196 protein-coding genes and 4 pseudogenes are annotated in these 226,464 nt (G+C 74.3%); 96 read left to right on the top strand and 104 right to left on the bottom strand.

What is annotated here, in order from left to right:
* Positions 1-19 precede the first annotated feature (19 nt).
* Positions 20-2,116 (top strand): SpoIIE family protein phosphatase, encoded by a 2,097-nt coding sequence (locus ACGFS9_RS11715; protein WP_393252399.1) that lies wholly within the window; start codon positions 20-22, stop codon positions 2,114-2,116.
* Positions 2,117-2,235: 119 nt separating this feature from the next.
* The gene (locus tag ACGFS9_RS11710) at positions 2,236-3,096 is read left to right on the top strand and encodes an Fpg/Nei family DNA glycosylase (protein WP_393252398.1); all 861 of its coding nucleotides are present in this window, start codon (positions 2,236-2,238) and stop codon (positions 3,094-3,096) included.
* Positions 3,097-3,124: 28 nt separating this feature from the next.
* Here the strand turns inward: ACGFS9_RS11710 and ACGFS9_RS11705 are convergent, their stop codons facing one another.
* From ACGFS9_RS11705 to ACGFS9_RS11695, 3 genes are all read right to left on the bottom strand, one after another.
* Complete coding sequence (locus tag ACGFS9_RS11705) at positions 3,125-3,805, bottom strand: anti-sigma factor family protein (RefSeq protein ID WP_393252396.1); 681 nt, start codon at positions 3,803-3,805, stop codon at positions 3,125-3,127.
* Between the two features lie 198 nt (positions 3,806-4,003).
* Complete coding sequence (locus ACGFS9_RS11700; protein ID WP_393252395.1) at positions 4,004-4,519, bottom strand: hypothetical protein; 516 nt, start codon at positions 4,517-4,519, stop codon at positions 4,004-4,006.
* 135 nt (positions 4,520-4,654) lie between these two features.
* Positions 4,655-5,203 (bottom strand): sigma-70 family RNA polymerase sigma factor, encoded by a 549-nt coding sequence (locus tag ACGFS9_RS11695; protein ID WP_393252394.1) that lies wholly within the window; start codon positions 5,201-5,203, stop codon positions 4,655-4,657.
* 278 nt (positions 5,204-5,481) lie between these two features.
* Between ACGFS9_RS11695 and ACGFS9_RS11690 the strand changes: the two genes are divergently transcribed.
* Positions 5,482-6,636: a CapA family protein gene (locus tag ACGFS9_RS11690; protein ID WP_393252392.1), complete on the top strand. Its 1,155-nt coding sequence runs from the start codon at positions 5,482-5,484 to the stop codon at positions 6,634-6,636.
* A gap of 46 nt (positions 6,637-6,682) precedes the next feature.
* Here ACGFS9_RS11690 and ACGFS9_RS11685 read toward each other — a convergent pair whose 3' ends face one another.
* Entirely contained in the window at positions 6,683-7,147 is a 465-nt protein-coding gene (locus tag ACGFS9_RS11685) for a universal stress protein (protein WP_393252391.1), read from the bottom strand.
* A gap of 102 nt (positions 7,148-7,249) precedes the next feature.
* Between ACGFS9_RS11685 and lysX the strand changes: the two genes are divergently transcribed.
* Together lysX and ACGFS9_RS11675 are read left to right on the top strand one after the other, a co-directional pair.
* On the top strand, positions 7,250-10,528 hold the full coding sequence (gene lysX, locus ACGFS9_RS11680) for a bifunctional lysylphosphatidylglycerol synthetase/lysine--tRNA ligase LysX (RefSeq protein WP_393252390.1): 3,279 nt from the start codon (positions 7,250-7,252) through the stop codon (positions 10,526-10,528).
* Positions 10,529-10,618: 90 nt separating this feature from the next.
* Complete coding sequence (locus ACGFS9_RS11675) at positions 10,619-11,461, top strand: polysaccharide deacetylase family protein (protein WP_393252389.1); 843 nt, start codon at positions 10,619-10,621, stop codon at positions 11,459-11,461.
* Positions 11,462-11,732: 271 nt separating this feature from the next.
* Here ACGFS9_RS11675 and ACGFS9_RS11670 read toward each other — a convergent pair whose 3' ends face one another.
* The gene (locus ACGFS9_RS11670; protein ID WP_393252388.1) at positions 11,733-12,395 is read right to left on the bottom strand and encodes a class F sortase; all 663 of its coding nucleotides are present in this window, start codon (positions 12,393-12,395) and stop codon (positions 11,733-11,735) included.
* Positions 12,396-12,726: 331 nt separating this feature from the next.
* On the opposite strand from ACGFS9_RS11670, the gene ACGFS9_RS11665 reads away from it, so the two are divergent.
* Complete coding sequence (locus ACGFS9_RS11665; RefSeq protein WP_393252387.1) at positions 12,727-13,218, top strand: hypothetical protein; 492 nt, start codon at positions 12,727-12,729, stop codon at positions 13,216-13,218.
* A 119-nt stretch (positions 13,219-13,337) separates the two neighbouring features.
* Here the strand turns inward: ACGFS9_RS11665 and ACGFS9_RS11660 are convergent, their stop codons facing one another.
* Positions 13,338-13,868 (bottom strand): hypothetical protein, encoded by a 531-nt coding sequence (locus ACGFS9_RS11660; protein ID WP_393252386.1) that lies wholly within the window; start codon positions 13,866-13,868, stop codon positions 13,338-13,340.
* A 226-nt stretch (positions 13,869-14,094) separates the two neighbouring features.
* Positions 14,095-14,859, bottom strand: coding sequence for a hypothetical protein (locus tag ACGFS9_RS11655; RefSeq protein WP_393252385.1), 765 nt, complete (start codon positions 14,857-14,859; stop codon positions 14,095-14,097).
* An 899-nt stretch (positions 14,860-15,758) separates the two neighbouring features.
* On the opposite strand from ACGFS9_RS11655, the gene ACGFS9_RS11650 reads away from it, so the two are divergent.
* From ACGFS9_RS11650 to ACGFS9_RS11635, 4 genes are all read left to right on the top strand, one after another.
* Positions 15,759-16,697 (top strand): SCO0930 family lipoprotein, encoded by a 939-nt coding sequence (locus ACGFS9_RS11650; RefSeq protein ID WP_393252383.1) that lies wholly within the window; start codon positions 15,759-15,761, stop codon positions 16,695-16,697.
* 555 nt (positions 16,698-17,252) lie between these two features.
* Positions 17,253-18,065, top strand: a complete 813-nt coding sequence (locus tag ACGFS9_RS11645) for an SAM-dependent methyltransferase (RefSeq protein WP_393252381.1) — start codon at positions 17,253-17,255, stop codon at positions 18,063-18,065.
* The gene (locus tag ACGFS9_RS11640; RefSeq protein ID WP_393252379.1) at positions 18,062-20,197 is read left to right on the top strand and encodes a putative bifunctional diguanylate cyclase/phosphodiesterase; all 2,136 of its coding nucleotides are present in this window, start codon (positions 18,062-18,064) and stop codon (positions 20,195-20,197) included. Before ACGFS9_RS11645 ends, ACGFS9_RS11640 begins: the two co-directional genes overlap by 4 nt.
* 248 nt (positions 20,198-20,445) lie before the next feature.
* Positions 20,446-21,225, top strand: coding sequence for an oxidoreductase (locus ACGFS9_RS11635; protein WP_393252377.1), 780 nt, complete (start codon positions 20,446-20,448; stop codon positions 21,223-21,225).
* A 129-nt stretch (positions 21,226-21,354) separates the two neighbouring features.
* Here the strand turns inward: ACGFS9_RS11635 and ACGFS9_RS11630 are convergent, their stop codons facing one another.
* Positions 21,355-22,245 (bottom strand): LysR family transcriptional regulator, encoded by an 891-nt coding sequence (locus ACGFS9_RS11630; protein ID WP_393252375.1) that lies wholly within the window; start codon positions 22,243-22,245, stop codon positions 21,355-21,357.
* A gap of 120 nt (positions 22,246-22,365) precedes the next feature.
* Between ACGFS9_RS11630 and ACGFS9_RS11625 the strand changes: the two genes are divergently transcribed.
* From ACGFS9_RS11625 to ACGFS9_RS11605, 5 genes are all read left to right on the top strand, one after another.
* Positions 22,366-23,037, top strand: coding sequence for a succinate dehydrogenase (locus ACGFS9_RS11625; RefSeq protein WP_393252625.1), 672 nt, complete (start codon positions 22,366-22,368; stop codon positions 23,035-23,037).
* A 1-nt stretch (position 23,038) separates the two neighbouring features.
* Positions 23,039-24,991, top strand: a complete 1,953-nt coding sequence (locus ACGFS9_RS11620) for a fumarate reductase/succinate dehydrogenase flavoprotein subunit (protein WP_393252374.1) — start codon at positions 23,039-23,041, stop codon at positions 24,989-24,991.
* Positions 24,988-25,737, top strand: coding sequence for a succinate dehydrogenase/fumarate reductase iron-sulfur subunit (locus ACGFS9_RS11615; RefSeq protein WP_393252372.1), 750 nt, complete (start codon positions 24,988-24,990; stop codon positions 25,735-25,737). The genes ACGFS9_RS11620 and ACGFS9_RS11615 overlap by 4 nt, the downstream gene beginning before the upstream one ends.
* A gap of 270 nt (positions 25,738-26,007) precedes the next feature.
* A complete protein-coding gene (locus ACGFS9_RS11610) occupies positions 26,008-26,778 on the top strand; it encodes a GNAT family N-acetyltransferase (protein ID WP_393252370.1) in 771 nt (256 codons plus the stop codon).
* A gap of 119 nt (positions 26,779-26,897) precedes the next feature.
* A complete protein-coding gene (locus ACGFS9_RS11605) occupies positions 26,898-27,764 on the top strand; it encodes a lysophospholipid acyltransferase family protein (RefSeq protein WP_393252369.1) in 867 nt (288 codons plus the stop codon).
* A gap of 471 nt (positions 27,765-28,235) precedes the next feature.
* On the opposite strand, the gene ACGFS9_RS11600 is transcribed toward ACGFS9_RS11605, so the two are convergent.
* The gene (locus ACGFS9_RS11600) at positions 28,236-30,593 is read right to left on the bottom strand and encodes an ATP-binding cassette domain-containing protein (RefSeq protein ID WP_393252368.1); all 2,358 of its coding nucleotides are present in this window, start codon (positions 30,591-30,593) and stop codon (positions 28,236-28,238) included.
* A gap of 386 nt (positions 30,594-30,979) precedes the next feature.
* The gene (locus ACGFS9_RS11595; RefSeq protein WP_393252366.1) at positions 30,980-31,483 is read right to left on the bottom strand and encodes a methylated-DNA--[protein]-cysteine S-methyltransferase; all 504 of its coding nucleotides are present in this window, start codon (positions 31,481-31,483) and stop codon (positions 30,980-30,982) included.
* A gap of 287 nt (positions 31,484-31,770) precedes the next feature.
* Here ACGFS9_RS11595 and ACGFS9_RS11590 point away from each other — a divergent pair, with 287 nt between their 5' ends.
* From ACGFS9_RS11590 to ACGFS9_RS11580, 3 genes are all read left to right on the top strand, one after another.
* Positions 31,771-32,544: a nuclear transport factor 2 family protein gene (locus ACGFS9_RS11590; RefSeq protein ID WP_393252364.1), complete on the top strand. Its 774-nt coding sequence runs from the start codon at positions 31,771-31,773 to the stop codon at positions 32,542-32,544.
* A gap of 79 nt (positions 32,545-32,623) precedes the next feature.
* Positions 32,624-33,592, top strand: a complete 969-nt coding sequence (locus tag ACGFS9_RS11585; protein ID WP_393252363.1) for an aldo/keto reductase — start codon at positions 32,624-32,626, stop codon at positions 33,590-33,592.
* A gap of 384 nt (positions 33,593-33,976) precedes the next feature.
* Entirely contained in the window at positions 33,977-35,965 is a 1,989-nt protein-coding gene (locus tag ACGFS9_RS11580) for a ricin-type beta-trefoil lectin domain protein (protein WP_393252362.1), read from the top strand.
* 76 nt (positions 35,966-36,041) lie between these two features.
* On the opposite strand, the gene ACGFS9_RS11575 is transcribed toward ACGFS9_RS11580, so the two are convergent.
* Both ACGFS9_RS11575 and ACGFS9_RS11570 read right to left on the bottom strand, forming a co-directional pair.
* Positions 36,042-36,794, bottom strand: coding sequence for a DUF4232 domain-containing protein (locus tag ACGFS9_RS11575; RefSeq protein WP_393252360.1), 753 nt, complete (start codon positions 36,792-36,794; stop codon positions 36,042-36,044).
* Positions 36,795-36,972: 178 nt separating this feature from the next.
* Positions 36,973-38,376, bottom strand: a complete 1,404-nt coding sequence (locus ACGFS9_RS11570; protein WP_393252358.1) for a serine/threonine-protein kinase — start codon at positions 38,374-38,376, stop codon at positions 36,973-36,975.
* A 46-nt stretch (positions 38,377-38,422) separates the two neighbouring features.
* Between ACGFS9_RS11570 and ACGFS9_RS11565 the strand changes: the two genes are divergently transcribed.
* On the top strand, positions 38,423-38,974 hold the full coding sequence (locus tag ACGFS9_RS11565; protein WP_393252356.1) for an RNA polymerase sigma factor: 552 nt from the start codon (positions 38,423-38,425) through the stop codon (positions 38,972-38,974).
* Positions 38,975-39,361: 387 nt separating this feature from the next.
* Here the strand turns inward: ACGFS9_RS11565 and ACGFS9_RS11560 are convergent, their stop codons facing one another.
* Positions 39,362-39,577 carry a dodecin gene (locus ACGFS9_RS11560; protein WP_081220578.1) on the bottom strand — a complete coding sequence of 72 codons (216 nt, stop codon included), beginning with the start codon at positions 39,575-39,577 and terminating at the stop codon, positions 39,362-39,364.
* A gap of 228 nt (positions 39,578-39,805) precedes the next feature.
* Here ACGFS9_RS11560 and ACGFS9_RS11555 point away from each other — a divergent pair, with 228 nt between their 5' ends.
* Positions 39,806-41,068 (top strand): extracellular solute-binding protein, encoded by a 1,263-nt coding sequence (locus ACGFS9_RS11555; protein WP_393252354.1) that lies wholly within the window; start codon positions 39,806-39,808, stop codon positions 41,066-41,068.
* A gap of 92 nt (positions 41,069-41,160) precedes the next feature.
* Here ACGFS9_RS11555 and egtD read toward each other — a convergent pair whose 3' ends face one another.
* The 4 genes from egtD to egtA are packed head-to-tail and all read right to left on the bottom strand — an operon-like array spanning position 41,161 to position 45,603.
* The gene (egtD, locus tag ACGFS9_RS11550; protein WP_393252352.1) at positions 41,161-42,123 is read right to left on the bottom strand and encodes an L-histidine N(alpha)-methyltransferase; all 963 of its coding nucleotides are present in this window, start codon (positions 42,121-42,123) and stop codon (positions 41,161-41,163) included.
* Complete coding sequence (gene egtC, locus ACGFS9_RS11545) at positions 42,120-42,911, bottom strand: ergothioneine biosynthesis protein EgtC (protein ID WP_393252351.1); 792 nt, start codon at positions 42,909-42,911, stop codon at positions 42,120-42,122. The genes egtD and egtC overlap by 4 nt, the downstream gene beginning before the upstream one ends.
* Entirely contained in the window at positions 42,911-44,233 is a 1,323-nt protein-coding gene (gene egtB, locus ACGFS9_RS11540; protein WP_393252350.1) for an ergothioneine biosynthesis protein EgtB, read from the bottom strand. Before egtB ends, egtC begins: the two co-directional genes overlap by 1 nt.
* The gene (egtA, locus tag ACGFS9_RS11535) at positions 44,230-45,603 is read right to left on the bottom strand and encodes an ergothioneine biosynthesis glutamate--cysteine ligase EgtA (protein WP_393252348.1); all 1,374 of its coding nucleotides are present in this window, start codon (positions 45,601-45,603) and stop codon (positions 44,230-44,232) included. Before egtA ends, egtB begins: the two co-directional genes overlap by 4 nt.
* Positions 45,604-45,861: 258 nt before the next feature.
* Here egtA and ACGFS9_RS11530 point away from each other — a divergent pair, with 258 nt between their 5' ends.
* Positions 45,862-46,695: a TIGR02452 family protein gene (locus tag ACGFS9_RS11530; protein WP_393252624.1), complete on the top strand. Its 834-nt coding sequence runs from the start codon at positions 45,862-45,864 to the stop codon at positions 46,693-46,695.
* A gap of 95 nt (positions 46,696-46,790) precedes the next feature.
* Here the strand turns inward: ACGFS9_RS11530 and ACGFS9_RS11525 are convergent, their stop codons facing one another.
* Together ACGFS9_RS11525 and ACGFS9_RS11520 are read right to left on the bottom strand one after the other, a co-directional pair.
* Positions 46,791-47,237, bottom strand: coding sequence for a type II toxin-antitoxin system PemK/MazF family toxin (locus ACGFS9_RS11525; protein ID WP_393252346.1), 447 nt, complete (start codon positions 47,235-47,237; stop codon positions 46,791-46,793).
* A 567-nt stretch (positions 47,238-47,804) separates the two neighbouring features.
* Positions 47,805-49,229 (bottom strand): amidase, encoded by a 1,425-nt coding sequence (locus ACGFS9_RS11520; RefSeq protein ID WP_393252344.1) that lies wholly within the window; start codon positions 49,227-49,229, stop codon positions 47,805-47,807.
* Positions 49,230-49,399: 170 nt separating this feature from the next.
* Here ACGFS9_RS11520 and ACGFS9_RS11515 point away from each other — a divergent pair, with 170 nt between their 5' ends.
* Entirely contained in the window at positions 49,400-50,434 is a 1,035-nt protein-coding gene (locus ACGFS9_RS11515; protein WP_393252343.1) for a LacI family DNA-binding transcriptional regulator, read from the top strand.
* 142 nt (positions 50,435-50,576) lie between these two features.
* Here ACGFS9_RS11515 and trxA read toward each other — a convergent pair whose 3' ends face one another.
* Positions 50,577-50,975 (bottom strand): thioredoxin, encoded by a 399-nt coding sequence (gene trxA, locus ACGFS9_RS11510; protein WP_393252342.1) that lies wholly within the window; start codon positions 50,973-50,975, stop codon positions 50,577-50,579.
* A 120-nt stretch (positions 50,976-51,095) separates the two neighbouring features.
* On the opposite strand from trxA, the gene ACGFS9_RS11505 reads away from it, so the two are divergent.
* Positions 51,096-52,529, top strand: a complete 1,434-nt coding sequence (locus tag ACGFS9_RS11505) for a dihydrolipoyl dehydrogenase family protein (protein ID WP_393252341.1) — start codon at positions 51,096-51,098, stop codon at positions 52,527-52,529.
* Between the two features lie 322 nt (positions 52,530-52,851).
* Here the strand turns inward: ACGFS9_RS11505 and ACGFS9_RS11500 are convergent, their stop codons facing one another.
* The 4 genes from ACGFS9_RS11500 to ACGFS9_RS11485 form a co-directional block, all read right to left on the bottom strand.
* Complete coding sequence (locus ACGFS9_RS11500) at positions 52,852-53,508, bottom strand: peptide deformylase (RefSeq protein ID WP_393252340.1); 657 nt, start codon at positions 53,506-53,508, stop codon at positions 52,852-52,854.
* A 183-nt stretch (positions 53,509-53,691) separates the two neighbouring features.
* Positions 53,692-54,039: a tetratricopeptide repeat protein gene (locus ACGFS9_RS11495; RefSeq protein WP_393252339.1), complete on the bottom strand. Its 348-nt coding sequence runs from the start codon at positions 54,037-54,039 to the stop codon at positions 53,692-53,694.
* Between the two features lie 65 nt (positions 54,040-54,104).
* On the bottom strand, positions 54,105-54,584 hold the full coding sequence (locus ACGFS9_RS11490) for a MarR family transcriptional regulator (protein ID WP_393252337.1): 480 nt from the start codon (positions 54,582-54,584) through the stop codon (positions 54,105-54,107).
* Positions 54,581-55,096 (bottom strand): MarR family winged helix-turn-helix transcriptional regulator, encoded by a 516-nt coding sequence (locus ACGFS9_RS11485; protein ID WP_393252335.1) that lies wholly within the window; start codon positions 55,094-55,096, stop codon positions 54,581-54,583. The genes ACGFS9_RS11490 and ACGFS9_RS11485 overlap by 4 nt, the downstream gene beginning before the upstream one ends.
* A gap of 238 nt (positions 55,097-55,334) precedes the next feature.
* Between ACGFS9_RS11485 and ACGFS9_RS11480 the strand changes: the two genes are divergently transcribed.
* A complete protein-coding gene (locus ACGFS9_RS11480) occupies positions 55,335-56,300 on the top strand; it encodes a pirin family protein (protein ID WP_393252334.1) in 966 nt (321 codons plus the stop codon).
* A gap of 290 nt (positions 56,301-56,590) precedes the next feature.
* Here ACGFS9_RS11480 and ACGFS9_RS11475 read toward each other — a convergent pair whose 3' ends face one another.
* The 8 genes from ACGFS9_RS11475 to ACGFS9_RS11440 form a co-directional block, all read right to left on the bottom strand.
* Positions 56,591-56,815, bottom strand: a complete 225-nt coding sequence (locus ACGFS9_RS11475; RefSeq protein WP_393252332.1) for a hypothetical protein — start codon at positions 56,813-56,815, stop codon at positions 56,591-56,593.
* Between the two features lie 257 nt (positions 56,816-57,072).
* Positions 57,073-58,494, bottom strand: coding sequence for an aminobutyraldehyde dehydrogenase (locus tag ACGFS9_RS11470; protein ID WP_393252331.1), 1,422 nt, complete (start codon positions 58,492-58,494; stop codon positions 57,073-57,075).
* Positions 58,487-59,800, bottom strand: coding sequence for a flavin monoamine oxidase family protein (locus ACGFS9_RS11465; protein WP_393252330.1), 1,314 nt, complete (start codon positions 59,798-59,800; stop codon positions 58,487-58,489). Before ACGFS9_RS11465 ends, ACGFS9_RS11470 begins: the two co-directional genes overlap by 8 nt.
* A 53-nt stretch (positions 59,801-59,853) precedes the next feature.
* Positions 59,854-60,924 carry an ABC transporter ATP-binding protein gene (locus ACGFS9_RS11460; protein WP_393252329.1) on the bottom strand — a complete coding sequence of 357 codons (1,071 nt, stop codon included), beginning with the start codon at positions 60,922-60,924 and terminating at the stop codon, positions 59,854-59,856.
* A gap of 5 nt (positions 60,925-60,929) precedes the next feature.
* A complete protein-coding gene (locus tag ACGFS9_RS11455) occupies positions 60,930-61,820 on the bottom strand; it encodes an ABC transporter permease (RefSeq protein WP_393252327.1) in 891 nt (296 codons plus the stop codon).
* On the bottom strand, positions 61,817-62,725 hold the full coding sequence (locus ACGFS9_RS11450) for an ABC transporter permease (protein WP_393252325.1): 909 nt from the start codon (positions 62,723-62,725) through the stop codon (positions 61,817-61,819). The genes ACGFS9_RS11455 and ACGFS9_RS11450 overlap by 4 nt, the downstream gene beginning before the upstream one ends.
* Position 62,726: 1 nt before the next feature.
* Positions 62,727-63,731, bottom strand: a complete 1,005-nt coding sequence (locus tag ACGFS9_RS11445; protein WP_393252323.1) for a spermidine/putrescine ABC transporter substrate-binding protein — start codon at positions 63,729-63,731, stop codon at positions 62,727-62,729.
* A 319-nt stretch (positions 63,732-64,050) separates the two neighbouring features.
* The gene (locus tag ACGFS9_RS11440; RefSeq protein ID WP_393252322.1) at positions 64,051-65,241 is read right to left on the bottom strand and encodes an aromatic ring-hydroxylating dioxygenase subunit alpha; all 1,191 of its coding nucleotides are present in this window, start codon (positions 65,239-65,241) and stop codon (positions 64,051-64,053) included.
* 411 nt (positions 65,242-65,652) lie between these two features.
* Here ACGFS9_RS11440 and ACGFS9_RS11435 point away from each other — a divergent pair, with 411 nt between their 5' ends.
* The 13 genes from ACGFS9_RS11435 to ACGFS9_RS11375 all read left to right on the top strand — a co-directional run bounded on the left by ACGFS9_RS11435 (position 65,653) and on the right by ACGFS9_RS11375 (position 78,942).
* Entirely contained in the window at positions 65,653-66,057 is a 405-nt protein-coding gene (locus tag ACGFS9_RS11435) for a hypothetical protein (RefSeq protein ID WP_393252320.1), read from the top strand.
* Positions 66,054-67,289: an NADH-ubiquinone oxidoreductase-F iron-sulfur binding region domain-containing protein gene (locus tag ACGFS9_RS11430; protein ID WP_393252318.1), complete on the top strand. Its 1,236-nt coding sequence runs from the start codon at positions 66,054-66,056 to the stop codon at positions 67,287-67,289. The genes ACGFS9_RS11435 and ACGFS9_RS11430 overlap by 4 nt, the downstream gene beginning before the upstream one ends.
* Positions 67,290-67,346: 57 nt before the next feature.
* Positions 67,347-67,538, top strand: coding sequence for a ferredoxin (locus ACGFS9_RS11425; RefSeq protein WP_393252316.1), 192 nt, complete (start codon positions 67,347-67,349; stop codon positions 67,536-67,538).
* Position 67,539: 1 nt separating this feature from the next.
* On the top strand, positions 67,540-69,600 hold the full coding sequence (locus tag ACGFS9_RS11420; RefSeq protein ID WP_393252315.1) for an acetate--CoA ligase family protein: 2,061 nt from the start codon (positions 67,540-67,542) through the stop codon (positions 69,598-69,600).
* Positions 69,601-69,639: 39 nt separating this feature from the next.
* Entirely contained in the window at positions 69,640-70,812 is a 1,173-nt protein-coding gene (locus tag ACGFS9_RS11415) for an acyl-CoA dehydrogenase family protein (protein WP_393252314.1), read from the top strand.
* 44 nt (positions 70,813-70,856) lie between these two features.
* Positions 70,857-72,029 carry an acyl-CoA dehydrogenase family protein gene (locus tag ACGFS9_RS11410; protein ID WP_393252312.1) on the top strand — a complete coding sequence of 391 codons (1,173 nt, stop codon included), beginning with the start codon at positions 70,857-70,859 and terminating at the stop codon, positions 72,027-72,029.
* A gap of 80 nt (positions 72,030-72,109) precedes the next feature.
* Positions 72,110-73,012 (top strand): 3-hydroxybutyryl-CoA dehydrogenase, encoded by a 903-nt coding sequence (locus ACGFS9_RS11405; RefSeq protein WP_393252310.1) that lies wholly within the window; start codon positions 72,110-72,112, stop codon positions 73,010-73,012.
* A gap of 48 nt (positions 73,013-73,060) precedes the next feature.
* On the top strand, positions 73,061-73,672 hold the full coding sequence (locus tag ACGFS9_RS11400) for a TetR/AcrR family transcriptional regulator (RefSeq protein ID WP_393252309.1): 612 nt from the start codon (positions 73,061-73,063) through the stop codon (positions 73,670-73,672).
* 646 nt (positions 73,673-74,318) lie between these two features.
* The gene (locus ACGFS9_RS11395) at positions 74,319-74,777 is read left to right on the top strand and encodes a universal stress protein (RefSeq protein WP_393252308.1); all 459 of its coding nucleotides are present in this window, start codon (positions 74,319-74,321) and stop codon (positions 74,775-74,777) included.
* Between the two features lie 223 nt (positions 74,778-75,000).
* A complete protein-coding gene (locus tag ACGFS9_RS11390) occupies positions 75,001-75,192 on the top strand; it encodes a hypothetical protein (protein ID WP_393252307.1) in 192 nt (63 codons plus the stop codon).
* A gap of 827 nt (positions 75,193-76,019) precedes the next feature.
* Positions 76,020-76,670 carry a response regulator gene (locus tag ACGFS9_RS11385; protein WP_393252306.1) on the top strand — a complete coding sequence of 217 codons (651 nt, stop codon included), beginning with the start codon at positions 76,020-76,022 and terminating at the stop codon, positions 76,668-76,670.
* 36 nt (positions 76,671-76,706) lie between these two features.
* On the top strand, positions 76,707-77,936 hold the full coding sequence (locus ACGFS9_RS11380; protein ID WP_393252304.1) for a sensor histidine kinase: 1,230 nt from the start codon (positions 76,707-76,709) through the stop codon (positions 77,934-77,936).
* 733 nt (positions 77,937-78,669) lie between these two features.
* Positions 78,670-78,942 (top strand): hypothetical protein, encoded by a 273-nt coding sequence (locus tag ACGFS9_RS11375; RefSeq protein ID WP_393252303.1) that lies wholly within the window; start codon positions 78,670-78,672, stop codon positions 78,940-78,942.
* 33 nt (positions 78,943-78,975) lie between these two features.
* On the opposite strand, the gene ACGFS9_RS11370 is transcribed toward ACGFS9_RS11375, so the two are convergent.
* Complete coding sequence (locus ACGFS9_RS11370; RefSeq protein ID WP_393252301.1) at positions 78,976-79,341, bottom strand: hypothetical protein; 366 nt, start codon at positions 79,339-79,341, stop codon at positions 78,976-78,978.
* A 422-nt stretch (positions 79,342-79,763) separates the two neighbouring features.
* Between ACGFS9_RS11370 and ACGFS9_RS11365 the strand changes: the two genes are divergently transcribed.
* Positions 79,764-80,144 (top strand): hypothetical protein, encoded by a 381-nt coding sequence (locus ACGFS9_RS11365; protein ID WP_393252299.1) that lies wholly within the window; start codon positions 79,764-79,766, stop codon positions 80,142-80,144.
* Positions 80,145-80,301: 157 nt separating this feature from the next.
* Here the strand turns inward: ACGFS9_RS11365 and ACGFS9_RS11360 are convergent, their stop codons facing one another.
* Both ACGFS9_RS11360 and ACGFS9_RS11355 read right to left on the bottom strand, forming a co-directional pair.
* Positions 80,302-80,667, bottom strand: a complete 366-nt coding sequence (locus ACGFS9_RS11360) for a 6-pyruvoyl tetrahydropterin synthase family protein (protein ID WP_393252297.1) — start codon at positions 80,665-80,667, stop codon at positions 80,302-80,304.
* Between the two features lie 248 nt (positions 80,668-80,915).
* Positions 80,916-81,767 carry a GTP cyclohydrolase I FolE2 gene (locus tag ACGFS9_RS11355; protein WP_393252296.1) on the bottom strand — a complete coding sequence of 284 codons (852 nt, stop codon included), beginning with the start codon at positions 81,765-81,767 and terminating at the stop codon, positions 80,916-80,918.
* A 1,035-nt stretch (positions 81,768-82,802) separates the two neighbouring features.
* Between ACGFS9_RS11355 and ACGFS9_RS11350 the strand changes: the two genes are divergently transcribed.
* Positions 82,803-83,675 (top strand): helix-turn-helix domain-containing protein, encoded by an 873-nt coding sequence (locus ACGFS9_RS11350; RefSeq protein WP_393252294.1) that lies wholly within the window; start codon positions 82,803-82,805, stop codon positions 83,673-83,675.
* On the opposite strand, the gene ACGFS9_RS11345 is transcribed toward ACGFS9_RS11350, so the two are convergent.
* From ACGFS9_RS11345 to ACGFS9_RS11315, 7 genes and pseudogenes are all read right to left on the bottom strand, one after another.
* Positions 83,650-84,756 (bottom strand): HTTM domain-containing protein, encoded by a 1,107-nt coding sequence (locus tag ACGFS9_RS11345; RefSeq protein WP_393252622.1) that lies wholly within the window; start codon positions 84,754-84,756, stop codon positions 83,650-83,652. The genes ACGFS9_RS11350 and ACGFS9_RS11345 overlap by 26 nt on opposite strands.
* Before the next feature lie 100 nt (positions 84,757-84,856).
* Positions 84,857-85,369 carry a DUF5819 family protein gene (locus ACGFS9_RS11340; RefSeq protein ID WP_393252293.1) on the bottom strand — a complete coding sequence of 171 codons (513 nt, stop codon included), beginning with the start codon at positions 85,367-85,369 and terminating at the stop codon, positions 84,857-84,859.
* Positions 85,370-85,701: 332 nt separating this feature from the next.
* Positions 85,702-86,976 carry an ice-binding family protein gene (locus ACGFS9_RS11335; RefSeq protein ID WP_393252291.1) on the bottom strand — a complete coding sequence of 425 codons (1,275 nt, stop codon included), beginning with the start codon at positions 86,974-86,976 and terminating at the stop codon, positions 85,702-85,704.
* Between the two features lie 433 nt (positions 86,977-87,409).
* A pseudogene (locus tag ACGFS9_RS11330) lies at positions 87,410-87,644 on the bottom strand (ABC transporter ATP-binding protein); the annotation flags it as partial.
* 1 nt (position 87,645) lies between these two features.
* Positions 87,646-88,296: a lactate utilization protein C gene (locus ACGFS9_RS11325; RefSeq protein ID WP_393252290.1), complete on the bottom strand. Its 651-nt coding sequence runs from the start codon at positions 88,294-88,296 to the stop codon at positions 87,646-87,648.
* Positions 88,293-89,641, bottom strand: a pseudogene (locus tag ACGFS9_RS11320) (lactate utilization protein B). The gene ACGFS9_RS11325 and the pseudogene ACGFS9_RS11320 overlap by 4 nt, the downstream one beginning before the upstream one ends.
* On the bottom strand, positions 89,638-90,393 hold the full coding sequence (locus tag ACGFS9_RS11315) for a (Fe-S)-binding protein (protein WP_393252288.1): 756 nt from the start codon (positions 90,391-90,393) through the stop codon (positions 89,638-89,640). The pseudogene ACGFS9_RS11320 and the gene ACGFS9_RS11315 overlap by 4 nt, the downstream one beginning before the upstream one ends.
* Positions 90,394-90,622: 229 nt before the next feature.
* Between ACGFS9_RS11315 and ACGFS9_RS11310 the strand changes: the two genes are divergently transcribed.
* A complete protein-coding gene (locus ACGFS9_RS11310) occupies positions 90,623-91,924 on the top strand; it encodes an alpha/beta fold hydrolase (RefSeq protein WP_393252287.1) in 1,302 nt (433 codons plus the stop codon).
* A gap of 100 nt (positions 91,925-92,024) precedes the next feature.
* Positions 92,025-92,939 (top strand): sigma-70 family RNA polymerase sigma factor, encoded by a 915-nt coding sequence (locus ACGFS9_RS11305; protein ID WP_393252286.1) that lies wholly within the window; start codon positions 92,025-92,027, stop codon positions 92,937-92,939.
* A gap of 24 nt (positions 92,940-92,963) precedes the next feature.
* Here ACGFS9_RS11305 and ACGFS9_RS11300 read toward each other — a convergent pair whose 3' ends face one another.
* Positions 92,964-94,454, bottom strand: coding sequence for a cytochrome P450 (locus ACGFS9_RS11300; RefSeq protein ID WP_393252284.1), 1,491 nt, complete (start codon positions 94,452-94,454; stop codon positions 92,964-92,966).
* A gap of 109 nt (positions 94,455-94,563) precedes the next feature.
* On the opposite strand from ACGFS9_RS11300, the gene ACGFS9_RS11295 reads away from it, so the two are divergent.
* The 3 genes from ACGFS9_RS11295 (at position 94,564) to ACGFS9_RS11285 (ending at position 96,516) form a co-directional block, all read left to right on the top strand.
* Positions 94,564-95,172, top strand: coding sequence for a TetR/AcrR family transcriptional regulator (locus tag ACGFS9_RS11295; RefSeq protein WP_393252283.1), 609 nt, complete (start codon positions 94,564-94,566; stop codon positions 95,170-95,172).
* 157 nt (positions 95,173-95,329) lie between these two features.
* Positions 95,330-95,692 (top strand): hypothetical protein, encoded by a 363-nt coding sequence (locus tag ACGFS9_RS11290; RefSeq protein ID WP_393252281.1) that lies wholly within the window; start codon positions 95,330-95,332, stop codon positions 95,690-95,692.
* A 98-nt stretch (positions 95,693-95,790) separates the two neighbouring features.
* Entirely contained in the window at positions 95,791-96,516 is a 726-nt protein-coding gene (locus ACGFS9_RS11285; protein ID WP_393252279.1) for a DUF2470 domain-containing protein, read from the top strand.
* On the opposite strand, the gene ACGFS9_RS11280 is transcribed toward ACGFS9_RS11285, so the two are convergent.
* From ACGFS9_RS11280 to ACGFS9_RS11250, 7 genes are all read right to left on the bottom strand, one after another.
* Complete coding sequence (locus ACGFS9_RS11280) at positions 96,484-97,704, bottom strand: lactonase family protein (protein ID WP_393252278.1); 1,221 nt, start codon at positions 97,702-97,704, stop codon at positions 96,484-96,486. The two genes, ACGFS9_RS11285 and ACGFS9_RS11280, sit on opposite strands and share 33 nt — an antisense overlap.
* Before the next feature lie 115 nt (positions 97,705-97,819).
* Positions 97,820-98,872 (bottom strand): hypothetical protein, encoded by a 1,053-nt coding sequence (locus ACGFS9_RS11275; RefSeq protein ID WP_393252276.1) that lies wholly within the window; start codon positions 98,870-98,872, stop codon positions 97,820-97,822.
* A 90-nt stretch (positions 98,873-98,962) separates the two neighbouring features.
* Positions 98,963-100,225, bottom strand: a complete 1,263-nt coding sequence (locus tag ACGFS9_RS11270) for an aromatic acid exporter family protein (protein ID WP_393252275.1) — start codon at positions 100,223-100,225, stop codon at positions 98,963-98,965.
* Positions 100,226-100,539: 314 nt separating this feature from the next.
* The gene (locus ACGFS9_RS11265) at positions 100,540-101,898 is read right to left on the bottom strand and encodes a GH1 family beta-glucosidase (RefSeq protein WP_393252274.1); all 1,359 of its coding nucleotides are present in this window, start codon (positions 101,896-101,898) and stop codon (positions 100,540-100,542) included.
* 29 nt (positions 101,899-101,927) lie between these two features.
* Positions 101,928-102,767, bottom strand: a complete 840-nt coding sequence (locus tag ACGFS9_RS11260; protein WP_393252620.1) for a carbohydrate ABC transporter permease — start codon at positions 102,765-102,767, stop codon at positions 101,928-101,930.
* A gap of 28 nt (positions 102,768-102,795) precedes the next feature.
* Positions 102,796-103,797 carry a carbohydrate ABC transporter permease gene (locus ACGFS9_RS11255; protein WP_393252272.1) on the bottom strand — a complete coding sequence of 334 codons (1,002 nt, stop codon included), beginning with the start codon at positions 103,795-103,797 and terminating at the stop codon, positions 102,796-102,798.
* Positions 103,798-103,811: 14 nt separating this feature from the next.
* The gene (locus ACGFS9_RS11250) at positions 103,812-105,128 is read right to left on the bottom strand and encodes an ABC transporter substrate-binding protein (protein ID WP_393252271.1); all 1,317 of its coding nucleotides are present in this window, start codon (positions 105,126-105,128) and stop codon (positions 103,812-103,814) included.
* 167 nt (positions 105,129-105,295) lie between these two features.
* Between ACGFS9_RS11250 and ACGFS9_RS11245 the strand changes: the two genes are divergently transcribed.
* Together ACGFS9_RS11245 and ACGFS9_RS11240 are read left to right on the top strand one after the other, a co-directional pair.
* Complete coding sequence (locus tag ACGFS9_RS11245) at positions 105,296-106,612, top strand: ROK family protein (RefSeq protein WP_393252270.1); 1,317 nt, start codon at positions 105,296-105,298, stop codon at positions 106,610-106,612.
* Between the two features lie 141 nt (positions 106,613-106,753).
* Positions 106,754-106,984 (top strand): hypothetical protein, encoded by a 231-nt coding sequence (locus tag ACGFS9_RS11240; RefSeq protein ID WP_393252269.1) that lies wholly within the window; start codon positions 106,754-106,756, stop codon positions 106,982-106,984.
* A 149-nt stretch (positions 106,985-107,133) separates the two neighbouring features.
* Here ACGFS9_RS11240 and ACGFS9_RS11235 read toward each other — a convergent pair whose 3' ends face one another.
* Together ACGFS9_RS11235 and ACGFS9_RS11230 are read right to left on the bottom strand one after the other, a co-directional pair.
* Entirely contained in the window at positions 107,134-108,093 is a 960-nt protein-coding gene (locus ACGFS9_RS11235) for an SDR family NAD(P)-dependent oxidoreductase (RefSeq protein ID WP_393252267.1), read from the bottom strand.
* A 387-nt stretch (positions 108,094-108,480) separates the two neighbouring features.
* The gene (locus ACGFS9_RS11230) at positions 108,481-109,509 is read right to left on the bottom strand and encodes a PHP domain-containing protein (protein ID WP_393252266.1); all 1,029 of its coding nucleotides are present in this window, start codon (positions 109,507-109,509) and stop codon (positions 108,481-108,483) included.
* A 188-nt stretch (positions 109,510-109,697) separates the two neighbouring features.
* Here ACGFS9_RS11230 and ACGFS9_RS11225 point away from each other — a divergent pair, with 188 nt between their 5' ends.
* The 3 genes from ACGFS9_RS11225 (at position 109,698) to ACGFS9_RS11215 (ending at position 113,672) form a co-directional block, all read left to right on the top strand.
* Entirely contained in the window at positions 109,698-109,934 is a 237-nt protein-coding gene (locus ACGFS9_RS11225; RefSeq protein WP_393252265.1) for a hypothetical protein, read from the top strand.
* Between the two features lie 402 nt (positions 109,935-110,336).
* On the top strand, positions 110,337-111,242 hold the full coding sequence (locus tag ACGFS9_RS11220; RefSeq protein WP_393252264.1) for a universal stress protein: 906 nt from the start codon (positions 110,337-110,339) through the stop codon (positions 111,240-111,242).
* A gap of 45 nt (positions 111,243-111,287) precedes the next feature.
* Positions 111,288-113,672, top strand: coding sequence for a glycoside hydrolase family 65 protein (locus ACGFS9_RS11215; RefSeq protein ID WP_393252262.1), 2,385 nt, complete (start codon positions 111,288-111,290; stop codon positions 113,670-113,672).
* Here the strand turns inward: ACGFS9_RS11215 and ACGFS9_RS11210 are convergent.
* A complete protein-coding gene (locus tag ACGFS9_RS11210; RefSeq protein WP_393252260.1) occupies positions 113,653-114,183 on the bottom strand; it encodes a universal stress protein in 531 nt (176 codons plus the stop codon). The genes ACGFS9_RS11215 and ACGFS9_RS11210 overlap by 20 nt on opposite strands.
* 204 nt (positions 114,184-114,387) lie before the next feature.
* On the opposite strand from ACGFS9_RS11210, the gene ACGFS9_RS11205 reads away from it, so the two are divergent.
* The 3 genes and pseudogenes from ACGFS9_RS11205 to ACGFS9_RS11195 all read left to right on the top strand — a co-directional run bounded on the left by ACGFS9_RS11205 (position 114,388) and on the right by ACGFS9_RS11195 (position 118,358).
* Positions 114,388-117,072 (top strand): GNAT family N-acetyltransferase, encoded by a 2,685-nt coding sequence (locus ACGFS9_RS11205; RefSeq protein WP_393252258.1) that lies wholly within the window; start codon positions 114,388-114,390, stop codon positions 117,070-117,072.
* 12 nt (positions 117,073-117,084) lie between these two features.
* Positions 117,085-117,818: pseudogene (locus ACGFS9_RS11200) on the top strand (CBS domain-containing protein).
* 30 nt (positions 117,819-117,848) lie between these two features.
* Complete coding sequence (locus ACGFS9_RS11195) at positions 117,849-118,358, top strand: flavodoxin domain-containing protein (RefSeq protein WP_393252256.1); 510 nt, start codon at positions 117,849-117,851, stop codon at positions 118,356-118,358.
* Between the two features lie 348 nt (positions 118,359-118,706).
* On the opposite strand, the gene ACGFS9_RS11190 is transcribed toward ACGFS9_RS11195, so the two are convergent.
* Genes ACGFS9_RS11190 through ACGFS9_RS11180 form a run of 3 tightly spaced genes read right to left on the bottom strand, consistent with a single transcriptional unit; the run spans position 118,707 to position 120,688 of the window.
* The gene (locus tag ACGFS9_RS11190; protein WP_393252254.1) at positions 118,707-119,411 is read right to left on the bottom strand and encodes a response regulator; all 705 of its coding nucleotides are present in this window, start codon (positions 119,409-119,411) and stop codon (positions 118,707-118,709) included.
* Positions 119,412-119,468: 57 nt separating this feature from the next.
* The gene (locus ACGFS9_RS11185; RefSeq protein WP_393252252.1) at positions 119,469-120,197 is read right to left on the bottom strand and encodes a CBS domain-containing protein; all 729 of its coding nucleotides are present in this window, start codon (positions 120,195-120,197) and stop codon (positions 119,469-119,471) included.
* Between the two features lie 26 nt (positions 120,198-120,223).
* Complete coding sequence (locus tag ACGFS9_RS11180) at positions 120,224-120,688, bottom strand: cyclic nucleotide-binding domain-containing protein (RefSeq protein WP_393252251.1); 465 nt, start codon at positions 120,686-120,688, stop codon at positions 120,224-120,226.
* A gap of 246 nt (positions 120,689-120,934) precedes the next feature.
* Between ACGFS9_RS11180 and ACGFS9_RS11175 the strand changes: the two genes are divergently transcribed.
* From ACGFS9_RS11175 to ACGFS9_RS11145, 7 genes are all read left to right on the top strand, one after another.
* Positions 120,935-121,840 (top strand): universal stress protein, encoded by a 906-nt coding sequence (locus tag ACGFS9_RS11175; RefSeq protein WP_393252249.1) that lies wholly within the window; start codon positions 120,935-120,937, stop codon positions 121,838-121,840.
* A gap of 46 nt (positions 121,841-121,886) precedes the next feature.
* Entirely contained in the window at positions 121,887-122,696 is an 810-nt protein-coding gene (locus tag ACGFS9_RS11170; RefSeq protein ID WP_393252248.1) for a universal stress protein, read from the top strand.
* A 184-nt stretch (positions 122,697-122,880) separates the two neighbouring features.
* Positions 122,881-123,501: a hypothetical protein gene (locus ACGFS9_RS11165; protein ID WP_393252246.1), complete on the top strand. Its 621-nt coding sequence runs from the start codon at positions 122,881-122,883 to the stop codon at positions 123,499-123,501.
* A 189-nt stretch (positions 123,502-123,690) separates the two neighbouring features.
* Complete coding sequence (locus tag ACGFS9_RS11160; protein WP_393252245.1) at positions 123,691-124,761, top strand: zinc-dependent alcohol dehydrogenase family protein; 1,071 nt, start codon at positions 123,691-123,693, stop codon at positions 124,759-124,761.
* A gap of 37 nt (positions 124,762-124,798) precedes the next feature.
* Positions 124,799-125,536: a helix-turn-helix domain-containing protein gene (locus tag ACGFS9_RS11155; protein WP_393252243.1), complete on the top strand. Its 738-nt coding sequence runs from the start codon at positions 124,799-124,801 to the stop codon at positions 125,534-125,536.
* A 537-nt stretch (positions 125,537-126,073) separates the two neighbouring features.
* Positions 126,074-126,979: a universal stress protein gene (locus ACGFS9_RS11150; protein ID WP_393252242.1), complete on the top strand. Its 906-nt coding sequence runs from the start codon at positions 126,074-126,076 to the stop codon at positions 126,977-126,979.
* 244 nt (positions 126,980-127,223) lie between these two features.
* Positions 127,224-128,135, top strand: coding sequence for a universal stress protein (locus ACGFS9_RS11145; RefSeq protein ID WP_393252241.1), 912 nt, complete (start codon positions 127,224-127,226; stop codon positions 128,133-128,135).
* On the opposite strand, the gene ppk2 is transcribed toward ACGFS9_RS11145, so the two are convergent.
* Complete coding sequence (ppk2, locus tag ACGFS9_RS11140; RefSeq protein WP_393252240.1) at positions 128,117-128,920, bottom strand: polyphosphate kinase 2; 804 nt, start codon at positions 128,918-128,920, stop codon at positions 128,117-128,119. The two genes, ACGFS9_RS11145 and ppk2, sit on opposite strands and share 19 nt — an antisense overlap.
* Before the next feature lie 86 nt (positions 128,921-129,006).
* Here ppk2 and ACGFS9_RS11135 point away from each other — a divergent pair, with 86 nt between their 5' ends.
* From ACGFS9_RS11135 to ACGFS9_RS11125, 3 genes are all read left to right on the top strand, one after another.
* Positions 129,007-131,388: a phosphoketolase gene (locus ACGFS9_RS11135; protein ID WP_393252239.1), complete on the top strand. Its 2,382-nt coding sequence runs from the start codon at positions 129,007-129,009 to the stop codon at positions 131,386-131,388.
* 337 nt (positions 131,389-131,725) lie between these two features.
* The gene (locus tag ACGFS9_RS11130) at positions 131,726-132,409 is read left to right on the top strand and encodes a helix-turn-helix domain-containing protein (RefSeq protein WP_393252238.1); all 684 of its coding nucleotides are present in this window, start codon (positions 131,726-131,728) and stop codon (positions 132,407-132,409) included.
* Between the two features lie 110 nt (positions 132,410-132,519).
* On the top strand, positions 132,520-132,969 hold the full coding sequence (locus ACGFS9_RS11125; protein ID WP_393252237.1) for a pyridoxamine 5'-phosphate oxidase family protein: 450 nt from the start codon (positions 132,520-132,522) through the stop codon (positions 132,967-132,969).
* A gap of 338 nt (positions 132,970-133,307) precedes the next feature.
* Here the strand turns inward: ACGFS9_RS11125 and ppdK are convergent, their stop codons facing one another.
* Positions 133,308-135,992 (bottom strand): pyruvate, phosphate dikinase, encoded by a 2,685-nt coding sequence (gene ppdK / locus ACGFS9_RS11120; RefSeq protein ID WP_393252235.1) that lies wholly within the window; start codon positions 135,990-135,992, stop codon positions 133,308-133,310.
* Positions 135,993-136,212: 220 nt separating this feature from the next.
* Here ppdK and ACGFS9_RS11115 point away from each other — a divergent pair, with 220 nt between their 5' ends.
* Positions 136,213-137,928 carry a GAF domain-containing protein gene (locus tag ACGFS9_RS11115; RefSeq protein WP_393252234.1) on the top strand — a complete coding sequence of 572 codons (1,716 nt, stop codon included), beginning with the start codon at positions 136,213-136,215 and terminating at the stop codon, positions 137,926-137,928.
* 54 nt (positions 137,929-137,982) lie between these two features.
* Here ACGFS9_RS11115 and ACGFS9_RS11110 read toward each other — a convergent pair whose 3' ends face one another.
* From ACGFS9_RS11110 to ACGFS9_RS11100, 3 genes are all read right to left on the bottom strand, one after another.
* Complete coding sequence (locus tag ACGFS9_RS11110) at positions 137,983-138,852, bottom strand: universal stress protein (RefSeq protein WP_393252232.1); 870 nt, start codon at positions 138,850-138,852, stop codon at positions 137,983-137,985.
* A gap of 120 nt (positions 138,853-138,972) precedes the next feature.
* The gene (locus tag ACGFS9_RS11105; protein WP_393252230.1) at positions 138,973-139,524 is read right to left on the bottom strand and encodes a cyclic nucleotide-binding/CBS domain-containing protein; all 552 of its coding nucleotides are present in this window, start codon (positions 139,522-139,524) and stop codon (positions 138,973-138,975) included.
* 86 nt (positions 139,525-139,610) lie between these two features.
* The gene (locus tag ACGFS9_RS11100) at positions 139,611-140,609 is read right to left on the bottom strand and encodes an Acg family FMN-binding oxidoreductase (RefSeq protein WP_393252229.1); all 999 of its coding nucleotides are present in this window, start codon (positions 140,607-140,609) and stop codon (positions 139,611-139,613) included.
* 454 nt (positions 140,610-141,063) lie between these two features.
* On the opposite strand from ACGFS9_RS11100, the gene ACGFS9_RS11095 reads away from it, so the two are divergent.
* On the top strand, positions 141,064-141,804 hold the full coding sequence (locus ACGFS9_RS11095) for a CBS domain-containing protein (RefSeq protein ID WP_393252227.1): 741 nt from the start codon (positions 141,064-141,066) through the stop codon (positions 141,802-141,804).
* A complete protein-coding gene (locus tag ACGFS9_RS11090) occupies positions 141,801-142,403 on the top strand; it encodes a hypothetical protein (RefSeq protein ID WP_393252225.1) in 603 nt (200 codons plus the stop codon). The genes ACGFS9_RS11095 and ACGFS9_RS11090 overlap by 4 nt, the downstream gene beginning before the upstream one ends.
* A 264-nt stretch (positions 142,404-142,667) precedes the next feature.
* On the opposite strand, the gene ACGFS9_RS11085 is transcribed toward ACGFS9_RS11090, so the two are convergent.
* Positions 142,668-143,318, bottom strand: a complete 651-nt coding sequence (locus ACGFS9_RS11085; RefSeq protein WP_393252224.1) for a CBS domain-containing protein — start codon at positions 143,316-143,318, stop codon at positions 142,668-142,670.
* A 230-nt stretch (positions 143,319-143,548) separates the two neighbouring features.
* Between ACGFS9_RS11085 and ACGFS9_RS11080 the strand changes: the two genes are divergently transcribed.
* On the top strand, positions 143,549-144,412 hold the full coding sequence (locus ACGFS9_RS11080; protein ID WP_393252223.1) for a universal stress protein: 864 nt from the start codon (positions 143,549-143,551) through the stop codon (positions 144,410-144,412).
* A gap of 132 nt (positions 144,413-144,544) precedes the next feature.
* Here ACGFS9_RS11080 and ACGFS9_RS11075 read toward each other — a convergent pair whose 3' ends face one another.
* The 5 genes and pseudogenes from ACGFS9_RS11075 to ACGFS9_RS11055 all read right to left on the bottom strand — a co-directional run bounded on the left by ACGFS9_RS11075 (position 144,545) and on the right by ACGFS9_RS11055 (position 148,598).
* Positions 144,545-145,792 (bottom strand): RICIN domain-containing protein, encoded by a 1,248-nt coding sequence (locus tag ACGFS9_RS11075; protein ID WP_393252222.1) that lies wholly within the window; start codon positions 145,790-145,792, stop codon positions 144,545-144,547.
* A gap of 139 nt (positions 145,793-145,931) precedes the next feature.
* A complete protein-coding gene (locus tag ACGFS9_RS11070; protein ID WP_393252618.1) occupies positions 145,932-146,387 on the bottom strand; it encodes a VanZ family protein in 456 nt (151 codons plus the stop codon).
* Between the two features lie 437 nt (positions 146,388-146,824).
* Positions 146,825-147,094: a GlsB/YeaQ/YmgE family stress response membrane protein gene (locus ACGFS9_RS11065; RefSeq protein ID WP_393252220.1), complete on the bottom strand. Its 270-nt coding sequence runs from the start codon at positions 147,092-147,094 to the stop codon at positions 146,825-146,827.
* A gap of 415 nt (positions 147,095-147,509) precedes the next feature.
* Positions 147,510-147,941 (bottom strand): annotated as a pseudogene (locus tag ACGFS9_RS11060) (alpha/beta fold hydrolase); the annotation flags it as partial.
* A 6-nt stretch (positions 147,942-147,947) separates the two neighbouring features.
* On the bottom strand, positions 147,948-148,598 hold the full coding sequence (locus ACGFS9_RS11055; protein ID WP_393252218.1) for a DUF4230 domain-containing protein: 651 nt from the start codon (positions 148,596-148,598) through the stop codon (positions 147,948-147,950).
* Positions 148,599-148,903: 305 nt separating this feature from the next.
* Here ACGFS9_RS11055 and ACGFS9_RS11050 point away from each other — a divergent pair, with 305 nt between their 5' ends.
* Entirely contained in the window at positions 148,904-149,857 is a 954-nt protein-coding gene (locus tag ACGFS9_RS11050; protein WP_393252216.1) for a ribose-phosphate diphosphokinase, read from the top strand.
* 132 nt (positions 149,858-149,989) lie between these two features.
* Here ACGFS9_RS11050 and ACGFS9_RS11045 read toward each other — a convergent pair whose 3' ends face one another.
* Positions 149,990-150,940, bottom strand: coding sequence for an NADP-dependent oxidoreductase (locus tag ACGFS9_RS11045; protein ID WP_393252214.1), 951 nt, complete (start codon positions 150,938-150,940; stop codon positions 149,990-149,992).
* A 315-nt stretch (positions 150,941-151,255) separates the two neighbouring features.
* Here ACGFS9_RS11045 and ACGFS9_RS11040 point away from each other — a divergent pair, with 315 nt between their 5' ends.
* Positions 151,256-152,140: a GlxA family transcriptional regulator gene (locus ACGFS9_RS11040; protein ID WP_393252616.1), complete on the top strand. Its 885-nt coding sequence runs from the start codon at positions 151,256-151,258 to the stop codon at positions 152,138-152,140.
* Positions 152,141-152,385: 245 nt separating this feature from the next.
* Here the strand turns inward: ACGFS9_RS11040 and ACGFS9_RS11035 are convergent, their stop codons facing one another.
* Both ACGFS9_RS11035 and ACGFS9_RS11030 read right to left on the bottom strand, forming a co-directional pair.
* Positions 152,386-152,940 (bottom strand): TetR/AcrR family transcriptional regulator, encoded by a 555-nt coding sequence (locus ACGFS9_RS11035; protein WP_393252212.1) that lies wholly within the window; start codon positions 152,938-152,940, stop codon positions 152,386-152,388.
* Complete coding sequence (locus ACGFS9_RS11030; RefSeq protein ID WP_393252615.1) at positions 152,937-153,299, bottom strand: DUF1304 domain-containing protein; 363 nt, start codon at positions 153,297-153,299, stop codon at positions 152,937-152,939. Before ACGFS9_RS11030 ends, ACGFS9_RS11035 begins: the two co-directional genes overlap by 4 nt.
* A 510-nt stretch (positions 153,300-153,809) precedes the next feature.
* On the opposite strand from ACGFS9_RS11030, the gene ACGFS9_RS11025 reads away from it, so the two are divergent.
* Positions 153,810-154,202: a VOC family protein gene (locus ACGFS9_RS11025; RefSeq protein ID WP_393252211.1), complete on the top strand. Its 393-nt coding sequence runs from the start codon at positions 153,810-153,812 to the stop codon at positions 154,200-154,202.
* A gap of 74 nt (positions 154,203-154,276) precedes the next feature.
* Here the strand turns inward: ACGFS9_RS11025 and ACGFS9_RS11020 are convergent, their stop codons facing one another.
* Positions 154,277-154,585: a DUF4235 domain-containing protein gene (locus tag ACGFS9_RS11020; RefSeq protein ID WP_393252210.1), complete on the bottom strand. Its 309-nt coding sequence runs from the start codon at positions 154,583-154,585 to the stop codon at positions 154,277-154,279.
* Positions 154,586-154,819: 234 nt separating this feature from the next.
* Here ACGFS9_RS11020 and ACGFS9_RS11015 point away from each other — a divergent pair, with 234 nt between their 5' ends.
* Complete coding sequence (locus ACGFS9_RS11015; RefSeq protein ID WP_393252614.1) at positions 154,820-155,794, top strand: cation diffusion facilitator family transporter; 975 nt, start codon at positions 154,820-154,822, stop codon at positions 155,792-155,794.
* Positions 155,795-155,974: 180 nt separating this feature from the next.
* On the opposite strand, the gene ACGFS9_RS11010 is transcribed toward ACGFS9_RS11015, so the two are convergent.
* Both ACGFS9_RS11010 and ACGFS9_RS11005 read right to left on the bottom strand, forming a co-directional pair.
* Positions 155,975-156,418, bottom strand: coding sequence for a nitroreductase family deazaflavin-dependent oxidoreductase (locus tag ACGFS9_RS11010; protein WP_393252208.1), 444 nt, complete (start codon positions 156,416-156,418; stop codon positions 155,975-155,977).
* 153 nt (positions 156,419-156,571) lie between these two features.
* Positions 156,572-157,201, bottom strand: coding sequence for a LysE family transporter (locus ACGFS9_RS11005; RefSeq protein ID WP_393252207.1), 630 nt, complete (start codon positions 157,199-157,201; stop codon positions 156,572-156,574).
* Between the two features lie 370 nt (positions 157,202-157,571).
* Here ACGFS9_RS11005 and ACGFS9_RS11000 point away from each other — a divergent pair, with 370 nt between their 5' ends.
* From ACGFS9_RS11000 to ACGFS9_RS10990, 3 genes are all read left to right on the top strand, one after another.
* Complete coding sequence (locus ACGFS9_RS11000) at positions 157,572-158,813, top strand: cytochrome P450 (RefSeq protein WP_393252205.1); 1,242 nt, start codon at positions 157,572-157,574, stop codon at positions 158,811-158,813.
* An 11-nt stretch (positions 158,814-158,824) separates the two neighbouring features.
* On the top strand, positions 158,825-159,025 hold the full coding sequence (locus tag ACGFS9_RS10995; protein WP_393252203.1) for a ferredoxin: 201 nt from the start codon (positions 158,825-158,827) through the stop codon (positions 159,023-159,025).
* Positions 159,026-159,520: 495 nt separating this feature from the next.
* Positions 159,521-160,072, top strand: coding sequence for a flavoprotein (locus tag ACGFS9_RS10990; RefSeq protein ID WP_393252201.1), 552 nt, complete (start codon positions 159,521-159,523; stop codon positions 160,070-160,072).
* A 3-nt stretch (positions 160,073-160,075) separates the two neighbouring features.
* On the opposite strand, the gene ACGFS9_RS10985 is transcribed toward ACGFS9_RS10990, so the two are convergent.
* The 4 genes from ACGFS9_RS10985 to ACGFS9_RS10970 form a co-directional block, all read right to left on the bottom strand.
* Positions 160,076-161,893 carry an ArnT family glycosyltransferase gene (locus ACGFS9_RS10985; RefSeq protein WP_393252199.1) on the bottom strand — a complete coding sequence of 606 codons (1,818 nt, stop codon included), beginning with the start codon at positions 161,891-161,893 and terminating at the stop codon, positions 160,076-160,078.
* Positions 161,894-161,982: 89 nt separating this feature from the next.
* Positions 161,983-162,645: an HdeD family acid-resistance protein gene (locus ACGFS9_RS10980; protein ID WP_393252197.1), complete on the bottom strand. Its 663-nt coding sequence runs from the start codon at positions 162,643-162,645 to the stop codon at positions 161,983-161,985.
* A 127-nt stretch (positions 162,646-162,772) separates the two neighbouring features.
* Positions 162,773-162,970 (bottom strand): hypothetical protein, encoded by a 198-nt coding sequence (locus ACGFS9_RS10975; protein ID WP_393252195.1) that lies wholly within the window; start codon positions 162,968-162,970, stop codon positions 162,773-162,775.
* A gap of 156 nt (positions 162,971-163,126) precedes the next feature.
* Positions 163,127-164,764, bottom strand: a complete 1,638-nt coding sequence (locus ACGFS9_RS10970; protein WP_393252194.1) for an MFS transporter — start codon at positions 164,762-164,764, stop codon at positions 163,127-163,129.
* A 353-nt stretch (positions 164,765-165,117) separates the two neighbouring features.
* Between ACGFS9_RS10970 and ACGFS9_RS10965 the strand changes: the two genes are divergently transcribed.
* Positions 165,118-167,832: a LuxR C-terminal-related transcriptional regulator gene (locus ACGFS9_RS10965; protein WP_393252192.1), complete on the top strand. Its 2,715-nt coding sequence runs from the start codon at positions 165,118-165,120 to the stop codon at positions 167,830-167,832.
* Between the two features lie 90 nt (positions 167,833-167,922).
* Here ACGFS9_RS10965 and ACGFS9_RS10960 read toward each other — a convergent pair whose 3' ends face one another.
* The 6 genes from ACGFS9_RS10960 to ACGFS9_RS10935 all read right to left on the bottom strand — a co-directional run bounded on the left by ACGFS9_RS10960 (position 167,923) and on the right by ACGFS9_RS10935 (position 177,022).
* Positions 167,923-168,828, bottom strand: coding sequence for an endo alpha-1,4 polygalactosaminidase (locus ACGFS9_RS10960; RefSeq protein ID WP_393252190.1), 906 nt, complete (start codon positions 168,826-168,828; stop codon positions 167,923-167,925).
* Positions 168,829-169,121: 293 nt separating this feature from the next.
* Entirely contained in the window at positions 169,122-169,706 is a 585-nt protein-coding gene (locus tag ACGFS9_RS10955) for a universal stress protein (protein ID WP_393252188.1), read from the bottom strand.
* Positions 169,706-171,004, bottom strand: a complete 1,299-nt coding sequence (locus tag ACGFS9_RS10950) for an arsenic transporter (protein ID WP_393252613.1) — start codon at positions 171,002-171,004, stop codon at positions 169,706-169,708. The genes ACGFS9_RS10955 and ACGFS9_RS10950 overlap by 1 nt, the downstream gene beginning before the upstream one ends.
* A 162-nt stretch (positions 171,005-171,166) precedes the next feature.
* The gene (locus ACGFS9_RS10945; RefSeq protein WP_393252186.1) at positions 171,167-173,542 is read right to left on the bottom strand and encodes a SpoIIE family protein phosphatase; all 2,376 of its coding nucleotides are present in this window, start codon (positions 173,540-173,542) and stop codon (positions 171,167-171,169) included.
* A 256-nt stretch (positions 173,543-173,798) separates the two neighbouring features.
* Positions 173,799-174,413 carry a hypothetical protein gene (locus ACGFS9_RS10940; RefSeq protein ID WP_393252185.1) on the bottom strand — a complete coding sequence of 205 codons (615 nt, stop codon included), beginning with the start codon at positions 174,411-174,413 and terminating at the stop codon, positions 173,799-173,801.
* A gap of 395 nt (positions 174,414-174,808) precedes the next feature.
* On the bottom strand, positions 174,809-177,022 hold the full coding sequence (locus tag ACGFS9_RS10935; protein ID WP_393252183.1) for a LamG-like jellyroll fold domain-containing protein: 2,214 nt from the start codon (positions 177,020-177,022) through the stop codon (positions 174,809-174,811).
* A 346-nt stretch (positions 177,023-177,368) separates the two neighbouring features.
* Between ACGFS9_RS10935 and ACGFS9_RS10930 the strand changes: the two genes are divergently transcribed.
* Together ACGFS9_RS10930 and ACGFS9_RS10925 are read left to right on the top strand one after the other, a co-directional pair.
* Positions 177,369-177,902: a 2'-5' RNA ligase family protein gene (locus ACGFS9_RS10930; RefSeq protein WP_393252181.1), complete on the top strand. Its 534-nt coding sequence runs from the start codon at positions 177,369-177,371 to the stop codon at positions 177,900-177,902.
* An 800-nt stretch (positions 177,903-178,702) separates the two neighbouring features.
* Positions 178,703-180,487 (top strand): ricin-type beta-trefoil lectin domain protein, encoded by a 1,785-nt coding sequence (locus ACGFS9_RS10925; protein ID WP_393252180.1) that lies wholly within the window; start codon positions 178,703-178,705, stop codon positions 180,485-180,487.
* 161 nt (positions 180,488-180,648) lie between these two features.
* Here the strand turns inward: ACGFS9_RS10925 and ACGFS9_RS10920 are convergent, their stop codons facing one another.
* Both ACGFS9_RS10920 and ACGFS9_RS10915 read right to left on the bottom strand, forming a co-directional pair.
* Complete coding sequence (locus ACGFS9_RS10920; protein WP_393252178.1) at positions 180,649-181,623, bottom strand: 2-hydroxyacid dehydrogenase; 975 nt, start codon at positions 181,621-181,623, stop codon at positions 180,649-180,651.
* Positions 181,620-182,789: a lactate 2-monooxygenase gene (locus ACGFS9_RS10915; RefSeq protein ID WP_393252176.1), complete on the bottom strand. Its 1,170-nt coding sequence runs from the start codon at positions 182,787-182,789 to the stop codon at positions 181,620-181,622. The genes ACGFS9_RS10920 and ACGFS9_RS10915 overlap by 4 nt, the downstream gene beginning before the upstream one ends.
* Before the next feature lie 112 nt (positions 182,790-182,901).
* On the opposite strand from ACGFS9_RS10915, the gene ACGFS9_RS10910 reads away from it, so the two are divergent.
* The 3 genes from ACGFS9_RS10910 (at position 182,902) to ACGFS9_RS10900 (ending at position 186,690) form a co-directional block, all read left to right on the top strand.
* The gene (locus tag ACGFS9_RS10910) at positions 182,902-184,080 is read left to right on the top strand and encodes a PucR family transcriptional regulator (protein ID WP_393252174.1); all 1,179 of its coding nucleotides are present in this window, start codon (positions 182,902-182,904) and stop codon (positions 184,078-184,080) included.
* Between the two features lie 354 nt (positions 184,081-184,434).
* A complete protein-coding gene (locus ACGFS9_RS10905) occupies positions 184,435-184,869 on the top strand; it encodes a protease inhibitor (RefSeq protein ID WP_393252172.1) in 435 nt (144 codons plus the stop codon).
* Positions 184,870-185,106: 237 nt separating this feature from the next.
* Positions 185,107-186,690 carry a bifunctional phosphatase PAP2/diacylglycerol kinase family protein gene (locus ACGFS9_RS10900; RefSeq protein ID WP_393252170.1) on the top strand — a complete coding sequence of 528 codons (1,584 nt, stop codon included), beginning with the start codon at positions 185,107-185,109 and terminating at the stop codon, positions 186,688-186,690.
* 293 nt (positions 186,691-186,983) lie between these two features.
* Here ACGFS9_RS10900 and ACGFS9_RS10895 read toward each other — a convergent pair whose 3' ends face one another.
* From ACGFS9_RS10895 to ACGFS9_RS10880, 4 genes are all read right to left on the bottom strand, one after another.
* The gene (locus tag ACGFS9_RS10895) at positions 186,984-189,812 is read right to left on the bottom strand and encodes an NHLP bacteriocin export ABC transporter permease/ATPase subunit (RefSeq protein ID WP_393252169.1); all 2,829 of its coding nucleotides are present in this window, start codon (positions 189,810-189,812) and stop codon (positions 186,984-186,986) included.
* 1 nt (position 189,813) lies between these two features.
* On the bottom strand, positions 189,814-191,931 hold the full coding sequence (locus ACGFS9_RS10890) for an NHLP family bacteriocin export ABC transporter peptidase/permease/ATPase subunit (protein ID WP_393252612.1): 2,118 nt from the start codon (positions 191,929-191,931) through the stop codon (positions 189,814-189,816).
* 101 nt (positions 191,932-192,032) lie between these two features.
* A complete protein-coding gene (locus ACGFS9_RS10885; RefSeq protein WP_393252168.1) occupies positions 192,033-192,842 on the bottom strand; it encodes an HlyD family efflux transporter periplasmic adaptor subunit in 810 nt (269 codons plus the stop codon).
* 104 nt (positions 192,843-192,946) lie between these two features.
* The gene (locus tag ACGFS9_RS10880; protein WP_393252166.1) at positions 192,947-193,162 is read right to left on the bottom strand and encodes a type A2 lantipeptide; all 216 of its coding nucleotides are present in this window, start codon (positions 193,160-193,162) and stop codon (positions 192,947-192,949) included.
* Between the two features lie 675 nt (positions 193,163-193,837).
* Between ACGFS9_RS10880 and ACGFS9_RS10875 the strand changes: the two genes are divergently transcribed.
* The 5 genes from ACGFS9_RS10875 (at position 193,838) to ACGFS9_RS10855 (ending at position 200,514) form a co-directional block, all read left to right on the top strand.
* Positions 193,838-195,175: a S1 family peptidase gene (locus ACGFS9_RS10875; protein ID WP_393252165.1), complete on the top strand. Its 1,338-nt coding sequence runs from the start codon at positions 193,838-193,840 to the stop codon at positions 195,173-195,175.
* 258 nt (positions 195,176-195,433) lie between these two features.
* Positions 195,434-197,866, top strand: a complete 2,433-nt coding sequence (locus tag ACGFS9_RS10870; RefSeq protein WP_393252163.1) for a SpoIIE family protein phosphatase — start codon at positions 195,434-195,436, stop codon at positions 197,864-197,866.
* Between the two features lie 311 nt (positions 197,867-198,177).
* The gene (locus ACGFS9_RS10865; RefSeq protein WP_393252162.1) at positions 198,178-198,684 is read left to right on the top strand and encodes a metallophosphoesterase family protein; all 507 of its coding nucleotides are present in this window, start codon (positions 198,178-198,180) and stop codon (positions 198,682-198,684) included.
* A gap of 276 nt (positions 198,685-198,960) precedes the next feature.
* Complete coding sequence (locus ACGFS9_RS10860) at positions 198,961-199,974, top strand: polyprenyl synthetase family protein (protein WP_393252160.1); 1,014 nt, start codon at positions 198,961-198,963, stop codon at positions 199,972-199,974.
* Between the two features lie 258 nt (positions 199,975-200,232).
* On the top strand, positions 200,233-200,514 hold the full coding sequence (locus ACGFS9_RS10855) for a hypothetical protein (RefSeq protein ID WP_393252158.1): 282 nt from the start codon (positions 200,233-200,235) through the stop codon (positions 200,512-200,514).
* Positions 200,515-200,680: 166 nt separating this feature from the next.
* On the opposite strand, the gene ACGFS9_RS10850 is transcribed toward ACGFS9_RS10855, so the two are convergent.
* Both ACGFS9_RS10850 and ACGFS9_RS10845 read right to left on the bottom strand, forming a co-directional pair.
* On the bottom strand, positions 200,681-200,920 hold the full coding sequence (locus ACGFS9_RS10850; protein WP_393252157.1) for a hypothetical protein: 240 nt from the start codon (positions 200,918-200,920) through the stop codon (positions 200,681-200,683).
* Entirely contained in the window at positions 200,908-201,273 is a 366-nt protein-coding gene (locus ACGFS9_RS10845; RefSeq protein WP_393252156.1) for a nuclear transport factor 2 family protein, read from the bottom strand. Before ACGFS9_RS10845 ends, ACGFS9_RS10850 begins: the two co-directional genes overlap by 13 nt.
* A 171-nt stretch (positions 201,274-201,444) precedes the next feature.
* Here ACGFS9_RS10845 and ACGFS9_RS10840 point away from each other — a divergent pair, with 171 nt between their 5' ends.
* A complete protein-coding gene (locus ACGFS9_RS10840; protein WP_393252155.1) occupies positions 201,445-201,741 on the top strand; it encodes a hypothetical protein in 297 nt (98 codons plus the stop codon).
* A gap of 195 nt (positions 201,742-201,936) precedes the next feature.
* Here ACGFS9_RS10840 and ACGFS9_RS10835 read toward each other — a convergent pair whose 3' ends face one another.
* Positions 201,937-202,866 carry a helix-turn-helix domain-containing protein gene (locus ACGFS9_RS10835; protein WP_393252153.1) on the bottom strand — a complete coding sequence of 310 codons (930 nt, stop codon included), beginning with the start codon at positions 202,864-202,866 and terminating at the stop codon, positions 201,937-201,939.
* A 992-nt stretch (positions 202,867-203,858) separates the two neighbouring features.
* On the opposite strand from ACGFS9_RS10835, the gene ACGFS9_RS10830 reads away from it, so the two are divergent.
* The 5 genes from ACGFS9_RS10830 (at position 203,859) to ACGFS9_RS10810 (ending at position 207,795) form a co-directional block, all read left to right on the top strand.
* The gene (locus tag ACGFS9_RS10830; RefSeq protein ID WP_393252152.1) at positions 203,859-204,944 is read left to right on the top strand and encodes an S-(hydroxymethyl)mycothiol dehydrogenase; all 1,086 of its coding nucleotides are present in this window, start codon (positions 203,859-203,861) and stop codon (positions 204,942-204,944) included.
* Positions 204,944-205,573 (top strand): MBL fold metallo-hydrolase, encoded by a 630-nt coding sequence (locus ACGFS9_RS10825; RefSeq protein ID WP_393252150.1) that lies wholly within the window; start codon positions 204,944-204,946, stop codon positions 205,571-205,573. The genes ACGFS9_RS10830 and ACGFS9_RS10825 overlap by 1 nt, the downstream gene beginning before the upstream one ends.
* 287 nt (positions 205,574-205,860) lie before the next feature.
* Positions 205,861-206,688 carry an SDR family NAD(P)-dependent oxidoreductase gene (locus tag ACGFS9_RS10820; protein ID WP_393252149.1) on the top strand — a complete coding sequence of 276 codons (828 nt, stop codon included), beginning with the start codon at positions 205,861-205,863 and terminating at the stop codon, positions 206,686-206,688.
* A gap of 151 nt (positions 206,689-206,839) precedes the next feature.
* Complete coding sequence (locus tag ACGFS9_RS10815; RefSeq protein ID WP_393252148.1) at positions 206,840-207,535, top strand: L,D-transpeptidase family protein; 696 nt, start codon at positions 206,840-206,842, stop codon at positions 207,533-207,535.
* A 71-nt stretch (positions 207,536-207,606) separates the two neighbouring features.
* Positions 207,607-207,795, top strand: coding sequence for a hypothetical protein (locus tag ACGFS9_RS10810; protein WP_393252147.1), 189 nt, complete (start codon positions 207,607-207,609; stop codon positions 207,793-207,795).
* A gap of 1 nt (position 207,796) precedes the next feature.
* On the opposite strand, the gene ACGFS9_RS10805 is transcribed toward ACGFS9_RS10810, so the two are convergent.
* Both ACGFS9_RS10805 and ACGFS9_RS10800 read right to left on the bottom strand, forming a co-directional pair.
* Positions 207,797-209,176, bottom strand: coding sequence for a S1 family peptidase (locus ACGFS9_RS10805; protein WP_393252145.1), 1,380 nt, complete (start codon positions 209,174-209,176; stop codon positions 207,797-207,799).
* 150 nt (positions 209,177-209,326) lie between these two features.
* A complete protein-coding gene (locus ACGFS9_RS10800; protein ID WP_393252143.1) occupies positions 209,327-210,679 on the bottom strand; it encodes an NAD(P)/FAD-dependent oxidoreductase in 1,353 nt (450 codons plus the stop codon).
* A gap of 260 nt (positions 210,680-210,939) precedes the next feature.
* Here ACGFS9_RS10800 and ACGFS9_RS10795 point away from each other — a divergent pair, with 260 nt between their 5' ends.
* Both ACGFS9_RS10795 and ACGFS9_RS10790 read left to right on the top strand, forming a co-directional pair.
* Positions 210,940-211,575 carry an HAD family acid phosphatase gene (locus tag ACGFS9_RS10795; protein ID WP_393252141.1) on the top strand — a complete coding sequence of 212 codons (636 nt, stop codon included), beginning with the start codon at positions 210,940-210,942 and terminating at the stop codon, positions 211,573-211,575.
* 120 nt (positions 211,576-211,695) lie between these two features.
* Complete coding sequence (locus tag ACGFS9_RS10790; protein WP_393252139.1) at positions 211,696-212,082, top strand: PPOX class F420-dependent oxidoreductase; 387 nt, start codon at positions 211,696-211,698, stop codon at positions 212,080-212,082.
* Positions 212,083-212,155: 73 nt separating this feature from the next.
* Here ACGFS9_RS10790 and ACGFS9_RS10785 read toward each other — a convergent pair whose 3' ends face one another.
* The 4 genes from ACGFS9_RS10785 to ACGFS9_RS10770 form a co-directional block, all read right to left on the bottom strand.
* Entirely contained in the window at positions 212,156-212,575 is a 420-nt protein-coding gene (locus ACGFS9_RS10785; RefSeq protein ID WP_393252611.1) for a Zn-ribbon domain-containing OB-fold protein, read from the bottom strand.
* Positions 212,576-212,719: 144 nt separating this feature from the next.
* Complete coding sequence (locus tag ACGFS9_RS10780; RefSeq protein ID WP_393252138.1) at positions 212,720-213,472, bottom strand: TetR family transcriptional regulator; 753 nt, start codon at positions 213,470-213,472, stop codon at positions 212,720-212,722.
* Between the two features lie 96 nt (positions 213,473-213,568).
* Positions 213,569-213,928, bottom strand: a complete 360-nt coding sequence (locus tag ACGFS9_RS10775; RefSeq protein WP_393252137.1) for a luciferase family protein — start codon at positions 213,926-213,928, stop codon at positions 213,569-213,571.
* 205 nt (positions 213,929-214,133) lie between these two features.
* Complete coding sequence (locus tag ACGFS9_RS10770) at positions 214,134-214,814, bottom strand: DUF6445 family protein (RefSeq protein ID WP_393252135.1); 681 nt, start codon at positions 214,812-214,814, stop codon at positions 214,134-214,136.
* A 342-nt stretch (positions 214,815-215,156) separates the two neighbouring features.
* Between ACGFS9_RS10770 and ACGFS9_RS10765 the strand changes: the two genes are divergently transcribed.
* A complete protein-coding gene (locus ACGFS9_RS10765) occupies positions 215,157-215,810 on the top strand; it encodes a peptidoglycan-binding protein (protein ID WP_393252134.1) in 654 nt (217 codons plus the stop codon).
* Positions 215,811-215,881: 71 nt separating this feature from the next.
* Here ACGFS9_RS10765 and ACGFS9_RS10760 read toward each other — a convergent pair whose 3' ends face one another.
* Positions 215,882-216,571, bottom strand: coding sequence for a nucleoside/nucleotide kinase family protein (locus ACGFS9_RS10760; protein ID WP_393252133.1), 690 nt, complete (start codon positions 216,569-216,571; stop codon positions 215,882-215,884).
* A 178-nt stretch (positions 216,572-216,749) separates the two neighbouring features.
* On the opposite strand from ACGFS9_RS10760, the gene ACGFS9_RS10755 reads away from it, so the two are divergent.
* Together ACGFS9_RS10755 and ACGFS9_RS10750 are read left to right on the top strand one after the other, a co-directional pair.
* The gene (locus ACGFS9_RS10755) at positions 216,750-217,490 is read left to right on the top strand and encodes an HAD family hydrolase (RefSeq protein WP_393252131.1); all 741 of its coding nucleotides are present in this window, start codon (positions 216,750-216,752) and stop codon (positions 217,488-217,490) included.
* Positions 217,487-219,874 carry a glycoside hydrolase family 65 protein gene (locus ACGFS9_RS10750; protein WP_393252130.1) on the top strand — a complete coding sequence of 796 codons (2,388 nt, stop codon included), beginning with the start codon at positions 217,487-217,489 and terminating at the stop codon, positions 219,872-219,874. Before ACGFS9_RS10755 ends, ACGFS9_RS10750 begins: the two co-directional genes overlap by 4 nt.
* On the opposite strand, the gene ACGFS9_RS10745 is transcribed toward ACGFS9_RS10750, so the two are convergent.
* The 5 genes from ACGFS9_RS10745 to ACGFS9_RS10725 all read right to left on the bottom strand — a co-directional run bounded on the left by ACGFS9_RS10745 (position 219,861) and on the right by ACGFS9_RS10725 (position 225,065).
* Positions 219,861-221,126, bottom strand: coding sequence for a serine hydrolase domain-containing protein (locus ACGFS9_RS10745; RefSeq protein ID WP_393252129.1), 1,266 nt, complete (start codon positions 221,124-221,126; stop codon positions 219,861-219,863). The two genes, ACGFS9_RS10750 and ACGFS9_RS10745, sit on opposite strands and share 14 nt — an antisense overlap.
* Before the next feature lie 288 nt (positions 221,127-221,414).
* Positions 221,415-222,824, bottom strand: a complete 1,410-nt coding sequence (locus ACGFS9_RS10740; RefSeq protein WP_393252127.1) for a CAP domain-containing protein — start codon at positions 222,822-222,824, stop codon at positions 221,415-221,417.
* Between the two features lie 69 nt (positions 222,825-222,893).
* The gene (locus ACGFS9_RS10735) at positions 222,894-223,211 is read right to left on the bottom strand and encodes a YkvA family protein (RefSeq protein ID WP_393252126.1); all 318 of its coding nucleotides are present in this window, start codon (positions 223,209-223,211) and stop codon (positions 222,894-222,896) included.
* Between the two features lie 115 nt (positions 223,212-223,326).
* The gene (locus ACGFS9_RS10730) at positions 223,327-223,710 is read right to left on the bottom strand and encodes a hypothetical protein (protein WP_393252125.1); all 384 of its coding nucleotides are present in this window, start codon (positions 223,708-223,710) and stop codon (positions 223,327-223,329) included.
* A 431-nt stretch (positions 223,711-224,141) separates the two neighbouring features.
* A complete protein-coding gene (locus tag ACGFS9_RS10725) occupies positions 224,142-225,065 on the bottom strand; it encodes a MurR/RpiR family transcriptional regulator (RefSeq protein ID WP_393252123.1) in 924 nt (307 codons plus the stop codon).
* Between the two features lie 389 nt (positions 225,066-225,454).
* Here ACGFS9_RS10725 and ACGFS9_RS10720 point away from each other — a divergent pair, with 389 nt between their 5' ends.
* On the top strand, positions 225,455-226,288 hold the full coding sequence (locus ACGFS9_RS10720; protein WP_393252122.1) for a DUF1206 domain-containing protein: 834 nt from the start codon (positions 225,455-225,457) through the stop codon (positions 226,286-226,288).
* The last annotated feature ends 176 nt before the right edge of the window (positions 226,289-226,464 follow it).

Below are 226,464 nucleotides of genomic sequence, written 5' to 3'. Positions count from 1 at the left end.
TTGCTGGCAAGGTGGGCGCATGGTTGATCGGGGAGCGAGCGCCCTGTCACTCCCGGACGACTGGCCCGCCCACCCGGATCCGATCCTGGCGCTCAACCGCATGGGCAGCTTCGACTGGGACCTGGACACCGGTCTGATGCACATGGACGCCCAGGCCCACGAGGTCTTCGACGTGCGCCCGGACGAGTACGACGGGCACCCCTCCACGCTCGCCATGCGGGTACCGCCCGCCGAGGCCACCCGCCTGGACGCGCTGGTCAGCCAGGCCCTGAAGGACGGCAGCGAGAACTACGGCGCGTACTTCCGCATCCGCCGCCGGGACGGCTCCGCGCGCTGGACCCACACCCAGGGGTACATCCGCCGCGACGAGAGCGGCCGGCCGCGCCGGATCGTCGGCCTGGTCCGGGACGCGACCGCCGAGCTCGGCGACGCCGCGGCACGCCGCGAGCAGGCCGCCCAGGACGAGGCGCGGCGCCACCAGACGAACGTCGTGCAGCTCACCACCGCCGCGCTCGCCCACGCCGTCACCGTCCAGGACGTCATCGACGTCCTCCAGGACACCCACGGGCTCACCCATCTCGGCGCGACCAGCCTGGTGATGGGCCTGGTGGAGGCGGGCCGCATCCGCATGGTCGCCACCGGCCCCGTGGACAGTTACGTGCCCGGCACCCGCGTCACCCGCCTGGACGCGCAATACCCCATGAACGAGGTCGTGCGCACCCTCGCCCCGCACTTCATCGAGTCACCCGAGGAGTTCGCCGAGAAGTACCCGCTGCTGTGGCCGAACATCACCGGTCTGGACATCACCTCGGCCGCCTATCTGCCGCTCATCGTGCAGGCCCGGCCGATCGGTGCGATCGGCCTCCTCTACAACGACCGGCGCGGCTTCTCGGAGGATGAGCGCAACGTCCTGGTCGCCCTCGGCAGCAGCATCGCCCAGAGCCTCCAGCGGGCCATGTTCTTCGAACAGGAGAAGGACCTCGCCCAAGGGCTCCAGCAGGCCATGCTGCCGCGCTCCATCCCCAGCGTGCCCGGGGCCGACATCGCGGTCCGCTACCGCTCCGCCTCGCTGGGCCGTGACATCGGCGGCGACTGGTACGACCTCATCCCGCTGCCCGGCGGCCGGGTCGGCGCCGTCATCGGGGACGTGCAGGGCCACGACACGCACGCCGCCGCCGTCATGGGCCAGCTGCGCATCGTGCTGCGCGCCTACGCGGCCGAGGGCCACACCCCGGCCACCGTGATGGCCCGTGCCTCCGTCTTCCTCGACGAACTCGACACCGACCGCTTCGCGACCTGCCTCTACGCCGACATCGACCTGTCCACCGGGGTGGCCCAGCTGGTGCGGGCCGGCCACATCGACCCGCTGGTCCGGCACACCGACGGCACGTGCCGCAGGCTGCCCGTCGACGGCGGGCTGCCGCTCGGCCTGTCCGCGGAGTTCCAGCGCCTGGAGTACCCCGTCGCCACCATCGAACTCGATCCGGGGCAGACGCTGCTGCTGTGCACCGACGGCCTGGTGGAGGTGCCCGGCGCCGACCTCGACGACGGCATGCACACCCTCCGCGAGGTGATCCGGATCGGCCCGCGCGACGTCGACGACCTGGCGGACCGGCTCATCGACATGGCCGAGGAGCGCGGCGGGGACGACGACGTCGCCCTGCTCCTGCTGCGCCGCCGCGGCCGGGGCGACCAGCGCTCCGGCGGCCGGCTCCAGCAGCACGTCGCCCCGGGCGACCCGGAGGCCCTGGTCGAGGCCCGGCACATGATCAGGGCCGCCGTGCGCGCCTGGGGCGCGGGTGAGCGGGCGGACGAGATCGAACTGGTCGCCGACGAACTCATCACCAACGCCCTCATGCACACCGAGGGCGCGGCCGTGGTCACCCTGCGCGTTCTGACCGGGCCCGACCGCCGGCTGCGCGTCGAGGTCGAGGACTCCTCCAGCGCCCTGCCGCGCCGCCGCGAGGCCGGGGACTCCGGTGTGTCCGGCCGCGGCCTGCTCCTGGTCGACCGGCTGACCGACGTGTGGGGGGTGGAGGCCCGCGGCGGCGGCAAGGCCGTGTGGTGCGAGTTCGTCGTCCGGGACCGGGACGTCCGGGACCGGAACCGGGACTGAACCCCCGCTCCGCGGGACCGGCGCCCCGCGGAGCCGCGCCCCGCGGGGCGCTCGCCGCCACCGCTCCGCCGGCCCGCCGCAGCGGTGGCGGCGCCGGCGCCGGATGGCACCCTGGACGTATGCCGGAACTGCCCGAGGTCGACGCGCTCAAGGACTTCCTCGCCGACCACCTCGTCGGCCGCCGGATCGTCCGGGTGCTGCCCGTCGCCGTCAGCGTCCTGAAGACCTACGAACCGCCCCTGTCGGCGCTGGAGGGACGCGAGGTCACCGCCGTCCGCCGGTTCGGCAAGTTCCTCGACGTCGACGCGGGCGGCACCCACCTCGTCACCCACCTGGCCCGCGCCGGCTGGCTGCACTGGCGCGACACCCTCCCCGACGGCCCGCCCCGCCCCGGCAAGGGGCCGCTCGCACTGCGGGTCGCGCTGGAGACCGGCGAGGGCTTCGACCTGACCGAGGCGGGGACCCAGAAGCGCCTCGCGGTGTACGTGGTCGCCGATCCGCGCGCGGTCCCCGGCGTGGCCCGTCTCGGCCCCGACCCGCTCGCCGGGGACTTCGACGAGGAGCGCTTCGCCGGACTGCTCCGGGGAGAGCGGCGTCAGCTCAAGGGCGCGCTGCGCGACCAGAGCCTGATCGCCGGGGTCGGGAACGCCTACAGCGACGAGATCCTGCACGCCGCCCGGATGTCGCCCTTCAAGCTCGCCTCCTCCCTGACCCCCGAGGAGACCCACCGCCTGTTCGAGGCGCTGCGCGTCACGCTCGCCGAGGCGGTGGAGCGCTCCCACGGGCTGGCCGCCGGCCGGCTCAAGGCCGAGAAGAAGAGCGGGCTGCGGGTGCACGGGAGGGCGGGGGAGTCCTGCCCGGTGTGCGGCGACACCATCCGCGAGGTGTCGTTCAGCGACTCCGCGCTCCAGTACTGCCCCACCTGCCAGACCGGTGGCAGGCCACTGGCGGACCGGCGCATGTCGCGCCTGCTCAAGTAGCGCGCGGAGCACCGAACGCGGGGCCCGGTCACGGGGCCTTCAGGGTCACCAGGTGCTCGCCGTCCGCGGTGCGGACCTCGAACCGCCCGATCTCGCCGCTGCGCAGGGCCGCGCCTCCCCGCATCCGCTGGGCGGCGCCGTCGTGCGGCGGGACCATCCAGCTGGTCACCGTCTCCTCCGTGCCGTCCTTGCCGACGGCGACGAGCCGGCAGGAGCGGGGACCGCCCGGGTCCTTGACCCGGACGTCCACGTCGGTTCCCCAGACCCGGTCGGTGGTGGTCACCTGCGCCCACACGCCGGTGTCGGCGTCCGTGGCGGTGACGCTGCCGTCCCGGGGGCCGGCCGCGGTGATCCGGTGGGCGGGGGCGTCGTGGGCCGCGACCGCGACGATCGCCGGGCCGCCGGCCGCGAGCACCACCGAGGCCGCCACGGCGTACAGGAGGCGTCTGCGGCCGGCCCGGTTGCGTGCGGTCACCTCCGCGAGCAACCGGTCGAGCAGCCGCGGCCCGGGGGCGGCGAACGGGTGGACCGTGCGCGGCGTCGAGCGGCGGTACAGCATCAACTGCCGGGTGGCGGGGCGGAACTCGCTCACGTGCGCCGTGCAACGAGGGCACTCCATGAGGTGGTCCTCGAAGCGGAAGGCTTCCGCCTCGTCGAGCACGCCGAGTGCGTAGGCGCCGACGTCGCCATGCCGTTCCAGGGACCTCATACCGAATACCGAATCCTCGTGGCGATGGTGCGGACTGTGAGTGGTGCTGCTGTTGCCCACAGGTACGCACCAAACCGCCGAATCATTCAAGCCCCGCCGGGGATTCGCGACGCAGACATTCGGAGCGCCGGTGCCCGCGGATTGGTCCGGGGCGAGGAAATGTTCCGGACCGGCGGGGCGGGCCCTCCCGGCGCCTGCTCAGAAGAGGTGGATGGCCAGGTGTCCCAGGGGAAGTCCCAGCCGCCAGGCGGGGGTCCACACCTGGGGGGCGTCGTCCTCGCCGGGGACGGGGCCGCCGCCGGGCACCGCGTCGAGGTCGGGCGCGAGCAGTTCGGTCTCCTCCAGCCAGCGCCACGCCGTCGCTGCCAGGTCCAGGTCCGCGTCCGGTGCGGCCCCTCCGGCGGCCCGGGCCGAGCGCAGGGCCAGGTGCTCGCGCACCCACTCCTGCCAGGGCTGGTCGTAGGCGGTCAGCGAGAGCCAGGTCTCCAGCTGGGTGATCACCCTGATGCCGGAGAGTTCGCCGCCGCTGTCGGACAGGAAGATGGTCAGTGCCAGGGCGTCGCGCCCGGCGCGGAACTCGAAGGACGTCGGCGGCATCAGGTCCCCGGTCCGCAGCAGTTCGTCGGCGATGTACTCGGCGTACAACCAGGCCATGGGAACGGTGAGTTCGCCGCCTCCGGTGCCGTTCGTGCTCTCTTGCCCTCTGTGCGGCATCCCTTCCTGCCTTCCTCCGGTGCGTGCGCGTCGCCCGACCCCGGGCCCCGGTCCGGAACACGGATGAGGCAAGCTGAGTGCTCAACCATGGTCATCGGCAAGGCGCTTTACGGAGGCTTGACCCGGCCTTCCGTTTCACCGCAGGTCGGCCGCGTATCCGGGAAGGACCCGGCGCAGGGCGCGCAGTGCGTAGTACGCGCGGGACTTCACCGTACCCGGCGGGATGCCCAGCGCCGCGGCGGCCTCCGCCACACTGGCCCCCTGGAAATACACCAGCACCAGGACTTCACGGTGCTCGGGAGTGAGTGTCTTCACAGCCTCCCGTACGTCGAGCGTGGCCGCCGACCGCTCGGCGTGATCGGCGCAGACGCGCGCGGTGTCGAGGACGGCGTCCCCGACCTCGGGGGGCCGGGCCTGCCGGGCCCGGCGCGCGTCGATGGCCAGCCGCCGTCCCACGGTGAGCAGCCAGGGGCGCACCGACTCGAAACGGTCGGCCCGCAGGGCCTCGGGATGCTGCCAGGCGCGGACGAGGGTCTCCTGCACCAGGTCCTCGGCGCGCTGCCGGTCGCCGTCCGACAGGCGCAGCAGCAGCGCGAAGAGGGGGCGGCCGTGCTCGCGCTGCAGCGTGGCCAGCTCGTGCTCGGCGGTCGTCCCGCCCGGGATGGTGGTGGTTCCGGCCGTCATGGCCTGTATGGCAGCGCGCTGCGCTCCGCACGGACAGGCCGCGGGCACGCCCGTGCGGTGGGCGGTCGAAGCCGTCGGTGAACGGTGCGCCGAACGGTCCGCCGGCTGGAAGGCCGCTGCCGGCGGGGCCGCGGCCCCGCCCCCGGGCGGCGTCCCCCGACGGGCGGGCCCGCGGGCGCCGAACGGGCGAGCCGCGGTGGTGCCTCCTTGACCGCCGGACGCCCGGGAACCTGAAATCGCCTCAATTAGTAATCAAATACGACTGAATGGGGCCGGGCATGATCACACGTGGACGACAGATCAACCTGGCCGTCGCGGCCGTCCTCATCGCCACGGCGGCGGCCTGCCAGGACCAGGACCCGGCCGGCCACCGCCGCGACGGTCAGCACGCCCCCGGCGCCGCCCGGCCGTTCACCCTGGTCGCCACCGGCGACGTCCTGCCGCACGACTCGGTCGTCGAGCGCGCCGGCGCCGACGCCGGAGGCGGCGGGTATGACTTCCGGCCCCTGCTGGCCGCCGCCCGCCCCCTCGTCTCCGGTGCCGACCTGGCGATCTGCCACCTGGAGGGCGTGTACGGCACCGACGCCCCCACCACCGGCCGGCCCGACCTGACCGCCCCGCCCCAGCTGGCCGAGGGCCTCGCCGCCACCGGCTACGACTCCTGCGCCACCGCCTCGGACCACAGCCTCGACGACGGCGCCGACGGCATCCGGCGCACCCTCGGCGCCCTGGACCGGGCGGGTGTGCGGCACGCCGGATCGGCCCGCACCGAGGGGGAGGCCGACCACGCCGTCCTGCTGCGGGCCGGCGCCGCCCGCGTCGCCCACCTCGCCTACACGGACGGCACCGGCGGCCGTCCGCTCCCGCAGGGGCAGCCCTGGGCCGTGCGCGGCATCGACCCGGACCGGATCGCCGCGGACGCCCGCGCCGCCCGCGCGGCGGGTGCCGACGTGGTGGTGGTCTCGCTGCACTGGGGAACCGCGTGGCAGGACCAGCCCGACGAGCGGCAGCTGAGCCTGGGCCGGCGGCTGACCGCGTCCCGCACCGGGGGGCGGCCCGACGTCGACCTGGTCCTCGGCGCCGGCGCGCACGTCCCGCAGCCCTTCGAGAAGGTCAACGGCACCTGGGTGGTGTACGGCACGGGCGATCAGGTCGCGGGCGCGATGACCAACGGCGCCGGCGTCCAGGACCCGCGCGGCAACCAGAGCGCGGCCGGGCGCTTCACCTTCGTGCCGCCGGCGCGGCCGGGCGGGCGCTGGACGGTCGCGAAGGCCGAGTTCGTCCCGCAGGGCTTCGACGTCGACGCCGGCCGGGTCCTCGACCTCGACGCGGCCCTGCGCAGCGGCGCCGCGGTCGGCGCCGCCCGCGACCACATCCGGGACGTCGTGCTGAGCCGCGGCGCGGCCGGGGACGGACTGGTGCCGGGGAAGTAGCCCGCGGCGGCCGCGCCGCGGCCCCGGCGCCGCGGACCGCGACCGGCTACGGCACCACCGTGACGGGCCACCGGCCCGCCTTCACCAGCCGGATCGCCACCGACCCCACGATCCGGTGGCCCGCCTGCTCCGAGGCGCCCACCACCACCGCGTCGGCCTTCAGTTCGTCGGCGGCGGTGACCAGGCCGCCGTACGGATCGCCGCGGAAGGTGTGGAACTCCCAGCGCACGTCGAATATGTCCTTCACCCGCTCGGTCGCATCGCGGATGTACCGGATCAGGTCCTCGGCGATCTCGTCGGTCGTCTCCGCGACCGGCACGCCGAGCGCCGCTCCCGCCGCCATCACCGGCTGGACGTAGACCACCGCGAGCAGCGCCCGCTGCCGCCGTGCCAGGCCGCCCGCGTAGGCCGCCGCCCGCAGCGAGGAATCGGAGCCGTCCACCCCGACGACGATGACCTTCGGGCCGTCGGTACCGCGCTCGAACCCCTGTACGTGCTGCTCATCCGTCACGGCAGCGAGGTTAGCGGAACGCGCAGGTCCCACGGGCGCGCGGGTGGTCGCCGCCGACCGCTCGACGGGCGGGGAGGCGCACCCCTTCCTAGAGTCGGAAGCATGAGTTCCACCGCGGAGGCCCGCCGGTCCAAGGACACCGCCGCTCCGGCGCGCCCGGCCCCGGGCGGTCTCCTCGCCAAGGTGCCCGAGGGCTTCGGCACCTTCTTCGCCGTCATCGGCCTGCTCTGCGCCGTCCTGGCCTTCATCGCCCCGCTGCGCCGGGCGCTCGGCCCGGTGACGCGCTTCCTGGACCTGCTCGTCATCCCGGTCAGCGCCAACCTCGCCTACGCGGTCTTCCTCTTCCTGCTCGCCGCCGCGACGGCCGCCCGCAAGAAGATCGCCTGGTGGCTGGTGGTCGTCTACCTCGGCCTGCTCGTCCTCGCCGACCTGCTCGGCGTCGCGGCGGGCCTGTACGCCCAGTCGGTCCCCTCACTCGTCGTCTGCGGACTGCTGCTGGCCCTGCTGATCGTGGCCCGCCGCGAGTTCTACGCCGACTCCCGGCGCGGCGCCGTCCGGCGGGCCCTGCTCGTGCTGGTCGCCGGACTGGCGGTGGCGATCCTGGTCGGCTGGGGCCTGGTCGAACTGTTCCCCGGCACGCTGCCGCACAGCCAGCGCCTGGTGTGGGCCGTCAACCGGGTCCTCGGCGGACTGGTGTCCGCGGGGTCCTTCGACGGCCGTCCACCGCGCTGGCTGTTCTTCGTGCTCGGCCTGTTCGGCGCCCTCGCCCTGCTGAACGCCGCCGCCGCCCTCTTCCGTTCGCAGCGCATGGTGGCCGCCCTGCACGGTGACGAGGAGGCCCGCATCCGCGCCCTGCTGCGGGCCTACGGCGCCGACGACTCCCTCGGCTACTTCGCCACCCGCCGCGACAAGGCCGTCGTCTTCTCGCCCAGCGGCAAGGCGGCCGTCACCTACCGCGTCGAGGCCGGGGTCTGCCTCGCCAGCGGCGACCCCGTCGGCGACCGGGAGGCCTGGCCGCACGCCATCGACGCCTGGCTCGACGCGGCGCGCCGCCACGCCTGGGCACCCGCCGTGATGGGTGCCTCCGAGGAAGGGGCCAAGGCGTACGCGCGAGCCGGCCTCGGAGCCCTCCAACTCGGCGACGAGGCCGTCCTGCACGTGGCCGACTTCGACCTCGGCGGCCGCGACATGCGCGTCACCCGCCAGGCGGTCAACCGGGTCAGGCGCTCCGGGGCCACCTGCCGGGTGCGCCGGCACTCCACCCTCACCGACGCCGAGATGGAGGAGATCGTCGGCCGCGCCGACGCCTGGCGCGACACCGAGACCGAGCGCGGCTTCTCGATGGCGCTCGACCGGCTCGGCGACCCGGAGGACGGCGACTGCCTGCTCGCCGAGGCGATGGACGCCGACGGCAGGCTGCTCGCCCTGCTCTCCTTCGTGCCCTGGGGCCGCGAGGGCATCTCCCTGGACCTGATGCGCCGCGACCGCGGCGCCCCCAACGGCGTCACCGAGTTCATGGTCGCGGAGGTGTGCGCGGCGGCCGGGAAGTTCGGCGTACGGCGCGTCTCCCTCAACTTCGCGGTGTTCCGCTCCGTCTTCGAGGAGGGCGCCCGCATCGGCGCGGGACCGGTGCTGCGGCTGTGGCGCCGGCTGCTGCTGTTCTTCTCCCGCTGGTGGCAGCTGGAGGCGCTGTACCGCTCCAACGCCAAGTACCACCCCGAGTGGTATCCGCGCTTCATCTGCTACGGCGACACCGGCGCCCTCGCCCGCATCGGGCTGGCGTCCGCCATCGCCGAGGGCTTCGTCTCCGTGCCCTCGCTGCGCTCGATGTGGGGCAGGGGCCGCTCCCGCGGCGGGCCCCGGCCGGCCACCACGGCGGGGCTGCCCTCGCTGGCCGACCTCGGTCTCGGCGCTGAGGACGGGGCCGAGCCCGGCGACCCCGCCGACGCGCTGCCCGACCAGGTCCGGGTGCGGCACCGCAAGCTCGACCGGCTGCGCGCCGAGGGCACCGACCCCTATCCGGTCGGCATCCCGCCGCGCACCCACCTGCTCGCCGAGGTCCGCGGCGGCGAGGACGTCACCGTCGCCGGACGGGTGATGCTGGTGCGGGACTTCGGCGGCATCCTCTTCGCCGTGCTGCGCGACTGGTCCGGCGATCTCCAGCTCGCCCTCACCCGCGCGGAGTCCGGCGAGGCGCTCGACCGCTTCCGCCGGGTCGTCGACATCGGCGACCACATCACCGCCGACGGCCTCGCCGGCGCCAGCGACCGGGGCGAGCCGACGGTGTTCGCCACCTCCTGGCGGCTCACCGCGAAGTGCCTGCGCCCGCTCCCCGACAAGCGCAAGGGCCTGGCCGACCCGGAGGCCAAGGTCCGCCGCCGCTATCTCGACCTGGTGTCCAGCCCCGGCGCCCGGGACGTCGTCCGGGCCCGCTCCACCGCGGTCCAGGCGCTGCGCCAGGGGCTGCTGGAGCGGGGCTACCTGGAGGTCGAGACCCCGATGCTCCAGCAGATCCACGGCGGCGCCAACGCCCGGCCGTTCACCACCCACATCAACGCCTACGACCTCGACCTCTACCTGCGCATCGCACCCGAGCTGTACCTCAAGCGGCTCTGCGTGGGCGGGCTGGAGAAGGTCTTCGAGATGGGCCGCACCTTCCGCAACGAGGGGGTGTCCTACAAGCACAACCCCGAGTTCACGATGCTGGAGGCCTACCAGGCCTTCGCCGACTACGACGTGATGCTCGACCTGGCCCGCGAGCTGATCCAGGGCGCGGCGACCGCCGCGTTCGGCGCACCGATCGCCCGCAAGGACGGCACCGAGTACGACATCTCCGGGCCGTGGCCCGTCAAGACGGTCTACGGCGCGATCTCCGAGGCCCTCGGGGACGAGATCGACGCCGACACCTCCGTCGAAGCCCTCCGGCGGCTGTGCGACCGCGCGGGCGTGCCCTACGTGGACGACGACGGACGCGGCGACATCGTTCTGGAGATGTACGAACGCCTGGTCGAGGAGAAGACCCTGCTGCCGACCTTCTACAAGGACTTCCCCACCGACGTCTCCCCGCTCACCCGGCAGCACCGCACCGATCCGCGTCTGGCGGAACGCTGGGACCTCGTCGCCTTCGGAACCGAACTGGGCACCGCCTACTCCGAGTTGACCGACCCGGTCGAACAGCGCCGCCGGCTCACCGAGCAGTCGCTGCTGGCCGCCGGGGGAGACCCCGAGGCGATGGAGCTCGACGAGGACTTCCTCGACGCCCTGGAGTACGCCATGCCGCCCACCGGCGGGCTCGGGATCGGCGTGGACCGGCTCGTCATGTTCCTGACCGGGCTGACGATCCGGGAGACCCTGCCGTTCCCGCTGGTGCGCCGCCGCTGACGCCGCGGAAATGGTCCAGCCGGGTGCTTTCACGGGCCCGTGGCGGTGTTGCTCAGCCGGGCGGGCCCTCCGCCGGGTGACTGATTGGTCATGAAAAAGGATCAGCTGATCACCCGACGCAAGGCGTTGATCGCCGGCGCCGCGGTCCTGGGGGCGGCCGGGGCCGCGGGCACGGCCCGGGTCCTGACCGCCGACCCGGCCGCGCAACCGGTGCGGGTGCCGCCCCGCTCCGGCCCCCCGGCCGCACGCGCCCTCAAACCGTCCGCGTACCGGCTCCGGCCGATCACCGGGTACGGCCCGCCGCGGGCCGTACCCGGCAGGACCGCGGTGCGCCACGAGCCGTTCCTGCGCATGGAGGGGCGGGGCCGCAGCATGGTGCTCACCTTCGACGACGGCCCGGACCCCCTCTACACCCCCGACATCCTGCGCACCCTGCGCGAGTACGACGTGCGCGCGATGTTCTTCGTGTGCGGGGAGATGGCCGCGGACAACAAGGACCTGCTGGGCCGGATGGCCGACGACGGGCACATCGTGGGCAACCACACGTGGACCCATCCGCTGCTCACCAAGCTCTCCCGCTCCGCGATCCGCTCCGAGATCGAGCGGACGAGCAAGGTCGTCAGGAACGCCTACGGCGAGTCGCCGGCCTGGTTCCGCGCCCCCTACGGCGCCTGGAACAGGGCGACCTTCCAGATCCAGGCCGACCTCGGCATGGAGCCGCTGGCCTGGACGATCGACACCAACGACTGGGCGACCCCGGGTGTCCGGTCGATCGTCGGCACGGTCGAGAAGGAGGCCGCCCCCGGCGTCGTCGTCCTCTCGCACGACGCGGGCGGGAACCGCTCGCAGAGCGTGAAGGCGCTGCGCCAGTACCTGCCGTACCTGCTGGACTCCGGCTACCACCTCACCGTGCCGCGCCGGACCGGCGTCTAGCTGCGCTGACCGGAAAGGTTCGCCGGTGAACCTTTCCGGTCAGGGCACTGGCCGGCCCGCACGGCGCCGCCGGGCCCGCGTGAGGGAACGCGGACCCGGCGGCGGGGGAGGGGCGTCGGGGGCCGGGTGGGGGTCCGGAGGGGCCGCACGGCCCGGCGGGCCGGAGGAGCGGAACCGCGCAAGCCGGGCCGGCGGGAAACGCAGGACGTCCCGCCGGCCGGCCTTCCCGGACGCCGCCGCACCGGGCTCCGTCCGGGCGGCCGGGAGGCGCTCAGCGCGTCTCGACCATCTTCGCGAACACCACCACGTTCCCGTCGTACCCGTGCTGCTTGGAGAAACCGCCGCCGCAGGTGATGACGCGCAGTTCCGCGGTCCCCTTGCTGTTGTAGACGCGGTCTCCGGGGAAGTCGTCCTTGGAGAAGACCTCGATGCCGTAGATCTCGAACACCGCGGTCTTCCCGTCCTTGCGGAGAACCTCCACCCGGTTCCCCTTCTTCAGGGCGCCGAGGCCGTAGAAGACGGCCGGCCCCTGCATGTTGTCGACATGGCCGACGATCACCGAGGTGCCCTTCTCGCCGGGCGAGACCGCTCCGGTGAACCAGCCCGCGAGGTTGGGGTCCTCGGGCGGCGGCGCGGCCACCCAGCCGTCGATGTCCAGACCCACCGGCATCACCGGCGCGTCCACCCGGATGGCCGGGATCCGCACCCGGTCGACCACGGAGTACGGCAGCGGGTCCGGCGTCCGGGCGAAGGCTCCCGCCGTCGCGTGGGTGTCCGCCGCCGCCGCGGAGGCGGGCTGCGGGGGCCCGACGTCGAACTCACCGGAACCGTTCCGGATGAGTGCGAGTCCGGTCAGCAGAACAAGCGCTATCACGCCCCAGGGAGCACGCTTCCTCTGCCGCTCCTCCTCTTCGGCCAGTTCGGACGCAGACATTCGCAATCCCCTCTCGACGCGGCCGTCGCCGCGTCAGTCGCGCATAGGGGCACGCTAGGCGCAGAGCGGCCGACGGGCGACGGGAGACGGGCGAACGGGTGGCGGCCCGGACGCCTCCTCGGCCATCCGAGTTGCCACGACCGGGAAATTTCTGACGGTGTGTGACCTGCGGCGATAGCCGATTACGCGGAATTCCCCCGGCGTGTCCTCTCACCGGTACGGACCAGTCCCGACATGCGCCCCTGTGCGGGGCGTCTGAGGGTCTGTCTGGGAGGCGCTTTCTCGCCGATCCACCGGGGACGGTTCCCGGGGCGTCTCCGCGGAGGATCACATGCGCAACTCACGTGCCCTGGCGGTGTCCGCCGCCGCGGTCGCCGCCGTGGGGCTCGCCGCTCCGATGGCCGCGGCGTGGAACAGTCCCAGCAACATCGTCGCCATGCCCAGCGTCATCGCCCGCGGCGGTCAGCTGACGGTGACCGTCGACGGCTGCTCGCGCGGCGGCACCATGACGTCGCCCGCGTTCCGGCAGGCGCGGCTCAAGCCGCTCCTCGGCGCCCACAACGAGACGTCGAGCGGAACGGCCACCATCAACCACGACGCCCGGCCCGGCTCGTACGACATCACCGTCAACTGCCAGGGGACCGGGTCACTGACCCGCCCCGCGGCCTTCACCGTCATCGGCGGCACCCGCGGCGGTCTCGGTGGCAGCAGTTCCACCGGCGCCACCCCGACCGACATGGCGATCGGCGGCGGCCTGGTGGCCGCGGCCGCCGCCGGCGGCGCGGTCTTCTGGATGCGCCGCCGGTCCGAGAAGCACATCTGAGCGAACGGCCCGGCGGCGCACGGCCCCGGCCGGCCCGCGGCCACCGGGCGGACCGCACACGGAACGGTGCTTCGCCCCGGATGCTCCCATGATCCGGGGTGAGGCACCGTCCCGTGCGGTCAGGACTCCTCGGACGCCGCGCGGCGCCGCGTCATGTACCAGGCCGCGCCCACGGATCCGGCGATGAGGGCCGTGCCCAGGCCGATCTCCTTCAGGTCGAAGCCGCCGGCGCTGCCGCCGACGCCCGCCCGCACACCGCGCTGGAGCGGTACCGGGGTCGGCCCGTCCGGCCGCCCGCCCGCGATGGTGAGCCCGGTGCTGCCGCTCGCCCCGCCGCACGAGAACGTCACGTCGTACACCGCGCCCGGCCGGGCGTCCCAGTCGACCATGGCGGTCGCCGAGGACTGCCCCGGCGCGATCGTGACGGTGTCGAAGACACCGGAGGTGACCGTGGCCTTGCCGCGGCACCCGCCCTCCCGCTTCAGCAGCAGCGACACCTGACCGCCGGCGGCGATGGTGGACGGCTGGACGCTGAACGCGAACGGGGTGATGCCGTGGTCGTCCCGGTCGCCGGCGAAAGCGGCGGGCGCGGTGAAGGTCAGGGCGGTCACGCCCAGCAGTGCGGCCGAAGCGACGCGTATCGCGCGCATGGTGAGCCTCCAGGTACCCGAGGAGCCTTGCCGCGGACCTTTTCCGCAGTACGCCAGAAATGCACCTCGATGACCCGAACGCTAGGAAACGACCTGCCCGCGCGCGATCGCTGTAGGGCGAACGGGGCAATCGGCTGGGCCGCACGGGGGACGAAAGCGCGTGCGGCCGGGGGACCCGACGGCGTGTCGCCGTTCCCCCGGCCGCCGCCTCGGGCACCGGGACCTTTCAGCCCGGCAGGTGCGGGAACAGCGCCGTGAAGGGTTCCACGGACGCCGTGATGCCCCTGCTGTACGGCGCGTCGAAGTCCCAGATCAGGAACAGCAGGAACGCGATCAGCGCGGAGAACAGCCCGGCGAGGACCAGTTCGCGGGCGGTCCGCCTGATCTGCAGCGCGAAGATCATCCCGACGGTGACCACGGCGCCGATGATCAGCCCGAACCACACGACCCCGGGCATGGTCGCCCCGGTGGAGTCCGCGCGGGCGCTGCGCGCCGCGTCCGCGGCCGCCACCTGGTCCAGGAGCGGCTGGTACGCCTGCGCCTCGAAGTCCGAGGCCGGCTCGTAGTCGGTGACGTCGTGGCGGATGCGTTCGAGCAGCCGGCCGCCCTCCGGGGTCACCCGGCCGTGGTCCGTCATCGCCTTCCACTCCGTGGTGACCACATGGCCGACATAGGCGTCGACATCGGCGCGCACGCGCTCGCGCACGGCGGGCGGGTACACCCGGACCCGCTCGGAGATCTCGTGCAGCGCCTGGGCCTCCGCCTGTACGTGGTCCTGGGCGGCTCCGCGTGCCTCCCAGACACCGGCGATCGCCAGGCCCAGCACGATCGCGTACACCACGCCGATCATCATCGTCATGTACTCGATGACGTCCGGGGTCTCGCTCGGGTCCTCGTCCTCGCGCGCCCGGCGGTGCCGGACGAGCGTCACGATGAGGACCACGATGCACGCGGCCGCCATCGCCAGGGCGAGAACAAGCCAATCCGACAAGGAGTGCCTCCAGGGTCAGCGCGGGCGCAGCGCCGCGACGGCGAGCACCGCGGGCGCGGTGATGAGCAGGGTGAACGAGACCAGGGACGGGCCGCCGCGCGGCTGGTGCTTGTGCGGTGCCGGGCGGTACGCCGGATAGCTGACCGGTCGGGGCGCGGCCGGGGGGTGCGTGCTCGGCGCAGGTGCGGGAGGCGGGGTGGGTCTCGGGCGCGGCGGCGGAGCCGGCCGCGGCGGGACGGGCCGCGGACTCGGGGCGGCGGGCGGTGGCGGCGGTGGTTCCGGTTCCGGCGCGCGCACGACGGGAGGCGGTGTCGGCCGGGGTGCCGGCTTCGGCGGGGGCGGAGGGGGTTTCGGCGCCGGCGGCGGGGTGGGCGTCGGCGGGCACGGGGGTGTGGGCGTCGGTGTCGGTGTGGGGCACCGGGTGGTGGTGCCGACGACCGCCACCGCGCCGTCCCCCGCGACGGCCACCGCGGTGGTGCCCTCTCCGTCCCGGCCGGCGGAGGCGTACGCACAGGCGTCCGCGGCCGCCGTCCCGCTCGGCGCGCCGACGAACAGCCAGCTGAGCGCCGTCAGCGCCAATACCCGTATGACGAGGGCGGATCGGGTTCGTTGGGGTCCTTGCACGACGAAGATCATGAGGTGCCCGCGACGGGGCCGCGCCGGAGTGGCGGCGAATGCCCCCGAAGGAGGGACGCCGGTCACGCGGCGGCTTGACGTGCCGTACGGGAACGCCGGGCGCCGGTCGTACGCGCGAGCGAGGAGCGTGCCGGCCCGACCGACGGCCCCCGCCGAGAAAAGTTCCGTGCCGCTTGAACGCGCGCGCCCCCTCCGCCCGTACCTAGGGCCGTGCGCGGCGCAGCAGGGCGCTGCACCACCTACGCGAACAGCGGGAGTTATCCATGAAGACCTCCTGGCGGAGCGCCTCACTCGTAGCGGCAGCTGCGGCCGTGCTGGCGCTGACGACGGCGTGCGGTCAGGAACAGGGCACCCCCTCGACGGGCAGCCAGAACGTCGGGGCGACCGCCGCCGCGGGCGACTACGGCGCGGCGAGCACCGCCGGCAGCGGCTACGACTCCGGGTCCAAGGAACAGGCCGCCGCCAAGGCGGAACCCGCCGGCCGGCTCGCCGTCACCGAGAGCGCGAAGCTCGGCAAGGTGCTCACCGACGGCGCCGGGATCACCCTCTACCGCTTCGACAAGGACACCGCGGAGCCGCCGAAGTCCAGCTGCGACGGCGACTGCGCGACCGCCTGGCCGCCGGTACCCGCCGACGGCGCGGAGGCCGCGACCGGCATCGACAAGTCGCTGCTCGGCGAGGTGACCCGGACGGACGGCACGAAGCAGCTGACGGTCGCCGGCTGGCCGATGTACCGCTACGCCAAGGACACCAAGGCCGGTGACACCAACGGCCAGGGTGTGGGCGGTAGTTGGTACGCCTCCGCTCCCAACGGCAAGAAGGCGACCCTCGCCGATCTGCCCGGCCTGTCGGTCCGCAAGGACGCCAAGCTCGGCGAGGTCGTGGTCGACAAGAACGGCATGACGGTCTACCGCTTCATGAAGGACCAGGCATGGCCCGTCTCGAAGTCGGCCTGCACGGGAGCCTGCCTGGAGAAGTGGCCGGCCGTGGCGCCGGTCGCCTCCGACGACACCAAGGGCGTCCAGAAGAAGGGCCTGATGGGCTTCACCCGTCCGGACGGCGTGAAGCAGATGACGGTCAACTGCTGGCCGATCTACACCTTCTCCGGTGACACCGCGCCCGGAGACACCAACGGTCAGGGTGTCGGCGGCACGTGGTACGCCGTCGCGCCCGACGGAAAGCCGGTCGGCGCGTCGAAGTGACGGATCGTCTCCCCAGGGGCGATTCCCCGCTCCGCACACCGAGGGACGCCAGAAGGGAGTGGACACGGTCGGGCAGTGTGCCGGACGACGAGACGACGCACGACCCCGGGTCCGCCCCCTCCGCACCGCACGGAGGGGGCGGACCCTCGGGCGTGCCGGGGCCCGCCCGTCCGGGAGCCGGTGCGCGACGGCCGCGGGGCGGGGGCCGGCGCGTCGCGCTACTGAACGGCCGGACGGCAGGACGGGCCGGGAACACGGCCGAACGTGAAAGGTCCGAGGCGCGGCCCGGATGTGAAAGAGTGCGGCTGCCCTTCCGCGGCGCGACCACGCTTCGTGATCCCCGCAGTCCTTTTGAAACGCTTCGGAGGGATTTCGTGACGGCGGTGCGTGGCCTGTCCGCGTGACGTTCGCGGACGCCAATTCGGCACGTGCCCGAGGCAGTGACCGGGAACGGACGGTCAATTTCCGTTTGGGCTCGCTCCTTTGGCGGGCGATCAGTAGCCTCTGCTCGAACACCGGATCGCCTACGCCGCCGACTACGCCGTGGAGAGATAGATGGAGCGTCCCGCCTGGGCACCCCGCAGCATTGACATCTCGGTGCCGAGCGTGTCCCGAATGTACGACTACTACCTGGGCGGTTCGCACAACTTCGAGGTCGACCGGGAAGCGGCCCGCAAGGCGATGGAGTTCATGCCGGGGCTGCCCAAGGTGATGCAGGCCAACCGCGCGTTCATGCGCCGCGCGGTCCGCTTCGCCGCGGCCGAGGGCATCGACCAGTTCCTCGACATCGGCTCCGGCATCCCCACGTTCGGCAACGTCCACGAGGTCGCGCAGACCGCACGGCCCGGCGCGCGCGTCGTCTACGTCGACCACGATCCCGTTGCCGTCGCACACAGCCAGGCCGTGCTGCGGGACAACGACGACGCCGGTGTCCTCGCGGCCGACCTCCTCAAGCCGCGGGAGATCCTCGCCGGCGCGCCCGTGCAGCAGCTGATCGACCTGACGCGCCCGGTCGCTCTGCTCCTCGTGGCCGTCCTGCACTTCGTGGAGGACGCCGACGACCCGTACAGTGCGGTGGCCGAGCTGCGCGACGCTCTCGCGCCGGGCAGCCTGCTGGTCGTCACCCACGCCGCGTTCGAGGGCATCCCGCTCCCGCAGGAGCAGGCCGAGGGAACGGTCGGCGTGTACAGGAACATCCGCAATCCGCTGATCATGCGGACACGCGAGCAGATCGCACGGTTCTTCGAGGGGTTTGACATGGTGGAACCCGGCCTGGTGCCGATGCCGCAGTGGCGGCCGGACACCGCGCCCGAGGACGAGGATCCCTACTCCTTCTCCGGGTTCGGCGGCGTGGGACGTACGGCGTGACCGCCGAGCCGGACGGACCGGAGGACAGACTGCGCCGGTTCGCGACGATCTGGAGCCGTGCGGTCTTCCCCGTCACCTCCACCTCGCTGACCCGGCCCGAGTTCGAGGAACAACTCCTGCCCCTCGCGCGCCGGTTGAGCGAAGCGCTGCGGGCCAGGACCTTCGAGGCGGAGGCCGGCCGCACGGTCGGCGCCGCGCTGGTCGCCGCGCACTGCACCGACCCGGAGGCGCTCAGCCGCGCCCTCGACTGCGTGGACGCCTACCTCGTGCTCTACTGCGGGGAGGACGGCCACCAGGAGACGCTGCGCAACCGGTCCGCCCGGCTCCAGCACGCCATGGCCGCGGGCTACGCCCGGGCACTGCGCGAACGCACGCTCACCGAACAACAGGCCATCTCCCAGGCCGCGTTGACCGCGCGCAGCGCCGTGGCCGAGGCGCTTCACGACAGCGAGGCCCGCTTCCGGGCCGTGTTCGAGGGCGCGGCGATAGGGATCGGCATCGCCGACCTCGACGGCAACATGCTCCAGGCCAACGGCGCGCTGCTGCGCATGTTCGGCGGCACGGAGCAGATGATGCTGGGCCGCCGGGTCACCGAGTGGACCCACGCCGAGGACGCTCCCCAGGTCTGGCGGCTGTACGAGGAGCTGGTGCGCGGCGAGCGCGAGCACTACCACGTCGAGAAGGCCTTCTACCGTCCGGACGGCACGGCGCTGTGGACCAACCTGACGGTGTCGCTGATGCGGGACGCCGACGGCGAGCCGCAGTACCAGCTCGCGCTGATGGAGGACACCACCGAGCGGCGGCTGCTCAACCTGCGGCTGCGCTACGAGGCGACCCACGACGCGCTCACCGGGCTGCCCAACCGCACCCTGTTCTTCGAGCGTCTGGAGAAGGCGCTCGCGGCGGGGGAGGGGCAGCGGTTCGGCCTGTGCTACCTCGATCTCGACGGGTTCAAGACCATCAACGACAGCCTCGGGCACGCGGCCGGCGACCGGCTGCTCGTCGAGGTCGCCGACCGGCTCCAGTCCTGCGCGACCGCCCCGGGGGAGATGGTCGCCCGGCTCGGCGGCGACGAGTTCGTGGCCCTGACCACCGGCACGGACACCGAGCGCGAGGTCGAGGAGCTGGCCGGACGCATCATGAACGCGCTCGTCACCCCGATCCGCATCGACGGCCGTGAACTGACGGTGCGCGGCAGCATCGGCGTCGTGGAGGGGCCGGCGGGGGTGCGCGGCGCCGCCGACGTGCTGCGCAGCGCCGACATCACCATGTACCGGGCCAAGTCCGCCGGCGGGAACCGCTTCGAGCTGGCCGACCCCGAGGCGGACGCCCGCGCCATCACCCGGCACGGGCTCACCACGGCCCTGCCGGCCGCGCTGGACCGCGGCGAGTTCTTCATCGAGTACCAGCCGCTGGTGCACCTCGGGGACGGGAGCGTCCGCGGCGCCGAGGCGCTGGTGCGCTGGCTGCACCCGCAGCACGGTGTGCTGAGCCCGGACCGCTTCATCCCCCTGGCCGAGCACACCGGCCTGATCGTGCCGCTGGGCCGCTGGGTGCTGGAGCAGTCGGTCCGCCAGGCCCGCAGCTGGCAGGAGCGGCATCCCGGCGGCGGACCGCTCCGTGTCAATGTCAACCTCTCGCCGTGCCAGCTGACCCATCCGGGGCTGGTCCAGGACACCGTCGACATCCTGGAGCGCGAGGGGCTGTCCGCGGAGGCGCTGTGCCTGGAGGTCACCGAGTCGGCGCTCATCGGAGCCGACGACGACCTGCTGAAGCCGCTGCGGCGGCTGGCCGAGATGGGCGTCGACATCGCGCTGGACGACTTCGGCACCGGCTACTCCAACCTCGCCAACCTGCGGCGGCTGCCGGTGAGCGTCCTGAAGCTGGACCGGTCCTTCACCCAGGGCATGCAGCAGTTCCCCGCCGATCCCGTCGATCTGAAGATCGTCGAGGGCATCGTCTCCCTCGCCCACAGCCTGGACCTCGCGGTCACGGTCGAGGGCGTGGAGACCGGCGCGCAGGCCGAACAGCTGCGGCTGCTGGGCTGTGACACCGCCCAGGGCTGGTACTACGCCCGGCCGGGCCCGCCGGACCGGCTGCACCACCTCGCACTGGCCGACGCGACCGGCTGACGCCCGCGGCCCCCTCCGGGGGCGAGCCGGGCCCGGCGCGAATCCCCTCGCGGCCCCGGCCCCGGCCACGGCCCCCGTCCGCGGACGGCGCCGCGGGGTGCCGGCGGCGCGCCCCGGCCACCGTGGCCGGACCGGACGCGTCCGCGCACTCCCCGCGCCACGGCGTGGTCTCCTGGAACGACGGGCCGCGCCGCGCCCGCGTGTCCGGCGCCGGCCGGACGGACGTCCCAGTGAGGGAGCTGATGGCGATGAGCACGGAACTCCAGGGCAGGACGGCGGTCGTCACCGGCGCCAGCAAGGGCATCGGGCTCGCGGTCGCCGAGGCGCTGGCGGGCGCCGGGGCGCGGGTGATCGCCGGTTCCCGCGGCACCTCGCCCGGCCTCGACGCCCTGGTGAAGACGGCCGACGTCACCTGGGTGGGGGTCGACCTCGCCGAGCCGGCGGCGGCCTCCCGGCTCGTCGACGCGGCGGACGGCCGGATCGACGTGCTGGTCAACAACGTGGGCTCGGCCCCCGCCCGGACCGGCGGCTTCCTGTCCGTGACGGACGAGGAGTGGCTGCGCACCCTCGACCTGAACCTGCTCACCGCCGTACGGGTCACCCGTGCGGCCCTGCCGCTCATGCTCGCCGCCGGGCGCGGCTGCGTCGTGACGGTCGGTTCGGTCAACGCGACCCTGCCCGACCCGCTGGTGATCGACTACAGCGCGGGCAAGGCCGCCCTGGTCGCCTTCTCCAAGGCGCTGTCCAAGGAGGTGGGCCCCCGGGGCATCCGGGTCAACACGGTCAGCCCGGGGCCGGTGGAGACCGCGTTGTGGCTCGGTGGCGGCGGAGTGGCCGAGACGGTGTCCTCCGCCGCCGGCCTCACCCCCGAGGACGTGGTGGCCCAGGCGTCGGGCGCCACCGTGACGGGCCGCTTCTCGCAGCCCTCCGAGGTCGCCGACCTGGTGCTCTTCCTCGCCGGGGACCGCGCGGGCAACATCACGGGCAGCGACTTCCTCATCGACGGCGGCTTCGTCCCGACGTGGTGAACGCGCGCCTGCGGATTCCGGCGGGGGGGCTGAGCGCACCGGCGGGTGGACGGCCCGCCGGGAGCCCGGTGAGGCCGCGGGGCCGGCGCGGGCGCCGCCCGCCCCCGTTGCGGCGGGCCGCCGGTGCGCTCAGCCCTCCAGCAGCATCCGCTGGAGTTCCCGCGCGGCGCGCGGCGGTGCCACGTCGCTGCGGTGGGCCAGCGCGATCGTGCGGTGCAGCCCCGGTCCGGCCAGCGGGGTCACCCGCAGCTCCCGCCCGGACCGGCCGGCGACCATCCGCGGGACGACGGCCACGCCGAGTCCGGCGCGGACGAAGCCGAGGACGGCGTCCATCTCCCCACCCTCGACCGCGAAGGCGGGCTCGAAGCCCTCGGCGCGGCAGGCGGCCACGGTCAGTTCACGCAGGTCGTAGCCGTGCCGGAACATCACCAGCCGCTCGCGCTCCAGGTCGGCGACCCGCACCTCGCCGCGACCCCCGCCCCGGCCCGGTGCGGGGGCCTCCGGCGAGGACACCACGACCAGGTCCTCGCGCAGCAGCTCCACCGTGGTGAGCGCGGGCGCGGGCGTCGGCAGCGGCAGCACCACCAGAGCCAGGTCCAGGGCACCGCGCGCCAGCTCCCGGACCAGGTCGTGCGAGCCGCCCTCCTCGATCAGCAGCCTGATGCCGGGATAGCGGTCGTGGAAGGCGCGCAGCACGTCCGGCAGGAGCCCCGTGCACAGGCTCGGCGTCGCACCGAGCCGCACCCGCCCGCCGCGCAGCTGCGCCAGTTCCTGCACCTCGTGCCGGGCGGTGTCCGCGTCCGCGAGGATGCGCCGGGCCAGCGGCAGCAGTGCCTCGCCGGCATCGGTGAGCGTGATGTTCCCGCGCGCCCGCAGGAACAGATCCGCGCCCAACTCCCGCTCCAGCGCCTTGATCTGCTGGGAGAGGGACGGCTGCGCGACGTGCGTCAGCTCGGCGGCCCGGGTGAAGTGCCGGGTCTCCGCGACGGCCACGAAGTACTGGAGCTGCTGGAACTGCATGGACCCACGATAGGCCACCTCTATGGAAACGAGCCGTTCCATGTCTTGGACCGATCGGACTGCCCCGGCCTACCGTCTTGACCCATGGCTCTGGCAACGCGGACGGACCGACGGCCGTCCATGGCGCGCACCGTGTGGGACAGCTCCGTCGGCAAGAAGACCGTGATGGCCGTCAGCGGCCTGATCATGCTGCTCTACCTGGTCGCCCACATGATCGGGAACCTCAAGATCTACTTCGGCGCGGGCGAGTTCGACCACTACGCCCACTGGCTGCGCACGATCGGCGAGCCCGTCATGCACGAGGAGTGGACGCTCTGGCTCGTCCGCGCGGTGCTGGTCGCCGCCGTGGTCGCGCACGCCGTCTCCGCCTACCAGCTCAGCCGCCGCGACATCAAGGCCCGCCCGACCCGGTACGTCCACGCCAAGCCGCGGTCGAGCTACGCCACGCGCACCATGCGCTGGGGCGGCGTCATCCTCGGCCTGTTCATCGTCTGGCACCTGCTCGACCTGACCACCGGCACCGTGCACCCCGGCGGCTTCCAGCAGGGCCACCCGTACAACAACGTCGTGGACACCTTCTCCACCTGGTACGGCGACGTCGTCTACATCGTCGCCATGCTCGCGCTCGGCCTGCACATCCGGCACGGCTTCTGGAGCGCCGCCCAGACCCTCGGCGCCGGCAGCCGCGCCCGCGACCGCGCCCTGAAGACCGTCGCCAACGTCCTCGCACTGCTGCTCACGGCCGGCTTCATCGCCGTGCCGGTGGGCGTCATGACCGGAGTGGTGAGCTGAAATGACCCTCGCGTACACGCACTTCACCACCGGCGACCCGGTCGCCGACACCAAGGCACCCGACGGCCCCGTCGCCGAACGGTGGGACACCCGCCGCTTCGAGGCGAAGCTCGTCAACCCGGCCAACCGCCGCAAGCGCACCGTGATCGTCGTGGGGACCGGCCTAGCGGGCGGCTCCGCGGGCGCCACGCTGGCCGAACAGGGCTACCACGTCGTCCAGTTCTGCTACCAGGACTCCCCGCGCCGCGCCCACTCGATCGCCGCGCAGGGCGGCATCAACGCGGCGAAGAACTACCGCAACGACGGCGACTCCGTGCACCGCCTCTTCTACGACACCGTCAAGGGCGGCGACTTCCGCGCGCGCGAGTCCAACGTCCACCGCCTCGCCCAGATCTCGGTCGAGATCATCGACCAGTGCGTCGCCCAGGGCGTGCCGTTCGCCCGCGAGTACGGCGGCCTGCTCGACACCCGCTCCTTCGGCGGCGTCCAGGTCTCCCGCACCTTCTACGCCCGCGGCCAGACCGGACAGCAACTCCTGCTCGGCGCCTACCAGGCACTGTCCCGGCAGATCGCCGCCGGGAACGTGGAGATGCACCCGCGGACCGAGATGCTCGACCTGATCGTCGTCGACGGCACGGCCCGCGGCATCGTCGCCCGCGACCTGGTCACCGGCCGGATCGACACGTACTACGCGGACGCCGTCGTCCTCGCCAGCGGCGGCTACGGCAACGTCTTCCGCCTCTCGACGAACGCCGTGAACTCCAACGCCACCGCCGTCTGGCGGGCCCACCGGCGCGGCGCCTACTTCGCCAACCCCTGCTTCACCCAGATCCACCCCACCTGCATTCCGCGCACCGGCGACCACCAGTCGAAGCTGACGCTGATGAGCGAGTCGCTGCGCAACGACGGCCGCATCTGGGTGCCGAAGGCGCACGGCGACACCCGCCCGCCCAACGAGATCCCCGAGGACGAGCGCGACTACTACCTGGAGCGCGCCTACCCCTCCTTCGGCAACCTCGTGCCCCGCGACATCGCCTCCCGCGCCGCGAAGAACGTCTGCGACGAGGGCAGGGGAGTGGGCCCCGGCGGCCAGGGCGTCTACCTCGACTTCGCCGACGCCATCCGCCGGATGGGCCGCGCCGGGGTCGAGGAGAAGTACGGCAACCTCTTCGACATGTACGCCCGGATCACCGCCGAGGACCCGTACAGCGTGCCCATGCGGATCTACCCCGCCGTGCACTACACGATGGGCGGACTCTGGGTCGACTACGACCTCCAGACCACCGTGCCCGGACTGTTCGCGATCGGCGAGGCCAACTTCTCCGACCACGGGGCGAACCGCCTCGGCGCCTCCGCCCTGATGCAGGGGCTCGCCGACGGCTACTTCGTCCTGCCCGCGACGATCAACGACTACCTCGCACGCACCCCGCACCGCGACGAGGTGACCGACGAGCACCCCGCCGTCCAGGAGGTGCTCGCCGACACCGAGGACCGGCTGCGGCTGCTGCTCGCCGTCGACGGCGACCGCAGCCCCGACTCCTTCCACCGCGAACTCGGCGACGTCATGTGGGAGTTCTGCGGCATGGCGCGCACCGAGAGCGGACTGCGCAAGGCCCTGGAGCGCATCCCGCAGATCCGCGGCGAGTTCTGGCGGCGCGTCAAGGTCCCCGGCACCGGGGAGGAGTTCAACCAGTCCCTGGAGAAGGCCAACCGGATCGTCGACTACCTGGAGCTCGCCGAGCTGATGTGCCTCGACGCGCTGCACCGGTCGGAGTCCTGCGGCGGGCACTTCCGCGAGGAGTCCCAGACCCCCGAGGGCGAGGCGGCCCGCCGCGACGAGGAGTTCTCCTACGCCGCCGCCTGGGAGTTCACCGGCACCGGCAGCGCGCCCGTCCTGCACAAGGAAGACCTCGTCTTCGAGTACGTCCACCCCACCCAGCGGAGCTACGCATGAAGCTCACCCTGCGCGTCTGGCGGCAGAAGAACGCCGCCGCCGACGGAGCGATGTCCACGTACGAGGTGGACGGCATCTCGCCCGACATGTCCTTCCTGGAGATGCTCGACACCCTCAACGAGGAACTCCTCCTCGCCGGCGACGACCCCGTCGCCTTCGACCACGACTGCCGCGAGGGCATCTGCGGCGCGTGCAGCCTCGTCGTCAACGGCGACGCGCACGGACCCGAACGCACCACCACCTGCCAGCTCCACATGCGGTCCTTCCGGGACGGCGACACGATCGACGTCGAGCCCTGGCGGGCCGCCGCCTTCCCCGTCGTGAAGGACCTCGTCGTCGACCGGTCCGCCTTCGACCGGATCATCCAGGCCGGCGGCTACATCACCGCGCCGACCGGCGCCGCCCCCGAGGCACACGCCACGGCCGTGCCCAAGCCCGACGCCGACCTCGCCTTCGAGCACGCCGAGTGCATCGGCTGCGGCGCCTGCGTCGCGGCCTGCCCCAACGGCGCCGCCATGCTGTTCACCTCCGCCAAGGTCAACCACCTCAACGTGCTTCCGCAGGGCTCTCCCGAACGCGAGACGCGGGTGCTCGACATGGTGGCGCGGATGGACGAGGAGGGCTTCGGCGGCTGCACCCTGGCCGGTGAGTGCGCCACCGCGTGCCCCAAGGGCATCCCGCTGTTCTCCATCACCGCGATGAACAAGGAGTGGCTGCGCGCCACCCGCGCATCGGGCCGGCGGTAGCCCCCACGTCGTTCGCCGAAGGGTGCGGACGGGCGGGACCGGGTGTGGTGCTCAACGCCCCGGTCCCGTCTCGCTTCCCCGTGCCGCCGGGGACGCCCCTGCCATTCAGCAACCCCACATCCGCCCTCCTGGCACTGGTCACGCGCACGCCAACCGGCATCGGAAGAACAGGAACGCGCGGGCCGCACCGATCCGGCCCGCCGCCCCCGGCCTCTCGGCTCCGCCCGAGCGGGGGCCCTCCGCCCAGCGGCCCGCGACCAGGAGAGTGCCATGACCGGCGTTCCCACCCTCGACACCCCCGCCCCGCCCGTCACCCCCGCCCGCTACACCGTCTCCCTGGCCCGCGACGAGGCCGACGTCCGGGCCGCGCAGCGGCTGCGCCACGACGTCTTCGCCGGGGAGATGGGCGCCCTGCTGACCACGGCCGAGCCCGGCCTCGACATCGACGCCTTCGACGCCTACTGCGACCACCTGCTGGTGCGCGACACGGTGACCGGCCAGGTCGTCGGCACCTACCGGCTGCTGCCGCCCGAGCGCGCCGCCGTCGCCGGACGGCTCTACGCGGAGACGGAGTTCGACCTCCGGCCGCTGTCCGCGATCCGCTCCGGCCTGGTGGAGGTGGGCCGCTCCTGCGTCCACCCCGACCACCGCGACGGCGCGGTCATCGGGCTCATCTGGGCCGGTCTCGCCCGCTACATGGCGGACGGGGGCCACGCGTGGCTCGCCGGCTGCTGCTCCGTCCCGCTCGCCGACGGAGGTGCCCTCGCCGCGGGCACCTGGGACCGGGTGCGGGACAGGCACCTGGCCCCCGAGGAGTACCTGGTGCGCCCGCTGCGCCCCTGGACCCCCGCGGCGCCCGCCCGCCCCGGGCGCACCGAACTGCCCCCGCTGCTGCGCGGCTACCTGCGCCTGGGCGCCTGGGTGTGCGGGGAGCCCGCGCTCGACGCGGAGTTCGGCGTCGCGGACCTGTACGTCCTGCTCTCCATGCGCCGGGTGAACCCGCGCTACCTCCGGCACTTCCTCTCCCTCGTCCCCGCGTGATGGGCGCGCCCCCGCACACCGCCCCCGGTGCCGGTCCGCCCCCCGGCCGCCCGGGGCGTACCGCACCGGCCCCCCATCCCGCTCCGGCCCCCCATCCCGCAGCGGCCCCACGGCCCGGGATGCGCGACGCCCGGGCGTCCGGAGTCCGGCCCGGCGCACTCCCCGCCGCCCCGCCGGCCGGGGCCTGGCTGCCCGCGGCGCCCTGCTCCGCCCGCCGGTGCGTGGACCCCGTCCGGCCCCGGGCCGGCCTGCCGCGGTCCGTGCTGCGGCTCGCCGCCCTCCTGCTCACGGTCCTGGCCGGGGTGCTGCTCGCGCCGGTCGCGGGCCGGCTGGGCGCGGCCCGGCGGGACCGGTGGATTCGCCGCTGGTGCCTGCTCGTACCGCGCGCGGCCGGGGTCCGTGCCCGCATCCGCGGCGGCGCGCCCCCTGCCGGCCCGCTGCTGATGGTGTCCAACCACGTCTCGTGGCTGGACATCCCGCTGCTCGCCGCCGTCCGCCCGGCGCGGATGCTGGCCAAGTCCGAGATCCGCGGCTGGCCCGTCGCCGGCGCGGTCGCGGCGCGGGGCGGCACCCTGTTCGTCGACCGCGCCCGGCTGCGCGCCCTGCCGGGCACGGTGGAGCGGATCGCCGAGGCGCTGCGCCGCGGCGGCGCGGTCGCCGCCTTCCCGGAGGGCAGCACGTGGTGCGGCCGGGCCCAGGGCCGCTACCGCCGGGCCGTCTTCCAGGCCGCGCTGGACGCCGGGGCCCGGGTCCAGCCGCTGCGCATCCGCTACCGGCTGGCCGACGGCACGACGAGCACCGCGCCGGCCTTCGTCGGCGACGACGCGCTGATCGGCTCGCTCTGGCGGGTCGTGTCGTCCCGCGGGCTGATCGCCGAGGTCGACCTGCTCCCCGCGCTGCCGGCCGGCCGGTACCCGGACCGGCGTGCCCTGGCCGCCGCGGCCCAGGCCGTCCCGCCCGGCGCCGGCTCGCCGCCGCATCCCTGAGCCGCCGCCCCGTACCGGTCGCCGCCGCACGCGCCGCACGCGCCGGACCGCCCGTCCGGCCCGCCGCCGCACCCGGGTGCCGGTCCCGCGTCGGCTCGCCGCCCCCTGACGCCCCGGCCCGGTCGCAGGGGCCCGGCGGGCCGTCCGCGCCGTTGGTACGCGTCGGCGACCGGCGGAGACAGCGGTGCGGGACCGGCCGGAGCGGTGCCGGCGCCCGGGGCGCGGCCCGGTGGGCGGCCCGGGGCCGGGGGAGTCGCGGTTCTGGCGCCCCGGGAGCGACGGCACCCCTCCGGCCGGTCCCGCTCCTGCCGGGCCGTCCGCCGGGCCCGAGGACCGGGCGGTGAGGTCGACGCCCCGCCGGCCGAGCCGGCCGCGGAACCGGTCCGGCCCGCCGCCGGGCACCCGCGCGCGGCGGCGGCGCGAGCCGGCCCATGCGAAGGGGCGTCCGTCCCGGCGGCAGGTCCGCCGGCCCTACCCAGCGGCGTGTACGGCCCGCGCGAGGTAGGGCGCCGTCCTGCCCTCGCCGGAGCGGGCCACCAGCGCGGGGGGACCGGCGGCCACGATCCGGCCGCCCTCCTCGCCGCCCCCGGGGCCCAGGTCGATCACCCAGTCCGCGCCCGCCACCACCGCCATGTCGTGCTCGACGACCACGACGGTGTGACCGGCGTCCACCAGACCGTGCAGCTGCCGCATCAGCACCTCGACATCGGCCGGATGCAGACCCGTCGTCGGCTCGTCGAGCAGATAGAGGGTGTGACCGCGGCGGGTGCGCTGCAACTCGGACGCCAGCTTGATGCGCTGGGCCTCGCCGCCCGACAACTCCGTGGCGGGCTGGCCGAGCCGCAGGTACCCCAGCCCCACCTCGGCGAGGGTGGCGAGGCTGCGCGAGACCGACGGGGTGCCGGCGTCGGCGAAGAACCCGGCCGCGGCCTCGACGGTGAGGTCGAGGACCTCCGCGATGGTCAGCCCCCGGTAGGTCACCTCGAGCGTCCGCGGGTTGTAGCGCGCGCCCGCGCAGTCCGGGCAGGGGGCGTAGGTGCTGGGCAGGAAGAGCAGTTCCACGCTGACGAAGCCCTCGCCCTGGCAGGTCTCGCAGCGCCCGCCTGCCACGTTGAAGGAGAAGCGCCCCACGCCGTACCCGCGCGCCCGGGCGTCCTCGGTGTCGGCGAACAGCCGGCGCACGGCGTCGAACAGGCCGGTGTAGGTGGCCAGATTGGACCGGGGGGTGCGGCCGATGGGGCGCTGGTCGACGCCGACGAGCCGTCCCACGCCCGGCAGGTCCTGCGTCACCGCGCCGATCAGCGTCGACTTGCCGGACCCGGAGACACCGGTGACGGCGGTCAGCACGCCGAGCGGGAACTCGGCGGTGACACCCCGCAGGTTGTGCCGGGTGACGGGGCCCACCGTCAGCCGGCCGCGGGGCTCGCGCACCGGGCGGGCCGGGGCGGGGGAGCGGCCGAAGAGGTAGCGCGCCGTCGCCGACCCGGGCACGGACTCCAGGGCGGCGACCGGGCCGCTGTGCAGGACGCGTCCGCCGTGCTCGCCCGCCTCCGGACCCACGTCCACGAGCCAGTCGGCGGCCCGCACCACGTCGAGGTCGTGCTCCACCACGAACACCGAGTTGCCCGCGCCCTTGAGCCGCTCCAGCACGGTGAGCAGCGCCTGCGTGTCGGCCGGGTGCAGTCCCGCGGACGGCTCGTCGAGCACGTACACCACGCCGAACAGGCCGGACCGCAGCTGGGTGGCCAGGCGCAGCCGCTGGAGCTCGCCGGCCGAGAGGGTGGGCGTCGCCCGGTCGAGGCTCAGGTAGCCGAGGCCGAGTTCGGCCACCGGGGCGATGCGTGCGGTGAGGTCCTCGGTCAGGACCCGGGCGGTCTCGGTGCCGGCGGGGAGGGACCTGGCGAGCTCCGTCAGCGGCAGCGCGGCCAGTTCGGCGATCGTGCGGCCTCCTACCGTCACCGCGGTCGCCTCGGCCCGCAGCCTGCTGCCCCCGCACAGCGGACAGGGCTCGGCGGACAGGAAGCGCTCGGCCTTCGCCCGGAGCGTGGGGCTCTTGGTGTCGGAGAAGGTCTTCAGGACGTAGCGCCGCGCGCTGGTGTACGTGCCCCGGTAGGGGCGCTGGATGCGTTCCGCGTCCCGCACCGGGTGCACGGTGACCACCGGCTGCTCGTCCGTGAACAGGATCCACTCCCGGTCCTCGGCGGGCAGCTCGCGCCACGGTCGGTCCACGTCGTGGCCGAGGGCGGCGAGGACGTCCCGCAGGTTCTTCCCCTGCCAGGCGCCCGGCCAGGCGGCGATCGCGCCCTCGCGGATCGACAGGGACGGGTCGGGGACGAGCAGGTCCTCGCCGGTCCGGTGCACCTGCCCCAGGCCGTGGCACTCCGGGCAGGCGCCGGCCGCGGTGTTCGGCGAGAAGGCGTCCGAGTCGAGACGTTCGGCCCCCGGCGGATAGTCGCCCGCCCGGGAGAACAGCATCCGCAGCGAGTTCGACAGGTTGGTGACCGTGCCCACCGACGAACGGGAGGTGGGCGCCGCCCGGCGCTGCTGGAGGGAGACGGCCGGCGGCAGCCCGGTGATCTCGCCGACCTTCGGTGCGCCGACCTGGTGGATGAGCCGCCGCGCGTACGGCGCGACCGATTCGAAGTACCGGCGCTGCGCCTCGGCGTAGATCGTCCCGAAGGCCAGGGACGACTTGCCGGACCCGGACACCCCGGTGAACACGGCCAGCACGTCCCGCGGGATGTCGACGTCCACGCTCCGGAGGTTGTGCTCCCGGGCGCCGCGGACGCGGACGAGGGGATCGTGCGGGCTGCCGTGGGGGCTGGGCATCGGCGGGGCTCCTGCGCCCGGCGCCGGGGCGCGGGGTCGCCGGACCGGGCCTCGGTCGGGGCGGGGAAGACCCCGGCGGTCGCGGCGGGGCAACCCCGCGGGCTTCGGGGGGCAAACCCCACCATCCTAGGCGGGGCCGGGTCCCGCGACCCGGGCCGGTCGCCGGGCGGCGGCCGGTCGCGGCCCCGTGCGCGGACACGGGCGCGGCCCGGTGCGCGCCCGCGGCCCTCCGCGCCCGGGGCGGCGTGGCGCGGTTCGCCCGGGGAGGCCGTCCGGGGCTGCGCGGGCGCCCCGCTCTCGGTCCCCGGCCGCTCGGTCTCACCGCCGGTCCCGGCCCCGTCCCCGCTCCGCCCGGGCCACGGAGCGGCGGGGGCCCGGGCGGCGGATCAGGACGGTGCCGACTCCAGGTCCAGCAACTGCCGCTTGCGCTCCAGCCCTCCGGCATAGCCGGTGAGCGCCCCGTTCGCGCCGATCACCCGGTGGCAGGGCCGGACGATCAGCAGGGGGTTCGCGCCGATCGCCGTACCGACGGCCCGCACGGCCGCCGGGGACGCGCCGATCCGGGCGGTGATCTCCCCGTAGCTGAGCGTGGTCCCGTACGGGATGTCCTCCAGGGCCTTCCAGACCCGCCGGCGGAAGTCGGTGCCACCGGGCACGAATTCCAGGTCGAAGGCGCTCCGCCGGCCCGCGAAGTACGAGCCGAGCTGGGCCTCGATCTCCCCGAAGGCGTCCGGGGCGGCCCGCCAGTCCGGCCGGACCTCGGCGCCGTTCTTCTGGCCGGGCAGCGACACCGCGGCGAGCGCGGTGCCGCCCGGCGCGGTGGGGGAGGGCTCGCCCACCAGCAGCAGCGGCCCGAGCGGGCTGTCCATCGTCGTGTAGACCGTCGTCATCGGTCCGGTTCCTTTCCCGGGTCCCAGCGGTGTGCACCCTCAACCCTGCCGTGCGCCGGGCGCCGCGTCCGGCGGGATTCGGACATCGCGCCGGACTCCCGCCCGGCGCGCCGGCGGACCGTGGGGCAGTGGCCGGGCGCGGCCCCGGATTCCGGCTCTGCGGTAGCGCCGCGGCTCGTCCGGGCCCACGATCGAAGACGACCGGCCCCACCGACGCACGCGACCGCGACCCGTACCGAGGACCACCCACGACCGCCGCGACCGCGGCACCGCCCAGGAGTCTTCTCATGGTCTGGATCCCGCAGATCACCGATCTCGTCGAGCGGCTCGGCGCCGCCGACCTCGCCGACGCGCTGCGCGACCCCGCGTCCGCCACCGTACCGGTCGCCCTCGACGACCCGGAGGCGGGCCGGATCAGCGGCGTGGGCGTGCTCGCCGCCTGGCTGGAGGTGCAGGACGCCTGGCGGGCCGAGCACAAGGTCGACATCGAGGAGGTCGCCACCACCATCGGCGGGCGACGCGCCGTGGGCGAATGGATCGTGCACCTGGAGGGGCCGGACGGCGAGCGTGCGGGGCTGCCCGTGGCCGCCGCCGTCGACCCCGCGTCCAAGCTGCCGGTGCGCATCCACCACTCCCGCCGTCCCCTGCTGGGCCGGCACGTGGTGCGCCGCCCGATGCTGCGGCCCGACCCGGCGGCCCACGCCTCCGACGTGGTGGGTGCCTACACGGCCGCCCTGGACGCCGGTGACACCGCGGCCGTCGTCGCCGTGTTCGAGCCGGACGGCACCTTCCGCGGCCCCTCCGAGGAGACGTATCACCACGCCGGCCCCGAGGAGCTGACCGCGCTGTACGACGGCCTCTTCGCCGCGGGCGGCGGAATCCCGCTCAAGCTGTGCACGGTCACCGAGGACGGCACCCGCAGCGCCTTCGAGTACATCTGCGACCGCTGGGGCGACTGCGACCTGCCACCGCAGCCCGGACTCGCGGTCTGCTCGCGCGGCGGCGACGGCCTGATCGCGTCGGCCCGGATGTACGACGACGTCGAAGGGCCCGCGGAGTAGGCCTGCGCCGCGCTGTCCGCGGGCAGGGAACAGTCCTCGCACTCTCCTCACCCCACCGCCGGCGAAAGCAGGAATGAGCATGCAGTACGCGAAGCTCGGTTCGACGGGTCTGGACGTCTCCCGGATCTGCCTGGGCTGCATGAGTTTCGGTCTCCCCGACCGCGGAACGCACACCTGGACCCTCGACGAGGACGCCTCGCGTCCCCTGATCCGGCAGGCGCTGGAGGCCGGGATCACCTTCTTCGACACCGCCAACGTCTACTCCGACGGCACCAGCGAGGAGATCGTCGGCCGGGCGCTCGCCGCGTACGCGCGCCGCGACGAGATCGTGATCGCCAGCAAGGTGAACGGCGCGATGCACGAGGGACCCAACGGACGCGGACTGTCCCGCAAGGCGATCATGACCGAGATCGACAACAGCCTGCGCCGCCTCGGCACCGACCACGTCGACCTCTACCAGATCCACCGCTTCGACCACGCGACCCCCGTCGAGGAGACGATGGAGGCCCTGCACGACGTGGTGAAGGCGGGCAAGGCGCGCTACATCGGGGCGAGTTCGATGTACGCCTGGGAGTTCTCCAAGATGCAGTACACCGCGGCGCTGCACGGCTGGACCCGGTTCGTCTCCATGCAGAACCACTACAACCTCCTCTACCGCGAGGAGGAGCGCGAGATGCTGCCGCTCTGCGCCGACCAGGGCGTCGGCGTGCTCCCGTGGAGCCCGCTGGCCCGCGGCCGGCTCACCCGCGACGCGGACACCGCCACCGAACGGAGCCGCACCGACGACTTCGGCCGCAGGCTCTACCCGGAGGGCGACCGCGAGATCGTGGACGCCGTCGCGCGCATCGCCGCGGCACGCGGGGTGCCGCGGGCCCGGATCGCGCTCGCCTGGCTGCTGCGGCAGGGCACGGTCACCGCGCCCGTCGTCGGGGCCACGCGGGCCCCGCACATCGAGGACGCGGTCGCCGCGCTCGACGTCGACCTCACCGACAAGGAGGCCGAGGAACTGGAGCGCTCCTACACGGCGCGGGCGATCGCCGGCCACTGACCCCGCCCCGCGACGGGGCGGGAGCGCTCCCGCGGGGGCGGGACCGGGATCGTGCGCCGACCCCGCGGATTCCACATTTCCTTTCTCGCGGGGCCGGGCTGACATTTGGTCAATATCCCGGCCCCGCACCGCATTAGGAGAAATTCCGGGTTCGCTTGTTCCGGATAGCCGCGTTGTGCAAAAGTGGGGCTTCGTCGGCGTGCGAATCATGTTCGCACGCCGTTGCGCGCGTATGGGGGCGCCCGTTCTCCCTGGTCCGCGAGGACCTTCCGGGGGTGCGGTGTGCGGTGAGCCCCTCCGGGCCGGATCGCCCGGCCCCGCCGGAGAAACCGCGCTCCGCGCGGGCGGGATCGGTGACGCGGTGTCTCGGAAGGAAAAGCGGACGTGAATGACGGAACGCCGTCCTCCTCCCGTGACCACGGGCCTTTCCCCGACGTCGTCCCGGACGCCCGGCTCGCCGACGAGGTGCGCAGGAGTCCCGGGGGAACGCCGGCGAGCCGGCCCGTCGGCGAACTCCTCGACCGCCACTGGGAATCGGTCTTCAGCTATGCGCGGCTGTGCACCGACGGCGTCGGCCCGGCCGGCATGCTCACCACGGCCGCCTTCACGCGCCTGTTCGGCGACTGCCTGCACGAGGGCGGCCCCGACGCGGCGTGGCGGCCCCATCTGCTCGTCACCGTACGGCGGATGGCCGGCGAGTGGCTCACGGACGGCCGGCGCGACCTGCTGTCCCCCGCTCTGCGCGCCGACGTCGAGGGCGCGGACGGTCCGCGGGCCGATGCGCTGCTCCCGCCGGAGGGCAGGCGACTGCTGGCCCGGGCCTTCCAGCGGCTGCCCGAACCGGCCCGGTGCCTGCTGTGGCACGGGGAGACCGAGGGTGAGCGGCTGGCCGTGCCCGCCGCCCTGCTGGGACTGCCCGTCGCGGAGGCGCCGGCCGAACTGCGCCGCGCCCGCGAGCGGCTGCGCGACACCTGCCTGGAACTCCACCTCGAACTTGCCCCCGACGGGGAGTGCCGCCGCTACCACCGCATCCTGGACGTCTCGGTGCGACGCGGCGGCGGAGACCTCGATCCCGACCTGCGCGCCCACATGGCCCGGTGCGGGCACTGCCGTACCACCGCCGACCAGCTGAACCGGTTCAACGGCCCGCTCGCCGTGCCGCTCGCCGAAGCGGTCCTCGGCTGGGGTGCCCGCCCCTACGCGGCGTCCCGCCGGCCCCGGACCGCAGCCGCCCCCGCCGCACCGCCCGCACCGGCTCCGCCGGCCGCGACCGCCCCCGCCGCACCGGCCGCCCCCGCCGCACCGGCTCCGCCGGCCGGGACCGCCGCCGGCCGGGACGGGCAGCGGCTCGCGGGCCGCCCCGGCCCGCCCCCGGGCGCGGTCCGGGACGTCGGCGGGGACGGGACGGCCCCCGCCCGGGAGTCCATCGTGGAGTTCGATCCCCGGTCCGGACCGCTGCTCCCGCCCGTGCCCCCGCGTCCCCCGGGGCCGCCGCCGGGCCCGCTCCCGCCCGTGGCGGCCCCGCCCGGAGCCGCCCGCGAGCGCTCCGGCGCGCCCGCGGACCGCGGCACCGCCGGCACCCCGTCCCGGCGCCGGGCTCCGGCGCGGGCGGGCCGCGGACGGTCCTCCCGCCGGGGCGCGCGGCCCTCGACCGCCGGCGGCCGGTCCTCGCGCCGGGCCGCCCCGCGCAAGGGGACCCGGCGCGCCCCGAGCCGTCGCACCATGACGCTGGCCGCGCTGGGCGTCGGCGCGCTGATCCTCGTCCCGCTGGTGGTGTGGGCCGTCGGCAAGGGCTTCGACGGCGGGGACGGCACGGCAGGTGGCACGGGTGCCCGGGGCACCCCCCGTCCGCACGGCGGGGCGTCCCGGACCGGGGACGAGGGCCGGGCGGACGGCGATCTGCTGCGCAACACCGCGACCGGCCTGTGTGCCGGCACCGCCGCGGCGAAGGCCGCCGAGGGCGTGGAGACCCGCCTGGTCCCGTGTGCCGGGCGGACCGCGCTGACCCTGGTTCACGAACGCGACGGTCAACTGCGCACCGCCACCGGGCCGCGGCTGTGTCTCGACTCCCGCCTGGGCTACGTGATCCGGCTGGCGCGCTGTCCGGCGGCGTCCGCCCCCGCCGCCGAGAACGTCCGCTACGACCTCGCCTCCGGGGGCCGGCTGGTGGCGCGCCGGGACCCGGACCTGGTCCTCGTGCCGGCGGCACCGGACGGCGCGTCCTCGCTCGTCCTCAAGCCGCTCGACGACGACGATCGGGTGCAGCGCTGGACCTTCGTTCCGGCGTCCTCCGTGCCGCGCACCCACCTCGTCGACTGGGGTTCCGCCTCGGGCGGGCCGCCAACGCCGTCCGCGACGCGCCCCGGCCGCTGACGAGCCGCGGGACCGCCGCCGGCGCGGGGCCACCGGGGGGACGGGCGACCTCGCGCCCGGCCCGCCGGCGCGGTGCTCAGGTGCCGTCGCCGACCCGTACCGCCGTGAGGCGGACCGACGAGGAGTTGCCGGACAGCGGAACCTCGCCCTGCGTCCACTTCACCGTGAGGGAGTCCTTCTCGTCGGGCGGGGTGACGACGAGGGAGGCGGGGGTGGCCGTGTGGGCGCCGCTGATCTGCGGGTTGGAGAAGGACAGGCCCGCCCAGGCGCTCTGTCCGGGGGCCAGCTTCACGGTCGTCACCGAGTCCTTGGACCGCGTCGGGTCCGGGCCGAGCTGCTTGCCGGACGCGTCGACGAACGCCGCCCCCGGGTAGCCGCGCACGGTGCAGGTGTGCCCGGACCTGTTGGTCAGCACGATGGGGAAGTTCTCCTGTCCCGCCCCCGGGTTGTTGCGGCCGACCGCGGCACGCAGCTCCGACGTGTGGCAGCGGGCGTTTGCGGTCGACGCGTTCCCCGAGGAGGCGGTCGCGGAGGCCGAGGCGGCGTCGGTCGGCGTGCCCGCCGGGGTGCCGTCCGGGGCGTCGCTCGCCGTCGGGTCGGAGGAGGCGGAGGACCCGGTCTCCCGCCCGGTGTCGCCGGAGGCCGGTTCGGCCGTGCCCGACAGACTCGTCGGCGATCCGCCGGGGGTGTCCCCACCACAGCCGGTGAGCACGCTCAGCAGCGCGACGCCCGCGAGCAGCGCGGCCCGCCGGGCGGCGGGTGCAGCGCGGCGCGCGGCCACCGCGCCGGTCCGGTCCGTGTCCGCCGTCGCGCGCCGGAAGGTCGACATGTCACCACTCCTTGGTCTCTTCGCTCACTCCCCGTACGGGCCGCTCGCCCGTACGCACGGCGCGTTGTGCCCCGTCACTCCTCTCCGATGCACCCATGGAGCGAAAAGTTCGCGGGATCGGCCGGCGAATTCACCGGTGTGCCCCCTCGGTCCCGCCGCGGGCCCGGGGAAGCGTGTCTCAGGCCGTCACCCGGACGGAGGAGAGCACGCCGTCCACGGTCTCCCGGGTGCCGTCCTCCTGGCGGATCTGCACGTACACCTGCGGCTGCGTGGCGCCGCCCGCGGAGGTGAGCGCCGCCTCGGTGAGGGAGCCGGCCTTCCCGGGGCAGCCCTCCCAGGTCCGTATCAGCCCGTGCCAGCGCGGGCCGGAGTAGGGCCGGCTCCCGGCGAAGCGGCATCCGGAGTGCGCGAGCGCGCGGACCCGCTCGGTCACGTCGCCGTGCTCGCTGAGCCCGACGAAGGCCCCGTCGACACCGGCCGAGCCGAGGTCCTGCCACGCCGTGAGGCGGTTCGCGACGGCGAGCCCCGGTTCCGGGCCGTCCTTCAGGCCGAGCGCCCGGGGGTTCCAGCCGGAGGGGCGCACCTGCCCGGCCCAGGAGGCCGGCACCTGCGCCGAGACACGCCCCGTACGGTCCTCGACCCGGACGGTCCGCGCGCCGGTGTCCCGTGTCAGCAGGACGGCCCCGGTACCGAGCGCGCCCGCCGCCACCAGGCCCGTCGCGGCCAGGAAGGCGGTACGCCGCCTGCGGCGTACCGGCGGACGGGTCCGGCGGGCTTCCGTTCCGGCCGCCGCGGAGTCGGCCAGCCGGTCGAGTTCCGCCGCGAGCCGGCCGGCGGTCGGCCAGCGCCGCTCCCGGTCCGGCTCCATGGCACGCAGCAGCGTCCGCCCGACGCCGGCGGGCAGGTCCGGGCGCAGCCGGCCGGGCCGCTCGACCTTGCCGGGAGGGCCGGGGACCGCGCCGGTGACCAGGTGGTAGCCGAGGGCGCCCAGGCTGTACACGTCCGCGCGTGCGTCGATCCCGGAGCCGGCCTGGGCCTGCTCGGGCGGGGTGTAGCCGGCGGAACCCGCGGCCATGGTGAGGCCGGACGCCTGGGCGAGGCTCTTGGCCAGCCCGAGGTCGGCCAGCAGCACCCGCTCGGAGCCGTCGGGGGCGGTGCGCAGCAGCACGTTGGACGGCTTGATGTCGCGGTGGACGATGCCGGCCTCGTGCAGTGCGGCGGCGCTCCGGGCCGCCAGCGCGGTCAGCCGCAGCGCTTCGGCGAGGGGCAGCGGTCCGTCCTGCACCCGGTCGGCGAGCGTGCCGCCGTCCGCGTACTCCATGACGAAGTAGGGTCTGCCGTCGGGGAGTTCGCCGAGATCGTAGACCTGGATGACACGGCTGGAGTCGGCCTTGCGCAGCAGCCGCGCCTCGGCGAGGAATCTCTCCCGGACGTCCAGGTGGTCGACCCAGTTGTCGGACAGCACTTTCAGGGCCACGGTCGCGTCGAGGTCGTCGTCGTGCGCGAGCCAGACCACACCGAAACCGCCGGCACCGAGGCGCCGGTCGAGACGGTAGCGGCCGATCCGTTCCAGGGAGTGCATGCGACTATCATGCCTGGCCTCCGATCCACTCCGAGGGGAGCATCCTGTGCAGGACGCGGCGGGTACCGAGGAACTCGCGGTGCGGGCGGCCGCCGGTGACCCGGCGGCCCTGGACCAGCTGCTCCAGCGGGTCCGACCCGAGGTCGTGCGGCGGTGCGGGCGCTTTCTGCCCTGCCGGGAGGACGCCGAGGAGGCGGCGCAGGACGTGCTCCTCCAGGTGGCCCGGAAGATCGGCACGTTCGAGGGCCGCAGCCGCTTCAGCACCTGGCTCTACACGGTGGTCTCCAACTGCGCCCGGCAGAAGTACCGCGAGCTGAAGCGGCGGGCGGCGGAGCAGCCCGGGGAGATCGACGCGGGCCGGCACGTCGACCCGCGCACCACGAGCGTCATCGCCGGCTCGCGGGTCGACCTGCTGGAGGCGCTGGAGCGGTTGGAGCGGGAACACCCGCACCTGGTCGCGCCGTTGGTCTACCGCGACATCTGCCAGCTGGAGTACGCGGAGGTGGCCGAGCGGGTCGGCGTCCCGCTGGGCACGCTCAAGTCCCGTCTGCACGAGGCGCGCAGGCAGGTCCGGCCCTGGCTGGCCGACGCCTCCTGAGCGCTCGTCCGCCCGTCCGGCGTAGGCCCGCCGCGCCGCCCCGTGCCCCTTCTGCGTCCCGTGCCCGCCGCCCGTCCGTGTTCCGCGCACCCCGCGGGCGGAGGGGATGCCGGGCGGCCCGGTCCGCCGGGGAGGAGCGGAGCAGCACGCCGCCCCGGCCGGGGCGGGCCCCGGCGGGGGGCTCGGGGACACCGCGAGGGGGTACTCCCGCGAGCGGGCGCGGACCACGCGGGCGTCGCGATCGTCCGGCCGTCGCCGCGCCTTCTCGCCGGAGCCGCGCGCCGCGCGGCGGAAAGCGGGCCGCGTCCGGTCCGGAGCCGCACCCGGCCGGAGGGCCGTGCCCCCGGCGAGGGCGGCTTCGGACGTCGCGCGGGCCGGCGCGGAGGCTCAGTCCGCGTCCTCCAGCCGGAATCCGAGCTTCAGGCCGACCTGGTAGTGCTCGACCCGTCCGTTCTCGATCTGCCCCCTGACCTGGGTGACCTCGAACCAGTCCAGGTTGCGCAGGGTCTGCGAGGCCCGGGTGACCCCGTTGCGGATGGCCTGGTCGATGCCCTCGTGCGAGGTTCCGACGATCTCGGTGACCCGGTAGGTGTGGTCGGACATGCGGCTGCTCCTCTCCGCCGTGGCGGGAGTGCCAGGCGTCATTCCACCGTGCCCCAGTCGGTCACACCGCGCGAGACGGCGGGGTGCCCTGGGTGACGGGGCGGCGGCCCGGGCCCTTGACGGACCTTATTGGTCCATACCAAAATCCACACACCCGTACGAGTGACGCCACTCGTCCCCCCACGCCGGGCCCCTCACCCCTGTCCGCAAGACAGAACTGGACCCCTCGTGAAACGTCGTCTGCTCGCCGTCGCCTGCGTCAGCGCCTCCCTGCTCACCGCGTGCGGCTCGCTGCCGGACGGCGGCCCGTCACGGAAGACCGTCACGGTGTGGCTGATGAAGGACAGCGCCTCCAAGGACTTCCTCAGGCGCTTCACCGAGGACTTCGAGCAGAAGCACGACGCCATCCGGCTCGACGTCCGCATCCAGGAGTGGACCGGGATCGGCGACAAGGTCCAGGCGGCCCTGAAGCGGAGCGACGCGGACGCCCCCGACGTCATCGAGGTCGGCAACACGCAGGTGGCGCGGTACGTGGACGGCGGCGGACTGAGCGATCTGACGCTGGAGTCGATGCGGGACTGGGGCATGAACGACTGGCTGCCCGGTCTCGCCGAACCGGGACGGTTCGGCACCCGGCAGTTCGGCGTGCCCTGGTACGCCGCCAACCGGGTGGTCATCTACCGCAAGGACCTGTTCCGGGCCGCCGGTGTCGAGCAGCCGCCGAAGACCCGCGAGGAGTGGCTCACCGACACCGAACGCCTCAACACCGCAGGGAACCAGGGGATCTACCTGGCCGGCCAGGACTGGTACACGCTGTCCGGCTTCATCTGGGACGAGGGCGGCGACCTCGCCGAGAAGTCGCGCTCGGGGAGCTGGGCGGGCACCCTCGCGACACCGGCCGCGCTGCGCGGCATGGACTTCTACCGCCGCCTCCAGGCCCTCGGCAACGGCCCCGTGGACGCCGACGAGGAACACCCGCCGCAGGCCGGGGTGTTCGCCAAGGGCCGGGTCGCCCAGATCGTGGCGGTGCCCGGGCTCGTCCAGGCGATCGAGCGGACCAACCCCGCCCTCAAGGGCAAGCTCGGGTTCTTCCCCGTTCCCGGCAAGACCGACGGCAGGCCCGGTGCGGTGTTCACCGGCGGCTCGGACCTGGTCGTGCCGGAGAACACCGACGACCGCGACGGGGCCACTGCCGTCGTCGCGGCCCTCGCGGGCGCCAGGTGGCAGAAGGACCTCGCCCGGACGATGAACTACGTGCCCAACAAGACCTCGCTCGCCGGCGCGGTCTCGGGCGAACCCGGCGTCGCCGCCATGGCGGCGGGTGCCGCACAGGGCCGCGCCACCCCGTCCTCCCCCCAGTGGGCCGCCGTGGAGGCGGACAACCCGATCAAGGCGTGCATGACCAAGATCCTGGGCGGAGCCGACCCGGCGACGGAGGCCCGCAAGGCGTCCGACCGCATCACCCGTGTGCTGTCCGCGGACACGCCGTAGCGCGGGCCGGGGCCGCGCGGGACCGCGGCCCGTCCTCCCCTCGCCGGCCCGGTGCCGCCCGGCGCTCACGCGCGGGCGGCACCGCGGTCGCGCTACCGGGCGGCACTCAGCGACAGGGCGAAGCGCTCCTCCTCGTCCGTCCACCAGTGCGTCAGCTCGAAGCCCGCCTCGGCCAGTTCGGCGCGCACACCCTCCTCGCGGAACTTGGCCGAGATCTCGGTGCGCAGTTCCTCCCCCTCGGCGAACTCGACGACCAGGCCGAGCGCGGGGATCTTCACGGTCTGCGCGACACGGGACCGCAGCCGCATCTCGATCCACTCGTGCCCGGCGTCCCAGAGGGCGACGTGCTCGAACGCGTCGAGGTCGAAGTCCGCGCCCAGTTCCCGGTCCACGACGCTCAGCACGTTCTTGTTGAACGCGGCCGTCACCCCGGCCGCGTCGTCGTAGGCCCGGACGAGCACCGAGGGGTCCTTCACCAGGTCCGTGCCGAGCAGCAGGGTGTCCCCGGGCGCCAGCAGGGCCCGGACCGACGCCAGGAACGCGGCCCGCTCGGCCGGCAGCAGATTGCCGACGGTACCGCCGAGGAAGGCCACCAGACGCGGCCCCGGGGTGTCCGGGAGCGTCAGGGTGGCGGTGAAGTCGGCGATCAGGGCGTGGACGTCGAGCCCGGGGCGCTCCGCGCCGAGCGCCCGACCGGCCTGCGTGAGCGCGCTCCCGCTCACGTCGACCGGGACGTAGGTGTGCAGGTCCGGGAACGCGTCCAGCAGATGGCGCGTCTTCTCCGACGAGCCGGAACCCAGCTCCACCAGGGTGCGCGCGCCGCTCGCCGCGGCGATCTCGCCGGCCCGTGCCAGCAGGATCTCCCGCTCGGCACGCGTCGGGTAGTACTCGGGGAGTTCGGTGATCCTCTCGAAGAGGTCGCTGCCGTGCGCGTCGTAGAACCATTTCGGCGGCAGCGTCTTCGGCGTGCTCCCGAGGCCGTGCAGGACGTCGGCGCGCAGAGCCGCCTCGGTGGCGTCCTCGGGAAGGGTGCGGGTCAGCAGGAACGGGCTCACGTACGGGGCTCCTTGCGCTGTGCGGATGCCATGTCGTCGCTCATGTCCTTGAGCGGGGTGAGCAGCACCTCGGTGCGGCTCGCGGTGAGAAGGGTGCGGTCGGGGACCTCCCGCCACGCCGGGTCGTCGTCGTGCGGTTCGGAGGCCACGACGACGCGGCGGCCCGGCTCGGCCAGGTACCACAGGGTGTCGCCCCACGCGGTCGCGGCGATCGTCGCGCCGTCGGTGAGCAGCAGGTTGAGCCGGGAGCCGGGGGCCGCCTCGGCGACCTCCACGACCGTGTCGGCCAGCGCCTGGCCCCCGGTGTCCCCGGCGCGCAGCCGGTGCAGCACGAGCGCCCACAGGAACGCCGCGTCGCACCGGGCCTCCAGACTCAGCAGCTCCGCCGCGGGCAGGCCGGCCGCCAGCGGGGCGAGCGAGCCGGGCCAGCCGCGGACCGCGCCGTTGTGGCTGAACAGCCAGCGGTCCGCGGCGAACGGCGCCGCGGCGGCCTCGCCGTCGGAGCCCGCCACGGTCGCGTCCCGCACCGCGGCGAGCACGGCCCGGGAGCGGACCACGCGGGCCAGGTCGGCGAACGGCGCGTCGCCCCAGATCGGCCCGGTGCGCCGGTACCGGGCGGGCACCGGGTCCCCCTCGGCGTACCAGCCCACCCCGAAGCCGTCGGCGTTGACCGTCCCGTGCCGCTGCCTGCGCGGTGCCCACGACTGCCGGAACAGGCTGTGCTCGGGCTCCACGAGCAGCGCGCCGAGCCGTTCCCCGTCCCCGAGGAACGCCAGGTGGCGGCACATCAGGAGGATCCGTCGCGGGCCGTGCGGAACCCGGAGAAGATCTGCCGCCTGATCGGGTAGTCCCAGTTGCGGAACGTCCCCCGGCAGGCGACCGGGTCCACCGCGAACGAACCGCCGCGCAGCACCTTGTGGTCGGAGCCGAAGAAGACCTCCGAGTACTCCCGGTAGGGGAAGGCGACGAAACCCGGATACGGCTCCAGGTCGCTCGACGTCCATTCCCACACGTCGCCGATCAGCTGCCGCACGCCGAGCGGCGAGGCGCCCGCCGGGTAGCTGCCGGCCGGGGCCGGGCGCAGATGCCGCTGGCCGAGGTTGGCGTGGTCGGGCGTGGGGTCGGCGTCGCCCCACGGGTAGCGGGTGGAGCGGCCGGACACCGGGTCGTGCCGGGCCGCCTTCTCCCACTCCGCCTCCGTGGGCAGCCGCCGGCCCGCCCAGCGGGCGTACGCGTCGGCCTCGTACCAGCACACGTGCAGCACCGGCTCGTCCGCCGGCACGACCTCGGTGACGCCGAACCGCCGCCGCAGCCACTGCCCGCCCTCACGCCGCCAGAACAGCGGCGCCTCGATGCCGTGCGCCCGGATGTGGTCCCAGCCCCGCGGGGTCCACCAGCGCGCGTCGCCGTAGCCGCCGTCCGCGATGAACTCCTGGTAGGCGGCGTTGGTGACCGGGGTGGTGTCGATGTGGAACGCCCCGACCTCGCGCCGGTGCGCGGGCCGTTCGTTGTCCAGCGCCCACGGTTCGGTGGAGGTGCCCATCACGAACGGGCCGCCGGGCACCAGGACTTCGGACGGCCCGTCGAAGGGCGCGACGGGGGACGGGTCCGGGGCGGTGAGGGCGGCCGGCCCCCGGCGCAGCTGATGGGTAATCAGCATGGTCTCGTCGTGCTGCTGTTCGTGCTGCGCGATCATGCCGAAGGCGAAGCCGGCCTCGGTGAGGCGGCTGCCCCCGAACGCGGAGCCCTCCAGGACGTCGAGCGCCCGGCCGCGCACCTCCGCCGCGTAGCCACGGGCCTCGGCGGGAGGCAGCAGCGGCAGCGAGGGCCGCTCGGACCGCGCGTGCTCGAACGCGTCGTACAGGCCGTCGATCTCGGGCCGCAGCGCCTCCTGTCCCGCGACCGCCCGCAGCAGCCACAGCTCCTCCTGGTTGCCGATGTGGGCGAGGTCCCACACCAGCGGGGACATCAACGGCGAGTGCTGCGCGGTGAGGTCGGGGTCCTCCACGCACGAGGTGAGCAGGGCGGTGCGGTCCCGCGCGGTGACGAGCGCGTCGAGGGCGCGTTGCCGCAGCGACTCCGGATCCGTGAGCGATTCGGGGGCGGTCATGAGCTGAAGTCCTTCCCATCGAACCGGCCGGACGAGCGGCCGTCGCAGCGGGCCTCGGGCCGGGTGGCACCCCGAGCGGCGGTCCGGTTGTCGGACCGGCCGTCGTGCGAGGTCCGTTCCGAGTCGAGCAGATCGTCGGCGGGGCAGCGGCCCCGCGCCACATAGCGGTCGGTGAACTCCGCCACCGCCTCCAGGACCTCCGGGGAGGCGCCCAGCCGGGGCAGCGCCTCCACGGCCGCCGCGAAGCAGATCCCCGCCGCCTCGCGCAGCTCGGGATCGGTCATCCCGAGGCGCGCCGCGTCCCGCCACAGCGGGTTGCGGGGCGCCCGGTCCTGACCCGCCCGCTCCGCGAGCGGCTTCACCGTCCGGTAGGCGACCTCGGCCGCCACCGGGTCGTCGAAGAGGGCCGCCGCCACCGCCAGGGGCACGATCCAGCCGTCCTCGCCCGGCTGCGCGTCGATCATGCGCAGTTCGAGATGGCCGCGCGGCCGGACCGGCGGGAAGAGCGTCGTCAGGTGGTAGTCGAGGTCCTCCCGGGTCGGCGGGGCACCGGACCGGGTCCAGTCACGGAACGTCATGCCCCGCGGGACGTCCCAGGCGCCCTCGGGGGAGCGGACGCACATGACCGGGGAGTCCAGCACGTGCCGCGACCAGGCGGCCCGGGGGTCGCCGCCCAGCGGCGGGGCGTCCGTCCGCCCGGGGTCCATCGCGGTCCACAGCGACTGGCGCGTGGAGCGCCAGCCGGTGCGCCGGCCGCGTGCCATCGGCGAGTGGGCGAAGGCGGCCACCAGGACCGCGCCGAGCTGGTGCGCCAGCCACCAGCGCCGGCCGTGTCCGAGCGGCCCGGGCTCCTCGTGTCCGGCGTCCAGGCACACCTGCACGGACGCGGACGTGCACATCATGGCGCGGCCCTCGGGCCCCGTCCGGTCCAGGACGCGCTCCATGGCGTCGTACCGGGGTCGGCGGAGGTAGCGCCTCGGGGGGTTCCAGGGGTCCTGGCCGTAGCCGCTGAGGCCCAGACCGGCCGCGCGCAGCGTGGCGCGGACGGCGGCCAGATCGGCCGAGACGGAGCGGACGCACTCCATCAGGGAGGCGGCGGGAGCGGAGCTGAGCTCCAGCTGCCCGCCCGGTTCGACGGTCAGCGCCGAACTCAGCGGCACGGACCGCAGAGCGGCGTACGCCGCCGCGAGACGTTCGTGCGGTACGGGGAGCCGCGGCGCGCGCAGCTCGTGGACGAGCCATTCGACTTCCACACCGAGCAGGCGGGGCGGCCCGGTCTTGAAGCAGATGCCGTGGACGAGCGCCTCCGCCTCGGCCTCGGTGACGGTGGAGCGTCGTCGCTTCCCGCCGTCACTCAGCGATTCGGACATGTGGGGATCCTCCTGAGATTCCACCATGCCGCCGGCCCGGGGGTCCGGTGGGCCGGACCGGCACTGACCCGTCCACCCAAGACCCTCTCGGCGGTTCGCACAAGGGTGCAGATTTTGTCGCTTCCGGGACCTGAGTACACCGCTCGCGGGCCCCGAAACTCTGTTGCGCCGCAGGACCAGCATCGCTCACGATGCGTTCATGAGCACGACGGGGGAGAGCACACGGGCGGCGCTCGTGGCGCGTACGGGGGTGGCGCCCTGAGCGCCCGCCTGCGGGCGATCGCCCGGCAGACCGAGGAGATCGTGGCCTCGGGCTGCTACCGCGGGCCCGGAGGCGGCGAGGTGTCCATCGCCGCAGCCGTGGCCGCGGCGAGGTCCGGGACCCGGCTGCACGGGCCCGGCCCGGTGCCGGCTCCGGTCCCGTCGTCCGTGGGCACCTCGTTCGAGGTCACGGGGGAGAGCAGCCTGGAGGCGGCCCGCCGGCTGCGGTCCGCTGGTGCCGGGCCGGTCGCGGTGCTGAACTTCGCCTCGGCCCGCAATCCGGGCGGCGGCTACCTGAACGGCGCCCAGGCCCAGGAGGAGGCGCTGTGCCGCGCCTCCGCGCTGTACACGTGTCTGCTGCGGGCCCGGGACTTCTACGACCATCACCGCGCCCACAGGGACGCGTTCTCCACCGACCGTGTCGTCCACTCGCCGGGCGTGCCCGTCTTCCGCGACGACGGCGGCCTGCTCCTGGACGAGCCGTTCACGGCCGGATTCCTGACGGCGGCGGCCCCGAACGCGGGCGTCGTGCGGCGGACCGCCCCGGAGCGGGCGGCGCGGCTGCCCCACGCGCTCGGCGTCCGTGCCGAACGCGTCCTGGAGACCGCCGCGGCCCACGGGTACCGCCGTCTGGTGCTCGGCGCCTGGGGCTGCGGGGTCTTCCGCAACGACCCGGCGCAGGTGGCGGGCGCCTTCCGGGGGCTGCTGGCCGGAGGCCGGTTCGACGGGGTGTTCGAGCACGTCGTCTTCGGCGTCCTGGACCGCACCCGGGACCGCGCCACGTACCAGGCCTTCGCGCAGGTGTTCGCGGCGGAAGTCCGGGGTGCGTGAGGGATCGGTCGACGGTCTTCGAGGATCGCCGGCGTCGGGGATCGGCGGCTGCCGGGGCCGCCCGGCCTCCGGCAGACCGCGTGCGGCGGGTGCGGTCAGCGCCAGCCGTAGCGCTCGCGCAGCCGGTGCACGACGGAGTTGAAGCGCATCCGGTCCAGGGCGCAGGCCTCTCGCCGCATCCCCTCCTCGTGCAACCGGAGCACGCGGTCGACGGCGATCCACGAGTCCCGTCCCGTCCGGTCCCACGGCCCGCTCCCGATGGCGACCCACTCGCGCTCGCCGTCGTGCCGCTTGCTGGAGAGCTGGACCGCGAGCAGGGTGCCCTCCGCCTCCCGGGCCACCACGAGCACCGGGCGGTCCTTGCCCCGGCCGTCGTTCTCCTCGAAGGGCACCCAGGTCCAGACGATCTCGCCCGGGTCGGGGTCGCCGTCGTGCGCGGGGGAGTACTCGGTGCGCACGGAGCCGACCTCGCCCGGCTCGGCCTCGGTGGTCGCGGTGGGGCCGTAGCGGCCGGGGACGTCGTCATCGATGGAGGCAGTCATCCGGCCACGGTAGAGCCCCGCCCGAGAACCGCGCCGATCGGGTCCGCCCTCGCCGGACTTGGCGGCCCGTTCCGCCGGTGGGCGGCGGCGTGAGGGGGCGACGGGCCACGCCGCCCGGCACCGCGACCGCCCTTCACCCGGGCCCTGCCGGGGATCGCGGCGACCGGTTCCGGCCGTGCGGCCGTACCGTTCGCGGGCGCGCCGAGGCCCGGATGCCGAACGCCCACCGGACGGTCGAACTCCGGCTACCTGATCGGGAGTTGCTCGGCACTATCACGCGTCCCCGTCCGCCCCCGTCCGCCCTCGGGCCGCGCACGCGGCCGGACGGCGGGAGTCGCGCGGGGTGCCGGCACGGGCCCGAGGCGTCCCTCCGCCGCCCGCAACCGTGCCGGTGCGGCGGCCTCCGACGGACCGGCCACCGGTGACGTCGGCCAACCGGACCGGGCGGCGGGCCTGTTGCGGCGTCCGCCGACGGGGGGCCGGCCGGGACCGGGAGCAAGCCGACGGGAGGCCGGCCGGACCGGGTGCAAGCCGACGGGAGGCCGGCCGGGACCGGGTGCACTGTGCCTAGGCCGCGGGTGAGTCGGTGAGGCCGAGGGGCGGCGGCCAGTGCTCGTGCCACCGCAGGTCGTCCTCCAACTGGGCCGCCAGCGAGACGAGCAGCGGCTCGCCGGCGGCGGGGCCGAGCAGTTGCGCGCCGACCGGCAGCCCGTCGCCGACGAAACCCGCGGGCACGTTCACTCCCGGCCAGCCGAGCACGTTCCACGGCCAGGCGTACGGGCAGGCCGCGATCATCGCCCGGTCCGTGCCGATGCCGCCGAGGTCGTGCAGTGCGCCGATCCGCGGCGGGGGAGCGGCGGTCGTCGGCGTGAGGAGGACGTCGTAGGTCTCGAAGAGCGCGCCGATCCGCCGGTGCAGCACCGCCTCGGCCCGCCGGGCCGCCCGCAGCGGCGCACCCCCCAGCAGCCGGCCGAGGCGCGCGGCGTCCCGGGTGCGCCGGTCGAGCAGCTCGGGGAACGGCGCCTCGCGGACGTGCTCGGCGATCCCGGCGGTGGCGCGCGGGACGAACGCGAGCCCGATCCGCCCGTACCGGGGTTCCGCCTCCTCCACCGTGTGGCCGAGCCGGGCCAGCCGTTCCGCGAGGGCCACGACCCGTGCCCGGACGGCCGGGTCGAGGCGCGCGGGCACCGCGGTGAACGGCGGCTTCAGCGACAGCGCGATGCGCAGCCGGCCCGGGTCGCGGCCCACCGCGTCGTGGACGCGCAGCGGCGCCGGACGATGCAGGTCGCCCGCGTGGCCGCCGCTCGCCGCGTCCAGCAGCAGGGCCGCGTCCGCGACGGTGCGGGCGAGCGTTCCGTTGACCGTGATGCCGTGGAACGCCTCCGCGCGCGGCCAGGTCGAGATCCGGCCGCGTTGCGGCTTGATGCCGACCAGGTGGGTCCAGCCCGCCGGGATGCGCACGGAGCCCGCGCCGTCCGAGCCGAGCGCGGCGGGCACCAGGCCCGCGGCGACGGCCGCGGCCGAGCCCCCCGAGGAGCCGCCGGGGGTGTGACCGGTGTGCCAGGGGTTGCGGGTCGCGCCGAAGGCCGGGCCCTCGGTGAAGGGCCACTGGCCCAGCTCGCAGGTGTTGGTCTTGCCGACCACGATGGCGCCGGCCGCGCGCAGCCTGCGCACCGCCTCGCCGTCCCGCGCCACCGGCGGGTGGTCGCCCGGACACCCGAACGCCGTCGGCTCGCCCGCCACGTCCATGTCGTCCTTGACCGCCACCGGCACGCCCAGCAGCGGCCGCCGTCCGCCTCGCGCCCGCTCCCGGTCCGCCGCGTCGGCCTCGGCCAGCGCCGCCTCGGCCCGCACCAGCCGGAAGGCGTTGAGCGTGGAGCGGCCGGCCTCGATGCGCTCCAGCGCCCGCTCGACCAACTCCCGTGCGCCGACCGTGCCGTCGGCGACGGCACGCGCGCTCTCCGCCAGACCTGGTGAGCGGTCGTGAGCCATGCGGGACACCTCCGGAGACGTCGTCTACCGAACGGTAACCTCTACGCCGTCCCACCGGTACACGAGGAGCAACCCCCTTTCCGGAAGGGGTAGTTCCGTCCGCGGGGGTGTACGGAGAGGGCCCCCGGCCCGAGGCGGCGCCGGGGGCTTCTGCAAGGATGCGACGCGTCATGGTGCACCCACCGAAGCCGCCCGCCGGGCCGACGCCCGCGCAGCGACCCGTGCCCACCAGCGCCGACGTGGCGCGCCTCGCGGGGGTCTCGCGCGCGACGGTGTCGTACGTGCTGAACGACGCCCGTGCCGTCCGTATCAGCGAGCCCACCCGCCGCCGCGTCCGCGCGGCGGCCGAGGAACTCGGGTACGTCCCGCACGCCGCCGCCCGCAGTCTGCGGTCCGGGCACAGCCGCATGGTCCTGGTGCCCGCACCCGCGGCCTCGACGGGCTTCCTCTACCACCGGTTCTTCGCCGAACTCCAGGCGGCGCTCGGCCGGCTCGACTACACGGTCGTGCAGTACGGCGGCGGGGGGCTGCGCGGCGACGAGGCCGCCCGCGCCTGGGCCGAACTGCGCCCCGTCGCCGTCCTGGTCCCCGGCGGCGGACTCGGCCCGCGGGGCGTGGCGGTGCTCCGGCGGGCCGGAGTCCGTGCCGTCGTCACCCTGGGACCCGAACGCGTCGAGGGGGCCCACGCGCTGCTCATGGACCACGAGCGGGTCGGGCGCGCCGCCGGCGAGCACCTGCTGGCCCGCGGGCGGCGCGCCGTCGGCGTGGTCCTGCCCGGCGAGCCCGGCCTGGAGATCTTCTCCGCACCGCGCCTGGCCGGCGTCCGGCACGCGCTCGCCGGCTCGGGCGCGACGGTGACCGAACTGCCCCTGCCCTACGAGGAGGAGGCCGCCGCCGCGCTCGCTGGGCGCTGGCGTTCGCTCGGCCTCGACGCCGTCTTCGCCTACAACGACGAGTACGCGATGCTCCTCATGCGGGCCCTCCAGGACGAGGGCGTGAGCGTCCCCGGCCGGACCGCGGTCGTCGGCGCCGACGACCTGGTGCTCGGCCGGCTGCTGCGCCCCCGCCTGACCACCGTCCACCTCGAACTGCCCTCGGCCCGCGACCTGGCCGCACTCGTCGACCGGGCCGTCAGCGAACCCGGTCGCGGACCCCAGACGCACGACGTGCTCGGCGCCCGCGTGGTGCACCGGGCGTCGAGCTGAGCGAGCGGCCCGGCCGCTCGCCGGGCCCGTGCCCGCGCCGCCACCGCCGGGGCGCGCCCGCCGCGCGACGCAGGGCGCGAACAGACGTCACCCGGGACCGCCGCATCGCGGCCGTCCCGGGTGACGTCGTGGGGGACCGCGGTCACTCCCCGGCGGCCTGCCCGCCCTGGGCCTGAGCCGCCTGCTGCGCCGCGACCGACTTGCGGACCTCGTCCATGTCGAGCTTGCGGGCCTGCCCGATCACGTCGTCCAGGGCCTCCGCGGGCAGCGCCCCGGGCTGGGCGAAGACCGCCACCTGGTCGCGCACGATCATCAGCGTCGGGATGGACTGGATGTCGAAGGCGGCGGCCAGTTCCGGCTGCGCCTCGGTGTCGACCTTGGCGAAGACGAGGTCCGGGTTGGCCTCGGCCGCCTTCTCGTAGACCGGCGCGAACTGACGGCACGGCCCGCACCAGGACGCCCAGAAGTCGATCAGGACGAACCCGTTGTCCGTGACCGTCTGGTCGAAGTTCTCCTTGGTGAGCTCCACGGTGCTGCTCATGCGATATTCCCTCTTCCTGACGTCCGGCTCATGCCGATATGCACAACGCCACCCACCGGGGGCGTATTCCGCGCCCGTACCCGTGTGGCCACGACGCACACCACCCACGAGACTGGCTCCATGACGGAAACGGAATCCATCGCCTACGACGTCGTGGTGCTCGGTGCCGGGCCCGTGGGGGAGAACGTGGCCGACCGCGCCCGCGCGGCCGGCCTCTCCACCGCGGTCGTGGAGAGCGAACTGGTCGGCGGCGAGTGCTCGTACTGGGCGTGCATGCCCAGCAAGGCCCTGCTGCGCCCGGCCATCGCCCGCGCCGACGCCCGCCGGGTACCCGGACTCGCCCAGGCCGTGCAGGGGCCGCTGGACGCCTCCGCGGTCCTCGCCCACCGCGACTGGTTCACCTCCGACTGGACGGACGACGGCCAGATCGGCTGGCTGGACGGTATCGGAGCGGTCCTCCACCGCGGCCACGGCCGCCTCGCCGGCCCGCGCACCGTGACGGTCGACGGCCCCGACGGCACCCACACCACGCTCACCGCCCGGCACGCGGTCGCCGTGTGCACGGGCACCCGCGCCCTCCTCCCCGACCTGCCGGGACTCGATCAGGTCAAGCCGTGGACCAGCCGGGAGGCCACCAGCGCACACGCCGTGCCCGGCCGGCTCATCGTGGTCGGCGGCGGTGTGGTCGCCGCCGAGATGGCCACCGCCTGGCAGGCCCTCGGCTCCCGGGTCACCCTGCTGGTCCGCGGCAAGGGCCTGCTGCCCCGTATGGAGCCCTTCGCCGGCGAGCTGGTCGCCGAGGCGCTGACCGAGGCCGGCGCGGACGTGCGCACCGGCGTCTCCGTGACCGCGGTGACCCGGGAGGGCTCCACGGTCGTCGCCCTCACCGACACCGGGGAGCGCGTCGAGGCCGACGAGATCCTCTTCGCCACCGGCCGCGCCCCCCGCACCGACGACATCGGCCTGTCCTCCGTCGGCCTGGAGGACGGCGGGTGGCTGGAGGTCGACGACAGCCTCCGCGTCGTCGGCAGCGACTGGCTCTACGGCGTCGGCGACGTCAACCACCGCGCCCTGCTCACCCACGAGGGCAAGTACCAGGCCCGGATCGCGGGCGCGGCCATCGCCGCCCGTGCCGCGGGGGTGCCGCTGCTGGAGACCGACCCCTGGGGCGCGCACTCCGCGACCGCCGACCACGCCGCCGTCCCCCAGGTGGTGTTCACCGACCCGGAGGCGGCGGCGGTGGGCCTGTCCCTGGCGGAGGCGGAGCAGGCGGGCCACCGCGTCCGCGCCGTCGACGTCGACATGGCGTCGGTCTCCGGCGCCGGCCTCTACGCCGACGGCTACCGCGGCAAGGCCCGCATGGTCGTCGACGTCGACCGCGAGGTCGTCCTCGGGCTCACCCTCGTCGGCCCCGGCGTCGGCGAACTGATCCACTCCGCGACGATCGCCGTCGTCGGCGAGGTCCCCGTCAGCCGCCTCTGGCACGCCGTGCCGTCCTACCCGACGATCAGCGAGGTCTGGCTGCGCCTGCTGGAGGCATACCGGGACGCGTGAGCCGGGGCTACCCGCCGGCCCGGCCCCGACGGGTGCGGGCCGGCGGCCGGCCGGCGGGGCGGGTCGGGTCGACCGACGGGCCCGGCCGTCGGGGCACCGGACCGCCCCGGCCCGGCCGCCGCGCCGGGCGTCGCGTCCCGCGTCCGGCATCCCGCCTCGCCCTGAGCCGGAGGTCTCGTTCGGCGACCGGCGCCCTGCCCCGCGCCGGGCGCCGCCAGTCTGCGGCGGCGTGCTTCGCGAGGCGGGCCGGACCGCGGCGCTCCGGGTCGGTCTCCGGGCGGAGGGCGCACGGCGGAGGTGTCCGCCCCGCGCCCCGCGGGTGCTACCGCGGGAGCTCGAAGCCGAGATCCTCCGCGGCCCGTCGTGGCGTCGGCTGGCCCCACAGCTCCGCCGCCGCCCAGTTGGAGGAGAGGCTGCGCAGTTCGGCGCGGTCGAGGTACAGGGTGCCGTTCAGGTGGTCCGTCTCGTGCTGGACGATGCGGGCCGGCCAGCCGCGGAACACCTCCTCGACGGGAACGCCCCGCTCGTCCCACGCGGTCAGCCGCACCTCCGCGTGGCGGGCCACCACGGCCTGGTAGCCCGGGACGCTCAGGCAGCCCTCGAAGAAAGCCGCCCGGGCGGCGCCCACCCCCTCGTAGGAGGGGTTCACCAGCACCCGGAAGGGCTGCGGGACCCGTCCCCGGGCCGCCCGCACCTCCTCCGAGACCGGCGCCGGGTCCTCGACGACGGCCAGCCGGAGCGGCACGCCGACCTGCGGAGCGGCGAGTCCGACGCCGGGCGCCGCGTGCATCGTGGCGCGCAGGGCGGCGACGAAGCGGGCCAGCAGGCCCGGGTCCAGCTGCCCGTCGAACGGCACCGCCGTCATGCGCAGGACGGGGTCGCCGGCCCCGAAGATCGGCAACGGGCCTTCGTGGTCGAGGAGTTTCTCGACCAGGTCGCTCAGGGTGCGGGCGGCGCGGGGGTCACGTTCGGATGCCATCGCGCCAGGATGCCAAAGGGACCCGCTCCGATCGACGCGGCGCGGGGGAGTGGGGCGGCGGCTTCCCGCTGCCGGGGCCCGCAGGACGCGCGCCGCGGGCCCGGCCACCTCGGTGACCGGACCCGCACGCGCTGTTCGGCAGGACCGGACGGGACCGTCCGCGATCCTGCCCGCGGTCGGCGGTCAGCCGTGCCGGAAGTCGCCCGCCAGTGCCGAGGCGATCCGCAGGTGTGAGGCCGCCTCGGCGTGCCGTCCCTGCCGCTCCAGCGTGCGTCCCAGCATCAGGCGCGCGTAGTGCTCGACCGGGTCGATCTCCACCAGGGCGCGCAACTCGGCCTCCGCCCGCCCCAGTTGCGCCGAGTGGTAGTACGAGCGGGCCAGCAGCAGCCGGGGGCCCACCTGGTCCGGGCTCCCCTCGACCAGTCCGTCCAGCACCCGCGCCGCCGCGGCGTAGTCCTTGGCGTCGAAGAACAACTGCGCCCGCTCCCAGCGCTCCGCGGCCGTTCCGTGGTCGTAGTACGTGATGTCCACCGTCGACCTCCTTCACCGGGCCACAACCGCACTGGTTGGTTGAATATTCCACGAAAGAGGGGAGGTCAGATCCGCTCCGACTCCGCGTCGGCCCGCTCGGTGACGAGGGCCAGTACGCGCCCGGTCGTCGCGAGATCCCCGGCCGGGATTCCCGCGTACAGGCGCGCCGCGATCGCGTCGCTCTCGGCGCGGATCGCGGCGAAGAGGTGCCGTCCGCTCCCGGTCAGGGCCACCTGTCCGGCGTCCTGCTCGGTCAGCAGCCGACGCGCCGCCATCTCCCGTACGGTCGCGTGCGCCGCCGCGTCGCCGATCTTCAGTGTTCCGGTGAGCCGGTCCACGAGCCAGGCGCGCTCGACGGTCCCGCCCTGGTCGGCGACGGCCCGCAGGGCCGCCGACTGCTCGAAGGAGGTGCCGCTGCGGGCCAGTACGCGCTCCAGCGCGGCGCGGCTCGCGTAGTGGGCCAGACCGATGACCCGGCCGTCGACGGGCGGCGGAGGGGGAGCGGTGGGGGAGGCGGAGGCGGTGGGCGGAACGGGGGTGCTCATGGCTGCTCCTCGGGTGAGGTGGTGTCCGGGGCCGCCGGGACCCCGGCGCTCCGGTCGAGCGGGACGTCGAGCAGGGTGGCCAGTTCGCCGGCGAACACGCGGGCCCGTTCGCCCGAGAGGCCGCCGAGCGGCGCGAGAAGCTGCTCCAGCAGACCCTGGACCACCGTGATCGCGCGGCGCGTGACGGCGTGCCCCTCCTCGGTGAGGGACAGCCGCACCGCGCGGGGGTCGGCGGGGTCGCGTGCCCGGTCGACGAGGCCGGCGGCCTCCAGTGTCCGGGCGAGCTTGGAGACGTAGAGCGGTTCGAGGCCGGTGTGGTCGGCGAGCCGGCGCTGGCTCGGGTGCAGTCCGTCCCGGTGCATGCCGTACAGGGACGCGACGAGCGCGTACTGGGCGTGGGTCAGGCCGAGCGGGGCCACGGCGCGGTCGACGGCGACGCGCCATTTCATGGACAGGCGCCAGACCAGGAAGCCGGGCGTCGCGGGCTCGGGAGCGGACTCTGCTGAAGCCATGGAAGTACCGTACATGGCTACTATGTCCATGGCTACTGTTTTCGGGGGGCCGCACGCACGCCCGGCCGCCCGCGGGGCGGCTCCGGACGGAGGCGGGACCGGGGCCGCCGGGTCCGTCCAATGGCGTACGGGCCGGCGCCGCGGTCCCGGCCCGTTCCGCCTGTTCCGAGCCAAGTGCCCCGTGGAGGGCGGTTCGACCTCCTGACGCCGGGTCCCCGACGGGGCTAGGTTGTGCCCCATGAGCAATCTTGATCGGGAGGCGGCACCCGCCCTCTGCGGTGGCCGCGGATTCGTGGTGAGCGAGCCGGTGCGGGAACTCCTCAGCCCGCGCCGGGTCAAGCTCGGCGAGGCCACCGAGGTGCGCCGCCTGCTCCCCAACCTCGGCCGGCGCATGGTCGGCGCCTGGTGCTTCGTCGACCACTACGGCCCCGACGACATCGCCGACGAGCCCGGGATGCAGGTGCCGCCGCATCCGCACATGGGCCTGCAGACCGTGAGCTGGCTGCACGAGGGCGAGGTGCTGCACCGCGACTCCACGGGCAGCCTCCAGACCATCCGCCCGCGGGAACTGGGCCTGATGACCTCGGGCCGTGCCATCAGCCACTCCGAGGAGAGCCCCCGGCCGCACGCCCGCCTGCTGCACGGCGCGCAGCTCTGGGTCGCCCTGCCCGACAGCCACCGGCACACCGACCCGCACTTCGAGCACCACGGAGCGCTGCCGGTCGTCACCGCTCCCGGGCTGCGGGCCACGCTCCTGCTGGGCTCGCTGGACGGCGCCACCTCGCCCGGCACGACGTACACCCCGATCGTCGGCGCCGACCTCGCCCTGGCCGGCGGCGCGGACCTGGCGCTGCCGCTGGAGCCCGACTTCGAGTACGCCGTCCTCGCCATGTCCGGCCAGACGCATGTCGACGGGGTCCCGATGCTCCCCGGCTCCATGCTCTACCTCGGCTGCGGACGCACCGAACTCCCGCTGCGCGCCGCGACGGACGCCGGCCTGATGCTGCTGGGCGGTGAACCGTTCGAGGAGGAGCTGATCATGTGGTGGAACTTCATCGGGCGCACCCAGGAGGAGATCGAGCAGGCCCGCTCGGACTGGATGAAGAGCTCCCGGTTCGGTGAGGTCAGAGGGTACGACGGAGCGCCGCTGACCGCCCCCGAACTCCCGCCGGTGCCGCTCAAGCCACGCGGGAGGGTGCGCTGACCCGGAGGTCCGGCTCTGGTGCACACCTCTCGCGGGAGACGGCTGTCCGCGCTCGGCACTCGGTCTTCCGAGCGGCGATCGCTCCTCCGGAAAGCCACGACGGGCAAAGCCGCGTTCTCATGTCTGGCGACCCGTAGACGGGTTCGGTGCGGTCACCCCTCCGCCGGCGTCAGTTGTCGTGAGTCGGTCGCGCCGGAACGGCGTCGCTCGGAAGGTGTGGACGAGGCGCCGGTGTACGGCTGGGTCGGGCCGTGGCCCGTGGTGGGTGCTCCGGAGCCGGGAGACACCGGTCAGAAGGCCCCGTTCAGTGCCGCGTAGCCGAGTTGCTCCAGCAGCAGCGCGCTTTCGCGCGGCGCGTCGGTGGACGCCGTGGTCACCTGCTTGGCCGCCGACGCCGCCAGTGGCGGGTGCACGGCCATCTCCGCGGCGATCTCCAGCGCTCGCTCCAGGCAGGGTGCACCAGGATCGGTGATCTCGCTCAGCACACCCCAGGCGTATGCCTCGGCCGCGTTCATCCGGCGGCACCGCCGTGCCCCGATGAGAGGCGTTCGAGGTGTCGTCGTCGTCTGTGCCGGCGCGGCTGTCGGGGGGGGCATCGCTACTCCGCGGTCGGTGTCCAGAGCGAAGCGTTCCGCACGGTTCCTCCTGATCACGTGCCGACACGCTCGACTCGACGGGTGGTAGGGGATTCCTGGCGGGTCGGTGCCGGGTGCGCGGGGGGCGTGCCGGTGGATCCGCGGACGGCGTGCACCGGCTGCGTCCGGTCCTCCGCTCACAGCATCATGTGCTTGACCTGGGTGTAGTCCAGCAGCCCGGCGAGTGACAGATCACTGCCGTATCCCGAGTGGCGGACTCCGCCGTGCGGCATCTCCGAGACCGTCGTGCCGTGGGTGTTGACCCACACGATCCCCGTGTTCAGCGCACGGCCCGCCCGCATCGCCCGGTCGTGGTCCCGGGTCCACACGCTCGCCGCCAGTCCCTGCGGAACGCCGTTGGCCAGCCGAAGGGCCTCCTCCTCGTCCGCGAATGCCTGCACGGTGACGACCGGCCCGAACACCTCCCGCTGGACGATCTCGTCGTCCTGGCGCGCCCCGGCCACGACCGTGGCCTCGTGGAAGAAGCCGGGCCGAGACAGAGCACCGCCACCGGTCACGACGTGTGCGTGGGCTGGCAGCCGCTCCAGCAACCCGCGCACCTCCCCGAGCTGCGCCACGCTGTTGAGCGGCCCGAAGTCGGCGTTCTCGTCGCCGGGCCCGCCCGGCACCCGACAGGCCGCCCTCCGTGCGAAGGCGTCGAGGAACGTGTCGTGCACGCGCTGGTGCACGAGGATGCGCGTGGCCGCCGTACAGTCCTGGCCCGCGTTGTAGAACGACAGCGCGGACAACTGCTCCACCGCATCGTCCAGATCGGCGTCGTCGTGGACCAGGACGGGAGCGTTGCCGCCGAGTTCCAGGTGGAGCCGTTTCAGATCGGCCGCGGCCGCTGCCGCGATCTCCTGTCCGGCCCGTACGCTGCCGGTGAGCGCGACCATCCGGATCCCGGGGTGGACGACGAGCGCCCGACCCGTGTCACGGTCGCCGCACACCACGTTGAGTACTCCGGGCGGCAGGTGTTCCGCGGCGATCCGGGCGAGGAGCGTGGTGGAGGCGGGGGTGGTGTCGGCGGGCTTGAGGACGATGGTGTTGCCGGCCGCGAGCGCGGGGGCGATCTTCCACACGGCCATCATCAGGGGGTAGTTCCACGGGGTGATCTGGGCGCACACCCCGATGGGTTCCCGGCGCAGGATCGAGGTGCGGCCCGGCGTGTACTCGGCCGCGGCGGCGCCGGGCAGGTTGCGGGCCGCGCCGGCGAAGTACCGCACGGTGTCGATGATCGCCGGAAGTTCGTCCGCCCGGAACAGAGAGGGCGGCTTGCCGGTGTCGCCGACCTCGGCGGCGACCAGCGCGTCGGCCTGACGCTCCATGGACTCCGCGATCCGCAGCAGTGCGGTCTGCCGCTCGGCGGGGGTGGTGGCCGACCAGCCGGTGAAGGCGGCCTCCGCGGCCCGCTGGGCCGCATCGACGTCCTCGGCCCCGGACAGCGGGGCCGAGCCGTTGACCAGACCGGTCGCGGGGTCGACCAGGCGCAGCACGGCCCCGGACGCGGCGGGCAGATCGCTACCGTCGACGTGATTGAGCACGCGCGTCTCAGCCACGGCGCAGTACCTCCTTGGCGGCGGCGCGGCCCGTGCGGACCGCGCCCTCCATGTAGCCGGCGACCCACTGGTCGGAGCCGCAGACGTAGAACGGTGGTTCGTGGGTGCCGTGCAGTGGTCCGACGGCCATCACGTCCCCCGGGGTCCACTGGGTGACGTAGCCCTGTGTCCACGGGTCGGTGCCCCACAGCCGCAGGTAGGCTGCGCGCGGCTGGTGGGCCTGTTCACCGAACAGACCGGCCACCTCCGCCAGCAGTTCCTGGATGCGAAGGTGAGGCGGGGTGCCGAGCAGCACTCCGTAGCGTTCGGGCGGTATGAGGGCGGAAAGCGTGGATCCGCCCTGCGGCCAGGTGGAGCCGAGTACCCCCTCGCACTCGGACAGCCCGTTGCGGTGCCGCTTCCGCCAGAACGGCTCGTCGTAGACGGCGGCGAACTTCGCGGCGGTCGCGTTGCGCTGCCGGTGCAGTGATGCCAGGCGGGCGTCACTGACCCCGGTGACCGCGACCGACCGCAGGGGGCCGACCGGCAGCGCGCAGACGACGGCCTCGGCGGTCACCGTCTCGCCGTCGACGAGACGGACGGTGCACCGCCCGGGCCGGACGTCCAGGGCGGCGACGGGGGAGTCGAGGCGGATGTGCGGTGAGAGGTCCCGGCCCATCACCTCCGCGAGTGTGGCCGAGCCCTCCTCCAGGCGAAGGCCCTCCCAGTCGTCGTAGTCGTAGTGGCCCGAACTGGGCACCGCCGCGCTCTTGCGCAGCGCCGCGAGCAGAGAGGTCCTCTCGTACGATCCGCCGGCCAGGCCGAGTTGCCCGATCTCCCACAGCCGGACGACCGCCGGGGAGGCGTGCCGGGCCCGCAGCCACCCGTTGACGGAGAGCCGGTCCAGGACGGCGGCCTGGTGGTGCGACCAGGGATCGGCGGGGTCGACGGTCCTGGCCATCGTCACGAACTCGTCGGTGAGCTTCTGATGGAGGGTCATGTCACCGGGGCCGAACCAGTGCGGAGGGTCCCCCGTCGAGTCGCCGTCCGGGGTCGAGCGGGTGATGTACCCGGGCTCGGCCACATAGCTGGGGACCAGTTTCAACCCCAGTTCCTCGGCGAGTCCGAGGTAGGCCGTGTGGGCGCGGCCCACGACCTCCCCGCCGACCTGGACCTTGCGCCGGTCGGGCAGGCAGACCTGCTCGACCCGGCCGCCCACCCGGTCCCGGGCCTCCAGGACCAGGACGTCGGCTCCGCCGGCGACCAGGTCCCGGGCCGCGGCGAGCCCGGCCAGCCCGGCGCCGAGCACGATCACATCGTGGTGCATCTTCCTGCTTCCTTCTTCGGGGGGTGTGAGGGCGGGAGCGGGCCGGTCCCCGGTCAGGCAAGGAGCAGGCAGTGCTCGGGGCGCCACCCGAGGTCCACCGTCTCGCCGCCGCTCCAGCGGTCCTCCATGCGGGCCCGCGCGGTGTTCTGCTCCAGCGCCGCGAGGGTGACTCCGGGCGCCACCTCGATCAGGTACGTGGTGGTGGCGCCGCAGTAGACGGTCTCCCGGATCACTCCCCGGAGCACGGACATGCCGGGCTCGAAGTCGGAGAGCCAGATCTTCTCGGGCCGCACCGACACGCTGACGGAGCTGCCCTCGCCGATGCCCTCGCGGTGGCCGACGGGCAGTGTCGTGCCCTGTTCGAGGACGACCTTCCCGTCCCGGTAGGTGCCGTCCACGAGGTTGGAGGTGCCCATGAAGGAGGCGACGAAGCGGCTGGCCGGGTGCTCGTACACGTCCTCGGGGGTGCCGCACTGCTCGACCCGGCCCTCGCTCATCACGGCGACCCGGTCGGACATCGTCAGCGCCTCGTCCTGGTCGTGGGTGACGAAGACGAAGGTGATGCCCACCTCGCGTTGGATCTGCTTGAGCTCGACCTGCATCCGGCGGCGCAGTTTGAGGTCGAGGGCGGCAAGCGGCTCGTCCAGCAGCAGGACGTCGGGACGATTCACCAGGGCGCGGGCCAGGGCCACGCGCTGGCGCTGGCCACCTGACAGGGTGGGCGGCCTGCGCGGGGCCTGCCCGCTCAGTTGCACCAGTTCCAGCATCTCGCCGACCCGCTTCTTGATCTCGCCTCTGTCGACGCCCTTGCGCTTGAGGCCGAAGGCGACGTTGTCCGCGACACTGAGGTGGTCGAAGAGGGCGTAGCTCTGGAAGACGGTGTTGACGTTGCGATGGTTCGGCGGGAGGTCCGTCACGTCCTCGCCGGCGAGGAGCACGGCGCCCTCGGTCGGGTCGGAGAAGCCGCCGATCATCCGCAGCGAGGTGGTCTTGCCGCAGCCGGACGGGCCGAGCAGTGAGAAGAACTCGCCGGCTTTGATGTCGAGGCTCACGTCCCGGACCGCGTAGGAGTCCGCGAACTGCTTGGAGACGCCGTCGAGCCGGACAGCGGGGGTCGCGTCCATGGAGATCAGCTCCCTGAGAGAAGTTCGAGGCCGCCCTTGCGGCCGAACAGGCGAGGGATGAACAGGGCGAGGGCGATCAGGGCGATGGATCCGGCGAGCATCAGAGTGCCGACCGCGTTGATGGTGGGCTGCACCCCGAAGCGGATCGCGGAGTAGATCCGCACCGACAGCGGCTGCGGATCGACGCCGGTGGTGAAGTACGCGAGGACGAAGTCGTCGAAGACCAGGGCGAAGATCAGGACCGCGCTGGCGAGCACGGTCGGCAACAGCGCCGGCAGGGTCACCAGGCGGAGCGCCTGCCAACGGGTGGCCCCCAGGTCCATCGCCGCCTCCTCCACTTCGGGATTGAGCGCGGCCACCCGGGACCGGAGGATCACGGTGACGTAGGAGATGGAGAAGGTGATCTCCGCGAGCGTCACCGTGGCCGTGGACAGGGTCACGCCCACGCCCTTGAAGAGCAGCATGGACGCCACGCCGGTGACGATCTCCGGGGTGATCAGTGGCACCAGCATGATCAGGCCGGCCAGGGAACCGAGTCGGCTGCGGCTGCGGACGAGACCGATCGCGAGGGCCACTCCCAGCAGCACGGAGCCGGACATGGCGGCCAGTGAGATCTTCAGACTGGTGCCCAGCGATGAGATCAGCACGTCGTCGTGGACGAACGCCCGGTACCAGCGCAGGCTGAACCCGCCGAACACGGTCAGGGACTTCTTGGAGTTGAGGGAGTAGAGCACCACGACGCCGATGGGCAGGTACAGCAGGCCGAAGAACAGCGCCGTGACGGCGATGGCGATGCGCGGTCTGCGTTCGGCCCGGCCGCGGCGGCGCCGGGACGCGGGGCGGGTCTCCTGCCCGGCGGCCTCGGGCACGGCTGGGCTCGTGCGTGTCGATGTCATCGGCGGGCCTCCGTCTCGTCCTTGCGGGTGCGGCGCAGGTAGCCGAGCATGCCGATCAGCAGCACCAGCATGAGCAACATGGTCAGGGCGGAGCCGAGCGGCCAGTTCTGTCCCTGGAAGAACTTGTCCTGGATGAGATTGCCGATCATGATCTGGTCCGGTCCTCCCATGAGCTGTGCGCTGACGAAGTCGCCCATGCAGGGCAGGAACACCAGGACCAGCCCTGCCGCCGCGCCCTGGCGGGTGGCGGGCAGGGTGACGAACAGGAAGGTCCTGACCGGCCCGCCGTACAGGTCACGGCCCGCCTCGATGAGCGAGACGTCCAGACGTTCCAGGGCGGCGTAGAGCGGGATGATCATGAAGACGACGAACCCGTAGACGAGGCCGGCGATCACACCGAAGCCCGTGTTGAGGATCTTGGTTCCGCTGCCGGCCAGCCCGATCCCGCGCAGCGCGGTGAGCAGGGGGCCGTCGTCGGAGAGCACCACCGACCAGCCGTACATCCTCACCAGGTAGTTGGCGAAGAACGGGACGACCACGGCGGCGATGAGCGCGTGCTTGTAGCGGCCGCCGTGCAGCGCGATCGTGTAGGCCACCGGATACGCCACCAGCAAGCAGATCAGGCAGGTGACCAGGGCGTAGCCGAGGGAGCGCAGCAGCACCTCGGCGTACGCGGGGTCGGTCATGGCTCTGACGCTGCCGAGGTCGAAGCCGAACCGGGGGTTGCCCAGTTGGTCGGTGGTACCGACGGCGAGGACGGCGACCAGGGCGAGGGAGGCGAGGAGGAAGGCGGTCATCCACAGAGCGCCGGGGAGCATGAACCACGCCCACATCCGGGTGCCGGAGGCATTCGGCCCGCGGCTGCCACGCCCGGTCCGTGCGGAGGAGCGGTTGAGAGCAGCCATGTCAGCCCGCCTTCACATGGGTCCAGGCGGTGTCCCGGGCGTCTTCCTGGGCCCGGGTACCGTTGCGGAAGAACAGGTCGGCCGACAGGTCGGCCTCGGTGACGACGCATTCGGGGAACGGCTTGACCAGGGCGGCGTAGGTGGACTCCGCTCCGGCCACCGGCATGGGGTAGCCGATGTACTCGACGTTCTTCTTCACGTTCTCCGGACGGAGCATGTAGTCGATGAAGAGCATCGCCGTGCCGGGGTGGCGCGCGTTCCAGGGAATGGCGTAGCAGTCCGAGTTGATCGGCGAGCCCTCCTTGGGGGCCTCGAAGCCGAAGATCGACGGGTCCTTGGCCTGGTTGAGCATCGCGGCCATGTCCCCACTCCACGCCTGTGTCATCAGCGCATTGCCGTTGAGCAGGTTGTTGTAGCTGTCGCTGGAGAAACCGCGCAGGTGGGGACGCAGGCTCTGCAGCAGCGAGGTGATGCGGTCGAGGGAGGCCCTGTCGCCTGTGAAGACGTCCAGGCCGAGTGCGAGGGCTGCCATGCCGAGCACTTCGTCGCGGTCGTCGAGGACGAAAACCTTGCCGCCGGCGCGGGAGTTCCAGAGGTCTTTCCAGGAGCCGGTGAGGTCACCCAGGACGTCCCTGCGCCATCCGATGCCGGTTTTGTAGGCGGTGAAGGGGACCGTGTGCGCGGAGTCCTTGTCGTACCAGGGGTCGGCGAAGTAGGTGCGCCTGCCGAACACGGCGTCGCCGTTGACGAGCCGGGAATGGTCGATCCGGCGCAGCATGTTGCCACGTACCAGACGCTGGGCCCATTTGGCCGTGGGGAAGATGATGTCGTAGCGGTTGCCGGCGTTGAGTTTGGCGACCATACCCTCCATCGAGTCGAAGTTCGACCGGATGACCTTGACGCCGTATTCCTTCTCGAAACCCTTGAAAACGGAGGGATCGACGAAGTCGGCCCAGTTGAAGTAGACGAGATCGCCGTCGATCTTCACGTCGATCGGGGCTTGCACCCGGTCGTCGGATATGTGTGCGGGCGCGAACCCGCAACCGCTCAGTGACACGCCGAGTGCCCCGAAGGCGCCGGCGCGGAGCAGTGTTCGTCTGGAGGGTGTGCATGTGGTGGAGGGCAAGGGAACGTCCTCTTCGACGAGGAAGGCAGCGCGTTCCAGGGCGGTGACCGGAGGCGGCTCTACGGATGCCCTGGCTCCGTGGTGATGACCGGTCTGTGCGAGATGCGGGACAAAGGGGGTCAGTGCGCCGCTAAGAGGCAAGGACGCAGCGCACGGTGAGCGGCCCTCCCTGGCGCGCCGGCGGTGGTGGAGGCAACGCTCATCGAGCCCCCTCGGCGGAATCAAGGTCCTGACGGACCTTGTGGGCGAACCAGCCCACCGCCGCCTCGCGGCGGGACAGCGGACCGGGCTCGTAGCCGGGGGTGGCCAGACCCGCCTGAACCCGCTCGACCAAATCGGCGTCCTCGTCGGTGGTGACCCAGCCGATGTGGATGTTCAGCCGCCTGGCCAGCCTGGTGCGAGCGCTCTCGCCGCGCCGGGTGTAGAAGGCGCCCGGAATCGCCGCCCGGTCCTGGGCGGTGGGCAGGGCGGTCCACGCGAGCACGTGGTCAGGGTAGAAGTCGATGAGCGTGTTGGGATAGATCACGGCGTAGCGCCATATCCGCCGGTCGGCCTCGGTGAGCCCCGGGATGGGCTCGGCGAGCCTCTGGTAGAGGCGCTCCATCCAGTTCGAGGACGGCTTGTCGCGCAGCGGCGCCTCGAAGAGCGCGTACGACTCCTGGATGTCGACCGTGTAGGCCTGGTAGTCGAGCAGCCGCATCAGCGACGGGTGGGCGACGGGGACGTGGTAGCCCTCCAGATAGTTGTCGACGATGACCTTCCAGTTGGCGTGTTGCTCCCCGTCCGGCGGGATCCGGTGGATGCGGTCCTTGCCGACCGGGACCAGGTCGGCGTCGGCGTAGTGGCCGACGGCCTCCACCAGACCCGCGCAGCTCTCGGCGAGCGGTACGGCGTCGAGGTCCAGGTTGACGAAGACGAAGCCGAGGAAGGTCTCCACCTTGACCCGGTGCAGCCCGAGCTTGGGCTTGTCCAGGCAGGGGATCTGCCGGGCCTCCGGGGCCCCGACCAGGGTCCCGTCCAGCTTGTACGTCCAGCCGTGGTAGGGGCAGCGGATCGCCTTGCCGGACGGCTCCGGCTCGGTGACGAGGCGGGTGCCGCGGTGACGGCAGGCGTTCAGGTGGGCGGCGAGGCTGCCGTCCTCGGTGCGGACCACCAGAACGTCGCGGCCGGCCGCTGTCGCCGAAAGCCGGGCTCCGGGGCCGGGAAGGTCGGACTCGTGGCAGACGAGCTGCCAGGACTTCTCGAAGATGCGCTGCGTCTCGGCCCTCGCGATGTCCGGATCGGTGTAGTACCGCGCCGGAAGAGCGTCGAGGGCTTCGCCGGGGGAGCTCTGGCGGCTCTCCGGCGGCCCCGTCTCGGGGGCGGGTACCGGGGGGGTCTGGGGCTGCATCGTGTCCTCCTCCACGCCGCGCTGCGGCGATGGGCGGTGAGGCTGCTGCGCAGGGTCGGCAGGGACCGGGAGAGGCCCACTGTCACCCTGACTGACTAATTGGTTAGTTAGAGTGAGGTCGGATGCGGGTCATGTCAAGGCTTGTCGACTGACTAATTAGTTAGTTAGTCTGCGTGCAGTCGAACCCCGTCGGTCCGCTGTGTTTCCACCGTCCCGTGGCGAGGCCGGCCCGCACGTCCGGGCCGGCCACAGTCCGGCCACGGTCCGGGGCGGACGAACCTCTGGCGCGCCCGTCCCTCAGGACCTCCAGCGGCTGCCGCGGCAGCGCGGCCCCATCCGCCCATCCCCTTACTGCGTCACCCCGTCCCGGGACCGCCGGGACGGAGGTCCCCGTCCAGTCGGAGGCACGCAATGAGCGCTCGCCGGAGCCTTGTCTGGCTCGGCCTCACTCCTGAGCCGGAGCGTGAGCTGCCCGCCGCGGTGGCGACCCTGCGGCCCCGTGCTCCCGGGAGTTCCCTGCCGTCCGTCGCCGCGGCCGAACGGCGCCGGATCGAACGGCTGATCCTGCACGGCACCGAGCACAGATGGCTCGGCTACCTGGCCGAGGTCACCGATCTGGTCGTCGATGCCTCCCGGGCGCCCGAGGCAGGCGGCTCCGCCGCCGCTCTGGTGGCCGGGGAGGTCGTCCTCGACCACCACCACATGCTCATCGGTCTCCCCGGGACCGGATACGAGCGAGCCGCCCCCCAGCGGCGTGCCCTGGAGAAGGCCGTGCGACGGCTCAAGGACCATCCGGCCGAGGGAGGCACGGCATGACCGGGATCCGCTCCCTGACACCTCCCGGGCAGCCGCGCCTGCTCAGCCCCCAGCCGCCCCGCGGTGAGGACCTGGCCTCCTATCTGGCCACCGGCGGCTACCCGACCGCGCCCGGCCCGGAGCACCTCCTCGAGCGAGTCGCCACCGCCGGACTGCGCGGACGCGGCGGCGCGGGCTTCCCCACCGCCGTCAAGCTGCGCACCCTGCGCGACGCCCCCGGCGACACCGTCGTCGTGGCCAACGGCGAGGAGGGCGAGCCGGGATCGGTCAAGGACCGATGGCTGCTGCGCCACCGGCCGCACACCGTCCTGGACGGACTCCGTCTCGCGGCGATGACCACCGGCGCCGTCCGCGGCTACGTCTACCTCTCCGACCCGCACGCCGCCGACGCCGTGCGACGCGCCCTCTCCGAGCGGCCCCCGGCGGTGCCCGTCGACATCGTGCCGACCGAGCACGCGTATGTCGCCGGTGAGGAGAGCGCCGTGGTGCGTCGCATCGACGGCGGCCCCGCCCTGCCCACCGCCAAGCCCCCGCGCCCCTTCGAGCGCGGCGTGGGCGGCGCTCCCACACTGGTCGCCAACGTGGAGACGCTGGCCCGGCTCGCGCTGCTCACCGCCCACCCCGGCGCCGCTGGGGCCGTCGCCTCCGGCCACCTCCTCACTCTCTCCGGCGGCCCGGAACCCTCCGTGCTCGTGGAGGCGCCCGCCGGCACCCTCCTCAAGACGCTCGCCGACCACGCCGACCGCAGCGGCTCCGCCGCAGTGCTCCTCGGCGGCCTCTTCGGCGGCCTGTACGGCGACGGCTGGGCCGACCTGCGGCTTGACCACGACGAACTCGCCGCCGCCGGCGGTGCCCTCGGCTGCGGCGCGATCCACTTCCTGCCGCCCGGCGACTGCCCGGTCGGTGCCGCCGCAGACGCCGCCGGCTACCTCGCGGCGCAGAGCGCCCGGCAGTGCGGGGTGTGCGTCTCCGGCACCCAGGCGCTCGCCGGCACCCTCGCCGCCCTCTCCCGCGGCGACGGCAGCGAGGAGGACACCGAAAGACTGCGCCGCTGGTCCCTGGGCCTGACCGGCAGAGGTGCCTGCGGACTGCTCGACGCGGCGGCACACGTAGCCGCCACCCTCCTGCGGCACTTCCCGGAACGGGTCGGCGCCCACCAGGACGCCCCCTGCCCGTCCTGCGCCGACGCCCCGTCCCACGACGGAAGCCGCCTCACCGTGACGGTCCCCTGACCGGCACACACCCATCCCACCCGCCCGGCCACCGCCGCTCCCGAAGGGAACACCCGAGTGAAACTGTTGCTGGACTCCACCCTCTGCCAGGGCTACGGCCTCTGCCGGGAATCCGCCCCCGAACTCGTCGACCTCGACGAATGGGGCTACGCGCAGCTGCGCGCGACGGACGTCCCCCCGGACACCCAGGACCAGGCCCGCGACGCCATCGCAGCCTGCCCGCAAGCCGCGCTGCGCCGGGTCGGCTGACATGGGACGCGACCTCTCGGCACTCTTCGACCCGTTCTCCGTCGCCATCGTCGGTGCCAGCGACGACCCCGCCAAGTACGGACACGCCATCGCCACCCAGGCGCTGAGGTCCGGCCACAGCCGCCCCGTACACCTCGTCAACCGCCGTGGCGCCACCGTTCTGGGCCGCACCGCCGCCACCAGCCTCAGTGCCATCGGCGACCCCGTCGACCTGGCCGTGATCTCCGTGCCCGCGGCCGGCTTCGAGGCCGCCGTCGACGAGGCCCTGGCCTGCGAGGCCCGCGCCATCGTCGCCATCACGGCGGGCTTCGCCGAAACCGGCGCCGCGGGTCGGGAGCGCCAGCGGGCGGTCGCCGAGCGAGTCCGCGCCGCCGGGGCCGTCATGGTCGGCCCCAACTGCCTCGGCATCACCGACAACACCACCGGGCTGCATCTGGCCTCCGACCACTTCACCCCCGGCCGGGTCGCCCTGCTCAGCCAGAGCGGCAACCTCGCCCTCGAACTCCAGCTCCGCTGCCAACCGCACGGTCTCGGCTTCTCGCGGTTCGTCTCCCTCGGCAACCAGGCCGACGTCACCCTCGTCGACCTGCTCGCCGACTGCGCCCGCCACGAGGGCACCGATGCCATCGCCGTCTACGCGGAGGACTTCGCCGACGGCCGCGCCTTCGCCGAGGCCGCCGCCGTCGCCGGGAAGCCCGTCGTCCTGCTCACCGCAGGGCGCGGTCACGCCTCGGCCCGCAGCGCCCAGTCCCACACCGGCGCGCTGACCACCTCCAACGACGTCGTCACCGCCGCCTGCCGGGACGCGGGCGTCGAACTGGTCGCCACCCCCCGCGAACTCACCACCGTCCTCGCCGCCCTCTCCGGCGGCCGGAGGGCCAAAGGCCGACGGGTCGCCGTCCTCACCGACGGTGGCGGCCACGGTGTGATCGCGGCCGACGCAGTGGAGGCCACCGGACTCGGCGTGCCCGAGCTGGCCCCGGTCACACAGGCGCGCGTCGGCGAGGCACTGTGGGAGCAGTCCGCCGTCGGCAATCCCGTCGACCTGGCCGGCATGGGCGAACAGGACCCCTCGTCCTACGCCGCCACCGTCGCCACCCTGCTGGACGCCGACGACACCGACGCCGTCCTCATGACCGGCTACTTCGGCGGCTACGCGGCCGCCGTGGACGGCCTCTGCGGAGGGAGCGCGGTCCTGTCCGAGGGCGAGCAGGCGGCCGCCCGGTCCATCGCCGCACGCATGGACGGCGGGGGCAAGCCACTGGTGGTCCAGTCGATGTATCCCGAGTCGCCGAGCTGCCGCATCCTGGTGGCCGCCGGAGTTCCCGTCTTCGCGGCCACCGAGGACGCCGCCCGCGCCCTGGCCGTCCTGGCCGCCGGGGCATCGGGACACCGCACCGTCGTCGCATCGCTGCCGGCCGCCGACGAACCGCTGACACACACCGGCTATCTGGAGATCCGCCGCGCCCTGGAGGCCGCCGGAGTTGCCTTTCCCGCCGCGCGCGAGATCAGGGACGAGGCCGAACTGCTCGCCGCCGCCGACGACATCGCGGGCCCGTACGTCCTCAAGGCCCTGCACCTGCTGCACAAGTCGGACGCCGGGGGAGTGGCCCTCGGCCTCGCCGACCGGGACGACCTGGTGGCCGCCTTCCGCGACATGCGCGAGCGGCTTCGCGCGCCCTCGTACTCGGTGGAGGAGATGGCCGACCTCTCCGAGGGCATCGAACTCATCGTCGGCGTCAACCGCGACCCCCGCTTCGGTCCGGTCGCCATGGTGGGGCTGGGCGGCATCCTCGCCGAGGCCCTGAAGGACATCGACTTCGGGCTGGCCCCGCTCCCCGCGGGCCGCGCGCTGGACTTGCTGCGCGGCCTGCGCACCGCCTCCCTCCTCGACGGAGTGCGCGGCCGTCCTGCCGTCGACGTCGAGGCCGCGGCACAGGCCGTCGAACGGATCACCGCGTTCGCCGCCGCCCACCCCGAGATCGCCGAACTGGAGGTCAACCCCCTTCTCGTCCGCCCGGACGGAGTCTTCGCCCTCGACTCCCGCGCCGTGCTCGGCTGAACCGCCCCCACCCCGCCCACCCGTACCGAAGAGGCACCCATGGACATGCGCTACACCCCCGAGCAGGCCGACCTGAAGAGGCGTGCCGCCGAGTACGCCCAACTCCTGATGCAGTACGAGGACCAGTCCGAGGAGGCAGGCGGCCCGCTGCCGCGGGAACTGGTCGTCGATCTGACCCGCGCCGCCATGGACGCCGGTGTCTACGCCATCAACATGCCCGCCGAATGGGGCGGCGCCGGACTCAGCCTCCTCGACCAGGTCATCGTCGAGGAGGAGTTCGGCAAGGCCACCAACTGCCTGTGGGACATCCCGTGGCGGCCCGCCAACGTCCTGGCGTACGGCGACGAGCGGCAGCGCGAGAAGTACCTGCTGCCGGTCATCCGGGCCGAGAAGTTCGACGCCTTCGCCGTCACCGAGCCCGGCGCCGGCTCCGACCCCTCCTCCGGGAAGTCCACCGCCACCCGCGCCGAGGGCGGCTGGCTGCTCAACGGTGAGAAGTGGTTCGTGACCTGCGGCGACATAGCCGACTTCCTGCTGGTCCAGGCGGATGCCGGCCCGGAGCGGCTGGCGACCCTCTTCTTCGTGGACAAGTCCGCCCCCGGGGTGGAGATGACCCGGGTGCCGCACTTCATGCACTCCGCGGTCAACGGCCACCCAGAGTTCACCTTCACCGACGTCTTCGTGTCCGACGAGGATGTCCTCGGTGGTGTCGGCAAGGGCTACGAGCTGACCAAGGAGTGGTTCACCGACGAGCGCCTGATGATCGCCGCCCGTACGGTCGGAGCCGCTGAGCGGGCGCTCCAGCTGGCCCGGGACTGGGCGCTGGGACGCGAGCAGTTCGGCGCCCCCATCGCCGACTACCAGCTGATCCAGGGGATGCTGGCCGACTGCGCGGTGGACATCGCCGTCAACCGGGCCTACACCCACCAGGTCGCCTGGGAGGCCGACCAGCCGGCGACCGACCGCAAGACGCTGCACGCCAAGGCGTCCACGGCCAAGCTCGCCGCGAGCGAGGCGGCCGGCCGGGTCGTCGACCGGTGCCTGCAGATCTTCGGCGGCCGAGGCTACGACCGCTCCTACCCGGTGGAGCGCATGTACCGCGAGCTGCGCGTGGACCGCATCTGGGAGGGCACCTCCGAGATCCAGCGCCTGATCATCGCCAACGAACTCATCAAGCGCGGCACCGGAGCCCTGGCTCTGCCCACCCGCTGAACCCGACCCGCCGTCACACCCCGACCCCCCGTAGCGAGGACCCCATGGACTTCCGCCTCACCCCGCGTCAGCAGCGCCTCAGGGCCGACGCACGCGCCCTCACCGAGTTCATCATGAAGTACGAACTGGAATGCGAGGAGAACAACGGCCTGTCCGCCAAGGCGCACACCGATATCCGCGACACCGTTCTCGACCTCGGTCTCCAGGCCGTCAACATGCCCGCCGAGTGGGGCGGTGCCGGGCTCACCATCGCGGAGCAAGCCACCGTCCAGGAAGAGCTGGGCCGGCTCACCGGCGCGCTGTGGGACATGGTGTGGCGCCCCGCCAACGCGCTGCGCTTCTGCACCCCGGAGCAACGCGAGCGCTTTCTCGTCCCGGTCATCAAGGGACAGCGCCGTGACTGCTACGCGGTCACCGAGCCGGAAGCGGGCTCCGACCCGCAGAACCTGTCCACCACGGCCACCAGGAACGACGCCGGCTGGGTCATCAACGGCGAGAAGTGGTTCGTCACGGTCGGCGACCACGCCGACTTCATGATCGTCCTCGCCGCGGCCGGTCCGGAGCGGGCCCCCACCCTCTTCCTCGTCGACAAGGACACTCCGGGCATCGAGATGACCCGCGTGCCGCGCTTCATGCACACGTTCGTCTACGAGCACCCCGAGTTCACCTTCACCGACGTCCAGGTGGGCGACGACGCCGTGCTGGGCGGTATCGGCGCCGGCTACGACATCACCCGCTCCTGGTTCACCGAGGAGCGGCTGATGATCGCCGCCCGCACGACCGGTGCGGCGGAGCGGGGCCTGGAACTGGCCCGCGACTGGGCCGTGGAGCGCGAGCAGTTCGGCGCCCCCGTCGCCAGCTTCCAGCTGATCCAGGGGATGCTGGCCGACTGCGCGGTGGACATCGCCGTCAACCGGGCCTACACCCACCAGGTCGCCTGGGAGGTGGACCAGCCGGGCACCGACCGCAAGACGCTGCACGCCAAGGCATCCATCGCCAAACTCGCGGCCAGCGAGGCCTCGGGCCGGGTCATCGACCGGTGCCTGCAGATCTTCGGCGGGCGCGGCTACGACCGGTCGTACGCGGTGGAGCGGCTCTATCGCGAGTTGCGTGTGGACCGCATCTGGGAGGGCACCTCCGAGATCCAGCGCCTGATCGTCGCCAACGAGCTGATCAAGCGCGGCACCGGCGTCCTGGAGCTTCCCGTCACGCAGTAGGACCTGGCCGGGGGCGGCGCGGCGAACCCGTCGCGACGCCCCCGGCCCTTCCGGAACAGCCACGTCATGAAGGAGATCCGATGACCGGTACAGAGCGGGTCGGAGTCGTGGGATGCGGGCTCATGGGGGCCGGCATCGCCGAAGTCTGCGCACGCGCGGGTCTGCGCGTCACGGTCGCGGAGCGGGACGCGGCGGCCGCCCGGGCGGGCCGGCAGCGCGTCGAGCGGTCCCTGGGACGCGCCGTCGGACACGGCAAGTTGAGCCCGGAGCAGCGGGACGCGGCTCTGGAGAGGGTCACCGTCGTCGACGACCTCGGGGCGCTGCACGACAGCGAACTGGTCGTCGAGGCCGTCGCGGAGGACGAGAGGGTCAAACTCGACGTCTTCACCCGGCTCGACGCGGTGATCACCCGTGCCGACACCATCCTGGCCAGCAACACCTCCTCCATTCCCGTCATCCGGCTGGCCGCCGCGACCTCCCGCCCCCACATGGTCGTCGGAGTCCACTTCTTCAACCCGGTGCCGGTGCTGCGGCTGGTCGAACTGGTGCCCTCGCTGCTCACCTCGGACGAGACCACCCGACGGGCCGAGGCCTTCGTCGTGGAGACTCTGGGCAAGGAGGCCGTCCATGCCCAGGACCGGGCCGGCTTCGTCGTCAACGCCCTGCTCGTCCCGTACCTGCTCGCCGCCGTCCGCATGGTGGAGTCGGGCACGGCCACTGCCCGGGACGTCGACCGCGCCATGGTGACGGGCTGCGCCCACCCGCTCGGCCCGCTCGCGCTCATCGACCTGATCGGTCTGGACACCACGCGGGCCATCGCCGAGTCGCTCTACAGCGAGTTCAGGGAGCCCCTCTACGCGCCCCCGCCCCTGTTGCGCCGCATGGTCGAGGCGGGACTGCTCGGCCGCAAGTCGGGCCGTGGATTCCACACCTACGCCCAGGAGCCCGCGCGCGGCGCGCCGACGGCGGTCGCCCGAGCGTGAGGGAAGATGGTCCCGACGTACCGGCCGACAGACTCGGAGGCAGACAGCGTGGCGACCAACGAGCGCACGGCGGAGACCCGCGAGCGCATCCTGTCCGCCGCGTGCGAGGTGATCGCGGAGACGGGTTTCGAGAAGATCCGGATGCGGATGGTCGCGGAACGGGCCGGGGTGTCGACGGCGCTGCTCCACTACCACTTCGAGACCCGCGAGAAGCTGTTCACGGAGGCGATGGTCCACTCCTTCGCCAGCTCCACGTTCGAAGTGGAGAGCGACGCGGACGCCGTCCCCGCGGCGGTGATCCTCGCCCGGATCATCCGCAACCTGCTGCCGATGGACGCGGAACTCTGCCAGGACTGGCGGCTTTGGCAGGAGCTGTGGGTCCGCTCGCTGCGGGACGCGACCACCCGGAGTTTCGCGGTCGACCTCTACGCACAGCTGCACCAGTGGGTCGCCGCGGCGATGACCAGGGGCATCGACTCGGGCGAGTTCGACAGTACGGACGTCGACGACCTGAGCACGCTCGTCCTCGCCCTCTCCGACGGTTACGGCATCCGCGTCATGCTGGGCGATCCGACCGTCTCCGCCCAGCACGCGCTGCGCTGCGTCTGGCGGCCGGTGGCTCTCGCACTCGGCTTGCCGCAGGAGATTCCGGAGTCCTGACGCAGTTGGACCGAGACCCCTCGGGAAGTTCATCGCCGTTGTTCTTCGGTGGGTGCGACCTCGCTGTGTCGGCCCATGGTGGATGCACAGCCTGATCTCTCGGGTTCGGTCGGCTCGGCAACCGACGAAGGGATGGCGACTTCGTCGGTTCACTCGGACGTGCGGCGGCTCGGCCGGTGGGTTCGGCTCCGTAGGGCGTCCGCGCGTGCGGCTGCGAACCCGGCGAGGCCGGCCGCTGCGGACAGAGCCAGGCCGGTTCCGGTGGGCGGCGAGGTCTCCGGAAGGGCGGCCAGGAACGGCACGTAGACCGCTGCCGCCCCAAGAGCCGTAGCAACCGCGACGGCCGCGGCGAGGTCCGAGTGCGGCGTGCCGCCTGCGGCCCGCGCTGGGGCCGGACGGTCCCCGACTTTCCGACTCGCACGCGACCGGTGCCCGCGGGGCCCGTCCGCCGGGGCCGACCGGCCCTGGCGGCAGGGCCGGTCGGTCGGCCGCCGGTTCGGTGAGAGTGCGTAGCGTGACGCCGTACCTCCGGTGTCCCGGCGACGGCTGCCATAGCGGATCGGCGCCGCCGTCGAAAGGCCGGTGACACGGCAGGCGTTGCACTTCGCGCGTCGGCTCGGAACCAACCGATCGGCAGGAGAACGACATGTCCCAGCACACGGACGAGAAGCCCTGGCCCGTCGTCGTGGGAGTCGACGGATCGACCGGCTCACAGGCTGCCCTGCGATGGGGGATCACCCAGGCCGAGTTGACCGGCGGCACCGTCGAGGCGATCGCCGCGTGGCAGTACCCCGAGGTGTTCGGGTACAGCTATGGCTGGATCCCTTCGATGCCCGAAGGAGGCGAGTTCGCCAAGGCCGCCGAACGCGCCCTGCGGGAGACCGTCGCCGCGGTGTGCGAACGGATGGACCAGCCTTCCGAGGTATCGATCCGGGTCGCCGAGGGCCACCCCGCGCAGGTACTGATGGACGCGGCCCGCACCGCACAACTGCTCGTGCTGGGCAGCCGGGGTCACGGCACCTTCTCCGGCATCCTGCTCGGCTCGGTCAGTCAGCACTGCGTCCAGCACGCGCCGTGCCCGGTCGTCGTTGTCCCCCAACCGTGACCGAGCGACGCGGAGTGGGCCCGGCCGCCACCCGCGGGCCGGGCACGCGGACGCCGGGTTCACGATCGTCTCGGATGGGCCGACCCGCGCTTTCCGACTCCACGGGACGCAGTCACGGAGAGCGAGTGGGGCGCGGCGTCCCGCCCCACGACTGTGGCCGTGGACCGGCGAGAACGCGTAGCCACGGGTCGCGGACCGTCGGGTGCGGACGTAGACAGGGAATATGGACGAGAAGCAGAATGCGTGGCATCCGGGCGAGATCGTGCCCGTCAGTGGGATCTACGCCTGTGATTGCGGCCGCGGCCACCACTGGAGCACGGACGTGAAAGGGCACCGTTTCCCGCCGATGCCGGGCGACTGCACAGGGGAGTCGTGGTCACTGAGGACCCAGGCACATCCGGAGGTTCCCACCTGACAGGGCTCGGCAGCAGGTGTCGTGAACCGACAGCCGCGGCGCGATACCGCCTGCACCCGTCCGCTCAGGGGATCGGCGCGGCCCGGACGGGTGTCACAGGGTGTCACAGCCGAACCTGCCGCCCCGGCAGTCGCGTCCGCAGGCGCCGCATCCCGACGCACGGCCCGCCGACAGGGCGCAGGGCCCCGTTGCCTCGGCCGTGAGGCAGGGTCGGACCGCCTGGACGCCGCGGGCGCCGTCGCGGTCCGTCCAGGGCCCGCTCTGCGTGACGTGTCCATCAGGAGGGCCCGTCCCGCGTATGCCGGGCGGTTCGCCCACGGCGCGCGGACTGCTCCTCGCCTCGCCTGCCGGGCTGACCGCCGCACGCGAGGCGCCGGGGCCCGCGGTTCCGCCCCGCCGTCCTGCCGAGGCGGCCCGTCGGCGGCAGGGTGCGGGCCGTGTCCGAGTTCCAGTGCGACCTCGTCGGGTACGGTGCCGATCCGCCTCACGCCGGCTGGCCCGGGTGCCCTTGTCGCCGGCAGCCTCGTCCTCAACCACGAGGAGGGCGGCGAGCGGAACATCGGTGGGCGGCGCGGGTGCGAGCGGGTCGGGCGTGCGCCGCGATGCACAGGCGCGTGCCGCGTACTGCGGGGACAATGGACGAGAAGATGTGAGCACCGGTCCCAGGCCGACGTCCCGCCCGGGCGCCCGCCCGGCCCGTCGCGGGACGGTCCGGTCACGTCCAGTAGTCGGGCCTGTCGCCGCCTTGCGAGGTGCCGCACCGCAGAAAGCGGACCTGACCGGTGCCGACTCGACGACAGGACCTAGGTCGGACGGGACGGTTTGGCATGCACGCAGACGGCACGAGGGTGCGCGTCGTCGTCGCCGACGATCACCCGATCTACCGCGAGGGCGTCGTTCGAGCCCTGATCCGGAGCGGAGAGGTCGACGTGGTCGCCGAGGCGCAGGACGGAGCACAGGCGCTCGCGTTCATACGCGAGCATCGACCGGAGGTCGCGGTGATCGACCAGCGGCTTCCGCACCTGGACGGCGTCGCCGTGCTGCACGCCGTCGTACGCGACGGCCTGCCCGTCCGGGTGATCATCCTGTCCGCCCACACGGACGACGCACTGGTCTTCCGGGCCATCGAGGAGGGCGCCGCCGGCTACCTGGCCAAGGACGCGAGCCGCAACGAGATCGTCGATGCCGTGATGCGGGTCGCGCGGGGTGGCACGGCGCTGCCCGAGGATCTCACCGGCGGCCTCATGGATCAGGTCCGGCGCCGCGCCGGCCGGGACGACCGTCTGTTGCTCAGCGAACGCGAGCAGCAGGTGCTCCGCGCCTTCGCCGAGGGCAAGAGCATCCCGCGGATCGCCGAGGAGCTGTTCCTCGCTCCGAGCACGGTGAAGACGCACACCCAGCGCCTCTACGAGAAGCTCGAAGTGGGAGACCGGGCCGCCGCCGTGGCCGAGGCGATGCGTCGTGGCCTTCTCGAATGAGCGCCCCCGCGGTGTGCGGCGCGGGGAGTGATCACGGTGTCAGGTGGCGGTGGACTTCGTCCCGAGGCGGCCGACGGCGCCCCGCAGCGGCCCCCGCCCCGGTCGCTGGGGGAGCGGAGGCCCCAGGCGCTCGCACGCCTCCTCATCGTGCTGCTCCTCCTCGTGCAACTCGTCCGGTTTCCGCCGCACGAGCATGGGGCCGCCTGTGCCGTGGTCGTCGCGGGCTATGCGCTGTGGTCGTTGCTGCTGGTCGCGACGGCGTGGTCGGACCGTCCCGGAACCTGGTGGACGTGGCACCTCCTCTGGCTGGACCTGGCCGTTCTCGGCTCACTGCTGGTGCTCTCCCAGGGGTTCGTCTCGCCGACCGGAGCCCGACCGCTGGTCGACGACGCGTTCTTCCTCGTACCGGTTCTCGCGGCCTTCCAACTGCGTCCCCGGGTGACCGGCGTCATGACCTGTGTCACCGCGCTCGCGTATCTGCTGGCCCTCGCCCTGTCGCGCGGAGACCTCGGCTGGGCCTCCGTCGCCCTGCACGTCCTCTCCCTGCTGCTGTTGGGAGCCGTCTGCACCTCGCTGACCTGGGTGCAGAGCGAGCGGGTCCGGACGGTCGAGAAGCTGATGGAGCAGAGCCATGCCCTGCTGGGGCTGGCGATGGACGCCCAGGAACGTGAACGCCGTAGTCTCGCCGAAGCCCTGCACGACCAGGCCCTGCAGAACGTGCTCGCGGCCCGCCAGGACGTGGACGAGGGGCGCTCCCCGGAGTACCGGCAGGAGGCCCTCGGGCGGGCCGACCTCGCGCTCGCCGAGGCCGCTCAGCAGATGCGCTCGATCGTCGGAGAGCTGCACCCCGCGGTTCTCGAGGAGTTGGGCTTGGTCCGCGCGGTGCAGGCACTCCTCGAACGTGCCCGGGACCGAGGCAGGTTCGACGTCCGGGAGCACTACGAGTCCGTGCCGCGGTTTCGTCTGGAGACCCTTGCGTTCGACGCCGCCCGAGAGCTCATCGGGAACATCGTGAAGCACGCCGGGGCCCGGCATGTGCGGATTCGGCTGTACACGCGCGACGGCACGATGGGCATGCTGGTCGAGGACGACGGCGTGGGGCTTCCTCCTGGTGCCACGACCGACAGTGTGCGCCGAGGCCACATCGGCCTCGCCTCGTTGCGCGTCCGGATCGAGAGCGCGGGAGGGCGCCTGCTGCTGGAACCCCGCCTGCCCGGCGGTACGTCCGCTCTGGTGGAGCTCCCGCTCGCGCCGGCCGCGGACTGACCCGCCGCCGCCCTTCCCGGCGGCCGGCGAGAGCGCACAGGGAACCGTCCTGCCACGTCGAGCGGTGGGGAACGCTCGCCCCCGATCGCCTCATGGTTCGCGCGGGCCATGCCCTGGCCGGCAGCCGTTGAGCGCCGTCCACGGCGCTGGAGCCGACCCGAGGCCCGTGGGATGCCCGAACCGGGCATCCCACGGGGCCACAGGACCGCCAGCATGGCCCAGGGCCCCGTGCCCGGTCTTTGAGGGTGTCCCGAGGCGGGGTGGTGGTGGTGTCGCAGGTCGGCGCACGGCTCGTGGCGTCCTCCCACCCGGGCGGAACAGCCCTCGGTAGGGCCTGTTGACCACACCACCAGCAAACCTCTCCACCTGCCACACGCTGGCCCCCGCATGGCCGCCGAGCGCCCGCGCGCCCCGCGTCCACCACCCCTGCCGGCGGGCGGTCCCCCTATGAGGGGAGCGGCATTCGACCGACCGATGGGCCCATCGGTCGTACCGGCGAGCCCGGCCCCGGAGCCACTGTGGAGTTGTCACCGCCCGAGAAGCACGACGAAGGGCGTCGGCACCGAGCCGGGGGACGTGGGAACACGTCGCGGGCATCGGACCGGCGACCTTGGGCACGCCGTCGGGCGGGTGGCCCGGACGGTCCGCCCATCGGCATCCGCGGCAACGGCGTCGCGGAGGCCGGCAGATCGAACCGGACTCGCCGCATGTTCGCCAAGGAAGGAACCCAGTCATGAACCTCATCGCCAAGACCGCCGCCACCGCCGCCGCGGGGGGAGCACTCGTGTTCGCAGGCGCCTCGATCGCCTCCGCACAGGACAACGGCGACAACCGGAACCGAGCCTCCGTGGCCAAGGCCGATGGCACCGACGGCGTGGTGCGGGTCGCCTCCGCCGACGGTGCCGCGCCGTCGGTCGTCGTGGCACAGGCGCCGGTCCCGGGAGTCGTGGTGGTCGGGGCCGATGACGACAAGCCGCTTGCCCCGACCGTGGTGCTCAAGGCCTGAGACGTCACACCCCACCCGGCACGGCCGGAACGGCTACCCCGTTCCGGCCGTGCCGTTCTGTCCGACCGTGTCCGCGGCCCCGAGGCGCAGTCCGCGCCGGACGAGGTGACCGATGGGTTGCCGGGACCGGCCGCGGTGCCAGGCCGGGTGCCGGCGATCCCGCCGGCGGGCGAAGGCGGCTCCCCGCTCGAACACCACGGCGAGCGCGGCCGTCGGGCTGCCCGTGCGGGCGTCCGGGGCCCGGTGAACCCCGCACCGCTGATGTCGTGCGAAGGGGGAGATGGCTTCGTGAGCCCGGCTGACCGCGGCCCTCCGCAGCCCGGCCATCGGGTCGAGGAGCTGCACCGGTGCGGGCGTGACGTCGCCGAGGGACGGTCCGTGCCCGTGCGGCGGCAGCATGCACGACCTCGGGGAACCGGAGGCGTCACAGCGTCGGGAAGGACCTACGAGGCGAACCGTCGGCGCTCCCGGGTCCTCTCGCCCGGCCCGTAGGTCGTGCGCGAGCGGGCATGGGCCTCGACCGGCCCCGCTGCGGGGGTCGGGGGCCGGGCCGGTCGAGTCACCCGCGGGCGGGCCAAGGCCCCTGCGAGGTGAGGGTCTGCCCGGACCGGCCGCGCGTTCGGCGGGTGCGGGCCGGAGGTGGGGCACGTGAACAGGACCATCGTCGCTCCGGTCTCCGTCACCAGGGGCAGGGACCGTGTCCGAGCCGTAGAGTCGTTCGTGAGCGGCCGTGGCACGGAGATGGCCCGAGATCGAGCGCCTGCGCACAGCGGCCGAAGGCCCGCCGTCCCCGGACGGCGGGGTGATCGGAGGTTCCCGCCATGGCCGGTCCGCAGGAAGCAGCCCCGGAGGCCGCCAGGATCTGGGTGGAACTGCGCCTCCCCGGGTTCCATCGCTGGCCGGATGCCCCGTCCGAACGCGACTATCTGGCCAGTCGCCACCGTCATCTCTTCAGGGTGCGCGTCGAACTCCAGGTGGCCCATGACGAACGCGACCTGGAGTTCTTCGATGTCGCCGACCTGGTGCGCGAGTGGTGGGGGCCCGGCGAGCACGAGTTCGGGGCGGCGTCGTGCGAGGCCATGGCGCGGGAGCTGGGGCAATGGCTCATCGGACGGCGACTGCCCGTGGCCGAGACGTCCGTCGCGGCGGACGAGGAGGGCGGATCGCGGCTGATCTGGCGGGTATCGCCCCTCTCCGGCTGAGGGGCTCCGCTCCGGATGCCGTGGGCGCGCCGTGATGGGGCGGTGGGGCACGCCACCCGTCGCTCCGAGGCCCTGTCCGTGCCGCGACCCGGTGGTCCCTCACGGGCGATGGGACCTCGTCGTCGCGGCGGGCGAACAGGTGGCTCCGCCGCGCCGGTCAGCTGGGACGGTACTCGGCCCAGGTCTTCGGGGTCTCCGAAACACGCACGGCGGTGAGTTCGGGCAGTTGCCGCGACCACGTCTCGTGCACCCACATCGCGATGTGCTCGGCGGACGGGTTGCGGCCGGGGACGGTGTCGTTCAGATGCCGGTGGTCGAGGTTGGTGTCGATCCAGTCCTTGAGCTCCGCCAGGTCCCGGTAGTCGCGGACGAACCCCGCCTCCGTCAGTGCGTCGGAGGCCGCCGACAACTCGATCACGACGATGTAGTTGTGCCCGTGCATCCGGGAACAGGGATGGTCCGTCGGCAGGTGGGCCAGCTGGTGGCTTGCCGAGAAGTGGAATTCCTTGGAAATGGTCAGCATGGGTCGCTCCGTTCGTTGCTGTGGTGGATCGGAAGGGGAAGCCGGCCGGGGGTCTTCGCCCGGCTGCTGCCGTGGGAGCACGACCGGACCGGTCCGGTCCGCGCCGTCCGGCGCGGAGTTCACCCGAGTTCTTCGAGGACGAGGAGGTGTGTGCGCCGGCGTCGTGCCACCCGAGCGCTCCCCGTCGGCGAAGGACGCTCGGCCGTGCGACCCACCGCATCGGACGCCGCGGGCGCGAGGCGAACCGTCTAGCCGTTCACCACGGCGAGGGCGTCGTGGCTGTGAATGCTCTCCAGGTTGCGCACCGCGACGCGGTGGACGAGGTCACGGCGGCGGCAGGCGGCGGACACCTCGCGTGCCATGTCCTCGACGAACACCGGGTTGTCGTAGGCCTGCATCGTCAGGACGCGCTCGTCGGGTCGCTTCACCAGCGGTACCACGGGCGCCGAGGAGTGCGACGTGGCCAGCTTGATCAACTCGCTGACGGACAGCGGGTACGGGGTGTCGCCCTGTCCCGTCACCGTGAGGGTGACCTGGCTGCGCTGGTTGTGGGCGCCGTAGTCGGAGATGTTCTTGGAACAGGGGCAGAGACTGGTGACCTCACAGGTGACCGAGGTGGCCAGGAGCACGTCGCCTTCGTCCCAGCGCATCTCGAACTCCACGTCGTGCACGGCCCAGGACGTGATGCCGCTGGCGGGCGCCGTGACCTCGGTCGCCACGTCCATGGCCAGTCGCAACGACAACCCCGGGGCGTCGAGGGAATCGGCGCCCGCCTTGAGGAGGGTGCCGACGGCCCTCGGGTCGAAGTCGCGCAGGGCGTCGTGCACCAGGGCGACCATGCGACTCATGTGGGTGCCCCGGCGATCGTGCTGCAGACGCACGCTGACGGTCGCCTCCGCGATGCCCTGATGGCGCAGCCTTCCGTCGTCGAGCGTGACGGGGTAGCGAAGGCTGCTGATGCCGACCTCGTCGATCTCGATGCCGCGGCGGTCGTGCTCGTTCTGGACATCGTGCAGTTCGGGCTGGGCGGAGGCGGCGAGTGTCGGTGCGTGACCGGAGGCGGTGGTGCCGGGGCTGGTGGAGTCGGCGCGGAGCAACATCGTGCTTCCCTTCGTCGTGGGGGAGGGCCGTCGGAAACGTCCTTGCCGGGCTGCCACCCGATGGGGCGGCTGACCCGAGCGGCCATGTCTCCACACTCGCGTGGATCCCCCCGGCCCGTAATCACCCCATCGGTCCGGGACCGGACGAAGGGCGATCCCCCGATCGGGGGACGCCGGGCCTGCTGGCGGTCCGCGCGCCGACGGCTCGGACGCCCCTCCACGTCGTCGCCGGAACGCCTGAATGCCGACCCCGAGGACGAACAGGCCCGAGCGATCGATGGCGACAGCCGGGAGAGCCGGGCAGGGCCATGCCCGGGCCGGTGCCGGTTGCCCCGATCAGCCCACGACTTCTTCCGCGCTGTCCGGTGCCGCGGAGAGGCCCCTTTCGTCACAGGCTCACAGCGCTGTACCGCTCAGCTCCTACGAGGCCGAGGCCGGGCGTGCCGTCCACGCTCGAGCGTGGACGGACGGGGGTTCCTTGAGGGCGAGGAGCAGAGGCACACCGGTGAAGGTGCCCACGGGGACGATGGCCTGCTCGGGACGCGGCCGGTCTGCTCGGCTGCCGAGCGACCGCTGTGCTCGGCTGCCGAGGTGACGCACCGCCATCGGCGGCCCGATCGTGGTCCAGGGAGGTGTTCGCGGCCACCGCCGTCACCAAGGCCACGGCGGCCAGGGAGAAGAGGGCGGCCGGAGCCCGGCGCCTGGGGGCGGAGCGATGGGCACGGCCGGAGGCGCGGCCGGCGCCGAGCGGTGGTGTTCGACGGGGCAGGTACCCGGCGTCGGCATCGAGCCGGCTCGGGCCGAGGGGGGAGGGGGCACGCCGATGCGGGGCGCGGCCGGGGCGATCCGCGACCGGACTCGGGACGGGTCTGCCGGACAGCCTGATCGCTCCTGGCCTGTTCGGGGTGCGCCGCATGCCATGGTCGGTCCCTTTCGGTCGGGAGCGGTCACGACGGCATGGCGTGCGGCCCGAAACATTGCTCCATGGCAACCTTCGGTCCGTCAGAGCGACGTGGAACCGGAGGTGCACCGCACGTGGCGGCGAAAAGCAACCCCACCGTCAGGAGACGACGGCTGGGTGCCGAGCTTCGTCGACTCCGCGCTGCCAGCGGGTTGAAGAGCACGGAAGTGGCCGAGCGGCTCATGGTCTCGCAGCCCAAGATCAGCCACATGGAGAACGGTATCCGCGCCATCAGACCGCGCGACGTGCGTGACCTCTGCGAGATCTACGGAGTGGCGGACCAGCAGGTCGTCGACTCCCTCATGGAGATGGCGAGGGAGGCCGGCCGGCGGGACTGGTGGTACCCCTACGGGGACCTGCCCAGCAGTGTCTATCTCGGTCTGGAGACGGATGCCCACGCCATCCACGTCTACGCGCCCACGATGGTCCCCGACCTGTTGCAGACTCCCGCCTACGCGCATGCCGTGACAGAGGAATCGTTCCCTCGGCTCACCACCGAACAGGTCGACACACGCCTCAAGGTGCTGCTCCGCAGGCAGCACCGGATCTACGAGCCGGCCTGTCCGCTGAGACTGCGGGTCGTCCTGGACGAATCGGTACTGCACCGTGTCGTCGACTGCCCCGACGTGATGCGTGAACAACTGGAGCACCTGAACGCGCTCGGCGCGGAGCCGCACATCACGGTCCAGGTCCTCCCCTACACCGCGGGAGTGGTCCCCGGCCTGTCGGGACCGTTCTCGATTCTGGAGTTCGCCGACGGCCCCCCGGTCGGCGTGGTGCATCTGCAACGGTTCACCAGCGACCTCCACCTGGACAAGCCGGCCGACGTGCGGGAGTGCGAAGCGATGTACGACCACCTCCGGGCCCGTGCTCTCGACGCGCTCGAGAGCCGCGACCTCATTGCCGATGCCACCAAGGCGTTCATCGACGCTCCGGTCGTTTTCTGAAAACGGTCGCGGTGCCGTTGTGGTCCGGTGGGGCGGATCGGTGCGTGGGCCGGTGTCCCAGCGGTCCGCTCTGGGCGGGTACGGATCCCGTACCCGGTGTGCTGCGGGGCGGCTCCGTCCGCCGCAGGCAGGTGAGCCGTACCGCGCGGCGGCACAGCGGGGGTAGCGCGGCGTAGAAGCGGTCCGGCAGGAACGCGGCGTCCGCGACGATCATCGCGCCCGAGAAGAGCGGCAGACCCATGAGCAGGGCGATGCAGGTGTGCATGCCCAACAGCATGACGAGCACGGGGTACTTGAACCTGCCGAAGAGCACGAACGGGAAGGCCACCTGAAGGAGCACGGTCAGATAGCCGGCGATCGCGATGAATACCGTGTGCTGGTCCACCAGATGGGAGAGGGCCGGCCAGGGCTGGAAGAGATGCAGGTTGAGGACGTAGTGGAGCGCGGTTCCGGCGCCCCAGGAGGCGCCCTGGACCTTGTACAGGCCCGCCGATCCGTAGAGGATGCAGACCTGGGCCGCGATGACGAACATGCCGCAGTTGTGGAGCACCGTCGTCACAGTGGACAAGCCTTCGCGGAGGTGTCGTCCGGTGTGGCTCCGAAGCCGCGGGGCCGGACGCTCCGGGCGAGCCGTTCTCCGGCGGATCCTGCGGGCATCCAGTGACCAGCGTCGCCCGCACGCGGTGAAGACGAGGTAGAGGGACAGCAGCAGGACCAGGTTGTCACCGCCGTCCGTCATGAAGATGGCCCGGGCGTGGAACGAGGTCACCACGACCGCGAAGAGGAGGGACAGGGCGCGGGTTCGCCAGCCCAGCATGAACAGCGCGGACGTTACGACGGCCAGCGTGTAGCAGAGTTCGAAGTAGGCGCGGCTGTCGGAGAGGGTCAAGACGCTGTTCCACCCTGTCTGGGTGAACAGCTGCCGGGCCAGTGCGGGCGTCCAGGGTGAATCCGGGCCCCAGATCTCCTCCCGGTGCGGGAACTCGCGCAGCAGGAAGACCAGGTAGAGAAGGCCGTAGCCGAATCGCAGCACCGCGGCGGCGTACAGTGAAACCGGCCTGCCGGTCACCAGCTCGCTCATGGCGGTGATCCGGTCGAGAAGCCGCTGGACGGCGGACGCGGGAGCGGCGCGCGGGTCGGTCGGAGGAGGGCAGGCCGCCGTCGTGTCGGGGGAGGTCCGCTCAGCTTCCATGCGAGGCCACCTTCCACCAGGGCAGAAGCCGGGTCTCCGCCGGAGCCGGGGGGTTGCCGGCAGTGGTCCCGGAGGCGGCGATGGGCCGCGTGACGACACGCAGTTGGAGGAAGTCGAACGAACCGCCACGATGATCGGCGACACGCTGCGCGGCGATGTTGCGCAGGTACTTCTGCATCATCAGGGCGCGTTCCGTGTGGGCCTTGTCGTCCCCGCCGTGGGTGTCGACGTAGGAGGTCCAGGCGCGACGCAGCAGGTTCTGCGCCGTGTGGCTGGGGAAGGGGTCGTGTCCGACGGAGGCGTCGTCCACGGCCGTGAGGTCGAACCAGCCACTCACCTGTGACGACCCGCCCGAGCCGGTGTGTGCCGTCCGCACCAGGATCTGGCGGTTGGCGGAGTCGGGGTCCGGAGCGAAGAGCCGCCAGTTCTGCTCGAAGAAGGGGAACACCCAGGAATTGATCAGCGGGCTGTATCGCTTGGAGAGGGTATTGCTGGGTGCCACGTGAAGAAACACCAGGACGACATGGACGAGAGCCGTCGACAGGCAAAGGATCACTGCGGTGCTCCGGCATGCTTTCCCGGCCCGGGAAAGGATCGACCGAGAAGCCTGCCGGGGCGTTTCGGCGAGGCAATCCTGTGCCCGCGGCTCGGAATCGGGATATCGGAATTCCTGCACGTCTCCTGGTCCCGTTCCCCTCGACATCGCCCATCCTGTCTTGTTCATGTGTATCGGCTGCTCGTCTGCCTTTGCCGACCGCCGGCGGCGGCGCGCGGCGAACCCCATCCGGAGTCCGCCACGCGCCGCCGACCGGCGAGCCGGCTTGCCGGGGAGGGCTAGCCCTCGCGGCTCACCGAGCGGTCCTTGGAGGCGTTCTGTCCGTAGGGCGCGTCGGCGTAGCCGTAGTTCTCGTCGTGGTCCTTGCCGTGCTCGGGCCTGCCGTGCGTGAGCTCGTGGCCGTGGTGGTCCGGCTTCCCGTGGTGGTTCCCCTCCTCCGGCTTGCCGCCGTGGTGCGGTCCCTGGGGCTTCTCGTGGTGGCCATGTCCCGCGGGCTTGCCGCCGTGCCCGCCGTTGCCGTGCCCGCCGTTGCCGTTTCCGCCGACGGTGTTTCCGGCGGTGGCATTGCCGGCCGTGTTGCCGACCGTGTTCCCGGCGGTGTTGCCGACGGTGTTGCCCGAGGTGCCGCCGCTGGTGACGCTCACGATGGGGCCGCCGAGGAGGCCCCCACTGACGAGTCCGCCGCTGAGCAGCCCGCCGCCGGTGGTGGTGCCGGTGGTGGTGCCGGTCGTCGTTCCGGCCGTTGTGCCGGTCGTGGTGCCGGTCGTGGTTCCGGCCGTTGTGCCGGTCGTGGTTCCGCCGGTGGTGGTGGTCGCGCAGTTGTTGAGGAAGATCCTGTTGTTGTCGAGCGTGACGGAGCCGTTGCGGGCCAGCGCCCGGCCCTCGATGTTCGTTCCCGTGTTCGCGCTGATCGAGGTGAGAGCCATGACCGTCCCCACGAACGTGGAGTTGGTGCCGAGAGTGGCCGAACTGCCCACCTGCCAGTACACGTTGCACGCCGAAGCGCCGTTGGTGAGGAGTACGCGACTGTTGGACGCGGTCGTCAGCGCTTCGGGGATCTGGAACACCCAGACCGCGTTCGGGTTCCCGCCGGCGTCCAGGATCAGGTCACCGGTGAGTCCGACGCCGGCGGTCGCCGTGTAGACGCCCGGGATCAGTGTGGTGCCCGTGGTGATCCCGGCCGGGAGAGCGAAGTCCGTGGCCTGGCCGGCCGCGTTGTTGTAGGCCGTGACCAGGTCGGCCTTGCCTTGCAGAGCCACGGCGTCTGCGGCGTGCACGGCGCCGAGGACCTGGCCCGGCGGGAAGCCGGAGATCGCCGGGTTCGGACTCGTCCCGAGATCGTGACCGACGACCGACGGGCCGGTGTTGGTGACTCCCTGGCCGGAGAGGACGGAGAAGCTCGCAGCCGTGGCCAGTGGCACGGGCGTGGCGATCGCCGATGCCTGTGCCGGTGTCAGGGCGACCATCGCGGCGGCTACCGTCGCGGCGAAGGCCGAAGCCAGTACGCCGGACCATGAGCTACCGCGAGCCGCTTGACGGATTTTCAGCTTCATCGAGGGGCCGTTTCCTGTGAGAGGCGTGGCCTGCCGGGTCTGCCGATCGCCCGGCAAGCCTTTCACTGGTGCGGAATATTACGCAGGAAATTTCACGTGAATGCGTCAGGTGGGCGTCGGGCGTTGTAATTCCCCATTTTGGCGGCTCGAACGGAATTGATGATTCTCCTTTCCGATCATCCGACATTGCGGCGAAGTCACTTACCTGAAAGGGTGGCCGTGCCAAGCGCGGGACCGAACGCCATGCCGGGCGGGGGACCTGACCGATGACAGCGGGGTTTTGGCACCCGTGCGGCGCAACGGCTCGGTCGCGGCGGCGCGTTGCCGCGCGGGCACCGTGATCGGGCGGGTCCGCTGCGAGAACCGCCAGGAGGGTGACGCGGCCTCTCACCACGCCCGCCGCCGTGGACGGCGACCCGGCCTCACCGTGTCCACGCGGGACCGGGCGTCTGCTCAGGAACTCGTCCGGCAACTGCTCCCGGACCACTGGGTCCACGGTGCCGAACGGCTCGTCCATCATCAGGGCCGGCGGATCCGCGGCCCCTCGCCGCCATCACCCGCTGGCGCTGACCGTCCGACAACTGCTCGGGACAGCAGGACCCGTAGGGGGCGGAGTGGGGGCCTCTCAGGTCGAGGAGGGCGGCGGCCCGCGCCCTGGACCTGCGTCGGCTACGGCGTGTTGCCGAGCAGCACCACCTCCAGGGTGCGCGGACCGTGCACGCCCTCGACCCGGTCCAGCTCGATGTCGCTGGTCGCGGACGGACCGGAGATCCAGGTCAGGGGGCGGTCGGGAGACAGCAGTTCCAGCGCCCGCGGCACGGAGGGGACGACCTGGCCGGGCACCCGGACCACGCACACGTGGTGGTCCGGGATGAGCGTGATGCGGCGGCGGCCCTGGTCGGGGGAGCCGTCCAGCACGATGGTGCCGGTCTCGGCGACGGCGAGCGCGCACCCCGTCACCACGCTCTCCACCCGGTCCAGTTCCCGAGCGGTGCGGGCCGCCTCGTCCTCGACCCGTACCTGATCCGAGGCCGACAGCCACCCCGCGGGCAGACCCGGTGGGACGAGGACGTGCCGGGAGCCGCGGGCAGCCAGCAGCCGCCCGATCAGCCCGGGCAACTGCGCGGCGCCGGCGCGGTGCACGACGGCCCGGTAGTCCGCCAGGTTCTCCGCGAGCAGCTCCACCGTGCGCGCCTCGCTCCGTTCGCCGTGCTCGCGCAGATAACTCCGGTCCACGGCCTCCTCGTAGGGCGGGCCGTCGCCGCGGACGTCCGCCGTCGCCCGTCGCACCCGGCCGAGGATCAGGTCCCTGCTGTTCACGTCGTCCCCTCCTGTCCGCCGCGGGTGCGCTGCCACCAGTCGCGGAACGGCTCCGCCGGGACCTCGGGCAGGTCCCGGGTCCCGGTCCACGCCCGCCCGGGCCCCGGCAGGGTCCGCGGGTGCAGACGCCGGGTCCGGGACGCGAGCCGCTGCCCGGCGCGCAGCGCACCGGGGCGCATCAGCGCCCATCGGGCCGCCCGCATCGCCGCCCGCTCGGCCGCGTGTCCCCGCGCGGGCCGGAGCACCACCCGGTCGCCGTCGCGGGTGGCGGGGCCGCCCTCGGCGATCCGCTCGCGCAGGTGCACCAGGACCTCGGGGATGTCGATGGCGACCGGGCAGACGTCGTAGCAGGCACCGCACAGCGAGGACGCGTACGGCAGCGAGGCGTCGACCGCGCTGCCGGTGCCCCGCAGTTGCGGGCTGAGGATGGCACCGATCGGGCCCGGGTAGACCGAGCCGTAGGCGTGCCCGCCGGCCCGCTCGTACACCGGGCAGACGTTGAGGCAGGCCGAGCAGCGGATGCAGCGCAGCGCCTGGCGGCCGACCTCGTCGGCGAGGGTGTCGGTGCGCCCGTTGTCGAGCAGCACCAGATGGAAGGTCTCCGGGCCGTCCCCCTCGCCGCCGAGCCCGCCGCGGGTCCCCGTCCACATCGAGGTGTACGGGTTCATGCGCTCCGCGGTCGAGGACCGCGGCAGGGTCTGCAGGAACACCTCCAGGTCCCGCCAGGTCGGCACGACCTTCTCGATGCCGACGACCGAGATCAGGGTCTCCGGGAGCGTCAGGCACATCCGGCCGTTGCCCTCGGACTCGACCACCACGAGGGTGCCGGTCTCGGCGACCATGAAGTTGGCCCCGGAGACGCCGACCCTGGCCCGCAGGAACTTCTCGCGCAGGTGCAGCCGGGCGGCCTCGGCCAGGTCGGCGGGTGCGTCGGTGAGCCTCTCGGGTGCGGGGCGGCCCCACGCGCCCATCTCCCGGGCGAAGATCTCGCGGATCTCGCCGCGGTTGCGGTGGATCGCGGGGACGAGGAGGTGCGAGGGCCGGTCCCTGCCCAACTGTTGTTCGCCTCGTCGGCGTCCGCGGCCCAGTGCACGGTGCCGCCCGCCGCGGTGACCGACTCCTCCAACTGGACCAGATAGCGGTCGAGATGACGGAGCGTGTGGTCCTTGATCTGCCGGCCGGCCGTGCGCAGCGCCGCCCAGTCCGAGACCTCGGCGACGGCCCTCTCGCGCTTGGCGCGGATGGTGCGGGTGGCATGGCGCAGATTGCCCCGCAGGGTGGCGTCGTTCACGGCCTCCCGCGCGGCGGCGGGGAAGGCCGGCATGCCGACGAAGGTTCCGCTCACGCGCTCGGCTCCTCTTCCGTGCTCGCCAGGATCTCCGCGATGTGCACCGGCCGCATGGCCGTCCGCAGCCGGCCCATCGTGCCGCCGAGGTGCATCAGGCACGAGTTGTCGCCCGCGCACAGCACGTCGGCGCCCGTCGACTCGGCGTTGGACACCTTGTCGGCGCCCATCGCCGCGGACACGTCGGGGTTCTTCACGGCGAAGGTGCCGCCGAAGCCGCAGCACTCGTCCGCGCCGGGCAGTTCGCGCAGTTCGAGCCCCCTCACCGACCGCAGCAGCCGCAGCGGCCGGTCCCCGAGTCCCAGAGCGCGCAGCCCGTGGCAGGTGGGGTGGTAGGTCACGGTGTGCGGGTAGTACGCGCCGACGTCCGTCACCCCGAGGACGTCGACGAGGAACTCGGTCAGCTCGTACGTCCTCGGAACCACCGGCGCCACCGTCCGGGCCAGGGAGTCGCCCCGTCCCTCGGCGCGGGCCCGCTCACCCATGCGCGGATACAGCTCCCGCACCATCGCCCCGCACGATCCCGACGGGGTCACGACGGCCTCGTAGGAGCCGAAGACCTCGCAGAATCGGCGGGCCAGCGGCTCCGCCCGGTGCCGGTAGCCGGTGTTGTAGTGGGCCTGCCCGCAGCAGGTCTGCCCCAGGGGGAAGTCGACGTCGACGCCCAGCCTGGTCAGCAGTCTCACCACGGCGCGACCGGTGTCCGGATACAGCGTGTCGTTGACACAGGTCAGGAACAGGGCGACGCGCATCGCGGCTCCTCGGCATCGGTCGTCGGACGGGTGCAGCGTACGGGCCGGTCACCCGGCGGGGGAGGCAGCGCGCGCAGCCGGACGGCCTCCCGCGCTCTCCCGGCGAGCCCCGCCCCGCCTCGGCCCTGCTGAGCGACCGTTCAGTCCTTCGCGCGGTCCCGGGCGCCGCGGCCCGGTGCGGATGTGCTCCACTGGGACGGCCTGGAATCCGTATCTCTCGGGAGCACTGTTGACCGCCAGCTACCGTCAGCCCGGTGTCGTCCTCACCGACCACCGCTTCACCGTGCCCCTCGACCACGACCGGCCGGACGGGGAGAGCATCGAACTCTTCGCCCGGGAGGTCGTGGCGAGCGGCCGGGCGGGACAGGACCTGCCCTGGCTGGTCTACCTCCAGGGTGGACCCGGATTCGGGGCGAATCGTTTCGTCGGTCGGCAGGCCTGGCTCGGCCGGGCCCTTGAGGAGTTCCGCGTCCTGCTGCTCGACCAGCGCGGCACCGGGCACTCCACGCCCGCCAACCGGCAGACCCTGCCTCTGCGGGGCGGCCCCCGGGAGCAGGCCGACTACCTCGCGCTGTTCCGCGCCGACTCCATCGTCCGCGACTGCGAGGCCATCCGCCCCCGCCTCACCGGCGGCGCGCCCTGGACGGTCCTCGGCCAGAGCTTCGGCGGCTTCTGCACCGTGCGCTACCTGTCCAGCGCCCCCGAGGGGCTGAGCGCCGCCCTCGTCACCGGCGGTCTGCCCAGCCTCGACGCACACGCCGACGACGTCTACCGCGCCGCCTACCCCCGCATCGAGCGCAAGGTCATCGCCCACTACGCGCGCTACCCCCAGGACGTCGAACGCGCCCGCCGGATCGCCGACCACCTGATCCGGCACGAGCCCGTCCTCGGCGGCGGCTACCGCCTCACCGTCGAGGCCTTCCAGTCGCTGGGCATCCTCCTCGGCGGCTCCGACGGCAGTCACCGCCTGCACTACCTGCTGGAGAACGCCTTCGTGCCCACTCCGCAGGGCCCGGCGCTCTCCGACGCCTTCCAGGAGGAGGTCCAGGGACTGCTCTCGTACGCCGGGCACCCGTTGTACGCGCTGGTCCACGAGGCCATCTACGCCCAGGACGGCCGCCCCACCGCCTGGTCCGCCGAGCGGATGCGCGCAGAGTTCCCGCAGTTCGACGCGGCCAAGACGCTGGCCGGCGACGGCCCGCTGCTGTTCACCGGCGAGTCCGTGCACCCGTGGATGTTCGAGACCGACCCGGCGCTGCGCCCGCTGCGGGAGACCGCCGAGGAACTGGCCGCGCGCACCGACTGGGAGCCGCTCTACGACACGGCGCGCCTCGCCGCCAACGAGGTGCCCGTCGCGGCGGCGGTCTACCACGACGACATGTACGTGGACACCGGTCACGCGCTGCGGACGGCGCGGGCGGTGCGCGGGCTGCGCACCTGGGTGACCGACGAGTTCGAACACGACGGTGTCCGGGCCGGCGGTCCCCGCGTCCTCGACCGGCTGCTCGCGCTCACCCGCGACGACGTCTGACGGCCCGCCCGCCGGCCCGCTCCGGGCGCGCCCCGCGCGGGACTGGAGCGGGCCGGCGTGCTTGGATCGGTCACCGCCGCACGACGAGTCAGGGGGACCGATGACCGACAGCGCGCTTCTCGCGGGCCGGTTCGAGGAACAGCGGGGGCACCTGAGAGCGGTGGCCTACCGGATGCTCGGGTCGCTCGGAGAGGCGGACGACGCGGTGCAGGAGGCGTGGCTCCGGCTCGCCCGCACCGACCCGGACGGGATCGGGAACCTGGGCGGCTGGCTGACCACCGTCGTGGGCCGGATCTGCCTGGACATGCTGCGCTCCCGCAAGGCCCGCCGAGAGGACCCGCTGGAGGACGCGGCCACCTTCGTCCCCGATCCCGTGGTCGGCCCGCTGGACGCGGCCGATCCCGAACGGGAGGCGCTGCTCGCCGACTCCGTCGGGCTCGCCCTGCTCGTGGTGCTTGAGGAACTGGAGCCGGCCGAACGGCTCGCCTTCGTCCTGCACGACCTGTTCGCGGTGCCCTTCGCCGACATCGCGCCGATCGCGGGCCGGTCGCCCGCCGCCACCCGGCAGCTCGCCAGCCGGGCCCGCCGCCGCGTCCGGGCCGGCGCCCCCGAACCCGAACGCGACCTCGCCCGGCAGCGGAAGGTCCTCGACGCGTTCCTCGCCGCCTCCCGCGCCGGGGACTTCGGCGCGCTGCTGGCCGTCCTCGACCCCGACGTCGAACTGCGGGCCGACTCCGGACCGCACGTCGGCGGGGCGGCGGCCTCCCGGCGGGTCCGGGGCGCCGCGGCGGTGGCCCGGCAGGCGCTCACCTTCGGCCGGTTCGCGGCGGCCTCCCGGCCGGTGCTGGTCAACGGCGGGATCGGCCTGGTCGCCTTCGCCGGCGGCCGGCCGCTGTCGGTGATGGGGATCGGCGTCGCCGACGGCAGGATCGTGACGATGCACATCCTCGCCGATCCCGACCGGCTGGCCCGGCTCGCCCTCGCGAACCCGGGAGACGACCCTCGACAGGCGTGACGCCGCGGGCGGTGGGCGGCACCCTCACCGGGCGGTCCCGGCGGCCGGTGCCGTCGCTCCTTCGCCCGGGGTCCGGCGGTCGAGGCGCAGGCGCAGTCCCTCCGGCATCAGCGTGAGGCGCTCGGCCACCCGCAGCCGGTAGCCGGGCTCGGGTGCCAACGTGTAGCGGCGCAGCAGCAGTCCGAGGACGAGGGTGGCCTCGTGCAGCGCGAACTGGCGGCCGATGCAGGCCCGGGCTCCGGTGCCGAACGGCTTGAAGGCGTGCGCGGGGCGGGCCCGTACCGCCGCGGGGTCGAAGCGGTCGGGGTCGAAGGACTCGGCGTCCTCGCCCCACACCGCCGGGTCCCGGTGCAGCATCGCCGTCAGCACCAGCGCCCAGGCACCCCGCCGCATCGGGTGGACCCCGCCCAGCACGGTGTCGTGCCGGGCCTCGCGGGCGAACGCCGGTGCCGTCGGCCACAGTCGCAGCGACTCGTCGAGGACGCGGCGGACGAGACGCAGCCGGGCCACCTGGTCGTAGGCGGGCCGCTCGGTGCCGCCCCACACCCGGTCGACCTCGGCGCGGGCGCGGGCGGCGATCTCCGGGTTCCGGGCCAGGTAGTGCAGCGCGAACGACAGGGCGCCCGAAGTGGTCTCGTGGCCGGCGATCAGGAAGGTGATGACCTGGCGGCGGATGTTCTCCGCGGTGAGCCGCTCCCCGGTCTCGGGGTGGGCGGTGTCCAGCATGCGGTCGAGGAGGTCCCCCCGGCCGCCGCCGCCCGACCTGCGGGCGGCGACCACGGCGTCGACCGTGTGGTGGAGGTAGGCCGCGTCGGCGGCGTTGCGCCGGGCCGATCCGCGCAGCAGCAGCGGGGCCAGCGGCCCGGGGACCATGTTGCGCCGCTGGGCGTGGGTGAGCGTGCCGACCATCGCCGTCACGAACGGGTGCGGCCGGGAGCGTTCGAAGGAGGAGAAGTCGTGGCCGAAGCCGGTGCGCGCGATCGTCTCCAGGGTCAGCTTCGTCATGTCGCCGGGCACGTCCACCGGGCGGCCCGCCGCCTGTTCGCGGTCCCAGCGGTCGGTGAGCCGCTCGGTCACGTCCAGCATCATCGGGTGGTAGCCCGCCATCGCCTCGCGGCTGAATCCGGGGGCGAGCACGTCGTGCGCCAGCTGCCAGTTGGGTTCGTGGTTGTAGGCGGTGAACAGTCCGTCCCCGGCCACCGGGCGGAGGTTGGCGATCCCCAGTCCCACGTGTTTGGCGAACCGCGTCTCGTCCGCCAGCTCGCCGGCCGGTCCGGCGCCCCAGACGAAGACGATCTCGTTGCCGAACACCTTGCGCCGGAAGACCGGCCCCAGCCGCCGCCCGAGCGTCAGCGAGTCCTGGAGCGGTGAGCGCGGGTGGGCGCCGATCACGTCGCCCAGCAGGGGGACGCGGTAGGGCGGGTGCGGGATGCGGTGCAGCTCCGGCCAGCCCAGTTCCGCGCTGCGGAACCCCTTCGGCAGTGCGGCCGGTGCGGCTGCGCTCGTCTCCGCCATGACGCCATCTCCCTTGTGCGTGAGGCCGGTCGAGCCCTGTTGTACACGGGTTCAATAACGTGATCCAGTGTCGGCCCGTTCCTGAATGCGCGTCAAGTACAGTGCGGCCATGGCCGGGAAGCAGGGGGAGCGGGCGCGGCGGCGGCTCAGCACCGAGGAGCGCCGCGAGCAGCTCCTCGCGGTCGGGGCCCGGCTCTTCTCGGAGAGCCCCTACGACGACGTGTGGATCGAACAGGTCGCCGAGATCGCCGGAGTCTCCCGCGGCCTGCTCTACCACTACTTCCCCACGAAGCGCGACTTCTTCGCCGCCGTCGTCGAGCGGGAGAGCGAGCGGATGCTGCGGATGACCGCCGCCGTGCCCGGCGTCCCGGTACGCGAGCAGCTCACCGCCGGCCTGGACACGTTCCTCGGCTACGTCGAGGAGCACGCGCACGGATTCCGGGCCTTCCACCGCGCCGACGCGGCCGGCGACCGGGCCGTGCGCGCCGTCTACCGGCGGGCGCTCGCCGCCCAGGAACGGCAGATCCTCGCGGCGCTCGCCGCCGATCCCGGCCGGAGCGGGGAGTCCCAGGACCCCGCCGAGCTGAGGATCGCGGTCCGTGGCTGGCTGGCCTTCACCACCGCCGTCTGCCTGGAGTGGCTGCGCGGCGCGGACCTGACGCGCGCACAGGTGCGCGACCTGTGCGCCCGCGCGTTGCTCGGCGCCGTGGCGCCCTGAGCGGCGCCCTCTGCCGGCCGTCTTCCCTGCCCGGGTGGACCCCGTCGGCGTGTCGCGGCCCGCGGGCCGGCCTACTTCGGGGCGCGCCGAGCAGGTGACACCGTGACGAGCCGCGCGGCCGAGGTGCCCGCCGGAGCCGACGACCTGGGGACGACGCATGGGGAACCGACGACTGCACGGATGTCTCGGGCTGGTGGTGGGGGTGGCGCTCTCGATGCTCACCACGCTGGTGCTGGGCAGAGGCGTGCACGCCTGCGACCCGGGCGCGCACAACCGGGTCGACGAAACCTTCCTGCTCTACTTCTTCGTCCCCGCCCTGGCGGCCGTGCTGCTGATGGCGTGGGTGGTGGTGGGTGCCGTCCTCGCCGGGCACACCCTGACGCACTGCGTCGCGCTCGCGGTGACCCTGCTGGGCCTGTGCTGGTGTGCCCTGTCGTTCTTCTGGAGCGGCCCCACGCACGGCTGTCCGACCGGCGTCCCCGGGTGGTGGCCGGCCTCGCTTCCGGCTCCGGGGTTCTGAGCGGCACCGACGCGGGCGGGTGTCGCCGCGCGGGGTGGTTGGCGCCTTCCTCGATCTCCGATAGGTTAGGCAAGCCTTACCTTATGAGGAGGAAGCCGATGGCTGACCGTCACACCCGGACGGCCGCGCCCGCCGCGGCGGAGCACGCCCGCTCCGTGCTCGCCACCGCCTGGTCCTGCGCGGTCACCGCGCACGGGGGCCGGGAGGAACTCGTCGGCGCGCACGCCGTCGACGCCGACGGCCGGGTGCTGCTGAGCCCGCCCGATGACAGCGCGCTGGCCGCAGCCGCCGTCTGCGCGCCGCGGGGCGAGCCGACCGCCGTCCTGGAGTTCGCCGACGTCGCCCCCGTCCCGGTCCGCGACCGGGTCCGCGCCCGGCTCTGGATCGCGGGACGGTTCGTTCCCGAGGACGGGCGGCTCCGCCTGCGGCCGGCCCGCGCGGTGCTCCGCCGCCCTTGCGGGACGGTCGTGGTCGGACTCGACGCCCTCGCGGCGGCCCGGCCCGACCCGCTGGCCGCCGCGGAGGCGCGCCTGCTCACCCATCTCGCCGACACCCACCCGGACGCCGTCGAGCGGCTCACCCGGCTCGTCGAGCGGGACAGCCTGCACGCCGCCGTCCGCGTCCGGCCGCTGGCCGTCGACCGGCACGGCCTGACCCTGCGCGTGGAGCGGGCACGCGGCCACGGCGACGTGCGCCTGCCCTTCCACGCGCCCGCGGGCGACGTGTCCCAACTCGCCGAGCGCATGCACGTCCTGCTCGCCCGGGCCGCCTCCGCCGGCCGTCCCCGCGCCCTACAGCGGCAGCGCACAGACCGCGACGGGTGAGGAGAACGGATCACCCACCCGCCGCAGCCCGCCGTCGGAGTCGTCCACCGCGAAGACCGTGACCGTGCCCGACCGCTGGTTCGCCGCGAACAGCAGCCGTCCGTCCGGGGAGAACGCGATGTGGCGCGGGAAGTCGCCCCCCACCGGCACGGTGTCCAGCAGCCGCAGCCGGGCCCCGTCCGCCTCGACGGCGTACCGCGTGAGGCTGTTGTGGCCCCGGTTGGCGAGGAACGCGTACGCCCCGTTCGCCGTGACCAGGAACTGCGCCGGGTAGTTCCTGCCGCTCCCGGTGCCGGTGGACTGCGGCGGGCCGATCGTGAGGCGGCCGTCCGCCGGGTCGTAGGCGCAGACGGCCGCCGTGTCCGCGACCTCGTCGGCGAGGTAGGCGTACCGGCCGCCGGGATGGAAGGTGAGGTGCCGCGGCCCCGCGCCCGGCTCCGCGGCGGCGCGGGACACCTCGGCGAGCGTGCCGCGGGAGGTGTCGAGCCGGTAGGTGTGGACGGTGTCGGTGCCCAGGTCGACCGCGAGCAGATGCCCGCCGTCCGGGCTGCTGACGAACTGGTGGGCGTGCGGGCCCCGTTGTCCCGGGCCCGGCGGCGGAGCGGAGTGCGTGACGAGATCGGTGCGCTCGCCGATCGCGCCGGCGGCGTCCAGCGGATGCACCGCCACGCTCCCCGAACCGTAGTTCGCGCTGAGCAGCCAGCGGCCGTCCGGGTGCACGGACAGATGGCAGGGGCCCGCCCCGCCGGTCGGCCGCGAGCCGAGCACCTGGTGGTCCGGCAGGCGGACGGCGGTCACCGCTCCCGCGTCCTGCTCGTCGACCGCGTACAGCGTGCGCCCGTCCGGATGCGCCGCGAGGAACGAGGGGTTCGCGACACCCGTCAGCACACCGGCCCCGGTCACGGCACCCGAGTCCGGGTCGTACGTGGCCAGTCCGATGCCCTTCCCCGCGCCGTCCCCCGAGGTGTAGGTGCCCAGGTACAGCGGCCGGGGACCGGAGCGCCGCGCCGGTGGTTCCGACCGTGCCGCGGCCGGGGGCCGCTCCGCCGCCGGTCCGGCTCCGCCGCCCGCCCCGGGACGCGCCGGTGCCGGGACCGCCGTGATCGCGGCCGTCCCCGCCAGCGCACCGACGAAACGGCGCCGGCTCCAGCCGCCGCGCCGCCGGGCCGGCTCCGCACCACTGCTCATTCCCGCGCCTCCCGGGGTCGGTCGCCTCGATCCGTGGCGACCACCTTGGCGCGCGGCGCCCCGCGCTTGCAAGAAAGCCCGGCCGCGACGCGTCCGGCGCGACGCCGGCCGCCGGTCACCAGTCGCCGTCCCCGACCGGCTTGCCCGGCGGGTCCCCCAGCGGCCTCACCTGGTGGGGCGCCGGCTGCTGCCAGGGCTCGTGGTCGTCCCCCAGCCAGTCGCCGACCGGCTCGACCGCGCCCAGTTCCTCGGCCGGCGCGAGATCCGCGGCGGCATCGTCGTAGTAGTCGAACCAGGGCAGGCCCGCCCGGGTGTACGCCGCGCGGTCCACCGGGGACGGCGGCGGGGCCTCGCCGGTGATCCGGCGCCACTGCGGAGGCGTCACGAGGTGGACGAACACCCGCCCCGCGGGCGTGCCGGACCACGCCCCGACGGGCCGGTCGTCCGCGTACACCTCCTGGCGCAGCGCACCGCCGACGCCCAGGCCCATCGCCGGCGCGCTGCGCGCCCGCGGCGCGCCCGCCGCCGCGGGGGCGGCCCCCGCGGCGGGCGGCGCGGCCATCGGCAGGCACGGGCCGCCGTGGCCACTGAATGGCGCCGGCATCCGGCGCGCCCGCCGCGCCCTGCGTTGCTCCTCCCGCCACGCGGCCAGCTCCCGGTCGTTCAGCGGGAACGACTGGAGCTGCACGCCGCCCCACACCTCCTCGCCGGTCACCTGGCCCTCGACCGTCGCCCCGAGACCCAGCGGGACCGCCACGAACTGGCGGACCGTGCCCTTCCCGGAGTTGATCCCGTCGAGCCAGGGCTGCCGCGGCAGGACCACGTAGTTCTGCGGGTCGTGCGCGGGCCGGGAACTCCACGGGCGGCCGGAGACGGCACACACCTTGCCCACGCCCACCTGGAGCGCGGCCGGTTCCGTCGAACCCGCGAAGGAGAGCCACATCGCCTCGCGCAGGTACACCGGCAGCATCACTCCGCCGCGCGCCCGCCACTGGGCGGGCACCCGGTCCGCGTGGTCCTCGACCCGCCGGACCGGGAACTCCCCGAGCCCCGGCGGCAGCGCGTGCGTCCCCGTCTCGGGCAGCCGCAGCGTGCGGATGAACCGCACCTGCACCCCACCCGGCAACAGCAGCGCGTTCCCGTCGATCCGTACCGTGTCCCCGGTCATCCGCCCGCCCCTCGTCGTGTCGCTCGGTCACCGGGCGCCCGCACGGCGGCCCCCGCCCCGCGCGAGGCCCGTCCCCTCGCAGGCAACCTCTCAGCTGGAACGACCGGAGACGGCCGAACGGTTCCTGCTCCGGCGCAGCCGCGACGGCAGCCGCAGCCGGCGCCGCAGCCGTGCGAGCCCCGGCCGCCTCTCGCGCGCCTCGCGCCCGCTGCGGTCCAGCTCCTCCAGGAGCCGGCGCGTGCGGTGCTCGGTGTCGAGTTCGTCGATGATGCGGGTGGCCTCCGTGAGGACCGCTCCGTGCAGCTGCCACTGGCGCGGGTCCCGGCGGACCTCGTCGAGGAAGAGCCCGGCCAGCTTGTCCCGGGTGCCGGCCGCCGTGACCAGTTCCGCGCTGAGCCGTTCCTCGGCGCTCTCCGCGCTGCGGCTGACGTCCGTGGTCACCAGGACGGCGAAGCTGACGATCGCGTCGGCCATCTGGGACAGCAGTTCCTCCAGCACGGCGCCCGCGTGCGGATCGAACAGGGGCTCCGGCTCCCGCTCCTTGGCCAGGTCGGTCAGACTGCGGGCGAGTACCCGCAGCACCACCGTGCAGATCTCCAGGGTGTCCAGGCCGGTGCGCAGGACGACCCGGTGCAGCAGGCCCTCGCGCACGCGCGGGTTCAGTTTCAGACTGTCCTCGGCCTGCCGCAGCGCCGCGTCCACCGAGGCGATGTCGTGGTCGAGGCGGCGCGCCTCGTGCAGCCGTTCTGCCGCCACCCGGAAGGGGGTGCGCCCGGCGGCCTCCTCGCCGACCCGCAGCATCAACTGCCGCATCCGGCGGGCCAGATCCTCGATCGACTCCCCGGCCACGCCCACCCACACGGGGGGAGCCAGCACGAGGTTGCAGGCGAGGCCCACCACCGCGCCGATCAGGGTCTCCAGCACGCGGGCCCACGCGGTGTCCCCGACCCGGGTGACGCCGAGCACCAGCATCGCGCTGATCGCCACCTCGGGCACGAACTCGCTGACCCGGACCAGGTGGCCCACGCTCAGCGAGGCCAGGATGATCAGCCCGAGACTCCACCAGGTCAGCCCGACCAGACTGCTGAAGCCGATGGCGATGACCACGCCCACCACCACGGAGTTCACCCGGCGGAAGGCGGTGGTGATCGTCGAGTACAGGGTGACCTGCACGACGAGCAGCGCCGTCAGCGGGGCGGTCAGCGGCGCGGGCTCGGGGCTGAGATGCACGGCCACCACGTAGGCGAGGGTCGCCGCGAACGTCGACCGGAGCGTCTGCACGACCACCGGCTCCCGACGCCGCTCGACGATCTTCGCGACGGACGCCGCCCACTCACCACGTGCCTCTTGCATCTCTTGGGCCTTCCCCTTTCGCAGCTGCACGAACGTTCCCCTCGCGGACCGTATCGGTCCGCAAGCCGTTCGACGCGGTGCCGGCGTCCGGCCGGAGCGCCTCGGAGAACACCAGGATGGGCGACGCGGAGCGCGCCGAACCGCTGACACGCTCCCGCCCGACCCGGTCGGCGCCCGGGTCGGGCGGCGGCAGCGGTTCCGCGTGCGACGACAACGGTCCGGACGGGCGGGCGCCCACCCGTCCGGACCGTTGTCCGGACATGCGGGTGGCGCGGCTCCCGGTCGAGCCGCGCCACCCGGGGTCGTACCGGCCGTCAGGCCGCGCTGCGCCCCCGCGCGCGGTGCTCGCGGACGATCTCCGCGTAGCGGTGCCCGCTGCCCTTGATCGTGCGCTTTTGCGTCGTGTAGTCGACGTGCACCAGACCGAATCGCTTGTCGTACCCGTAGGCCCACTCGAAGTTGTCCAGCAGGGACCACGCGAAGTAGCCGGCCAGCGGGACGCCCTTGCGGACCGCGGAGGCGCAGGCCGCCAGGTGCTGCTCCAGGTAGGCGGTGCGCTCCGGGTCGTCGACGGTGCCGTCCGGCCGGACGACGTCCCGGTAGGCGGAGCCGTTCTCGGTGATGTACAGCCTGCGGGCGCCGTACTCGTGGGTGAGGCGCAGCAGCAGGCGCTCGATGCCCGCGGCCTCCACCTCCCAGTCCATGGCGGTGCGCGGGACGCCGGGCCGGTGGATCGCGCGGACGTGCGGGGCCGGTTCGGCCGGGTCGTCGGTGACGACGGACGGGAAGTAGTAGTTCAGGCCCAGCCAGTCCAGCGGGGCGGCCATCGTCTCCAGGTCGCCCGCCACCTCGGGCAGGTCGACGCCGTACAGCTCGACCATGTCGGCGGGGAACCCGCGGCCGTGCACCGGGTCGAGCCACCAGCGGTTGGTGTGCCCGTCGAGCCGCAGGGCCGCCGCGACGTCCTCGGGCCGGTCCGACGCGGGCCGGATGTCGGACAGGTTGTTGACGATGCCGATCCGCGCCCCCGGCACGGCGGCGCGGATCGCCCGGGTGGCGAGGCCGTGGCCGAGGAGCAGGTGGTAGGAGGCGCGGACCGCGGCCGTGAGGTCGGTGAGGCCCGGCGCCATCCGGCCCTCCAGGTGGCCGATCCAGGCGGAGCACAGCGGTTCGTTGAGGGTGGTCCAGTGCTTGACGCGGTCCCCGAGCCGCTCGGCGACCACGGCCGCGTACGCCGCGAAGTGCTCCGCGGTGTCACGGACCGACCAGCCGCCCCGGTCCTGGAGCACCTGCGGCAGGTCCCAGTGGTAGAGGGTGACGGAGGGGGTGATGCCCGCCTCCAGCAGCCCGTCGATCAGCTCGTCGTAGAAGGCCAGTCCCTTGGCGTTGACCGGTCCGTCGCCCCCCGGCACGACGCGCGGCCAGGCCACGGACAGCCGGTAGGCGTTGGTGCCGAGCCGGCGCATCAGGCCGATGTCCTCGCGCCAGCGGTGGTAGTGGTCGCACGCGGTGTCCCCGTGGTCGCCGTTGTCGATCGTGCCGGGGGTGTGCGAGAAGGTGTCCCAGATCGAGGGGGAGCGGCCGTCCTCGCTGACGGCGCCCTCGATCTGGTAGGCCGACGTGGCCGTGCCCCACAGGAAGTCCTCGGGGAGGGCGGCAAGGTCGATGGTCACGAAAGTCCCTTCGTCATCGATGGAGGAGGTCACTTGACGGCTCCCGCCGTCAGTCCGGCGACGAGATAGCGCTGGAGCAGTAGGAAGCCGGCGACCACGGGGACGCTGACGACCAGTGAGGCGGCCATGATCTGGTTCCAGTACACGTCGTTGAGCGTGGAGTAGCCCTGGAGCCCGACGGCGAGCGTGCGGGTGGCGTCGTTGGTCATCACCGACGCGAACAGCACCTCGCCCCAGGCGGTCATGAAGGCGTAGACGGCGACGGCGACGATGCCGGGGATCGCGGCCGGCACGACCACCCGGAACAGCGCCCCGAGCGGTCCGCAGCCGTCCACCAGCGCCGCCTCGTCGAGGTCGCGCGGCACCGAGTCGAAGTACCCGATCAGCATCCAGATGGAGAACGGCAGCGAGAAGGTCAGATAGGTGAGGATCAGACCGCCGCGCGAGCCGAACAGGGCGATGCCGGTGGCGTTGCCGATGTTGACGTAGATCAGGAACAGCGGCAGCAGGAACAGGATGCCGGGGAACATCTGCGTGGACAGCACGGTGACCGTGAAGACGCGCTTGCCGCGGAAGTCGTAGCGGCTGACGGCGTACGCGGAGAAGACGGCGATGACGACCGAGCAGGCCGTGGCCGCGCCCGCGACGATCAGCGAGTTCACGAAGTAGCGCGCCAGCGGCACCGTCGACCAGATGTCGATGTACGGCCGGACGGTCAGACCGCTGGGCAGCCAGCGGAACTTGCCCGTGACGTCCGCGAGCGGCTTCAGGGAGCTGGAGACCATGACGTACACGGGCACCAGGACGAACCCGGTGAGCAGCGTCAGGAAGATCCCCCGGGACCACTGGAAGGACCGCGGCGGAGCCATCGGGGAACGGCGGGGTGCGGAGGAGGTGCTAGACATCGGAGGTCTTCCTTCCCCGGGAGGTCAGCAGCAGGTAGACGCCCGTGACGACGAGCAGGAACAGCAGCAGCAGGACGGACATCGCCGAGCCGGTGCCGAAGTTCCAGGTGACGAAGGACGCCTGGTAGATGTGGACCGAGATCAGGTCCGCCGCCTCCGGGGCCGTCTTGCCGAACAGGACGAACGGCGTGTTGAAGTCGTTGAAGGTCCACAGGAACAGGACCAGGACGAGGACCTGGTTGACCGGCCGCAGCGAGGGCAGCGTGATGCGGCGCATCTGCTGCCACAGGCCGGCGCCGTCCAGCGCCGCGGCCTCGTACAGCTCGCCCGGGATGTTCTGCAGGCCCGCCATGACGATCAGGAAGGCGAACGGCCAGCCCTTCCAGACCGACACGGTGAGCAGGGCGTAGAAGCTGTTGTCGCCGATCAGCCAGAAGGACGGCTGGTCGGTGAGGTGCAACTGGTCGTGCAGCACGTGGTTCACCAGGCCGTTGTCGTGCTGGAACATGAAGACCCAGGTGATGACGGCCGCGTACACGGGCAGCGCGTACGGCACCAGGAACAGCGCCCGCAGGACGCCGCGCCCGCGGAAGGCGTCCTGCATGAAGACCGCGGCGGCCGTGCCGACGAGCCAGCACAGACCGACCGAGAGCAGGGTGAAGACGACGGTGACGAGGAACGAGTGCAGCAGCGCCCGGCCGACCGGGGCGTCGAAGTCCACCGACACCGAGTAGTTGTCGAAGCCGGACCAGGGCGCGGTGCCCCAGTCGCGGATGTAGAACTGGGTGAGCTCCTTGAAGCTCATCACGATGCCGATCACCATCGGCACCAGATGGACCAGGAGTTCGAGGAACAGGGCCGGCAGGAGCAGCAGGTACGGCAGCCCGATGCGCTTGATCCGCCCGGTGCGGCGCGGGCCGCGCGCCGCACCGGGGGAGTCCGTGCGCACCGACCGCTCGCCGGGACCGGCGGAGGGGGCGGTCGTGGTGGTCATCGAGGTTCCCGCACTCACTTCTTCGGCATCTGCTGCTGGGCCTTCTCGAGCTTGGCCTTCACCGACGCGGTCGTGACCGCGCGGCCGGCGGCGGCGTCGGCGAACAGCTCCTTGACCGCCGTGCCGACCGCGGTCTCGAACTGGGACTCGTCCGCGACCTGCGGAAGGGCCGCCGCGCTCGTGGCCAGGGTGTCCTTGAGGACCGCGTTCGCCGGGTCGGTGAACGGCGCGACGTCCTGGGCCGACTTGACCGGCGGGATCGAGCTGTACGCGGTGTTGAGGATCTTCTGCTCGGCGTCACTCGTCAGGAACTTCACGAACTTGGTGGAGCCGTCGAGGTTCTTGGTGTTCTTGAACACCGCGAGGTTGATGCCGGCGACCATGGAGTTGGTGTTGGCGCCGGTGCCCGGGGTGCCGGACTGCACCGGCACCGGTGCGATGCCGTACGAGTCGGGGTCCATGCCCTGCGACTTCAGGTTGGCCGCCGCGGACTGCCACAGCAGCATCGCGTTCTTGCCCTTGGCGAAGTCGCTGACCGACTGGTTCTGGGCGTACTCGGCGTTGCCCGGGGCGATGATCTTGTCCTTCGCCATCAGGTCGACGTACTGCTTGACCGCGGCCACCACGCCGTCGCCGGTGAAGTCGGCGGTGCCGTCGGGCTTGAAGAACTCCGCGTCGTGCTGCTTGGCGAAGACGAACGCGTGGTGGACGTTCTCCGACACGTTGGCGCCCTCGGCGCCGATCGCCCACGTGCCGCCCTTGGAGAGCTTCTTGCCGTCCGCGACCAGTTCGTCCCAGGTGGCCGGCGGGCCGTCGATCCCGGCGTCGGCGAACATCTGCTTGTTGTAGTAGAGCGCGTAGGCCATCGAGTACAGCGGCACCGCGGCGGGGTCCTTGCCCTCCGCGCCGGTCGACCCCATCGCGGAGTCGACGAAGCGGTCCCTGCCGCCGATCCTGTCGAAGTTCTTCGCGTCCCACGGCAGCAGCGCACCGGTCGCCTGGAGCGAGGCGCTCCAGGTGTTGCCGATGTTGAGCACGTCGGGGCCCTGACCGGACGTGGTCGCGGTGAGGATGCGGTTCAGCAGGTCGGACCAGGGAACCACCTCCAGCTTGACCTTGATGCCGGTCTGCTTCTCGAACTTGGCGAGTTCGGGGGCGAGCACCTTCTTGTCGACGGCGATGCTCGCGCCCTGGTTGGACGCCCAGTACGTCAGCGTCTTGGGCGAGTCGTTCGACCCGCCGCCGTTCGACGAGCCGCCTCCGCAGGCGGTCGCGGCGGTCAGCAGGGAGATGGTGACCGCACCGGCGGCCGCGGCTCGGATTCTGCGCATGGCTGCGTATGTCCCTTTCCCGGAGGGAGCCGCGAGGAGCGCGGGCGTTCACGTCCCGAACGATCCTCATGGCTTAATTTAGGACGTGAGTTAAGACCCCGAAGAAAGTCGCGTCAAGGGATCGCACAGGGGTATCTTGCAGGTCGGGCAGGCCGGAAGGGAATCACATGGCGGCGCGGAACGGTCGGACGGTGCGTGACCTGCGACGGGGCAACCGCACCGCCGTACTGCAACGGTTGTATTTCGACGGGCCGATGAGCCGCTACGAGCTCGGTCCCGCCACCGGACTGAGCTCCGGCTCCGTCAGCAACGTGGTCGCCGAACTCGTCGCGGACGGGCTCGTGGAGGAGGCGGGCAGCGTCGACTCCGACGGCGGCCGGCCGCGCACCCTGCTGCGGGTGGTGCCCGGCAGCGGCCACATGATCGGCGTGGACGTGGGCGAGACCCGGGTACGGGTCGAGCTGTTCGACCTCACCCTCACCGAACTCGCCCGCGTCGAGCGCCCGTTGGAGCGGCACGGGTACGACCGGCCGCTGCGGGCCCAGGGGTACGACGTCGACGTCATCGTCGGGCACATCCGCGACGGGATCGCCCGGGTGCTCGCCGAGGCCCGCGTCGCCCCGCACCAGCTCCTCGGCGTCGGCATCGGCGTGCCCGGCATCGTCGACCGCACCCCCGAACGCGGCGCGGTCGTGCACGGCCAGACCATCGGCTGGGACGCGGTGCCGCTGGAGTCCCTGCTCCGCTCCGCCTGCGAACTCCCCGACGACGTGCCGTACTTCGCCGACAACGGCGCCCGCACGCTGGGCCAGGCCGAGATGTGGTTCGGCGCCGGACGCGGCGCCCGCAACGCGGTGGTCGTCCTGTTCGGCTCCGGTGTCGGCGCCTGCCTGGTCACTGACGACGTGGAGAACGGCCGCTCCGTGGAGTGGGGGCACCTGACCGTACGGGTCAGGGGGCGCCGCTGCCGCTGCGGTTCGCTCGGCTGCCTGGAGGCGTACGCCGGCGCCGAGGCGCTGCTGGACCGCTGGCGCGAGGAGGGCGGTCACCCGCCGGAGGGCACCGACGAGGAGACGGCGCTGACCGCGATGCTCGCCGCCGCCTATCCGCCGGAGGGCACCGCGCCGGACCCCGTCGCCCTCGCCGTGCTGGAGGAGACCGCGGAGTACCTGGGGGCCGGACTCTCCGACCTGATCAACCTCTTCCAGCCCGAGCGCATCCTCATCGGCGGCTGGGCCGGCCTCCAGCTCGGCTCCCGCTTCCTGCCCGCCGTCCGCCGCCACGCGATCTCCTACTCGCTGCGCTATCCCGCCCAGCGGGTCACCGTGGACCTCGGCCGGCTCGGCCCCGACGCGGTCACCGTCGGCGCGGCGATCCTGCCCCTCGCCGACTTCTTCGCCCGCGGCGGCCGGCGCGCCGAGCCCGCGCCGACGGGCCCGTCACCGGCGTGGCGGGCGGCCCTGGAGGAGCGGGCGCCGCACTGACGTCCGTACCGCCCGGGGGCGAGCGGCCGGGGCGCGGCTCCTGTTTCGGGCGGGGCCGCCGTGGTACCCGGCTCCGGTCCGGAGGCGGCCCGCCCGGCGGCGGGCACGCCGTGCCGATCCGAACCACGAACGGAGTGCGCCGTGAGCGACGACCTTCCGCGAGCCCCCGGTGAGACCCCTCACCCGATACCGCGCGACCTGCCCGATCAGCAGGCCCGGGATGGCGACGACCCCTGGGAGGTCGTCTCGGGGGAGGGCGGTCCGGCGACGGACGTGCCCGCCGCCGACGAGGCGGGCAGCGCCCGCCGGGGCGCTGCCGGCGAGGACTCCGCCCCCTCCGCCGACCCCGGCCCCCAGGAGTCGACGGACTGAGCCACCGGTCCCGGGTACGGCGCCCGCGGCGGGTCCGGGGCGGGCGGCCCGGGTGAGCCGGGGCGCCGCCGTGCACCGCCGTGCACGCGCAGGGCCCGATCCCGCGGCGGGCCGCGGACGACCCGCCGCGGTCCGCCACCGGGAGGGGATCAGGCGAACGCGTTCACGCCGGTCAGCTCCGCCGACAGCGCCCACAGCCGCCGCGCCTCCTCGGCGTCGGTGGCGTACGGCTTGACGCCGCCGCGGGGGCCGTCCTCCGACGCGGGCTCGGCGACGTCGCAGTCCTCCAGGTACAGCCCGCCGAGGCCGTCGAGCTGCGGGGAGGTCGCGGCCCACACCTGGGTGGACGCCCCCTGCTCCGGCGTCTTGAACAGGTCGGGGTGCAGCACCTCGCCGTTCTCGTCGATCCAGCCCCGGTCGACCATCTCCTCCTTGGCCAGGTGCCGCTGCAGCGGGGTGAGGATGCCGCCGGGGTGCAGCGCGAAGGCGCGGACCCCCGCGTCCTTGCCGAGCCGGTCGAGTTCCACGGCGAACAGCACGTTCGCCGTCTTGGCCTGCCCGTACGCCTGCCACTTGTCGTAGCCGGTCCGCCACTGCACGTCGTCCCAGCGGATGCCGGAGAGGTGGTGGCCGGTGGAGGAGACCGACACGACCCGGGCGCCGCCCGGTGCCAGCGCCGGCCACAGGCGGTTGACGAGGGCGAAGTGGCCGAGGTGGTTGGTGGCGAACTGGGCCTCCCAGCCGGGACCGACCCGGGTCTCCGGGCACGCCATGATGCCCGCGCTGTCGATGACGATGTCCACGGTGCGGCCGGAGGCGAGGAAGCGTTCGGCGAAGGCCCGGACGCTCTCCAGGTCGCCGAGGTCCAGCGTGTCCGTCTCGACTCCGTCGATGCCCTCCAGTGCCTCGCGGGCGGCGTCGGGACGCCGGGCGGGCACCACCACGTGGGCGCCGGCCCGGGCCAGCGCCCGGGTGGTCTCCAGGCCGATGCCCGAGTAGCCGCCGGTCACGATCGCGAGCTTGCCGGAGAGGTCGATGCCCTCCAGGACCTCGTCGGCGGTGGTCTTGGCGCCGAAACCCGAACCGATGGTGTGCTGTGCAGTGCTCATGTCCCGAACGCTACGAATTGGAGCGGACTCCAAGTCAAGCGGACGCGGCCGGCGGGGTGGGGGGCGCGGCCCGGGCGGGACGGGGCGCGGCGCCGGAGACGGTTGCGGAGCCGGGGGCCCGCGTGGGCGGACGGCGGCGGGAGTGGCGCGCGGGAGGCACGGGAAAGGCCCCGACCGGACGGGGGAATCGCGGTCGGGGCCGTCTGTGGGTGGGCACGGATGGCGGTCGCCTCTCGGCGGAATGCTCCACAGGGCTTCAGCCGAACGATCGTCCCTGTGGGCGGATGGTGAGGCCCGGGGACACTGTCCCATCCGCACCCACGAGTCGTTCAACGGGAAACTACCGGTCGGTGTTCCTCGGGGGGACTTCTTGCGCGGTGATGTGCGTCACGTCCCCTCCGGGGTCCGGCGCGTGCCGGTCCAGGCGAGCAGATCCTCCGCGCCCCACGTGGTGACCACCCGCTCCGCGGGCACCCCGCACTCCTCGGCGCGGTCGCATCCGTAGCTCTGCCAGTCGAGTTGCCCGGGCGCGTGCGCGTCGGTGTCGATCGCGAACAGCACCCCCGCCGCGACGGCCGCGCGCAGCAGCCGGCGCGGCGGGTCGAGGCGTTCGGGACGGCTGTTGATCTCCACGGCCGTGCCCGTCTCCGCGCAGGCCGCGAAGACGGCGTCCGCGTCGAACGCGGACTCCGGACGCCCGCGTTCGCCGAGCAGCCGACCGGTGCAGTGCCCGAGCACGTCCGCGTGCGGGTCCCGGACGGCGGCGATCATCCGGCGGGTCATGGACGCCGCGTCCATGCGCAGCTTGGAGTGCACCGACACCACCACGACGTCGAGCCGGTCCAGCAACTCCGGCTCCTGGTCCAGCGAGCCGTCGTCGAGGATGTCGCACTCGATGCCGGTCAGCAGCCGGAACGGCGCCCACCGCTCGTTCAGCTCCGCGACGACGTCCAGCTGGTCCCGCAGCCGCTCGGGCGACAGGCCGCGCGCCACGGTGAGCCGGGGGGAGTGGTCGGTGAGCACCGCCCAGGAATGACCGAGCCGGGCCGCGGTCCGGCCCATCTCCTCGATCGGGCTGCCGCCGTCCGACCAGTCGGAGTGCAGGTGGCAGTCGCCGCGCAGCCGCTCGCGCAGAGCCGTCCCGCCTTCGGTGAGCGGCCCCCCGGCCTCCCGCTCCACCCGTTCCAGGTAGCCGGGCACCTCGCCCGCCAGCGCCTCCCGGACGACCTTCGCGGTCTTGGGGCCCACGCCCTTGAGCCGCTCCAGCGAGCCGTCCCCCGCACGCCGGAGCACCTCGTCGGCGGGCAACGCGGCCAGCACCGACCGGGCCGTGCGGAACGCCCGCACCCGGTAGGTGGGGGCCAGGCTCCGCTCCAGCAGGAACGCGATCCGGTCCAGCGCCTCCAGGGGGTCCATCGGCACCTCCTCGCCGCCGCCCGGGCCGGCCGCTCCCTCCAGGGTTGCCCACCCGCCGCGGGACCGCACGACGGGCGCGCACCGGGGCCGCCGCAGGGCGGAGCCCCCCTCCATCGGACGCCGCCGGGGGCGGCCTCCGGTCGTCCCCGCGCCGCGCTCACCCGCGGCAACCGCTCTACGATCTAGCCATGACGGAAAGCTCGAGCCCTTACATCTCCCGCCCCCGGATCATGGTGCTCGGGGTGCAGCCGGGCACGCCGCCGTTCCGGATCATGGAGATCGACGGAGAGATGGTCGGCGAGGCGAAGGCCATCACGGACGTACTGGAGTACGCCGCCGCGTACGGGATCACCGTGAACGACCTGGACGACCCCGACGTGGTCCGCTGGGTGGGCGGCGACAAGCTCACCTGGGTACCGCGCTGAGGCAGGGGCCGCGGCCCGGGGGCCCCCCCCCGCGCCGGCCGGGCGCCCCGCCCCCCCCCCCCCCCCCCCCCCCCCCCCCCCACCCCCCCCCCCCCCCCCCCCCCCCCCCCCCCCCCCCCCCCCCCCCCCCCCCCCCCGGGGGGGCCGCGGGGGCGGCGGGGGGCGGGGCGGGCCCCCCCCCCCCCCCCGCGGCCGGTCCGCCGGCGCACCGCCCCTGGCCCGCGGCCTCCGTCCGTCCCGCCCCCGCCCACCGCAACCGGTGGCCGGTGCCGCCGGCCACGCCTTCGGCGGGAGCGGCCGGGGGCCGAACGGGCCCCGGCGCGGGGACCAGCGGCCCCCGCGCCGGGTCCGAGCCGCTGCGGCACTCTGGAGGGGGACCCCCGACCTCCGGAGGTGGAGACCATGCGCCGCACCGTCACCGTCGGCCTCGACGGCTCGCCCGAGAGCATCGCCGCCGCCGAGTGGGGGGCCCGCGAGGCGGAGCTGCGCGGACTGCCGCTGAGGCTGGTCCACGTCACGGCGCCCGGTCCCGACCCCCTCGCGCAGGCACCCCTGCTCGCCGCCGAGACCCGGCAGGAGTGGGCCGAGCGGATGCCCCGGGAAACTGCGGAGGACCTCGGTGCCCGCCACCCCGGCACCGACGTCGTCGTGGAGCGGCACGAGGGCCACGCCGCCGAGATCCTCGTCTCGACGGCCGCCGACACCGAGGTGCTCGTCCTCGGCTCCCGGGGGCTCAGCGAGGTCGGCGGCTTCATGATCGGCTCGGTCGGACTGGCCGTCGCGGCCCACGCCGGCTGTCCGGTCGTCCTGGTCCGCGAGCCGTCCTCGCCCCCCGAAGGGCAGCCGGCGGGGGACGAGGGGACCGCCGCCGCCCCGGGCCGCTGCCTGCCCGTCGTCCTCGGACTGGACACCGGGGAGGCGCACGACGCGCCGGCCGGGTTCGCGTTCGAGGCCGCGCACCGGCGCTCGGCCGCCCTGCGCGTCGTCCACGCGTGGAACGAGCCGCCCTACATCCAGTACGGCATGCCCCCGGACCTGGCCCTGCGGACCCGGCTCGCCGCACAGGACGCCGCCGCGGTGACGGCCGCGCTGCGCCCGTGGCGGGAGAAGTACCCGCAGGTCGAGATCGTCCAGGACTCCCTCTCCGGCAAACCGGCCGGCCACCTGGTCGACGCCTCCCGCGAGGCGTCGCTCGTGGTGGTGGGCCGCCGCGCCCGCCGTACCCCGCTCGGCGCCCATCTCGGTCCCGTCGCGCACGCCGTGCTCCACCACTCCAGCGCGCCCGTCGCGGTGGTCCCGCACGACTGACCGCCGGCTCTGCCCGCATCGGCTTTCACGGCGAAGGGCTGTGGCATGCAGGACCCGACCTGGGACTACGAGGGCTACGACCCGGCGCAGGAACGCCTGCGCGAGTCGCTGTGCACCCTCGGCAACGGCTACGTCGCGACCCGCGGCGCGGCCCCGGAGTGCGCCGCCGGCCCGGTGCACTACCCGGGGACGTACGCGGCGGGCTGCTACGACCGGCTCACCTCCGAGGTGGCGGGGCGCAGCGTCGAGAACGAGGACATGGTCAACCTGCCCAACTGGCTGCCGCTGCGCGTGCGCACCGACACCGGGCACTGGCTCACCCCCGACACGCACCCCCCGCTCGACCACCGTCTCCGGCTCGACCCCGCCACGGGGACGCTGGAGCGCGTCACCCGCTACCGGGACGAGGAGGGACGCCTGCTCCTGCTGCGGCAGCTGCGGCTCGTCCACATGGCCGATCCGCACCTGGCCCTGCTGCGGACGCAGGTGACCGCGCAGGGCTGGTCCGGGCCGATCGAGATCGAGTCGGCGCTCGACGGGACGGTCGCCAACCGCGGGGTCGACCGGTACGCCACCCTCGCCTCCCGCCATCTGACCGATCTGCGCACCGGCCGGCGGGAGCCGGACATCGACTGGCTCGGCTGCCGCACCGCCACCTCGGACATCCGCGTCGTCCTGGCCGCCCGCACGGTCGTCGACGCGCCGGCCGCGACCGCCGCCACCGGCACCGGCACCGCCGGGCGGGCCGCCCGGCTGCTCCGGCTCACCGTGCGCGACGGACGCACGGTGACCGTGGACAAGACGGTCGCGCTGCACACCTCCCGCGATCCGGCGATCAGCGACCCGCTGTCCGCCGCCGTCGACCGCGTCCGGGAGGCGGCCGGCTTCCCGGAGCTGCTCGACAGCCATCGCACCGCGTGGCGCCACCTGTGGCGCAACGCCGAACTGGACGTGCCGAACAGCGCGGGTCCCGTCCTGCGCCTGCACCTGTTCCACGTCCTGCAGACCCTGTCCCCGCACACCGCCGACCTGGACGCCGGCGTCCCGGCACGCGGCCTGCACGGCGAGGCGTACCGGGGCCACGTCTTCTGGGACGAGCTGTTCGTTCTGCCGTACCTGAACCTGCACTTCCCCGAGGTCTCCCGCGCCCTGCTGACCTACCGCCACCGGCGCCTGGAACGGGCCTGCCGGGCGGCGAGGGACGCCGGGCGCACCGGCGCCCTGTACCCGTGGCAGAGCGGCAGCGACGGACGGGAGGAGGCGCAGCAGGTGCACCTCAACCCGCGTTCCGGCCGCTGGCTGCCCGACCACTCCCGGCTCCAGCACCACGTGGGGTCGGCGATCGCGTACAACGTGCTCCAGTACTGCGAGACGAGCGGCGACACCGGGTTCCTGCACACCAGGGGCGTCGAGATGCTCGCGCAGATCGCCCGGTTCTGGGCGGCCACCGCCGTCTACGACGACGGCCTCGGCCGGTACCGGATCCGCGGGGTCATGGGCCCCGACGAGTACCACGACGCCTACCCCGGTGCCGCCCGGCCCGGCCTCGACGACAACGCCTACACCAACGTCACCGCCGCCTGGGTGCTCGCCCGCACGCTCGGCGTGCTGCGCGCGATGCCCGAACTGCCGCGCCGGGACCTCTTCGAGCGCACCGGGCTCGACGCCGCCGAACTGGATCTCTGGGAGCGCGTGTCGCGCGGCCTGCACGTGCCCTTCCACGCCGGTGTCGTCAGCCAGTTCGAGGGCTACGGCGACCTGCGGGAACTCGACTGGGCGCACTACCGGAGCACGTACGGCGACATCCGCCGCCTGGACCGCATCCTGGAGGCCGAGGGCGACACCGTCAACCGCTACCAGGCGTCCAAGCAGGCCGACGTCCTCATGCTCGGCTATCTCTTCTCGCCCGCGGAACTGGGCGGGCTGTTCCGCAGGCTCGGGCACGACATGGACGACCTGCTGTGGCGCCGCACGGTCGACCACTACCTCCGGCGGACGAGCCACGGCTCGACACTGAGCAGCCTGGTGCACGGCTGGGTGCTGGCGCGGACCCGCCGCGGCGAGGCGTGGAGCCACGTCCACGAGGCGCTGCGCGGCGACATCGCCGACCTCCAGGGCGGCACCACGGGGGAGGGCATCCACCTCGGCGCCATGGCCGGCACCCTCGACCTCGTCCAGCGCGGACTCACCGGGCTGGACGCCCGCGACGGCGTGATCCGGCTGGACCCCGTCCCGCTCCCGGAACTGTCGGAGTACGGGTTCGCGATCCGCTACCGGGGCCACCGGGACATCCGGATGCGCCTGGCACCCGGCCGGCTCACGGTGAGCGTGCCGGAGTCGGACGCCGACCCCATCGACATCGCACTGCCCGGACGCACGGTCACCGTGGCGCCGGGCGAGTCCTGCGCGCTCACGTTGCCCGACCGGTGACGCCCGGACGGGGGCGCGTCCCCGCACGATCCCGGTCCCCGGGCCCCGGCGGTGCCGGCTCGGGGACCACCGTCACCGGGCACCGCGCGTGCCGCAGCAGGTGGCGGAACGCCTCCCCCGGCGAGGTGCCGGAACAGCCCACCACCACGAGCCCGGCCGTCTCCGAGGCGTGCACGAGCGCCACCTGCGGGCTCTGGAGCCGCACGTCCGGGTAGACCGCCACGTCCGGGTACACCGTCCGCCACGGCCGCAGGGCGTCGGCCAGCAGCTGCTCCTCCTGGTCCTCCCACGCCCCGCGGTCCTCCTCCGGCACCCCGAACGGCAGCGCGCGCAGCGCGGACGCGGGAGGGCGCCAGGCATGCACGGCGTGCAGCACCACCCCGCGCCGCCGCGCGGCGGCGAACGCCAGGCGCGTGGCGGCGTCGCACGGACGGCGGGCGTCGATACCGAGCACCACCGGCCCCGGCCGGTCCCCGCCGACCCGCCCACCCTGTCCGATCGGCTGCCCCATGGCACCTCACCCCTCCTGCCGCGTACGGGAGTTCACCCGGACACCTTCCACCGGACGGCGGCGCCGCGCACAGGGGCCGGACGGAACCCGCGCGGCGGGCCGCGGGGGGGCCGGTCGGCCCCCGCGACGCACCCGGTCAGCCCTTGGGACCGCCCCCGGGCCGGCGGATGCTCGGAGTGCCGACGGGTTTCGAGGAGGCCGGTGATGACGGACGACGACCGCCCCGCGGTGCACGCCCTGCTCCAGGACGGCACCACGGTGTCCATCCGTTCCGCCGGCACCGGCGACCACGAACGGCTGCGCGCCTTCTACGAGCGGATGTCCCCCGACAACCTGCGGCTCCGCTTCTTCGGGGCGAGCCGCCGCTCCGCCGAATCCGCCGCCGACCGGGCGTGCGCCGCGGCCCGGCCCGGCTACCGGGCGCTGCTCGCCGAGGCCCGCCACCAGGTGCTCGGGCTCGCCGAGTACGAGACCGCCGAGGACGCCGGCACCGCCGAGATCTCCGTCGCGGTCGCCGACGGCCTGCACCACCGCGGCGTCGGCACCCTGCTGATCGAGCATCTGGTGTCCGCCGCCCGCGCCGAGGGCGTGCACACCTTCGTCGCCGACGCCCTGGCGGAGAACCACGAGGTGCTGCGGCTGTTCGCCGACCTCGGCCTGCGCACGGCCCGCCGCTTCGAGGGCCCCGAGGTGCGCTGCACGATCGATCTCCGCCAGGACGAGAGGTACCTCGCGGCCGTGGAGCAGCGCGGCCGGGGCGCGGACGTGGCGAGCCTGGAGCCGCTGCTGCGACCGCGCACCGTGGCCGTGGTGGGCGCCGGAGGCGGCCCCGGCTCGGCCGGCCGGGCCCTGCTGCACCAGCTGCACGCCGGCGGCTTCACCGGCCGGCTCCTCGCCGTGCATCCCGGCGCCCGCTCGATCCTCGGGGTGCTCTGCCACCCTTCGGTGAGCGCCCTGCCGGCGACCCCGGATCTCGCCGTCCTCGCGGTGCCCGCGGGCGACCTGCCCGAGACCGCCGAGGAGTGCGGAAAGGCCGGCGTCCGGGCGCTGGTCGTCGTGACGGGCGGACTCGACCGCGATCAGGCCCGCGGACTGCGCGACGCCTGCCGCGCGTACGGCATGCGGCTCGTCGGCCCGGACAGCCTCGGGGTCGCCGACACCGACCCGGCGCTCCGCCTCGACGCCACGTTCGCCGCCGGGCACCCCCGCCCCGGTACCGCGGGCGTCGCGGCACAGTCCGGGGGTGTGGGCATCGCCCTGCTCGACGGGCTGTCCCGGCTGGGGATCGGCGTCTCCTCCTTCGTCGCGCTGGGCGACAAGTACGACGTCAGCGGCAACGACATGCTCCAGTGGTGGGAGGGCGACGGGCGCACCCGCCTGGCCCTGCTGCACCTGGAGTCGTTCGGCAACCCGCGGGCCTTCTCCCGCACCGCCCGCCGGGTCACCCGCCGCATGCCGCTGCTCACGGTCGACGCGGGCCGCACCGACGCCGGCCGCCGGGCCGCCGCGTCCCACACCGCGGCGGCGGCCACCCGGACGGCGACCCGCCAGGCCCTGTTCACCCAGGCCGGCATCACCGCGACCCGCTCGGTCGGTGAACTCCTGGAAACCGCCGCCCTCCTGCACGCCCAGCCCCTGCCGTCCGGCACGCGCGTCGCCGTCGTCACCAACGCCGGCGGAGCGGGCGTCCTCGCCGCCGACGCCTGCGCGGAGGCCGGCCTGGCACTGCCCGAGCCGACACCCGCGCTGCGGGACGACATCGCCGGTCTGCTGCCCGAGGGCGCCGCGCCGGGCAACCCCGTCGACACCGGTGCCGCCGTCACGGAGCGGCAACTGCGCGCCTGCGTGGACCGCGTCACCCGGTATCCCGGCTTCGACGCCGTCCTGGTGGTGCTGGTGCCCACGGCCGTCGCCGCGGCCACCGGCGACGATCTCGTGCGCGCCGTGACCGGCGGACCCTCCCACCGGGCGCGGACGATCGCCCTCGTACGGCTGGAGCAGGCGCTGCCCGTCGAACTGCTGCCCGCACAGGGTGGCGGCAGCATCCCGTCGTACGCCGAACCGGCCGCCGCCGCACGGGCGTTGGCGCACGCGGCCCGCCGCGCCGACTGGCTGAGCCGGCCCGCCGGAACGACGCCGGACCTCGACGGCGTCGACACCGAGCGCGCCCGGACCGTCGCCGAGACCTTTCTCGCCGCCCACCCCGACGGCGGCTGGCTCGATCCCCGCACCTGCGCCGAACTGCTCGACTGCTACCGCGTCCCGCAACTCGACTGGGCGTGGGCCGCAACCGAGGACGAGGCCGTCCTCGCCGCTGAACGCCTGCGCGGGCCCGACGGCCGGGTCGTCATGAAGGCCCACTGGCCCGGCCTGCTCCACAAGAGCGAACAGCGTGCCGTCCACCTCGACCTCCAGGGCGACGCCCAGGTGCGCGCCGCTTTCCGGGACTTCGAGACCCGCTTCGCCGGGCTGCTGACCGGGGTGGTCCTCCAGCCGCTCGCACCGCGCGGGACGGAGCTGTCCGCCGGCGTGGACCAGGACGAGGTCTTCGGCCCGCTGGTCCGGTTCGGGCTCGGCGGTACGGCCACCGAGCTGCTCGACCGCGCCGCCCGGCTCGCCCCGCTGACCGGGCAGGACGTCCACGACCTCGTCACCACACCGCGCGGCGCGCCTTTGCTGTTCGGCGCCCGCGGCGGCGGCCCGGTCGATCTCGAAGGGCTGGAGCAGACGCTGCTGCGGCTGTCCCGGATGGCGGGCGACGTGCCGCAGCTCGCCGAGGCCGACCTCGACCCGCTGCTCGCGACACCCGGCGCCGTCAGCGTCGTCGACGTCCGCGTCCGTCTGCTGCCGCGCCGCGCCCACGACCCCTACCTGCGCCGACTGCGCTGAGGAGGACCGGACATGAAACACGGCACGGTGGGTTCGGTGATGACGGCGGACGTCGTCCGGGCCACGTACGGCACCCCCTTCAAGGAAGTGGCGCGGCTGCTCGCCGAGCACGGCGTCAGCGGTCTGCCGGTCCTCGACGACGACGAGAAGGTCATCGGAGTGATCTCCGCCTCGGATCTGCTGGTCAGGCAGGCCGGGAGGCCCGGTCCCAGCGCGCCCCGGCGCTTCCGGCTCCGGCTGCCCGCCCGGGGCGTCCGGCGGCGGGCGGCCCGGGCACGGGCCCGGACGGCAGGGCAGCTGATGTCGGCGCCGCCCGTGACCGTCCACGCGGAGGCGTCTGTCGCCGAGGCGGCCCGCACCATGGCGCGGCACACGGTCCAGCGGCTGCCGGTCGTGGACGAGGAGCACCGGCTCGTCGGCATCGTCCCCGCCCCGACCTGCTCCGGGTCTTCCTCAGGCCGGACCGGGAGATCCGGTCCGAGGTGATCGGGGAAGTGCTCGGGCGCTCGCCCCGGCCGGTTGCGCGGACCGTGGCCGTGGCCGTCCACGACGGGGTCGTCACCCTCGAAGGGCGCGTGGAGCGCCGGAGCGAAGCGGAGATCGCGGTCCGCCTGGCGCGGCGGATCGACGGCGTCGTCGACGTCGTCGACCACCTCGCGTACCGCTTCGACGACGCCCGGCTGCCCCCCGCCGCGGGGGAGCGCACCGCGCACGCGGTGACCGACCCGGTCCCGCGCGAGAGATGAGGATGCGAGAGACGAGGAGGTGCGGCGGCGATGACACAGAACATCCTGGTCGCCTACGGCACGACCAACGGCTCCACACGGCGGATCGCCGAGACCGTCGCCGGTGTCCTGCGCGAGCGGGGCATGGCGGCCCGGGCGCTGCCGGCCGCGGAGGTGACGTCCCTGGAGCGCTACGACGCGGTCGTGGTCGGCGGCGGCCTGTACGGCGGTCGCTGGCACCGCGACTGCCGGGCCTTCGTGCGGCGCCACGCCCGTGCGCTGGCGGCGATGCCCGTCTGGTTCTTCAGCAGCGGCCCGCTCGACGCGACGGCGTCCCGGCGGGAGATCCCGCCGGTGCGCGGAGTGCGCCGCGCCATGGAGCGGCTCGGCGTCACGGAGCACGTCACGTTCGGCGGCTGCCTGGAGGAGGGGGCGACGGGCTTCATCGCGCGGCGGATCGTCTCGTCCGGGAAGGGAGGCGACTTCCGCGACTTCGCACGGATCGAGGCGTGGGCGGCCGGCATCGGCACGGCCCTGGAGACCGGGCGGCGGGCCGGGTGAGACGGCCCCCGTCCGGGCCGGGCGCCGCCCGCCGCGCGGCGGCACCGGCCCACGGCCGAGGGCCCGGCGACGTGCCCCGGCACGGCACGGCATGGAGGGGGCGGGGGCGGGCCTGGCAGGCAGGGAGAGAGCGGGCAGGGAGAGAGCGGGCGGGAGCGGGGGGCAGCCCCCGGCGACGGTCACCCGCGGCAGGGAAGGAGGTCCGGCGCGGGACCCGGTGATGTCGCGCGAAGCCGGGGCGGACCCGGCACGGAGCGGGTGGCGGGAACGGGGGCCGGGGGCCTCACCCCCGCGGGTCACGGCGTGGCCCGCGCGCTCCCCGCGCCCCCGGCGCGTGCGGCGGTGGCTTCAGTGCGAGGGCAGGTGGCCCGGGTCCTCGGGCTGGTCGAGCTGGCTGGCCAGCACCGCGGCCTGGACCCGCCGCTGGACGCCCAGCTTGGCGAGCAGCCGGGAGATGTGGTTCTTCACCGTCTTCTCGGACAGGTACAGCTTCCTGCCGATCTCCCGGTTGGTCAGCCCCTCCCCGATCAGCGCCAGGATGTCCCGCTCGCGGGGCGACAGGCTGGCCAGCTCGGGGGACAGGGCCGGTTCCTCGACGGGGTCCGCGCGCAGCCTGCTCATGAGGCGTGAGGTCGTCGCGGGGTCGAGCATCGACTGGCCGGACGCGACCGTGCGGACCGCCGAGACCAGGTCGGACCCCTTGATCTGCTTCAGCACGTAGCCCGCCGCCCCCGCCATGATCGCGTCGAGCAGCGCCTCCTCGTCGTCGAACGAGGTCAGCATCAGGCAGCTCAGCTCCGGCATCCGGCTGCGCAGCTCGCGGCACACGCCGATGCCGTCGCCGTCGGGCAGCCGCACGTCCAGGACGGCCACGTCCGGGCGGAGCGCCGGGCCGCGCACCAGCGCGTGCTCGACGCTCCCCGCGTCACCGACCACCGAGATGTCGGGTTCGGCGTCCAGGAGGTCCGTCAGACCCCGCCGCACCACCTCGTGATCGTCGAGGAGGAAGACCCGGATGGGGTCCTGTTCGGAGAAGGTGCGCGCCTCGGCCATGCCGACCCCTCGTTCGGTGGTGGGCCACGGTCCGCCGCGAACCCGCTGTGCCGACGATCATCGCGCGTCGAGGCCGGACGCACTAGGGCCGACCGGCCCCATACCCGCCTGCTCACTCTCCGACCGCCGTTGTCGAGCCTGCCCGGAATCCACCAGGTCGAATCGGACGTCCACCACGCCCTCGACCGCTCGGACCAGGCGGGCCGCCACCGGGACGAGGGAGGTGTCGCGGACCCGGCCGGTCAGGGTGACGACACCGTCCTGCACGTCGACGACGACCGGCGGCGAGGCGGTGCGGAAGAGGTAGGAGACGATCTCCCGGCGGACCTCCTCGGCGATGTCGTCGTCGCCGCGGAGGAACACCTTCAGCAGGTCGCTCCGGCTGACGACGCCTTCCAGGCCGCCGAACTCGTCCACCACGGGCAGCCGCTTCACCTTCGCGTGCGCCATGACGCGGGCCGCCTCCGCGAGCGTGGCGTCGGCCCGCACCGTGACCGGCGGCGTCGTCATCAGGTCCTCGGCGCTCAGTCCGCCGGCCTTGGCGAGGTCGGCGGCCCGCCGCACCTGGGTGAGCCGGTCGGGGTCGCTGTCGCGGAACTCCTCCTTGGGGAGCAGGTCCGCCTCGGAGACGACCCCGATCACCCGGCTCTCTCCCTCCACCACGGGCAGGGCGCTGACCTGCCACTGCTCCATCAGCTGCACGATCTCCTTGAAGCCGGCCCGGTGGCCGACGGCGGCGACGGTGTGGGTCATCACGTCGCTCACGATGTGCGGACTGCCGTGCACGGTGACTCCTCGGTCGGTGCGGACGGTCAGCGGGCGTCGCCGCTGCCGTAGGGGGCGTAGAGGTCGAGCAGACGGGTGCGGGCGGACTGGAGGCGGTGGGCGACGATGCCGCCGGCCCACTCGGCCACCGCCATCCCGAACTCGGGGTCGGTCCTGGCCAGGGCCCGCACCTCGTCGGCGTCGAACTCCCAGGCCCGGACCGGGGTCGTCGCCTCGGCCCCGAGATGCCAGGTGTGCGGGGCGAACAGCCAGGACCAGCCGACGAGTTCGTTGTGCCCGAGGATCTCGATGACGGCCGGGCGGCGGCCGGGCACCCGCAGGTCCAGCGCCACCGTGCCGGTCCGGATGATCCAGAACCGGTCGGCGCGCCGCCCCTCCTCGAACAGCCGGGTCCCCTCGGGGAACGACACCTCGCGGGCCAGCCGCAGCAGCCGCTCCCTGTGGTCGACGGGCAGCGCCCGCAGCATGGTGGTCGTGGGGGAAGCGTTCATGGTTCTTCCTCTTCCTGGCGCGATCCTTCCCCCACCAATGTCCGGCCGCCCGCCGCGCGCCGCCATGGGCCGCCCGGCCCCCGCCGCGTGCCGCATGGCGCCGGCCCGGGCCGAAGGTCCCGGCCGAAGGGCCTGCCCGGCCTCTGCTCCCGGCCCGGCGGGCGCAGCACGCTCGACGGGAGAGCGCGCGGACGGGCCCGAGCCGGCCCGACCCGCTGCCGCGGACCGCCGGAGGAGGCAGGGACCATGGTCGGTGATGTCACCGCGGGGGTGGACGGATCGCCGGAGAGCCGGGCGGCCGTCCACTGGGCCGCCCGGGAGGCGCTGCGCCGGGGCGCCGCACTGCGCCTGGTGCACGCCTGCGACCCGCACCCCCGAACCGCCCTGTCCCCTCGCGTCGGCTCGCGGAAGGAGGACGAGGCCCTCGAACTCGCCGCCCTGGCGCACGGGCTCCGGGCGGCGCACCCCGGTCTGAGCGTGGTGGAGCGCTGCCCCGACGCCGCTCCGGTGCCCGCCCTCCTGGCCGCGGCGGACGCCTCCGACCTGCTGGTCCTCGGATCGCGTGGGCTGAGCGGGCTCACCGGATTCGTCCTCGGGTCGATCGCGCAGCCCGTCGTGGCACGGTCGTCCGCTCCGGTGGTCCTGGTGCGGGCCGGGGCCGGCGACTGCGTGGAGCACTTCACCGCCTCCGACGGCGTCTCCCCGGACGAGGTGCCCCGGCTCCCGTACCGCGACGTCGTGCTGGGCCTGGACGTGGACCGGCCGTGCGACGAGCTGATCGCGTTCGCCTTCGAGGCGGCGCGGCTCCGGGGTGCCTCACTCCGCGTGATCCACGCCTTCGGCGCCCCGCACCTCTCCCCGTCCGTGGAGCACCTCGGCCGGGAGAGCGGCCCCGAGGTGCTCGCCGGTCACGAGAGCGCCGTGGTCGCCGCGCTGCGCCCCTGGTGCGAGAAGTATCCGCAGGTGCCCGTCGCCGTGACCGTGGTCGACGGCAGGCCGGCCGCCGAGGTGATCCGCGGGTCGGCGGACGCCGCGCTGCTCGTCGTCGGCCGCAGGAGGCGCCGGAGCCGGCTGGGGGCCCTGCTGGGGCCGGTGGCCCACGCGGTACTGCACCACGCCGACACGTCCGTCGCGGTCGTCCCGCACGACTGAGCCGCCGCGCCGCCGCGCGAGCCGACGTCCCAGGGGAGGCAGCAGCATGACGTCACGTCAGGTCGTGGTCGGGGTGGACGGCTCGCCGGGTTCGGTGCGCGCCCTGGATCGCGCCGCGCAGGAGGCGGAACTGCGCGGTGCCGCGCTGGACATCGTCTACGCGGTGCCGGACGCCGACGTCGCCGGGCCGGTCCTGGTGTCCTCGTCCCGGCGGGCGCGCTCGCGCCATCCGGGCCTTCGCGTCACGGCGCGCGCCGTGGTGGACGGCCCGGTCCGGGCCCTGGCCCGGCACGGCCGTAACGCCGAGCTGACCGTGGTGGGCTCGCGCGGGCTCGGCCGCTGCGGCGGCCTGCTCCTCGGCTCGGTGGGCCGCCGGCTCTCCGGGCGCCTGCGCGGCCCGCTCCTGGTCGTCCGCGGCGACCGGCCGCCGGACGGGGGAGCGGTGCTGCTGTGGTCCGCCGAGGAGTCGGCCGCGGACGCCGCCGCCTTCGCCTTCGCGGAGGCGGAGCGACGCGGGGTCGCGCTGCGCGTACGGGCCGCCCCCGCCCGGCCGCCGGGCGGTGAGCGTGCCCTGGCGGCGCGGGCCGAGCCGGGCGGGCCGCGGACCGGCCGTGGACCGGCGGCCCGCGACGCCGCCGCGCCCGGCGGCCACCCGGCGGCGACCGCCCGCGCGGGGTCCGCGCTGCCGGCGGCGACCGGGGGAGCGGGGCTGGTCGTGGTCGCCGCCGGCGGCGACCGGCCCGCGCGCCGGGCCGCCGCGGTCCGTGCCCTGCTCCGCCTCTCGCGCTGTCCCGTCGCCATCGTCCCCGAGACACGAGCGCGGGGCATACGTGATGAAGCGCCACAAATGCCGTGAAACAACAGGGTTGACGCTCCGTCAGGACCTTGTGTGGTCCTGTCCCGTGCTCGGATCGAGGGACGTTCGGCCCATCGGCCCGGGACCCGTGACCCCTGCGAACCGGGTTGCTCGCGAGAGATGGTGAGGGGGCGTCAGAGAGCCCCGAAGCACTTCGTCCGACTCCTTGGGAGGAACGAGCATCATGGCAGTCCACGAGCAGTCCCACCGGCACACGGGGTTCCGTCTTCCCTCCCTGCGCAGGACCCGGTCGGCACCGGCACCCGAGGCCGCCTCCGCGACCACCACGGCCGTCCGCGCCTACGCCCTGGCATCGCTGCGGCTGCTCACCGGATTCGTGTTCCTGTGGGCCTTCCTCGACAAGACCTTCGGCTTCGGCTACGCCACCCCCTCGGGCAAGGGCTGGATCGACGGCGGGTCGCCGACCCGGGGCTTCCTCGGGAGCGTCGCGGCCGGCCCCCTGCAGTCGACGTTCCACGCGTGGGCGGGCGACACCTGGGCGGACTGGCTGTTCATGCTGGGTCTGCTCGGCATAGGTCTGGCCCTGCTCACGGGTGTGGCGCTGCGGCTCGCCGCGGTGGCGGGCACGGTGATGATGGCGCTGATGTGGCTCGCCGAGTGGCCGCCGGCCCGGCACCTCGCGGACGGCTCGCCCAGCATGTCGACGAACCCGTTCGCCGACTACCACGTCGTCTACGCCCTGGTCCTCGTCGCCCTCGCCGCGGCCGGCGCGGGCGCCACCTGGGGGCTCGCCCGGATCTGGGAGCGCCTCCCCTTCGTGAGCCGCAACCCCTGGCTGCGCTGAACCACCGCCACCGGCCGCCCTCGCCCCGTCGCGAGGGCGGCCTTGCCGCACGTCGGGCCTGCTCCGCGAGGTGCGGGCAGGTCCCGGGCCGCCCGGACCCGCCCCGGGGACCGATCGGCCCAAGCGGTGCCGTGCGGCACCGAACGACGCTGGAAGGGACAGGTCAGGTCACGAGCCGAAGGGGTCGTCATGAAGGCACTGGTGTTCCACGGTCCGGGGAAGTCCGCCTGGGAGGACGTGGCGGACCCCGGCATCCTCGACGCCACGGACGCCGTGGTGCGCGTCGACACCACCACCATCTGCGGAACCGACCTTCACATCCTCAAGGGCGACGTACCCGAGGTGAAGCCGGGCACCGTCCTCGGGCACGAGGCCGTCGGAGAGGTGGTCGAGGTGGGGAGCGACGTCCGGACGATCCGGCCCGGCGACCGTGTCCTGGTCTCCTGCATCACGGCCTGCGGCCGCTGCCGGTTCTGCCGGGAGGGCGCCTACGGCCAGTGCCGCGGCGACGGCGGCTGGGTGCTCGGCCACCTGATCGACGGGACGCAGGCCGAGTACGTCCGCGTTCCGCACGCCGACCTCTCCACCCACCTGCTCCCCGGAACCCTGGACAGCAAGGACGCCGTCCTGCTCGCCGACATCTTCCCCACGTCCTACGAGGTGGGCGTGCTCAACGGCCGGGTCCGGCCCGGTGACACGGTCGCCGTCGTCGGAGCGGGCCCGATCGGGCTCGCCGCGATCGCCACGGCGCGCCTGTACTCACCCGAGCGGATCATCGCGGCGGACCTCGCCCCGTCCCGTCTCGACGCGGCCAAGCGGCTGGGCGCCGACGCGGTCGCCGCGGCGGGCGACGAGGCCGAGCAACTGGTCTCCGACCTCACCGAGGGGCTCGGCGCGGACGTCGTGATCGAGGCGGTCGGGGTCCCCGCGAGCTTCGAGGCGTGCACGCGCATGGTGCGGCCCGGCGGACACGTCGCCAACATCGGCGTCCACGGCAAGCCGGCCACCCTGCACCTCGAAGATCTGTGGATCAAGGACGTGACGATCACGACCGGTCTCGTCGACACCTCCTCCACCCCCACGCTGCTGCGCATGATGGCCGCCGGACGGCTCTCGGCCGGCTCGCTGGTCACCCACACCTTCCCGATGGACGCCATGGAGGAGGCGTACGACGTCTTCGGCCGGGCCGCGGACACCGGGGCGCTCAAGGTGGTCCTCGGCGGCCCGCAGCACGACGCCCTCGCGGCCCGGACGCCCTGACCGCCGGGCAGACATCGTACGAAGGAGGCGAACCGCGATGCCGGAACAGGCTCGCAACGCCACACAGGGGCCCGCGGACCCGGCGGCCGGAGCGCCGCCCCCGGCCACCCCGGCGGCGGCTTCGGCCGCGACCTCGCCCGGCGACTTCGGACGGCGCGTCGCGACCCGGCGCGAGGAGCTGGGGCTCAGCCGTGAGGACGTCGCGGAGGCCACGGGCACCGCCGCGGAATACCTCGAGTACCTGGAGCAGCGCTCCACGGCGATGCCCGGGACGAGCGTCCTGATCCGGCTCGCCGACGCCCTGGACACCACCGTCGCGGCCCTGCACGGCGGCGAGGCCGGTCTCCCGCCCGGTCACGGCCGGGCCGCCGGCCACGCCGAACTCCTGGAACTCGACCCGCAGGAGTGCCGGCTGAAGCTCTCGACGCACGGTGTGGGCCGGATCGCCACCGAGACGCCGCAGGGCCTCGCCGTCCTGCCCGTCAACTACAGCGTCGTCGACGACACCATCGCCTTCAGGACCGCACCGGGCTCGACGGCGGCCGCGGCGGTGGGAAGCCGGGTGGCGTTCGAGGTGGACCGGGTGGAGGAGGCCCTGAGCCAGGGCTGGAGCGTGCTGGTCCAGGGCCGCGCCCGCGAGGTCACCGACCCCGCCGTCGTGCGCCGCCTGGAGGCCCTGGCCTACAGCCGTCCCTGGGCGGGGGGACCGGATCGGGACCTGTGGGTCCGGGTCGACGAGGAGCGGATCACCGGGCGCCGCATCGCCGTGCGCTGACCCGCGGACCGGCGCCCCGGCCCGAACCCGCCGCGCGAGCCGGCGACCGCGCCCCGCGCGGACGTCTCGCCGGTGGCGTGCTGCCCGGTGGCGTGCTGCCCGGCGGGGAGCCGCGCGGCGCCGGACCCGGCGGCAGGGGCGCCCGCCCCACGCGGACCCGCCGCCGCAGCACCCAGGCGAGGGCGACCACGGCGCCCGGCTCACGCCGCCGGAACCGTCCGGCGGCCGGAGCGGGCCGGTTCGTGGTGGTGGACGGGCGGAAGGACGGCACGCACCGCGCCGAGCCCAACAGGCCCCGGAAGTAGGGACGTTCGGTCCCCCGCGGTGGACCTTCGGCCTCCGGTGCGCCGGAGCGGCGCCGACGAGAGTGAGGGCGCAGAGGACGCCCCCGACCGCCCTCAACGGCGCACCGCCGCCCGACGGCCGCGCACGGGGCGGGGGGACGGTCGGACCCGATCCGGGACCAGTGGCCCCTGCACACACGTCATCCCGACGACGACGCTGGAATCGGCTGCGCCGGTCCAGGAGGAGGAGATCATGCTTCGCACCGTCACCGTAGGTCTGGACGGCTCGCCCGAGAGCAGGGCCGCCGCGGAATGGGCCGCCCGCGAGGCGAAGCTGCGCGGACTGCCCCTGAAGGTCGTCCATGTGTGGGAACCCGTCCCCGAGCCCATGGAGCAGGCTCCGCTGCTGGGCGCGGAGACGCATCAGCACTGGACGGAGCGCATTCCGCGGGAGGCGCGCGAGGGACTGCGGCTGCGCCACCCCGGTGTGGAGGTGATCAGCGAGCAGCTGTCCGGGCACCCGGGCACCCGGCTCACCGAGGCGGGGCACTCCGCCGAACTGCTCGTGCTGGGCTCCCGCGGAATGGGCGGCGTCGGCGGGTTCATGGTCGGCTCGGTCGGCCTGAGCGTGCTGGCCCATACCGAACGCCCGGTGGTCCTGGTGCGGGCGGGGGAACAGGCCGCCGACGAGCACGAGAAGGACCCCGCGGGCGTTCCGTCCGCGGCGGCGCCCTTCCGGCCCGTCGTCCTCGGACTCGACCTGCACCACCAGGACGACGGCCTGATCGAGTTCGCCTTCGACGCCGCCACCCGCCGCGCCACCTCCCTGCACGTCGTGCACGGCTGGTTCCCGCCCCCGTACTACGCCTACGGAATGCCCGCCAACCCCGGCCTGCACGAGGTGCTCGCGGCGGGCGAGGCCAAGGACCTGGCGGAGGCGCTGCGGCCCTGGCGGGAGAAGTACCCGGACGTCCACGTAGTGGAGATGTCCCGCTACGGCAGCCCCGCCCTGCTCCTCGCCGAGGCCTCCCGCGCGGCGTCCCTGGTGGTCGTCGGACGCCGCGTGCGCCGCGGACCGATCGGCGCCCACATCGGGCACGTCACGCACGCCGTCCTGCACCACGCCGCGGCCCCCGTCGCCGTCGTCGCCCACGCCTGACCCGGCCCGACCCGGTCAGCCGACCCGAACCGACCCGATGCGAGGAGACACCGGCCATGCAGGCTGCGGTGCACCGCGTGTGCGGCGAGCCGCCCGACCCCGGGCAGCGCCCGTACCCGGAACCGGCCCACGGCCGGGCCCGTCCGGGACCGGCGGGGCGCGGCGGCGCGCCCCGTGCGCACACACCGGCTGGGCGCGCCGCGGCCGGCTTCCCGCCCGCCCTCGGCCAAAGGAGCTGAGCACCATGGACCTGCCCCTCGTCGTAGGCGTCGACGGTTCCGAGTCCGCCATGCGAGCGGTGGACTGGGCCACCGACGAGGCAGCCCTGCGCGGACTGCCGCTGCGCCTGGTGTACGGCTCGCTGTGGGAGCGCTACGAGGGCGCGGCGCTCGCCGACGACCTCGGCCGCCCGGCGGAGCAGATCGTCGCCGACCGGGTCGTCGAGGCCGCGGCGAAGCGGGCCCGCCGCCGCAACGCCGACGTCGCGATCACCGCCGAGGTGCTCCCCGAGGACGCGGTCGGCCTGCTGCTGACCGAGGGCTTCGGGGCCACGGCCCTCGTCCTCGGCTCACGGGGCCGCAGCGGCATCGCCGAACGGCTCCTCGGCTCGGTGAGCCGCACGGTCGCCGCCCGCGCGCACTGTCCGGTCATCGTCCTGCGGGGCAGCCACGACAACCAGGCCAGAGCGGGCCGGCACCAGCGGGTCGTCCTCGGGGTGGGGGACCCCGCCCACGGGGAGGAGGCCGTCCGCTTCGCCTTCGAGGAGGCGGCGCGACGCGGCGTCCCGCTGGAAGCGGTGCGCGCCTGGCGGCGCCCCGCCGTCGAGTCGACCGACCACCCCCTCATGTCGGGCGAGCCCGCCCGGCTGCACGAGCAGGCGGCCGTCGACATCCTCGACGCCGCCCTGCACGGCGCGACCGCCGCCCGCCCCGGCGTCGAGGTCCACCGGCGCACCGTAGAGGGGACGGCGCGCAAGGTCCTGCTGGACGCCTCCGCCGACGCCGACCTGCTCGTCGTCGGGGTCCGCAGGCACGACGCCCGCGGTCGCACCAGCCTGCACCTCGGCAGGGTCGCCCACGCGGTCCTGCACCACGCGGCCTGCCCCGTCGCGGTCGTACCCCGGCAGGACCGGGCGCCTCAGAGTCCGGCCGCGTGATCGGGCACGTACGTCTGGAGGTCGCGGGGCGGGCGCACGTACCCCGTCGAGGCGGGACGCGCAGGCAGCTCCAGGACCGCGGGCGGCACGTCGTGGTACGGGACGGAGCCGAGCAGGTGGGCGATCATGTTCAGCCGCGCCCGGCGCTTGTCGTCGCTCTCCACCACGAACCACGGCGACTCCGCGATGTCCGTGTGCACCAGCATCTCGTCCTTGGCCCGGGAGTACGCCTCCCAGCGGCTGATGGACTCCAGGTCCATGGGGGAGAGCTTCCAGCGCTTCGTCGGGTCCTTCAGCCGGCGGCGGAACCTGCGCTGCTGCTCCGCGTCGCTCACCGAGAACCAGTACTTGCGCAGCAGCAGGCCCTCCTCGACGAGCATCCGCTCGAAGATCGGGCACTGCCGCAGGAACAGCTGGTGCTCCTCCTTGGTGCAGAAACCCATGACGTGCTCGACCCCGGCCCGGTTGTACCAGCTCCGGTCGAACAGCACGATCTCCCCGGCGGCCGGCAGATGCTCCACATAGCGCTGGAAGTACCACTGGGTGCGCTCGCGCTCGGTCGGCTTGGGCAGCGCCACCGTCCGCGCGACGCGCGGGTTCAGGTGCTCGGCCACCCGTTTGATCGTGCCGCCCTTGCCCGCGGCGTCCCGGCCCTCGAAGATGACGACCACGCGGGCACCCTCGCCGCGGACCCACTCCTGGAGCTTGACCAGCTCCGTCTGCAGACGGAGCAGCTCCCGCTCGTACGCCGCGAGCGGCACCCTCGCGGTCTTCTTCTCGGCCACGCCGCCTCCTCACGCCGACGGCGCCTCCCACGAGACGCCGCGATGACCGGCTTCGTCGCAGTACCCCGATGACCTACGGAGTGATCATGACCTTTGCCGAACACCAGGACAGCACCGTACTGAGCGACGAGGAACTGCGCACGCTGGACGCCCATTGGCGGGCGGCCAACTACCTTGCGGTCGGCCAGATCTACCTGCTCGCCAATCCGCTGCTGGCCGAGCCGCTGACCGCGGAGCACATCAAGCCGCGGCTTCTCGGCCACTGGGGCACCTCGCCCGGCCTGAACCTGGTCCACACCCATCTCAACCGGGTGATCGCGGCGCGGGGCCTGGACGCGTTGTGCGTGTGGGGGCCGGGGCACGGGGGCCCGGCGGTGCTGGCGAACGCGTGGCTGGAGGGCAGCTACAGCGAGACCTACCCGGACGTGTCGCGGGACGCGGCGGGCATGGAGCGGCTCTTCCGGCAGTTCTCCTTCCCCGGCGGGGTGCCCAGCCATGTCGCGCCCGAGACGCCCGGGTCCATCCACGAGGGCGGCGAGCTGGGCTACTCGCTGGCCCACGCCTACGGAGCCGCCTTCGACAACCCGGATCTGCTGGTGGCCTGCGTCGTGGGGGACGGCGAGGCGGAGACGGGGCCGCTGGCGGCGTCCTGGCACTCCAACAAGTTCCTCGACCCCGTCCACGACGGGGCGGTGCTGCCCATCCTCCACCTCAACGGCTACAAGATCGCCAACCCCACCGTGCTCTCCCGCCTCCCCGAGGAGGAGCTGGACGCCCTGCTGCGCGGCTACGGGCACGAACCGATCCACGTCACCGGCGACGAGCCGGCCGCGGTGCACCGGGCGATGGCCGCCGCCCTGGACCAGGCACTCGACCGGATCGCCCTCATGCAGCGCTCCGCCCGCGAGGACGGCGTCGCCGAGCGGGTGCACTGGCCGATGATCGTGCTGCGGACGCCGAAGGGCTGGACCGGGCCCGCGGAGGTCGACGGCGAGCCGGTGGAGGGCACCTGGCGGGCGCACCAGGTGCCGTTGGCCGGGGTCCGCGAGAACCCGGACCACCTGCGGCAGCTGGAGGCGTGGCTGCGCTCCTACCGGCCCGAAGAGCTGTTCGACGCGGACGGGCGCCCGGTCCGCGACGTCCTTGCCTGCGTTCCGGACGGGGACCGCCGGCTCGGCGCCACCCCGCACGCCAACGGCGGCCTCCTGCTGCGCGAGCTGCCGCTGCCGCCCCTGGACCGCTTCGCCGTCCCCACCGACAAGCCGGGGGCCACGCTCCACGAACCCACCCGCGTCCTCGGCGACTTCCTCGCCCGGGTGATGAAGGACACCGGCGAGCGCCGTGACTTCCGCCTCGTGGGCCCCGACGAGACCGCCTCCAACCGGCTCCAGGCCGTGTTCGACATCAGCGGGAAGGCGTGGCAGGCGGGGTACCTGCCGGTGGACGAGCATCTGGACCGGCACGGGCGGGTGCTGGAGATCCTCTCGGAGCACACCTGCCAGGGCTGGCTGGAGGGCTACCTCCTGACCGGCCGGCACGGCTTGTTCTCCTGCTACGAGGCGTTCGTGCACATCGTGGACTCCATGGTCAACCAGCACATCAAATGGCTGAAGACCTCGCGCGAGCTGCCCTGGCGGGCACCCGTCGCCTCCCTCAACTACCTGCTCACCTCGCACGTGTGGCGCCAGGACCACAACGGGTTCTCGCACCAGGACCCCGGGTTCGTCGACCACGTCATGAACAAGAGCCCCGAGGTGGTGCGGGTCTACCTGCCGCCGGACGCCAACACCCTGCTGTCCGTGGCCGACCACGTACTGCGCAGCCGTGACTACGTGAACGTCGTCGTGGCGGGCAAACAGCCCTGCTTCGACTGGCTGTCCATCGACCAGGCCCGCGACCACTGCGCCCGCGGAGCGGGCATCTGGGACTGGGCCGGCTCGGAGAACGGCGGCGAACCGGACGTCGTGCTCGCCTGCGCGGGAGACGTGCCCACCCAGGAGGTGCTCGCGGCGGCGCAGCTGCTGCGCCGCCACCTCCCCGACCTGTCCGTGCGCGTGGTGAACGTGGTCGACATGACCCGGCTGCTGCCCCGGGCGGAACACCCGCACGGCATGACCGACTTCGAGTACGACGGGCTGTTCACCGCGGACAAGCCGGTCATCTTCGCCTACCACGGCTACCCCTGGCTCATCCACCGCCTGGCCTACCGCCGCACCGGCCACGCGCACCTGCACGTGCGCGGCTACAAGGAGATGGGCACGACCACGACGCCCTTCGACATGGTCGTCCGCAACGACCTCGACCGCTACCGGCTCGTCATGGACGTCATCGACCGCGTCCCGGGCCTCGGGGTGCGCGCCGCCGCGGTCCGCCAGCGCATGGAGGACGCGCGCTCCCGCCACCACGTGTGGATCCGCGAGCACGGCACCGACCTGCCGGAGGTCGCGGACTGGACCTGGACCGGCTGACCCCCGCCCGCCGGACGGGCGGTGTGCCGCGCACCGCACCGCCCGCCGGACCCCGGCGCGTGAGGGATCACGCCGTTTCGCGGGGGTTCCGGTCCGCCCGCCGGGCCTGAGCCCCCGCGGTGTCCGGGCCCGCCGCCCGCCCGCCGGGCACCTCCCCGCCCGGCCCCGTGAAGCCCCCGCGGCAGGGTCCATCGGACGGTCCACGGGGACCGTAGGGCCCAAGCGCGATCCGGCGGCCCGCGCGCAAGGTGGGGCTGTACGGCGACGCGTGGCTTCGATCCGCGAGGCGACCGCCGGCCGCGCCGGAGAGCGAGCCGAGAAGAGGACGTGACTGATCATGGCCGAGACCGCGAAGACCCCCACGACACCGGTGCGTGAGCGCCCGCCCGTCGGAGACCTGGGCCGCCGGATCGCCGCACGTCGCGTGGAACTCGGGCTCACCCGGGGGGAGACGGCCGCCCGCGCCGGCATGGCCACCGGCTATCTGCGCCATCTGGAGCAGCACCCCGGAGCCGCGCCGAGCCGTGGCGCCCTGCTGGCCCTGGCGGACGCGCTGCACACCACCGTCAAGGAGCTCACCGGAGGCTACGCCGACCTGCCGCCGGGCCCGGGACAGGCTTCCTGGGCACCGAAGTTCACCGAGCTGACCAGGACCGAGTGCGGCGACCTGCTCGCCACCCACGGAGTGGGCCGGCTGGCGGTGTCCGCCGACGGCGAGCCGCTGATCGTGCCGGTCAACTACACCGTCGTCGACGGCACGATCGTCTTCCGGACCGCGCGCGGGGCGGTCCCCTCGCTGGCCTCCGGATCGCGTGTGGCGTTCGAGGTCGACCGCATCGACGACGTCTTCAGCGAGGGCTGGAGCGTGCTGGTCCGCGGGCGTGCCCGTACGGTCACCGAACCGGACGAGGTGCGCCGGCTCATGGACGCGGCGCACAGCGCGCCGTGGGCGGGCGGACGCCGGAACCTGTGGATGCGCATCGAGCCCTACGCGGTCACCGGGCGCCGCATCACCGCGTGAAGGGACCTTCGCCGGGGGCGGGGGCCCGAAGGTCCCTGTCGGTGCGGCACCGCACCACCGGATGATGAACCACTGCCGTACCGCACGGCCGGGTGGAGGTGAGAGGGCAGATGCACGCCGACGACGGATTCCGCGAGCTCGACCGGCAGGAGTGCCTGCGCCTGCTGGCGGCCGTCCCCGTGGGACGTCTGGTGTACACGCGGCAGGCGCTGCCCGCCGTGCTGCCCCTGAACTTCTCCCTGGACGGCGACGGGGCGGTGCTGCTGCGCACCTCGGCCTCCTCGCCGCTGGTGAAGGCGGTCGACGGGGCCATCGTGGCCCTGGAGGCCGACGAGGTGGACCCCGTGTCCCGCAGCGGCTGGAGCGTAGTGGTCACCGGTCTGGCGACCCAGGTCACCGATCCCCAAGAGCACGCCCGGCTGCTGCGGACGGGCCCGCGTTCCTGGGCCCCCGGGCCGCGCGAGATCTTCCTGCGCATCGAGGCGGAACTGGTGACGGGCCGTCAGCTGTACGGTGGGGCAGGCCCGTTCGGCGTGCACCTCCCGGCCTCGGCTCCCTGAACCCCGGCGCCACCGGGCCGCCGGCACCGTCACCGCCGCACCACCGCCCCGCACCACCGCCCCGCACCCTGCCTCGTCCGGCGCACACGGTCCCGTCCCTCGTGCGCCGCCGCCCTCTGACGCCGCTCCCGGCCGGGCGGGCACGGCGTCGGGTCCGGCCACCTCGGGAAGACCGACCGCCACACCGACCGCCACGCGGGGCCCGGCACCCGGGCCGGGGTGCCGGGCGCGCCGCACGTGCGAGCGCCCTCCCGGCCCCGCCCGGGAGGGCGCTCGCGGTGACAGCCGGGCAGGGGGAGCGCCGGGGAACCGCCGGCGCCTGCCGCCCGCCGGGTCCGCTACCCGCCGTCGCCGTCCCGGCGCCCCTCCAGAGCCGCCCGGCCCGCCTCCAGGCGGGCGACCGGCACCCGGAACGGGGAGCAGGAGACGTAGTCCAGGCCGGCCGTGTGGAAGAAGTGCACGGACCGCGGATCACCGCCGTGCTCGCCGCACACGCCGATCGTCAGGTCCGGGCGGGCGGCCCGGCCCTCCCGCACCGCGATCCGCACCAGGCGGCCCACCCCCGCGCGGTCCAGCGTCTCGAAGGGGGAGGCGGCGAAGATCCCCTTGTCCAGGTAGGCGGAGAAGAACGCCGCCTCCACGTCGTCGCGCGAGAAACCCCAGGTGGTCTGGGTGAGGTCGTTGGTGCCGAACGAGAAGAACTCCGCCTCCTCGGCGATCCGGCCGGCGGTGAGCGCCGCGCGGGGCAACTCGATCATCGTGCCGACCGGGCAGTGGACGGGGACACCGGACTCCTCGGAGACCTCGGCGAGGACGCGCTCCACCTCCGCGCGCTCGATGCGCAGTTCCTCGACGGCACCGACCAGCGGCACCATGATCTCCGCCCGCGGGTCGCCCCCGGCCTCGGTGCGCCGGACGACGGCCTCCGCGACCGCCCGTACCTGCATCGCGACCAGGCCGGGAACCACCAGCCCGAGGCGGACGCCGCGCAGCCCGAGCATCGGGTTCTCCTCGTGCATCCGGTTGACGGCGTCGAGCAGTTCGGCCTCGCGGGGCCGTGCATCCTCACCCCGGGCCTCGGCCGCGGCCAGCCGCACGGCCAGTTCGGTACGGTCCGGCAGGAACTCGTGCAGGGGCGGATCGATGAGCCGGATCGTCACCGGCAGGCCGTCCATCGCCTCCAGGATCGCGGTGAAGTCCTCCCGCTGGAGCGGCAGCAGCGCGTCGAGCGCCTTCTCCCGGCCGGCCTCGTCGGACGCCAGGATCATGGCCTCGACCAGCTTGCGGCGCTCGCCGAGGAACATGTGCTCCGTCCGGCACAGCCCCACCCCCTGCGCGCCGAACCGCCGGGCGCGGGCGGCGTCCTCCGGGGTGTCGGCGTTCGCCCGCACCTCCAGCCGCCGGGCGCCGTCCGCCCGTTCCATGGCGCGGGCCACGGCCGCCACCAGCTCCCCGGACCGCTCGCCCGTCTCGAAGTACCGCATGACCGCGGAGTCGACGAGCGGAACCGCGCCCAGGTACACGGCTCCCTCGGAGCCGTCGACGGACAGCACGGTCCCCTCGGCGACCCGGGTGTCTCCCACGGTGAAGCGTCGCCCGCCGGTGTCCACCGCGAGGGCCTCGGCCCCGCACACGCACACGGTGCCCATGCCGCGGGCGACGACCGCCGCGTGACTGGTCTTGCCGCCCCGGCTCGTCAGCACCGCCTGCGCGGCGATCATGCCGGGCAGGTCGTCCGGAGTGGTCTCCTGCCGCACCAGCACGACCCGCTCGCCGGCGGCCGCCCGCCGGACGGCCTCGGCGGAATCGAACACGGCGGCGCCCACCGCGGCACCGGGGGAGGCCGGCAGCCCGTGCGCGATCGCCTCACCGGTCCGCGACGCGTCGAAGCGCGGGAACATCAGGCGGGCGAGGCCGTCCCCGCCGACGCGGGCCAGCGCCTCCTCGGGGCCGATCAGCCCCTCGGCGGCGAGCTCGTCGGCGATGGCGAACGCGGCCTCGGCGGTGCGCTTGCCCACGCGCGTCTGGAGCATCCACAGCCGGCCCCGCTCGATGGTGAACTCGATGTCGCACAGATCCCGGTAATGGGCCTCCAGCACACGCATGTGATCGAGCAGTTGCGTGTACGAGGCCGGGTCCAGGTCGGCGAGCGCGGCGAGCGGGACGGTGTTGCGGATACCGGCGACGACGTCCTCGCCCTGGGCGTTCGCCAGGTAGTCGCCGTACAGTCCGGGCCGCCCCGTGGCCGGGTCGCGGGTGAAGGCGACACCGCTGCCCGAGTCGGAGCCGAGATTGCCGAAGACCATGCGCTGCACGTTCACCGCGGTGCCCAGGTCGTCGGCGATGTGCTCGCGCCGCCGGTAGAGGCGTGCGCGTTCGCCCCGCCACGAGGCGAAGACGGCGAGCACGGCCCGCCGCAGCTGCTCGCCCGGGTCCTGGGGGAAGTCCTCGCCCGTCTCCCGGCGCACGAGGTCCTTGTAGGTCTCGACGAGGCCGGCCAGGTCCGCGGCGTCCAGGTCCACGTCCTGCCCGGCCCCGCGGTCCCGCTTGAGGTCGTCCAGGGCGCGGTCGAAGAGGGCGCCGTCGACCCCCATGACCGTCGCGCCGAACATCTGCACCAGCCGGCGGTAGGAGTCCCGGGCGAACCGCTCGTCGCCCGAGACCTCCGCCAGTCCGCGCACGGAGGCGTCGTTCAGGCCGATGTCGAGGATCGTCTCCATCATGCCGGGCATCGAGAACCGCGCGCCCGAGCGGACCGAGACCAGCAGCGGATCGTCGGGGCGGCCGAGCCGCCGCCCGGCGGCCTCCTCCAGCGCGGCCAGCCGCCCGGCGATCTCGTCCGCCAGGCCGTCCGGCTCCCGCCCCGTCGCGAGGAAGGCGCGGCACGCCTCGGTCGTGACGGTGAATCCGGGCGGCACGGGCAGCCCCAGCCGGGTCATCTCGGCCAGGTTCGCGCCCTTGCCGCCGAGCAGGCCGGCCTGGTCGCGGCCGCCCTCCGCGAAGTCGTACACGTAACGCACCATGACTGCGGTCTCCTCCGTCGGGCCGGCGGACTGCCTGTCCCGACCAGCCTCCGGCGCGGGGGGCCGGGTGGGCAGATGCTGTCCGGCCCGCCCCCGGGGGCCGTCCGGCCCTGGCGGGAAAATGAGAGACCCGGCAGGACTCGCTACGGTGTTCCGGGGGGAGCGATACCGTGGCCCCTACAGGGACCGGCGGGGTTCCGTCCGACGTGGAGGAGTGCCGGTGGGAAGGCCCAAGCCCAGTGTGGCGTTGCCGCAACTCCGGCTCGACGAACTCCTGGACGAGCTGCAGGCCCGCCTCGACGCCGCCCGGGGCACTCGCGACCGGGTGCACAGTCTGCTGGAGGCGGTGCTCTCGGTGGGCCGGGAGCTGGATCTGGAGCAGGCCCTGCGCAGTATCGTCGAGGCCGCGGCGGCGCTGGTCGACGCGGAGTACGCGGCGCTCGGCGTGATCGGCCCCGACGGCACGGGCCTGTCGGCGTTCCACACGGTGGGGATCGACGAGGAGTCGATCGCCCGTATCGGCTCGATCCCGGAGGGCCACGGCATCCTCGGCGAGCTGATCCGCCATCCCGAGCCGCTCCGGCTGGCGAAGATCTCCGAGCACCCCTCCTCCTACGGCTTCCCCGACCACCACCCCCCGATGAACACCTTCCTCGGCGTGCCCATCCGCGTGCGCGACCAGGTCTTCGGCAACCTGTACCTGACCGAGAAGCGCGGCGGCGGCCAGTTCGACGAGGAGGACGCCTCCGTCACCCAGACCCTCGCGGTGGCGGCCGGCGTGGCGATCGACAACGCCCGCCTGTACGAGCAGTCGCGGCAGCGCGAACGCTGGCTGCGGGCGAACGCGGAGATCACCCATCACCTGATGTCCGGCGCTCCCCGGTCCGAGGTGCTGGGCCTGATCGCCGAGCAGGCCGGCGAGATCACCGGATCGGCGCTGGCGGCGGTCGCCCTGCCCATGGAGGACACCGCCACCCTCCTGGTGGAGATCGCCGTGGGCACGGACTCCGACGCGCACCGCGGGCTGATCCTGCCGCTGGAGCGCAGCCTCATGGGCATGGCCTTCTCCCGCGCCGCGCCGGTCCGGAGCACGGACGTCACCGCGGACGACCGGATCTGCCCGGAACCACCGCGCTTCGCCGGTCTCGGCCCCGCCGTCGCCGTGCCCATCGGCACCGGCGAGGCGGGAGCGCGCGGCGTGGTGCTGCTGGCCCGGCTGGCGGGCGGGCCGGTCTTCACCGACACCGAGACCGAGACGCTCCAGGCGTTCGCCGCGCAGGCGGCCGTCGCGATGGAACTGGCCGAACGGCGCCGGGACGCGGCGGAGGTCGCGGTGCTCCAGGACCGCGACCGCATCGCCCGGGACCTGCACGACCTGGCGATCCAGCGGCTGTTCGCCACCGGCATGACGTTGCAGAGCGCGGGACGGTTCATCGAGCACACGGAAGCCGCCGAACGCGTGGGGCGCGCGGTGGACGATCTCGACGAGACGATCAAGATCATCAGATCGACGATCTTCGGCCTGCGCAGTCACGACGGGGCGAGGGAGGCGGGACTGCGCGCCCGCGTCGTGCGCGTCGCCTCGGAGGCGGCACCCGTTCTCGGCTTCGCCCCCAGCCTGCGCATGGAGGGCCTGCTGGACACCGACGTCCCGAAGGCGATCGCCGACCACGTGGTGGCGGTGCTCTCCGAGGCGCTGACGAACGTCGCCCGGCACGCCAAGGCGTCCCGGGCCGAGGTGGCTCTCACGACGGACGGCCGCCAGGTGCGGCTGACGGTCACCGACGACGGTGTGGGCATCGCCGCGGGCGGCCGGCGCAGCGGGCTGCGCAACATGGCGGAGCGGGCCGATCAGGAGGACGGCCGGTTCGACCTCGCCGAACCGGCCGGCGGGGGTACGACACTCGTCTGGTCCGTTCCGGTGGCGAGGGTGTAGCCGGCCGGCGCCGGGCCGGCCGGCAGCACCCCGCGGGGACGGGCGCCGGGCCGGTCAGCCCGGCTGGGGTACGACGGCCACCGGGCACGCGGCATGGTGCAGCAGGGTGTGGCCGATCCGGCCGAGCTGGAGCCCGAAGTGCCCGTTCCTGCGGCGCGCGCCGACGACCACCAGGTCGGCCGCGGCGGAGTGGTGCACGAGCACCTTGCGGGCCGCGCCCTCCACCGTCGACCGGCGCAGCGGCACCTCCGGATGGCGGGCGCACGCGTCGGCGACCAGGGTGTCGAGGAGCCGGGCCGCCTGTTCCTCGTGCCGGTGCGCCGGTTCCTCCGACGCGGTGTCGCCCGTCTCCGCCGCCGGGCACCGCCAGGCGCGGACAACCTCGACCTCACTCCCGCGCGCCGCCGCCTGCTCGAAGGCGAAGTCGACCGCGGCACGGTCGGTGTCCGGCTCGCCGGCCCCGAGCAGCACGCGCCCGTGCGAGCCGGTCAGCGCGGCCTTGTCACCCCGGACCACGACGACCGGAACGTGCGCGCGGGCGGCGACCGCCAGGCTCACCGAGCCCAGCAGCGTGCCCTTCAGCTCGCCGCGACCGCGGGAACCGGTGATCAGGGCGGCGGCGTTCCTGCCCTCGTCGAGCAGCGCCGGGACCGCTTCGGCCGCCACGATCTCGGTGGACACCCGCAGATCGGGGTTCTGCCGCAGGACACGCTCCGCGGCCGAGGCCACGACGTGCTCGGCCAGCACCGTCTCGGAGGACCGCTCCCGGCTCAGCGTCGGCAGCGCTCCCTCGTAGCGCTCCCAGAGCGAGGCGTGGACCAGGCGCAGCGGGAGCCCGCCGCGGGTGGCCTCGTCGACCGCCCAGTCGAGGGCCTGGAGGCTGCCGTCCGATCCGTCGACGCCTACGACCAGGGGGAGTGTCATCGTCCCCACCGCCTCTCTCGCGCTGCTGTTCAGCCGGTACGCGTGCTCACTTCACGGTGGCATCCGCGGCGTTCCCGGTGGCAGGGGCCGACCAGCCCCCGCCGGGGCCCTTCGGCCCCCTCATCGCGGTGTGCCGCGGCCGGGTGCCTCGCCCGCCCGGGCATGCTCGGCGGGCCCCGCGGCCCGCTCCGGCCCCGGGTCCGCCGCGGGCGCGGACGGGGTGGCGGCCGGCTGCCCGGGCCCGGGCACCGGTTCCGGGTCGTGCAGGATGCTCTGGGCCACGGGACCCAGCAGGGCGCCGAGCCGCCCCAGGACGTCCAGGAACAGGTCGTCGACGGTCAGGACCCCCACCGGCTCCCCGCCGCGCAGCACCGGGAGCCGGCGGAATCCGCGGCGCCGGAACGTCCGGTAGGCCGCGTCGAGATCGTCGCCGGCGTCGACGGTGGCCACCTCCGCAGACATCACCGCGCTCACCGGAGCCCCGGCGGGCAGGCTCTCGCCCAGCCCGCGCAGCGCGAGGTCCCGGTCGGTGACGATGCCGCGCAGGGTCCCGTCCTCGACGACGAGGAGGGAGCCGACGCCGGCCCGTGCCATGACGCGCGCCGCCTCGGACAGCGAAGCGCCGGGCCCCACCCGGACACCGGGAGCGGTCATCACCTCGGAGACCTTCATGAGCCGGACCCCTCTCGTGGCCGGGAGTGCCCGCCGGCCCGCGCCGGGCACGTCGGTCGGGCGGTGCGGCGCGCGGTGCGCGCCCTTCAGACGACGTCGAGGAGATCGTCGACCGGACGCCGCGGCGTGGCGTGGCCCGCCGGTCCGTAGCCGAGGCGCAGGACCATCTGCACGTGGGCCATCGCGGACACCGGATCGCGGACCATCCACCGGATCTCCGGCCATTCCAGGGGCTGGGAGGTCAGCGAGGCGACGAGCCCGTCCGACGTCGCCCGCAGCAGGACCCGTTCCAGCGCCTGACCGGCGCGCAGCCAGTCCTCGGGGCGGTCGCGGGAGGTGCCCAGCAGGGCGATGTGCGGATGCTCCTCGAAGGCCACCCGGCCGCGCCCGGCCACCGGCCGGCCCGCGGCGAAGTCGCGGACGGGCACCGTGGGCAGTCGCTGTCCGGGGCCGAACGCGGCGGCCGGGACACCGTCCGGGGGCGGAGCGGCGCCGTCCGGTTCGGGACGGGTCCACCGCAGCGTCTCGCCGCGGGCCCGGGCGGAGTGCGCCTCCCGGTCCTCCGCGTCCCGGACCAGTTCGAGGATCGCCTGCACGTGCCAGGCGTCCACGTACAGCAGCTCCGCACCCTCCGCCTCGGCCGCGGCGACCAGCTTGCGGCGGACCGGGAGCGGGATCTCCTCGTCGCGGAAGGGGTGCCGGCTGCAGTGCCGCCGGGCGATCGCCGGATGCAGTGCGGCGAGCGCCGGGTCGGACGGCGCGCGCCCGCGCAGGTCGATCTCCGCGAGGAGGGAGGGATCGGCCGGAGCGGGGAGCAGGCGGACGGCCGGGGACAGCCCCGCGGCGGCCGCCGCCACCCGCAGGTTGAACAGGGCCGCCCCGCAGCCCAGGAGCAGGTTCCGCCGCGAGGGGTCCACGCTCGGCAGGTGGCGGGACGGATCCGCGTGCAGACGGAGTGTGCCGCTGCCGCTCAGGTAACGGAACGCCCAGGGCTGCGCGTTGTGCAGCGACGGAGCGGCCCCGGCGTCCGCCACGAGCGCGGCCACGGCGTTCGTGTCGATGGTTCCGGTCGCGGGTGTGGTCATGGTCCTCGCCTCTTCGGTGCCGTGCGGCGCGGAGTGCGATCGAGGTCCATGCAAGTGCGCGCGGCGGCGACCCGCCAGGGGCCATTGGTCCCGGGCCCGCACCTGTCGGCCCGGGGTGCGTTGCGAACGTCGTCCCCCGGTCGGCCCGGAGGGCGGGCCCCGCGGCGTCGGGTGCGCGCCCTCTGCGTGCCCGGGCGGAAGCCCTCGTACGGGATGTGCGTGGGTTGCCGGCCGGTGAGGCGAGCGTGTGGGAGGGGCGCCGCGCGGCAGACGGGACGTCCGCAGCACGCCGCGGTCCCGCCGGGCGGGCCGCCCGCGGCCTTCCGTGCCGCGCGCCCGCGCGGGGCGGGGCCGACAGGGCCCTGTTTCGGGCCCGCTCGGCTCATGACGGGCGCGCCGCGACCGCGCAGTCTGGGGGTGTCCCGTACCGGCAGCCGAGCCTGGGGAGGACGCCATGAGCGGCACTCCGACCGTCGTGAACGATGTGATGACCCGGCGGGTCGTCGCCCTGCGTACCGGTGCGGCCTTCAAGGAGATCGTCAGAACCATGCGGGCGTGGCAGGTCGGCGCGCTCCCGGTGCTGGACGCCTCCGGAGGGGTCCTGGGCATCGTCTCCGAGGCCGACCTGCTGGCCAAGGAGGCCTACGGGGAGGGCGACATCGGCCGGTACGGGCAGGCCCGCCGCTCGGCGGACCTGCGCACGGCGGAGGCCGTGACGGCGGGGGACCTGATGAGCAGCCCCGCCCTCACCGTGCCGAGCGGAACGTCGCTGGCCCACGCCGCCCGCGTCATGGCCCGCAACCGGGTCAAGCGACTGCCCGTGGTCGCCGACGACGGCGCCCTCCTGGGCATCGTCAGCCGCTCCGACCTGCTGAAGGTGTTCCTGCGGGCGGACGACGACATCGCCGCCGACGTGCGCCGCGAGGCCGTCCTGCGCCTCTTCGGCGCCCATGCCGGCACCGTCTCGGTGTCGGTGCGCGAGGGAGTCGTCCGGCTCGGCGGCCGGGTCGACGAACCCGCGCTGATCCCGCTCGCCGTGCGCCTGGCGCGCTCGGTGCCGGGTGTGGTGAACGTGGAGTGCGCCCTCACCGGCCCGCCCCGGCGACCGGACCTCGATCCCGATCTGCCGGACGCCGGCGACGACGCCCGGAACGCTCCCGAACCGCCGGCGGGCCGCGGGGGGCGGGGACGATGACCCCGGCTGCCGCCCGGCCACCGACGCGGGTCCGGCTGTGGCGGTGGCGGCGCAATCCGCTCCGGCGCCGTACCGATGTCGTCGAGGCGTGGACCGTCGCCGTCACCTGGATACTCGCGATCCTCGTCGGCGGCCTGGCGGGGGTCTGGGCGGGGCAGAGCGTCGAGACGGGGCTGTCCGCGCGCACGGCCCGGCTGCACGCCGTGTCCGCCGTCGTCACGGACGGCTCGGCCGCCGCCGCGGATTCCGGGGGGAGCCTGGGCACCCGGCGGGTCCGGGCCCCGGTCCGCTGGACCGACGCACGGGGCGAGGTCCACCCGGCCGCGGCGCAGGTCGTCGCGGGCACGGCCGCCGGATCGCGCGTCACCGTCTGGACGGACCCGGCGGACCGGGTGGTGCCGACGCCGGTGACCGGTGACAAGGCGATGCTCCAGGCCGTCCTGACCGGCGTCCTGGTCTGCGCGGCGGCCGCCGGCGCGGCCGGCGCGGCGGGCTGGGCGGTCCGGGCCCGGCTCATGAGGCGGCGCATGGCCGACTGGGACGAGGAGTGGAAGCGCGTCGGACCCCAGTGGGGCAACCTCAGCGGGGGCCGCGGGTGACCGGGTGCGTGACCGGTGCGGCGACACGGGACCCGTGACGGAACCGCGCGCCGGACCACGACTCCTCCGGTCGGCCGCGACTCCTCCCGAGGGCCGCTCGTCCGGCCGGACGTCCGCTCCCGGCCGGACGTCCGCACGCTCGAACCGTCCCCTCCGGCCTCCGCCCGGGAGCAGGCCTCCGCCCGGGAGCAGGCGGGGGGAGTCCCGCCGCGATGATCCCGCGGCGCGCCGGCGTGTTCCAGGACGGGGCGCCGCCCCGGGGGATCAGGCGGCGGTCGCGGTGATCCGGCAGTCCACGTCGACGACGCCCTCGACGCCGCGTGCCAGCCGTGCCGCGAGCGGAATCCAGGCGGCCTGCGGGACGTGTCCGGTGAGCGTCGCGACACCGTCGGCCACGGTGACGTCCACGGCCTCCTCCGGAGCCGGGAACAGCGCCTCCAGGACGTCGTGGCGGATCTCGGCCGCCAGGTCGTCGTCGGGGCGCAGGAACACCGTCAGCAGGTCGGACCTGCTGACCACGCCGTCGAGGAGGCCCTCGGCGTTCACCACGGGCAGCCGCTTGACCTGCCGTCGCGCCATGATGTGCGCCGCCTCCGCGAGGGTCGCGTCGGCGTGCACGGTCACCGCCGGGGTGCTCATCAGCTCCTCGGCGCTCACCGCTCCCGCCCGGGCCAGGTCGGAGAGCCGGCGCCGCTGGGTGTACGGGTCCGGATCGCCGTCCCGGAACTCCTCCTTGGGCAGCAGATCGGCCTCGGACACCAGCCCGACGACCCGCCCGTCGCCCTCCAGCACGGGAAGGGCGCTGACCTGCCAGCGCTGCATGCGTTCGACGATGTCCCGGAACCGGGCCCTCCGGCCGACGGCCACGGCCGCACGGGTCATCACGTCCCTCACGCGGTACGGGGTGCTGTGCATGATCTCCTCCGTTGCGTGTCCGCCCGCTTCCAGTCTGGTCCGTGCCCGGCCGGGAGGGAGCGGGCGAGTGTCCGGGGACGGGGGGGCCGGACGGGGCCGTGCCGGCGGGCCGTCCGGCCCGCCCGCCGCTCCCCGCCGGGCCGTTCGGCCCCGGCGCGGGGACGACCGGCATCTGGGTGCGGCCGGCGGGCGGTGCGACGGTGGAAGCAGGCCGAACCCTTGGAGGGATCATGGTTGCCGTGCACGGACCGATCGTCGTGGGGGCGGACGGGTCCGAGGGTGCCGCCCGTGCGGTGCGCTGGGCCGCCGCCGAAGCCGACTCCAGGTCGGTGCCCCTGCACGTCGTGAACGCGACCGCCCTGGACACCTGGGGCCATCTGCCCTCGGAGCCGGTGGCCCGATCGGTGCTGGACGAGGGGCTGGCCGTGGTGAACGACGCCGTCGCGCAGGCGGAGAAGGAGGCTCCCGGTATCCGTGTCACCGCCCGGGTCAGCCGGGACGCCGCCGCCGAGGCGCTGCTGGACGCCGCGGGCTCCGACGGACTCGTCGTGGTGGGGTCCCGCGGCGCGGGCGGATTCCCGGCGCTCCTGCTGGGCTCCGTGGGACTGCGTGTCGCCGCCTGCGCGCAGGCGCCGGTCGTCGTGGTGCGCGGGGAGAGCGAACCCGCCGCGACGGGCGTCGTGCTGGTCGCCGTCCGCGACGCGCGCGATCTCGACGTGCTGCGGTTCGCCGCGGAGACGGCGAAGCGCCGCCGCGCCGCGCTGCACGTGCTGAGCGTCTACTCCTACCACCAGTACGCCGGGAGCATGGTTCCGGTGCTGGGCGACCTGGCCGAGGTTGCCGAGGAACAGGCGGCGTCCGTCGCCCGCCTCGTGCGACCGGTGTCCGACGCCTTCCCGGACCTCCCGGTGACCACCGAGGCGGCCCGGGCGCACTCGCTGGCCGGCGCCGTCGTCGACGCCACCGCCCGCGCCGACCTGCTCGTGGTCGGCGCGCACCGGCCCGCCCACGCACCCGGCAAGCCTCTGGGGCGCTTCGTCCACGTGGTGCTGCACCACGCCCACTGCCCGGTCGCGGTCGTCCCGATCGCCTGAACGCAGTGATGTCCTTCCGGAACGGCGCGATGTCGTTCCCCGGACGTGCCGGTGTCCCTCGCCCGGATGCGTGTCGCACCGCCCCGGGAAGGGACACCGTTCTCCGTGTGCGCGTGCCGCTCTGCGGCTCCGTCAGCCCACGGTCCACTTCTGGTTGGCCCCGCCGGTGCACGTCCAGATCTGCAGGCGGGTGCCGTTGGCGGAGTTGTTGCCCGTGACGTCGAGGCACTTGTTCGCCGCGGGGTTCACGATGTCGTGCGCCGCGCTGACGGCCCACTTCTGCCCCGGACCTCCGGTGCAGTCCCACAACTGGATCTTCGTGCCGTCCGCCGTCCCGTTGTTCGTGACGTCGAGGCACTTGCCGAGCGCGCGGATCGTGCCGTCGGAGCCGACCGTCCACTGCTGGGCGCCCGTTCCGTTGCAGTCGTAGAGCTGTACGGGCGTCCCGTTGGCCGTGCCGGCCCCCGCGACGTCGACGCACTTGCCGGCGAGGCCCTTGATGGGGGCGCCGGTGCCGCCCGGACCGTTGCTCGTGGTCACCTTCACCTCGTCCACCACGAGTTGCTGCGGGAAGGACGTGGAGCCGTCGGGGTCGCCGGGCCAGTAGCCGCCGACCGCGAGGTTCAGGATCAGGAAGAAGGGCTTGTTGAACACCCAGGTCCTGCCGCCGAGGTCGGCCGGGGTGCGACGCTGGTAGACGGTGCCGTCCACCGACCAGGTGATCGAGTCGGGCGCCCAGTCCACGGCGAAGGTGTGGAAGGCGTCGGCGAAGGCCTGGCCGTTCGGCAGGGTGTAGCCGGCGCCGATCCCGCCGGATCCGGAGTAGCCGGGACCGTGGATCGTGCCGTGCACGGTCGACGGCTCGAAACCGACGTTCTCCATGACGTCGATCTCGCCGGAGTTGGGCCAGCCGACCTGCCCGATGTCACTGCCCAGCATCCAGAACGCGGGCCACATGCCCTGCCCGCGCGGGATCTTCATCCGCGCCTCGACGTGCCCGTACGTCGAGGAGAACTTCCCCGAGGTGTTCAGCCGGGCCGAGGTGTACTGGCATGTTCCGTACCAGCACTGGTAGTTGGAGGGGTTCTCCTTGCGGGCCGTGATCACCAGGTGGCCCTGGCCGTCCAGCGCCGCGTTCTTGTTGCCCGACGTGTAGTACTGGCGTTCGTGGTTGTTGACGTTGTCGCCGGTCTCGATCTGCCACTTGGAGGAGTCGACGGCCGAACCGGCGGCACCGTCGAAGGTGTCCTGGAACGTCACCGCCGCGGCGGCCGCCGCCGGGCCCGCGTGGGCGGGAGCGGCGACGGCCGAGGCGGAGGCGACGAGGGCGGCGGACAGTGCGGCGAAGAGGCATCTGCGCAGCAGGCGCGGGGAGTCCATGACTCTCCCTTCCGTACGGCTCCGCGCGGGGGCGGGAGAGCCGACTGTGGTGGGGGGGTGCACGCTTCGCCTCTTGATTTAAGAAGTGAACTAAGGGGGTGTCAATACTCTGGTCCGTACCATCACGTGGGGTGACGCCTCAGGCGCGCAGACGCTTGCGGGGGTGCACCGCCCGGCCGAGCCGGCGGCCCAGCAGCAGGTAGCCGACGAGCGCGCCGCTCGTGTTGAGGATGACGTCGTCGATGTCGAAGGAGCGTCCGGTGATGAGGGCTCCCTGCACGAGTTCGACCAGCAGCATGACCGCCGCGGTCAGCAGCACCACCCGCAGGATTCCGCGGGTGCGCGGGGCGACCACGGGCAGCAGCACGCCGAAGGGGATGCCCAGCAGGATGTTCCCGCCGATCTGCTTGAAGGCGTCGCGCAGTTCGGGCTGGTCCAGGTAGGCGCGCAGGGAGCGTCCGGGGTGGAGGTTGTTGTGGATCAGGGCCGTGGACGCCGGTGAGGGCTCCAGCGTCAGATGGGCCAGCGCGACCGCGAACGCCACCATCGCGGCGAACCCGACGAGCATGGCGAGCGCGCGCAGCGGCAGCGCCATGGTGTCCCGCTCGGGTGCCGGTTCGGGCGCGCCGCGGCGGAAGAACGAGCGGGAACGCCCGCCGCCGGCCCGGTCGGACGTGGTCGCTGCCTTGCCCCGGGCGGCGGTGGACGATGCCTTCCGGTCCGATCCGGACTTCGCTGCCGGTTTCCGGCGGGCCGCCTTCGCGACCCGTGTGCCCAACGCCGTGCGGACCATGCCGCCCTCCCCTTGCTCAAACTGCCCTCTGGTGCAGCCCACTTACCCCCTGTAGGCCCTTCGATGCGTACGTTCTGAGCCGGTGCGCGGCCCGCCCGGCCACCGGGTCACGCCCTGCCGCACGGGTGTCCCACGGCCTCGTCCGACCTGCTCGAAACGCGCCGTCGCGGGCACGCGAAAAGCTCCGCCCTCCCGCGAACGGAGGGCGGAGCCGCGTGGCCCCGGAAGGGGGGCGTGGGTCAGGCGTGCCGGCGGTTGCCGGTGACGACCCGGTACAGGGCCAGGAGGATCATGGAGCCGACGATGGCGGCTATCCAGGTGGAGAGTTCGAAGAAGCCGTCGACGGAGTCGACGCCGAAGATGACCTTGCCGAGCCAGCCGCCGAGCAGGCCGCCCGCGATACCGATGAGCATCGTGATGATGATGCCGCCCGGGTCCTTGCCGGGCATGAGCGCCTTGGCGATGGCGCCCGCGAGCAGACCGATGATGATCCAGGCGATGATGCCCATGTGTGTGTCTCCTACCTGGTTGTATAAGAACCGTGTGAGGACTATCGGGTGTTCCGTGGAGGCGATTTCAAACCTTCCTCTGGTGGCCGGATGTGCACGGGGCTCTCCGCGGCGCGGCCCGTGGGATGCGCCGCGGCTCGCACCCTCCCGGAAATGGCCCGTGTGCCCGGTATGGGCCCGGGTCGCCCGGGTGCCCGGCGTGATCGTGCGCGGTCGGACCCGGCGTACGCCGCCCGCACGCACCGCGCCTCCCCGCGCTGCCGCGGTTGCGCCGCACCCTCCCGGCACGGTCGATCACACCCGGCCGCCGGAAGCCCCGACCCCGCGGGCAGGACCAGCCGCCTCACGCGGCACCGTGCCGCGGCAACGGGGTGCGACCGCCGCGATACGGGGTGACCGGTCCTGATCGCACCGGTCAACGTGTGGTTGTGGCGTCCCGGTCGGGCCGGGGCGCGCTGCGGGTGGCCAGCAGACCGCGCAGGAGTTCCACGACGAGGTCGGGCCGCCCGATGAACGGAGAGTGCCCTGTCCGCCATGCGCGCACGTCGGTGCAGCGCGCGGCCATGCTCCGCTGGAGAACGGGGTCGACGGCACGGTCCTGCGTGCAGACGACGTAGGTGGAAGAAGTCTCCTTCCAACCGTGGTGCCGGGGGACGCCTCGTCCGCAACCCGGAGCCTGCGCACGCAGCAGGCCGACCGCCCGCGCGGCGGCGGGTTCGGGGCAGTCGCCGTAGAGAGTGTCGACCGACCTGGCGGCGCGGTCCCATCGCCCGTGCGGACGGCGGACGGCGGACGGCGCCGGGAGCGCCTGGTGGCCCCCGGCGCCGTCGGCACCTTCCCGGTCGTCCCGGGCTCACTTGCCGTAGGTGACGGACACCTCCTCGAAGCCCAGCGAACGCAGCAGGCCCTCCAGCATGCTCGTGGTGTTCTTCTCGGCCCGCGCGGTCAGTTCGCTCTTCTTCGCGGCGTCGCCGATGTGCCGGACGGCGAGCTTCTGCACCGCCTGCTCGTCGTTCGGGTTGCCGGAGAAGATGTCGCCGATCCGGTCGAGGAGACCACGCTGCTTGGAGACCGCGTAGGAGTGGTCGGGGTCGAGCGCCGCCTTGCCGAGCACCGCGTGGGGCAGGTGCAGCGTGGCGGACGTCCGGTCGGCGTCGACCTTCACGTCCTCCCGGCCGAGATGCCCGAGGTCGACATAGGCGTCGACCGTTCCGGCCCCCACGTACAGCGTCCGGGTGCCGCGGATCGCGTCGGGCAGGTACTTGGCGTCCTTCTCCAGATCCACGACCACCTGGAAGTTGCCCGAGGCGGCGTCGTAACGGCTCATGTCCTGGATCGACTTGAGGAGCGTGGGCCCGGACCTGTCGTGGCTCTCGGTGCCGAACACGTCGCGCAGGCCCGGCAGTACGGCCAGCCGCAGTCCGGCGAAGAGCACCACGAGCACCAGCACGAGGGCGCAGACCACCTTCGCCCAACCGGGCATGCGCTTGATGGACGTCGTCATGTCGACGGTCCTCCTTTCAACCGTCCGTGTACCCGGCAAGTCCCCTGACAGGCCACCCGGTTGGGGAGGGCGGCGGCCGGTGGGGGAGCCCGCCCGCCTGTATCCGGGCGGGGGCCGCGGGTCCGGTGGCGGTGCGGGCGCGCGGGCGGTGGCGCAGATCCGGCGGCGGCCCGTCCGGACCGCTCTCCCCGGCCGGTATTCCCCCGGTCGTAGGCCCGGGAGGTGCCCAGTAGCATGAGGAACGCACTCCGGGTCGATCATGCCAGCCGGCGACGCGACCCGGTTCGATCATGCGAGGAGCGGTCGTGCGCGACATAGCCGTGTTCAGCGGTAGTGCCCATCCCGAGCTGGCGGCCGAACTCTGCGCCCACCTCGGCGTGCCCCTCAGCCCCACCCGGGTCAGCCGGTTCGCCAACGACTGCCTGGAGGTCCAGCTCCAGGCCAACTGCCGCGAACGGGACGTCTTCCTGGTGCAGCCCCTGGTGTCACCCGTGCAGGAGCATCTGGTCGAGCTGCTCATGATGTGCGACGCGGCCCGCGGCGCCTCAGCCGGCCGGATCACCGTCGTCATGCCGCACTACTCGTATGCACGTTCGGACAAGAAGGACATGCCGCGGATCTCCATGGGCGGGCGGCTCGTCGCCGACCTCCTCGTGGCGGCCGGTGCCGGCCGGGTCCTCGCGGTGACCCTGCACTCCCCGCAGGTGCACGGCTTCTTCTCGGTCCCGGTCGACCACCTGCACGCGCTGCGGGAGCTGGCCGCGCACTTCCGGGGCAACGACCTGTCCCGTACGACGGTCGTCTCGCCGGACCTCGGCAACGCCAAGGAGGCGGCGGCGTTCGCCCGGCTGATCGGGGCGCAGGTGGCCGCGGGGGCCAAGCAGCGCTTCGCCGACGACCGGGTCAGCATCAGCAGTGTCATCGGCGAGATCACCGGCCGTGACGTCATCGTGCTGGACGACGAGATCGCCAAGGGCAGCACCGTCCTGGAACTCCTGGACCGGCTGCGCGAGTTGGAGCCGCGGTCGATCCGGGTCGCCTGTACGCACGGACTGTTCGCCGCCGGAGCGCTCAAGCGGCTCAGCGAGCAGCCCGACGTCCTGGAGATCGTCTGCACGAACACGGTGCCGGTGCCGGTGGAGGAGCACACGGAGAAGCTGAGTGTGCTGTCGGTGGCGCCGGCCCTCGCGGAGGCGGTCCGGCGCATCCACAACGGCGAGTCGGTGAGCGCCCTGTTCGACGCGCCGCGCGGCGCGTAGCCGCCCCCGGCTTCGAGGCCGGGGGCGTGCGGCCGGCCGGGCGGGTCCGCGCGGCACGGCGGTCGAGGGCTGCCGCCGCAGGTGCGGGCCCCGGTCGAACGACGGGGCCCGCACCGGGGGAGCGGCCCGCCGTCAGTCGACGACCAGCACGAGCTTCCCCGTCGTCCGCCCGGTCTCGCCCAGCGCGTGGGCCTTGGCCGCCTCGCCCAGCGGGAAGGTCTGCGCGACCGTCGCCCGCAGCGCTCCCTCCTCGACGAGTCCGGCCACCGCCCGCATCCCCGCCTGGTCGGCGTCGACCAGCATCCGCACGGCCCGCACCCCGAGCCGCTCCGCCTCCTGGTAGAAGTCGTCGGAACCGACGGGGATGATCGAGACGACCACGCCACCGGGGCGCAGCACCCGCAGCGAGCCCAGCCCGGTCTCGCCACCGATCGTGTCCAGCACCACGTCGACGTCGCGCACCGTCTCGGAGACGTCGACGGCGGTGTAGTCGATCGGCTCGTCGACGCCGATGGACCGCAGGAAGTCGTGCTTGCCGGCGCTCGCCGTCCCGATCACGTACGCGCCGCGCGCCTTGGCGATCTGCACGGCCACGTGGCCGACCCCGCCCGCCGCCGCGTGGATCAGCACTCGCTGTCCGGGCCGCACGTCCGCCCGCTCGGTCAGCGCCTGCCACGCGGTGAGGGAGACCAGCGGGAGCGCGGCGGCCTGCGTGTGGTCGATCGAGGAGGGCTTCAGGGTGAAGGCCCGGGCGGGCGCGCTCACGTACTCGGCGTGCGAGCCGTGGCCGAAGGGGTAGGACAGCATGCCGAAGACCTCGTCGCCGGGCCGGAAGGAGGCGACCCCGATCCCGGTCGCCTCGACCACGCCGGAGACGTCCCAGCCGAGGACGAACGGCGGTTCACCGAGGAAACCGCCGTTCGCGCGGTGCTTCCAGTCGGTCGGGTTGACCCCGGCCGCCCGGACCCGGACGAGGATCTCGTTCGGCCGCGGCGCGGGGCGTTCCACGGTCACTTCTTCGAGGACCTCGGGGCCGCCGAGGACGTTCTGGCTGATGGCTCGCATGGTGTTCACAGTGCTCATGGTGAACCAGCCTGCCGGGCCGCGCCCGATCGGGAAATGGCATGATTGCCAACCTTCGATACGATCGTGCCAAGGGTTGCCAGGGGCGACAGGCACCGGGCGGCCCCCGGGGATCGACGGGACCGAGAGGATCGGGCGGAGCGGATGGACCAGGTGGAAGGCGCGGGCCGGACGGCCGTGGAGCGCGGGGCGCGGGTGCGGCCCTGCGGCCCGGCGGCCGGGCCGCGGGAGCGGGTCGGGCAGGCCCGCGCGGCGGGCCGTGTGGAGCGGGTGGTCGTGCTGGCACTCGACGGCGTCTACCCCTTCGAACTGGGCATGCCCAGCCGGATCTTCGGGGCGGCCGAGGGGCGGTACGAGGTGCTGACCTGCACGGTCGACGGAGGTCCCGTCCGCACCGACGCCGACTTCTCCGTCACCGTCGAGCACGGTCCCGAGATCCTCGGCACGGCGGACACGGTGGTCGTCGCGGCGGTCACCCCGGCCAGGGTCACGTCCGCGCTCACCGACGACGTGGCGGCGGCGCTCGCGCACATCCGGCCCGGCACCCGCATCGTCTCCATCTGCACCGGCGCGTTCGTGCTGGCCGCCGCCGGCCTGCTGGACGGCCGGCGGGCGACCACGCACTGGTGCGTCGCGGAGGAGTTCCGGCGCATGTTCCCGCGGGTGCTCCTGGACCCCGACGTCCTGTTCGTCGACGACGGGGAGATCCTCACCTCCGCCGGCGCGGCCTCCGGCATCGACATCTGCCTGCACATCCTGCGCGAGGACCACGGCAGCGAACTCGCCAACCGGGTGGCCCGGCGCTGTGTGGTGCCGCCCCTGCGCGAAGGCGGCCAGGCCCAGTACATCGAGCTGCCCGTACCGGAGTTCTCCACGGCGAGTACGGCGGCGACGCGGGCCTGGGCGCTGGCCCGGCTGGGGGACCCGCTGACCCTCGCCGACCTCGCCGCCCATGCCCGGATGAGCCTGCGGACCTTCGCCCGCCGCTTCAACGACGAGGTGGGGATGAGCCCGGGCCGCTGGCTCATCCAGCAGCGCGTGGCGCGCGCCCGCCACCTGCTGGAGGCCAGCGATCTCCCGGTGGACCAGATCGCCGGCGAGGTCGGCTTCGCCACCGGCGCGTCCCTGCGCCAGCATCTGCACGCGACGATCGGGGTCTCGCCGCAGGCCTACCGGCGGACGTTCCAGGCGGCCCGCTGACCCGACCGGCCCCCGTCCGGCTCCGCGGCGGCCGAGTCCCGCCCCCGCGCGGGCGCCCGGGACCGTCGAACGTCGCCGGTCGCCGGTCGCCCGTCGCCGGTCGCGCGTCGTCGGAACGTCGCCCCTCCCGCCGGAAACCCGGTCTCCCGTCCTCCGGTGTCGCCGGTGCGCGGCCGCGCCGCCCCTCCGGCCCTGCACAGGGAGGCGGCGCGCGGGGCGCGGCCGTGCGGGAGGCCGGAGCCGGCCTACCGGCTCCGGTGCAGGGCGACGAGCAGTTGCCAGACCTGGTCGGCGACGGCGTCCGCGGAGCCCTCCAGCAGACCGTGCAGCCAGTCGGCGAGGACGCCGGCGAAGGTGGCCGCCACCGCGGAGGCCACGAGCGGGGCGTCCGGCGCCCCGGCGAGGGTGCGCTCGGCGAGACTGCGCTCCCGCAGGTCGTGGTGCAGGACGCGTCCCAGCGGGCCGCCGCCGCCCGGGCGGAGCAGCGAGCGGTAGAGGCCGGCGTGCGGGGCGAGTGCAATGAAGAAGGCGTGCAGCGCGGGCGGTGCCGACACCGGGTCGGGGAGTCCGCGCCACGCGTGCAGCGCGTCGACCGCCTCCCGTACGACGCCGGCGCAGGCGTCGACGGCCAGTGCCTCCAGGTCGCGGTAGTGCACGTAGAAGGTCGCCCGGCCCACCCCCGCCCGCCGCACCAGCGCGGCCACCCCGGTCTCCTCCAGCGGACGTTCGGCGCACTCGTCGAGCAGCGCCTGCCGCAGCTTCGCGCGGGTCCGGGCGGCGCGCGGGTCCTCGGGGGTCACCGGGCGGCGAGGACGGCGGCCAGGGCGACGCCGCCGGGCAGGGCCTGGGCGACGAGGATGCGGCGGTTGGCCGTGGCCGCCCCGTACATGCCGGCGACCACGACGCAGCAGAGGAAGAAGATCTGGACGCGGAACCCGGTGGGGTCGGCGGCGACGAGTCCCCACACCAGTCCCGCGGCCAGGAAGCCGTTGTACAGCCCCTGGTTGGCGGCGAGCGGCGCGGTCCGGCGCGCCGTCTCCGCGTCGAACCCGTGCAGGCGGCGGCCCGGCTCGCGCTCCCAGAGGAACATCTCCAGCACCAGGATGTACCCGTGCAGCGCGGCCACCAGGCCGACCAGCACGTTCGAGACCGTCTGCATCGTCGGGTTCCCTCCGAGGGCATGTTTCATGGACAGGTGTCCACTATAACGGGACACCTGTCCAGCACATCACGCGTTCGGCCCTTCCGGCTCCGCCGACGGGCTTGGTCCGGGTGACCGTGGTCGCCTCCGGGACGCGCGGCGGGGCCGCGGCCCGGGTCGGCGGGGTCGCGCGCGGGCCCGTCGCACGAGGCCGGCGTCGTCACGGGGGCGCGACGCGGTGGACGCGCTCGTGATCGGCGCGCGGGGTGAGGGGGCCGCCGAACCGGCGGCGGCCGACGCGCTCGCGGGAACGGCGGCCCACGACACCCGTGAACTCGCCACGCCCCACCGGTACTTCCCCGTCCCGGCCCCGGAGGCTTCGGACCCGGCGCGCCGCGGACGAACCCTCCGGGCGGGATGGTGCACGACGGCGGGCGGCCGACTGAATCGGCCGGACGGGGCAACCCGGGAAGGCAGGGCAGTGGCGGCCGGACGCCGCCCGTCGTCCCGGGAGACTACGGAGGACAGATGGCACTCGTCACGGCAGCGGTCGTCGTGCTGGACTGCGCGGAGCCGGAGAAACTCGCGGCGTTCTACAAGGACCTGCTCGATGGGCGGGAGACGGACGCCGGGGCCAACCGCGTGGAGATCAAGGCCGCCGACGGCCTGCGGATGGCCTTCCGCAGGGACACGAACGTCACCCCGCCGAGCTGGCCGCGCCCGGAGAACTCCTTCCAGGCCCACCTCGACTTCCTCGTCGAGGACCTCGACGAGGCGGAGCGCCGGGTCGTCGGCCTCGGGGGACGCCCGGTGGAGACCAAGGACCTGCCGGGCCCCTACGAGGAACGCGGCTACGCGGACCCGGCGGGGCACTCCTTCACCCTCAGGCGCGCCCCCTCCGACGCGCCGAAGCAGGGCTGACACACGGGCTGACGGCCTGCGCGGGCGGAACCGGTCCCCGTCCCCGGGGACGGGGACCGGTTCCGCCCGCCGGCTCAGTCGCGGCCCCCCGATGTGGCGGCGGCCGGCCACACCCCCGTCGAACGCTCGATGGCCTTCGCGCCCGACCGGTCCACCGCGCTGCGCACGACGGCGAAGATCGCGCCCTGGATGGCGGCGGCGAGCAGCACCTCGCCCCAGCCGCGGTCCCGGTCCAGGGCGTCTGGGGCGTTGTCCTCGTGCCGGATGGCCATCCAGGTCTTCTGGAAGGCGAGCCCGGCCAGGGAGCCTCCGGCCCAGCTCAGCACGAAGCCGACGGGCTTGTAGGCCAGGGACAGCTTCTGCTTCTTCTGCTTCTTGGACACTGGGGCTCCTTCTCGCTCTCCGTGCAGGGCGGCCGTGGCCGGGCCGCCCGGTCCGACGCGGTACGGGTGCCCGCAGTATGCCCACCGATTCCCTCCGCCCGCATGGTTGAGGCGCCTGGGCAGGGGAAACCGGCCGGGGTGACCAGTGAAGACACGAAGGAACAGCCGGACACCGGCGCGGCCGGGCGGGACAAGGGCGAGGGCGAGAGCGACGACAGCAGAACGCGGGTCACCGTGTTCGTGGCACTCGGCGCCAATCTGCTGATCGCCGTGGCCAAGGCGGTCGGTGGCCTGATCGCGGGCTCGCCCGCGCTGCTGTCCGAGGCCGCCCACTCCGTGGCGGACAGCCTGAACGAAGTCTTCCTGCTGGCCGCGCTCCGCCGGAGCAAGCGCCCCGCCGACAACCGCCATCCCTTCGGCTACGGCAAGGAGCGCTTCTTCTGGTCGCTGCTGGCCGCGGTCGGCATCTTCGTCATGGGCGGCTGCTTCTCCTTCTTCCAGGGCTTCGAGGCCCTGCACAACGGAGCCGAGGAGAGCTTCGGCGGCTACATGGCGGGCATCGCCGTCCTGGTCGTCGCCCTGCTGGCCGAGGGAGCCTCCCTGCTGCGGGCCCTCTTCCAGGTGCGCCACCAGGGCGGGACCGCGGGAATGAAGGACCCGGCCCTGCGGACGGTCGTCGCCGAGGACGGCACCGCGGTGCTCGGCGTCACCCTCGCGATCATCGGCATGGTGCTCCACATGGTCACCGGCCAGGTCGTCTGGGAGGCGTCGGCGTCCTTCGCGATCGGCGGACTGCTCGTCTTCGTCGCCTTCTGGCTCGGCCGGGACGCACGGGACCAGCTCATCGGGCGGTCCCTCGACAAGGAGGAGAGCGACCGCATCCGGCACCTGCTGACCGAGCAGCCCGAGATCGACAGCGTCGAGACGCTGCTGACCATGGAGCTGGGTCTGGAATCCACGCTCGTGGCCGCCCGGATCGACCTCGTGCCGGGCCTGGACAGCGAGGAGGTCGAGGACGTCGCCATCCGCATCAAGCGCTCCGTGGCCGACAGCTTCCCGGCCGCCGACCAGATCTTCCTGGACATCACCGACGCGCGAACGGCACGAGCGGCGGCGCGGCGCGGCGAGGCCGGAGTGAGCGACTGGGCCCACGCCGACGACACGGCGGACGAAAGCCCCGCCGCGACGGGGGAGCGCGGCGGGGCCTGACGGCCGGATGCCCGGCGCCCGCTCCTCCACGCACGTCGCTTTCGCGGCCGTCTGCCGGCAGCCGCCCGAAACGGCGGTGTCCCGCGGGCCGGGCCGCCCGATCGGTGCGGGGCACGCGAGGCGCGCGCGTCGCCGGGGCGGCGCCCGACCGGCACCCGCCCCGGCGCCCGCCGGGGCGGATCAGTCGGTCGGGTCCAGGACGAAGACGGGGATCTCCCGGTCGGTCTTGCGCTGGTAGTCGGCGTACGCGGGGTACGCCGCCACCGCGCGCTCCCACCAGCGGGCCTTCTCCTCGCCGGTGATCTCCCGTGCCGTGTACTCCCTGCGGTTGGGGCCGTCCTGGAGCTCGACCCGCGGGTCGGACTGCACGTTGTGGTACCAGACGGGGTTCCTGGGCGCGCCGCCGAGTGAGGCGACCACCGCGTAGCGGCCGTCGTGCTCGACGCGCATCAACGGGGTCTTGCGGATCTTCCCGCTGCGCGCGCCACGCGTGGTCAGGATGACCACGGGAAGCCCGGTGTCCGCCAGCGTCGTCCCCTCCTTCCCGCCGGACCCCTCGTACAACTCCACCTGATCCCGGACCCACTGGGTCGGGCTGGGTTCGTACTCGCCTTCGAGTGGCATGACTTCCGTCCCATCGTCGCGTCGGACCGGTCCTGCGTCGGCACGCTTCAACACCCGAGCGGACGGGATTCTTCCGCACCGGTGGCCGGGCCGCACGGGCGGAGCGTGCGGACGGATGACGATCGCGACGCGCCCCGGCGGTGCGGGTGCCCGTCACGGCGCCACGAGCACCCGCACGGCCAGCAGCGTGATCACGCAGCTCGACACCAGCCCCGTCGCCAGCCGTCCCCGGTGGCCGGTCAGGGAACGGCCGAGCAGGGCTCCGCCCCCGGCGAGCAGCAGCTGCCAGCCGGCCGACGCGACGAACGCGGCGAGCACGAACACGCCCTGCTCCAGCGGCCGGACCGCCTCGGTGGAGCGGCTGCCGAGCACCAGCGCGACGAAGTACACGACCGTGGCCGGATTGAGCAGCGTGATCCCCAGCAGCGCCAGATACGCGCGGGAGGGGCGTGGCGGGTCCGGCAGTGGCCGCGCGGCGAGCCGGCGGTCGCGGTACTGCCGCACGGCCGCGACGGCCCCACGGGCCGCCAGCACGGCCAGGAGCAGCGCCGAGGTCCAGCGCAGCGGTGTCAGGAAGGGCTGGAGTGCGGCGGCGAGCGCCGCACCGCCGAGCACCGCCACGAGGGCGTACAGCCCGTCGGCCGTGGCGACGCCCAGGGCGGCGCAGGCGCCGGTCCGCGGCGACGTGCGCGCCGTGAGCGACACCAGGTAGGTCCCGACCGCGCCGACGGGCACCGCGATACCGAAGCCCGCGAGGAGCCCCGCGAGCAGTGCGGCCGTCACGGCGTGGGACGGCCGGGCCTCCGACGGCGGCCGCGCTGCCGCTGGACCCGCACCGGTACGACGGCGGCGGAGGTCGGCGGCGGGCACGCTTCGATCGTGGGCATGCGCCGATCGTCGGGGCACCGGATCCGCGCACGCAAACGATTTTCGGAAGGCCCCTCCGGGAGCCGATCAGGCCACCGGTGCGAAGCCGCCCGGCGGACGGGCGCCGCAACGGCGGGGGGACGGCGGGGGACGGCGGCGGGTCTCCCACCGCGCTTCGGCCAGATCGGGCGGACGGCGCATCTGGCCGAACTTCGCGTGGCCATATAGGTGCCTGGGGCATCTAATGAAGATCGGTAAAGAGGAACCATCGCTTGCGAGGTCACTCATGACAGACGCACCCCCGACGCACCGGCCCGCCACCCCCACCGCCCCGCCGTCGCCCGCCGAGCCGGTCGCCTTTCCGCAGCACCGGACGTGCCCCTACCACCCACCCGCCGGCTACCGGCCGCTGCGCGAGGACCGCCCGCTGTCCCGGGTCTCCCTCTTCGACGGCCGCACGGTGTGGGTGGTCACCGGTCACGGGACCGCCCGCGACCTGCTCACCGACCCGCGGCTGTCCTCGGACCGCACCCGGCCCGCGTTCCCCGCGACCACTGCGCGGCTGGCCGGGTCCTTTGACCGCCGGGTGGCGCTGCTCGGCGTCGACGACCCCGAGCACCACGCCCAGCGCCGCATGCTCGTACCGAGCTTCACGCTGCGGCGGACCGCGGCGCTGCGCCCGCGCATCCAGGAGACCGTGGACCGGCTGCTCGACCGGATGGACCGTCAGGGACCCCCGGCCGAGCTGGTGAACGACTTCGCCCTCCCGGTGCCGTCCACGGTCATCTGCGCGCTGCTCGGCGTCCCCTACGCCGACCACGACTTCTTCGAGGCGCAGTCCCGCCGGCTGCTGCGCGGCCCGGACGGCGCCGACGTCGACGACGCCCGCAGCCAACTGGACGACTACTTCGGCACGTTGATCGACCGCAAACGGTCCGACCCCGGCGACGGCCTGCTCGACGAACTCGTCCAGGACCGGATGCTGACGGGCGAGGTCGACCGCCAGGAGCTGATCCGGCTGGCGACCATCCTGCTGGTGGCCGGTCACGAGACCACGGCGAACATGATCTCGCTGGGTACGTTCACGCTGCTGAGGCACCCCCGTCAGCTCGACGAACTGCGGGCCGACCCGGGCCTGATGCCGTTCGCCGTCGAAGAGCTGCTGCGGTTCCTGTCCATCGCCGACGGACTGCTGCGCGTGGCCACCGAGGACATCGAGACGGCCGGCAGGACGATCCGCGCCGGCGACGGCGTGGTCTTCGCCACCTCCGTCGTCAACCGCGACGCGCGGACCTTCCCCGACCCCGACGCCCTGGACTGGCACCGGCCGGCCCGGCACCACGTCGCGTTCGGCTTCGGCATCCACCAGTGCCTCGGGCAGAACCTCGCCCGCGCGGAGATGGAGATCGCGCTGCTGTCCCTCTTCGAGCGCTTCCCCGGGCTGCGCCTGGCCGCGCCCGCGGACGCCGTCCCCTTCAAGCCCGGGGACACCATCCAGGGGATGCTCGAACTCCCCGTGACCTGGTGACGGAGGCCGCCGTGACGAGCGCCATCGCGATCGACAGGGATGTCTGCATCGGTGCGGGCCAGTGCGCCCTCACCGCGCCGCGGGTGTTCACCCAGGACGACGACGGATTCAGCGAGGTGCTGCCCGGCGGCACCGAGGCCGGGGACGATCCCCTGCTGCGGGAGGCGGCACGGGCCTGCCCGGTCGCCGCCATCACGGTCACGCCGAGCTGAGGTCCTCCCCGGCCGGGGGCGACCGGAGGAACCGGGAAACGGCGCCGCGCCCCTCCGGACCCGGACCGTCCGTCCCGCTCCCGCCGGCCCGCAGCCGCCGACCCGGGTCACGAGCCCACCGACCCGGGTCCCGTGGCCCGCCTGGGCCCGGTAATCCCCGGGCCCAGGCGGGCTCCACCCTGCCCGGGCTCCACCCTGCCCGGGCTCCACCCTGCCCGGGCTCCACCCTGCCCGGGCTCCACCCTGCCCGGGCTCCACCCTGCCCGGGCCCTCACCCCGCGCGGGCCCAGGCCCGTCAGGCCGGGGGCCTGCCCGGTCACCGGAAGGTGTGCCGCCCGGGCCGACGGTCCGGCGCCTGCCGGAGCGGCCCCGCCCGTCCCGTATCCCCGAGGGGGCGGACCCGCCGACCCGCGCACCGCGGAACGCGTGCCGCCGCCGCGCTCCGGCGGGCGGCCCCGCCCTCCTCGCCGCGGCGGGCACCCTTAGGGTTCCGGTGTGAGCGAACCGAGCGAGGCACCCTTCCTCTACGTCGTCGTCTGCGCGGCGGGCGTCGCCGAGGACGTCGGCACGCTGATCACCGCGGCGCGGCGGCGCAACTGGGAGGTGGGTGTCATCGCCACGCCCCAGAGCGTCGGCTTCTTCGACGTGGCGGCCGTCGAGGGGGCCACCGGCCGCCCCATCCGGTCGGCCTGGCGCCCGCCCGGCGATCCGCGCCCCTTCCCCGCGCCGGCCGCGGTGGCCGTCGCCCCGGCCACCTTCAACACCGTCAACAAGTGGGCGGCCGGCATAGCGGACACCCTCGCGCTCGGCACGCTGAACGAAGCCTGCGGACTCGGCGTCCCCGTCTCCGTGCTGCCCTGCGTGAACGAGGCGCTGGCGCGGCACCCCGCCTACCGGGCGAGCGTCGAGCGGCTCGGCGCGATGGGCGTGCGCTTCGGCGACCCGTACGCGGGGGACACCGGGCCCGACGGCGGACGGCGGGACTTCCGGTGGGAGCGGGCGCTGGATCTGCTGGCGGAACCCGGCCGTCAGGACGGCCGTCCCTGACGGTCAGGGCCTGCGGAACACGGTGATCGAGTGCCCCACGTCCTCGATCGGGCGACTCGTGGCGAGAAGGGCCCGCAGCCGGGCGTCGGCCTTGGCGATCGCGGTGTCCGAGACCGCCAGGAGGCCGTGCACCCGCTCCGGCGGCACCGTGCGCGGGTCGGCCGCGTCGATCCCGTAGGCCGAGGGCACCCCTGCGCCCTTGTACACGAGCCACACCCGGGTGTGCGGGTGCTCCCGGCGCAGCCGTTCGGCGAGGCGCCCGAGGTCCTGGCCCCAGTCGACGTTGGAGTCGTGCAGACGCAGCCGCGTCGCGGCCGGTCCGCCGAACGCCTCGTTGGCGTAGGGAAGGTAGTAGGGATACGTCCGCAGCGAGCTGACGGCGGCGAACAGCACGAGCGCCGCCGTCGCGGCCGTCGCCCACGGCCGGCGCACCACCACCGCGCACCCCGCCGCGACGGCGAGGAACACCGGCACGAACAGCGCGTAGCGCACCCCGAGGTCACGGGAACCGGTCATCGCCGCCGCCAGCAGGACCGCCGGCGGCATCAGCAGGTACCCGGCGGCGGGCCGCAGCCGCCGCACCGCCGCCGCCACGCCGGCGCCGGCCGTCCACAGGGCCGCCGCGCCGAGCGGCGTCTTCACCAGCAGCGCCGCGGGCAGGTAGTACCAGAGCGCTCCCCGGTACAGGCGGCCGAAGAGGAAACCCTGCCAGGCGGTGTCCTCGAAGCCGAACTGGACGAGCATGCCGTCCCGATAGGGCCGGGGGAGGGGCAGCAGGTCCACCAGCGCCGCCCGCACACCGGTCGGCACGGCAAGATCCGCGGGCGGGTCCCAGCGCAGCCGCGGGTCGACCGCGAGATAGACCGCCCACACCGTCGCGGTCGCGACCAAGGCCGTCCCGGCCGCTGCCGCCGCCCCCGCCCGGAACGGGCGCAGCCCGCTGCCGACCCGCGCCCACCGGCCGGCACGCGAGGGCCCCGGGCCCGCATCCGGTCCGGGCGCGGGCTCCCGTTCGCCGGCCGGGACCGGCGCCGGGGCGGCGGGCCCCCCGGACGGTGCCGCGGCCCGGGCCGCCCGGCCCGCGTGGCGCACGGAGACGGCCACCAGGAGCAGCAGCACCGGGACCGCGGGCAGGGTGCTCATCTTCGTGGCCACGGCCGCGCCGAGCGCCGCGCCGGCGAGCGGCACGTACAGGGCGGGCCGCCGCCGGGCGCGCCACGCCAGCCACACCGACGTCAGGACGAACCCGCACGCGGGGACGTCCAGCGTGGCCAGCGACCCGTGGGCGATCACGTCGGGGGAGAACGCGTACAGCGACAGCGCCACCAACCCGCCCCACCGGCCCGCGAGTTCACGCGCGAAAGCGAGGACCACCAGACCGAACAGCAACGTCAGGACGATCACCGGCAGACGGGCCCACAGCATCACCCGCCACGGATCGTTGCCCGACGCGTAGAGCAGGTGCCGCCCCAGTTCCGTCTGGTCGCCGGTGAACGCGGGGTCGAGGTGCGGGCGGGCGACCAGCAGTCCGGCGCCGATGACCAGTTTGCCGAGCGGCGGATGCTCCGGGTTGTAGCGCAGGCTGTGCTGCTGGACGTAGACCGTCGCGGTCCCGGCGTAGACGGGTTCGTCGATCGTCGGGGTCTGCTCGACGGCGGTGCTGACCATCGCGGCCGCCATCTGCGCGAGCAGGAGCAGCACGGCGGCCACGAACACCGCCCGCCGGTGGCGCGGCGCCGCGGTCCACCGCCGCGGCGCCGGGAGCGTGGCGCGGTCCGCCGGCACGCGGACGTCGTGCCCGATCGCGGGAAAGGTCGGCATGCCTCCTGATACGGGCGCGCGGCCCCCCTCCGCTCAAGGCCGGCCCCGATCGCGTCGTCCGCCGTCCCGGCGCCCGACCGCCGGGACGGTCAGAACGGGGAGTCCGGATCGCGGGGCGGGACCGCGAGCGCACGCCGGACGGCCGCACGCCAGGCGAAGGCGACGGCCAGCTCCACCAGGCCGATGAGGATCATCCACAGCCCCAGCAGCCGGGTCAGCGCACGCGCCGACTCCGTCGGCAGGGCGAGGACCACGACGCCCGCGATCACGCCGATCGCCGCCGCGCACAACACGAACCCCCGGTGCGGCAGATCCCGGGAGGCCAGCGCCGTGTACGCGGTCAGCACACCCGACACGAGCCACACGACCCCGACGATCAGCGACAGGGCCGCGATGGTCTGCATCGGGTTGCGCAGGCACAGCACCCCGGCCAGCACGTACAGCACCGCGATCAGCAGACCCGCCAGCCGGTCCCCCTGCTCCCGGTGACCGAACACCGACACGAAGCGGAAGCCGCCGATGACGAGCAGGTACAGACCGAGCAGGACGGCCAGGACGTGCAGGGTCTCCTCGGGCCAGACGAGGATCAGGACACCCGGGACGAGCGTCGCGAGCGCCGAGCCGAGCAGCCAGGTCCACGAGGCTCCCACCCCGGCGAGCAGATCCGCCGGATCGCCCGGAGGCGCCGGGGCCGTTCCACCGGGCCCGGACCCCGACCCGGGGTGCGGTGCCGAACCACGCGATGCGGTCATGGCTCCTCCTCACGCGGCCGGGCGGACCACCGCCGGACCGCCGACGGGACGGCGGGTGGATTCCCGCACTCCAGGCTGGCGTCCGCCGCCCGCCCGCGGGGTCACCCTCGGCGGGTGATCCTCCCCGCTACTCCGGCAGCCGGCGCATCTCCACCACGCGCAGCCCCAGCGACCGGCAGCGGGCCAGCAGCCCGTAGAGGTGGGCCTCGTCGACCACGGGGCCGAACAGCAGCGTCTGTCCGGACACGGCCACGTGCTCCATCTCCGGGAACGCCTCGGCGAGCGTCTCCGACAGATGTCCCTCGACACGGATCTCGTAGCGCATGGCATGCTCCCCGGCGAGCGGCCTGGGGCGAGCGAACGGCCCTTCGCCCCGATCATCGGGCACCGCGCGGCGCGCGGCCCTCACCCGCTTCAGGTGAAACACGCACCCGGCAGGTCCGCGAACCGCCCGGCATCCGGCCGTCCGGCGCCGGGGCGGTCACACCGGCCCGGGAGGGTCGGCCCGCCCGCCCGCGCGGGGCGGGCGGGCGGCGCCGTCCTCGCGGCGCGTGCGTCCCGTCGGAAGATTCCCCGTGACCAGGAAGCAGGCGAGGGTGACACCGCCCGCCGCGAGGACGGCCGCCTTCAGACCGCCCAGTTGCGCGGTCGCGTACGCGTCCGTGACGGCCGCCACCTCCGGCGGCGGCAGTCCGGCCTGCTCGGCTCCGGTGCGCACCTGGTCCGTGGAGACGAAGCTGACGCCCGCCTCCAGCGCGATCCCCGTCTGCTGCTTGGCCTCCTGGGAGAGGTCCGGGTTGTTCTCCACCTGGGTGGAGAAGGACTGGGCCAGCGCGCCGATCAGGATCGACCCGACGAGCGCGGTGCCGAGCGCGGACCCCAGGTTCTGGCCGGTGAACTGCAGGCCCCCCGCCTCGCCGCGCTCCTCCTCGCCGACGCTGGACTGCACCACGTTGCCCAACTGCGAGGCGAGCAGGCCCATGCCCACGCCGAGCAGCGCCATGGCCCCGGCGAACTGGGCGTCGTCGATCTCCGGCCGGATGGTGGCCAGCAGCCACACGATGGCCCCGATCAGTGTCGCGAGGGCGAGCCGCACCACCCGGCGCGGCCCCATCGCCCGGCCGAGCCGGGAGGCCACCACGGAGGCGGCCAGCATGGTGACGGAGACCGGCAGCAGCCGCACCCCGGTCTGGAACGCGTCGAAGCCCTGCACCACCTGGAGGTACAGCGGAATGGCGAAGAACAGCCCGAGCAGGATCAGGTTCTGGCCCACCAGCGTCAGCAGCCCCGACCGCAGGGGCGGTACCCGCAGCAGGGACAGGTGCACCAGGGGGTCGTCGCCCCGGGCCTCGCGGCGCCGCTCCCACCGGGCGAACAGGGCGAGGACCACGACGCCCGCGGCCACCACGAACAGGGTCGGGGCGAACCCGAGGACGGTGAACGGCGCGTTCCGCGGCTGCACCCACCCCCACGTACCGCTCTGGAGCACCCCGAGCACACCCAGCCCCAGGCCGGCCGCGGAGAGCACGACCCCCACCCCGTCCAGCCGCGGACGCGACCCGGACGGCTCGGACTCGGCGATCACCCGCCGGAACAAGAGCATCACGAGGACGACCACGACCTCCCCGACGAACACCAGCCGCCAGGTCAGATACGTCGTCACCCAGCCGCCCAGCAGCGGCCCGACCGCGATGCCGGCGCCGGCGAGTCCGCCGATGACGCCGTAGGCGACCGCCCGGTCCCGGCCGGTGTACGCCTCGGCCACGAGGGCCGCCATGGCCGGCAGCACCATCGCCGCGCCCAGCCCCTCGATCACCGACCAGCCGAGCGCGAGCACCCACAGCGTCGGCGCCGCGGCGGTCAGGGCCGAGCCGACGCCGTAGACGACGAGGCCGAGCAGGAACAGCCGCCGGCGGCCGATGATGTCCCCGAGCCGCCCGCCCGTCGTCATGAAGGCCGCCATGACCAGGGCGTACAGCGTGATGACGGCCTGGATGGCGGTCACCTCGGTGTCGAAGTCCTCGACCAGTCGGCTGATGGAGACGTTCATGACGGACGTGTCCAGGACCATCAGGAACTGCGCCGTCCCGAGCACCATCAGCGCGTGCCAGTGCCTCACCGGTCACCACCTCCGCGGGAACACGGGCGTCGTCGGCTCGCCGGACCCACCGGCTCCGGCACCCGCCCCGCACCCATGGCACCGGAGCCTGCCCGGGTGCGCCTCACCCGCCGCGGGCGACGCGCACCCGCGTTGCGGGTTCCGCCCGGGGGAGTGACGATCAGGGGACAGGACGGCTCCGGCGTGTGTGCCGAGGCGGTCCACCGGCTCCGGCGTCACCGACCCGACCGGACGGCTCCGGCGGCGCGGGCCCGCCGCGGACGGTGGGACCGGCGGGCCCGGTCGGCGCCGACGCCGCGCCGGACGGAGGGGGGACACCGCGCAGCAGCCGAGAGATCGCGGAGGCCGACCCCATGGCAGGGCTTCTGACACCGGGCGGCGAACCCCTGCTCGCCGCGCGGTTCGCCGTCCCGGACCTCACCGGCACCTTCGTCCGCAGACCGCGCCTGGTGGAGCGGCTGGCGACGGGCGTGCGCGGGCCGCTGACGCTCGTCAACGGGCCGGCGGGCGCGGGCAAGACCCTCCTGGCCGCCCACTGGTTCTCGACCGGGGGCCACCCCGGCGACGCGGCCTGGCTGACGGTCGAACAGGACGACGCGGGACCGGGCATCTTCTGGACGTACGTGCTGGAGTCGCTGCGGCGGCACGGCATCACCGTGCCGGACGCGGTGGGAGCCCCCTCCAGCCCGGGAGACGTGGACCACTCGCTGCTCACCCGGCTGGCCGCCTGGCTGAGCGAGCGCCCCGCGCCGGTGGTCCTCGTCCTCGACGACTTCGACCGCGCCGAGGACTCGCCGGCGGTGGCGGAGGAGGTCCAGTTCGTCCTGCGCCACGCGGGCGGCGGCCTGCGCCTGGTGCTCGTCGGCCGGACCGAGCCACAACTGCCGCTGCACCGCTACCGGGCGGCCGGCCGGGTCACCGAGGTGCGCGGCGCCGACCTGGCGTTCGCCGTGGACGAGACCGTCGACCTGCTGCGCCACCACGACCTGCGCCTGTCGCCCGACGCGACCCGGGCGCTCACCGAGGGGACGGGGGGGTGGGCGGCCGGCGTGCGGCTCTGCGTCCTGGCCGCCGCGGGCGCGGACGATCCCGACACCTTCGTCAAGGACTTCGAGGCCGGATCGAGCACGCTCGCCGACTTCCTGCTGGCCGAGGTCCTCGACGCGCAGCCGGCCGAGACCCAGGACCTGCTGCTGCGGACGAGCATCCTCGACCAGATTCATCCCGACCTCGCCGACGCCCTGACCGGGCGGGACGACGCGCGCGCCGTCCTGGCCGGCCTGCTGCACGCCAACGCCTTCGTCGAGGCGATCGGCCACGGCTGGTACCGGCTGCATCCCCTGTTCGCGGAGATCCTCCGCGTCCACCTGCGCGTCCGCAGCCCCGGGCTCGAACCCGAGCTGCGCCGGCACGCGGCGCGCTGGCTGAGCGACGCGGGACTCCTCGCCCAGGCGCTGCCGCACGCCGCGGCAGCAGGCGAGTGGGACCTCGCCACCGACCGGCTGATCGACGAACTGGCCGTCGGCCGGCTGCTGACGGGACTCGACGCCGAACGCCTGGACGGACTGTTCGCCCGCATGCCCCCGGCCGCCGCCGGGCCGGCCGCCTGCCTGGTGCGCGCCGCGCGCGACCTCGCGCGCCACGAGGTCGACCGCGGCCTCCGCCACCTCCACCGCGCGGCCCGCGGCCTCCCGGACGCAGCCGGGGGCGAGGCCGGGGAAGCGACCGGGGACGGGACCGGCGGCGCCGACCCGGCGGCCCTGCGGCTGAGCCATGCCCTGCTCCGGGTCCTCGCGGCCCGGCTGACGGGCTCCGCGGCCCTGGCGCGGTCGGCCGCCGAGGACATGCGGGACGCGGAACGGGCGCTGTCCCCCGACCGGTTGCGCCGCCACCCCGAACTCCGCGCGCTCATGCTCACCGACCTGGGATCGGCGGAGCTGTGGGCGGGACACTTCGCCGAGGCCACAGCGGCGCTGTCCGCCGCCGCGGCCACCGAGGAGGGGCCCGCCACCGCCTATCCGCGCCACGAGTCGCTCAGCCGGCTGGCCCTGATCGACTTCCTCCACGGCCGGCCCGGCCGCGCGGAGTCGCACGCGCGGGCCGCGGTCGCCGAGGCGGAGCGCTCCGGCCTGCCGCCGGGGGTGCGGACGGGGGTGGCCCAGCTCGTCCTCGCGGCGGTCGCCGTCGACCGCGACGACCTGGTGGCGGCGCGGACCCACCTGGACCAGGCCGCCGCCTGCTCCACCGCCTCTCGCGATCCCGTCGCGATCGCCGAACTCGCGCTCGTCCGGGCCCGGGCCCTGCTCGCCGGAGGGCGGCCGCGGGAGGCCGTACGCGTCCTGGAGGAGTGGGAGCGGCCCGACCGGGTCGAACCCTCGCCGTGGGCCGGTGAACGCGCCGCCCTGCTGCTGTCCGCCGCCCGTCTCGCCCTCGGCGACCCGCCCGCCGCGCTGGAGGCGCTCGGCGCCGGGCGGCTCGCGGGCGCCGCGGCGGTCGCGGAGGCGGGGGCGGAGGTCACCGCGGCGGCGGCCCGCGCGCGGCTCGCCGCCGGTGACGCGCCGGGAGCCCGCGCACTGCTCGACGCGCTGCCCGCCGAACGGCCGGACGGGCTCGGCACGGTGGTCCGCGTGCTGCTGGTCCGGGCGCAGGCCGCGGCCGCGCTGGGCGACGATCCGGCGGCCCAGCGCCTGGTGGCCCACGCCCTGCGCGCGGCCCGGCCCGAACACCTCAGGCGTCCGTTCGTCGAGGCCGGCGCCTGGTTGCCGGCGCTGGTCGGGCGCAGGCCCGTGCTGGCACAGGGCCACGCGTGGCTGCCGGTCGTGGCCGCGGCGGGACGGCCCCGGCCCGAGCCGCCGGGGCAGGCCGCCCCCGTCGTCGAGCCGCTCAGCGACCGCGAGCGGGAGGTCCTGGAGCGCCTGGCGCAGATGATGTCGCGCGACGAGATCGCCGCGGACCTGCACCTGTCGGTCAACACGGTGAAGACGCACCTGAAGAGCGTCTACCGCAAGCTCGCCGCGACCCGCCGGGGAGAGGCCGTACGACGCGCCCGCGACCTGCACCTGCTGTGAACCCCCGCCGTCGGCGGGCGGCCGGGTGCGGACCCTGCCGGCGGCGGCCCGGCCGGGTGCGGCGACGGACCGGACGGGCGGCCCGCCCGCTCAGCGCGTGCGGCGCACGTAGTGCGCGCTGCCGGGAGTCGAGACGAGCAGGTCCCGGCGCACGATGCTCAGCCGCCCGCCGTAGGCCGCCCGGGCCTTGCGCAGCCCGCTGTCGGTGTACTCCACGACCACCACCCGGTCGTGGAACGCCTTCGCGTACTCCCCGCACTCGTCGTACTCGCCGCACTCCTCCGCCACCGCGAAGTCGAGCCCGGCCCGGGACCTGACCGGGGCGAGCTCGACCGTGTTCTTCTGGCCGATCGCCAGGTGCCGGGCGTGCGCGTGGGCGGACAGCAGGGCGATGAACGCCGTCGCGTCGTCCGCGGTCAGCAGCTTCCCGGAGCGCGTGTAGCTGTCGTAGTTGTCCGGCTCGACGGCGTCGAAGCCCTTGTCCGCGCACGCGTCGATCCAGCGGTTGACGCGCGCCGCCACCCGGCGGCGCTTGTCCGGCGTGCCGATGTCCAGCAGTGCCTCGTTCCAGTCCTCGTCCACGACGACCCGGCCGTCCCCGTCGCGCAGCAGCAGGTCGGCCGGCCACTGCCGGCGTTCCTCCGGCTGCGCCTGGAAGGCGTTGACGTAGCAGATGTTGTACAGGCCGGGCGCTGGCGTGGAGGAACGGTCGCGGCTGACGATGCGGACCCCGGCCGCCGGGGTGTAGGCGCCGCCGATCTGGTAGTCGAAGCCGGCGTGCAGCGGCGGGAGTTCGACGCCGCCGGGAGCGGTGCCGGCGGCGCTCGGGGGCCGGGAGGCGCGGGAGGACTCCGCGGCCGAGGAACCGGGCGGGGAGGAGGGCGCCGGGGCGCCGGTGTCGTGGCCCGAGCCGCAGCCGGCGAGGACGAGGAGACCGGCCAGGGCCGCGGCGGCGGCCGGGAGTCCGGCCCGACGGGCCCGTGTGACGGGGGGCATGTCCGCTCCACCAATCGCGAGCACGTCCCCGCCTCGGACGCGGTGAGCGGTCCTGGCGACTCGGGCCGCGCGCGGAGCGGGTCCGCTGACGGCTGGGCGTACTTCTGCGTGCCGGGTCGCGCCACGGCACAGCAGGATCAAAGCGTGTGCGCCGCCGGTCCGTCAAGGCGCGTCCACCGGCCACGGAGTCGGCCTCCGGCCACGGCCCGCGGCCGTCGGCGCACGGAGGAACGCGATCCCGGCCGCCCCGCCGGACGGCGCGCGGGAGCGGCGGGCGGGGAGGACGGTGTCGCCTAGGGACCCGGCGGACCCGGCGGACCGGGCGGATGAGGGGGGCCGGGCGGACGCGGAGGTTTCCCGGGGTGCGGGGGATCCTCGGGGTGCGGCGGGTGCTCGGGCGGCGGCGGCATGGTCGTGACGCCGGGGGCGGGTTCCGGCCACACCAGCAGCACGGGGCAGGGGGCGTGGTCGACGACGAAGCGTCCGGCCGGCCCCAGGCTGTGCGGGCCGAGCCGGGCCCGGTCGCCGTCTCGGGCCATGACGAGCAGGTCGGCTCCCTCGGCCGCGGCGACCACCTCGCGCTCGGCCCGTCCGGCACGCTCCTCCCGCGTCGCGGGACCGCTCAGCCGCTCTGCCGCCGCGTCGAGGAGTTCCGCGCCGGACGCCGTTCCCAGCCGGTCCAGGGCGTCGCCCGGGTCCGGTTCCGACCGCGCGCGGCCCAGGAGGCCGGCGAAGGCGCCGTGCGCGAGCCCCGGTACTCCGGGCTCCGCGACGTGCAGCAGCACCACGTCGGCCGCCTCCGGGACGTGTGTGCGCACCGCGTCCACGCAGGCCCGCCACGTCCCCTCGACCAGCCAGACGACCACCCGCATGTTCATCAGCCTCCGATGACCTGGAGCGAGACCCACAGGGCCAGGACGGCCGGCACCAGCGCCGCGGGCACGGCGATCACGCCCAGCCGGGTGAACTCCTTCAGGTCGACGCCGTGTTCGTGCTGATGGACGATACGCCGCCACAGCAGCGTCGCCAGGGAACCCGCGTACGTCAGGTTGGGGCCGATGTTGACGCCGAGCAGGACGGCCAGCACCGCTCCCGCGCCCGAGTCGGCGGCCAGCGGCAGCAGCACGAGGACCGCGGGCAGGTTGTTGATCAGGTTGGCCAGGACGGCGGCCAGCGCGGCGATGCCCAGCAGGGCGGCCGGCGAGGAGCCGTCGGGCAGGAGCCGGCCGAGCGCGTCGGCCAGCCCGTTGTCGACCACCGCGCGGACGACGATGCCGAGCGCGAGCACGAACGCCAGGAACGCGGGCGCCGTGGCCCGCACCACGTCGGCCGCGGAGGTGCGGCGGCGCACCAGGGCGCGGCCCGCCAGCACCAGGGCCCCCGCCGTCGCGGACCAGGCGGGGTCGACACCGACCGCCGAGGCGACGACGAACCCGGCCAGGGTGCAGCCGACGGTCACGAGCGCGAACAGCGGCGGCGCGGCCGGCGTTCCGGCCGGCCCCGGTGAGGCGCCAGCCGCGAGGTCGCGGGCGAAGAAGCGCCGGAACACCAGGTACTCGGCGCCGATCGCCACCAGCCAGGGCAGCGCCATCAGCGCGGCGAACCGGGTGAAGCTCAGCCCGCTGGTGCTGAACGCGAGCAGGTTGGTGAGGTTGGAGACCGGCAGCAGCAGCGACGCGGTGTTCGACAGGTGCGTGCACGCGTACACGTGCGGTTTGGGCCGGGCCCCCATGCGGGCGGCGGTCGCGAACACGACGGGGGTCAGCAGCACGATGGTGGCGTCCAGACTGAGCACCGCCGTGATCGCCGACGCGAGGGCGAAGACGGCGGTCAGCAGCCGGCCGGGAGAGGCGCCCGCCCAGTGCGCCATCCACGCCCCGCAGGCCCGGAACAACCCCTCGTCGTCGCAGTACTTGGCCAGCACCAGCACCGCCGCCAGGAATCCGATCACGGGCCCCAGATGACCGGCCTCGGCCCGGGCGTGGTCCCAGGAGATGGCGCCGGTCGCCAGCACCAGGGCCGCGGCGGGCACGGCGACGACCGCCTCGGGCCAGCCGAAGGGCCGGATCACCGCGCACAGAAGGACGGCCACCAGCAGCACCACCGACAGCGTCTCGGCCAGCGGACCACCGAGAACGGAGGCGGCCGCCGCGGAGGGACGGGCGAGGGGACCCACGGCGAGCGGACCGGCCGCCGCGAGGCCGGACGCGCCGGTGCCGCCGGCGAACGGCGGTGCGGCGCTGAGCACGTACGGGCTGTCCAGGGTTCGGTCCTCCGGGCGGTGACGGTGGCGCGGCCCATCACACCAGATGGTGCACCGGTACCCGCCCGGCGCCCCTCACTCCTCGCCGGGCAGGGACAACTCCGCCCAGATGGTCTTGCCCTCGGGAGTGTGGCGGCTTCCCCAGCGCTGGGTCAGCTGGGCGACGAGCAGCAGCCCGCGTCCTCCCTCGTCGGAGATCTGCGCGCGGCGCAGGTGCGGTGCCGTGTGGCTGGTGTCCGACACCTCGCAGATCAGGGTCGTCTCGTCGTGGATGAGCCGCAGCCGGATGGGCGGCTCGCCGTAGCGGATGGCGTTCGTGACGAGTTCGCTCACCACCAGCTCGGCCGTGAACGTGGCCTCCGTCAGCCCCCAGCCCTCCAGCCGGTCGGCGACCTGCTTGCGCACCGGCGCGACGCGTGCGGGGTCGGCGCCGACCTCCCAGGTCGCGACGTTCGACGCGGCGAGCCCGTGGGTGCGGGCGAGCAGCAGCGCGACGTCGTCGGGCGCTCCGCCCGCCGGCAGCAGTGCCCGCAGGATCGCGTGGGCCGCCCCTTCGAGGGACTGCGCGGACTCCGTCAGCGCCCCGCACAGCAGCCGGTGGCTCGCCTCGGAGTCCCGCTCGCGGCTCTCCAGGAGACCGTCGGTGTACAGGGCGAGCACCGTGCCCTCGGCCAGTTCCAGCTCGACCGACTCGAACGGCAGCCCGCCCAGCCCCAGCGCCGGACCCGGCGGCATCTCGATCTGCCGGGGCGGTCCGTCCGGCGGCACGACGACGGGCGGCGGGTGGCCGGCGCGGGCGAGCGTGCAGCGCCGCGAGACCGGGTCGTACACCGCGTACAGGCAGGTGGCGCCGACCTCGCCGGTGGTGCCCTCGGCGCCCGCCTCGCTGGAGAGCCGGACGACGAGGTCGTCGAGGTGGGTGAGCAGCTCGTCCGGTGCCAGGTCGATGTCCGCGAGGGTGCGCACCGCGGTGCGCAGCCGGCCCATGGTCGCCGACGCCTGGATGCCCTGGCCGATGACGTCGCCCACGACCATGGCGACGCGCATCCCGGACAGCGGGATGACGTCGAACCAGTCGCCGCCGATCCCGGCGCGCGCCGCCGGCAGGTAGCGGGAGGCCGCCTCCAGGGCGGCCGTGCGGGGCAGCGACTGGGGCAGCAGGCTCCGTTGCAGCGCCAGCGCGGTGTCCCGTTCCCGGGAGAAGCGGCGCGCGTTGTCGATGCAGACGGCGGCCCGGGCCGTGACCTCCTCGGCGAGCAGGACGTCGTCGGAGGTGTACGCCTCGGGCCGCCTGAACCGGCTCAGCACGGCGACGCCGAGGGTCTGCCCGCGCGCCGCGATGGGCACCGACAGCACGGCGTGCACGCCGCACTCGGCGACGCGTTTGCGGCGCCGCTCGTCCCAGGCGAGCCACTGCTCCACGCTGCCCTCGGCGTTCGGCGCGACGAGCGGGCGCCCCGCGACGAGGGAGTCGGCCTGCGGGGACGACGCCGGGTAGACGTCCACCGCGCCGACCGCGACGACCGCCTCGGGGCTTCCCTCGTTCACCGACCGGTGGGCCGCGCGGCGCAGCGTCACGGGGGCGGTCGGCCGTTCGGAGCGGTACTCGCCGTCGCGGTCGGGCGGGTCCAGCAGGTCGACGCTCACGAAGTCGGCGAGCGCCGGAACGCAGACGTCGGCCAGTTCCTGAGCCGTCCGGGTGACGTCCAGGGTGGTGCCGATGCGGACGCTCGCCTCGTTGACCAGCCGGAGCCGCTCGCGGGCGCGGAACTGCTCGGTGAAGTCGTGGACGGTCACGCACACCCCGTGCACGCTCCCCGCCGTGTCGCGCAGCGGGGCGATGCGGGCGAGCCAGGCGTGCGCGCGCTCCTCGCCGCCGGCGCGGGCGTACGTCTCGACGTCCCGGCCGCGGCCGGAGGCGAGGACCTCGGCCATCTCGCGCTCCATCTCGCCGCTGGCCGGTCTGCCGCCGATCTCGGAGACCCGCAGACCGCGAATGCGGTGTTCGGGAAGTCCGATCACCCGGGACATCGCGTCGTTGATCCCGTGCAGCCGCAGCCGGGCGTCGTAGACGGCCGTGGCGCAGGGGGACTGGGCGAGCACCGCGCGGACCAGCGTCTCGTCCCGGACCGCGGGCCGCCGGCTGTCCAGCGGGGCGACGAGCAGCCAGTCGTCGCGGCCCTCGAGGTGGTGGGCGAGCAGCCACACGTCCAGACGGCGGCCGTCGCGGTGCCGCAGTGCGACCACGCCGTCCCAGCGGCGGTCGGCGCGTTCGGGCGCTCGGCCCTGGGCCTGCGGGGCCAGCAGCCCGGCGGCCGGGCGTCCCTCGACCTCGTCCGGCGCGTACCCCAGGAGCCGCCGGGCCCCTTCACTCCAGGCGACCAGGATGCCGTCGCCGTCGACGACCGCGCGTGCCGTGGCGGCATCGTCGAGAGGATGGACCGGGCTCATCGTCGCCACTTTCCCTTGCGCACACCCACGGTGAACAAGCGCGTCACTCCGCCTCCAGCGTAGGGCCTGTACGGCGCGGGCACCCGGGAGGGGACGGATCGGACGGCCATTCGTACCGGGGTTCCCGGCCGATGGGAAGGCCGGAGCGGGCAGGGTCGCCGGATCGTGACGCTTCGCCGCCCGGCTCCGGGCGGTCCGGTGCGGGGCGCTGCCCGCGGGTCCGCCCGGAGCCGTCCCCCGAGGTGAGGGTGGCCGGTCAGTGCTGCGGCGCGGGCCGTCCGGCGACCGGTGCGCGCCCGGTGGCGCTGCGGCGGACGCAGATCCCGAAGGCGAGCATCCAGTAGCTGAACAGCGCGCCCATGAGGGCGGTCGTGCCCCAGCCGTTGGCGGCGTAGAAGTGTCCGGGTGTGTTGCCGAAGAACAGCGAGGGCACGAACGCGAGGTTGACGGCGGCCAGGACGAAAGCGGAGCGGCCGGTCCAGCGCGGCAGCAGGCCGGTGCGCGTGACGGCGAGCCCCACGGCGGCCAGGAAAAGGGCCAGCAGGAGGCGGCCGATCGACCCGTACAGGATGTACGTGCCGCTGACGGTGATCGTCGGGTCGACGGGGTGGTCGGCGGAGATGACCGCGCCGGCTTCCAGACCGCTGGAGACCAGGGTGACGGTGGTATAGGCCAGCCCGACGGCGAAGGCGACCGTGGCGACCCAGGTGCGGGCGGGGTCCACGGCGGCGACCAGCTCCCGGAACAGCGTCACGAAGACCGTCAGGAACGCCAGCGCGACGATGCCGATCAGCAGCCGGGCGAGGACGTTGGCGTCCGGCGGCGGCCCGTCGTAGGTCCCGTCGGCCGGCCGCCCACCGCTGCGCTCCATGCGGCCACCTTAGGGCGTGTTGCGCACGTCCCCTCGGCCGTGCGACGCGCTGCGCACAGGCTCGCCGCACCGGGCGGAAGGCCCCGCGCATCCCGTGCGAGCGCTTCCGCCCGGCACGTCGAGATCACGCACCCGACGCCGCGCGGCCCGCCCTCCGCGCGCACGAAGGGACGTGCGCAGCAGGCCCCAGGCGTCGACCCGGCGGTTCCGGTCGCTTCCCGACCGTTGCCCGGCGTCGCGGGCGGCAGGGCCGCGGCCGGCCCGCACGGAGGCGGACCTGCCGTCGGCGGGACGTCGCGGGCGGCCTCGCGGGCATCCCCGGCGGGGCGACGGGAGGGGGCCCGCGGCACTGCCGGGCAGGGCGGTAGCCGGGCGGCCGGGACGGCTACCGCCGGTCAGCGCAGGGCGTGGTGGCTCGCCACCTTGGCGGCCGTCAGCGCGGCCGGGTAGACGGCCGTCTCGTCGAGCTGCCCCTTGAACCAGTAGGACGCGGGTGCGCCGGGCACGCCGCGCAGGTTGTCGTACCCGGCGTGCCAGTAGCCGGAGTAGGCGCGGCTGCCCGTGACGGTGTTGCCTGCCTGGAGTTTGCCGTCGATGTACAGCGCCATGCCCTTGGAGCCCTGCGTGGCGACCATGTGGTGCCACGCGTTGTCGTTGAGCGCTGCGGTGCTGGTCAGGGTCTTCCAGCCACCGGAGTTCACCCCGAACACCACCCGGCCGGCGTTGGTCATCCACACCTGCTTGTCGTAGGTGGCGCTCGCCTTGGCGGTGTTGTCGCCGAAGCCGGTGAGCAGACCGCCGGTGGTGGTCGAGGTCCGGAACCAGGTCTCCATGCTGTAGGCGGCCGGCTGTGCGAAGCGGTGGTCGCTGTAGACCCACTGGCCGGTGCCGTTGAGGCCGAGCGCGGTGGAGCCGGGGACCGCTCCGGGGGACTGGCGCAGCGCGGGGCCGCCCACGTGGACGCCGCCCGCGTCGGCGGGGCCGGTGTCGGCCGCGAGCCCCGGATAGGTGTCCGCGTAGCGCCAGTAGAGCCGGGCGCCGTCGGCGAGGACCGCGGCCACGTAGGGGTCGGCCTTCGCCGCGCCGGTCGCCGACACGGAGGCGGAGAGCGCGCCGGTGTTGCCCGCCGCGTCGGTGGCGGTGACCCGGTAGCTGTGGCGCGCGCCCGCGGTGACGCTCGTGTCGGTCCAGGTCAGCTGCGGGCGCGACCAGAAGGTGGAGTCACCGGTGAGCGTGGCGACCGGGGTGGTGGCGCCGTCCCGGTAGATCCGGTAGGTCAGGCGGGAGTCGTCCGCGTCGAAGGAGGAGCGGACGTGCACGGCGATCCGCCCGGGCCGCACGCTCTCCGCGGTGACCGTCGGAGTCGAGGGGGCGCCCTTGTCGCCCGTCGAGGCGAAGCGGGTCAGCCCCTGCGCCGGGGCGCTGTTGACGGTGGTGAACTCGCCGCCCGACCACAGGTAGTCGGTGCTCCCCGAGGTCGCGACGGTGAGGGCGCGCGGACCGATCTGCTCGCCGAGGCCGTCGTTGGTCTGCGGGAACCAGCCGTAGTGGCTGGTTCCGCCGGTCGACTGGGCGAGGAAGTGGTGCCGTGCCCCGTCCGGGAACTCGCCGACCTCCGAGCAGTCGTGCGCGTGGGAGGCGCTGTAGAGGACGCTGCGGTACGGCAGCACCGACTGCGTGGCGCCGTAGCAGGTGTCGCGCCAGCGCTGGGCGAACGTGGCCGGGTCGAGGCCGATCCGGCCGTCGAAGGCGTGGTGCCCGGTGCCCTCGTTGCCGGTGTAGATCCCGTCGCTGTCGGAGGCGAGGGACTTCACCACCGAGTTGTCGGCGATGAACCCGGGATAGGACGTGGTGACCGCGCCGCTGGTGGCGTCCACGACGGCGAGTGCGTGCGTGCCGGTGCCGTTGACCGTGAAGAAGTCGCCGCCCAGCACGACGTGCCTGCCGTCGGGGGCCACGGTGACGGCCCGGCCCGGCGCGTCGGCGCTCGCCGCGAACGGCAGGACGGAACCGTCGGAGGCGTCCAGCGCGGCGAACCTGCCGCGGGTCTCACCGTTCGCCCGGGTGAAGTCGCCGCCCGCGTAGACGGTGTCGGCGGTGACGGCGAGCGCTCGCACGGTCGCGTTCATCTGCGGGTGGAAGCCGGTCCTGGGCGTGCAGGAGGCGATGTCGACGGCGGCGAGACTGCCCGTGGGCGTGCCGTTGACGGCGCTGAAGTAGCCGCCGGCGTAGAGCGTCCTGCCGTCCGGCGACACGGCGAGCGCGCGTACGGTCGCGGTGCCGCTGCCGATGGTGAACGAGAGCCTGCACGAGGTCGGAGCGCCGGTCGCGGCGTCGAACGCGGCGAAGTTGACCGCGTTCCGCGCGGCCCCCGAGCCGCCCTGCGGCGGACGGATCTGCGAGAACGTACCGCCGGCGAAGACGGTCGACCCGGAGTGCGCGAGCGCCCACACGATGCCGTTGGTCTGCCAGGTGGGCAGGGCGTCGGCGGTGAAGCGCACCTGCGCGGAGGTCGCCGTCGCCGGCCCGGCGCCGGTCCACAGCCCGACGCCGGCCACGACGAGCCCGCCGGCGACGGCGAGAGACGTTCCCATGACTGCCCTGCGCATGAACCCCCCCCAGAGTGAGGCACGACGCCGCCGCGGGCCGGACCGTGCGGTCGGCCGGGGCGTCGTGCTCGACGGGTCCGCCGGGAACACCTGTCCCGTGGACACCGAGCCGTTCGAATGCGCGACCCTACCGCGCCGAGGCGGGAGAGGGGCGGTTCCCCGGACAATTCGCGTCAACGGAGCCCGAACGCACCGGCTCTGAGGGGCAGTCATCCCGCACCCGGGCAGGGGGCCGGAGTGGACGGCGGGTGTCCGCGCTCCCCGTGCGCCGGCCGCCGCCGCGTCCCCCGCGCGCCGCGGACGGAACCGGCGTGGTCCCGTGGGCCACCACCGGTAGGCTGCGGCGGTGCGCACGGTCGAACTCCTGCTGGACGAGGCGGCGGACCTCTCCGTCCGGGAGGCCTGGCGGCGGCTGGCCGACGCGGGACTGCCGAGCCAGGCGCGTCACCGCTCGCCGACGAACAGCCCGCACCTCACCCTGGCCACCTGTCCCGAACTGACCGCCCCGATCCGCTGGGAACTCGCCGGGGTGGCCGCCGCACTGCCGCTGCCGGTGCGCTTCACCGGCGTGGTCCGCTTCGAGGGACCGAGTTCGGTGCTGGCCTGGGGGCTTGATCTCGACCCCGCGCTGGCGCGGGTGCACCGCCGGGTGTGGGAGGCGGTCGCGTCGGACAGCCCGCCGGGCGCCCTCAACCCCCTGCACGCTCCGGGCCGCTGGAGCCCCCACGTCACCCTCGGCCGGTCGCGCCGGGCGGGTGCCCTCGCCGGCCGCCGCGTCCCCGGGCTGCTGCCCGCGCCGCCGCCGTCCGCCCGTCTCACCGTCCTGCGCAGCTACGACACCGAGACCGGCGCCCTGGAGGTGCTCGGGCCAAGCCGGTGAACCGGCCTCCCGGCCAGGCCCCTCGGGCCGCCGCTCCGGGTACGCCCGCCGGGACCGAAGCATCCCCCGCGCCCGACCCGGCCGCAGCACCCCGTGGACCGGGGCCGTCGTCGTCCCCTGGGATCGGACGCCGGTGCCCCGGGGTGGATCACCGGCCGGCGTGGTTCTCGCCGCCCGCCGGGCCGGACCGCCGCCCGCCGGCGGCCGGGCGGGGAGCGGACGAACGGCGGGACGAAGGGTCTCGGCCGTGCGCCACGTCGGCGGGACTCGGCGCGCGCGTCCGGCGCAACTCTCTCCGGGCCGCCGACCGAGGGCGGGAGGAACGGGGTCGGCGGCCGTTTCGCGCGAAAGAGCCGCCGTTTCGCGCGGGGCCCGGGAGAAGGGCCGGTCCCCAGTGGACCACGGGGCGCCGTGCGCCGGGAGTGTGTGCGGGAAAGCGGAGCGTGCAAAGGATTCACACGGGGCGTGTGAATTGCCAATGCCGAAGAGATCCCGATCCGTTACCGGCGGCACTTTTGACATTCTTTCAATAAGCCCGGAGTGGACCATGCGCCTTGTTGGCCGAGAGCGTGTTGTGCGAGGGTGATCCCCCCGCGCCTGGCCAAAGGCCCGGGATCGAATCGCCGTTCGTCATCCCCGACCGTCGGCGGGCCGGAAAGCATCCGCGCCCGACGGTCGACGTACGGCTTTCGTCCCGGCCGTTCACAGGCGCTCCGCCAAAAGGTACACACCAATCGGCATCCCTTTTGGCGGCCGGTCATTTCTGCGTGCCGCCACGCGCCTCGGAAGGAACCCGCTCCGTGCACACCCCGCGCCCACCGCTTCCCGCGTACCCACCCAGTGGCGTTCCCGGTGAGTCCGACGAGGCCCTCGCCGCGCTGCTGCGCGGCCGGCCGCTCGGTGACGCCGCCCGGCCCGTCGCGCTGCTGACGGCCCGCCACTGGCAGGCGGCCTACGACTACGCGGTGGTGTGCCTCGCCACCCGGGCCGACGTCGCGGCGATGGTCGCGGCGACCGCGTTCCACCGGGTACTGGGCCGTCTGGCGCAGGGCGAGCCGGCGACGGCGCTGCGGCCCCGGTTCCTGGAGGCCGTGCGGGACACGGTCCGGGAGTGGGCGGGCGACGAGCGGATATCCGCCATGCTCCCGGATCTGCGCAAACCCGCGGGCGGGCGGGGGATGAGCGCGGCGAAGACCCTCACGGCCGAGAACCGCAGGCTCGCCCGGCGGGCATTCACGGAGCTTCCCGTACTCGCCCGCTGCCTGCTCTGGCACATCGAGGTGGAGGCGGAGACGCTGGCCGTACCGGCCGGCCTTTCCGGCCTGGACACCGAGGCCGCCTCCGCGGCTCTGGAACAGGCCCGCGACCAATTCCGGGAGGGCATGGTCCGCGCTCACCGGGATCTCGCGCCGACCAGGGAATGCGGATTCCACAACCGCCTTCTCGACGTGCAGATCCGGCGGGGCGGCACCCTGATGCCGGAGGTCCGCGCGCATCTCGCCCGGTGCGCCTATTGCCGCCACGGCGCCGAGCAACTGGCCCGCTTCGAGCAGGGATCGGGAGCCCTCATCGCGGAGGCGGTCCTCGGCTGGGGAGCACGGCGCTACCTCGACTCCCGGCCGGGACGCGCGGGACGCACGCCGCGGCCCCGGACCGTCTCCCCGTTCGGCTCCCGTCGGCGAAGGAGCGCCGCACGCGCCGCCGGAGCCGGCCGTCCGAACGGCGACGGGCGCCCGGCGCAGGGGCCGGGGACGGAGCCGGCGCGCGGCGGACGCCACCGCCCGCTGTCCCGGCTCCCGGTGCCCGGGCAGCGGGCCGCGCGCCCCGGGGACCGCCGGCCGCCGCAGGCGCTGCTGGCGGGGGCCGGGGTCTCCGTGGTCCTGCTCGCCACCGTGTTCGCCGTCAGCCTGTGGTCGGACCGGGACGGAGGCGCCGGTCCCGCGACGGCCACCGGCGCGAGCAGCACCCACACGCTGGCGCCCGCCCCCGCGACCCCGGTCCCGCCGCCCACGTCCGACCCGTCCGCCCGGGCCACCGGTACGACCGAACCGACCCGGCTGCGCAACCGGGCCGCCGACCTGTGCCTCGACGTCCGGGACGAGGAACTCCGCGAGGGCGCCGGGGCCCGGCTCGCCGTGTGCTCCTCGGCCTGGACCCAGCAGTGGTCGTACGAGCAGGACGGTCTGCTGCGCAGCGTCGCCGATCCGGGCCTGTGCCTCGGCTCGCACGCCGACAACGGTGTCCTGTCCCTCGTCCACTGCGTCCTCGCCGACGCGAAGCGGAGCGAGGACATGCGCTACGACCTCACCGTGCGGGGGGAGTTGCTGCCCCGCCGCGACGAGGGACAGGCCGTCGCCCCGCAGTCCGCCGACCCGGACGCCGACGTCCTCGTCGCGGCCCGCGACGGTTCGGACGCGCAACGCTGGCGCACCGACGGACCGGCAGTGCGTCCCGACTCCGCGTCCGTCGGAGGGGAACCGGCGTCCCCGTCGCCGTCCCCCTCCCGGTCTCCGTCCGCCGGACGCCGGTCGTCCGCGGCGGGCGACGGGGGCCGGCCGCGCGTGTTCCACGGCAACACGCCCTGAGGACTGTCCCGTCGTCCGCGGCGGGCGCACGACGCCGGCCACGGCACCTCGCCGGGTTGTCGGACAGCCCGCATACACCCGGTACGAGGACGGCCCTCCGCCGTGCGACGCACCGCATCCGACGCCGCGCGCCGACCCACCGGGGATGACGGGGACAGCCCTCAGGAGACCACGTCGCGCGGCTCCGCTCCGCCCACGAAGTCCGCCGCGTTCTGCACGGCGGCCAGCGCGATCCGCACCAGCGTCTCGCGGGTGACGCCGGCGACGTGCGGGGAGAGGACCACGTTCGGGGCCTTGAGCAACCGCAGGGCGGGAGTGGGCGGTTCGGGGTCGAAGACGTCGAGTCCGGCGCCGGCGAGCGTGCCCGCGTGCAGCGCGTCCGCGAGCGCGTCCTGGTCGATCAGGGCGCCGCGCGCGGTGTTGACGACGAACGCGGTCGGCTTGAGCAGCGCGAGCCGCTCCGCGTCGAGCAGATGCCGGGTCGCGTCGGTGAGCGGCGCGTGCAGGCTGACGTAGTCCGCGGTGCGCAGCAGTTCGTCGAGTTCCACGCGGCGGGCGCCGAGCCGGGCCTCGGTCTCGGCGGGGGCGGCTTTCGGCCCGGAGTAGACGACGCTCATGTCGAAGGCGACCGCGCGCCGGGCGACCTCCTCGCCGATGTGACCGAGCCCGATGATGCCCAGGGTCTTGCCGGACAGTTCGGTGATCGACTGCTGGAGCCGCGGCAGCGCCCAGTCCGCCTCGGTCAGCGCCGTGTGCGCGGGCACCAGCTGCTTGGCGAGGGCCAGCATGAGGGCGAACGTCTGCTCGGCCACGTTCTGCTTCTCCGCGCCGCTGGAGCCGATGGTGCACACCGGCACCCCCCGGTCGCGGGCGGCGTCCAGGTCGACGTAGTCGAAGCCGTGGCTGGCGCACTGCACCAGCTCCAACTCCGGCGCCGCGGCGATGTGCTCCGCGGTCACCGGGCCGAGACCCGTGACGATGACGTGCGCTTCGCGCAGCGCGGCCGGGTCCTCGTCGGTGGACTCCACGACGGTGACCCGCGCCTGCCCCGGGAAGAGCGTGGCGAGGGCGGCGCCCGCGGTGCGCCCGCCGACGTGCGGCGAGACGACGGCCAGGACGTTCTTCACGACGGTCATGCGGTCTCCTCGATGAGGTCGTCGGGGCCGAGCGTCCCCGGGCCGGCGTGCCCGGACAGGGCGAGGGTCAGGTCGAACTCGGCGAGCAGGCAGCGGATCACGTGCTCGACGCCCGCCTGCCCGTCGAGGCCCAGCCCGTAGGCGTAGGGCCGGCCCACGAGCACCGCCCGCGCGCCCAGCGCGAGCGCCTTGAAGACGTCGTCGCCCGTGCGCACGCCGCTGTCGAAGAGGACGGTCAGCCGGTCGCCGACGGCCTCCACCACGCGCGGCAGCGCGTCCGCGGCGGCCACGGACCCGGCGACCTGCCGGCCGCCGTGGTTGGACACCACGACGCCGTCCATCCCCGCCTCCGCCGCCCGCCGGGCGTCGTCCGGGTGCAGGACGCCCTTGAGGACGATCGGCCCGTCCCAGTTCTCGCGGAGGAACGCGAGGTCCGGCCAGGTCTTTCCGGGGTCCGCGAACATGCCCACGAAGTGCATGACGGCCGCGTTCGGGTCCTCCTGCACCGGTTTCGCCAGGCCGGCCCGGAACGCGGGGTCCGAGAAGTAGTTGGCGGTGCCCACGCCGTGCAGGAAGGGCAGGTACGCCTGGTCCAGATCACGCGGGCGCCAGGCCAGCAGGGGGGTGTCGAGCGTGACGAACAGCGCGGTGAACCCGGCGGCCCTGGCCCGGTCGAGGAAGCTCCGGGTGACCTCGCGGTCCTTCGCCCAGTAGAGCTGGAACCAGCGCTCGGCGTCGCCCATGGCCTCGGCGACCTGCTCCATCGGGGTGCTGGAGGCCGAGGACAGGATGTAGGGCACGCCCTGCGCGGCGGCCGCCCGGGCCGCGGCGGTCTCGGCGCCCGGGTGCATGATCGACAGCACGCCGACCGGGGCGAGGGCCAGCGGCGCGGGCAGCGCGCGCCCCAGCACCTCGACGGACAGGTCGCGTTCGTGGACGTCGCGCAGCATGCGCGGCACGATCCGGCGCCGCTGAAGCGCCCGCCGGTTGGCCCGGGCGGTGCTCCCGTCGCCGGCGCTGCCCGCCACATAGCCGACCGGCCCCGGTCCGAGCCGCTGCTCGGTCAGCTCCTCCAGCCGCGTCAGATCCGTCGGCAGCCGCGGCACGGCTCCCGTCATCCCGTTCAGATAGATCTCGTACTGGAAGTCGGCCCAGTGCTTCGCCATCCGTACGTCCCGCCTCTCGTCCCTGAGACCGCGCTGTACGGGTCGATCCTGGCGACGGTGACAAGTCCCGTCCACCGTGGTGCGCACAACGCGTGCCTGGGATCATCACCCTGTGACAAGGCAACCGTCCCGGGCCCGTGAGCGGATCCGGCAGGACCTGGTCGCCGACCCCGGTGTGGTGGAGGCGATCGTCGCCGCGGTGCACGAACAGGTACCGGTGTACGCGGCGCTCGACGACGCCCGGCTCCCCGAGGTGCGCGCCATCGCGGCGTGGGGCCTGGAACGGCTGCTGGGCCTCTGGGCCACCGACGGCACGCTCGACGCGGCGGACCTGCGGCGTTTCCGGGGTATCGCGGCGGCCCGGGCCGCGGACGGCCGGCCGGTGCAGGCGGTGCTGCGCGCCTACCGGGTCGCGGGCACGGTCCTGACCGACGCGGTGGCGGCCCGGCCGCCCGCCCTGCCCGCCGAGGACGCCTTCGCCCTCGCCCGGATGCTGCTCGCCACCCTCGACACGCTCTCCGAGGAGATGGCCACCGCCTACGCCGCGACGAGCGAGGACCTGGCCGCCGACCGGGACCGGGCGCTGCGGCTGCTGCTCGACGACCTGGTCGCCGGGCGGCACGCCTCGGCGGGCGCGACGGCCGACCGCTCCGCCCGGCTCGGCGTCCGGCTGCCCGACCCCTGCTGTCTTCTGGTGGCCGAGTCCGTCGCCCCGGATCGCCCCGATCCGTCGCACGACACGGCCCGGGAGTTGCTCGACGCGCTGGCGCCGCCCTCCGCCGAGGTGACGTGCGTGGCGACGGTGCGGGGCTCGCGGGCCGTCCTGCTGCTGCCGGCCGGGGCCGCGGCCCGGGCGGGTGCGGTGCTGGGGGAGCGGGCGTGGCGCGGTTGCGCCGTCACCGGACCGGGTCTCGACCGGGTCGCGGTCGCCCACCGGCTGGCCGCCGACGCGCTCGACACCGCGCCGGCCCACGCCCACCTGCCGGGCCGGGTGCTCACCGACGCGGACGCGCACGTCCTCGCCCTGCTCGCCGGAAGGCCGGCCGCCGCACCGGACCGGATCGCCCGGCTCGTGCTCGGCCCGCTCGCCGACCCCGGGCAGCGGCACCTCCTGGACGCCGTGACGGCGTACGTGGACGAGGGGTCGGCGAGCGCGGCGGCACGGGCGCTGCATGTGCACCCGCAGTCGCTCCGATACCGCCTGCGCCGGGTCCGCGACCTCACCGGCCGCGATCCCCGCGTTCCCTGGCACCGCCTCACGCTGGACATCGCCCGCACGATCCGCGACTGACCGGCCCGCCGTCCGGAGAGCGGTCCGCGCGGCCGGCGGAGCGGCGCGGGAGGGTCCGCCGAAGCCTCCGGGCCCCCGAAAGCGAGGCGCCTCGCGGGCCGAGCCGGAATGTTTCCGGCCTATTGCCGAGACATGTCAAACCGGCCAGCGGGCGGTCGTCGACGATCAACTACCGCACAGGCTCGGGCTTCACTCGTTCGAATTCCGTAACTTCACGCCACTACTTCAACACTCAAAGTTACCGAAACGCGTGGGGTCGATGTGTGTTTCCTGTGCGGACTCGGCAGACTCGCGCTCGCCGAACCGGCACCGACCGAGCCGGATCGGATTCGATCGAGCGGAAGGATGCACACAATGCCGAACACCGCGCGCTGGGCAGCGACTCTCACTCTGACGGCCACCGCCGTCTGCGGACCCCTGACGGCGTCCGCCACCGCGGCCCCCGGCCAGGCCCCCGCCAGCCTCTACGCCCCCTCGGCCCTGGTGCTCACCACGGGCCACGGCCAGGACGCGGCCGCCGCCACGCCCGAACGCGCCGTCACGCTCACCTGCGCCCCGACGGCCTCCGGAACCCACCCGGCCGCCGCCGAGTCCTGCGCCGAACTACGCGGCCTCAACGGGGACCTGGAGGGCCTGGCGGCCAGAAACGGCGTCTTCTGTACCAAGCAGTACGACCCTGTGGTGATCACCGTGGCCGGTGTCTGGCAGGGCAAGCGCGTGGCCTACGAGCGCACCTTCGCCAACGAGTGCGTGAAGAACTCCTACGGGATGACGCTCTTCGCGTTCTGAGACCGGGATCGCGTGGCGGCCCCGCACGCAGATCGAGGTCCGTAGCTGGGGAGTGCGGACCCCGTGGCGGGGAGGCCAGGTGATTTCGCACCGAGGGCCGGTCAGACGGAGTGGGGCCGTCGGCCGGCCCTCGGCATGCCCGCGTCCCGCCGGCGCGGGCGGCGGGACGGTCCGGAGATCTCACCGGTGCGGCCCACCGGGCGTGCCGAGCGGGCCCGGACGGCGTACGAGTGGACCATGGGTGCACTCGGCGAACTGGATCAGCGGCTGTTCACCCGGGTCGCCGCCGGACGCCTCCCCGGCGCCGGTCCGGCGCTCGGCCGGCTCAGCCGGGCTGCCGACCACGGGCGCCTGTGGCTCGGCACCGCGGCGGGCCTCGGCCTGGTCGGCGGGCCCACCGCGCGCCGCGCCGCGCTGCGCGGCCTCGGCTCCCTGGCACTCGCCTCCGCGACCGTCAACACGCTGGTGAAATGGACCGCCCGGCGCCCGCGGCCGCTGCTCGACGGCGTGCCCCCGGTCCGCCTGCTCCGGCGCCAGCCGCACACCACCTCCTTCCCCTCCGGCCACGCGGCCTCCGCCGCCGCCTTCGCCACCGGGGTGGCACTGGAGTCCACCCGGTACGGCGCCCTGGTCGCGCCGGTGGCGGCCGGTGTCGCGTTCTCCCGCGTCTACGTCGGAGTGCACTTCCCCGGTGACGTCCTCGCCGGCGTGGCTCTCGGGGCGGGCGCCGCCCTGCTGACCTGCCGCCGGTGGCCGCCGCGGGCCGCCGTACCGGAGCGGGAGCGGCCGGCGGTGCCGGCGCCCGCGCTTCCCCGGGGGCGGGGCCTGGTCGTGCTCGTCAACAAGCGGGCCGGCTCCGGAGCACCGGGGGCCGCGCCGGCGCCCGGCGAGCTGCTGCGCGACCTGCTGCCCGAGGCGGAGCTGGTCGACTGCGGCCCCGACGGCGACTTCGCCGCCCTGCTCGCCGAGGCCGCCGACCGAGCCGCGGGGGCCGGCGGCGTCCTCGGCGTCTGCGGTGGCGACGGCAGCGTCAACGCCGTGGCCCGGGCGGCGGCCGACCGCCGCCTGGCGCTCGCCGTCTTCCCCGGCGGCACCCTCAACCACTTCGCACTCGACCTCGGCGTCCCGGACGTGGAGTCCGCCGCCGTCGCCGTCGACCGAGGGGAGGCGGTGGCCGTCGACATCGGTGCGGCCCGCACCGGCACCGGGGAGCGGCTGCGGTTCCTCAACACCTTCAGCATCGGGCTCTACCCCGAACTCGTCCGGATCCGGGAGAACCTGGAGGCACGCTGGGGGAAGTGGCCGGCCGCCGCGGTCGCCCTGGCACGGGTGCTGCGCACCGCGCACCCCGTCGAGTTGGAGGTCGACGGCCGGCCCCGCCGGCTCTGGCTGCTCTTCGCGGGCAACGGACGCTACGTCCCGGACGGCTTCGCCCCGGTGTTCCGGCCGCGCCTGGACGACGGCCTGCTCGATCTCCGGCTCGTCGACGGCGACCGCCGGCTCGCCCGGACGCGGGTCGTCGCCGCCGCGCTTCTCGGGGCGCTGCACCACTCACGGGTCTACACCGCCGACCGCGTCCCCCGGGTGGAGCTGTCCGGTCTCGGTGACACCGGCACCGGCATCCTCGCCTGCGACGGCGAGGTCGTGCCGGGCACCGACCGGCTCCTGCTGGAGAAGGACCGTGCGGCGCTCGTGGTGTACCGGCCCGCCCGGCCGCTGGACGAGGTCCGCGCGGACGCCCGTAGGGCGGTCGCGACGGCACGCCACCGGCGGCGCGCGGGGGGCCGTCGTCTCCCTGCGGACGGCGGCCCCCCGGGCTGACGGCGACCGGCCCGGCGCCGCCTCACCTGTGGACCACCGGTGCGGCCTCCGGGTCCCGGGCGGGCCTGCCGCCGGTGTAGAGCACCAGCGCGATCAGCGCTCCGGCGGCGAAGAAGCAACCATCAGCGTCGCCATCATCGGCAGGAACGCCACACCGCCCCCGCCCCGCCCACCGTGCCCGGGCCCCCGGGGACGACAGCCGTCCTGCCGTGCCCGCCCGGTGTCGCACGCCGGCCGAGGGCAGGCGAGTCAGGCGAGTCAGGCACCCGGGCGGTCCGGATGGTCCGCGCGGCTCAGGCGAGCTGGCGGCGGACGAGTTCGTGCAGCCGCCCACCCGTGTCCGCGAGCAGTTCGGCGGGCGTGCCCTGCTGCGTGATCCGGCCCTCCTCCATCACCACGACGCGGTCCGCGTCCAGCACCGTCGACAGCCGGTGCGCGATCACGATCCGGGTGGCGTTGAGCGCCTTGGTGCTCTCGATCACCGTGCGCTGCGTCTCGTTGTCCAGCGCGCTGGTCGCCTCGTCGAAGAACAGGATGCGCGGCCGGCGGATCAGCGCCTGCGCGATCATCAGGCGCTGGCGCTGGCCGCCGGAGATCGCGCCACTACCCGAGACGAGGGTGTGCAGGCCCATCGGCATCCGCCGGATGTCGTCGGCCAGCCCCGCCATCTCCGCCGCGGCCATCGCCTCCTCCGGGGTGTGGGGCTCGGTGCCGCAGATGCAGTCGAGGATCGATCCGGTGAACGGCTGCGCGTGCTGGAGCACCACACCGCACTGCCGTCGCACCGCGGACCGGTCGAGCGCGGCCAGGTCCTGGCCGTCGTACAGCACGCTGCCCGACACCGGCCGGTCGAAGCCGATCAGCAGCCGCAGCAGGGTGGACTTGCCGCAGCCGCTCGGACCGACGACCGCCACGAACTCGCCGGGGCGGACGGCGAACGACACGTCGTCGAGGACGAGCGGGCCGTCGTCGGAGTAGCGGAAGGACAGCCTGCGGGCCTCGACGCCCCCGGACAGGACGCCCGGCCGGGTACTCGCCCCGCCGACCTCCGGCGCCGCGTCCAGCACCGGCCTGATCTCCTCGAACATCGGCAGCGCGGCCGCCGCCGAGACGAACGCCCCGGTGATCTGGGTGACCGAGGTCAGCAGCATCGTCACCGACGTGCTGAAGGTGAGGAACCCGGCCGCCGACAGCGAGCCCCGGGCCGGACCCGCGAGCAGCATGAACATCAGCAGCGAGCACAACGGCAGGTACACCGCCCCCAGCACCGCGGAGAGGTTCTTGATGCGGCCGACCCGCTGCTGGAGTTCCCGGCTGCGCGCGAACTCGCCCGCCCAGGCCGCGTACGCGTAGTTCTCGGCCGCCGCGACCCGCAGCTTGGGCAGCCCGCGCAGCGTCTGGAACGCCTGGTTGTTCAGTTTGTTGCCCAGCACCACCAGCCGGCGCTGCCAGCGCAGCTGCCACAGGCCGAGCCCCAGGAACACCGCCGCGACGACCACCAGCATGCCCGTCGCGGCCAGGGCCATCGGCACGTCGTAGAAGAACAGCAGCGCCAGGTTCATCGCACCGACCGTGCCGGCCTGCGCGAGGGTCGGGCCCACCCCCGCCAGGAGCCGGCGGATCGCGCTGACGCCCATCGCGGCACTGGCGAGTTCACCGGTGGAGCGGGAGGCGAAGAACGAGGTCGGCAGTCTCAGCAGCCGGTCCCAGACGGCGGGTTGCAGCCGCGCCTCGATCCGCCCCTCCAACCGCAGCAGGGTGAGGTTCTGGAGCAGCATGAACGCCGCGGACACCACGCTGGTCACCATGAGCGCGAGACAGACCTGGGTGATGAGTCCCTGCCGGGCCGTGGGCACGTACGCGCCGAGCACCCGGCCGGTGGCGATCGGCACCAGCGCGCCGATCGCGACGGTCACCAGTCCGCTGAGCGCGAGGTTGCGCAGGTCGCCCGCCGTTCCCCCGAGGCAGAAGCGGAGCAGCCGCAGCGGGGTCGGACTCCGCTCGGGCAGCGGACGGTAGAACATCACCGCCCGCTCCTCGAACTCAGCCGTGTTCGCCTGCTCCACGGGGGTCTCCCGGCCCGAGGAGGGATGCACGGCCACGTATCCGCCGCGCCGCCACAGCAGCGCGACCGGTGCTCCGGACACCGCCCGGTGGCCCACCAGCGGCCCGATGTCGTCGCGCCACCAGCGCCCGTCCAGCCGCACGGCGCGGGTGCGGACGCGGGAGGCCAGCGCGATCCGCTCGACCGGGTCGAGGCGGTCGCTCTCCGTCCCGCTCTGCGCCGGCGCCGCCAGGGTGATCCCGGCCGCGCGGGCGACCAGCGCGCACGCCGCGTGCGTGGCGTCGGTGTCGGCGCTGGTCGGGCGCTTGCCCGAGGGCCCGCCGATCGACGCGAGCAGGGTACGGTCGGCCCGGTCGCGGACGGCCTCGCCCGCCCTGATGCCGGCGGCCGTGCGGTCCTCGTGCCCGGCCTCCACCTGCTCGATCCAGCGGTCCAGGGTGGACAGCAGCCGGTGCTGCTGGTCCACCATCGCCTGCCAGACGCCCGGGTCCATCAGCAGGTCGGCGGCGGCCTCCGCGCCGTACAGGGAGCCGTAGCGCACACTGCCGGGCGGCACCCGCATCCAGAACACGTCGTCGTCGGTGAGGGCCGCCGGGTTCTCGCCCGCCATCGGTGCCTGGAAGAGGAGGGAGAGGCTGCGCCCGGCTCCGAGGGCGAGGGCGTACTCCAGGGGGCTCTCCGTCGGCGGCACGTACTGCGGATTGCCGTACGCGTCGTACGACCAGGTCGCCGTCTCAGCGCCCTGGTACAGCTCCCGCAGCGCGATCCGCCGTACCGCGCAGTCGCGCAGCGGGCGGGCGACCAGGGTGTGCTGGGGGCCCGCGACCGGACCCAGCAGCAGGGAGCCGGCCTCCAGCCGCCCGAGGTGGTGCCAGTGCCCCTGCCGGCCGGCGTCCACCGCGAACAGGTCCATGGCTCCCGCGGCGACCAGCCACAGGACCTGCGGGCCCTCCAGGTCGAGGCGGTTGAGGCCGGCGCAGTCCACCGCCGTGCCCAGGCCGCCGAGCGCGCCGAGGACGAGGTCCCCCTCCTGCGCACCCTCCTGAACCGTGGTCATCTCAACGCTCCTTGACCAGTGCGGCGTAGGGGCCGCCGGCCGCGACCAGCGTGTCGTGCCTCCCGCGCTCCACGACCGTGCCGTGTTCGAGCACGACGATCTCGTCGCTGTCCCGGACGGTGCTGAGCCGGTGGGCGATCACCACGCACGCACAGCCCCGCCGCCGCAGGTTGTCCATCACCGTCTGCTCGGTCTCCGCGTCCAGGGCGCTGGTCACCTCGTCGAGCACCAGGATGCTGGGCCGGCGCACCAGCGCCCGCGCGATCTCCAGGCGCTGGCGCTGTCCGCCGGAGAAGTTGCGGCCGTCCTGCTCCACCCTGCTGTGGATGCCGCCGGGGCGCCGGGCCACCACGTCGTACAGCGCGGCGTCCCGCAGGGCGGCGACCACCGCGTCGTCCGGGATCGACGGGTCCCAGAGCGCCACGTTGTCCCGAACGGTCCCCTCGAAGAGGAAGACGTCCTGGTCGACGAAGGACACGGACGAGGCGAGCGCCCCGCGCGGGATGTCCTCCAGGCGCCGGCCGTCGATCCGGATCTCCCCCTCCCACGGTGCGTACAGGCCGGAGATCAGCCGGGACACCGTCGACTTGCCGCTGCCCGAGCCGCCGACCAGCGCGACCTGCCGGCCGGGGCCGACGGTCAGGGAGAAGCCGGTGAGCAGCGGCGCGTCCAGCGGGCTGTAGCCGAAGCTGATGTTCTCCAGCTCGACGTGGCCCTGGAGGCGCCGGGTCGACTCGCCGTCGCCCGAGCGGGTGTACAGCGGGTCCGTCCGGAAGTTCTCCACGTCCTTGAGCCGGGCCACGTCGGCGGCGAAGTCCTGGATGCGGCCGGCCACGCCGTTCAGCCGGGTGAGGGGCGCGGTGAACCGGGTGACCAGCGCCTGGAAGGCCACCAGCAGACCCACGGAGATGTGCCCCTCGACCGCCCGGAGACCGCCGATCCACAGGATCAGCGCGCTGTTGAGCATCGCGAGCGTCGGCGCGACGACACCCAGCCAGGCGCTCGGCACCCCGAGGCGCTGCTGCTCCTCCAGCGTCGTGGCGTGCTGCCCGGCCCACGTGCGGAAGTAGCCGTCCTCCCCGCCCGTCGCCTTCATCGTCTCGATCAACTGAAGCCCGGTGTACGCGGTGTTGGTCAACCGGGCGGTGTCGGCGCGGAGTTTGGCGGTACGGGTCGCCCGCAGTCGGACCACCACCCGCATGGCCACCACGTTCAGCAGCGCGACCCCGATCCCGACGGCCGTGAGTTGCGGATCGTAGGTGTACAGCAGGAGGGCGTAGAGCACGACGACGACCGCGTCCACGCCCGCGGCGGCCAGGTCGCGGGCCAGGGTCTCGGCGACCGCGTCGTTCGACTGGAGGCGCTGCACCAGGTCCGCCGGGCTGCGCTGCGCGAAGAAGGTGACGGGCAGCCGCAGCAGGTGGCGCAGGAACCGCGCGCTGGACAGCGTCGAGGAGATGATCCGGCCGCGCAGCAGGTTCGCCTGCTGCAACCAGGTGAGCACCGCCGTGAGCAGCACGGAGGCCCCCATCGACGCGAACAGCACGCCGAGCAGCGAACTCCGGCCGCCGATCAGGTACTGGTCGATGTAGGTCCGGCTCAGCGCCGGCAGGGCGGCGCCGACCAGCACCAGCAGCAGACTCGCGAGCACGGCCGCGGGCAGGCTGCCCGACGTGCCGCGCAGGCGGGCGGGCAGCGCGCCGAGGACGCCCGGCCTGCGGCCTCCGGTGCGGAACCCCGGTCCCGGCTCCATCACCAGGACGACCCCGGTGAAGCTCGTGTCGAAGTCCTCCACGGGCACGAACCGGCGTCCCTTGCCGGGGTCGTTGACGTGCACGCCGCGCCGCCCGAGGCGGCGGCCCGGGCCGTCGTACACGACGTAGTGGTTGAACTCCCAGAACAGGATGGCCGGCCCCCGCACCTCGGCGAGCGCGGCGGTGTCCATCTGCATGCCCTTGGCGGTCAGGCCGTAGCTTCGTGCCGCCTTCAGCAGGTTGCTCGCCCGCGATCCGTCCCGCGACACACCGCAGGCGATGCGCAGTTCCTCCAGCGGGACGTGCCGGCCGTGATGGCCGAGCACCATGGCCAGACAGGCGGCACCGCATTCGACGGCCTCCATCTGGAGCACGGTGGGCGTCCGCACCGTGCGCACCCGGCCCCGGGGCGCGGCACGCCGGGTCCGGGCCGCCCGCCGCCCGCCGCCGCCCTCGGCTGTCCTGGTCACGGCAGGAGCCAATCGACGGGACGCTGGTCGGCCAGCCGGATCGAACCGGTGGCGAGAGTCATCGAGGTCAGGGAGAACGGGGGCCCGTCCTTGGAGGACCAGGCCAGCCCGCTGCGGGTGGCGGACGAGTGGTCGAGCCGCACCAGGACCGCCACCGGCCTTCCCTTCCTGCTGAACTGGTCGGCGAGTTGCCCGTCACCGAGGTAGGCGGCGATCTGCTGCCGTGTCTGCACGCCGCGGCCCACGCTCGCCACGTGGCCGCGCAGCACGCCGTACCGGCCGGCGGGCGCCGACTGGACGGAGAGGTCGACGGAGGCGTCGCGGGGAAGCCCGGCGGCGCTCTCGGCGGGGACGTACACGGTGGCGTAGAGGGGGTCGTCGGCGTGGGCGACCTTCTCCACGGACGCCACGTTCGCGCCGGTCGAGACGATCGCCCCGATGGTGGCGGCGAGCGCGGTGACGCGGCCCGCGGCGACGGTACGGACCACGGTCCTCTCGCCGCGCGCGGTACGGACCTCGACCACGGGGGCGTTCGCGGCCAGCCGCTCGCCCTCCTTCGCCACGACCGCGGTGATCTGGCCGGCCACCGGGCTCTGCAGCAGGTAGCTGCCCTGCCCGTGGGTGAGCACGGCCGGCGCCTCCACCGTGGAGGAGACGGTGCCGGTCACGGCCCAGACGGCGGCGGCGGCCATCACGGCCACGGTCACGGACAGCACGAGCCAGCCCTGCGGGCGGGCGAGGCGCACCGGAAGGTCGAGGTCTTCGGGCGACTGGAGCTTGGCGAGGGCCTGTTGACGGAACTGCACGGAGCTTCCCTCACCTGTTCGAGAGCGGTACGGCACCCGAGAGTCCCGGAACCGGGGGACGGTTCCGGGACTCCGCGGTGTGAAGCGCGATCAGAGACCGGCGATCAGAGACCCGCGACCAGGCCGGTGACCGGAGCGGTGTTCAGGCCCGTGACGCCCTCGACGGTGCCGACGGCCGTGCCGACGACGCCGGAGACCGGGGCAACGCCGTCGACCAGGCCGGTGACGGTGCCGACGGCGTTCAGCGCGAGGCCGCCCGAGACGTTGTCGAGGTCGGCGTCGGAGATCTCGGCGGTCTGGAAACGGGGGGTGGAGTTCATGATGGAACTTCCCTTCATATGGATATTCACAAGGGGGAGAGCGGCCCCCTCTGGGGACAGACGGCCGCCACCGCGTCAGCGCGGATCCCGTTGCCGGGAGAAGGTCCGCGGCCTTCGCGGTGCAACGGATCAAAGCACGCCCGCGCCGCGCCCTTCCAATCAACCAGGGCTCTCACCTGCGAACTTGAGCGCCACCGGCGAGGAAGCGTGCAGGTCTCGACACCACGTCGCGGCCACTTCTTCACACAGTGCGCGGCATCGGCGCACACCCCGCCCCGCCGTCCGCGGCCCGAACGGGACACACCCGCCCCTATGGCCCGGCGGGGGGCGTGCGGGTGTGCAGATCCGCGGGACGCCGTGACCCCGGTGGGCACGGGATGTGCAGATTCGCCGAATCCCGGATTCCGCTTCCGGGTCGCGACACACGGTGCCCGTGCGGACGCGGAGCGTCGCGAAGTGGGCGGGAAGGGGCGTGATCGCAGCGGTCCGGTCCGATGGGGCCGGACCGCGCGCGAGTCCGTTTGATGGCCGATCGATACCTATGGGCCCGTCAACTCGCGCCCTTTGCAATGGCAGTTGAACACTCCGGGCGGTGCTCGCGTATCAACGGGCAACCAGGCGCCCCCAGTCAGCTGCCGGACGGCGGCATCGACCCCGTCCCCAGGAGGTCAAGAGTTGAGTCACAAACGGATACCCAAGCGCAAGGCCGCGATCGCGGCGGGCGGCGTGGCGGCGCTCGGAGCAGCGGCTCTGCTGCTTCCCAACGCCAACGCCTCGCAGTCGGACGGGGGCGGCGCCACGCCGAGAACGTTCCGGGCCGCCGACGCCTCCGGCGTCGCCTCCCGGCTCGCCTCCCAGCTGGGGGACGCCTTCGCCGGGTCGTACTACGACGCGGGGAACAAGCAGCTCGTGGTCAACGTCGTCGGTAACAACAGCAACGTCGTCAACCGGATCGAGCGGGCCGGCGCCGTCGCCCACCAGGTGAGCAACAGCACCTCCGACCTGCGGGCCGCCGCGAGGACGCTGAAGGCCGACGCGACGATCCCCGGCACGGCCTGGTCCGTGGACCCGAGGACCAACGAGATCCGGGTGACCGCCGACTCCACCGTCACGGGCGACGCGTGGGACACCCTGAAGTCCACCGTCAAGGGCCTCGGCCCGGACGTGGCGAGCGTGAAGAAGTCGGCCGGCACCTTCCGGACCTTCGTCGACGGCGGCGACGCCATCTTCGGCGGCGGCGCCCGCTGTTCCCTCGGCTTCAACGTCACCGCGGGCGACGGCAGCCCCGCCTTCCTCACCGCGGGCCACTGCGGTGTCGCCGCCGCGCAGTGGTCGGACGCGCAGGGCGGCGCGCCGATCGCCACCGTCGACCAGGCCACCTTCCCCGGTGACGGCGACTTCGCCCTCGTCAAGTACGACGACCCCGCCACTCAGGCCGACAGCGTGGTCAACGTGGGCAACGGGCAGAGTGTGCAGATCGGCCGGGCCGCCGACGCCGCCGTGGGCCAGCAGGTCTTCCGGATGGGCAGCACCACGGGCCTCAACGACGGCAACGTCACCGGTCTCGACGCCACGGTGAACTATCCCGAGGGAACGGTCACCGGCCTCATCCAGACCGACGTGTGCGCGGAGCCGGGCGACAGCGGCGGTTCTCTGTTCAGCCAGGACGGCAGTGCGATCGGCCTCACCTCCGGAGGCAGCGGCGACTGCACCGCCGGCGGGGAGACCTTCTTCCAGCCGGTGACCACGGCCCTCCAGGCGGTCGGCGCGACGCTCGGTGCCGGCGGTGCCGGTGCGGGCGGCGCGGCGGACCCCGGAGCGGGCGATCAGGCCGGTGGCGCCGACGGCCAGGCGGGTGCCGGCGACCAGGCCGGTGCCGGCGACGAGGGCGCGGGAGCGGCGGCCGGGGAGACCGGTGCGGACGGCCAGGCCGGTGCGGACGGCCGCGGTGCGGCCGGCCGGGGCCACGGCTCCGGCGCCGACGACGGCTCCGGTCTGGTCAGCACCCGCTGACCCATAGGCGAGCGCGTGCCGCCGGGCCTCCCGGTGGCACGCAGCCGCCGCCCGGCCGGCGGAACCGGGTTTCCGGCCGGTGGCGGACGGTCCGGCCCTCCGGCGGGAGGGCCGGACCGCCGGGCTGCGTCCGGCGTGACGAACGCGTTCGCCACGGATGCGCAGAGCAGGCCGCCCGGCCCTCCCGCGCAGGTACCCGGACGTCCGGAACGGTCACAGGGGCTGCGCCCCGGCCCGGGAAGCGCTGTAATTGCGGACGTGGTCGGAGAGGGCGCTACGGAAGGCGAGACGCGAACGGCGCGTGCCGAACTTGCCCTGAAAACGCTCACCGCCGACCTCGACCCCGGCGAGCGGCTGCACCGGATACTCGAACAGGCGCTCGTCTTCTGCGGGGCCGCCGTCGCCGCCGTGTACACGCGGAGCGCCGACGGCGACGCACTCCACCCGGCCGCGTCCGCCGGCGTACCCCGGTCGCTGTACGGGCTGCGCGACAGCTACCCGCTCGCCGGCGGCTCCCCGGTCGCCGAGGCGCTGCGCACCGGCCGACCCGGCTGGCTCGCGCCGGACGAGGTCGCCCGCAGCGCCGCCGTCCGGCGGCAGTCCTCCCAGGACTTCTCCCTCGGCGCCCTGCCGCTCGGGGATGACGGCTGCCTGATCGCGGTCACCGAGCGGCCTTCCGGCTTCGGCCCGGAGGAGCGCGCCTGCCTGGCGCTGCTCGCCGAGGCCGTCGTCTGCCCGCCCGCCCCGCCGCCCGTCGACGCGGACGACCTGCCCGCCAGCTCCTTCAGCCTCGCCATGGACAGCGGTCACGTCGCCGTGGACGACGAGGTGCTCGACCTGTTCGGACTGGAGAGGACGGACTTCGACGACAAGGTGGAGACCCTCCTGTCGCTGACCGTGCCGGAGGACCTGCCGTCGCTGATGTCCGCCGTCGAGCCGGACCACATGTCGCTGGGCGAGCGCGAGCTGGAGTTCCGCATCCTCCAGCCGTCCGGCGGGCACCGGTGGCTGCGGTTGCGCGCCCGGCTCCTCCCCTCCGGCGGGGGCCGTCCCGCGCGCCTGGTCGGCACCGTCTCCGATGCCTCCAAGCTGCGCTCCGGGCTCAACGACGTGGGACGCGTCCAGCGGCTCGCCGCGGCCCTCGCCACCGCCGGCACCGTCCGCGACGTCGGTCAGGCCGTGGTCGAGGCCCTCCGCGCCCCGCTGCGGGCCGACCGGATCGCCCTCGCCGAGCTGGAGGGCGACCGTCTCGTCGTCACCGTTCTCGACCCGCCCGAGCCGGAGGCATGGCCCGAGCTGTGGCGCACCGAGTGGCGCTCGGAGTGGCCCGACGCCCCCGTCCGGGCCATGCCGACCCTCGGCGCAGCCCTCAGCGAGGGCCGCCCCGCCGTCTGGCCCGCCGGCGCCGCCCTGGAACCGGCGCTCGCCGGCGTGGGCCCGGGCGGTCTCGCCGTCCTGCCGCTGCCCGCGGGAGGCCGCACGGCCGGCGCCTGCCTGATCGGCTGGGACGCGCCGCACGACTTCGCCCCCGACGAACGCGCTCTGCTCACGGCAGCCGCCGGTCTCGCCGGCCAGGCCCTGGTGCGCGCCCACGCCTTCGACGCCGAGCACGAACTCATCGGCATGCTCCAGCGGAGCCTGCTGCCGCGCCGCCTGCCCCGGCTGCCCGGCGCCGTCGCCGTCGCCCGGTACCTGCCCACCACCTCCGGCCTCGACGTCGGCGGCGACTGGTACGACGTGATCCCGCTGCCCGACAACCACGTCGCCCTCGTCATCGGCGACGTCCAGGGGCACAACGCCTCCGCCGCCACCCTCATGGGCCAGATGCGGACCGCGCTGCGCGCCTACGCCGTCGAGGGGCATCCGCCGGATGTCGTGGTGTCGCTGGCCAACCGCCTCCTGCTGGATCTGGAGACCGACCTCTTCGCCACCTGCTGCTACGTCGACGTGGACACGGAGGAGGGGACGGCCTGGTACGTGCGCGCGGGGCACCTGCCGCCGGTCCTGCGTCACCCGGACGGCGTAACGGAGGTCCCCGTGTCCGAGACCGGGCCGCCGCTCGGCGTGATCCGGCAGGCCGAGTTCCCCATGAGTTCGCTGCGCCTCCAGCCGGGCACCCTGCTGGCGCTGACCACCGACGGCCTGGTCGAGTCCGCCGAGGTCGACGTCGAGGACGGCCTGAACCGGCTCGCCGCGGGCCTGGCCGCGGCCGACCCCTCCGACCTCGGTCTGGTCGCCGACGACCTGCTGACGGGGGCCAACCGCTCCGACGACGTGGCGCTCCTGCTGATGCGTTTCGACGGCATGGACGTCCTGCCGCTGCGGGAGAGCTGGACCGTCTGGCGGGTCCCCGAGGCGGTCCGGCACGCCCGCCGGTACACCCGGCGCGCGATGCGCGGCTGGGGCGTCGCCGCGCACCTGGACGCCGCCCTGCTGATCGTGTCGGAACTCGTCACCAACGCCTTGGTGCACACCGACGGGCAGGTCAGGCTCGACCTCACGCTGATCAACCACCGGCTGCGCATCGCCGTGGCCGACAACTCCCCCCGTACCCCGATCAAGCCCGCCAGCATCGGCTGGGAGGCGACCGGGGGCCGGGGCATCCTCCTGGTCGAGGCGATGTCGGACACCTGGGGGACGGTGCCGGTGAGCGGCGGCAAGCAGGTCTGGAGCGAGATCTCGCTGGAGTGAGCGCGCGACGCGCGCGCAGTCGCGCCGTCCCGCGAACCGGCTTCCCGCCACGCGACGGGAGGGGAGGGGGGGGAGGGGAGGGCAGGGCAGGGGAGGGGAGGGGCTGCGGGACGGACGCCGACGGACGGGGGAGCCGGAGCGGGGCCGCCGGGCCGACGCGCCGAACCGCCGCCGGACGACGACTGCGACCCGCCGGCCCGGCAGGGGGCAGCGTCGACGACCCCGCCGGCCCGCCGTCGGACGGCGGCCACGCGGCGAGCGGGACGGCAGCGGGGGGCCCGGACCGGACGCGGGAGTGACACGCTGGGACGGTGCGCCTTCTGCTGCTGTCCGACACCCACCTGCCGAAGCGGGCCCGGGAACTGCCCGCCCCGCTGCTCGCCGCACTCCCGCTCGCCGACGTGGTGATCCATGCGGGGGACTGGGTCGACACCGCCACCCTCGACCTGCTGGAGAGCCGGTCGCGCAGGCTTGTCGCGGTGTACGGCAACAACGACGGCCCCGCGCTCCGGGCCCGGCTGCCGGAGGTCGCCCGCGCCGAACTCGGCGGTCTGCGTCTCGGCGTCGTCCACGAGACCGGCGGCGCCCGGGGCCGCGAACAGCGCTGCGCGGAGCGCTTCCCCGACCTGGACGTCCTGGTCTTCGGGCACAGCCACATCCCCTGGGACAGCACGGCGCCGACGGGTCTGCGGCTGCTCAACCCCGGGTCCCCGACCGACCGGCGCCGCATGCCGCACTGCACCTACCTGACCGCCGGCGTGGTCGACGGGCGCCTCACGGACGTGCTGCTCCACCGGCTGCCGCCGCGCACCGCCTGAACCCCGCGGACCCGCACCGCGCGGCACGACGCGTCGTCCTCACGGGTGATGGGCGTCCCGGCCGCGACGCGGGACTGCGAGGTCCACGGCGGGCGGCCGGGCCCGCGTTCGCTGCTCGCCGGCCTGGCGGGCGGGGCGCCCGGCGTGACCGCGGGACGGAGCGCGCGGCGGCCGAAACGGCGCCAATCGGCCATGGCGGGAAGTCGCCCCTAGCGTGTGCGGGGTGCCGGGTGATCGAATCAGTGCTCGATTAAGTCTCCGGGGCAGGGGTGGGCCGTGCAACTGGCGTCGTACATGGATCTGCACCGCGCCCTCGCCGCGGACATCAGGGCGGAACGCGAGGCCGCACTCGATCTGCTCGGCGGTCCGGCGGCCTCGGTCCGTGCGGCGGTCGCCGAACTCCTGGAGCACCGGACGTTCACCCATCCCCTCGGTGTCCTGCCGGTGATGGCCCACGCCGCGGAGACGGGCGTGCCCGACCCGGCCGTTCCGCTCGCCGTCGTCAGCGACCTGTGGTGGACCGCCGCCTGCTACCTCGACGACCTGGCGGACGGCGAGGCCGGATCGGCCGCGGGCAGCCTCGACGAGAGCGAGGCGCTGCTCGCCACGGTCGTCGGCGGAACCATGCTGCCGCTGCTCGTCGTCCAGTCCCCGCGCATCCCCGCGGCGGTGCGCGCTCCGCTCTGCGCCGAGGTCGTGCGCTGCTGGATCGACGCGAGCGAGGGGCAGTTGAGGGACCTGCGCGCCGATCTCGCCGGTGCCACACGCCAGGCGGTGCTCGCAGCGTACCTGGGCAAGTCCGGGGCCCCGTTCAGCATGGTCACCGCCATGGCCGCGCGGCTGGCCGGACGCGACGACGAACGCGTCGAACTCTGGAGGGAGTTCGGCAACACCTTCGGCATCCTGTGGCAACTCTTCAACGACCAGCAGGACATCCTGACCGGCCGCAACGAGGACCTGGCCAACGGCACGGTCACCTACCTGCTGGCGTGCGCGCTGGAGAGCCCGGCACCCGGGACCGCCGACAGGGTGCGGGCGCTGCACCCCGAAGCGCGGCGCTCGCCCGAGGCCCGTGCGGAGCTGACCTCGCTCCTGCTGGCACCCGAGGTGCTCCGTTCGTACGAGGAGGACATCATCGGCTTCCGCGACGGCGCGCACGGCCTGCTGGACAAGCTCGGCGGGGACGCCGTGCACCGGGCCCTGCTGCACGACCTGGTCGACCTGGCCTCACCGATGCTGCTGCCCCCGCGGCAGGGTGCCGCCGCCGGGGCGGCACCGACCGGCCCCTGAGCGTCGGCGGAGGGCGCGGCCCCGGCCGGACCGCCCCTGCCGCGCGCCTCCCCGGGAGACTCCGCCCCGGCTCCCGCTACCCGCTCCGAAGAGCCGCCGCCCACACCGCCGCGGGCACCAGCGCGGCACCGAGGACGACCGCCGCGCACACCTCAGGCGCGGCCGCCGCACGACGCCGGGCGGCTGCGCTCCCACCTGGACGAGATCGACCGCCTGGGCCCGCTGGACACCGACGAACTGCTCGACGCCGTCGGTGAGTTGCTCAACCACTGGACGCTCGGCGGCCGAGAGGGCGCCGCACTCGCCCGCGTCCTCGCCGACGCCCCCGGTCTGCGCCCCGTCGGAGCGGTCACCGACCGGCTCGGGCGCCCCGGCCAGGCGTACGTCCACGACGACGCCTCGCACGCGGTCCGCCGCATGATCGTGCTGGACCCGGCGACCGGAGCGGTACTGGGCCTGCAGGACACCGTCACCCGCGGCTCCGCGGAGTCCGACGTCGAGGCGGGGGACGTGATGTCCTACGCTGCCTGGCTGCGCTGACCTGCCGGTGTGCGTGGGATGCGGACGGGGCCGGGCTCCGCGGGGAGGGCCGGCGACTCCCGGGCGGCTTCGAACGGCACACCGGAGCGGCCTCCGAGGCGTCACCCTCGCGAGGGAAGGGGAGCCCGGCGCGTTCCGGCCGGGTGGGGAACGGCCGGGGCCCAGGTCACCGCCGCCCGGGCCGGAGCCGGTGGACGCCGTGCACCGCCGCGGGGCGCGGACGGCACCGGACGGCAGACAGGACCGAGTCCAGCAGTGCGGCCGACACCCGCAGGCCCGCGCCGCGCAGCGACCGCCGCCGCGACGCGGCGGGCCGGGACCGGCCCATCGCCGCGGTCGCCGAGAAGGTCCAGTTCAGGTGCGACCTGATCCGGACCCTCGGCCAGTTCCTTCCTACTCGTCCCATGCCTGGACCAGCGTCTGCTCGACGATCTTTCCGTCGCGCAGCGACATCATCGACGTGCTCATCACCCGCACCCCGTCGGGGTATTCGCAGGTCTCGGTGAAGGCGACGTGATCGTCCTGGACGACGCACTGGTCCATTTTGTGCGTCATGTCCCGGCTGTAGACGTCGTTGAGCATGTCGCCGATCTCCGCGCGACCGTGTTTGACCATCGGATGGCTGGGCTGGGTGTTGCGGTCGACCACGCGGAGTTCCGCGTCGTCGGCGTAGAGCGACAACAGGTCTGCCGCACTGTGTCCTTCTATGCCCCTGCGCAGCATTTCGGTGTCGAAGCCGGGGGCTGCCGCTGTGCCCATGGTGACCTCCTCGGGAAGTCCGCGACCGGGCGGGAGCCGGCCGCGAAGGGCCTCTGTACCGAGACTCCTCCGCCCCGGGGCCCACGGCAAACGGAACGCCGCGCTGCGCCTGTCGAGTGACCCCGCAGAACGGGCCGTGTCCGCCCGGTGGCCAACGGCGTTGCTGAAGGCATGATCTCCACACGACGTATCGCCGCCGCCGTAGGTCTGGCCGTCGGCGTCACGGGGCTCGCGGCGCCGATGGCGGCCGCGGCGGGTTCCGAGGCCCACGACGCCGGCAAGCTGAACCCCGTCGCCACGCTCGACTCGCTGGTGCTGAGCGACATCCCCGCCGAGCACCAGGCGGACCTGCCGCGCCCCTCCGCGCAGCTGAAGGGCCTCAACGGGCTGAACGACCTGAACCAGCTGCACCAGGTCACCGACCTCGCCGCGCCGGTCACCGGCCTGCTGGGCGGCATCGAGAGTTAGGGTCCCGCGTCCCGACCGCCCCCGGCCCGACCGGAACGGAACGCCGCCGGTGCGACGCGCACGGCGGGTCCGGAACGGGGCCGCGCCGGTGCCTTCGGCCGACGGCGGGTTCCCGGAACGACGACGTTCCGGGAACCCGCCGTCCTCGTGTGTCCGGGGGCCGCCGGCTCGGACGCGGTCCTCCCGGCCCCGTGCTCAGCCTCCCGCCGCGTCCGGTCCGCGGACGCCTCGGCGGAACGCGATCGGTGCCTGCCCGGCCCGCTGGTGGAAGAACTTCGCGAAATTGGTCGCGCTGGAGAAGCCCAGCTGCCCGGCGATCCGGGCCGCCGCCAGGTCGGTGTGGGCCAGCAGGCGCTTCGCCTCCAGGACCACCCGCCGGTCGACGAACTCCTTGGCGCCGACTCCGGCCGCGTCCAGCGTCGCCCGCGACAGCGTCCGCGTCGAGTAGCCGAGGGCGACGGCGTAGTCGTCGACGCGCCGGGTGCGGGCGAAGTCCCGTTCGACCGCGGCACGGAAGCGCAGAAAGGTTTCGCTGGGTTCCTGCGGCGGGTCCGCGGGTGCCCCCGCGTGGGCGACGCGCAGCACGAGCACGCCCAGCAGATGCCGCAGCACGGCGGCGTGCGAGCCGGCCGGCATCCCGCCGCCGGCGAGGAACTCGCGCCGCAGGTGGCCGGCCGCCGCCCGCAGGAGGGCCGCCTCCTCGGTCCGCGCGGTGCGCAGCACGCGCCCGTGCGGATCGTCGAGGCCGGCCGCCCGTGCACTGCCGGGGTCGGGCGCGTCCCGGTCGAAGACGACCAGGGTGCCCTCGGCGCGGGCGAGCGCCCCCCACTGCAGGACCTGTCCGGGACGCGTCCACAGCCAGTCGCCGGGACGGACGTCGTACGGGGTGAAGTCCACGGAGGGGCGCAGCAGGCCGGAGGTGAGGGTCAGCAACTGGTGGTGCGCGGGGCGCTGCGGCGGGTCCGCGGGTGTCCCCCGGCGCCGGGACGCGGCGCGCAGCGCCGCCAGCGAGCTCACGTCCAGCCCGGAGGGCGTGCCGAAGGGCGCTGCCGAGCGGGGTGCCGTCGGTGCGGTGGAGGTGTTCCCGGGGAGGGCCTGCCCGGCCGGTTGTCCGTTGTTGACCATGATGAGTCGCCTGTGTAGCCGGGTGGGACGCGCCTTGCCGCCCGGCCGGGGCCCGGCGCCGAACCGGCGTCACCCCCACTGGCGGAAAGAAGGCATCACCTTAAAGGAGACCCGGTCCGTGGCCAAGGAATTCCCGGACATCGCTCACCGTGAGCGAACGGTGGCGGTTCGGGCGGTGTCGGGTGGATCACCCCGCTTTCGTGGCGGTCCGCACGCCACGGTCCGCACCCGCCCCGTCCGGCACGGCCGCGCCGTGCCGGCGTCGGCGCCCGGGAGACGGTTCCGGGCGGTGCCGTGCCCGCCGCCGTGCCGGGGTGCCGCCGGGGGAGGGGAGCCGGCGACCGTGCGCCCGCTCGGCGCGGCATCGCGGCGCCCCGCGGCAGACCGGCGCCCCGAGGCGCGGGGCGGTGGCCGGCCCGGCGTGGAGCGGGCCGGGCGGCCGTCGGCACCCACCGTGAGCCGACGGCCGGCCCGGCCCCGCCCGGCCCGCGTCCGGCACGACGTTGACGGCGGCCCCGGACACGGTGGACGGCCGGGGCACGAGGGCCGGCACCGGCGTCGGCCGTGCCGCCTCGGCGACGGTTTCCCGGGGCCGGCCCCGCTCACGGCGTCGAGCCGCGACAGGGCCGGGTCGGGGAGCGGCGGCCCGGGCCGGCGCGGCAGGGAGCGCGCGGTGCCTGGCGCACTCGGTCGGCAAGGGCAGGCCGAGGGCCGAGGCGCGGCGCAGGCCCCGGAGCGGATCACCCCGACCGGCGGCTACGACGACCCCGCCGACGTCGCCCCGGCGCTGGAGATGGTCGCCGAGGACCTCGACGTCGAGCGGCAGCCGCTCGTGGCGCGTGGCGTTCGGTGCCGGCGGGTGCGTAGTGGAGGGGCGTTCCGGACACGTCGCGGCCGGGTGCGGGGCGCCGGGTCCACCTGGCCCTCTACCGGCCGGTCACACCGTAGGGTCGGCTGACGGAACGTCGACCTACGAAAAGGGGCTCAGTCACATGGCACAGGAAGTACGGGGCGTGATCGCACCGGGCAGGGACGAGCCGGTGCGCGTCGAGACCATCGTGGTGCCCGATCCCGGGCCCGGCGAGGCCGTGGTGAAGATCCAGGCCTGCGGGGTCTGCCACACCGACCTGCACTACAAGCAGGGCGGCATCAACGACGACTTCCCGTTCCTGCTCGGCCACGAGGCGGCCGGAGTCGTGGAGTCGGTCGGCGACGGGGTCACGGACGTGGCACCCGGCGACTTCGTCGTCCTCAACTGGCGTGCGGTGTGCGGGCAGTGCCGTGCCTGTCTGCGCGGGCGTCCCTGGTACTGCTTCGACACCCACAACGCGCGGCAGCGGATGACCCTCACGGACGGCACCGAGCTGTCTGCGGCGCTCGGCATCGGTGCCTTCGCGGAGAAGACCCTCGTCGCCGCCGGCCAGTGCACCAAGGTCGACCCCTCCGTGTCCCCGGCCGTCGCCGGCCTCCTCGGCTGCGGCGTGATGGCCGGAATCGGGGCCGCCATCAACACCGGCGAGGTGGGGCGGGGCGACACTGTCGCCGTCATCGGCTGCGGCGGCGTGGGGGACGCGGCGGTGGCCGGAGCCCGGCTGGCCGGCGCGGCGAAGATCATCGCCGTGGACATCGACGACCGCAAGCTCGCGACCGCCGAGAAGCTCGGCGCGACCCACACCGTGAACTCCCGGGAGCGGGACGCCGTCGAGGCGATCCGCGAACTCACCGGCGGATTCGGTGCCGACGTCGTCATCGACGCGGTGGGCCGCCCGGAGACCTACCGGCAGGCCTTCTACGCCCGCGACCTCGCCGGCACGGTCGTCCTCGTCGGCGTCCCCACCCCCGAGATGAAGCTCGAACTCCCGCTGCTCGACGTCTTCGGCCGCGGCGGCTCCCTCAAGTCGTCCTGGTACGGCGACTGCCTGCCCTCGCGAGACTTCCCGATGCTCATCGACCTGCACCTCCAGGGACGCCTGGACCTCGGCGCGTTCGTGAGCGAGACGATCGGGCTGGACGACATCGAGGCGGCCTTCGAGCGGATGCACCGCGGCGACGTGCTGCGTTCGGTGGTGATGCTCTGATGGCCGCCCGCATCGAACGCCTCGTCACCTCCGGGACGTTCTCGCTCGACGGGGGCACCTGGGACGTCGACAACAACGTGTGGATCGTGGGCGACGACCACGAGGCGATCGTCATCGACGCCGCGCACGACGCGGACGCCATCGCCGAGGCGGTGGGCGACCGGCGGCTGACCGCTATCGTGTGCACCCACGCCCACGACGACCACATCGACGCAGCTCCCGCGCTCGCCGAGCGCACCGGCGCCACCATCTGGCTGCACCCCGACGACCTGCCGCTGTGGAAGCTCACCCACCCCGACCGGCTGCCGGACGCCTGGCTCCAGGACGGGCAGGTCATCGAGGCGGCGGGTGCCGACCTCACCGTCCTGCACACCCCGGGCCACGCGCCGGGCGCGGTCTGCCTCTACGACCCGGGCCTCGGCACCCTGTTCTCCGGCGACACCCTCTTCCAGGGCGGGCCGGGGGCGACCGGCCGGTCCTACTCCCACTTCCCGACGATCATCGACTCGATCCGCGACCGCCTCCTCGGCCTGCCGCCGGACACCGTCGTGCGGACGGGCCACGGCGACCCGACCACCATCGGCGCGGAGGCTCCGCACCTGGAGGAGTGGATCGCCCGGGGGCACTGAGCCCGGCGCCCGCCCCGGCCGCCGGTGCCCCGTCCGGCCGGACGGGGCACCGGCACCGGCGACGCAGTCCCTCCCCAGCGGGGGCGCCCTCATCCGGGGAGCGCGGACCCGCCCGGCGACGCGACACGAGGTGCCCGGCGTCCGGGAGACGCGCGGGGACGGACGGCGCACGATCCGCGCCCGTCACGCCACGCGAGGCCGGGACCGCCGGCCCGGCCGGTGCGCCGGGCGCGATCATCCCGTGCGGCCTCTGTCGCGACGGGGATCACGGCAGTACCTTCCCTGCCATGACTGCCATGAGGCGATTCGAGGGACACGCGGTTCTGATCACCGGCGCGGCGCGGGGCATCGGAGCCGCGACCGCCCGCCGGTTCGCCGACGAGGGCGCCCGGGTCCTCGTCACCGACGCGGATCTCCCGGCGGCCGAGAAGACGGCCGCGGCGCTGCGCGAACGCGGCGCGACGGCCGAGGCGTTCGGCTGCGACGTCGCGCGGCGCGCCGAGGCGGAGGCTGCGGTGGCGCGCGCGGTGGACGCCTTCGGCTCGCTCGACGTCCTCGTCAACAACGCCTACCGGTGCACCCCGGACACGCCGCTCTTCGAGGACGGAAGCGACGACGACTGGGCCGCGGACCTGGACGTGACGCTGAGCGGCGCCTACCGCTGCTCCCGCGCGGCGCTGCCGCACCTGGTGGCCTCCGGCCGCGGAGCCGTCGTCACCATCGGGTCCGTCAACGGCATCCAGGACTTCGGCAACCACGCCTACAGCGCCGCCAAGGCGGGGCTGATGTCGCTCACCCGCACCCTGGCGGGGCACGCGGCGCAGCGGGGTGTCCGCGTCAACCTCGTGGCCCCCGGCACGGTCCGTACGTCGGCGTGGGAGGGCCGGGAGCGGGACCTCGCCGTCGCGTCCGGCCTCTATCCGCTCGGCCGTGTCGGCGAACCGGAGGACATCGCCGCCGCCGTCGCCTTCCTCGCCTCCGCGGACGCCGCCTGGATCACCGGGACGACCCTGCGCGTGGACGGCGGACTGCTCGCGGTCAACACCGCGTTCCGGCAGGCGGTCCGGGCCCACGCGCAGGAGAGCGGGGAGGCGGAGGGGGACGGCACCGGCTGACGGAGCCCGCATCCGTGCGGCCTCCGGTCCGGCTGCCGGATCGGCGGTGAATGTCACGGTTCGGTCCCGGCCCGCGTCCCCGTGCAACGAAAGGCCCCCGGGCGCGGTCTAGCAGGCAGACAACACGCTGGACACGACACGGAAGGCCGCCATGGGGGACATGCGCAGACGGGGCGCCGTAGCGCTCGGGATCACCGGACTGGTCGCACCGCTCACGCTCGCGCTGGGCGCCGCGCCCGCGCAGGCCGCGAGCTGCACCACGTCCACGGGGCCGTACCAGAAGAAGGTGGAGAAGTTCCTCGGGCGTCCGGTCGACGGCCGCCAGTCGAGTGCCGACTGCACGGCGATCCGGGCCTTCCAGACCAAACACGGCATCACCCCGAACATCGGCTACGCGGGACCCGTCACCTGGGGGGTGATGGACCTGATGAACAAGCAGAAGGCCGTGGGGAACAAGCCCAACAAGGACGGCCGCTGCCCGGTGAACAAGGGCCGGATCGCCTGCGTCAACCTCACGCTGCAGCTCAGCTGGATCCAGGACGGCAGCCGCCTGGTCTACGGGCCGGTCCCGGTCCGCACCGGCCGCGACGGCTACGAGACCCGCACCGGACTGAAGAAGATCTACTGGCGGCACATCGACCACGTGTCGAGCATCTACCACGTGGCCATGCCGTACAGCCAGTTCTTCGACGGCGGCGAGGCCTTCCACTCCGTCGGGGTCAGCATGTGGAACCCGCCCGGCTCCCACGGCTGCGTCAACATGACGTCGACCACCGCCAAGAAGTACTGGTCGCTGCTGAAGACCGGCGACGACGTCTACGTGTACGGACGCAAGCCCGGCACGTGAGTGATGAGCTTCACGGTCCGTAATGTCGTCCGCTGTACCTTTGCTCACATCGTCTTCACGGCTGGGACCGTATGCTTCACATCATGTCCACCACTCCTGACACCGCGACCCGGCGCTCTGCCGACGAGGTCAACGAGGAGATCAGGGCGCTGTGGTTCCGGGCGGGCGGGACGCTGAGCATGGACGAGCGGCGGGAGTACCAGCAGCTCGTCCTCGAATGGGCACAAGCCGACGCGCCCGCGGCCACACAGGCCGCCTGACTCACCCCCAACTCTGGGAAATCTGCCGCTGAAAGGCCTTGCGGTCCTGCTCGGACCGGACGAAGCGTGTCGCCACCAGGGCGATGATGCTCCCCGCGATCACGAGCAGGCCCGGGCCGACGTTCCGCGGATCCGTGATCCGCGACACGACCTCCGCCGTCCCCGAACCACCCACCGCCTGCACCGCGCCGGGCGCCGCCGAGCCCGGCGCCGCGGCCCGGCCCTGCGGGGCCGCCGAGGCCCCGGCCGGAGGGGCGCTCGCCGCTCCACCGGCCTGTTCCGTCTGCCCCGCGAGGCGCACGCCCAGCTCCGAGAGCGCCTTCGTCACCGGCTGGAAGAACGTCGTACCGCCGGAGGCGCAGTCACCGTTGCCGCCCGAGGTCACGCCGAGCGCGACGCCCTCGGAGAACAACGGGCCGCCGCTGTCGCCCGGTTCAGCGCACACCGTGGTCTCGATCAGCCCGGTCACCGTCCCCTCCGGGTAGTTGACGGTCGCGCCGAGCGCCGTCACCGTCCCGTCGTGCAGACCGCTGGTGCTGCCGCTGCGGAACACCCGCTGCCCCACGGCCGGATCGGCGGCACCGCTGATGCGCACGCCCTTGCCGCCCCCGATGGCGACGACGTTCGGCCCCGAGGCGGGCGCCCGGCCCGCGTCGTACTGCACCAGTGAGAAGTCGCTGCCGGGAAAGTCGGTCGTCACGGTCCTGCCCACCTGCCCGCGCCCGGTGTTGTCGGAGAACCACACCGAACCGGGCGGTCCGCAGTGCCCGGCGGTGAGGATGAACTCCCCGCCCGGACCGGTCACGTTGAATCCGGCCGAGCAGCGCCCGCCGGTCGAGAAGATCGCCTCGGCGCCGTTCACGCGGGTGGTGAACGCGCCCCGGACGCGCCGCATCCGCACCTCGTCCCCGATGCCGTCGGCCAGTTCGGTCATCCGGGACCAGTCGGTCGCCGAGACGGTGCTGTCCCCCTGCACCACGACCTCGTTGCGCGTGTAGTCCACCGCCCAGGCGGTGCCCGGCACCGTCGGAGCCGACCGCAGCCGGCGGGTGGCCGACGTCAGGTCGCTCATGCTGTGCGGGACGACCTTCGGGCGGGCCCCGGCCCGCTCCACCTCGGCGGCGGCCCGCGCGTCCGTGACCGCGACCACCGGGCGCCCGTCGTCGGCGATCCAGGTGCCGGCCGTCCGCGAGGTCCCCAGCCGGGACACCAGCCCCGCCCCCGTCGAGGCGGCGGAGCGCACCGCGCTCGCCCCGGTGTCCGAGGCGCCGGACGGTTCGCTCGCCATCGCGTGCGTCACCATCAGGCCTCCGCAGAGCAGGCCGCCCACGGCCGCGAACCGCGCCCCCCGCCGGACGATCCGTCGTCGTGCGTGCCTCATCCATGGGCTCCCGAAGCCGAACGGCAGCGGCGTCGCCGCCGCGGGAGCCCCGGTCCGGAGCCCTCCCCTCATACGTGCGCCCCGGGCCGGGTGTTCACCGCCGCCCGGGAGGGGCGTGGCGCGGGGCCGGGGCGCGGAGCGGGAGGAGGGTCAGGCGTGGGCGCGGGTCCGGGCGGTGACCTGTTCCCGCGTCAGGTAGACGTCCGTCCGCTCGAAGTCCCGCAGGGTGCCCTTGCGGGACGCCAGGAAGCCGGTGCGCACGAAGTCGTCGCCCGCCACGGCGTTGAGCAGCCAGTTGGCGCTCGTCCGGAACCGGGCCGTCCCGGTGGGCAGCGCGTAGAGGTGGTATCCGCGGGCCACGACCTGAGCGGGCACCCCCTTCAGGTCGATGCCGAGCGGCTTGGAGACGGCGTCGCGTCCGCCGAGGTCGACGACCAGTCCGAGATCCTTGTGCCGGTACGGCAGCGTGGGCCGGCCGCGCAGTCGCGCCGCCAGCACCTTGGCCGCGTGCCGGCCCTGCCGCGCCGCGTGCTGCGCGGTGGGCGGACACGGCGACCCGTCCCCCTTGGCGAGGTCGGGCACCGCCGCGGCGTCGCCCAGCGCGAACACCCCGTCCAGGCCGGGCACCCTGAAGTCGGGCTCGGCGACGATCCTGCCGCGCACGGTCTCCGCGCCGAGGGAGTCCACCAGGGGACTCGCGGCGACACCGGCCGTCCACACCAGGGTCCGCGAGGGCAGCACCCGTCCGTCGGTGAGGGTGACCTCGTCCTCGGTGACGGAGGCGACGCTGGTGCCCAGAGAGATGTGCAGGCCCCGCTCACCGAGCATCCGCAGCGCCCCGGCGCCCAGCTTGTCCCCCAGCTCGGGCAGCAGTTTCGGCGCCAGGTCGACCAGGTGCCACTTGATGAGACCGGGGTCGATGCGCGGGTGGTAGCGCCGGGCGGCGGCGGTGGTGAGGCGTTGCAGGCAGGCCGCGGTCTCGGTGCCGGCGTAGCCGCCTCCGACCACCACGAACTGGAGCCGGGCCGCCTGTTCGGCGGTGTCCGTCGTGGTCGCGGCCAGGTCGAGCTGGGCGATCACGTGATCGCGCAGGTACACCGCCTGGGCGAGCGTCTTCATACCGCGGGCCTCTTCGGCCAGGCCGGGGATGTCGAACGTGCGGGTCACGCTGCCGGGGGTCAGCAGCAGGTAGTCGTACGCCAGATCGACGAGCTCGCCGGTGATCTTGCGGACGACGCAGACCTTGGCCGCGGTGTCGACGCCGATGACGCCGCCCGGGACCAGGGCGGTGCGACGCAGGATCCGGCGCAGCGAGGGGGCCACGGACTGGGGGGTGAGGACGCCGGCCGCGACGTGCGGCAGCAGCGGGAGGTAGAGCTGGTAGTCGGTCGGGCTGACCAGGGTGACCCGGGCCTCGCCCTGGGCGAGCGTGCGCTCCAGACCGCGGGCGGCCTCGACCCCGGCGAACCCGCCGCCGACGATGACGATGTTCGGTCCGTGCATCCGAGCAGCCCTTTCTCCGCAGTTGCCCCGCCGCGAGCCCAGGCTCACACGGGACACGGACGTCTGCCACCGCACCGGGGACCACGGGCCGCCCGCAGGATTCTCTACCGATCAGTAACGGTCTCTTCCCTCTCCGTACACCCCCTGCCAGGATCATGACAGCCGTGGCGACGGGCCGGGCCCCGTCGCCGTCGCGCTGTGCGCGCACGTCCCGGACGGGCCCGGGGCGTGAACCGTGAGACGTGAAGAGGGGACTCGGCATGACGAGACGCGGTCTGGGACGACGACTGGGCGCGGTGTCGGCGGTGGTGGCGCTGGGCATCGGGGGAACGGTCACGGCGGCGGGGCCGGCGGCGGCCGTACCGGTGCGGGCGGCGGCGAGCGCCTCCGCCGCCGCGGACGTCGACTACGCCACCTGGCAGCGTGACGTCCAGCGCGTCGTCGACGAGGCGACCCCGTACGTCGCGGAGCGCACCGCGGACCCCGCCGGGCGCAAGCTCGCGCTCGTCTTCGACATCGACAACACCACGCTGGAGACGGGCTTCCACCCCTGGTACCAGCTCCCCACCCCCGCGGTGCGGGCCTCTCTGGCCCTCGCGCGCTACGCGCACTCCCGTGGCGCGGCCGTCTTCTTCGTCACCGCCCGGCCGGGCATCATCGCCGCCGAGACGAAGTGGAACCTCCAGAGCGTCGGCTACCCGGTGGACGGACTCTACGTCCGTGACCTCGGGGACCTGTTCGACGAGGTCGGCGCGTACAAGACGCGCAAGCGCGCACTGATCGAGTCGCACGGCTACACGATCATCGCCAACGTCGGCAACAACACCTCGGACCTGGTCGGCGGCCACGCCGAGCGCACCTTCAAGCTGCCGGACTACGACGGGGCGCTGTCCTGACGGACCCCGCCGCCTCCGGCCCCGCTCCGGCCTCTGTCCGAGCGGGGCCGGAGCGGCCCCGCCCCGGGCGGGCCCGGCCCGCGCCGGGGCCGGGGGACGGCCCGCGCATAGACTTCCGCCATGGACGAGGTCTCGCTGGACACCCTGGGCTCGGGCAAGTACCTGCTGATCACCAGTTACCGCAAGAACGGCACGGGAGTCGCCACACCGGTCTGGGTGGTCCGCGACGGCTCGGCGCTCGGCGCGTGGACGACCGCCGACAGCTGGAAGGTGAAGCGGATCCGCAACCGGGCCGACGTCCTGGTCGGCCCCTGCGACGTGCGCGGCAGGCCGACGGGCGACCCGGTGCCGGCCACGGCAGAGATCGTCGGCGCCGAGGACACCGCCCGGTACCGGAAGCTGATCGCCCGCAAGTACGGCCTGCTCGGCCGCCTCACACTGTTCGGCAGCCGCCTGCGGCGCGGCGAGAGCGGAACGGTCGGCCTGCGCATCACGCCGGTTCCGTGAGGCGCTTGCCCGAACGGCCGGGCCGCACCGCGCCTCGCCGGGGCGCAGATGCCCGGGAGAGCGCCGGGTCGCCTCAACTCCAGGCGCTGTAGGGCCCGTCGACCAGCTGGAAGACCGGCTGGCGGCGCACCGGGTCCTCGGCGGTGGAGAGCTGGACCCGGTCACCGCTGTGGATCGTCGCGGGCGACCCCATCACCCGGCCGCGCACGGTGAACCCCTCGGCCATCTCGACGAGGGAGACGTTGCGGGCCGCGGGGGTGTTGCGGTGGATGACGGTGGAGTGGCGTACGACGCCGAGGCCGGCACTCGCCTCCGTCCGCAGGTCGCTGCCCGCGCAGACGGGGCACAGGAGCCGGTTGTACATGGCCGTGGCGCACCAGTGGCACCGCTGGAAGAGGAGACGGTCCCCGGGCTGCTCGTCGGCGACCGTGTCCAGTACGCCGGCGGCGTTGCCGAAGCCCGGAGGGAGGGCGCTTCCTGGGTGGTACACGATGTCAACTCCCTGCGCTCGGCCGGAATCCGGGGTGCGCGGGCCCCGGGGCCGCGCTCACACCGTCAGGTTATGGCACTGAGTGTCAGGCGTAAAGGCACTGCGTACCCTCAATGTGTGAGGATTCGGCGAGGGCCGCTCGCCGGGTCAGTCCCGGCCGAACGCGGACTCGATCTCCTGCACCACCCGCCACATCGGCGCACCGCGCCGGGAGACGACGACCACCACGTCCTGCGCGGTCCGCCCGGCCACCACGGCGGCCGTCGGGGCCGTCGCTTCCCCGGGCGTCTCGCCGAAGGTGTCCTGGACGTACCCGAGCGCCTGGTCGACGGCGGCCTCGGCGTCGACCCCGCCGTCCGAACGCAGCCAGGACCGCAGGCCGTTGTTGTGCGCCGCGACCACGGCGGCGGCGGTCACCTCGGCCCGCAGCGTCCCGCCGGGCCGGTCCGCCCAGCGGTCGCGGAGGTGGCCGGCGAGCGCGCGCTCGTAGCGCCGCACGACCGACAGCTCGTAGGCCCGCAGGCCCGGCACCTTCCGGGTGAGGCGGTAGCGCTGCACGGAGAAGTCGGGGTTCTCGGCGTACATCCGCAGCACGAGCCGCGCGGCGTCGCAGACCCGCGGCACCGGGTCGGCCGCACCGTCGTCCGGCTCCGCCAGGAACGCCCGCATGTCGGCCAGGCAGCGTTCGTGGTCCGGGAAGACCACGTCCTCCTTGGAGGGGAAGTAGCGGAAGAACGAGCGGCGCCCGACGCCGGCGAGCGCCACGATGTCGTCGACCGTGGTCTCCTCGTAGCCCCGCTCGGTGAAGAGCCGGAAAGCCGCCGCGACCAGGGCGTCCCGCATCGGGGGCCGGACGGCGGAGGGGTCTGCGGGAGCACGGCGTCCCGATGCCTCGTTCATGACCGGAAACTAGCATCGCGGCGCGTGTCATGGCACTCGGTGCACCCTCGAGAGGGAACTGAGTTCCCTGAGGTCGTGCGCCGGGAGCGGATGCGGTCAGCGGTCGTTGCAGGCGGTCGGCAGCAGGTCGTCGCCCGTGAGCTGCCCGTCGAGATGGGCCTGGAGGGCGACGCTCACCAGGGTGAGCAGCAGGTCGATGTCCGAGTCGACCTCCAGATGGATGGTCACCCAGCGCGAGCCGGGCACCATCCGGACGGCCGTCGCGTTCTTCAGGTGGTCCGCGTACCGCCGGATCGCCCGGCCGGTGAGGTGCAGGTCCACGTCGTGGTCCGAGTGGAAGTGGAGGATCTCGGACCGGGCGGCACCGAGCGCCCGTCCCGTGCCGCAGCTCGGCCGGGTCTCCGCGAGGTCGGGCCAGACGGCCAGCCGCGTCATGGCTCTCAAGGCCAAGGTCATATGCCCATCATGGCCAGATCACCGCCCGTCCACCAGAACTTGAGCACGATGTAATCCAGTCGTATCGCGCTCTTGCCCCTGCCGGACCCGGAGCTGCCGGGCCCGGAGCGCGGCACCGGCGGACGCGGGCGGCACCGGCGGACGGAGGGCGGCACGCAGGCGCCGGCCGGAGAACGGCCGGCGCCCACCACCGCCCCCGGCGCGGTCAGGCCATCCAGAAGAAGACCGCGGTCATCCGCTTGTCCTCCATCGTCGTCCCGCAGTAGCCGGTGGCGCTGTGCATCAGGTTGGCGTTGTAGAGGAGCAGCCGGTTGTGCCGGTGCGGCACCCGGACGTCCTCGACGAAGGAGTCCGGGGCGACGAAGCGGGTCCCGAGCGCCTCGACGAGGTTGGTGTGCGGCGCGGCGACGACGTTGCCGCCCAGCCGGCCCCCGGGCAGGTTCTGCCGGTAGAAGCTCGTTCCGCAGTCCTTGGGGACGTGCGGGTTCAGATAGAGCACCGCCGCGTACCGGCACAGGGCGCGGGAGTCGGTGTGCGGACGCGGTGCGCCCTCGTCCCGGCCGACCACCTGGACGCAGTTGTGGTTGAGGGTGGCGCCGGACGGCGTCGACCCCTGCCACAGTTCCCGGGCACCGGTCGCCTTCCTCACCAGCCGCTCCACGCGCGCCAGTTCGGCGTCGTCGAGGCCGGGCATGGTGCGCAGGCCGGGCCAGCTCTCCGACGTGTGCGGATATCCCTTCGTCCAGTCGTCCCGGGCGATGCACCGGGACCGTACGGCGTCCGGGTCGGGCAGCACGTCGTCGAGTATCCAGTAGTCCCGGTCCCGGGTGGGCTTGCGGTAGGGGAGGACCGGCAGCGCGGGGGTTCTCGGAGGTTGTGGGGGCATGCGGCCGACGCTATGGACGCGCCGGTCAGCGATCTCCATGGAAAGGGTCAACCTTCCGTGGAGTTGGTCAACCCTCGGTCAACTCGGCCGCCCGGACGGCACCGCGACCGTGTCGCGGCGGCCGGGCGGGGGCGCGCGTCGGCACGGTGCGGGTCCCGGCGCGGTGCGCCCGCCGCTCCGGGGCCCGGACCGGTCGCGGGAGGGGGGCGCGCGGCACCGCGATCGGGCGGGCGGCCTTCGTCGCGCCCCCGGGCGGCGGTGGCGCGGCTGAACGCCGGGCGGCGCCCCGCCGTACCACTCCCCGCCGACCGCCCCGGTCCACGCGCACGGAAGGGGAGCACAGTGCCGACACCACCCGAACGCGGGCGCCCCACCGGCCGCTCCGTGATCGAACCCACCTGGATCCAGCGCCGTCGCCGAACCGAGGCGCTGGCCGAACTGGTCCGGCAGGTACGCGAGGAGGAGCGCGGACGCGACCCCGACGAGGGGTACGAGTCCGTGCCCCCGCCCCCGCTCGTGCGGCCCCCGCTGCCGTCCCCCGACACCGAGGAACTGCCCCCCGTCCCGGGGGCGACGGCTCGGGGAGGTGCCCGGTCCCGGCGCCGCTCCCTCGCGGCTGCCGCGCTCGCGGCGGCCGCCCTGGCCGCCCTCGCCCTGCTGCCACCCGGCCGGGACCACGGCGACGGGGCGCGGCCCGGGGCCGCCGGCCGGCCGCCGGCCGCACCCGCCGCCCCGGCCCCGGCCGGCGGCACCGATCCGGATGGTGCCGGGACCCTCCGGGAGGGCGACACCGGCCCCGCCGTCCTGGCCCTCCAGCAGCGCCTGCTCCGCGTCCCGGACGTGTACCGGGACGGCCGCACCGACGGCACGTTCGACGCACCGCTCGCCGCGGCGGTGGCCCGATTCCAGCTCTGGTACGGCATCCGGGGGGACGAGAGCGGCGTCTACGGCGACGACACGCGCGCCGACCTGGAGTCCCGGACGAGCCTGCCGTGACCGCGGCGCGTCCCGCCGGGACGCCGAGGTGGCCGGCGAGCCCGCGGAGGACCGTCCTCCCCGGCGGGCCGTCAGCGCCGGCCGCCGCCCGCCCGGTCCGCGCGGTCGCCGCCGTCGGGGCACGTGCCCCGTCCGTCCACGTCTCCCACCACCAGGTCGGCGCGGTCCCGGGTCGCGGCGACCAGCTCGGCGTTGCGTTGATCCGGGCCCAGCACCCAGGCGACCGCGCTGTCGCGGTCCTTGCCGAACCGCTCGTGACGGGACACCAGACGACGGATCCGCTCGGCGTCCTCCAGATCGCAGAACCACACCTCGTCGAGCAGGGCCCGCGCCCGCGCCCACGGCGCGTCCCGAAGCAGCAGGTAGTTCCCCTCGGTGACGATCAGACGGGCGGACCGCGGTACCGCGACCGCACCGGCCAGCGGCTGTTCGAGGACACGCTCGAAGCCCGGCGCGTACACGAGGTCCTCCTCGTCCTCCTTCAGCCGCCGCAGCAGCGCCGCGTACCCGGCCGCGTCGAAGGTGTCCGGCGCGCCCTTGCGCTCCCGCCGTCCGAGCCGGTCCAACTCGGCGTCCGCGAGGTGGAACCCGTCCATCGGCACGTGGGCGACCCCGAAGTCCCCCGCCGCGCGGAGCCGCCCGACCAGGCGCTCCGCCAGGGTCGACTTGCCCGAGCCGGGCGGGCCCGCGATGCCGAGCAGCGTCCGCCGGCCCGGCCGCACCAGCGCGGCCGCCCGGTCCACCAGGTCGTCGAGGGTCATACGCGCCCCGCTGCGCGGCGGTGGATGTCCATGCCTCCCAGTATCGGCCGAGCGCGGCGACGGTGACGTCCCGTGCCGGACGCCGCACCCCGGGAGCCGGCGAGCGGAAGCCGGCCGCCGCCCGGCGGTGTGGTGCTCGCCACCCGGTGGACCCGGCGACCGGGGGAACACTGTCGGTATGACTGAGCTCGGCCTGCCCCGACAGATCCTGGCCTGCCTCTTCGACCTCGACGGCGTCATCACCAAGACCGCCGTGGTCCACGCGGCCGCCTGGAAGCGGACGTTCGACGACTTCCTCCGCGGCCGGGACGGGGAGGACTTCCGGCCCTTCGACGCCGACGACGACTACGCGCGGTACGTGGACGGGCTGCCGCGCGCCGACGGCGTGCGCACCTTCCTCTCCTCGCGCGGCATCGAGATCCCCGAGGGGACCCCCGACGACCCGCCGGACCGCGCGACCGTCCACGGGATCGGCAACCGCAAGAACGACCTGCTGCTCGACATGATCCGGACCGACGGGGTCGAGGCGTACGACGGCACCCTGCGCTACATCGAGGCCGTCCGGGCCCGCGGTATGCGCACCGCGGTCGTCTCCTCCAGCGCCAACTGCCGGGACATCCTGCGGTCGGTGGGGGCCGAGGACCTCTTCGACGTGCGGATCGACGGCGTCGTCGCCGCGGAGCGGCGGCTGCCGGGCAAGCCGCGCCCCGACACCTTCCTCGCCGCGGCCCACGACCTCGGGGCCGCCCCCTCCGCGGCGGCCGTCTTCGAGGACGCGCTCGCCGGCATGGACGCCGGCCGCTCGGGCCACTTCGGCTACGTCGTCGGCGTCGACCGGGTCGGCCAGGGCGACGCGCTGCGCGACCACGGCGCCGACGTCGTCGTGAAGGACCTGTCGGAACTGACGGAGGAGGCGTGATCACTCACACGGCCTACGGTGTCGAGCCCTGGACCCTGCGCGAGAGCGACCTGCACCTGGGGCTGCTGCCGCAGAGCGAGTCCGTCTTCGCCCTCGCCAACGGCCACGTCGGCTGGCGCGGGAACCTCGACGAGGGAGAACCGCACGGACTGCCCGGCACCTATCTCAACGGCGTCCACGAGGTGCATCCGCTGCCCTACGCGGAGGCGGGCTACGGCTATCCGGAGTCCGGGCAGACCGTCATCAACGTCACCAACGGCAAGCTGATCCGGCTGCTCGTCGACGACGAGCCCTTCGACCTGCGGTACGGACGGCTGCGCTCGCACGAGCGGGTCCTGGACCTGCGCACCGGCCTGCTCACCCGCACCTGCGAGTGGACGTCCCCGGCCGGCTCCACGGTCCGGGTCCGCTCCACCCGGCTGGTCTCCTTCACCCAGCGGGCGATCGCCGCCGTGGCCTACGAGGTGGAACCGGTGGACAGCCGGACCCGGGTGGTCGTGCAGTCCGAACTGGTGGCCAACGAGCAGCTGCCCGGCCGCGACGGGGACCCGCGGGCCGCCGTCGTCCTCGACGCGCCGCTGGCGGCCGAGGAGCACTTCGCGAGCGGACGCCGGCTGCGCCTGGTGCACCGCACCCGGCGCACCGCGCTGCGGGTCGCCGCGGCGGCCGACCACGCGGTCCGCGGCCCCGAACGCACCACCATGACCAGCGAGAGCAGCGACGACCTGGCCCGCCTGACGGTCACGTCCGTCCTCGAACCGGGCCAGACGCTGCGGGTGGAGAAGTTCGTCGCCCACGGCTGGTCCGGCAGCCGCTCGCTGCCCGCCGTGAGCGACCAGGTGGACGCCGCCCTCGCCGCCGCGGGGCACAGCGGATGGGAGGAACTCGTCGCGGAGCAGCGCGCCTACCTGGACGACTTCTGGGCGCGCTCCGACGTCGAGGTCGACGGCGACGAGCAGATCCAGCAGGCCGTCCGCTTCGCCCTCTTCCACGTCCTCCAGGCCGGCGCCCGCGCCGAGCGGCGCGCCATCCCCGCGAAGGGCCTCACCGGCTCCGGGTACGACGGGCACGCCTTCTGGGACACCGAGACGTTCGTCCTGCCGCTGCTCACCTACACCTCGCCCGACGCCGTCGCCGAGGCGCTGCGCTGGCGCCAGAGCACGCTGCCCGCCGCGCGCGCCCGGGCCGCCCAACTCGGTCTGCGCGGTGCCGCGTTCCCGTGGCGGACGATAGCGGGTCCGGAAGGGTCGGCGTACTGGCCGGCCGGCACCGCCGCCTTCCACGTGAACGCCGACATCGCCGACGCCGTGGTCCGCTACACGGCGACCACCGGCGACACGCACTTCGAGCGCGACACCGGTGTCGAGCTGCTCACCGAGACGGCCCGGCTGTGGCGCTCGCTCGGTCACCACGACCACCAGGGCCGGTTCCACATCGACGGGGTGACGGGCCCCGACGAGTACAGCGCCGTCGCCGACGACAACACGTACACCAACCTGATGGCGCGCGCGAACCTCCTCGCCGCCGCGGACGTGGTCGAGCGGCATCCGGCGCGCGCCGCGGAACTGGGCGTCGACGAGGAGGAGAGCGCCGCCTGGCGCGACGCCGCCGAGGCCATGCACATCCCGTACAACGAGGAACTCGGCGTCCACGAGCAGCACTCCGGCTTCACCCGCTACCAGCGCTGGGACTTCGACGCCACGCGTGCCGACCAGTACCCGCTGATGCTGCACTTCCCCTACTTCGACATCTACCGCAAGCAGGTCGTCAAGCAGGCCGACCTGGTGCTCGCCATGTACAAGTGCAGCCCGTTCTTCGACGACGAGCACAAGGTCCGCAACTTCGCCTACTACGAGCCGCTCACCGTCCGGGACTCCTCGCTGTCGGCCTGCTGCCAGGCCGTGATCGCCGCCGAGGCGGGCCATCCGGGCCTCGCCTACGACTACCTGGTCGAGGCCGCGCTGATGGACCTGGAGGACCTGGAGCACAACACCCGCGACGGCCTGCACATCGCCTCGCTCGCCGGCACCTGGATGGCCCTGGTCGCCGGGTTCGGCGGGCTGCGGCACCACGACGGTGTGGCGGCGTTCGCGCCCCGGCTCCCCGAGCGGTTCAGCCGGCTCGCCTTCTCGCTGGAACTCCACGGCCGCCGGCTGCGGGTGGAGATCCACCAGGACACGGCCACGTACACGCTGGTGAGCGGGGAGCCGTTGGAGATCCACCACTACCGGGAACCGGTCACCGTCGACCCGGACAAGCCGTTCAGTCTGCCGATCCCGGCGCAGCGGTCCCGGCCCGCTCCCGGCCAGCCCGCCCACCGGCGGCCGAACAGCCGGCGGCGGGACGGGCAGGCGGAGGAGGCGGGCGCGGTCAGTCGCGGATGACGGCCGGCGCGATGTCCTCGTGCCGCTCCGGCGGCGCCGCGGCGGGCCCGGCCGCCCGGGTGGCGCCCCGGAGCGCGCGGGAGGCCGCGGACTTCCCGCAGAACGCCGGCTCCAGGGTGCGGTACATGGTGGTGAGCACCTTGGCGTTGTTGGAGGTGTTCGCGAGCGCGGTCAGGCTGCGCCGGCCGTCCTTCGTGGTGAAGGCGTACGCGTAGTAGCCCTGCACGGTGCCGGTGTGCCCGAACACGGAGATGCCGCACGACAGGTCGCGGCGGCGCAGCCCCAGGCCGTAGGACGTGTTGGCGTTGACCCGCGTCCACCGCGTCATCTGCGCGAGCCGGGCGGCGGACATGAGCCGGCCGCGCGCCAGCGCGGAGAGGAACACGTCCAGATCGTGCGGGGTGGAGATCATGGCCCCCGCGCTCTGCGCCCACGACGCGGTCTGCCGGGTGGCGTCCACCAGCGCGGCTCCGGGCGTGTCGGGGGTGAGGTAGCCGTTGGCGTGGCGGCCCGGGATGCCGGTGTCGGGATGGACGTAGAACGTGCCGGTGAGACCCAGTGGGGCGATGATGCGCTTCGTGTACGCGGCGCCCACGCCCTGCCCGGTCAGCTTCTCGATGAGCATGCCGGCGACCACGAAGTTGGTGTTGGAGTACGAGTAGGCCGCGCCGGGCGCGTTCGTGCGGGGCTTCCCGAGCGACAGCCGCACCAGGTCACGGTAGCCGAACACCTTGGTGCGGACGGCCTCGAACCCGGGGACCGTGCGCGCGAACATGTCGTTGGTGTAGTCGTACAGTCCGCTGCGGTGGCTCAGGATGTGCCGGACGGTGATCCGGTCGTCGGGCAGCAGGCCCGGCAGATAGCGGTTGACGGACCTGTCGAGCGACAGCTTCCCCTCGTCGGCCAGTTGGAGGAGCACCACGGCGGAGAAGGTCTTGGTGATGCTGCCGACACGGAACCGGTCACCGGTGCCGATGGCCCGCCCGGTGCTGCGGTCGGCCACCCCCTCGGCCAGCCGGTGCACCGTGCCGTTGTCGTCGACGCGGGCCATCGCCCCGGGCGCGCCCTGTGCCCGTGCCGCGCGCAGGACGGCGCGCAGTCCCGCGTCGTCGGGGGCCGGAGCGCCCGCCGCGGCGGGCCGGACGCCCCGGCCGTCCCCGCCCGCCGCTGCCGTGGCCTGCGCCGGGGCCGCCAGCAGGGACACCAGGACCGCGCCCACCGCCGCGCCCGTGCCCACCGTTGATGAGACCATCTGATGCTTCTCCCGTGTGCCGTCTGCCGGTTCGCCGTCCCGGCTCGGACCGCGCCGCGGATGCGGGCGTCGGCACCATCTGTACGCGGCGGAGGCGGGCGCGGCGGCACGGCTTGGCGGCGAGGGCGCGAACGGGGTGCGGGAATCGGCGGATTGGCGCACAGCGGCGCCGGCGGCGGGGCCCGGCGGCGGGCGTACGGGCGTGGTGCCGGTCCGGTGCCCACCGGCCCCTGCCCGTACCGCCCGGAGCACACTCCTCGTGGGTCTGCGGTGACCGGCCGGCGGTGCTCAGCCGCCGAAGAGCTGCGTCCAGTACGTCCCCGCCCGGCCGCCGCCGGCCAGGCCGACGCCGAGGTGGGTGAACTCCGGTGTGAGGATGTTGGCCCGATGGCCGGGGCTGTTCATCCAGCCGAGCACCACCTCGGCGGGAGAGCGCTGGCCGCAGGCGATGTTCTCCCCCACGGTGCGGTGCCGCGAGCCGGCGGCGGCGGCCCGGTCCCAGGGCGCGCGGCCGTCGGGGGAGGTGTGGGCGTAGAAGTCGCGGGCCACCATGTCGGCGCTGTGGCCCTGCGCCGCCGCGGTGAGCGGGCCGTCGGGGGAGAGCTGCGGCAGGCCGTGCGCGGCGCGCTCCCTGTTGGTCAGCGCGAGGACCTCACGGGTGGTGCGCTCCAGGCCCGCCGGGCTGAACGGCCGGGCCCACAGGGCGGTCCAGTACACCTCGCCGGAGCGGGCGTCCGCGACCCGGGCCAGTCCCGCCTCCTCGAACCCGGGGTCGCACAGGGTGCTGCGGGACCGTTCGCCGGACAGGCAGTAGTCCACGAACGCGCTCGGGTCGCGGGGGCCGGAGACCAGGTGCTCGCCGACGGTCAGATAGGCGTACCCGGCGGAGACGACGCGCTGGTACACGGAGACGCCGTCCGGGCTCTCGGCGCTGAGCAGCCCGCCCGCCGCCATGCCGGCGGCGTGGGCCCGCGCCGCGGACACGAGCCGCGGGTCGAGGGCGACCGGCGGGGAGCCGGCGGCGGCGCGCGCGGAGTTCACCGCGTGCAGGAACTCCCGGGGGTCGGATCGGTCGGCGGGGGGCGGACCGCCGCCCGCGGCGATCGGACCGAGATCCGGCAGGGTCGGGGTCCGGCCGCCGGGGGCCGCCGCTCCGACCGCGTCCGCCGGCCGTCGCGCGGCGGGTGGCGTGCCCGGGGCCGGCGGACCGGCTTCGGCGTCCTCGGTCACCTCGATGCCGAAGTCCCGTGCGACACCGGCCAGTCCGTCCGCGTAGCCCTGTCCGAGGGCGCGGAGTTTCCAGGCCGGGCCCCGCCGGTACAGCTCGGCGAGCAGCAGCACCGTCTCCGCCTGGGGGCGGGGCGGGGTGAAGCGGGCGACCTCCCGGCCGTCCGCGGTGCTGACCAGCAGGGCGGGGGAGGGCAGTCGGCCGAGGGGTGTTCCGGGCTCGGCGGGGCTGACGACGACGGTGACCCGGTCCGCTCCGGGCCGCAGCCGCGCCGGGTCGACGCGGAGACGGTCGCCGTCGAGACGGACACCGGGTGCCGCCGTCTGGTTGTAGAACACGAAGTCGGCGTCGCCGCGGACCCGGCCGTCGGTGTCGGTGACGAGGGCCGAGACGTCGAAGGGCCCGGGCACGGTGAGGGACAGGACACCGCCCGGCAAGGGGGTGTTGCCCCCGGGGACCAGCTCGCTCATGCCACCGTCCGTCGATCGGATGATCCGCGCCGCACGCCGGAAGGGCGCACGCGACGGGCCGTCGGACGGTCAACGCACCGCCCGGTCCTCGCGGTTCCCGTGTTCGAGCGGCGTGTCGGCGGGCGCGGCGGCCGAGCGCATGGAGCGCAGGGCGAGCAGCATGACGCCGATGTCGTCCAGGTACACGGGATCGGGCACCAGGTCGGTCGGCAGCACCAGATACAGGACGGCGCCCCAGAACACCCATTTGGAGCCGGTGGGCAGTCCGGCCCGCCGCAGGTCGCGCCGGGTGCGCACGAGGCGGCCGAGCAGCACCAGCGCCACGCCGAGCAGGGCGGCGGCCAGCACCGCGACGACGATGACCACGGTCCACGAGGTCGTATCCATGCGTCCGTCCAGGGCTCTCGTCGGGATGTGCCTGCCCTCCGTGTGCCCGTTCGCGGCCCGGCTATCTCCCCGGGTTCGGCCGTCCGCAGGAGGCCGCCCGTCTCGCGCCGGCCGTTCAGTGCCGCGAGTGGGGGTGGTCGACCAGCGCCTGCGACACCGAGCGGATGCTCCGGGCGATGTGCTGGAGCTGCATCAGCTCCGCCGCGTACAGCTTGATGGTGTGCTCGATGACGCCCTCGGCGAGGCCGAGGCCGGGCAGCTCGGAGCGCGCGGTCTGCAGCGCGGTGCGGGCGACGCGTATCTCCTGCTGCACCTGGAGCTGGGCGTGGCGGGCGAGCAGCACGGGGTGCTTGTGCAGGACGGGATAGCTCCCGTACCGGCTCGGCACCAGCTCGCGCAGCCATTTCACCGCCGACCGCTCCCAGTCGAAACTGCCGGGTGACTTGACCTGGCACGGCCAGTCCGAGGTGATCGGTGAGTACGTCAGGGCCATGTTCATCGCTTCCGGGGTACGTCGGCGGGGGACTCTGGGGCGGCCCCGGCATAGGGGATGACCGGGGCCGCCGCCACGGGTCTCGCGGAGCGAGTCCCGTCGCGCACCCGGGACCCGTTGCGGGTAGGAGCGGACGGTCCCGGGTGGCAGGGTCGTGACCTGGAGGCCTCCGGGTCGCGATCCGCAAGAAGTATTTATATATACCGCCGGATACGCAAGGACATGAAAAAATTCATGCGCGCTTTGTCGTGATTCACCCCGTGATGCCGTGGTGACAGCCGGTACGGGGCGGCCGTCCCGGGGCCCGGAGCGACCGGCGGGGCGCCGGGGGCGGGGAAGCGGGCAAGCCGGGGAACCGGGGCGGGAGGAGCGGCCGGCCGGCGGGGGTGGACCGGGCGCCGAGCGGCCGGGCGGCCGGGCGGAGGGCCCGCGGGCGGTCAGTCCCGCAGGAAGAACTGGTGCTGCTCGGCGACCTGCTCGTACTCCTCCAGGCGCGCCTGGGTCCGTTCGGGGTCCGCGTCGGTCATCGCCTGGAGCAGGGCCGCCGAGAGCACGACGGGCGCTGCGTAGGAGTCGAAGACCAGCCGCGAACCGGTCCCGGTGGCGAAGGTGGCGTCGGCCTCGTCGGCCAGCGGGCCGAGCCCGAGGTCGGTGATCAGGGCCACCCGGAGCCCCGCGCTGCGCGCCACCCGCATCGCGGTGAGCGTCTCGTGCGCGTGCCGGGGCATCCCGAAGGCCAGCACCCACGTGCCGCCCGCCTCCCGCGACTGCAGCAGCGCGTCGTACGCCACCGACCCGCCCCGCGTCACCAGGCGCACGTCGGGGTGGATGCGGCGCGCGGCGTAGGCGAAGTACTCGGCGAGCGAGACGGAGATGCGCAGCCCGAGGACCGTCAGCGGGGCCGACTGCGACAGGGCCCGGCCGACGCGGATCACCTGACCGGGGTCGGCGAAGTCGCGGCGCAGGTTCTCCAGGTTCTCGATCTCGGCGTCCACCGCGGCCTGCAACTCGTTGCTGGTGACCTCGGCCGGTGTGCCCGGGGTGCTGCCCAGGGTGCTGAGCGCGATCCCCTGGAGCCGCTCCCGTAGCGCGGGGTAACCGCTGAAGCCGACGGCCGCCGCGAACCGGGTCACCGAGGGCTGGCTCACGCCTACCCGCTCGGCGAGGTCGGTGATCGACAGGAAGGCCGCCTCGGTGATGTGCTCGATCAGGTACTGGGCGATGCGCCGCTGGCCGGGGGAGAGCCGGGGGCCGTCGAACAACTCCCTGAGCTGGGACATGGGAGCCGCGCCCGTCGCGGGTGCGGTCCCGCCCGAGCTGATCGCGGACGCCTGTGCGCGTGCCTGCTGCGGCGATGGCACCGGTGCGCCTCCTTGGTCTCCCACAAGACCTCAACATAGCTCACGGAACGTGTCGGCCCGGGCCCGCGGCGGCGTGGGCGGCGCCCTCGCCGGGGCGGGCCGGGACGCCGTGCGGCGGCTCCCGGAGGGTCCCGCCCCGCGGCCCTCGCCGGGCCCGCTCCGACCGAACGGCACGCCGGGCGGAAGATCCGGGGCGGGATACCGCGTCTGCCGGAGGACTTTCGGGGCAACCGACGGTGGAGCACGGGAGGCCGCTCCGCGACGGGACGGTGGCGGAGCGATTCCGGTGCCCCTTCGCCCCGCGGGAAGTCGGGCGCGGCGACCGGTGACATGGAGGTTGTGATGATGGTGCGGCTGGACAGGAACGCGACGCACGAGGCGGTGTCCGCGTGAACGCCGGGGCGGTGGCCCGCGACGGCCAGGTCGGTGCCCGCCGGGCGGCGACCGGTTCGGCCCGCGAGGGCGCTGCCCGGGCCGGACTGACCGCACGCGGCGTGATCTACGCGCTGGTCGGTGTGCTCGCCCTGCGCATAGCCTTCGGCGGCAGCGGCCACCAGGCCGACCGCGGTGGCGCCCTGCAGGAGATCGCCTCGAAGCCGTTCGGTGCCGTCCTGCTGTGGGCGCTCGGCATCGGCGTCGTCGGCATGGCCCTGTGGCGGCTGTCCGAGGCGGTGTTCGGCTCCGCCGGCGAGGACGGCGGCAAGCCGGTCAAGCGCCTGATGGCGGCCGGCCGCTGCGTCTTCTACGGGTTCGTCGCCTATTCCGTGCTCTCCTTCGCCGCCGGTTCGCGCGGCAGCGGCGCCGGTGACGAGCAGTCCCGCGACGTGACCGCGGAGGCCCTCGGCATCCCCGGCGGCCAGTGGATCGTCGGCGCGGTCGGCCTGGGACTCGTCGCGGCGGGTGTGTGGATCGCCGCGCGTGCCGTGATGCGCAAGTACCACAAGCACCTGAAGCTCGGCGAGATGTCGCGGCGGGTGCGGCAGGCCGTCGACGTGGCCGGTGTCGGCGGCGGCACCGCCCGAGGCGTCGTCTTCGCGGCGGCCGGGGTGTTCGCGGTGCGGGCAGCCGTCGAGTACGAGCCCGACAAGGCCAAGGGGATGGACGACACCCTGCGTTCCTTCGCCGGGACGCCGATGGGTCCGTGGCTGCTGGCCCTGATCGCGGTCGGGCTCATCCTGTTCGGCCTCTTCTCGTTCGCCATGGCGCGGTGGCGCAAGGTGTGATCCGGGCCCGCCGCGCGGACCCGGATCCCGCCGGTCCTCCCGACGGCTCCCGCCGCACCCGTGCCCCCGACGCATGCGACGCAATGCCGTTGCTTTTGAGGCTGTCGGCCGGTTGAGCCGGTGTGCTGATATCCCGTCTGGAGCGGCTGGGGCTGGGAGTCCTGACCCGGTCGTGC

This window comes from Streptomyces sp. NPDC048566 (assembly GCF_043199735.1).
Taxonomy (GTDB): Bacteria; Actinomycetota; Actinomycetes; order Streptomycetales; family Streptomycetaceae; genus Streptomyces.
The sequence above is the reverse complement of the archived record's forward strand: the minus strand, read 5'-3'. Positions and strand labels throughout refer to the sequence as shown.

Bases quoted from the DNA above. Each gene is read 5' to 3' on its own strand.
- ACGFS9_RS11415 (WP_393252314.1), top strand. From the start codon at position 69,640: ATGGACATGCGCTACACCCCCGAGCAGGCCGACCTGAAGAGGCGTGCC.
- ACGFS9_RS11370 (WP_393252301.1), bottom strand. From the start codon at position 79,341: ATGCTGCCGCCGCACGGGCACGGACCGTCCCTCGGCGACGTCACGCCC.
- ACGFS9_RS10975 (WP_393252195.1), bottom strand. From the start codon at position 162,970: ATGCGCTACGAGATCCGTGTCGAGGGACATCTGTCGGAGACGCTCGCC.
- ACGFS9_RS11205 (WP_393252258.1), top strand. From the start codon at position 114,388: ATGACGGACGACGACCGCCCCGCGGTGCACGCCCTGCTCCAGGACGGC.
- ACGFS9_RS10935 (WP_393252183.1), bottom strand. From the start codon at position 177,022: ATGCGCAGGGCAGTCATGGGAACGTCTCTCGCCGTCGCCGGCGGGCTC.
- ACGFS9_RS11675 (WP_393252389.1), top strand. From the start codon at position 10,619: ATGAAAAAGGATCAGCTGATCACCCGACGCAAGGCGTTGATCGCCGGC.
- ACGFS9_RS11210 (WP_393252260.1), bottom strand. From the start codon at position 114,183: ATGGGGCAGCCGATCGGACAGGGTGGGCGGGTCGGCGGGGACCGGCCG.
- ACGFS9_RS11105 (WP_393252230.1), bottom strand. From the start codon at position 139,524: ATGAAGGTCTCCGAGGTGATGACCGCTCCCGGTGTCCGGGTGGGGCCC.
- ACGFS9_RS11065 (WP_393252220.1), bottom strand. From the start codon at position 147,094: ATGGGCATCATCGCCTGGATCATCATCGGTCTGCTCGCGGGCGCCATC.
- ACGFS9_RS10770 (WP_393252135.1), bottom strand. From the start codon at position 214,814: ATGCCCCCACAACCTCCGAGAACCCCCGCGCTGCCGGTCCTCCCCTAC.
- ACGFS9_RS11500 (WP_393252340.1), bottom strand. From the start codon at position 53,508: ATGGCATCCGAACGTGACCCCCGCGCCGCCCGCACCCTGAGCGACCTG.
- ACGFS9_RS11625 (WP_393252625.1), top strand. From the start codon at position 22,366: ATGGCGCGCACCGTGTGGGACAGCTCCGTCGGCAAGAAGACCGTGATG.
- egtB (WP_393252350.1), bottom strand. From the start codon at position 44,233: ATGACCGCCCCCGAATCGCTCACGGATCCGGAGTCGCTGCGGCAACGC.
- ACGFS9_RS10955 (WP_393252188.1), bottom strand. From the start codon at position 169,706: ATGAACATGCGGGTGGTCGTCTGGCTGGTCGAGGGGACGTGGCGGGCC.
- ACGFS9_RS10760 (WP_393252133.1), bottom strand. From the start codon at position 216,571: ATGACCCTCGACGACCTGGTGGACCGGGCGGCCGCGCTGGTGCGGCCG.
- ACGFS9_RS11475 (WP_393252332.1), bottom strand. From the start codon at position 56,815: ATGAACGCGGCCGAGGCATACGCCTGGGGTGTGCTGAGCGAGATCACC.
- ACGFS9_RS11080 (WP_393252223.1), top strand. From the start codon at position 143,549: ATGGTTGCCGTGCACGGACCGATCGTCGTGGGGGCGGACGGGTCCGAG.
- ACGFS9_RS10840 (WP_393252155.1), top strand. From the start codon at position 201,445: ATGATCTCCACACGACGTATCGCCGCCGCCGTAGGTCTGGCCGTCGGC.
- ACGFS9_RS11055 (WP_393252218.1), bottom strand. From the start codon at position 148,598: ATGACGACGTCCATCAAGCGCATGCCCGGTTGGGCGAAGGTGGTCTGC.
- ACGFS9_RS10945 (WP_393252186.1), bottom strand. From the start codon at position 173,542: ATGAGCCCGGTCCATCCTCTCGACGATGCCGCCACGGCACGCGCGGTC.
- ACGFS9_RS11520 (WP_393252344.1), bottom strand. From the start codon at position 49,229: ATGGCTCACGACCGCTCACCAGGTCTGGCGGAGAGCGCGCGTGCCGTC.
- ACGFS9_RS10895 (WP_393252169.1), bottom strand. From the start codon at position 189,812: ATGACCACGGTTCAGGAGGGTGCGCAGGAGGGGGACCTCGTCCTCGGC.
- ACGFS9_RS11290 (WP_393252281.1), top strand. From the start codon at position 95,330: ATGGGGAACCGACGACTGCACGGATGTCTCGGGCTGGTGGTGGGGGTG.
- ACGFS9_RS11670 (WP_393252388.1), bottom strand. From the start codon at position 12,395: ATGTCTGCGTCCGAACTGGCCGAAGAGGAGGAGCGGCAGAGGAAGCGT.
- ACGFS9_RS11505 (WP_393252341.1), top strand. From the start codon at position 51,096: ATGACGGAAACGGAATCCATCGCCTACGACGTCGTGGTGCTCGGTGCC.
- ACGFS9_RS11435 (WP_393252320.1), top strand. From the start codon at position 65,653: ATGAGCGCTCGCCGGAGCCTTGTCTGGCTCGGCCTCACTCCTGAGCCG.
- ACGFS9_RS11235 (WP_393252267.1), bottom strand. From the start codon at position 108,093: ATGAGCACTGCACAGCACACCATCGGTTCGGGTTTCGGCGCCAAGACC.
- ACGFS9_RS11715 (WP_393252399.1), top strand. From the start codon at position 20: ATGGTTGATCGGGGAGCGAGCGCCCTGTCACTCCCGGACGACTGGCCC.
- ACGFS9_RS11335 (WP_393252291.1), bottom strand. From the start codon at position 86,976: ATGAAGCTGAAAATCCGTCAAGCGGCTCGCGGTAGCTCATGGTCCGGC.
- ACGFS9_RS10940 (WP_393252185.1), bottom strand. From the start codon at position 174,413: ATGGAGCGCAGCGGTGGGCGGCCGGCCGACGGGACCTACGACGGGCCG.
- ACGFS9_RS11345 (WP_393252622.1), bottom strand. From the start codon at position 84,756: ATGAGCGAGCTGGTGACCGGCAGGCCGGTTTCACTGTACGCCGCCGCG.
- ACGFS9_RS11045 (WP_393252214.1), bottom strand. From the start codon at position 150,940: ATGAGCACTGTGAACACCATGCGAGCCATCAGCCAGAACGTCCTCGGC.
- ACGFS9_RS10815 (WP_393252148.1), top strand. From the start codon at position 206,840: ATGGGGGACATGCGCAGACGGGGCGCCGTAGCGCTCGGGATCACCGGA.
- ACGFS9_RS11410 (WP_393252312.1), top strand. From the start codon at position 70,857: ATGGACTTCCGCCTCACCCCGCGTCAGCAGCGCCTCAGGGCCGACGCA.
- ACGFS9_RS11030 (WP_393252615.1), bottom strand. From the start codon at position 153,299: ATGCAGACGGTCTCGAACGTGCTGGTCGGCCTGGTGGCCGCGCTGCAC.
- ACGFS9_RS10800 (WP_393252143.1), bottom strand. From the start codon at position 210,679: ATGCACGGACCGAACATCGTCATCGTCGGCGGCGGGTTCGCCGGGGTC.
- ACGFS9_RS11125 (WP_393252237.1), top strand. From the start codon at position 132,520: ATGCACGCCGACGACGGATTCCGCGAGCTCGACCGGCAGGAGTGCCTG.
- ACGFS9_RS11450 (WP_393252325.1), bottom strand. From the start codon at position 62,725: ATGGCTGCTCTCAACCGCTCCTCCGCACGGACCGGGCGTGGCAGCCGC.
- ACGFS9_RS10735 (WP_393252126.1), bottom strand. From the start codon at position 223,211: ATGGATACGACCTCGTGGACCGTGGTCATCGTCGTCGCGGTGCTGGCC.
- ACGFS9_RS11645 (WP_393252381.1), top strand. From the start codon at position 17,253: ATGGAGCGTCCCGCCTGGGCACCCCGCAGCATTGACATCTCGGTGCCG.
- ACGFS9_RS11245 (WP_393252270.1), top strand. From the start codon at position 105,296: ATGGCGGCGCGGAACGGTCGGACGGTGCGTGACCTGCGACGGGGCAAC.
- ACGFS9_RS10835 (WP_393252153.1), bottom strand. From the start codon at position 202,866: ATGGTCAACAACGGACAACCGGCCGGGCAGGCCCTCCCCGGGAACACC.
- ACGFS9_RS11160 (WP_393252245.1), top strand. From the start codon at position 123,691: ATGAAGGCACTGGTGTTCCACGGTCCGGGGAAGTCCGCCTGGGAGGAC.
- ACGFS9_RS10795 (WP_393252141.1), top strand. From the start codon at position 210,940: ATGACGAGACGCGGTCTGGGACGACGACTGGGCGCGGTGTCGGCGGTG.
- ACGFS9_RS11150 (WP_393252242.1), top strand. From the start codon at position 126,074: ATGCTTCGCACCGTCACCGTAGGTCTGGACGGCTCGCCCGAGAGCAGG.
- ACGFS9_RS10850 (WP_393252157.1), bottom strand. From the start codon at position 200,920: ATGGGACGAGTAGGAAGGAACTGGCCGAGGGTCCGGATCAGGTCGCAC.
- ACGFS9_RS11690 (WP_393252392.1), top strand. From the start codon at position 5,482: ATGATCACACGTGGACGACAGATCAACCTGGCCGTCGCGGCCGTCCTC.
- ACGFS9_RS11180 (WP_393252251.1), bottom strand. From the start codon at position 120,688: ATGAACGCTTCCCCCACGACCACCATGCTGCGGGCGCTGCCCGTCGAC.
- ACGFS9_RS10900 (WP_393252170.1), top strand. From the start codon at position 185,107: ATGGGTGCACTCGGCGAACTGGATCAGCGGCTGTTCACCCGGGTCGCC.
- ACGFS9_RS11360 (WP_393252297.1), bottom strand. From the start codon at position 80,667: ATGCTGACCATTTCCAAGGAATTCCACTTCTCGGCAAGCCACCAGCTG.
- ACGFS9_RS11515 (WP_393252343.1), top strand. From the start codon at position 49,400: ATGGTGCACCCACCGAAGCCGCCCGCCGGGCCGACGCCCGCGCAGCGA.
- ACGFS9_RS10810 (WP_393252147.1), top strand. From the start codon at position 207,607: ATGCTTCACATCATGTCCACCACTCCTGACACCGCGACCCGGCGCTCT.
- ACGFS9_RS11420 (WP_393252315.1), top strand. From the start codon at position 67,540: ATGGGACGCGACCTCTCGGCACTCTTCGACCCGTTCTCCGTCGCCATC.
- ACGFS9_RS10920 (WP_393252178.1), bottom strand. From the start codon at position 181,623: ATGACCGTCGTGAAGAACGTCCTGGCCGTCGTCTCGCCGCACGTCGGC.
- ACGFS9_RS10980 (WP_393252197.1), bottom strand. From the start codon at position 162,645: ATGACCGCATCGCGTGGTTCGGCACCGCACCCCGGGTCGGGGTCCGGG.
- ACGFS9_RS11085 (WP_393252224.1), bottom strand. From the start codon at position 143,318: ATGCACAGCACCCCGTACCGCGTGAGGGACGTGATGACCCGTGCGGCC.
- ACGFS9_RS10845 (WP_393252156.1), bottom strand. From the start codon at position 201,273: ATGGGCACAGCGGCAGCCCCCGGCTTCGACACCGAAATGCTGCGCAGG.
- ppdK (WP_393252235.1), bottom strand. From the start codon at position 135,992: ATGGTGCGTTACGTGTACGACTTCGCGGAGGGCGGCCGCGACCAGGCC.
- ACGFS9_RS11710 (WP_393252398.1), top strand. From the start codon at position 2,236: ATGCCGGAACTGCCCGAGGTCGACGCGCTCAAGGACTTCCTCGCCGAC.
- ACGFS9_RS10880 (WP_393252166.1), bottom strand. From the start codon at position 193,162: ATGAACTCCACCCCCCGTTTCCAGACCGCCGAGATCTCCGACGCCGAC.
- ACGFS9_RS11090 (WP_393252225.1), top strand. From the start codon at position 141,801: ATGACCCCGGCTGCCGCCCGGCCACCGACGCGGGTCCGGCTGTGGCGG.
- ACGFS9_RS11430 (WP_393252318.1), top strand. From the start codon at position 66,054: ATGACCGGGATCCGCTCCCTGACACCTCCCGGGCAGCCGCGCCTGCTC.
- ACGFS9_RS11665 (WP_393252387.1), top strand. From the start codon at position 12,727: ATGCGCAACTCACGTGCCCTGGCGGTGTCCGCCGCCGCGGTCGCCGCC.
- ACGFS9_RS11585 (WP_393252363.1), top strand. From the start codon at position 32,624: ATGCAGTACGCGAAGCTCGGTTCGACGGGTCTGGACGTCTCCCGGATC.
- ACGFS9_RS11165 (WP_393252246.1), top strand. From the start codon at position 122,881: ATGGCAGTCCACGAGCAGTCCCACCGGCACACGGGGTTCCGTCTTCCC.
- ACGFS9_RS10905 (WP_393252172.1), top strand. From the start codon at position 184,435: ATGCCGAACACCGCGCGCTGGGCAGCGACTCTCACTCTGACGGCCACC.
- ACGFS9_RS10960 (WP_393252190.1), bottom strand. From the start codon at position 168,828: ATGCCCCCCGTCACACGGGCCCGTCGGGCCGGACTCCCGGCCGCCGCC.
- ACGFS9_RS11635 (WP_393252377.1), top strand. From the start codon at position 20,446: ATGAGCACGGAACTCCAGGGCAGGACGGCGGTCGTCACCGGCGCCAGC.
- ACGFS9_RS11355 (WP_393252296.1), bottom strand. From the start codon at position 81,767: ATGTTGCTCCGCGCCGACTCCACCAGCCCCGGCACCACCGCCTCCGGT.
- ACGFS9_RS11255 (WP_393252272.1), bottom strand. From the start codon at position 103,797: ATGACCACCACGACCGCCCCCTCCGCCGGTCCCGGCGAGCGGTCGGTG.
- ACGFS9_RS11610 (WP_393252370.1), top strand. From the start codon at position 26,008: ATGACCGGCGTTCCCACCCTCGACACCCCCGCCCCGCCCGTCACCCCC.
- ACGFS9_RS11155 (WP_393252243.1), top strand. From the start codon at position 124,799: ATGCCGGAACAGGCTCGCAACGCCACACAGGGGCCCGCGGACCCGGCG.
- ACGFS9_RS11460 (WP_393252329.1), bottom strand. From the start codon at position 60,924: ATGGACGCGACCCCCGCTGTCCGGCTCGACGGCGTCTCCAAGCAGTTC.
- ACGFS9_RS11480 (WP_393252334.1), top strand. From the start codon at position 55,335: ATGAGCAATCTTGATCGGGAGGCGGCACCCGCCCTCTGCGGTGGCCGC.
- ACGFS9_RS11280 (WP_393252278.1), bottom strand. From the start codon at position 97,704: ATGAGCAGTGGTGCGGAGCCGGCCCGGCGGCGCGGCGGCTGGAGCCGG.
- ACGFS9_RS10775 (WP_393252137.1), bottom strand. From the start codon at position 213,928: ATGACCTTGGCCTTGAGAGCCATGACGCGGCTGGCCGTCTGGCCCGAC.
- ACGFS9_RS11295 (WP_393252283.1), top strand. From the start codon at position 94,564: ATGGCCGGGAAGCAGGGGGAGCGGGCGCGGCGGCGGCTCAGCACCGAG.
- ACGFS9_RS11225 (WP_393252265.1), top strand. From the start codon at position 109,698: ATGACGGAAAGCTCGAGCCCTTACATCTCCCGCCCCCGGATCATGGTG.
- ACGFS9_RS11390 (WP_393252307.1), top strand. From the start codon at position 75,001: ATGGACGAGAAGCAGAATGCGTGGCATCCGGGCGAGATCGTGCCCGTC.
- ACGFS9_RS11130 (WP_393252238.1), top strand. From the start codon at position 131,726: ATGGCCGAGACCGCGAAGACCCCCACGACACCGGTGCGTGAGCGCCCG.
- ACGFS9_RS11620 (WP_393252374.1), top strand. From the start codon at position 23,039: ATGACCCTCGCGTACACGCACTTCACCACCGGCGACCCGGTCGCCGAC.
- ACGFS9_RS11385 (WP_393252306.1), top strand. From the start codon at position 76,020: ATGCACGCAGACGGCACGAGGGTGCGCGTCGTCGTCGCCGACGATCAC.
- ACGFS9_RS11600 (WP_393252368.1), bottom strand. From the start codon at position 30,593: ATGCCCAGCCCCCACGGCAGCCCGCACGATCCCCTCGTCCGCGTCCGC.
- ACGFS9_RS11025 (WP_393252211.1), top strand. From the start codon at position 153,810: ATGGCACTCGTCACGGCAGCGGTCGTCGTGCTGGACTGCGCGGAGCCG.
- ACGFS9_RS11705 (WP_393252396.1), bottom strand. From the start codon at position 3,805: ATGAGGTCCCTGGAACGGCATGGCGACGTCGGCGCCTACGCACTCGGC.
- ACGFS9_RS11170 (WP_393252248.1), top strand. From the start codon at position 121,887: ATGACGTCACGTCAGGTCGTGGTCGGGGTGGACGGCTCGCCGGGTTCG.
- ACGFS9_RS11100 (WP_393252229.1), bottom strand. From the start codon at position 140,609: ATGACCACACCCGCGACCGGAACCATCGACACGAACGCCGTGGCCGCG.
- ACGFS9_RS10985 (WP_393252199.1), bottom strand. From the start codon at position 161,893: ATGCCGACCTTTCCCGCGATCGGGCACGACGTCCGCGTGCCGGCGGAC.
- ACGFS9_RS11695 (WP_393252394.1), bottom strand. From the start codon at position 5,203: ATGACGGCCGGAACCACCACCATCCCGGGCGGGACGACCGCCGAGCAC.
- ACGFS9_RS11260 (WP_393252620.1), bottom strand. From the start codon at position 102,767: ATGGCTCCGCCGCGGTCCTTCCAGTGGTCCCGGGGGATCTTCCTGACG.
- ACGFS9_RS11440 (WP_393252322.1), bottom strand. From the start codon at position 65,241: ATGCAGCCCCAGACCCCCCCGGTACCCGCCCCCGAGACGGGGCCGCCG.
- ACGFS9_RS11570 (WP_393252358.1), bottom strand. From the start codon at position 38,376: ATGCACTCCCTGGAACGGATCGGCCGCTACCGTCTCGACCGGCGCCTC.
- ACGFS9_RS11040 (WP_393252616.1), top strand. From the start codon at position 151,256: ATGCCCAGCCGGATCTTCGGGGCGGCCGAGGGGCGGTACGAGGTGCTG.
- ACGFS9_RS11010 (WP_393252208.1), bottom strand. From the start codon at position 156,418: ATGCCACTCGAAGGCGAGTACGAACCCAGCCCGACCCAGTGGGTCCGG.
- ACGFS9_RS11305 (WP_393252286.1), top strand. From the start codon at position 92,025: ATGACCGACAGCGCGCTTCTCGCGGGCCGGTTCGAGGAACAGCGGGGG.
- ACGFS9_RS11465 (WP_393252330.1), bottom strand. From the start codon at position 59,800: ATGCACCACGATGTGATCGTGCTCGGCGCCGGGCTGGCCGGGCTCGCC.
- ACGFS9_RS11215 (WP_393252262.1), top strand. From the start codon at position 111,288: ATGCAGGACCCGACCTGGGACTACGAGGGCTACGACCCGGCGCAGGAA.
- ACGFS9_RS10825 (WP_393252150.1), top strand. From the start codon at position 204,944: ATGGCCGCCCGCATCGAACGCCTCGTCACCTCCGGGACGTTCTCGCTC.
- ACGFS9_RS10730 (WP_393252125.1), bottom strand. From the start codon at position 223,710: ATGAACATGGCCCTGACGTACTCACCGATCACCTCGGACTGGCCGTGC.
- ACGFS9_RS11490 (WP_393252337.1), bottom strand. From the start codon at position 54,584: ATGAGCACCCCCGTTCCGCCCACCGCCTCCGCCTCCCCCACCGCTCCC.
- ACGFS9_RS11405 (WP_393252310.1), top strand. From the start codon at position 72,110: ATGACCGGTACAGAGCGGGTCGGAGTCGTGGGATGCGGGCTCATGGGG.
- ACGFS9_RS10805 (WP_393252145.1), bottom strand. From the start codon at position 209,176: ATGAGGCACGCACGACGACGGATCGTCCGGCGGGGGGCGCGGTTCGCG.
- ACGFS9_RS11190 (WP_393252254.1), bottom strand. From the start codon at position 119,411: ATGGCCGAGGCGCGCACCTTCTCCGAACAGGACCCCATCCGGGTCTTC.
- ACGFS9_RS10780 (WP_393252138.1), bottom strand. From the start codon at position 213,472: ATGAACGAGGCATCGGGACGCCGTGCTCCCGCAGACCCCTCCGCCGTC.
- ACGFS9_RS10755 (WP_393252131.1), top strand. From the start codon at position 216,750: ATGACTGAGCTCGGCCTGCCCCGACAGATCCTGGCCTGCCTCTTCGAC.
- ACGFS9_RS11575 (WP_393252360.1), bottom strand. From the start codon at position 36,794: ATGTCGACCTTCCGGCGCGCGACGGCGGACACGGACCGGACCGGCGCG.
- ACGFS9_RS11395 (WP_393252308.1), top strand. From the start codon at position 74,319: ATGTCCCAGCACACGGACGAGAAGCCCTGGCCCGTCGTCGTGGGAGTC.
- lysX (WP_393252390.1), top strand. From the start codon at position 7,250: ATGAGTTCCACCGCGGAGGCCCGCCGGTCCAAGGACACCGCCGCTCCG.
- ACGFS9_RS11275 (WP_393252276.1), bottom strand. From the start codon at position 98,872: ATGACCGGGGACACGGTACGGATCGACGGGAACGCGCTGCTGTTGCCG.
- ACGFS9_RS11250 (WP_393252271.1), bottom strand. From the start codon at position 105,128: ATGCGCAGAATCCGAGCCGCGGCCGCCGGTGCGGTCACCATCTCCCTG.
- ACGFS9_RS11605 (WP_393252369.1), top strand. From the start codon at position 26,898: ATGCGCGACGCCCGGGCGTCCGGAGTCCGGCCCGGCGCACTCCCCGCC.
- ACGFS9_RS11300 (WP_393252284.1), bottom strand. From the start codon at position 94,454: ATGGCGGAGACGAGCGCAGCCGCACCGGCCGCACTGCCGAAGGGGTTC.
- ACGFS9_RS11660 (WP_393252386.1), bottom strand. From the start codon at position 13,868: ATGCGCGCGATACGCGTCGCTTCGGCCGCACTGCTGGGCGTGACCGCC.
- ACGFS9_RS10890 (WP_393252612.1), bottom strand. From the start codon at position 191,931: ATGGAGGCCGTCGAATGCGGTGCCGCCTGTCTGGCCATGGTGCTCGGC.
- ACGFS9_RS11365 (WP_393252299.1), top strand. From the start codon at position 79,764: ATGGCCGGTCCGCAGGAAGCAGCCCCGGAGGCCGCCAGGATCTGGGTG.
- ACGFS9_RS10915 (WP_393252176.1), bottom strand. From the start codon at position 182,789: ATGGCGAAGCACTGGGCCGACTTCCAGTACGAGATCTATCTGAACGGG.
- ACGFS9_RS11000 (WP_393252205.1), top strand. From the start codon at position 157,572: ATGACAGACGCACCCCCGACGCACCGGCCCGCCACCCCCACCGCCCCG.
- ACGFS9_RS11070 (WP_393252618.1), bottom strand. From the start codon at position 146,387: ATGGCGCTGCCGCTGCGCGCGCTCGCCATGCTCGTCGGGTTCGCCGCG.
- ACGFS9_RS11560 (WP_081220578.1), bottom strand. From the start codon at position 39,577: ATGTCCGACCACACCTACCGGGTCACCGAGATCGTCGGAACCTCGCAC.
- ACGFS9_RS10965 (WP_393252192.1), top strand. From the start codon at position 165,118: ATGGCAGGGCTTCTGACACCGGGCGGCGAACCCCTGCTCGCCGCGCGG.
- ACGFS9_RS11650 (WP_393252383.1), top strand. From the start codon at position 15,759: ATGAAGACCTCCTGGCGGAGCGCCTCACTCGTAGCGGCAGCTGCGGCC.
- ACGFS9_RS11315 (WP_393252288.1), bottom strand. From the start codon at position 90,393: ATGCGCGTCGCCCTGTTCCTGACCTGTGTCAACGACACGCTGTATCCG.
- ACGFS9_RS11175 (WP_393252249.1), top strand. From the start codon at position 120,935: ATGGTCGGTGATGTCACCGCGGGGGTGGACGGATCGCCGGAGAGCCGG.
- ACGFS9_RS11700 (WP_393252395.1), bottom strand. From the start codon at position 4,519: ATGCCGCACAGAGGGCAAGAGAGCACGAACGGCACCGGAGGCGGCGAA.
- ACGFS9_RS10820 (WP_393252149.1), top strand. From the start codon at position 205,861: ATGACTGCCATGAGGCGATTCGAGGGACACGCGGTTCTGATCACCGGC.
- ACGFS9_RS11075 (WP_393252222.1), bottom strand. From the start codon at position 145,792: ATGGACTCCCCGCGCCTGCTGCGCAGATGCCTCTTCGCCGCACTGTCC.
- ACGFS9_RS10790 (WP_393252139.1), top strand. From the start codon at position 211,696: ATGGACGAGGTCTCGCTGGACACCCTGGGCTCGGGCAAGTACCTGCTG.
- ACGFS9_RS11630 (WP_393252375.1), bottom strand. From the start codon at position 22,245: ATGCAGTTCCAGCAGCTCCAGTACTTCGTGGCCGTCGCGGAGACCCGG.
- ACGFS9_RS10745 (WP_393252129.1), bottom strand. From the start codon at position 221,126: ATGGTCTCATCAACGGTGGGCACGGGCGCGGCGGTGGGCGCGGTCCTG.
- ACGFS9_RS10740 (WP_393252127.1), bottom strand. From the start codon at position 222,824: ATGAGCGAGCTGGTCCCCGGGGGCAACACCCCCTTGCCGGGCGGTGTC.
- ACGFS9_RS11285 (WP_393252279.1), top strand. From the start codon at position 95,791: ATGGCTGACCGTCACACCCGGACGGCCGCGCCCGCCGCGGCGGAGCAC.
- ACGFS9_RS11195 (WP_393252256.1), top strand. From the start codon at position 117,849: ATGACACAGAACATCCTGGTCGCCTACGGCACGACCAACGGCTCCACA.
- ACGFS9_RS11615 (WP_393252372.1), top strand. From the start codon at position 24,988: ATGAAGCTCACCCTGCGCGTCTGGCGGCAGAAGAACGCCGCCGCCGAC.
- egtC (WP_393252351.1), bottom strand. From the start codon at position 42,911: ATGTGCCGCCACCTGGCGTTCCTCGGGGACGGGGAACGGCTCGGCGCG.
- ACGFS9_RS11145 (WP_393252241.1), top strand. From the start codon at position 127,224: ATGGACCTGCCCCTCGTCGTAGGCGTCGACGGTTCCGAGTCCGCCATG.
- trxA (WP_393252342.1), bottom strand. From the start codon at position 50,975: ATGAGCAGCACCGTGGAGCTCACCAAGGAGAACTTCGACCAGACGGTC.
- egtA (WP_393252348.1), bottom strand. From the start codon at position 45,603: ATGTCCGAATCGCTGAGTGACGGCGGGAAGCGACGACGCTCCACCGTC.
- ACGFS9_RS11595 (WP_393252366.1), bottom strand. From the start codon at position 31,483: ATGACGACGGTCTACACGACGATGGACAGCCCGCTCGGGCCGCTGCTG.
- ACGFS9_RS11270 (WP_393252275.1), bottom strand. From the start codon at position 100,225: ATGCAAGAGGCACGTGGTGAGTGGGCGGCGTCCGTCGCGAAGATCGTC.
- ACGFS9_RS10830 (WP_393252152.1), top strand. From the start codon at position 203,859: ATGGCACAGGAAGTACGGGGCGTGATCGCACCGGGCAGGGACGAGCCG.
- ACGFS9_RS11110 (WP_393252232.1), bottom strand. From the start codon at position 138,852: ATGACACTCCCCCTGGTCGTAGGCGTCGACGGATCGGACGGCAGCCTC.
- ACGFS9_RS11095 (WP_393252227.1), top strand. From the start codon at position 141,064: ATGAGCGGCACTCCGACCGTCGTGAACGATGTGATGACCCGGCGGGTC.
- ACGFS9_RS11230 (WP_393252266.1), bottom strand. From the start codon at position 109,509: ATGGACCCCCTGGAGGCGCTGGACCGGATCGCGTTCCTGCTGGAGCGG.
- ACGFS9_RS11525 (WP_393252346.1), bottom strand. From the start codon at position 47,237: ATGACTGCCTCCATCGATGACGACGTCCCCGGCCGCTACGGCCCCACC.
- ACGFS9_RS11135 (WP_393252239.1), top strand. From the start codon at position 129,007: ATGACCTTTGCCGAACACCAGGACAGCACCGTACTGAGCGACGAGGAA.
- ACGFS9_RS11485 (WP_393252335.1), bottom strand. From the start codon at position 55,096: ATGGCTTCAGCAGAGTCCGCTCCCGAGCCCGCGACGCCCGGCTTCCTG.
- ACGFS9_RS11455 (WP_393252327.1), bottom strand. From the start codon at position 61,820: ATGACATCGACACGCACGAGCCCAGCCGTGCCCGAGGCCGCCGGGCAG.
- ACGFS9_RS11590 (WP_393252364.1), top strand. From the start codon at position 31,771: ATGGTCTGGATCCCGCAGATCACCGATCTCGTCGAGCGGCTCGGCGCC.
- ACGFS9_RS11220 (WP_393252264.1), top strand. From the start codon at position 110,337: ATGCGCCGCACCGTCACCGTCGGCCTCGACGGCTCGCCCGAGAGCATC.
- ACGFS9_RS11375 (WP_393252303.1), top strand. From the start codon at position 78,670: ATGAACCTCATCGCCAAGACCGCCGCCACCGCCGCCGCGGGGGGAGCA.